General features: G+C 45.1%; 241 protein-coding genes, 6 pseudogenes and 2 other annotated features (2 of these 249 only partly in view). Of the genes and pseudogenes, 68 read left to right on the top strand and 179 right to left on the bottom strand.

Annotated elements, in window-relative coordinates; translation table 11 throughout:
* The 4 genes in view from KXD37_RS08450 to KXD37_RS08435 are tightly spaced (at most 19 nt apart) and all read right to left on the bottom strand, a layout consistent with a single transcriptional unit that may run on beyond the window.
* Positions 1 to 354, bottom strand: the 5' portion of a protein-coding gene (locus KXD37_RS08450; RefSeq protein ID WP_106021931.1) for a hypothetical protein. The gene continues 150 nt to the left of window position 1, outside the view; only the first 354 of its 504 coding nucleotides appear in the window; it begins with the start codon at positions 352 to 354; its stop codon lies beyond the left edge, outside the window.
* 19 nt (positions 355 to 373) lie between these two features.
* Entirely contained in the window at positions 374 to 2107 is a 1734-nt protein-coding gene (locus KXD37_RS08445; protein WP_263463480.1) for a ribonuclease YeeF family protein, read from the bottom strand.
* An 18-nt stretch (positions 2108 to 2125) separates the two neighbouring features.
* Positions 2126 to 2386, bottom strand: coding sequence for a YwqI/YxiC family protein (locus tag KXD37_RS08440; protein ID WP_044159631.1), 261 nt, complete (start codon positions 2384 to 2386; stop codon positions 2126 to 2128).
* 8 nt (positions 2387 to 2394) lie between these two features.
* The gene (locus KXD37_RS08435; RefSeq protein WP_024123101.1) at positions 2395 to 2817 is read right to left on the bottom strand and encodes a DUF5082 family protein; all 423 of its coding nucleotides are present in this window, start codon (positions 2815 to 2817) and stop codon (positions 2395 to 2397) included.
* A gap of 329 nt (positions 2818 to 3146) precedes the next feature.
* Here KXD37_RS08435 and KXD37_RS08430 point away from each other — a divergent pair, with 329 nt between their 5' ends.
* Positions 3147 to 3404 carry a hypothetical protein gene (locus KXD37_RS08430; protein WP_263463479.1) on the top strand — a complete coding sequence of 86 codons (258 nt, stop codon included), beginning with the start codon at positions 3147 to 3149 and terminating at the stop codon, positions 3402 to 3404.
* Here the strand turns inward: KXD37_RS08430 and KXD37_RS08425 are convergent.
* The 6 genes and pseudogenes from KXD37_RS08425 to KXD37_RS08400 all read right to left on the bottom strand — a co-directional run.
* Positions 3401 to 3568 (bottom strand): annotated as a pseudogene (locus tag KXD37_RS08425) (DUF1963 domain-containing protein); the annotation flags it as partial. The gene KXD37_RS08430 and the pseudogene KXD37_RS08425 overlap by 4 nt on opposite strands.
* Positions 3569 to 3745: 177 nt before the next feature.
* Positions 3746 to 5068, bottom strand: a complete 1323-nt coding sequence (locus KXD37_RS08420) for a UDP-glucose dehydrogenase family protein (RefSeq protein WP_106019688.1) — start codon at positions 5066 to 5068, stop codon at positions 3746 to 3748.
* 182 nt (positions 5069 to 5250) lie between these two features.
* Positions 5251 to 6015 carry a tyrosine-protein phosphatase gene (locus KXD37_RS08415; protein WP_263463478.1) on the bottom strand — a complete coding sequence of 255 codons (765 nt, stop codon included), beginning with the start codon at positions 6013 to 6015 and terminating at the stop codon, positions 5251 to 5253.
* A 52-nt stretch (positions 6016 to 6067) separates the two neighbouring features.
* Positions 6068 to 6781 carry a CpsD/CapB family tyrosine-protein kinase gene (locus tag KXD37_RS08410; RefSeq protein WP_263463477.1) on the bottom strand — a complete coding sequence of 238 codons (714 nt, stop codon included), beginning with the start codon at positions 6779 to 6781 and terminating at the stop codon, positions 6068 to 6070.
* The gene (locus KXD37_RS08405) at positions 6771 to 7517 is read right to left on the bottom strand and encodes a YveK family protein (protein WP_024123106.1); all 747 of its coding nucleotides are present in this window, start codon (positions 7515 to 7517) and stop codon (positions 6771 to 6773) included. The genes KXD37_RS08410 and KXD37_RS08405 overlap by 11 nt, the downstream gene beginning before the upstream one ends.
* A 223-nt stretch (positions 7518 to 7740) precedes the next feature.
* The gene (locus tag KXD37_RS08400) at positions 7741 to 7884 is read right to left on the bottom strand and encodes a hypothetical protein (protein ID WP_010332161.1); all 144 of its coding nucleotides are present in this window, start codon (positions 7882 to 7884) and stop codon (positions 7741 to 7743) included.
* A gap of 203 nt (positions 7885 to 8087) precedes the next feature.
* On the opposite strand from KXD37_RS08400, the gene KXD37_RS08395 reads away from it, so the two are divergent.
* Both KXD37_RS08395 and KXD37_RS08390 read left to right on the top strand, forming a co-directional pair.
* Positions 8088 to 9698, top strand: coding sequence for an SWIM zinc finger domain-containing protein (locus tag KXD37_RS08395; RefSeq protein ID WP_106019690.1), 1611 nt, complete (start codon positions 8088 to 8090; stop codon positions 9696 to 9698).
* Complete coding sequence (locus KXD37_RS08390; RefSeq protein ID WP_255002085.1) at positions 9685 to 12459, top strand: DEAD/DEAH box helicase; 2775 nt, start codon at positions 9685 to 9687, stop codon at positions 12457 to 12459. Before KXD37_RS08395 ends, KXD37_RS08390 begins: the two co-directional genes overlap by 14 nt.
* A gap of 122 nt (positions 12460 to 12581) precedes the next feature.
* Here the strand turns inward: KXD37_RS08390 and KXD37_RS08385 are convergent, their stop codons facing one another.
* The 4 genes from KXD37_RS08385 to KXD37_RS08370 form a co-directional block, all read right to left on the bottom strand.
* Positions 12582 to 13439 (bottom strand): Cof-type HAD-IIB family hydrolase, encoded by an 858-nt coding sequence (locus KXD37_RS08385; RefSeq protein ID WP_106019691.1) that lies wholly within the window; start codon positions 13437 to 13439, stop codon positions 12582 to 12584.
* Between the two features lie 5 nt (positions 13440 to 13444).
* Complete coding sequence (locus KXD37_RS08380) at positions 13445 to 14221, bottom strand: DeoR/GlpR family DNA-binding transcription regulator (RefSeq protein ID WP_106019942.1); 777 nt, start codon at positions 14219 to 14221, stop codon at positions 13445 to 13447.
* Between the two features lie 226 nt (positions 14222 to 14447).
* The gene (gene ssbB / locus KXD37_RS08375) at positions 14448 to 14789 is read right to left on the bottom strand and encodes a single-stranded DNA-binding protein SsbB (RefSeq protein WP_106019692.1); all 342 of its coding nucleotides are present in this window, start codon (positions 14787 to 14789) and stop codon (positions 14448 to 14450) included.
* 77 nt (positions 14790 to 14866) lie between these two features.
* A complete protein-coding gene (locus tag KXD37_RS08370) occupies positions 14867 to 15250 on the bottom strand; it encodes a hypothetical protein (protein WP_024123112.1) in 384 nt (127 codons plus the stop codon).
* A 175-nt stretch (positions 15251 to 15425) separates the two neighbouring features.
* On the opposite strand from KXD37_RS08370, the gene KXD37_RS08365 reads away from it, so the two are divergent.
* Positions 15426 to 15836, top strand: coding sequence for a YwpF-like family protein (locus tag KXD37_RS08365; RefSeq protein WP_059292379.1), 411 nt, complete (start codon positions 15426 to 15428; stop codon positions 15834 to 15836).
* A gap of 51 nt (positions 15837 to 15887) precedes the next feature.
* Positions 15888 to 16691, top strand: a complete 804-nt coding sequence (blaOXA, locus tag KXD37_RS08360) for a class D beta-lactamase (protein ID WP_101859828.1) — start codon at positions 15888 to 15890, stop codon at positions 16689 to 16691.
* Between the two features lie 32 nt (positions 16692 to 16723).
* On the opposite strand, the gene mscL is transcribed toward blaOXA, so the two are convergent.
* Both mscL and fabZ read right to left on the bottom strand, forming a co-directional pair.
* Entirely contained in the window at positions 16724 to 17116 is a 393-nt protein-coding gene (gene mscL / locus KXD37_RS08355) for a large conductance mechanosensitive channel protein MscL (protein ID WP_024123115.1), read from the bottom strand.
* Between the two features lie 71 nt (positions 17117 to 17187).
* Positions 17188 to 17613: a 3-hydroxyacyl-ACP dehydratase FabZ gene (gene fabZ, locus KXD37_RS08350; RefSeq protein ID WP_106019694.1), complete on the bottom strand. Its 426-nt coding sequence runs from the start codon at positions 17611 to 17613 to the stop codon at positions 17188 to 17190.
* 193 nt (positions 17614 to 17806) lie between these two features.
* Between fabZ and KXD37_RS08345 the strand changes: the two genes are divergently transcribed.
* Complete coding sequence (locus KXD37_RS08345; protein WP_024123117.1) at positions 17807 to 18871, top strand: tetratricopeptide repeat protein; 1065 nt, start codon at positions 17807 to 17809, stop codon at positions 18869 to 18871.
* Positions 18872 to 18892: 21 nt separating this feature from the next.
* On the opposite strand, the gene KXD37_RS08340 is transcribed toward KXD37_RS08345, so the two are convergent.
* From KXD37_RS08340 to KXD37_RS08320, 5 genes are all read right to left on the bottom strand, one after another.
* Positions 18893 to 19702 (bottom strand): flagellar hook-basal body protein, encoded by an 810-nt coding sequence (locus KXD37_RS08340; protein WP_106019695.1) that lies wholly within the window; start codon positions 19700 to 19702, stop codon positions 18893 to 18895.
* A gap of 32 nt (positions 19703 to 19734) precedes the next feature.
* On the bottom strand, positions 19735 to 20547 hold the full coding sequence (locus KXD37_RS08335; RefSeq protein WP_105990828.1) for a flagellar hook-basal body protein: 813 nt from the start codon (positions 20545 to 20547) through the stop codon (positions 19735 to 19737).
* 159 nt (positions 20548 to 20706) lie between these two features.
* Entirely contained in the window at positions 20707 to 21708 is a 1002-nt protein-coding gene (gene mbl / locus KXD37_RS08330) for a cell shape-determining protein Mbl (RefSeq protein ID WP_014115458.1), read from the bottom strand.
* A 178-nt stretch (positions 21709 to 21886) separates the two neighbouring features.
* Positions 21887 to 22168, bottom strand: a complete 282-nt coding sequence (spoIIID, locus tag KXD37_RS08325) for a sporulation transcriptional regulator SpoIIID (protein WP_010332180.1) — start codon at positions 22166 to 22168, stop codon at positions 21887 to 21889.
* Positions 22169 to 22182: 14 nt separating this feature from the next.
* Complete coding sequence (locus KXD37_RS08320) at positions 22183 to 22293, bottom strand: protein usd (RefSeq protein ID WP_082687840.1); 111 nt, start codon at positions 22291 to 22293, stop codon at positions 22183 to 22185.
* Between the two features lie 224 nt (positions 22294 to 22517).
* Here KXD37_RS08320 and KXD37_RS08315 point away from each other — a divergent pair, with 224 nt between their 5' ends.
* Both KXD37_RS08315 and KXD37_RS08310 read left to right on the top strand, forming a co-directional pair.
* Positions 22518 to 22931, top strand: coding sequence for a MarR family winged helix-turn-helix transcriptional regulator (locus tag KXD37_RS08315; protein ID WP_044159667.1), 414 nt, complete (start codon positions 22518 to 22520; stop codon positions 22929 to 22931).
* 20 nt (positions 22932 to 22951) lie between these two features.
* On the top strand, positions 22952 to 24148 hold the full coding sequence (locus KXD37_RS08310) for an MFS transporter (protein ID WP_106019697.1): 1197 nt from the start codon (positions 22952 to 22954) through the stop codon (positions 24146 to 24148).
* A gap of 90 nt (positions 24149 to 24238) precedes the next feature.
* Here the strand turns inward: KXD37_RS08310 and KXD37_RS08305 are convergent, their stop codons facing one another.
* The 5 genes from KXD37_RS08305 to KXD37_RS08285 all read right to left on the bottom strand — a co-directional run bounded on the left by KXD37_RS08305 (position 24239) and on the right by KXD37_RS08285 (position 29971).
* Positions 24239 to 25648 (bottom strand): nitrous oxide reductase family maturation protein NosD, encoded by a 1410-nt coding sequence (locus tag KXD37_RS08305; protein ID WP_254517914.1) that lies wholly within the window; start codon positions 25646 to 25648, stop codon positions 24239 to 24241.
* A 95-nt stretch (positions 25649 to 25743) separates the two neighbouring features.
* Entirely contained in the window at positions 25744 to 27216 is a 1473-nt protein-coding gene (gene pucI / locus KXD37_RS08300) for an allantoin permease (protein WP_095712834.1), read from the bottom strand.
* A gap of 181 nt (positions 27217 to 27397) precedes the next feature.
* Positions 27398 to 28759: an MFS transporter gene (locus tag KXD37_RS08295; protein ID WP_254517915.1), complete on the bottom strand. Its 1362-nt coding sequence runs from the start codon at positions 28757 to 28759 to the stop codon at positions 27398 to 27400.
* Positions 28756 to 29322, bottom strand: coding sequence for an isochorismatase family protein (locus tag KXD37_RS08290; RefSeq protein ID WP_106019700.1), 567 nt, complete (start codon positions 29320 to 29322; stop codon positions 28756 to 28758). The genes KXD37_RS08295 and KXD37_RS08290 overlap by 4 nt, the downstream gene beginning before the upstream one ends.
* Positions 29323 to 29509: 187 nt before the next feature.
* Positions 29510 to 29971 carry a hypothetical protein gene (locus KXD37_RS08285; RefSeq protein WP_106019701.1) on the bottom strand — a complete coding sequence of 154 codons (462 nt, stop codon included), beginning with the start codon at positions 29969 to 29971 and terminating at the stop codon, positions 29510 to 29512.
* Positions 29972 to 30252: 281 nt separating this feature from the next.
* On the opposite strand from KXD37_RS08285, the gene amtB reads away from it, so the two are divergent.
* The 3 genes from amtB (at position 30253) to bcrC (ending at position 32593) form a co-directional block, all read left to right on the top strand.
* Positions 30253 to 31467 (top strand): ammonium transporter AmtB, encoded by a 1215-nt coding sequence (gene amtB / locus KXD37_RS08280; protein WP_024123127.1) that lies wholly within the window; start codon positions 30253 to 30255, stop codon positions 31465 to 31467.
* An 11-nt stretch (positions 31468 to 31478) separates the two neighbouring features.
* Entirely contained in the window at positions 31479 to 31829 is a 351-nt protein-coding gene (locus KXD37_RS08275; protein ID WP_010332189.1) for a P-II family nitrogen regulator, read from the top strand.
* 182 nt (positions 31830 to 32011) lie between these two features.
* Entirely contained in the window at positions 32012 to 32593 is a 582-nt protein-coding gene (gene bcrC, locus KXD37_RS08270; protein WP_024123128.1) for an undecaprenyl-diphosphate phosphatase BcrC, read from the top strand.
* Between the two features lie 36 nt (positions 32594 to 32629).
* On the opposite strand, the gene KXD37_RS08265 is transcribed toward bcrC, so the two are convergent.
* The gene (locus tag KXD37_RS08265) at positions 32630 to 33052 is read right to left on the bottom strand and encodes a VanZ family protein (protein ID WP_263463476.1); all 423 of its coding nucleotides are present in this window, start codon (positions 33050 to 33052) and stop codon (positions 32630 to 32632) included.
* 109 nt (positions 33053 to 33161) lie between these two features.
* Positions 33162 to 34034, bottom strand: coding sequence for a stage II sporulation protein spoIIQ (spoIIQ, locus tag KXD37_RS08260; RefSeq protein WP_024123130.1), 873 nt, complete (start codon positions 34032 to 34034; stop codon positions 33162 to 33164).
* 134 nt (positions 34035 to 34168) lie between these two features.
* On the opposite strand from spoIIQ, the gene KXD37_RS08255 reads away from it, so the two are divergent.
* Positions 34169 to 34666 carry a GNAT family N-acetyltransferase gene (locus KXD37_RS08255; RefSeq protein ID WP_044159687.1) on the top strand — a complete coding sequence of 166 codons (498 nt, stop codon included), beginning with the start codon at positions 34169 to 34171 and terminating at the stop codon, positions 34664 to 34666.
* Entirely contained in the window at positions 34663 to 35181 is a 519-nt protein-coding gene (locus KXD37_RS08250; protein ID WP_106019703.1) for a DUF5362 family protein, read from the top strand. Before KXD37_RS08255 ends, KXD37_RS08250 begins: the two co-directional genes overlap by 4 nt.
* 27 nt (positions 35182 to 35208) lie before the next feature.
* Here the strand turns inward: KXD37_RS08250 and KXD37_RS08245 are convergent, their stop codons facing one another.
* On the bottom strand, positions 35209 to 35646 hold the full coding sequence (locus KXD37_RS08245) for a DUF5392 family protein (RefSeq protein WP_024123133.1): 438 nt from the start codon (positions 35644 to 35646) through the stop codon (positions 35209 to 35211).
* A gap of 243 nt (positions 35647 to 35889) precedes the next feature.
* On the opposite strand from KXD37_RS08245, the gene cls (KXD37_RS08240) reads away from it, so the two are divergent.
* Positions 35890 to 37338: a cardiolipin synthase gene (gene cls, locus KXD37_RS08240; protein WP_024123134.1), complete on the top strand. Its 1449-nt coding sequence runs from the start codon at positions 35890 to 35892 to the stop codon at positions 37336 to 37338.
* Between the two features lie 271 nt (positions 37339 to 37609).
* Positions 37610 to 37999 carry a DUF5362 family protein gene (locus KXD37_RS08235; RefSeq protein ID WP_105990821.1) on the top strand — a complete coding sequence of 130 codons (390 nt, stop codon included), beginning with the start codon at positions 37610 to 37612 and terminating at the stop codon, positions 37997 to 37999.
* Positions 38000 to 38036: 37 nt separating this feature from the next.
* Here KXD37_RS08235 and KXD37_RS08230 read toward each other — a convergent pair whose 3' ends face one another.
* The 22 genes and pseudogenes from KXD37_RS08230 to KXD37_RS08125 form a co-directional block, all read right to left on the bottom strand.
* The gene (locus KXD37_RS08230; protein WP_106019705.1) at positions 38037 to 38678 is read right to left on the bottom strand and encodes an NAD(P)-dependent oxidoreductase; all 642 of its coding nucleotides are present in this window, start codon (positions 38676 to 38678) and stop codon (positions 38037 to 38039) included.
* 67 nt (positions 38679 to 38745) lie between these two features.
* Positions 38746 to 39147 (bottom strand): Rrf2 family transcriptional regulator, encoded by a 402-nt coding sequence (locus KXD37_RS08225; protein ID WP_024123137.1) that lies wholly within the window; start codon positions 39145 to 39147, stop codon positions 38746 to 38748.
* A gap of 133 nt (positions 39148 to 39280) precedes the next feature.
* Complete coding sequence (gene ureC / locus KXD37_RS08220; protein WP_106019706.1) at positions 39281 to 40990, bottom strand: urease subunit alpha; 1710 nt, start codon at positions 40988 to 40990, stop codon at positions 39281 to 39283.
* Positions 40987 to 41361: an urease subunit beta gene (gene ureB, locus KXD37_RS08215; RefSeq protein WP_024123139.1), complete on the bottom strand. Its 375-nt coding sequence runs from the start codon at positions 41359 to 41361 to the stop codon at positions 40987 to 40989. The genes ureC and ureB overlap by 4 nt, the downstream gene beginning before the upstream one ends.
* Positions 41358 to 41675: an urease subunit gamma gene (ureA, locus tag KXD37_RS08210; protein ID WP_024123140.1), complete on the bottom strand. Its 318-nt coding sequence runs from the start codon at positions 41673 to 41675 to the stop codon at positions 41358 to 41360. The genes ureB and ureA overlap by 4 nt, the downstream gene beginning before the upstream one ends.
* Positions 41676 to 41776: 101 nt before the next feature.
* Positions 41777 to 42478 carry an urea ABC transporter ATP-binding subunit UrtE gene (urtE, locus tag KXD37_RS08205; protein ID WP_024123141.1) on the bottom strand — a complete coding sequence of 234 codons (702 nt, stop codon included), beginning with the start codon at positions 42476 to 42478 and terminating at the stop codon, positions 41777 to 41779.
* Positions 42475 to 43224: an urea ABC transporter ATP-binding protein UrtD gene (gene urtD / locus KXD37_RS08200; RefSeq protein WP_106019708.1), complete on the bottom strand. Its 750-nt coding sequence runs from the start codon at positions 43222 to 43224 to the stop codon at positions 42475 to 42477. Before urtD ends, urtE begins: the two co-directional genes overlap by 4 nt.
* Positions 43199 to 44270 (bottom strand): annotated as a pseudogene (gene urtC, locus KXD37_RS08195) (urea ABC transporter permease subunit UrtC). The gene urtD and the pseudogene urtC overlap by 26 nt, the downstream one beginning before the upstream one ends.
* 10 nt (positions 44271 to 44280) lie before the next feature.
* Positions 44281 to 45183: an urea ABC transporter permease subunit UrtB gene (gene urtB / locus KXD37_RS08190; protein WP_263463475.1), complete on the bottom strand. Its 903-nt coding sequence runs from the start codon at positions 45181 to 45183 to the stop codon at positions 44281 to 44283.
* A gap of 32 nt (positions 45184 to 45215) precedes the next feature.
* Positions 45216 to 46472 (bottom strand): urea ABC transporter substrate-binding protein, encoded by a 1257-nt coding sequence (gene urtA, locus KXD37_RS08185; RefSeq protein WP_263463474.1) that lies wholly within the window; start codon positions 46470 to 46472, stop codon positions 45216 to 45218.
* A 199-nt stretch (positions 46473 to 46671) separates the two neighbouring features.
* Positions 46672 to 46860 carry a CsbD family protein gene (locus tag KXD37_RS08180; protein WP_263463473.1) on the bottom strand — a complete coding sequence of 63 codons (189 nt, stop codon included), beginning with the start codon at positions 46858 to 46860 and terminating at the stop codon, positions 46672 to 46674.
* Positions 46861 to 46933: 73 nt separating this feature from the next.
* Positions 46934 to 47413, bottom strand: a complete 480-nt coding sequence (locus tag KXD37_RS08175) for a hypothetical protein (RefSeq protein WP_024123147.1) — start codon at positions 47411 to 47413, stop codon at positions 46934 to 46936.
* A gap of 197 nt (positions 47414 to 47610) precedes the next feature.
* The gene (locus tag KXD37_RS08170) at positions 47611 to 48744 is read right to left on the bottom strand and encodes a tetratricopeptide repeat protein (protein WP_263463471.1); all 1134 of its coding nucleotides are present in this window, start codon (positions 48742 to 48744) and stop codon (positions 47611 to 47613) included.
* Positions 48745 to 48947: 203 nt separating this feature from the next.
* On the bottom strand, positions 48948 to 49973 hold the full coding sequence (gene moaA, locus KXD37_RS08165; protein ID WP_095712818.1) for a GTP 3',8-cyclase MoaA: 1026 nt from the start codon (positions 49971 to 49973) through the stop codon (positions 48948 to 48950).
* A complete protein-coding gene (gene fdhD, locus KXD37_RS08160; protein WP_106019713.1) occupies positions 49970 to 50776 on the bottom strand; it encodes a formate dehydrogenase accessory sulfurtransferase FdhD in 807 nt (268 codons plus the stop codon). The genes moaA and fdhD overlap by 4 nt, the downstream gene beginning before the upstream one ends.
* A gap of 99 nt (positions 50777 to 50875) precedes the next feature.
* Positions 50876 to 51037, bottom strand: coding sequence for a hypothetical protein (locus tag KXD37_RS08155; protein WP_010332220.1), 162 nt, complete (start codon positions 51035 to 51037; stop codon positions 50876 to 50878).
* A gap of 90 nt (positions 51038 to 51127) precedes the next feature.
* Complete coding sequence (locus KXD37_RS08150; protein ID WP_263463469.1) at positions 51128 to 51802, bottom strand: vWA domain-containing protein; 675 nt, start codon at positions 51800 to 51802, stop codon at positions 51128 to 51130.
* Between the two features lie 322 nt (positions 51803 to 52124).
* On the bottom strand, positions 52125 to 52808 hold the full coding sequence (locus tag KXD37_RS08145; protein ID WP_024123154.1) for a vWA domain-containing protein: 684 nt from the start codon (positions 52806 to 52808) through the stop codon (positions 52125 to 52127).
* Positions 52809 to 53232: 424 nt separating this feature from the next.
* Positions 53233 to 54264, bottom strand: coding sequence for a stage II sporulation protein D (gene spoIID, locus KXD37_RS08140; protein WP_024123155.1), 1032 nt, complete (start codon positions 54262 to 54264; stop codon positions 53233 to 53235).
* A 193-nt stretch (positions 54265 to 54457) separates the two neighbouring features.
* On the bottom strand, positions 54458 to 55768 hold the full coding sequence (gene murA, locus KXD37_RS08135; protein WP_024123156.1) for a UDP-N-acetylglucosamine 1-carboxyvinyltransferase: 1311 nt from the start codon (positions 55766 to 55768) through the stop codon (positions 54458 to 54460).
* A gap of 33 nt (positions 55769 to 55801) precedes the next feature.
* Entirely contained in the window at positions 55802 to 56542 is a 741-nt protein-coding gene (locus KXD37_RS08130) for a YwmB family TATA-box binding protein (RefSeq protein WP_106019715.1), read from the bottom strand.
* Positions 56543 to 56684: 142 nt separating this feature from the next.
* A complete protein-coding gene (locus KXD37_RS08125; protein WP_024123158.1) occupies positions 56685 to 56915 on the bottom strand; it encodes a DUF1146 family protein in 231 nt (76 codons plus the stop codon).
* Positions 56916 to 57092: 177 nt separating this feature from the next.
* Between KXD37_RS08125 and KXD37_RS08120 the strand changes: the two genes are divergently transcribed.
* Positions 57093 to 57566 (top strand): hypothetical protein, encoded by a 474-nt coding sequence (locus KXD37_RS08120; RefSeq protein WP_044159725.1) that lies wholly within the window; start codon positions 57093 to 57095, stop codon positions 57564 to 57566.
* A 33-nt stretch (positions 57567 to 57599) separates the two neighbouring features.
* Here the strand turns inward: KXD37_RS08120 and KXD37_RS08115 are convergent, their stop codons facing one another.
* The 18 genes from KXD37_RS08115 to spoIIR form a co-directional block, all read right to left on the bottom strand.
* Positions 57600 to 57998: a F0F1 ATP synthase subunit epsilon gene (locus KXD37_RS08115; protein ID WP_010332228.1), complete on the bottom strand. Its 399-nt coding sequence runs from the start codon at positions 57996 to 57998 to the stop codon at positions 57600 to 57602.
* Between the two features lie 23 nt (positions 57999 to 58021).
* Positions 58022 to 59443 (bottom strand): F0F1 ATP synthase subunit beta, encoded by a 1422-nt coding sequence (gene atpD, locus KXD37_RS08110; RefSeq protein WP_024123162.1) that lies wholly within the window; start codon positions 59441 to 59443, stop codon positions 58022 to 58024.
* A 25-nt stretch (positions 59444 to 59468) separates the two neighbouring features.
* Entirely contained in the window at positions 59469 to 60329 is an 861-nt protein-coding gene (gene atpG / locus KXD37_RS08105) for an ATP synthase F1 subunit gamma (RefSeq protein ID WP_010332230.1), read from the bottom strand.
* Between the two features lie 76 nt (positions 60330 to 60405).
* Positions 60406 to 61914, bottom strand: coding sequence for a F0F1 ATP synthase subunit alpha (gene atpA / locus KXD37_RS08100; RefSeq protein WP_263463468.1), 1509 nt, complete (start codon positions 61912 to 61914; stop codon positions 60406 to 60408).
* Between the two features lie 16 nt (positions 61915 to 61930).
* Positions 61931 to 62476 carry a F0F1 ATP synthase subunit delta gene (locus KXD37_RS08095; RefSeq protein ID WP_188323344.1) on the bottom strand — a complete coding sequence of 182 codons (546 nt, stop codon included), beginning with the start codon at positions 62474 to 62476 and terminating at the stop codon, positions 61931 to 61933.
* The gene (gene atpF, locus KXD37_RS08090) at positions 62473 to 62985 is read right to left on the bottom strand and encodes a F0F1 ATP synthase subunit B (RefSeq protein ID WP_024123166.1); all 513 of its coding nucleotides are present in this window, start codon (positions 62983 to 62985) and stop codon (positions 62473 to 62475) included. The genes KXD37_RS08095 and atpF overlap by 4 nt, the downstream gene beginning before the upstream one ends.
* Before the next feature lie 162 nt (positions 62986 to 63147).
* The gene (atpE, locus tag KXD37_RS08085; RefSeq protein ID WP_044159733.1) at positions 63148 to 63360 is read right to left on the bottom strand and encodes a F0F1 ATP synthase subunit C; all 213 of its coding nucleotides are present in this window, start codon (positions 63358 to 63360) and stop codon (positions 63148 to 63150) included.
* Positions 63361 to 63405: 45 nt separating this feature from the next.
* Positions 63406 to 64140, bottom strand: coding sequence for a F0F1 ATP synthase subunit A (atpB, locus tag KXD37_RS08080; protein ID WP_024123167.1), 735 nt, complete (start codon positions 64138 to 64140; stop codon positions 63406 to 63408).
* Positions 64141 to 64147: 7 nt separating this feature from the next.
* Positions 64148 to 64531: an ATP synthase subunit I gene (gene atpI, locus KXD37_RS08075; RefSeq protein ID WP_010332235.1), complete on the bottom strand. Its 384-nt coding sequence runs from the start codon at positions 64529 to 64531 to the stop codon at positions 64148 to 64150.
* A gap of 419 nt (positions 64532 to 64950) precedes the next feature.
* Positions 64951 to 65580 carry a uracil phosphoribosyltransferase gene (upp, locus tag KXD37_RS08070; protein WP_003235778.1) on the bottom strand — a complete coding sequence of 210 codons (630 nt, stop codon included), beginning with the start codon at positions 65578 to 65580 and terminating at the stop codon, positions 64951 to 64953.
* Positions 65581 to 65714: 134 nt separating this feature from the next.
* The gene (gene glyA / locus KXD37_RS08065; RefSeq protein WP_044159736.1) at positions 65715 to 66962 is read right to left on the bottom strand and encodes a serine hydroxymethyltransferase; all 1248 of its coding nucleotides are present in this window, start codon (positions 66960 to 66962) and stop codon (positions 65715 to 65717) included.
* 208 nt (positions 66963 to 67170) lie between these two features.
* Entirely contained in the window at positions 67171 to 67713 is a 543-nt protein-coding gene (locus KXD37_RS08060) for a TIGR01440 family protein (protein WP_024123168.1), read from the bottom strand.
* A 12-nt stretch (positions 67714 to 67725) separates the two neighbouring features.
* Positions 67726 to 68175 carry a ribose 5-phosphate isomerase B gene (gene rpiB, locus KXD37_RS08055; protein WP_024123169.1) on the bottom strand — a complete coding sequence of 150 codons (450 nt, stop codon included), beginning with the start codon at positions 68173 to 68175 and terminating at the stop codon, positions 67726 to 67728.
* Between the two features lie 157 nt (positions 68176 to 68332).
* The gene (locus tag KXD37_RS08050) at positions 68333 to 68785 is read right to left on the bottom strand and encodes a low molecular weight protein arginine phosphatase (protein ID WP_024123170.1); all 453 of its coding nucleotides are present in this window, start codon (positions 68783 to 68785) and stop codon (positions 68333 to 68335) included.
* A gap of 74 nt (positions 68786 to 68859) precedes the next feature.
* Positions 68860 to 69417 (bottom strand): manganese efflux pump MntP family protein, encoded by a 558-nt coding sequence (locus KXD37_RS08045; RefSeq protein WP_101864878.1) that lies wholly within the window; start codon positions 69415 to 69417, stop codon positions 68860 to 68862.
* A 77-nt stretch (positions 69418 to 69494) separates the two neighbouring features.
* Positions 69495 to 70535 carry an L-threonylcarbamoyladenylate synthase gene (locus tag KXD37_RS08040; RefSeq protein WP_255002108.1) on the bottom strand — a complete coding sequence of 347 codons (1041 nt, stop codon included), beginning with the start codon at positions 70533 to 70535 and terminating at the stop codon, positions 69495 to 69497.
* Positions 70536 to 70691: 156 nt separating this feature from the next.
* A complete protein-coding gene (locus KXD37_RS08035) occupies positions 70692 to 71135 on the bottom strand; it encodes a hypothetical protein (RefSeq protein WP_024123174.1) in 444 nt (147 codons plus the stop codon).
* Between the two features lie 67 nt (positions 71136 to 71202).
* A complete protein-coding gene (gene spoIIR / locus KXD37_RS08030) occupies positions 71203 to 71877 on the bottom strand; it encodes a stage II sporulation protein R (RefSeq protein ID WP_106019716.1) in 675 nt (224 codons plus the stop codon).
* A gap of 140 nt (positions 71878 to 72017) precedes the next feature.
* On the opposite strand from spoIIR, the gene KXD37_RS08025 reads away from it, so the two are divergent.
* Positions 72018 to 72383 carry a UPF0715 family protein gene (locus KXD37_RS08025; protein ID WP_044159746.1) on the top strand — a complete coding sequence of 122 codons (366 nt, stop codon included), beginning with the start codon at positions 72018 to 72020 and terminating at the stop codon, positions 72381 to 72383.
* 15 nt (positions 72384 to 72398) lie between these two features.
* Here KXD37_RS08025 and KXD37_RS08020 read toward each other — a convergent pair whose 3' ends face one another.
* From KXD37_RS08020 to prfA, 3 genes are all read right to left on the bottom strand, one after another.
* On the bottom strand, positions 72399 to 72686 hold the full coding sequence (locus KXD37_RS08020; protein WP_024123177.1) for a DUF5316 family protein: 288 nt from the start codon (positions 72684 to 72686) through the stop codon (positions 72399 to 72401).
* A gap of 73 nt (positions 72687 to 72759) precedes the next feature.
* Positions 72760 to 73626, bottom strand: coding sequence for a peptide chain release factor N(5)-glutamine methyltransferase (gene prmC / locus KXD37_RS08015; RefSeq protein ID WP_127696389.1), 867 nt, complete (start codon positions 73624 to 73626; stop codon positions 72760 to 72762).
* Position 73627: 1 nt separating this feature from the next.
* Entirely contained in the window at positions 73628 to 74698 is a 1071-nt protein-coding gene (gene prfA / locus KXD37_RS08010; RefSeq protein WP_024123179.1) for a peptide chain release factor 1, read from the bottom strand.
* Between the two features lie 121 nt (positions 74699 to 74819).
* Here prfA and KXD37_RS08005 point away from each other — a divergent pair, with 121 nt between their 5' ends.
* Positions 74820 to 75209, top strand: a complete 390-nt coding sequence (locus KXD37_RS08005; RefSeq protein WP_188323826.1) for a VOC family protein — start codon at positions 74820 to 74822, stop codon at positions 75207 to 75209.
* A 121-nt stretch (positions 75210 to 75330) separates the two neighbouring features.
* A complete protein-coding gene (gene racA, locus KXD37_RS08000; RefSeq protein ID WP_095712809.1) occupies positions 75331 to 75885 on the top strand; it encodes a chromosome-anchoring protein RacA in 555 nt (184 codons plus the stop codon).
* A 35-nt stretch (positions 75886 to 75920) separates the two neighbouring features.
* Here the strand turns inward: racA and KXD37_RS07995 are convergent, their stop codons facing one another.
* The 11 genes from KXD37_RS07995 to spo0F form a co-directional block, all read right to left on the bottom strand.
* Positions 75921 to 76880 (bottom strand): AEC family transporter, encoded by a 960-nt coding sequence (locus KXD37_RS07995; RefSeq protein WP_024123182.1) that lies wholly within the window; start codon positions 76878 to 76880, stop codon positions 75921 to 75923.
* Positions 76881 to 76961: 81 nt separating this feature from the next.
* Positions 76962 to 78659 (bottom strand): oxaloacetate-decarboxylating malate dehydrogenase, encoded by a 1698-nt coding sequence (gene malS / locus KXD37_RS07990; protein ID WP_024123183.1) that lies wholly within the window; start codon positions 78657 to 78659, stop codon positions 76962 to 76964.
* A gap of 288 nt (positions 78660 to 78947) precedes the next feature.
* A complete protein-coding gene (locus KXD37_RS07985; RefSeq protein ID WP_024123184.1) occupies positions 78948 to 79535 on the bottom strand; it encodes a thymidine kinase in 588 nt (195 codons plus the stop codon).
* 89 nt (positions 79536 to 79624) lie between these two features.
* Positions 79625 to 79825, bottom strand: a complete 201-nt coding sequence (gene rpmE, locus KXD37_RS07980; protein WP_003151132.1) for a 50S ribosomal protein L31 — start codon at positions 79823 to 79825, stop codon at positions 79625 to 79627.
* Positions 79826 to 79943: 118 nt separating this feature from the next.
* Positions 79944 to 81227 (bottom strand): transcription termination factor Rho, encoded by a 1284-nt coding sequence (gene rho / locus KXD37_RS07975; RefSeq protein WP_010332253.1) that lies wholly within the window; start codon positions 81225 to 81227, stop codon positions 79944 to 79946.
* A 31-nt stretch (positions 81228 to 81258) separates the two neighbouring features.
* Entirely contained in the window at positions 81259 to 81420 is a 162-nt protein-coding gene (locus KXD37_RS07970) for a hypothetical protein (RefSeq protein WP_032731180.1), read from the bottom strand.
* A gap of 214 nt (positions 81421 to 81634) precedes the next feature.
* Entirely contained in the window at positions 81635 to 82600 is a 966-nt protein-coding gene (gene glpX, locus KXD37_RS07965) for a class II fructose-bisphosphatase (RefSeq protein ID WP_044159762.1), read from the bottom strand.
* A 31-nt stretch (positions 82601 to 82631) separates the two neighbouring features.
* On the bottom strand, positions 82632 to 83921 hold the full coding sequence (locus KXD37_RS07960; protein ID WP_024123187.1) for a UDP-N-acetylglucosamine 1-carboxyvinyltransferase: 1290 nt from the start codon (positions 83919 to 83921) through the stop codon (positions 82632 to 82634).
* 376 nt (positions 83922 to 84297) lie between these two features.
* Entirely contained in the window at positions 84298 to 84936 is a 639-nt protein-coding gene (gene fsa / locus KXD37_RS07955) for a fructose-6-phosphate aldolase (RefSeq protein ID WP_024123188.1), read from the bottom strand.
* Positions 84937 to 85053: 117 nt separating this feature from the next.
* Entirely contained in the window at positions 85054 to 85911 is an 858-nt protein-coding gene (locus KXD37_RS07950) for a class II fructose-bisphosphate aldolase (RefSeq protein ID WP_024123189.1), read from the bottom strand.
* A 180-nt stretch (positions 85912 to 86091) separates the two neighbouring features.
* Positions 86092 to 86466 carry a sporulation initiation phosphotransferase Spo0F gene (gene spo0F, locus KXD37_RS07945; RefSeq protein WP_003227621.1) on the bottom strand — a complete coding sequence of 125 codons (375 nt, stop codon included), beginning with the start codon at positions 86464 to 86466 and terminating at the stop codon, positions 86092 to 86094.
* 165 nt (positions 86467 to 86631) lie between these two features.
* On the opposite strand from spo0F, the gene KXD37_RS07940 reads away from it, so the two are divergent.
* Positions 86632 to 87153 (top strand): DUF2529 domain-containing protein, encoded by a 522-nt coding sequence (locus KXD37_RS07940; protein ID WP_024123190.1) that lies wholly within the window; start codon positions 86632 to 86634, stop codon positions 87151 to 87153.
* A gap of 82 nt (positions 87154 to 87235) precedes the next feature.
* On the opposite strand, the gene pyrG is transcribed toward KXD37_RS07940, so the two are convergent.
* The 4 genes from pyrG to KXD37_RS07920 form a co-directional block, all read right to left on the bottom strand.
* A complete protein-coding gene (gene pyrG, locus KXD37_RS07935) occupies positions 87236 to 88843 on the bottom strand; it encodes a glutamine hydrolyzing CTP synthase (protein ID WP_095712807.1) in 1608 nt (535 codons plus the stop codon).
* A gap of 243 nt (positions 88844 to 89086) precedes the next feature.
* On the bottom strand, positions 89087 to 89629 hold the full coding sequence (rpoE, locus tag KXD37_RS07930) for a DNA-directed RNA polymerase subunit delta (RefSeq protein WP_106019720.1): 543 nt from the start codon (positions 89627 to 89629) through the stop codon (positions 89087 to 89089).
* Positions 89630 to 89811: 182 nt separating this feature from the next.
* Positions 89812 to 90951 (bottom strand): acyl-CoA dehydrogenase AcdA, encoded by a 1140-nt coding sequence (gene acdA, locus KXD37_RS07925; RefSeq protein ID WP_106019721.1) that lies wholly within the window; start codon positions 90949 to 90951, stop codon positions 89812 to 89814.
* A complete protein-coding gene (locus tag KXD37_RS07920; RefSeq protein ID WP_151174588.1) occupies positions 90948 to 93065 on the bottom strand; it encodes a heterodisulfide reductase-related iron-sulfur binding cluster in 2118 nt (705 codons plus the stop codon). Before KXD37_RS07920 ends, acdA begins: the two co-directional genes overlap by 4 nt.
* Before the next feature lie 155 nt (positions 93066 to 93220).
* Between KXD37_RS07920 and cls (KXD37_RS07915) the strand changes: the two genes are divergently transcribed.
* From cls (KXD37_RS07915) to KXD37_RS07905, 3 genes are all read left to right on the top strand, one after another.
* Positions 93221 to 94420 carry a cardiolipin synthase gene (gene cls / locus KXD37_RS07915; RefSeq protein WP_254517921.1) on the top strand — a complete coding sequence of 400 codons (1200 nt, stop codon included), beginning with the start codon at positions 93221 to 93223 and terminating at the stop codon, positions 94418 to 94420.
* A 12-nt stretch (positions 94421 to 94432) separates the two neighbouring features.
* On the top strand, positions 94433 to 95395 hold the full coding sequence (gene uvsE, locus KXD37_RS07910) for a UV DNA damage repair endonuclease UvsE (RefSeq protein ID WP_095712803.1): 963 nt from the start codon (positions 94433 to 94435) through the stop codon (positions 95393 to 95395).
* An 80-nt stretch (positions 95396 to 95475) separates the two neighbouring features.
* A complete protein-coding gene (locus tag KXD37_RS07905; RefSeq protein ID WP_010332264.1) occupies positions 95476 to 95748 on the top strand; it encodes a hypothetical protein in 273 nt (90 codons plus the stop codon).
* A 41-nt stretch (positions 95749 to 95789) separates the two neighbouring features.
* On the opposite strand, the gene KXD37_RS07900 is transcribed toward KXD37_RS07905, so the two are convergent.
* The 9 genes from KXD37_RS07900 to KXD37_RS07860 all read right to left on the bottom strand — a co-directional run bounded on the left by KXD37_RS07900 (position 95790) and on the right by KXD37_RS07860 (position 107582).
* Positions 95790 to 96314, bottom strand: coding sequence for a dihydrofolate reductase family protein (locus tag KXD37_RS07900; protein WP_106019724.1), 525 nt, complete (start codon positions 96312 to 96314; stop codon positions 95790 to 95792).
* 9 nt (positions 96315 to 96323) lie between these two features.
* The gene (locus KXD37_RS07895; RefSeq protein WP_095712801.1) at positions 96324 to 98051 is read right to left on the bottom strand and encodes an ABC transporter ATP-binding protein; all 1728 of its coding nucleotides are present in this window, start codon (positions 98049 to 98051) and stop codon (positions 96324 to 96326) included.
* 88 nt (positions 98052 to 98139) lie between these two features.
* Positions 98140 to 99642: a cardiolipin synthase gene (gene cls / locus KXD37_RS07890; RefSeq protein WP_263463466.1), complete on the bottom strand. Its 1503-nt coding sequence runs from the start codon at positions 99640 to 99642 to the stop codon at positions 98140 to 98142.
* Between the two features lie 104 nt (positions 99643 to 99746).
* The gene (locus KXD37_RS07885) at positions 99747 to 100376 is read right to left on the bottom strand and encodes a YitT family protein (RefSeq protein ID WP_101864896.1); all 630 of its coding nucleotides are present in this window, start codon (positions 100374 to 100376) and stop codon (positions 99747 to 99749) included.
* Between the two features lie 165 nt (positions 100377 to 100541).
* Entirely contained in the window at positions 100542 to 101234 is a 693-nt protein-coding gene (narI, locus tag KXD37_RS07880) for a respiratory nitrate reductase subunit gamma (RefSeq protein ID WP_106021908.1), read from the bottom strand.
* Positions 101231 to 101785 (bottom strand): nitrate reductase molybdenum cofactor assembly chaperone, encoded by a 555-nt coding sequence (gene narJ / locus KXD37_RS07875; protein ID WP_263463465.1) that lies wholly within the window; start codon positions 101783 to 101785, stop codon positions 101231 to 101233. Before narJ ends, narI begins: the two co-directional genes overlap by 4 nt.
* 25 nt (positions 101786 to 101810) lie before the next feature.
* Complete coding sequence (gene narH, locus KXD37_RS07870; RefSeq protein ID WP_254517922.1) at positions 101811 to 103274, bottom strand: nitrate reductase subunit beta; 1464 nt, start codon at positions 103272 to 103274, stop codon at positions 101811 to 101813.
* Complete coding sequence (locus KXD37_RS07865) at positions 103264 to 106950, bottom strand: nitrate reductase subunit alpha (RefSeq protein WP_263463464.1); 3687 nt, start codon at positions 106948 to 106950, stop codon at positions 103264 to 103266. Before KXD37_RS07865 ends, narH begins: the two co-directional genes overlap by 11 nt.
* Positions 106951 to 107105: 155 nt before the next feature.
* Positions 107106 to 107582: a Crp/Fnr family transcriptional regulator gene (locus KXD37_RS07860; RefSeq protein ID WP_024123206.1), complete on the bottom strand. Its 477-nt coding sequence runs from the start codon at positions 107580 to 107582 to the stop codon at positions 107106 to 107108.
* A gap of 143 nt (positions 107583 to 107725) precedes the next feature.
* On the opposite strand from KXD37_RS07860, the gene KXD37_RS07855 reads away from it, so the two are divergent.
* Entirely contained in the window at positions 107726 to 108445 is a 720-nt protein-coding gene (locus tag KXD37_RS07855; protein WP_106019729.1) for a YwiC-like family protein, read from the top strand.
* Between the two features lie 32 nt (positions 108446 to 108477).
* Here KXD37_RS07855 and KXD37_RS07850 read toward each other — a convergent pair whose 3' ends face one another.
* The 4 genes from KXD37_RS07850 to KXD37_RS07835 all read right to left on the bottom strand — a co-directional run bounded on the left by KXD37_RS07850 (position 108478) and on the right by KXD37_RS07835 (position 112721).
* Positions 108478 to 109194 carry a Crp/Fnr family transcriptional regulator gene (locus KXD37_RS07850; RefSeq protein ID WP_101864901.1) on the bottom strand — a complete coding sequence of 239 codons (717 nt, stop codon included), beginning with the start codon at positions 109192 to 109194 and terminating at the stop codon, positions 108478 to 108480.
* Between the two features lie 110 nt (positions 109195 to 109304).
* Positions 109305 to 110492, bottom strand: coding sequence for a nitrate/nitrite transporter (locus KXD37_RS07845; RefSeq protein ID WP_024123209.1), 1188 nt, complete (start codon positions 110490 to 110492; stop codon positions 109305 to 109307).
* A gap of 133 nt (positions 110493 to 110625) precedes the next feature.
* On the bottom strand, positions 110626 to 112296 hold the full coding sequence (argS, locus tag KXD37_RS07840) for an arginine--tRNA ligase (RefSeq protein WP_254517923.1): 1671 nt from the start codon (positions 112294 to 112296) through the stop codon (positions 110626 to 110628).
* Positions 112293 to 112721 (bottom strand): DUF1934 domain-containing protein, encoded by a 429-nt coding sequence (locus tag KXD37_RS07835; RefSeq protein WP_024123211.1) that lies wholly within the window; start codon positions 112719 to 112721, stop codon positions 112293 to 112295. The genes argS and KXD37_RS07835 overlap by 4 nt, the downstream gene beginning before the upstream one ends.
* Before the next feature lie 311 nt (positions 112722 to 113032).
* On the opposite strand from KXD37_RS07835, the gene sboA reads away from it, so the two are divergent.
* The 9 genes and pseudogenes from sboA (at position 113033) to KXD37_RS07790 (ending at position 119975) form a co-directional block, all read left to right on the top strand.
* Positions 113033 to 113164 (top strand): subtilosin A, encoded by a 132-nt coding sequence (gene sboA, locus KXD37_RS07830; RefSeq protein WP_003222002.1) that lies wholly within the window; start codon positions 113033 to 113035, stop codon positions 113162 to 113164.
* Positions 113121 to 113261 (top strand): annotated as a pseudogene (locus KXD37_RS24095) (bacteriocin biosynthesis protein). The gene sboA and the pseudogene KXD37_RS24095 overlap by 44 nt, the downstream one beginning before the upstream one ends.
* Positions 113262 to 113298: 37 nt before the next feature.
* Positions 113299 to 114645 carry a subtilosin maturase AlbA gene (albA, locus tag KXD37_RS07820; protein WP_044159802.1) on the top strand — a complete coding sequence of 449 codons (1347 nt, stop codon included), beginning with the start codon at positions 113299 to 113301 and terminating at the stop codon, positions 114643 to 114645.
* A gap of 12 nt (positions 114646 to 114657) precedes the next feature.
* On the top strand, positions 114658 to 114819 hold the full coding sequence (albB, locus tag KXD37_RS07815) for an antilisterial bacteriocin subtilosin biosynthesis protein AlbB (RefSeq protein WP_059292334.1): 162 nt from the start codon (positions 114658 to 114660) through the stop codon (positions 114817 to 114819).
* Positions 114816 to 115535, top strand: a complete 720-nt coding sequence (locus KXD37_RS07810) for an ATP-binding cassette domain-containing protein (RefSeq protein WP_106019731.1) — start codon at positions 114816 to 114818, stop codon at positions 115533 to 115535. The genes albB and KXD37_RS07810 overlap by 4 nt, the downstream gene beginning before the upstream one ends.
* Positions 115528 to 116841: a bacteriocin biosynthesis protein AlbD gene (locus tag KXD37_RS07805; protein WP_188323348.1), complete on the top strand. Its 1314-nt coding sequence runs from the start codon at positions 115528 to 115530 to the stop codon at positions 116839 to 116841. Before KXD37_RS07810 ends, KXD37_RS07805 begins: the two co-directional genes overlap by 8 nt.
* Entirely contained in the window at positions 116831 to 117994 is a 1164-nt protein-coding gene (locus tag KXD37_RS07800; RefSeq protein ID WP_106019944.1) for an insulinase family protein, read from the top strand. Before KXD37_RS07805 ends, KXD37_RS07800 begins: the two co-directional genes overlap by 11 nt.
* Before the next feature lie 5 nt (positions 117995 to 117999).
* Positions 118000 to 119277: a M16 family metallopeptidase gene (locus KXD37_RS07795; protein ID WP_127696379.1), complete on the top strand. Its 1278-nt coding sequence runs from the start codon at positions 118000 to 118002 to the stop codon at positions 119275 to 119277.
* Positions 119274 to 119975 (top strand): bacteriocin biosynthesis protein AlbG, encoded by a 702-nt coding sequence (locus KXD37_RS07790; protein WP_151174591.1) that lies wholly within the window; start codon positions 119274 to 119276, stop codon positions 119973 to 119975. Before KXD37_RS07795 ends, KXD37_RS07790 begins: the two co-directional genes overlap by 4 nt.
* 6 nt (positions 119976 to 119981) lie before the next feature.
* On the opposite strand, the pseudogene KXD37_RS07785 reads toward KXD37_RS07790, so the two are convergent.
* The 3 genes and pseudogenes from KXD37_RS07785 to KXD37_RS07780 form a co-directional block, all read right to left on the bottom strand.
* Positions 119982 to 120338 (bottom strand): annotated as a pseudogene (locus KXD37_RS07785) (YncE family protein); the annotation flags it as partial.
* Positions 120330 to 120497: pseudogene (locus tag KXD37_RS24090) on the bottom strand (YncE family protein); the annotation flags it as partial. The pseudogenes KXD37_RS24090 and KXD37_RS07785, both read right to left, overlap by 9 nt.
* A gap of 40 nt (positions 120498 to 120537) precedes the next feature.
* Positions 120538 to 121896, bottom strand: coding sequence for a YncE family protein (locus KXD37_RS07780; protein WP_106019735.1), 1359 nt, complete (start codon positions 121894 to 121896; stop codon positions 120538 to 120540).
* A 228-nt stretch (positions 121897 to 122124) separates the two neighbouring features.
* Here KXD37_RS07780 and KXD37_RS07775 point away from each other — a divergent pair, with 228 nt between their 5' ends.
* The 8 genes from KXD37_RS07775 to KXD37_RS07740 all read left to right on the top strand — a co-directional run bounded on the left by KXD37_RS07775 (position 122125) and on the right by KXD37_RS07740 (position 127713).
* Complete coding sequence (locus tag KXD37_RS07775; protein WP_188323349.1) at positions 122125 to 123270, top strand: tetratricopeptide repeat protein; 1146 nt, start codon at positions 122125 to 122127, stop codon at positions 123268 to 123270.
* Positions 123254 to 123373 carry a PhrC/PhrF family phosphatase-inhibitory pheromone gene (locus KXD37_RS07770; protein WP_010332289.1) on the top strand — a complete coding sequence of 40 codons (120 nt, stop codon included), beginning with the start codon at positions 123254 to 123256 and terminating at the stop codon, positions 123371 to 123373. The genes KXD37_RS07775 and KXD37_RS07770 overlap by 17 nt, the downstream gene beginning before the upstream one ends.
* A 252-nt stretch (positions 123374 to 123625) precedes the next feature.
* A complete protein-coding gene (locus KXD37_RS07765) occupies positions 123626 to 124105 on the top strand; it encodes a hypothetical protein (RefSeq protein WP_061572213.1) in 480 nt (159 codons plus the stop codon).
* Positions 124106 to 124253: 148 nt separating this feature from the next.
* Positions 124254 to 125042, top strand: coding sequence for a hypothetical protein (locus KXD37_RS07760; protein WP_188323350.1), 789 nt, complete (start codon positions 124254 to 124256; stop codon positions 125040 to 125042).
* Positions 125029 to 125703 carry a hypothetical protein gene (locus tag KXD37_RS07755; RefSeq protein ID WP_188323351.1) on the top strand — a complete coding sequence of 225 codons (675 nt, stop codon included), beginning with the start codon at positions 125029 to 125031 and terminating at the stop codon, positions 125701 to 125703. Before KXD37_RS07760 ends, KXD37_RS07755 begins: the two co-directional genes overlap by 14 nt.
* 9 nt (positions 125704 to 125712) lie before the next feature.
* Positions 125713 to 126510: a hypothetical protein gene (locus KXD37_RS07750; protein ID WP_223203941.1), complete on the top strand. Its 798-nt coding sequence runs from the start codon at positions 125713 to 125715 to the stop codon at positions 126508 to 126510.
* Positions 126511 to 126512: 2 nt separating this feature from the next.
* Positions 126513 to 127160 (top strand): ABC transporter ATP-binding protein, encoded by a 648-nt coding sequence (locus KXD37_RS07745; protein ID WP_188323353.1) that lies wholly within the window; start codon positions 126513 to 126515, stop codon positions 127158 to 127160.
* The gene (locus KXD37_RS07740) at positions 127153 to 127713 is read left to right on the top strand and encodes a hypothetical protein (RefSeq protein ID WP_188323354.1); all 561 of its coding nucleotides are present in this window, start codon (positions 127153 to 127155) and stop codon (positions 127711 to 127713) included. The genes KXD37_RS07745 and KXD37_RS07740 overlap by 8 nt, the downstream gene beginning before the upstream one ends.
* 46 nt (positions 127714 to 127759) lie before the next feature.
* Here KXD37_RS07740 and speB read toward each other — a convergent pair whose 3' ends face one another.
* On the bottom strand, positions 127760 to 128632 hold the full coding sequence (gene speB, locus KXD37_RS07735; RefSeq protein WP_101864909.1) for an agmatinase: 873 nt from the start codon (positions 128630 to 128632) through the stop codon (positions 127760 to 127762).
* Positions 128633 to 128692: 60 nt separating this feature from the next.
* Positions 128693 to 129523, bottom strand: a complete 831-nt coding sequence (gene speE, locus KXD37_RS07730) for a spermidine synthase (RefSeq protein ID WP_064815948.1) — start codon at positions 129521 to 129523, stop codon at positions 128693 to 128695.
* Between the two features lie 200 nt (positions 129524 to 129723).
* On the opposite strand from speE, the gene KXD37_RS07725 reads away from it, so the two are divergent.
* Positions 129724 to 131799 carry a transglycosylase domain-containing protein gene (locus KXD37_RS07725; RefSeq protein WP_263463463.1) on the top strand — a complete coding sequence of 692 codons (2076 nt, stop codon included), beginning with the start codon at positions 129724 to 129726 and terminating at the stop codon, positions 131797 to 131799.
* A 32-nt stretch (positions 131800 to 131831) separates the two neighbouring features.
* Here KXD37_RS07725 and KXD37_RS07720 read toward each other — a convergent pair whose 3' ends face one another.
* The 3 genes from KXD37_RS07720 to KXD37_RS07710 all read right to left on the bottom strand — a co-directional run bounded on the left by KXD37_RS07720 (position 131832) and on the right by KXD37_RS07710 (position 133598).
* Positions 131832 to 132254, bottom strand: coding sequence for a hypothetical protein (locus KXD37_RS07720; protein ID WP_263463462.1), 423 nt, complete (start codon positions 132252 to 132254; stop codon positions 131832 to 131834).
* A 153-nt stretch (positions 132255 to 132407) separates the two neighbouring features.
* Positions 132408 to 132926: a YwhD family protein gene (locus KXD37_RS07715; RefSeq protein WP_263463461.1), complete on the bottom strand. Its 519-nt coding sequence runs from the start codon at positions 132924 to 132926 to the stop codon at positions 132408 to 132410.
* A gap of 12 nt (positions 132927 to 132938) precedes the next feature.
* On the bottom strand, positions 132939 to 133598 hold the full coding sequence (locus KXD37_RS07710; protein ID WP_069486773.1) for a site-2 protease family protein: 660 nt from the start codon (positions 133596 to 133598) through the stop codon (positions 132939 to 132941).
* A 108-nt stretch (positions 133599 to 133706) separates the two neighbouring features.
* Here KXD37_RS07710 and KXD37_RS07705 point away from each other — a divergent pair, with 108 nt between their 5' ends.
* The gene (locus tag KXD37_RS07705; RefSeq protein ID WP_003222038.1) at positions 133707 to 133895 is read left to right on the top strand and encodes a 2-hydroxymuconate tautomerase; all 189 of its coding nucleotides are present in this window, start codon (positions 133707 to 133709) and stop codon (positions 133893 to 133895) included.
* A 42-nt stretch (positions 133896 to 133937) separates the two neighbouring features.
* On the opposite strand, the gene KXD37_RS07700 is transcribed toward KXD37_RS07705, so the two are convergent.
* The 8 genes and pseudogenes from KXD37_RS07700 to KXD37_RS07665 form a co-directional block, all read right to left on the bottom strand.
* Entirely contained in the window at positions 133938 to 134357 is a 420-nt protein-coding gene (locus KXD37_RS07700) for a MarR family transcriptional regulator (protein ID WP_024123229.1), read from the bottom strand.
* 118 nt (positions 134358 to 134475) lie between these two features.
* Entirely contained in the window at positions 134476 to 136392 is a 1917-nt protein-coding gene (gene thrS, locus KXD37_RS07695; RefSeq protein WP_151174594.1) for a threonine--tRNA ligase, read from the bottom strand.
* Positions 136393 to 136444: 52 nt separating this feature from the next.
* Positions 136445 to 136669: a binding site (T-box leader), on the bottom strand.
* A 397-nt stretch (positions 136670 to 137066) separates the two neighbouring features.
* Positions 137067 to 137160, bottom strand: a pseudogene (locus KXD37_RS07690) (hypothetical protein); the annotation flags it as partial.
* Between the two features lie 77 nt (positions 137161 to 137237).
* Positions 137238 to 138635, bottom strand: a complete 1398-nt coding sequence (locus KXD37_RS07685) for an MFS transporter (protein ID WP_151174595.1) — start codon at positions 138633 to 138635, stop codon at positions 137238 to 137240.
* Positions 138632 to 139105, bottom strand: coding sequence for an Rrf2 family transcriptional regulator (locus KXD37_RS07680; RefSeq protein WP_106019741.1), 474 nt, complete (start codon positions 139103 to 139105; stop codon positions 138632 to 138634). Before KXD37_RS07680 ends, KXD37_RS07685 begins: the two co-directional genes overlap by 4 nt.
* Positions 139106 to 139216: 111 nt before the next feature.
* The gene (locus KXD37_RS07675; protein WP_024123233.1) at positions 139217 to 139717 is read right to left on the bottom strand and encodes a YwgA family protein; all 501 of its coding nucleotides are present in this window, start codon (positions 139715 to 139717) and stop codon (positions 139217 to 139219) included.
* 36 nt (positions 139718 to 139753) lie between these two features.
* Complete coding sequence (locus tag KXD37_RS07670) at positions 139754 to 141055, bottom strand: HD domain-containing protein (RefSeq protein WP_059335166.1); 1302 nt, start codon at positions 141053 to 141055, stop codon at positions 139754 to 139756.
* Between the two features lie 161 nt (positions 141056 to 141216).
* Positions 141217 to 141441, bottom strand: a complete 225-nt coding sequence (locus KXD37_RS07665) for a DUF1450 domain-containing protein (RefSeq protein ID WP_024123235.1) — start codon at positions 141439 to 141441, stop codon at positions 141217 to 141219.
* A gap of 214 nt (positions 141442 to 141655) precedes the next feature.
* Here KXD37_RS07665 and zapB point away from each other — a divergent pair, with 214 nt between their 5' ends.
* The gene (zapB, locus tag KXD37_RS07660) at positions 141656 to 142432 is read left to right on the top strand and encodes a cell division protein ZapB (RefSeq protein ID WP_024123236.1); all 777 of its coding nucleotides are present in this window, start codon (positions 141656 to 141658) and stop codon (positions 142430 to 142432) included.
* 140 nt (positions 142433 to 142572) lie between these two features.
* On the opposite strand, the gene KXD37_RS07655 is transcribed toward zapB, so the two are convergent.
* From KXD37_RS07655 to pta, 4 genes are all read right to left on the bottom strand, one after another.
* Positions 142573 to 143463, bottom strand: a complete 891-nt coding sequence (locus KXD37_RS07655) for a carboxylate/amino acid/amine transporter (protein ID WP_095712780.1) — start codon at positions 143461 to 143463, stop codon at positions 142573 to 142575.
* Positions 143464 to 143612: 149 nt separating this feature from the next.
* Positions 143613 to 144458 carry a biotin/lipoate A/B protein ligase family protein gene (locus KXD37_RS07650; protein ID WP_024123239.1) on the bottom strand — a complete coding sequence of 282 codons (846 nt, stop codon included), beginning with the start codon at positions 144456 to 144458 and terminating at the stop codon, positions 143613 to 143615.
* 47 nt (positions 144459 to 144505) lie between these two features.
* On the bottom strand, positions 144506 to 145405 hold the full coding sequence (cysL, locus tag KXD37_RS07645) for a cysJI operon transcriptional regulator CysL (protein WP_106019742.1): 900 nt from the start codon (positions 145403 to 145405) through the stop codon (positions 144506 to 144508).
* Between the two features lie 129 nt (positions 145406 to 145534).
* Positions 145535 to 146506 carry a phosphate acetyltransferase gene (gene pta / locus KXD37_RS07640; RefSeq protein ID WP_095712778.1) on the bottom strand — a complete coding sequence of 324 codons (972 nt, stop codon included), beginning with the start codon at positions 146504 to 146506 and terminating at the stop codon, positions 145535 to 145537.
* A gap of 269 nt (positions 146507 to 146775) precedes the next feature.
* On the opposite strand from pta, the gene hemQ reads away from it, so the two are divergent.
* Together hemQ and bacG are read left to right on the top strand one after the other, a co-directional pair.
* Positions 146776 to 147540 carry a hydrogen peroxide-dependent heme synthase gene (hemQ, locus tag KXD37_RS07635; RefSeq protein ID WP_003235942.1) on the top strand — a complete coding sequence of 255 codons (765 nt, stop codon included), beginning with the start codon at positions 146776 to 146778 and terminating at the stop codon, positions 147538 to 147540.
* A gap of 132 nt (positions 147541 to 147672) precedes the next feature.
* Positions 147673 to 148452 carry an NADPH-dependent reductase BacG gene (gene bacG, locus KXD37_RS07630; protein ID WP_105954423.1) on the top strand — a complete coding sequence of 260 codons (780 nt, stop codon included), beginning with the start codon at positions 147673 to 147675 and terminating at the stop codon, positions 148450 to 148452.
* 14 nt (positions 148453 to 148466) lie between these two features.
* On the opposite strand, the gene KXD37_RS07625 is transcribed toward bacG, so the two are convergent.
* The 7 genes from KXD37_RS07625 to KXD37_RS07595 all read right to left on the bottom strand — a co-directional run bounded on the left by KXD37_RS07625 (position 148467) and on the right by KXD37_RS07595 (position 155762).
* Complete coding sequence (locus tag KXD37_RS07625) at positions 148467 to 149666, bottom strand: pyridoxal phosphate-dependent aminotransferase (RefSeq protein ID WP_263463460.1); 1200 nt, start codon at positions 149664 to 149666, stop codon at positions 148467 to 148469.
* Positions 149667 to 149678: 12 nt separating this feature from the next.
* On the bottom strand, positions 149679 to 150860 hold the full coding sequence (gene bacE, locus KXD37_RS07620; protein ID WP_024123244.1) for a bacilysin exporter BacE: 1182 nt from the start codon (positions 150858 to 150860) through the stop codon (positions 149679 to 149681).
* A complete protein-coding gene (locus KXD37_RS07615) occupies positions 150857 to 152275 on the bottom strand; it encodes an acetyl-CoA carboxylase biotin carboxylase subunit family protein (protein ID WP_095712776.1) in 1419 nt (472 codons plus the stop codon). Before KXD37_RS07615 ends, bacE begins: the two co-directional genes overlap by 4 nt.
* A gap of 22 nt (positions 152276 to 152297) precedes the next feature.
* Positions 152298 to 153059 (bottom strand): dihydroanticapsin 7-dehydrogenase, encoded by a 762-nt coding sequence (gene bacC / locus KXD37_RS07610; protein ID WP_024123246.1) that lies wholly within the window; start codon positions 153057 to 153059, stop codon positions 152298 to 152300.
* Positions 153059 to 153769 carry a cupin domain-containing protein gene (locus tag KXD37_RS07605; RefSeq protein WP_106019744.1) on the bottom strand — a complete coding sequence of 237 codons (711 nt, stop codon included), beginning with the start codon at positions 153767 to 153769 and terminating at the stop codon, positions 153059 to 153061. Before KXD37_RS07605 ends, bacC begins: the two co-directional genes overlap by 1 nt.
* Positions 153759 to 154373 (bottom strand): bacilysin biosynthesis protein BacA, encoded by a 615-nt coding sequence (locus KXD37_RS07600; protein ID WP_095712765.1) that lies wholly within the window; start codon positions 154371 to 154373, stop codon positions 153759 to 153761. Before KXD37_RS07600 ends, KXD37_RS07605 begins: the two co-directional genes overlap by 11 nt.
* A 150-nt stretch (positions 154374 to 154523) precedes the next feature.
* Entirely contained in the window at positions 154524 to 155762 is a 1239-nt protein-coding gene (locus KXD37_RS07595) for an MFS transporter (RefSeq protein WP_024123249.1), read from the bottom strand.
* A 519-nt stretch (positions 155763 to 156281) separates the two neighbouring features.
* Here KXD37_RS07595 and KXD37_RS24085 point away from each other — a divergent pair.
* On the top strand, positions 156282 to 156407 hold the full coding sequence (locus tag KXD37_RS24085) for a hypothetical protein (RefSeq protein ID WP_262927562.1): 126 nt from the start codon (positions 156282 to 156284) through the stop codon (positions 156405 to 156407).
* A 31-nt stretch (positions 156408 to 156438) separates the two neighbouring features.
* Here the strand turns inward: KXD37_RS24085 and KXD37_RS07585 are convergent, their stop codons facing one another.
* The 16 genes from KXD37_RS07585 to spsA form a co-directional block, all read right to left on the bottom strand.
* Positions 156439 to 157851, bottom strand: a complete 1413-nt coding sequence (locus KXD37_RS07585) for an amino acid permease (RefSeq protein WP_106021905.1) — start codon at positions 157849 to 157851, stop codon at positions 156439 to 156441.
* Entirely contained in the window at positions 157851 to 159551 is a 1701-nt protein-coding gene (locus KXD37_RS07580; RefSeq protein WP_106021904.1) for a M20 family metallopeptidase, read from the bottom strand. The genes KXD37_RS07585 and KXD37_RS07580 overlap by 1 nt, the downstream gene beginning before the upstream one ends.
* A gap of 71 nt (positions 159552 to 159622) precedes the next feature.
* Positions 159623 to 161170 (bottom strand): L-glutamate gamma-semialdehyde dehydrogenase, encoded by a 1548-nt coding sequence (pruA, locus tag KXD37_RS07575; RefSeq protein ID WP_263463459.1) that lies wholly within the window; start codon positions 161168 to 161170, stop codon positions 159623 to 159625.
* 228 nt (positions 161171 to 161398) lie between these two features.
* Complete coding sequence (gene rocG, locus KXD37_RS07570) at positions 161399 to 162673, bottom strand: glutamate dehydrogenase (protein WP_024123255.1); 1275 nt, start codon at positions 162671 to 162673, stop codon at positions 161399 to 161401.
* A gap of 182 nt (positions 162674 to 162855) precedes the next feature.
* Positions 162856 to 163320: a biofilm surface layer hydrophobin BslB gene (gene bslB, locus KXD37_RS07565; protein WP_024123256.1), complete on the bottom strand. Its 465-nt coding sequence runs from the start codon at positions 163318 to 163320 to the stop codon at positions 162856 to 162858.
* 327 nt (positions 163321 to 163647) lie between these two features.
* Positions 163648 to 164103 (bottom strand): dTDP-4-dehydrorhamnose 3,5-epimerase family protein, encoded by a 456-nt coding sequence (locus KXD37_RS07560; protein WP_010332322.1) that lies wholly within the window; start codon positions 164101 to 164103, stop codon positions 163648 to 163650.
* On the bottom strand, positions 164096 to 164947 hold the full coding sequence (rfbD, locus tag KXD37_RS07555; RefSeq protein WP_095712760.1) for a dTDP-4-dehydrorhamnose reductase: 852 nt from the start codon (positions 164945 to 164947) through the stop codon (positions 164096 to 164098). The genes KXD37_RS07560 and rfbD overlap by 8 nt, the downstream gene beginning before the upstream one ends.
* A gap of 13 nt (positions 164948 to 164960) precedes the next feature.
* Positions 164961 to 165908, bottom strand: coding sequence for a dTDP-glucose 4,6-dehydratase (gene rfbB / locus KXD37_RS07550; RefSeq protein ID WP_024123258.1), 948 nt, complete (start codon positions 165906 to 165908; stop codon positions 164961 to 164963).
* 2 nt (positions 165909 to 165910) lie between these two features.
* Complete coding sequence (locus KXD37_RS07545; protein WP_106019749.1) at positions 165911 to 166648, bottom strand: sugar phosphate nucleotidyltransferase; 738 nt, start codon at positions 166646 to 166648, stop codon at positions 165911 to 165913.
* Positions 166649 to 166672: 24 nt separating this feature from the next.
* Complete coding sequence (locus KXD37_RS07540) at positions 166673 to 167692, bottom strand: PseG/SpsG family protein (RefSeq protein WP_106019750.1); 1020 nt, start codon at positions 167690 to 167692, stop codon at positions 166673 to 166675.
* 1 nt (position 167693) lies between these two features.
* On the bottom strand, positions 167694 to 168434 hold the full coding sequence (locus KXD37_RS07535) for a cytidylyltransferase domain-containing protein (protein ID WP_106019751.1): 741 nt from the start codon (positions 168432 to 168434) through the stop codon (positions 167694 to 167696).
* Positions 168427 to 169548: an N-acetylneuraminate synthase family protein gene (locus KXD37_RS07530; RefSeq protein WP_106019752.1), complete on the bottom strand. Its 1122-nt coding sequence runs from the start codon at positions 169546 to 169548 to the stop codon at positions 168427 to 168429. Before KXD37_RS07530 ends, KXD37_RS07535 begins: the two co-directional genes overlap by 8 nt.
* Positions 169548 to 170417, bottom strand: coding sequence for a GNAT family N-acetyltransferase (locus tag KXD37_RS07525; protein WP_106019753.1), 870 nt, complete (start codon positions 170415 to 170417; stop codon positions 169548 to 169550). Before KXD37_RS07525 ends, KXD37_RS07530 begins: the two co-directional genes overlap by 1 nt.
* Complete coding sequence (locus KXD37_RS07520) at positions 170418 to 171587, bottom strand: DegT/DnrJ/EryC1/StrS family aminotransferase (protein WP_127696367.1); 1170 nt, start codon at positions 171585 to 171587, stop codon at positions 170418 to 170420.
* Between the two features lie 20 nt (positions 171588 to 171607).
* Positions 171608 to 173032, bottom strand: coding sequence for a CDP-glycerol glycerophosphotransferase family protein (locus KXD37_RS07515; protein WP_263463458.1), 1425 nt, complete (start codon positions 173030 to 173032; stop codon positions 171608 to 171610).
* 4 nt (positions 173033 to 173036) lie between these two features.
* Entirely contained in the window at positions 173037 to 173807 is a 771-nt protein-coding gene (spsA, locus tag KXD37_RS07510) for a spore coat dTDP-glycosyltransferase SpsA (RefSeq protein WP_103671841.1), read from the bottom strand.
* Positions 173808 to 174127: 320 nt separating this feature from the next.
* Between spsA and gerQ the strand changes: the two genes are divergently transcribed.
* A complete protein-coding gene (gene gerQ, locus KXD37_RS07505; protein ID WP_024123267.1) occupies positions 174128 to 174673 on the top strand; it encodes a spore coat protein GerQ in 546 nt (181 codons plus the stop codon).
* A gap of 46 nt (positions 174674 to 174719) precedes the next feature.
* Here gerQ and KXD37_RS07500 read toward each other — a convergent pair whose 3' ends face one another.
* The 3 genes from KXD37_RS07500 to KXD37_RS07490 form a co-directional block, all read right to left on the bottom strand.
* On the bottom strand, positions 174720 to 175091 hold the full coding sequence (locus KXD37_RS07500; protein ID WP_010332332.1) for a DUF423 domain-containing protein: 372 nt from the start codon (positions 175089 to 175091) through the stop codon (positions 174720 to 174722).
* 62 nt (positions 175092 to 175153) lie between these two features.
* Positions 175154 to 176476 carry a purine/pyrimidine permease gene (locus KXD37_RS07495; RefSeq protein ID WP_263463457.1) on the bottom strand — a complete coding sequence of 441 codons (1323 nt, stop codon included), beginning with the start codon at positions 176474 to 176476 and terminating at the stop codon, positions 175154 to 175156.
* A 19-nt stretch (positions 176477 to 176495) separates the two neighbouring features.
* Positions 176496 to 176813: a YwdI family protein gene (locus KXD37_RS07490; RefSeq protein WP_095712750.1), complete on the bottom strand. Its 318-nt coding sequence runs from the start codon at positions 176811 to 176813 to the stop codon at positions 176496 to 176498.
* Between the two features lie 166 nt (positions 176814 to 176979).
* On the opposite strand from KXD37_RS07490, the gene KXD37_RS07485 reads away from it, so the two are divergent.
* Positions 176980 to 178350 (top strand): aldehyde dehydrogenase, encoded by a 1371-nt coding sequence (locus KXD37_RS07485; RefSeq protein ID WP_263463456.1) that lies wholly within the window; start codon positions 176980 to 176982, stop codon positions 178348 to 178350.
* Positions 178351 to 178374: 24 nt separating this feature from the next.
* Here KXD37_RS07485 and KXD37_RS07480 read toward each other — a convergent pair whose 3' ends face one another.
* The 5 genes from KXD37_RS07480 to KXD37_RS07460 all read right to left on the bottom strand — a co-directional run bounded on the left by KXD37_RS07480 (position 178375) and on the right by KXD37_RS07460 (position 181509).
* Positions 178375 to 179052, bottom strand: a complete 678-nt coding sequence (locus tag KXD37_RS07480; RefSeq protein WP_127696364.1) for a uracil-DNA glycosylase — start codon at positions 179050 to 179052, stop codon at positions 178375 to 178377.
* Between the two features lie 13 nt (positions 179053 to 179065).
* Entirely contained in the window at positions 179066 to 179872 is an 807-nt protein-coding gene (locus tag KXD37_RS07475) for a glycosyltransferase family 2 protein (RefSeq protein ID WP_263463455.1), read from the bottom strand.
* Between the two features lie 95 nt (positions 179873 to 179967).
* Positions 179968 to 180495: a hypothetical protein gene (locus tag KXD37_RS07470; RefSeq protein WP_024123274.1), complete on the bottom strand. Its 528-nt coding sequence runs from the start codon at positions 180493 to 180495 to the stop codon at positions 179968 to 179970.
* A 47-nt stretch (positions 180496 to 180542) separates the two neighbouring features.
* Positions 180543 to 181178: a permease prefix domain 1-containing protein gene (locus tag KXD37_RS07465; protein WP_151174599.1), complete on the bottom strand. Its 636-nt coding sequence runs from the start codon at positions 181176 to 181178 to the stop codon at positions 180543 to 180545.
* Positions 181171 to 181509: a PadR family transcriptional regulator gene (locus tag KXD37_RS07460; protein ID WP_095712745.1), complete on the bottom strand. Its 339-nt coding sequence runs from the start codon at positions 181507 to 181509 to the stop codon at positions 181171 to 181173. The genes KXD37_RS07465 and KXD37_RS07460 overlap by 8 nt, the downstream gene beginning before the upstream one ends.
* Before the next feature lie 144 nt (positions 181510 to 181653).
* On the opposite strand from KXD37_RS07460, the gene KXD37_RS07455 reads away from it, so the two are divergent.
* Positions 181654 to 182469 carry a bifunctional hydroxymethylpyrimidine kinase/phosphomethylpyrimidine kinase gene (locus KXD37_RS07455; RefSeq protein ID WP_024123277.1) on the top strand — a complete coding sequence of 272 codons (816 nt, stop codon included), beginning with the start codon at positions 181654 to 181656 and terminating at the stop codon, positions 182467 to 182469.
* Positions 182470 to 182683: 214 nt separating this feature from the next.
* Here KXD37_RS07455 and KXD37_RS07450 read toward each other — a convergent pair whose 3' ends face one another.
* The 3 genes from KXD37_RS07450 to scrA all read right to left on the bottom strand — a co-directional run bounded on the left by KXD37_RS07450 (position 182684) and on the right by scrA (position 185847).
* The gene (locus tag KXD37_RS07450) at positions 182684 to 182932 is read right to left on the bottom strand and encodes a hypothetical protein (protein WP_024123279.1); all 249 of its coding nucleotides are present in this window, start codon (positions 182930 to 182932) and stop codon (positions 182684 to 182686) included.
* A gap of 93 nt (positions 182933 to 183025) precedes the next feature.
* Positions 183026 to 184465: a sucrose-6-phosphate hydrolase gene (gene sacA / locus KXD37_RS07445; protein WP_255002237.1), complete on the bottom strand. Its 1440-nt coding sequence runs from the start codon at positions 184463 to 184465 to the stop codon at positions 183026 to 183028.
* Positions 184462 to 185847, bottom strand: coding sequence for a PTS system sucrose transporter subunit IIBC (gene scrA / locus KXD37_RS07440; RefSeq protein WP_106019761.1), 1386 nt, complete (start codon positions 185845 to 185847; stop codon positions 184462 to 184464). Before scrA ends, sacA begins: the two co-directional genes overlap by 4 nt.
* A 299-nt stretch (positions 185848 to 186146) precedes the next feature.
* On the opposite strand from scrA, the gene KXD37_RS07435 reads away from it, so the two are divergent.
* Positions 186147 to 186914: a formate/nitrite transporter family protein gene (locus KXD37_RS07435; protein WP_106019762.1), complete on the top strand. Its 768-nt coding sequence runs from the start codon at positions 186147 to 186149 to the stop codon at positions 186912 to 186914.
* A 38-nt stretch (positions 186915 to 186952) separates the two neighbouring features.
* On the opposite strand, the gene sacT is transcribed toward KXD37_RS07435, so the two are convergent.
* A complete protein-coding gene (gene sacT, locus KXD37_RS07430; protein WP_101864325.1) occupies positions 186953 to 187783 on the bottom strand; it encodes a sac operon transcriptional antiterminator SacT in 831 nt (276 codons plus the stop codon).
* 41 nt (positions 187784 to 187824) lie between these two features.
* Positions 187825 to 188127: a hypothetical protein gene (locus KXD37_RS07425; protein WP_059292278.1), complete on the bottom strand. Its 303-nt coding sequence runs from the start codon at positions 188125 to 188127 to the stop codon at positions 187825 to 187827.
* 529 nt (positions 188128 to 188656) lie between these two features.
* On the opposite strand from KXD37_RS07425, the gene KXD37_RS07420 reads away from it, so the two are divergent.
* Positions 188657 to 191077 (top strand): S8 family peptidase, encoded by a 2421-nt coding sequence (locus KXD37_RS07420; RefSeq protein WP_263463454.1) that lies wholly within the window; start codon positions 188657 to 188659, stop codon positions 191075 to 191077.
* 57 nt (positions 191078 to 191134) lie between these two features.
* Here the strand turns inward: KXD37_RS07420 and KXD37_RS07415 are convergent, their stop codons facing one another.
* The 3 genes from KXD37_RS07415 to rodA all read right to left on the bottom strand — a co-directional run bounded on the left by KXD37_RS07415 (position 191135) and on the right by rodA (position 194351).
* On the bottom strand, positions 191135 to 192139 hold the full coding sequence (locus KXD37_RS07415) for an LLM class flavin-dependent oxidoreductase (protein WP_127696357.1): 1005 nt from the start codon (positions 192137 to 192139) through the stop codon (positions 191135 to 191137).
* Between the two features lie 177 nt (positions 192140 to 192316).
* Entirely contained in the window at positions 192317 to 193066 is a 750-nt protein-coding gene (gene nfsA / locus KXD37_RS07410) for an oxygen-insensitive NADPH nitroreductase (RefSeq protein WP_188323365.1), read from the bottom strand.
* A 103-nt stretch (positions 193067 to 193169) separates the two neighbouring features.
* Positions 193170 to 194351, bottom strand: coding sequence for a cell shape-determining peptidoglycan glycosyltransferase RodA (rodA, locus tag KXD37_RS07405; protein ID WP_263463453.1), 1182 nt, complete (start codon positions 194349 to 194351; stop codon positions 193170 to 193172).
* A gap of 531 nt (positions 194352 to 194882) precedes the next feature.
* Between rodA and ywcE the strand changes: the two genes are divergently transcribed.
* Entirely contained in the window at positions 194883 to 195149 is a 267-nt protein-coding gene (gene ywcE / locus KXD37_RS07400; RefSeq protein WP_081638379.1) for a spore morphogenesis/germination protein YwcE, read from the top strand.
* A 39-nt stretch (positions 195150 to 195188) separates the two neighbouring features.
* Here ywcE and qoxD read toward each other — a convergent pair whose 3' ends face one another.
* Genes qoxD through qoxA form a run of 4 tightly spaced genes read right to left on the bottom strand, consistent with a single transcriptional unit; the run spans position 195189 to position 199135 of the window.
* Positions 195189 to 195563: a cytochrome aa3 quinol oxidase subunit IV gene (gene qoxD / locus KXD37_RS07395; RefSeq protein ID WP_103671833.1), complete on the bottom strand. Its 375-nt coding sequence runs from the start codon at positions 195561 to 195563 to the stop codon at positions 195189 to 195191.
* A gap of 1 nt (position 195564) precedes the next feature.
* Positions 195565 to 196179: a cytochrome aa3 quinol oxidase subunit III gene (qoxC, locus tag KXD37_RS07390; RefSeq protein ID WP_003236031.1), complete on the bottom strand. Its 615-nt coding sequence runs from the start codon at positions 196177 to 196179 to the stop codon at positions 195565 to 195567.
* Positions 196180 to 196192: 13 nt separating this feature from the next.
* Entirely contained in the window at positions 196193 to 198142 is a 1950-nt protein-coding gene (gene qoxB, locus KXD37_RS07385) for a cytochrome aa3 quinol oxidase subunit I (protein WP_010332354.1), read from the bottom strand.
* Positions 198143 to 198169: 27 nt separating this feature from the next.
* On the bottom strand, positions 198170 to 199135 hold the full coding sequence (gene qoxA / locus KXD37_RS07380) for a cytochrome aa3 quinol oxidase subunit II (protein WP_263463505.1): 966 nt from the start codon (positions 199133 to 199135) through the stop codon (positions 198170 to 198172).
* Between the two features lie 517 nt (positions 199136 to 199652).
* Between qoxA and KXD37_RS07375 the strand changes: the two genes are divergently transcribed.
* Positions 199653 to 199898, top strand: coding sequence for a GlsB/YeaQ/YmgE family stress response membrane protein (locus KXD37_RS07375; RefSeq protein ID WP_010332356.1), 246 nt, complete (start codon positions 199653 to 199655; stop codon positions 199896 to 199898).
* Between the two features lie 62 nt (positions 199899 to 199960).
* Here the strand turns inward: KXD37_RS07375 and galT are convergent, their stop codons facing one another.
* The 4 genes from galT to KXD37_RS07355 all read right to left on the bottom strand — a co-directional run bounded on the left by galT (position 199961) and on the right by KXD37_RS07355 (position 203833).
* On the bottom strand, positions 199961 to 201502 hold the full coding sequence (gene galT, locus KXD37_RS07370; protein ID WP_106019766.1) for a UDP-glucose--hexose-1-phosphate uridylyltransferase: 1542 nt from the start codon (positions 201500 to 201502) through the stop codon (positions 199961 to 199963).
* 3 nt (positions 201503 to 201505) lie between these two features.
* Positions 201506 to 202678: a galactokinase gene (locus KXD37_RS07365; protein ID WP_263463452.1), complete on the bottom strand. Its 1173-nt coding sequence runs from the start codon at positions 202676 to 202678 to the stop codon at positions 201506 to 201508.
* Positions 202679 to 202760: 82 nt separating this feature from the next.
* The gene (locus KXD37_RS07360; protein ID WP_024123295.1) at positions 202761 to 203144 is read right to left on the bottom strand and encodes a GtrA family protein; all 384 of its coding nucleotides are present in this window, start codon (positions 203142 to 203144) and stop codon (positions 202761 to 202763) included.
* Positions 203145 to 203161: 17 nt separating this feature from the next.
* On the bottom strand, positions 203162 to 203833 hold the full coding sequence (locus tag KXD37_RS07355) for a TetR/AcrR family transcriptional regulator (RefSeq protein ID WP_095712734.1): 672 nt from the start codon (positions 203831 to 203833) through the stop codon (positions 203162 to 203164).
* Positions 203834 to 204186: 353 nt separating this feature from the next.
* On the opposite strand from KXD37_RS07355, the gene slrA reads away from it, so the two are divergent.
* The 3 genes from slrA (at position 204187) to KXD37_RS07340 (ending at position 206633) form a co-directional block, all read left to right on the top strand.
* A complete protein-coding gene (slrA, locus tag KXD37_RS07350; protein WP_044159932.1) occupies positions 204187 to 204345 on the top strand; it encodes a transcriptional regulator SlrA in 159 nt (52 codons plus the stop codon).
* A gap of 435 nt (positions 204346 to 204780) precedes the next feature.
* Positions 204781 to 205095 carry a DUF485 domain-containing protein gene (locus KXD37_RS07345; protein ID WP_024123298.1) on the top strand — a complete coding sequence of 105 codons (315 nt, stop codon included), beginning with the start codon at positions 204781 to 204783 and terminating at the stop codon, positions 205093 to 205095.
* Positions 205092 to 206633 carry a cation acetate symporter gene (locus tag KXD37_RS07340; RefSeq protein WP_263463451.1) on the top strand — a complete coding sequence of 514 codons (1542 nt, stop codon included), beginning with the start codon at positions 205092 to 205094 and terminating at the stop codon, positions 206631 to 206633. Before KXD37_RS07345 ends, KXD37_RS07340 begins: the two co-directional genes overlap by 4 nt.
* 44 nt (positions 206634 to 206677) lie before the next feature.
* Here KXD37_RS07340 and KXD37_RS07335 read toward each other — a convergent pair whose 3' ends face one another.
* From KXD37_RS07335 to cidR, 7 genes are all read right to left on the bottom strand, one after another.
* Positions 206678 to 207280 (bottom strand): DsbA family oxidoreductase, encoded by a 603-nt coding sequence (locus tag KXD37_RS07335; RefSeq protein WP_151174607.1) that lies wholly within the window; start codon positions 207278 to 207280, stop codon positions 206678 to 206680.
* Positions 207281 to 207368: 88 nt separating this feature from the next.
* Positions 207369 to 208619: an iron uptake transporter deferrochelatase/peroxidase subunit gene (gene efeB / locus KXD37_RS07330; RefSeq protein ID WP_263463450.1), complete on the bottom strand. Its 1251-nt coding sequence runs from the start codon at positions 208617 to 208619 to the stop codon at positions 207369 to 207371.
* A gap of 18 nt (positions 208620 to 208637) precedes the next feature.
* Complete coding sequence (gene efeO / locus KXD37_RS07325; protein ID WP_188323368.1) at positions 208638 to 209795, bottom strand: iron uptake system protein EfeO; 1158 nt, start codon at positions 209793 to 209795, stop codon at positions 208638 to 208640.
* Complete coding sequence (locus tag KXD37_RS07320; protein WP_188323828.1) at positions 209792 to 211237, bottom strand: FTR1 family protein; 1446 nt, start codon at positions 211235 to 211237, stop codon at positions 209792 to 209794. The genes efeO and KXD37_RS07320 overlap by 4 nt, the downstream gene beginning before the upstream one ends.
* Before the next feature lie 154 nt (positions 211238 to 211391).
* Positions 211392 to 212060 carry a thiamine phosphate synthase gene (gene thiE / locus KXD37_RS07315; RefSeq protein WP_106019771.1) on the bottom strand — a complete coding sequence of 223 codons (669 nt, stop codon included), beginning with the start codon at positions 212058 to 212060 and terminating at the stop codon, positions 211392 to 211394.
* Positions 212057 to 212875: a hydroxyethylthiazole kinase gene (gene thiM, locus KXD37_RS07310; protein ID WP_024123305.1), complete on the bottom strand. Its 819-nt coding sequence runs from the start codon at positions 212873 to 212875 to the stop codon at positions 212057 to 212059. The genes thiE and thiM overlap by 4 nt, the downstream gene beginning before the upstream one ends.
* A 7-nt stretch (positions 212876 to 212882) precedes the next feature.
* Complete coding sequence (gene cidR / locus KXD37_RS07305) at positions 212883 to 213791, bottom strand: cidABC operon transcriptional activator CidR (protein WP_010332370.1); 909 nt, start codon at positions 213789 to 213791, stop codon at positions 212883 to 212885.
* 105 nt (positions 213792 to 213896) lie between these two features.
* Here cidR and KXD37_RS07300 point away from each other — a divergent pair, with 105 nt between their 5' ends.
* From KXD37_RS07300 to KXD37_RS07285, 4 genes are all read left to right on the top strand, one after another.
* Complete coding sequence (locus KXD37_RS07300; protein WP_003222205.1) at positions 213897 to 214283, top strand: CidA/LrgA family holin-like protein; 387 nt, start codon at positions 213897 to 213899, stop codon at positions 214281 to 214283.
* Positions 214265 to 214942 (top strand): CidB/LrgB family autolysis modulator, encoded by a 678-nt coding sequence (locus KXD37_RS07295; RefSeq protein ID WP_044159947.1) that lies wholly within the window; start codon positions 214265 to 214267, stop codon positions 214940 to 214942. Before KXD37_RS07300 ends, KXD37_RS07295 begins: the two co-directional genes overlap by 19 nt.
* Positions 214943 to 215049: 107 nt before the next feature.
* On the top strand, positions 215050 to 216252 hold the full coding sequence (locus KXD37_RS07290; RefSeq protein WP_106019772.1) for an MFS transporter: 1203 nt from the start codon (positions 215050 to 215052) through the stop codon (positions 216250 to 216252).
* Between the two features lie 34 nt (positions 216253 to 216286).
* Entirely contained in the window at positions 216287 to 216484 is a 198-nt protein-coding gene (locus tag KXD37_RS07285) for a YwbE family protein (RefSeq protein ID WP_010332373.1), read from the top strand.
* Between the two features lie 32 nt (positions 216485 to 216516).
* Here KXD37_RS07285 and KXD37_RS07280 read toward each other — a convergent pair whose 3' ends face one another.
* On the bottom strand, positions 216517 to 217704 hold the full coding sequence (locus KXD37_RS07280; RefSeq protein WP_254517932.1) for a class I SAM-dependent rRNA methyltransferase: 1188 nt from the start codon (positions 217702 to 217704) through the stop codon (positions 216517 to 216519).
* 121 nt (positions 217705 to 217825) lie between these two features.
* Between KXD37_RS07280 and glxA the strand changes: the two genes are divergently transcribed.
* Positions 217826 to 218206 carry a glyoxalase GlxA gene (glxA, locus tag KXD37_RS07275; protein ID WP_010332375.1) on the top strand — a complete coding sequence of 127 codons (381 nt, stop codon included), beginning with the start codon at positions 217826 to 217828 and terminating at the stop codon, positions 218204 to 218206.
* Between the two features lie 40 nt (positions 218207 to 218246).
* Here glxA and KXD37_RS07270 read toward each other — a convergent pair whose 3' ends face one another.
* Together KXD37_RS07270 and celB are read right to left on the bottom strand one after the other, a co-directional pair.
* The gene (locus KXD37_RS07270; RefSeq protein WP_151174610.1) at positions 218247 to 218924 is read right to left on the bottom strand and encodes a DUF2711 family protein; all 678 of its coding nucleotides are present in this window, start codon (positions 218922 to 218924) and stop codon (positions 218247 to 218249) included.
* A gap of 89 nt (positions 218925 to 219013) precedes the next feature.
* Complete coding sequence (celB, locus tag KXD37_RS07265; RefSeq protein WP_263463449.1) at positions 219014 to 220348, bottom strand: PTS cellobiose transporter subunit IIC; 1335 nt, start codon at positions 220346 to 220348, stop codon at positions 219014 to 219016.
* 226 nt (positions 220349 to 220574) lie between these two features.
* On the opposite strand from celB, the gene KXD37_RS07260 reads away from it, so the two are divergent.
* The 3 genes from KXD37_RS07260 (at position 220575) to sacY (ending at position 225234) form a co-directional block, all read left to right on the top strand.
* On the top strand, positions 220575 to 222512 hold the full coding sequence (locus KXD37_RS07260; RefSeq protein WP_188323371.1) for a S8 family peptidase: 1938 nt from the start codon (positions 220575 to 220577) through the stop codon (positions 222510 to 222512).
* A 447-nt stretch (positions 222513 to 222959) separates the two neighbouring features.
* Positions 222960 to 224339, top strand: a complete 1380-nt coding sequence (locus KXD37_RS07255; RefSeq protein ID WP_095712721.1) for a sucrose-specific PTS transporter subunit IIBC — start codon at positions 222960 to 222962, stop codon at positions 224337 to 224339.
* 52 nt (positions 224340 to 224391) lie between these two features.
* A complete protein-coding gene (gene sacY, locus KXD37_RS07250; RefSeq protein WP_044160381.1) occupies positions 224392 to 225234 on the top strand; it encodes a transcription antiterminator SacY in 843 nt (280 codons plus the stop codon).
* A 50-nt stretch (positions 225235 to 225284) separates the two neighbouring features.
* Here sacY and KXD37_RS07245 read toward each other — a convergent pair whose 3' ends face one another.
* Both KXD37_RS07245 and KXD37_RS07240 read right to left on the bottom strand, forming a co-directional pair.
* On the bottom strand, positions 225285 to 226145 hold the full coding sequence (locus tag KXD37_RS07245) for a glycosyltransferase family 8 protein (protein ID WP_024123317.1): 861 nt from the start codon (positions 226143 to 226145) through the stop codon (positions 225285 to 225287).
* 110 nt (positions 226146 to 226255) lie between these two features.
* Positions 226256 to 226969 carry a TIGR02206 family membrane protein gene (locus tag KXD37_RS07240; RefSeq protein WP_106019777.1) on the bottom strand — a complete coding sequence of 238 codons (714 nt, stop codon included), beginning with the start codon at positions 226967 to 226969 and terminating at the stop codon, positions 226256 to 226258.
* 149 nt (positions 226970 to 227118) lie between these two features.
* Here KXD37_RS07240 and KXD37_RS07235 point away from each other — a divergent pair, with 149 nt between their 5' ends.
* The 3 genes from KXD37_RS07235 to KXD37_RS07225 all read left to right on the top strand — a co-directional run.
* Positions 227119 to 227634, top strand: coding sequence for a MarR family transcriptional regulator (locus tag KXD37_RS07235; protein WP_106019778.1), 516 nt, complete (start codon positions 227119 to 227121; stop codon positions 227632 to 227634).
* Positions 227629 to 227841, top strand: a binding site (T-box leader). It overlaps the preceding gene by 6 nt.
* A gap of 44 nt (positions 227842 to 227885) precedes the next feature.
* On the top strand, positions 227886 to 229124 hold the full coding sequence (gene tyrS / locus KXD37_RS07230) for a tyrosine--tRNA ligase (RefSeq protein ID WP_106021898.1): 1239 nt from the start codon (positions 227886 to 227888) through the stop codon (positions 229122 to 229124).
* Between the two features lie 151 nt (positions 229125 to 229275).
* A protein-coding gene (locus tag KXD37_RS07225; protein ID WP_151174612.1) for a M28 family metallopeptidase crosses the window boundary here: on the top strand, positions 229276 to 229505 show its 5' portion. Its footprint extends 1138 nt past the window's final position; only the first 230 of its 1368 coding nucleotides appear in the window; the start codon lies at positions 229276 to 229278; its stop codon lies beyond the right edge, outside the window.

Genomic DNA, 229505 nt, shown 5'->3' with positions numbered 1-229505 from the left:
ATGTTCAGGGAATTTTTCTTTTAAATGGTGTTCCCAACCATCCACTATCTGAAGCGCATAAAGTAAAATCTCTTCACCGGACAAATCACTGTAGTCTAAATAATCGTTTATGCGAAGTTCATTACACGATGCTTCATACCCCGTTTTATCCCCATACATTTTTAAAATTCTATTCCAATTTATAGTTGGATTATCAGTTAACTCATCCTCTAGATCTAGAATAAAGCAATCGTCTACTTTAACTATATTAGGTGAAATAATATCCTTTAAATTAGATAGGTCAACTTTATTTGTATTGCTCAAATCTTCAAGTCGTTCTTTTAGTCTTTTCATATTTTTATTTGTATATTCCATTATAATCTACACTCCTATACTAAAATACAGGATCCTCACCTAAAAATTTCAATCCCTTATTTATAGCTTTCTGAACGCTTTTGTCTTTAAGTACTTTTTGAATTTTGCTAGGTGCATCTTCGCCTGTTTTTTGGTCATAAAACTTTCTTGTTTCAACATCAAAGTACCATTTTTTATTATTTGGCTCATGATAGTGAATTTGACCTTCTCTTTGCCCTGGATTTGGGTTTTCAATGTCTATTCTTTCTGTCTTCCCATTTTGCCATGTTGTCTTACTTGCAATCTGAGTTCCATTTTGACCGAAAAGTTTCTTACTATTCCCGCCACCACTACTCGCCATCTTCACAATCCCAAGATCTTTAACAGATTTCGTTTCCACATCGACACGGACTGTCGGGATTCCGAACGTGAAGCCATCCGGAGTTACTGGGCGTTCTGCGTACACGCGGACATTTGTCGGGACTTTGAATTGTTTTACTTTTTCGAGTGTCTTGTTTGCTTTTTGGACTTTTGAATGGGTTGCAAGCGGGATGCCTTTATCAATATTTTTCGCCAATGCGCCTGCTCCAACTAAGCTTAGTGCAGCTTCCAGCGCCCCTTGCTTCCGCTTCTCCTCAGACACTTCGTTACCAAACATATCTCTTCCTGTGACAGCTTCAGAGAATCCGTTTGACGCAACAAGGCCGTATGCGCCCATTTCTGACATTTTTAGAATGTCTAAAGACTTGCCTGTTTTGTAGGCATCTAAAGCGTGTTCCGCCGCGATAGCTGCTTTTCCGGTTTTGTAGATCGCTTTTCCGCCTTTGAAGGCGCGGCCTGCCCAGCCAACGACTGGGATGAATCCGGCTGCGGCCATTGCTCCTGCTGTCACACGTTCTGCGGCGGAGAGTTTTTCTCCGGTAACCGGGTCAACGCCTTCCGTTGCTCTTTTATAATCATAATAGCCGGAGACTTCACCGGTAAAGGTGCAAATCCCGTCCCATGTTTTTTCGTACCACGGTTTGTTCGCTTCTTCCTCCGCTTTTTCCTGAAGCCGTCTTGCTTCGGCTTGCTGGGCTTTTGCGTCAATATAGGTTGTTCCCTGTTTTTCAACATCAATCACGCTTTTGTAGACTTCATTGCTGTGGAAGGCTTTTTTGTCATAGTACATAGGGGATGCGCTTTTCCCATTGCTGGTGGCCTGCATAAGAACAGAATATTTGCTGAGCACTGCGTTGTCCAGAGATTCTAAATTTTGATATTCAGTGGTCAGGGATTCATCAAGCTTATCGACTGCCGTGATCGTGTCACGCCTGATTTTTTGGGCATCTCCCATCTTATCTGCATAGTTGTCAAGCGTGTACATGTCGAGATCAATAATATCGCTGATGCCTGACAAAATAGAATCGATTTCTGCTTTATGAGCGGAGACAATTTCTGAGGCTTTTAAGTCTCCATTGGGGAGCTCATGATCCAAAAATGACGTCTCCACATATGAATCACTGAGTTCTTGATCTTTAATATCACCGGAAATGCCGTTTAAAAACGCAATTTGAGCAGAAACAAGCGTCAGCCAGCTGTCGGCGATTTCCGCCTGTCCCTGAAAGAAGTCCTTAATATTGTCCGCGCCTTTTCCTTTAAAATCGTCACCTAAATCAGCAACTTCCTGAAACGCCTTTTTTAGCGTGTTCAGCTGCTCTTCCAGCGTCTCATATTGCTTTTTTCTATTTTTCGCTTCATCGATTAAAGATTGTGATTCAAATACTTTACTCATCGCACTGCCCTTTCTCTTCTATTTTACTGCGATCGCCTCATCCTGCTCTTTCAGTGAATCAACATTATCCTTCGTATCCTCGATATTTTTCTGTACCGCTTTTTTGTAATCTCCGAGCATGGTTTTGATGTTCTCCTCACGCTCATGATATTTTTTCGTATAATCGAGTTTGTTTTTTCCATTGGACCCCGCGGCGCCGATTGATACGTCAGCAAGCGCATCTTTGACAGACTCTAATGTTTTAATTACGGTATCGTATTTCAATTTAATTTCTGACATAAAAAAGATCACCACAATTTAATAGATTTAATTTGATTAACAGCATCCTCCAAGAATTCTTCACCCTTAGCAAGAGTATCGCCAGCAAAATTCGCTAGCTTTAATTCTTTGTCATAGAGAAATTTCATAGATTCCAACTGAATAATCTCCATCTGAATTAAAGACATATAATGGTTATATTTATCATTCACAATCTTGGATGCTTCCGATTTTGCCTCTTCTCTTCCCTTGTCGAAATCATCAGCTTTTGTTCCCGTCCAATGCTTGCCTAATTCCGGTTTCACAATTTCTTTGATTTCAGTAATTGCCTCTTCTTGCAGTGTGTCTATATCCTTTTTTGCTTTTTTCAGCTTTTCAATCTTGTCTTCAACGTCTGAAATTTTTCCGTTAAGTGAACTTTTGATATTTGCTAATACACTTTCATAACCCATCTGTATCACCTCTTAATACTCAAAAAGTCGTATGGAGGGGCTGATGAAGATAGACTTTTCCATACTTTATTTCCATATATTATATTTTAAAATAGCCGGAAGGCGGCTTAAATAGGGTAAACGGCTTAATTTAGGCTTATAATGCTCTGGATAAGGAGGTCTAAAGTCTCTTTTTTGTTCGTTATAAGGTCAATGCGAGCGTTTTATATGGTTAGAAATTCTAAAGTCTTAGTCAAAAAGACACTTGAAAGAGGCAGATTTGATGATCTGCTCATTTTCTTATGTGGTAAAATCTTGTAAAGATTAAGAGGTGAAACGGAGGGATGACAATGAGTTTTTTCAGTCCGATGATGTTATTTTTCGTGGTTTTTCCTTTTCTGTCCTTCTTTGTATTTGGAATGGCAGGCACTTTATTGTTTAGAAAACACGGCCTTTGGTCAATGCCGCTTACAGTGCTCTGCTTATTGGTCATATTTATGTTCTGTATTGACTCAGCCGCGCCTGATTTTATTGTTTGGCTTATTTCATTTCCGCTTCTGACCCTATTGGCATCAGGAGTGACCCTTTGGATCAAAAGCTTGTATTAGCTGCAGTCCCAATTGTACAGAACGTTTGAAAAGTCTTTTCCCCTTAAATCATCAGGTGTGCTGAAAAGATTTGCGATGCCGACGTCTCCCTACAACAAATCAATATCATCATCTGAATCAATTTGTAAAAGCATGATGGGATGTTCTTTATACGCGTATTCCAACCGAATTAATCAAAGAATTCAACTGTCCCTATGCCCGCGTATTGCTCAAACTGAAAATCTGTAGGCAGCACCCTCTAGTTTCAAACAATAGGTAAACCTTAGCGAATATATCCATCGTATACAATAAAAGATGGATACAAAAAAAAGACCGGCATCCCGCCAGTCTTTCCTTTACATCTATGACATTGCCCCTGCCGGAACAACCGCTTTCCGGCCTACAGAGTAGTATTCCACTCCGGCGGCGGCAGCCTCTTCTAATGAATAGCAATTTCGCCCGTCAAAAATCAGCGGCTGCTCCATCAAATCATGATAATCTGCTAATGAAAATTGTTTAATCTCATCCCAGTCCGTTAAAATCATGACGGCGTCTGCCCCCTTAACAGCTTCCGCAATCGTTTTTTTGTATTCAACAGCCTGCGGCAAAATATGCTTCGCATGGCTGACGGCAATGGGATCGAAGGCTTTGATATGGGCGTCTAGTGCGGCGAGGCGGTTAGCAATGACAATCGACGGCGCGTCTCTCATATCGTCCGTGTTCGGTTTAAATGACAGCCCCAAAAGGGTGATCGTTTTTCCCGTCACTCCGCCAAGCCTGTTCAGCGCTTTATCAACCAGCATCGCCTGCTGATTGTTGTTGACCCTGATGACCGATTTCAGCAGCTCAAAATCATGCTCGACATTGCCCGCAATTTGCACAAGGGCGTTCGTATCCTTCGGGAAACAAGAACCGCCGTAGCCAATGCCCGCTTTTAAAAACTGGCTCCCGATCCGCTTATCCTGTCCCATGCCGTATGCGACAGATTCAATATCAGCGCCGACCTTTTCACATATATTCGAAATCTCATTTATAAAACTGATCTTAGTGGCCAGAAAGGCATTTGAAGCATATTTGATCATCTCGGCGCTTCTGATATCCGTTTGGTAAACCGGGATATCGAGCGGAAGAAAGAGCTCTTCCAGTTTTCTGGCGGTGTCCTGATCGGCTGTTCCGATCACAATCCTGTCTCCATGAAACGTGTCATGGATGGCTGACCCTTCACGTAAAAATTCTGGGTTGGATGCGATCGATATACTGACAGGCTCCGCAAGATGTTTGGTAATCAGCTCGTAAATCCAATCATTTGTTCCGACAGGCACTGTGCTTTTCGTTACGACGATCGCATCTCGCGTCACGTGCCGGGCAATACGCTTGGCCACATCAGTAATATGCTCCAGATTCGCATGTCCGTCGTTTTTTTGCGGTGTGCCGACCGCTATAAAAATAATCTCTGCCTGGTCTAAGCCTTTCTCGTAGCTCGTTTCAAAGCTCAGCCGCCCATCAGCTATATTTTTTCTCATCAGCTCTTCAAGACCCGGTTCAAATATAGGGGAAATCCCTTTTCTCATTTCTTCAATCTTGTGAGCGTTAATATCAATGCAAGTTACATGATGGCCAATCTCAGAAAGAGAAACACCTGTCACAAGACCGACATAGCCTGTTCCAATGACTGTTATATTCATTGTTTCCCTCCAACAGTTAAATTGCTGCTTTACAGCTTCCGTATTATCGTATGAGAATATCCTGACATGAATGCGGATGATCTCCCGGAAACAACCTGTACAGATTTCTGAAATATGATTCAATCATACAATATACTATTATATCGTTCTCACAAAGAAAGTGGGGAAATGAGAATTGCAGATCAAAAGAGCCCGAATCGTTTTCTTCTTTTGACCGGCTTCGGTGCCTGCCTGTAAATCGCATGATTTTGCAGAAGAAGCTCAGCATTTTCCGTCAGCATATAAGAATATTCCGTACCGAATTCTTTCTCAAGAACACGGAGAGCCTCCTGATAGCGAAAGTCTCTTGTTTTCAGATTATGAGCATCTGAGGCTAAGAAGTGTATCAGATTGGCTTCAGCCAGCCGCAGCGAAAATGCTTTCATCTGTTTCCCGAAAACTCCTGCGAGACTTCCGGTTGTCAACTGAGATGCCGCTCCTTTTTCTATAAGATGATACAGCAAGGACGGATTTTCGCGAATTTCGCTATTGCGTTCAGGATGCGCGATAACCGGAATGTATCCTTTCAGCTGCAAATCATAAAAAAGCTGCTCGGCATATCGCGGAACATGATCAAACGGAAACTCAATCAGGATATATTTCGTGTCATTCAGTGACAGCAGCCGCCCTTCAGCCAAATCCCGTTTCAAGTCCCCGTAGATTCTGATTTCCTGTCCCGGCAGTACGGTGAGCGGGATTTCCTCTTTCATTAAACGTTTGTTTAACAGGTCTGCCGCTTCTCTGACAGCGATTTGCTCGTTTTCATATGAACCATTCTTATGATGCGGGGTTGCAATGATGGTTCTGATTCCCTCACGAACAGCCGCCCTGGCCATTTCGATGCTGTCGTCCAGGTTACTTGCCCCATCATCTATTGACGGGAGGATGTGGCAGTGAATATCAATCATTTCTAAGCCTCCTTTTTTCACAAAAATAAATAACGGGCAGTATGCACGTTATTTATTTTTGTATGAAATTGTCTTCATGTCCGTAGTATCCGTAGTCAGAGTGCTTCGAGCGTTTCTTGCCGTTCATAATGGCTCCGAGGAGCTTGCTGTTGCACGAATCGAGCGCCTCTTTTGCTTTTGCGGCTTTTTCTTTTTCCGTCTTTCCGCTTGAAATAACCAAAACGGAACCGTCTGCGACGTTCCCTAAAATTTGCGCGTCTGCTACAGGGAGAATAGGCGGCGTATCGAAAATCACCATGTCATAGGCCGCACACGCTTCATCCGCAAGCTCCTCCATCCACTTGGAGGAAAGCAGCTCGGCCGGATTCGGCGGGATCGGGCCGCTCGTCAGCACATCAAGGTTTTGTTCCTGAGACATTTGCACGGCCTGTTTCAGTGAGGATTTTTTCAGTAAAACGGATGTTAAGCCTGTCATATTTTCTAGTTGAAAAGTGGTATGTACTGTAGGTTTTCGCAAATCTGCATCGATGAGCAAAACCTTTTTTCCCTGCTGTGCAAATACGACAGCAAGGTTAGCAGCTGTGGTAGACTTCCCTTCTCCAGGGCACGCAGAAGTAATCATCACAGATTTCATTTGGCGGTCCACTGAAGAAAATTCTATATTTGTTCGAATCGTTCGATATTGTTCTGAATTCAAGGATTTCGGCTCTGTCAGCGCAATGACATTTTTGCGACTCCATGAGCCCTTGCTTTTTCTAAGCACCAAAATGTCCACTCCCCGCTTTATCAGATTGAATGCCTTTTAAGCTCTTCGCTGTTTTCTGTTCATTCGCAATGGTGGAAACCGTCCCTAATACCGGTATGTCCAGCAGCGTTTCGAGCTGCTCTTCCGATTTGATCGTATTATCCAAATGCTCAAGCAGGAAGGCCAGTCCGATGCTTCCTGCCAATCCTGCCGCAAACGCGATGGCGATGTTCAGCAGCGGTTTTGGCGATACAGGCGACGGATGTCCAGAAACCTCAGCTTTTGACAGAATGCTTACGTTATCAACATTCATAATCGAAGTGATTTTGTCTTTAAAGACAGATGCGACAGTGTTGGCAATGTGAGCCGCTGTTTCCGCGCTCCCGTCTCTGACAGAAATATTGACCACTTGGGAATCCTGCTCGCTGGAAACAGTAATTTTTTCATTCAGCTCTTGGGATGTCATCGACAAGCCCATCTCTTTAATCACTTCGTCTAAGATAGCAGGGCTCTTAATGATGACATTGTACGTATTGATTAATTGAAGATTGGTTTGGACATCGTTAAATTGGACTTCTTTTTGGTCGTTTTTCGATTGATTGACCAAGATCTGAGTTGAATTTTCATAGATGGGTGTAAGTGCGAAGAAACTGATGAATCCGCCGGCAGCAGTCGCAGCTGCGGTTACAATCATAATCAAAAGTATGCGTTTTCTTAACGTTGATAGTATGTCTTTTAAACTAGTAGATTCTCCCATGATACCTCCAAATCAGCTTATAACATCCTTTTCCATACGATTATACAACGTTAAAACAGCATTTCTCCATCTTTTCACATGACAATATTCGACAAAAATTTACAATAACAGTTTTTCAGCTTCCATCTTGTAAGCGCTCTATTTATTGTCTTGCCAGAGCTGAATCTTTTTCTACTTCCGGTCATTATTCAGAAAAAAATCCCGCTAAAAACCTGCGGGATTTTTATGTTGCGTATCCATTTTTAATATGAGAAATCAAATTTTCAAGCATTTCCTTTGTGGTCATCTCAGATGACTGCTCACCAATATCATGTGCATGCATCAAAATTTTCAGAAATTCTTCTTGATTCAATTTCTTTTCACTCATCATTTTATTCCTTTCAGCTTCCATTAAGTTGAAAACACGATTATTATATGATGCCGGCTCTCGTTTTGCAATCTCTAATACATCATTCGACACATCCCATTTTTTATGTCCTATTTTAGGAAAAACTTTTTCATGCCGCTGTGTTGCGATATAATAGAGAAATTGGATCTTTTTATTACGTGACTCGGTTAGGAGCGATAATCATGCTTCAGAATATGATTTCTAAAGACGATGTGCTGGCGTCGGCTGAACAATTAAAAGAGCTTCTTCCTTACAGCGAGGAAAATGTTCAGCTGATCAAAAAAGCCCTTATTTTATATCGGCAGGATTCAGTCTATCGTTTACAAGCAGTGAGTCCGACGGAAGTTACGGCTTACGTGCAGGATGTTGTGCCTGTGCGGGTCACATTGAACTTATTTGTCATAGCCAAAAGCGGCTGTTCATGTCCGTCTGGGAGAATCTGCCGCCATAAGCTGGCTGTTTTTTTATATGTATATGCAATGTTTGAACGAGTGGGAACTTTTACAGAGCACTGGCTGGAGAGGGAAAAGCTTGAAGAAAGCAAAGAGCTCGTCCGGCGTCAATTCCAGGAGAAGGTGCTGCCTAATGAAGAGTCGCTTTCAAGCTGGCTTGCTTTTTTCGATTCAGAGTTTTCTCTTTGGCAGGTACGCACGGCTGAAGGCAGCCAAAACATGCAGGGCCTCTATTACGGCTATCTGTCCGCTTTGAAAAAGCATGCCCCGAACAAACCGGAGCTGAAAAGCCTGTATCAGATTCATTCAGCGATCGCGGTGTGGCTTCGCATGTTTACATTGATTGAAGAAGGAAAACTGGACCCCGAGCATGATTTTTATTCCCTCAATCCTTATGTCGAACAGCTGATGGACACGATCTACAGCTCAATTGATAAATTAAAAACGTACGCGCTGTCGTTTGCACTCGATCCTTTTCTGGAGAAAACGCCGGATGTCATTCGGGATCTCTTATTGAAGGAAGATATTTTTCAATATGAACGCATCCGCATTTTCGGTGAAATTTGGAGTGCGCTGCTGCCGCGGCCGAAATGGGTTGCTCGTGAGCAAGAGATCCTGCAAAAAGAAGCCGGGCGGCGATTTTCTCCTGAATTGCAATTCGGGCGTCTGCATTTAGAATTTTTGCAGAAACATGATGACGCGATTTTTGCGGAAACCGACCAATTTCCGCCGGAAGCGCTGCCGTATACGTTCCAATGGCTGAGTGAAATCACCGCAAAAAAGGATTGGAAACGGCTCAAAGCATGGTACCTCCGGATTGAATCGATTGCGATTGGTTATACGAAGCTGGATAAGCCGTTTAAAGAAATTCGTGACGTGATTGGCGAGCTGTTTCTTCTGCTGAACGCGTATGTGAAGCAAACCAATGACCAGGCGCTGTTTGAACGCTATGCGGCAGGCTGTCTGCCGTATACTTTCACAGAATACAGCCATCATTTATATGAGAAAAAGCGTTACGCCGAGTGGATCGAAATCCACAGCCTTGTTGGCTTTTCAATTTATGAGATGGATAAAACGATGCTCAAAGAAATCGCGGCGAGCGATCCCGAAGCCCTTATACCCGCATACCACAGAGAAGTGGCCTTTTTTATCGACCAGAAAAACCGCACCTCTTACAAGGAAGCAGCCCGGTATTTGAAAAAACTGCGGACGCTCTACAAAAAAGCGAAAAAACTGAAGGTATGGGAACGCTATATTCAGCAGCTGAGCTCACATTACAAGCGCCTGCGCGCCCTTCAAGAAGAACTGCAGAAAGGAAAGTTGATTGATGGCGAGTCTTAAAGAAATACTTATTCACGTCGAACAAATGGAAGACGGGTCATTCACGCTCTCAGCCTTTGATGAGAATGAGCAGCCCCTTCCCTACAGCCACATGAAAAAGCATTTGTTTCAATGGCACGAATCCTCATTTTACGGAACCTTCCTTGAGGATGTCAGCTTCATCGGGACAACCGCGGTTTTGCTTTCTCCATGGATGACTGTAGAGCTTCTCGGCAAGAACTCGTTCAACTCATTCAGCTCCGTGCAGCTCACAGAAGAAACGGAACCGCTGATTGAGGCAGCGTCCACCATTTACGAATTTATCGCGGACGGCGATTTCCTGCCTGACTACGAAGCATGGACAAACGGTGTTTTCCGCTGGAAGGATCGGGACAGCATACTGGATGGCTTTACTGCGGAATGGTTTTCAGCCGCGGTGCAGGATTATATTCAATATGACGACGAACTGCGTGAAAAATGGGAAAATATCAAAGAAAAATCACCTGCGGTCACAACATTTCGCGGACATTTTCTGGATGAAGAGGATTTTCTCGAAGGCATCGGCTGGGTTGACGATCAAACCCCGTTTACGGTCGGCCTCCGCTTGAATGAACCAGACTTTGACGGCGATGACTGGAAAATCGAAATGTTTTTACGCGATAAAAAGAGCGGTGCGGTTGTATTTTTTGACGGGCTGAAGAGCCTCAAAAAATCGTGGCAGGCCTACAGCGATAAAATCGCACGCGAGCAGGACCGCTTTCATCGAACGGTTCCGTGGCTGTCATTTGATTCCGGCACCACGCTGATTTCAGAGGAAGAAGCCTGGATTTTCCTGTCAGAGGCAAGTGAGACGCTTGTCGATATGGGCGTTGAAATCCTCCTGCCATCCTGGTGGCAGATTGTCAGAGACAGCAGCATGATGCTTAAAGCAAAGGTGTCTTCCGCCCCGCGCGGCGAGTCATTTGTCGGCATGAATGCGCTGCTTGATTTTAACTGGCGGTTTGCGACAAACGGCATTGAGCTGACAGAGGATGAATTTAACGAGCTTGTCGCGAGCAACAGGCGCCTCGTCAATATTCGCGGGCAATGGGTGAAAATAGATCCGCAGTTTATCAAACAGATGAAACGGCTGATGGAGAAAGCGGAATCAGAAGGGCTCCATATGTCTGATATTCTGGCACGTGAGCTGATGGATCAGCAGGAAGGCGGGCTTGAGGACTCAGACATCATGGATACATCCGCTTTTGCCGGTATTCAATTCGACTTGTCAAAACAGCTCAGATCACTGATTCGAAAGCTGACAACAGCGGAAAATCTGCCGGAGCATGAGGTCAGCCCCTCCTTTCAAGGCACGCTCCGCCCGTATCAGAAATACGGCATGAACTGGCTGCTGTTTCTGCGGCAAAGCGGTTTTGGCGCCTGTCTGGCTGATGACATGGGGCTTGGAAAAACCATTCAGATGATCGCATATTTTCTTCATGTGAAGGAAAGCGGACGGCAAAACACGCCCAATCTGATCATCGCGCCGACATCCGTCCTCGGCAACTGGCAGCGGGAGCTTCAAACCTTTGCGCCCAATCTGTCGGTCGCTCTCCATTACGGCCCGCGCCGTCCGAAAGGAGAAGACTTCACCGGCTATTATGATAACGCGGATGTTGTCTTAACCTCCTACGGGCTGTCGCATGCCGATTCTGAAGAGCTTTCTTCGGTGACATGGAACACAATTTGTCTTGACGAAGCACAAAATATTAAAAACGCGCACACGAAGCAATCACGTGCAATCAGAAAGCTGAAGGGCATTCACCATATCGCGCTGAGCGGAACTCCGATGGAAAACCGCTTGACTGAGCTATGGTCGATTTTCGACTTCATGAATAAAGGCTATCTCGGCAGTCTGACTGGTTTCCATAAACGCTATGTATTGCCGATCGAAAAGGACCGGGACGAAAAAAGAATCGGACAGCTTCAGCAATTAATCCGGCCGTTTTTGCTGCGGCGGACAAAACGGGATGAGGACGTCGCATTAAACCTTCCCGACAAGCTGGAGCAAAAAGAGTTTATTCCGCTGTCAGCCGAACAGGCGTCTCTCTATGAGCAGCTGGTGAAAGACACTTTTGAACATATGACGTCACTGACAGGCATGCAGCGAAAAGCACTGATCCTCAGCATGCTCGGACGGCTTAAACAAATATGCGATCATCCCGCGCTTTATTTGAAGGAAGACCAAACCGAGCTGCTGGCCGGACGTTCGGTCAAGCTTGAAAAATTGCTTGAGCTGATGACAGCGATCCGCGCCCAAAACGAAAGCTGTCTCATTTTTACGCAATATATTCAAATGGGGAACATGATGAAGCGATTGCTTGAAAAAACCTTCGGCGAACCTGTGCAGTTTTTGAACGGGAGTCTTTCTAAGCAAGAGCGCGATACACTCGTTGAGAAATTTCAAAAGAAAGAATACCCGACATTGATTCTATCGCTGAAAGCGGGCGGAACCGGACTCAATCTGACAGCCGCCAATCACGTCATTCATTATGACAGATGGTGGAATCCGGCTGTTGAAAACCAAGCCACTGACCGGGCATACCGCATCGGGCAGGAGCGGTTTGTCCACGTCCATAAAATGATTACAACGGGAACAATTGAAGAAAAAATTGATATGATGCTTGAAACGAAGCAAACGCTGAACGACCAAATTATCCAAAGCGAAAACTGGATTACCGAGCTGTCCACAGATGAGCTCGAAGAATTATTTACATTAAGCGCCTCAGCTCAGGCACAATAACCACAAAAAAGCTGGCTCCTTAAAAGAGCCAGCTTTTTTCCGTTCATCGCCGTCACGCCGAATTTCACAGAATCCGTTACGCCGGTTATGTACAGGATGCACTTTTTTTCAAAAGATAAACCTTACAGCAAGTGCCGAATCATATGGGCAACACCGTGTTCATCATTGGTCAGGGTTACAGCGTCGGCTATCGCTTTGATGTCCTCCCGCGCATTGCCCATCGCTACGCCTTTTCCGGCAGCCTCCAGCATGGATCTGTCATTTAAGCTGTCGCCCACGGCTGCTGTTTCCTTCATTGGGATGTTAAGCCGCTTTGCCAGCCTTTCCAGCGCCTGCCCCTTGGATGCCTTTTTGGAGGAAAGCTCAAAGTTATGATCAGCAGAGCTGACAAGTGTCAGATCTTTATCCTCCTGGTATCTCTGCCAGCCGGACTCCAGCTTTTCTTTGAAGAAAGAAAAGCCAAGAATGTTGTAAAAATCAATCTGCTTATCCTCCTCAAAAAGCTCTTGAAACGTGTCGATATAAGCGAAGCCCGATTGACTGTATTGCACCTCGGCTGCCTGCATCAGAACAGAAAGATCAGCCTCTGGATTCGCACTTTTGACCCGGTCAAGCTCAACATCAAGGAGCTGCCTGCCGTTTTGCGGCGTATAAATAGCTGAGTCTGTAAAAACCTCATAATAATAGTTTTCTGACTCAAGCCACGAGAGAATGTCATACGCCCGTTTTTTATCGATTGTTTCCGAATGATAAAGCCTGCCGTCAGGGTCGTGAATGACAGCGCCGTTCGCACTGATGACCCACGTTTTGATCCCGAGCGGTTCAAAAATGGACACGACATCAAAATAAGCGCGTCCCGTTGATACAACAACCTCAATCCCGTCCCGCTGCGCCTGCCGCAGAGCATTTTCATTTTCTGAGCTTACTTGATGCTTGCTGTTCAGCAAGGTTCCGTCTAAGTCGGTCGCAATCAATTTCACGTTTATCAGCCCTTTCTTTCATCCTGCTCTGTCACGAGAAGTTCGACGCCATTAAGGTCAAGCAAGTCGCAAAACGCCTGATCCGGCAGCCGGTCTGTGATCAAGAGATCAATTTCACTCAGCTCAGCGTACTGATAAAAACCGGTGCTTCCCAGCTTCGAATAATCCGCAAGGGCGATCACCTGCTTCGCCTGCTGAATCATTTTTCGCTTCACCAGCCCATCTTCTTCATGCGCGATCGTAATGCCGTGTTCAGAAATGCCGACAACACCGATCAGCGCTTTATCGACGTGATAGCTTGAAAGCTTTTCAATCACAGAGGCGCCGTACAAGAAACGATGCTCCTTTTCAAGCTTGCCTCCGAGAAGATAGATCTCAATACCATCTTTGTCTGAGAGCACTTCCGCGAGATTAATGGAGTTGGTGATAACCGTACAGTCGTCTGCATTTAAGTGCTTGGCGCACGCCTGAACGGTTGTAGACGCATCTAAAATAACCCGGTCGCCATTTTGGATCAGTGATGCGGCGAGTTTGCCAATCTTGTTTTTTTCCTCGGACACTGTTTTCAGCCGGCCGGAATACCCTTGGATTTTCTGGTGCACAGACGGCAGAATGGCGCCGCCTCTTGTGCGAATAATGGCATTCTGTTCCTCCAGCTTCACAAGATCCCGCCGTGCTGTATCTCTGGACACCTGAAGGAGCGTACAGATCTGCTCGGTTGTAATGCGGTTATGCTCCTTTAGATAATCCACAATCACTACTAATCTTTCTTCTTGGTACACGCCCTCATTCCTTTTCATATGACGTTATCTTTAAGTAATTATAAGTTTTTATATATTAACAATCAATATTATTAAGTGAAATTAAGTAAAAATGCATCACAAGAACCAATTTTTCCTATCTCAAACAGAAAGAAAAAACCAGTCTGGTCGACTGGTCAATACAGAGGGGATGATGCGAAGAAAAGTAATCGTGAATGGGATTTAAAGCGGGAGGAGCAGGTGGATGTCAATCGGCAGCTTTTTCCCGAGGTTTAGGGTCCATAAAACGAACAGTATCAGCCATCACTTCAGTTACGTACACTTTGACACCTTCCGCATTTTCATAGCTCCTTGTCTGAATCCGTCCGCTTAGGCCGACGAGAGAGCCTTTTTTGCAATATAACGCCGTGTTTTCGGCCGTTTTTCTCCAAAGCGTGCAATTGACGTAATCCGCTTCAATTTCTCCTGAAGCATTTTTGAAGCTGCGGTTAACTGCAATCGTAATGTGTGTGACTGCCGCGCCTGCAGAAGTGTACCGAAGCTCAGGGTCTTTTGTTAAACGTCCGACAAGCATGACCTGATTGAACATTGCGATTCCTCCTCTCCTTGCGGTTACACGTATTGTAGACGATGCAACGAGAAAAGAAAAACGCTCAAAACCGCATTTCAGCCTCTGTTTTTATCTTTCGTTTTCATTTTTCCCTCAGCTAAAAACAGCTTTTGTTTTTTCCCTCTAAAGAAATATGTATTTTTTAAAAACCGGAAAAACAATTTAGATGTCAGCCAATGCTGCGTATTCATACAGACATAAGAAGAGCCGTCCCATGCAAACCACTGAAAGCTGAGCTTCTTTTCCGGGAGCGACAGCTGGATTTTGTACTGTTCCATCCCATCATAAGTTTCGTATAAAAAAATCATCCTCTCTTTCCTATATAGATGAACCTCAAAAATATCTTTACGGCTTAACATATAAGCTTCGTTCGTTTGAATCAAACGCTGATCCGCCGGAGTGCCGTCAATATAAATTTCCTTTAAATGAAATCGATTCATACACACCTCTCCGTAATCCATAGTCAGTTACAGTATAATGAAAAAATAGAAATTATTAAATGTTGTACCAGGACAAAATATATTGTTCCCGGCATTACAGCGTTTTCACGGAAAAATGAATATGTGTTATAATTCATTTTAAGAATTCTTTGTAAGTAAATGGGGTGAGATAAAAATGAAAACCTTTAAACTGGTTGATCTGAACGTGGAACGAGTGGACAAGGAAGAAAAGTCAATTGAACAGTTTCCCCTTATTGACGGACTGATTATCAATAAAGAAGACGGTGAAAATCACTGGCTGATTGAAGCGCTTGTTCCGAAGGAGCACTTGTCTTTTTTTGACCAGCTTCAAAAAAAACAAGCTGAAGTCAAAGTGTTTGTGACGATTACGAAAAAAAGCAACCGCCCCGCCCAGCTGACTGCAGCTGTGAAGAATATTGCTGAACTGGAAGAAAGCATCTCGGTTTTAATTTACGGACAAATGGTGACAAGAAAACAGCAAGGCACTGAAACCATTCTGGAATCTCTTGTAAAAGAGGGCTATACAGGAGCGAAGCTGATCGAGGCGTTTAAGCAGAAGATATAAAAGAGAGTGGAAATCCCCCTCTCTTATTTTACATTTGCTGAGGTGACACGTATGAATAAGCGAAAAATTCAAGCGGTTGTTTTATCACTTATCGGCGCAGCTGTCCTTTTGACATCAAGTTTGCAAACACCTAGAGAAGCTGTTGCTGCCGGGAAGAGTCCTAATCTAAAGAAAATGAATGTCAATGAGTTTTTCACTGATCACGACGGAACTTTTATCTTACGTGATCTGAAAAATGAAAAAACATTCGTCTACGGCGATCAACGCGCGACACAAAGATTTGCGCCGCAATCGACTTTTAAAGTCCCAAACGCGCTCATTGGATTACAAACAGGCGCCGTTAAAGATGAATATGACATCAAATACTGGGACGGTGTAAAACGTGAGCTCGATGTATGGAATCAGGATCACACGCTAGGATCTGCCATGAGATACTCCGTTGTTTGGTATTATCAAGCGATGGCCCGAGACATCGGAGAAGAGCGAATGAAAGAATGGATTGATAAAATAGCGTACGGCAATCAAGATATCAGCGGCGGCATTGACCAATTTTGGCTGAGCAGCACGCTTAAGATTTCTCCTCTGGAACAAACGGACTTTATGGAAGCCTTATACAAAGAAAAACTGCCATTTGATAAAAGCGTAATGAAGACAGTGAAGCGGATGATGATTCAGGAAGATGAGGATCATTATACGCTTTATGGAAAAACCGGTTCAGGCTCAGGCATCGGCTGGTATGCAGGCTTTGTCAAAACCGAAAACGGAGTGTACAGTTTCGTGACGAACATTGACGGTACCGGCACAGAAGCGAAAAGCATGACAATGGACATTTTGAAGAAATATGTTCTGCCATAAAAAAGACCGCCGTCTCAGACGGCAGTCTTTTTTTATTCCGGTGACCTTGTTTGCTGCTTCAGCAGATCTCTGATTTCTTTCAGCAGCTCTTCTTGCGCATCCGCCGCTTCCGCCTCAGCCTCTTCTTCCGCTTCTTTCTTGCGCTTCAATTGATTCAAAGTCCGAATCACAATAAAAATAGAGAACGATATGATTAAGAAATTTACAATGGTTTGAATGAAGCTGCCGTATTTGACGACCGCATCACCGAATGTAAAGGACAGCCCCGAAAAATCAAGCCCTCCCAGAAGCAAGCCAACTAAAGGCATAATGATATCATTAACGAGCGATGTGACGATCTTACCGAACGCGCCCCCTATTACAACACCAATCGCAAGGTCAACAATGTTCCCGCGCATGGCAAAGGTCTTAAACTCTTTCCACATACAATCACCTGCTTTTTTTGTTTTGAAAGAAAAAAAGACAAATGTGCCGCTGCCCATCTGTCTCTTTTCACTTAATCGCCGAGGGCAAAAGTCAGTTCAACTTCGCAAACCACTTCGCCGTCAACTTTGGCAACGCCTTTTCCGCGCCCGATTGTGCCTCTCGCACGAGTGATTTCCACCTCAAGGTGAAGCTGGTCACCAGGTTTCACTTGTTTTTTAAACCGGCAATTGTCAATGCCTGCAAAAAACGCCAATCTGCCGCGGTTTTCTTCTTTAATCAGCATCGCAACAGCCCCGACTTGAGCAAGCGCTTCTACAATTAATACGCCGGGCATTACCGGATACTGCGGAAAATGTCCGTTAAAGAACTCTTCATTAGCAGTTACATTTTTATAGCCTTTTGCCCGTTTGCCCTCTTCAACTTCCGTAATCCGGTCTACGAGCAAAAACGGATAGCGGTGAGGAATAATTTCTTTAATTTGCTGAGTATCAAGCATTCTCTTGACATCTCCTTCATCTGCGTTAGTATGTATAGCAATCATTTATGATCTAATCTGTACATTTGAAAAGTATATTATGAATTAACCTCTTTTTCAACCGGCGCCCAAAGTGTAACCAACTGTCAATGAGAGCCGTCAAAAGTTGTGATATGATAATTATAGATTTTACCATTAGCAAAGAGGTAGGAAAATGATTTCGAAGTTGATTGAAAAAAGAATTCAAAAAATGTTAGACGAGTGGTATACCGCTATTGGCAAACGTAAAATGGATGACGCAGCAGCACTTAAAGAGAAAATCGACCAGCACCTTCCGAAACTTAAAAAGAACACAAAACTTTGGATGCGTTATCAATTGTTCTTCGCACGCCACCAGCTCCTTTTTGAAAACCAGGACGGGATGGATTCATTATTCCATGAGTTATATGAACAGGAAGACAAAATGGATGATGAATTGAAATATTATCTGCATTTTTTCTCAGGATTATATGAAATGGTCAAAACCGCTCCGAAGCATGCGGTGAATGGTTTTAAAAAAGCTGAGCAGTACCTGCACGCGATTCAAAACGCATTTGAAGCCGCTGACTTTTATTATCAAACCGCCGGCGCCTATTACTTGATGAAATCACCGCCGCTTTCCATCCAATATGTTGAAAAAGCATTAAATATCTACTTGCATCAATTCGGCTATGTCAAAAAGGTGATCAGCTGCAAACTGCTCCTCGCTGTAAACTATATTGATCAAGAGCGCTATGATGAGGCTGAACAGCTTTTCAAAGAAATCATCAGGAAAACCCAGCAGGTAAATGACGATAATCTGCTGTGCCACGCTTATTATAATTTGGGCTTTTTAAAAGCAACCGAAAAGAAGGACCATGAAGCTCTTCTCTACTTTAAAAAGGTATTGAAGAATCATGAATTTGAAACCAATTCTCCAGTATCCTATCTGCACTGTGTGTATGAATCCGTCAGAGCTCTTTTTAAAACAGAAAAGATCTCAGAAGGAAAAGCGGTTTTGCAAAAAGGGAAAGAATTATCTGAAAAGGTAAACATTCAAACAATTCAATTGAAACTAAAAACACTTGAAGCGCTCTATACGTCTGCTGAAGATCCTTATGATACCTTGCTTGAATATGTGCTTGAATTAGAAAAAATCGAAGCTTGGGTGGATTTAGAGGTGCTTTTGGAGGACATCACGGAATACTACAAAAAAAAGGACGATTTCGAAAAAGCCGCCTTTTTTATTATGCGCGGCTGATTGAAAACGCCCATCTTTCGATTATCTTACAGAATTAATCAAACCGAGCATCTGATCACCCATTGTGATCGTTCTGCTGTTCAGCTGATAAGAACGCTGAGACGCAATCAAATCTGTCATTTGCTTAGAAATATCCACATTTGACATCTCAAGTGCACCCTGCTGCATGCCGATGTTTTGTCTGTTTGCGCCATTCAGCTCTTCAAAGGCTGCTGCATTATCAATGGAGAAAAGATTATTTCCTTCGGATTTCAGCTCTTGAGGATTGTTCACTTGGACAACCCCGAGATTAAACCGCTGCACCGTATTCCCGTTAGATGCGGTTAAGGTCCCGTTTTCATTGATCGTGATTTTTTTCATTGAGCTGTCTATGTTTACTGCATTGCCGTTTTCATCAAGCACGGGATGACCGTTGCCTGTCACGAGCTGAAGCTGGTTGGCATTATCAGCGGAAGGCGATAAATAAAGCGCTCCGTCCCTCGTATATTGGCGATTGCCATTCACGTTAACCTGGAGGTATTGGTAAGGAGACGTAAAAGCGATATCCAGATCGCGCTCCGTCTTCTTAATGCTTCCTTGATCGGATACAAGCCGTGAATTCATCATCGCTCCGACACCAAGGCGCAAGCCGGGCGGCGTTTTTCGGGATTGTGCCACTTCTTCATTTTTTTCATCAACCTGATCGAATTGCTGTCTGACGAGCTCAGAGAAATTCGTATCCTTAGCCTTATAGCCGGATGTGTTGCTGTTGGAAAGGTTGCTGCTGATTGTGTCAATCTGCTGCTGCAGCTGGTTTAAGGTTGTTGATGCCGTTAGCATTGACCTGAGCATAGTTGATGTCCCCCGTTTTTTCTTCCGTTATCTTATATTTTTCCGATTTCATTGGCTGCTTTGTCCATACTTTTGTCATACGCTTGAATGACCTTCTGGTTTGCTTCAAACGATCTGTACGCTTCAGTCATTTCTGTATAGGCGCTCGTCACATCAACATTCGAAAGCTCGGAAACGCCTTGTTTTAATGAATAGGATACTTGGTTATTGCCAGCCGCACTCGGCAGGTCATTTCCGTCAGCCGTGCTGTACAAATCATTGCCATCTTTTTTTAGATTTCTGACGTCCTCTGCCATTCTGACATCAATCTGTCCGGCTGTTCGTCCGTTCGCAGTAACAGTACCGTTTTCAGACACAGTGAAATTTTCATTATCGACCGTAATCGGCTGTCCTGTCGTGGATAAAATGGTATTTCCGTTGATTGTCAGCTGATTGTTCTCATTTAAAGAAAACGTGCTGCTTTTGGAATAACGGACACCATTCGCCGTTTGAACCGGATAAAAAAGGGCCGCATTTTCATTTGTTTCTGCATTTACCGGAACTTGATGTTCAATCAATGTGATGTCTGTAGGCTGATCCGTCGACTTAAGGCTTCCCTGTGTGAAAAGAGGCTTAAGCTCCTGCATATATACACCGGTATTAACGGAACCGATTTCTGTTTTCGATGTGCCGGCCGGAGATTTTGCTTCAATTCTGCTGAGAAGCATCTCAGGGAACGCACGCATCGAGCCTTGTTCTGCTTTATATCCGGATGTATTTGCGTTTGCGATATTATTTGAAAGCATTTCCGTTCTGCGCTGCTGGGCAATCATTGCGGATGTTGCGGTATATAATCCTTTTAACAAGTTTTCCACCTCTAAAATGGCATTTTTTCCAGTTGTCATGTAGGAACATTCGTTCTATAATACAAATAAGTATTTTATCCTATTATCGGCATTTCTCATCAATTCGTGAAGAGTTTTCATAAAAAAACCCCATTCTTTTTCAGAATGAGGTTTGAGTGATCAGCTTAGTTTGCGTTTAGGAAGCTTGTCCATATTATCAAGCATAACACCTGTGCCGACCGCCACACAATCCATTGGATTTTCAGCGACAAGCACCGGAACCTTCAGCTCTTCAGCGAGCAGCTGGTCGAGGCCGTTTAAGAGCGCGCCTCCACCGGTAATGATAACGCCGCGGTCAATGATATCAGCGGACAGTTCAGGCGGTGTTCTTTCAAGCACTTGTTTCGCTGCCTGCACAATAACAGCTACAGATTCACGAAGGGCTTCTTCTACTTCTTTGCTGTTTACTGTAATTGTTCTTGGAAGACCGGAAACCATGTCCCGTCCGCGAATGGAAATTTCTTCTTGACGTGCGTCTGGGAAAACTGTTGCGACTTTAATCTTAATATCTTCCGCAGTACGTTCGCCGATCAGCAGCTTGTACTCGCGTTTGATGTAATTTAAGATTTCCATGTCAAACTTGTCCCCAGCCATTTTAATAGAAGAGGAGGTGACAATATCGCCCATTGAGATGACTGCGATATCCGTCGTCCCGCCTCCGATGTCTACAACCATGTTACCGCTCGGCTGGAATATTTCCATACCCGCGCCAATAGCGGCAACTTTCGGTTCTTCTTCAAGGTACACATGTTTACCGCCGCTTTTTTCAGCAGCTTCTTTGATTGCTTTTTGCTCAACTGATGTAATATTCGTCGGGCAGCAAATAAGCATGCGCGGTTTTGAGAACAGGCCTTTTACGTTCAGCTTGTTAATAAAATGTTTCAGCATTGCTTCTGTTACTTCAAAATCAGCAATAACTCCGTCTTTCAGCGGGCGAATCGCAACAATATTCCCAGGTGTACGTCCAACCATTCGTCTTGCCTCTTCGCCAACCGCCAGCACTTTGCCGCTGTTTTTATCAAGTGCAACTACGGAAGGTTCATTCAGAACAATTCCTTTACCTTTAACATGGATCAGTACATTTGCAGTACCGAGGTCAATACCAATATCCCTTGCAAACATCTATTTATATCCTCCTTGAAAATCTGTTTCACAGTAAATATCCACATTGTGCCCTAATTATATATATTATCATAAAATATAGAAAAAAAGTTGGAAGCACATTAAGTTCTTTACAAATTTTTGCGGATGATCTACAAACGATTTCCGGAAGACAATGCAGTTGATTTTTCCTAAGTGATTATGGCTGGCGAACGGGTTCTCCTTCAAGAATTTCATCCTTTTTATACTTGAGTTTTGTTGCTTCTCCTCCTCTTAAATGCCTGATGGATTTATGATAATCGAGTATTTCTTTCACTTCGTTTGCCAAGTCAGGATTGATTTCAGGCAGACGCTCTGTTAAATCCTTGTGTACTGTACTTTTGGAAACACCAAATTCCTTCGCAATGACACGAACGGTTTTCTTTGTCTCCACGATGTACTTTCCTATCTTGATTGTTCGCTCTTTGATGTAATCGTGCACACCACTCGACCTCCCTAAAATGGATGTGAGAAGTGTGAAATGAGATCCGTATTCTGTAAAGAGTCATTCATTATGCAGCTTCTTTGTTGTATGGTTTTAAAAGTAAGTTTGTGAAATATGCCCACGATCCCTCACCTCAAACACTCTCTTTGTTAGGTTTGTAACAGTGTATTAGCATTCTTGTGGGAATATGCTAAAAACTCAATAAGGACAAGGGGTGAAACGAACTTTTCAACTTCCGCTAATTATTTCGCGTCACTAAATTTATATCTTTACATCCTTTCATCGCTCCTGTAAAATGAAAAAAGCAATTAGTTACTTAGGTAAGTTTTTTTAGAAGGAGACCGAAATGACCTACGTCAACAGACACCTCATTCATCAAATCAACCAAAGCGCCCGCCTGATTGCCAAAAAAGCCAATGAACAGCTGGAGCCATTCGGTCTTTACTCATCTCAATGGTCAATTTTATATTGTTTGCGTACGATCGGACCAATGACTCAAAAGGAGATTTGGTCCTATTTAAATGTGGAAGCGCCAACGGTGACCCGGACGATCAAACGCCTTGAAGAAAACGGCTGGGTACAGAGACGGCAAGGTGAAGACAAACGGGAAAAACTCGTTGTCCTCACAAAAGAAGCAGAGAAAAAATATGAAGAAATCAATGTGAAAATGCTTAAATTTGAGGAAGAACTGCTTGCAGATTTCCGTGATGAAGATAAAGAAGCGTTTTCTCATTTATTTCGTTTGTTTTTACAACAATGAAATAAGGAAGTGACATACATTTGAAAAAGTCTGAACCGATTTGGACCAAAGATTTTATTATGGTCGTTCTCGTGAACTTGTTTGTTTTTGTGTTCTTTTATACATTTTTGACTGTTCTGCCTATCTATATGATGCAGGAGCTGGGAGGTACTGAATCTCAGGGAGGGCTGTTGATCAGTCTGTTCCTGTTATCCGCCATTTTCACACGTCCTTTTTCAGGAGCTATTATAGAACGGTTTGGGAAAAAGAGAATGGCGATTGTATCGATGGCAATTTTTGCCCTTTCGTCTTTTCTTTACCTGCCAATTCATAACTTCTATCTGCTGCTTGGATTGCGGTTCTTCCAAGGAATCTGGTTCAGTATTTTAACCACTGTAACCGGCGCGATCGCAGCTGATATCATTCCAGTTAAACGCCGCGGCGAAGGGCTTGGATACTTTGCCATGTCTATGAACCTCGCAATGGCTATCGGTCCGTTTCTCGGATTGAGCCTGGTGAAAATTGTGCCTTTCTCTGTCTTCTTTACAATTTTTGCGTTGTTTATGATTGTCGGGCTGTTTGTTACATTACTCATTAAAGTGCCAAACAGCCTCAGCAGCGGAACGACTGTATTCCGCTTCTCTCTGTCGGATATGTTTGAAAAAGGCGCGCTTAAGATTGCGATTGTAGGGTTGTTTATATCATTCTGTTATTCAACAGTTACGGCATTTTTGTCCGTTTTTGCTAAGTCTATTGATCTATTAAATGTCAGCGGCTACTTCTTTGTATGCTTTGCCGTTACGATGATGGTCGCGCGTCCGTTTACAGGCAAACTGTTCGACAAAGTCGGACCGGGGATTGTGATTTACCCTTCAATCCTGATTTTCTCTGTCGGACTTTGCATGCTTGCCTTTACGCATAGCAGCTGGATGCTGCTATTATCCGGAGCGGTGATCGGACTCGGATACGGCTCAATCGTGCCGTGCATGCAAACGCTGGCGATACAAAATTCACCGGCACACCGTTCAGGATTTGCGACAGCGACGTTCTTTACGTTCTTTGACAGCGGAATTGCCGCTGGATCGTATGTGTTCGGATTATTCGTTGCTTCCGCTGGCTTCTCATCTATTTACTTAACAGCGGGTCTATTTGTTCTGATTTCTCTTCTCCTCTATGCATGGAGCCAGAAAAAAACGGCTGTCGCCGAACCTGAAGGAAAAGTGTCGATTGCAGAATAGCTTGTCAGACTGCCGGAGTTTGCCGGCAGTCTTTTTTTGCATAAAAAAACGGCATTCTGCTCCGTTGAACGGAATAGAATGCCGCTTCTTTCATGATTCAATAATCGGACGCGCAGGTGAATCCGGATCTAATGTAAAATCAAAAGACTCTTCGTCACGATACATCGGATCTGCATAAATAGAACCGACATCATTTTTCGTTGCTTTTTGATAAGATGAAAACGAGTCGTATTCAGTCTGTTTCCACATCCATAAGCCGTCCTTACCTGCTTCCTTATGGTAAACGTTATGATTGACTGTATTTCCTTCATTGGTTTTAAATTCGTTGGCAATAAACAGCCTTGAATCACTTGCCGTCATGATGTTCTTTTCTATTACGTTGTTTTTTGTATCGTGCTGCAGCAATAGCTGTCCGCCATACAGCTCTTTTGTATCGTTGCGGAAAATAATGTTGTGCGCAATCACAGAACCGGTGGTGCCGCCACGCTCTTTGTCATATCCGCCGATTGAAATACCCGTGTACGCATTCTGGTACACTTTGTTGTCGGTAATCTTTATATCCTCAGCATATTTTCCTTTGTGCTCAGAGGTTGCTTCAATACCGATATCGTTTCTGTAAACCGTGTTTTTCCTTATGTCAATATTGCGTCCTCCGTCGACATATATTCCGCCCGCTGAGTACTCATCTCCATAAGCGGGATTTCCGAAAGTTGAATGATGATAGACAGTATTGTTTTCTACGACGCCGTTTCGAACATAATCGTTTTGATCTGCCGTTCCTTCATATCCGATAAGATCGATGCCAATATTGTTATTATCACGGACCAGATTGCCTGCAATCGTAAAGCCGTCAATGTTTCCGTTCAGTACAACCGCTTCACTCGCTCCGAGTGTCAGCTTTTCAATGGTATTATCCGTAATCTTAATGTCTTTCATGCTTCCCGTCCCATAAACCGCAATTCCGTGGGCATTGCCCTCGTCCGCCGTTGTTTTTATATTCCGAACATGATTATCCTTAATCGTGATATGGCTGCTGGATCCAGTCACATAAATTCCCATGGCGGTTGCTTCTTCAGATGAAACAGAGAGATTCTCAATCGTTAAACCGCTGATTGTGATGTAATGTTTATTGTCTATGCGGATTAACGGCGTTTCATATTCTGCGCTCGTCATCGATTTCCCGGTAATGACTGCTTTCTCGTCCTGATAGCTTCGAAACGTGATAGGCTTTCCATCCGCGCCGCTATGCTTCACATCAAGCGGTTCATCATACGTGCCTTCCCGGATGATTACGGTTGTTCCGGCAACAGCTTCCTTAGCGGCATGCGCAAGTGTACGAAATGGCTTTGTTTTCGTCCCTTCATTTTGATCATTGCCGTCAGGAGAAACATATAAGCAGTTCACTGAGTCTTGTTCATTTGCTGCCGTCTTATCATAGGTTAAAGCGATAATAACAGCAGTTAAAACGGCTGCCGCAGAAATAAAAAATGATATTTTCATATTGGATTCTCATTTCTATTTAGAATGGATTTTCTTATATCATTATAAGTTATCCATTTATGGAAAACCATCTCAAATTTCACCTGCATAAGTTCTTATTCAGCTCGACGCACCTGCCCAGAATCATACTTTCCAATAGCCGATGATATCGGCGGGTGAATCCGCATCAGAGCAATATAGACAAGAAATGATGTCAGCACACCTACAAACCATGAGATGTCATATAAGCCTTTTAATGCGGGGACATACATTCCGATTAATGAGATCAGTGCGCCTAAAAGCGTGGCTGCGAATGCCCGGTAGTTATACCCTTTAAAATACACATACCGTCCGGTTTCGGAATAAAGGTCATCAACCGAAAGCTCCCGCTTGCGAATAATAAAGTAATCAGCCATCATGACGCCCGCCACCGGACCGAGCATGCCGCCGATTAAACCGAGAAACGCATAAACGCTGGTTGCGCTCTCCATGAGCTTCCACGGAACCGTAAATAAAGCGAGCAGGGCTGTAATAAAGCTGCCTCGTTTAAAATTAATATATTTCGGCAAAGCATTCGCAATATCATAAGCCGGAGACACGATGTTTGCTGCGACATTAACTGATATGGTGGCAATACAGAGTGTAATCACAGATAATACGATGACATAAGGATTATCAAACCTCGCTAAAATATCAACCACGTCCCAAATCGGCTCGCCGAAAGCAACCTGCGAACCGGAGGTCACCGTAATACTGGCAAACGCAAATAATGCGAAGGTTCCAGGCAAGCCGTAAAACTGGCCTTTAATCTGCTCTTTTTGCGTTTCAGCAAACCGTGTAAAATCAGGTATGTTTAAAATTAACGTCGCCCAAATGCCGATAATGCCGGTGACTCCGGCAGCAAACGGCCAAAATGTTTCTGAAAACGTATGAAATTTTCCAGGCTGCGAATAGATCGGCCCGAGTCCTCCGGCTATATCGACCGCCCACCATACCATGCCGCCAAACACCACATATACTAAAGGACCTGCCCATACCTCGAAACGCTTAATTGATTCCATGCCGTGATGCAATACGAGTAAATGCACAGCCCAAAAGAATACGAAAGAGAGGAAACCAGACAAGTGAATGCCCAGAATATTCCACTCCCCGCCAATCTCTCCCCAGCCGGGCCACATATTTAACAGCAAAATGTTCAGCGCCGTGCTTCCGGCAAAGGTTTGAATGCCAAGCCACATAATGGCTGTAAAAGCCCTCAGAAGCGCCGGAATGTTTGCGCCGTAAATTCCATATGAAGCCCGGATAATCACAGGAAACGGCAGCCCGTATTTTGTCCCTGCATGCCCGTTTAAGGCGAGTGCGCCAAACAAAATAAGCGAGGCCGTAATAATGATCGCCATCACCTGCCACGGTGAAAGCCCGATTGCAATTAATCCGCCCACTGTCGCGTAGGTCGGAATATTATGTATGCACCCCATCCAAATCGAGGCAAAGTTCATTGCTTTCCAAGTGCGTTTTTCCTGCCCTAAAGGCAGCAGATCCTCATTGCTCAGCCTGTTTGATTGCTGCTGACTCTCTTTTAACTCCATAGCCGGCTCCCCTTTCAGCATTGTCTATCTTCCGTTATATGTATTGTTTTCTAACATGATATGTTACGTAATATAACTGAAAAGTCAGATAAATACATTGGCTATAATACACAATCCTTTTATTCATTTTTGAGCATCCTAAACAAGAAAAAGAGACAGACTCGCATATCTGTCTCTTTTCTCATATTCTTGTTTTCATTAAGGCGGTGAATCTCAAAGCCACGAAGAGACTCAATGCGCCTACAGCAATAAGGATCATTCCCATGATATCAAAATGAGCCGCTGTAATCTCTTTACCGAACAGAAGGCCCAGAATCACGGAGGATAAAATTGAGCCGAGGTAACGGCACGTTTGGAACAGCCCCGAGGTCGTTCCCACCATGTCTGAAGGGCTCGTTTTCAGCATCGCCGCCTGAAGCGCCACGTTTCCAAGTCCGTAACCGATGCCGAGCAGCGACAGGATCAAGCCTTTCCCGATGACCGGAACGCTGATAAAAAAGACCGTTAAGAGCACAGCGCCAGCCGTCATCAGAAGCGCCCCCGCCAAAATCGGCTCGATGACTCCCGATCGGTCAATCCACCTACCTGTAATAGGCGATACAGCGATGCTCATTCCTGACATGAACAGCATAAACAGACCGCTCGTTTGGACAGAAAGATGCATTTCATCCTGAAAATAACTCGGCAGGCCGAAAAATAAACAGTAGAAGAATACATTGAGTAAAATAAACTGAACGTATACCGCTGACAGGCTTCGCTGCGTTTTAAACAAACGGACATCAATAAACGGCTTCTCCGTTTTCAGCTCACGCCAGACAAATGACACAAGCAGAATGACACCAATCACACCTTCTGACGCATGCGGGGATGTGCTGAATGAAAGCAAAAAGGACAGGAGCAAAATGATCCCGCCGGCAAACAAAAGGATTCCCGGAACATCTAGCTGCCGGATAACCGCTCTGATCCCCACCCCTTTTTTCTGATCCTTCGGGAACATATACATCCCTAATAGGAAGCTTAGGATAATAAACGGCAGATTGACGATAAAAATCGCCGGCCAGCCGCCCCAGACAATCAAAAAGCCGCCGACTGTCGGCCCCAGCGCCGTCATTGCAGATGCAAATATGGACAGCACCGCCATGGCTGAAGCCTGGCGCTCATGTATGTGATTTCGTATCAGCCCGACTCCCGACGGATAAATCGCACTGCTCCCCACCGATTGAAACAGCCGCATGACCAATAATGTCATAAAGGTTGGCGCAAGCGGCGCCCCGATGGCGGAAACCGCCACAAGAATAAGCCCATATAAAAACAACCTTTTCCGCCCAATCAAATCGCCAAGCTTTCCCGTCACAGGCTGGGCCACAGCACTCGCCAAATAGAAAGAGGAGATCAGCCAGGAAACCGTCGTAAACGACAGGCGAAACTCATGCTGGATGCTGTGGAGCGCCAGAGAAATCATAGACGAGTTCAGCGGATTCAGCATCGTTCCTGAAGCTACCGCCGTTAAAAAGACAGCACGGCTCTTTTTTGATATTTTCATTTCACTTGAGATAAAAATTCTTCTGTTGTCCGCGATTTACCGATTCTCGGAAAAATAAAGCGCAGTGTGGCTTCATGCTCATCCTCACTGAACGTGGACATCGCGTCGGTAATAAAAATCTGCTGATAGCCAAGCTGAAAGGCCTCGCGAGCCGTACTTTCCACTCCGATATTTGTGGCAATGCCGCACAGTACAATCGTATCAATGCCGCGGCGTCTCAGCTGCAAATCTAAGTCCGTGCCGAAAAATGCGCCCCACTGGCGTTTGGTCACTATGTAATCTCCGTCCTGCACACCGATTTCCGGAACAAATTCCGCCCAATCCGCCGGCATTTCACCTGAACCTTCCTGCGCCTGTTCATCCGTTTCCGGCTTTAGCGCATCCGCTCCGTCATGGAAGGCTACATTCACAAAGCTGATAAAGCCGTTATGCTTTCGGAATTCATCAACAAGCTTTTTCGCATTCGGAACAACCTGTCCGCTTTTGTCTATTGGCACAATTCCTTTTTGCAGATCAATGATAACCAATGCTGTGTTTTGAAAATCAATGGTAAGTGTGTTCATTTTGCGTTTCCTCCTGATGCTGTTAGTGTTTCTCGCATTCCATATTTTACTCTTCACTTCACATGAATTCTTGCATGACGCTTGTGAAATTCTCAGGAGAAGCGCTTATCTCACGATTTTTCTTTTATATAAAAATAAAAGGTGGTGCATGCAAACATACCAGCAAGCACTGTGATCATAAAAGTTGTCATAGCTTCGTCACCTGCCTGCCGTTAATCGGCTGCTGATTAAACATGCCCATAAATTTGCGGCGGTCAATCCAAAGCAGAATCAAACACATGATCATTAATATCGTACTGAGATCCTGCACGCCAATATCAAAACAATAGTTAATCATGACGATGTTCACAATAATCGGCATAAATACAACGGCGCCTAACGCAGATGTTCTTGGAATCAACAGCAAAACTGCAGCAATGATTTCCCCAAAGCCTATAAATACTTCATAGACATGAGAATAACCGAAAAATGTCCATGCAATTGCAAATCCCTTTCCTACTCCAGCTGCAATTTCAGGTGTTACTTCCCCAAACTGCCCCATGACCACTTTCGCCAGGCCGTACACAACAAAATTAAAGGCCAAAAACAACCGGAATGTCGCCGGAATGGACTTTCTTAACGCTCTCAGCAGCCTGCTGCCTTTATTCATATCGCATCCCCCTTAGTGTATTATATTAACTAGTACACTTAATACACTATATATAATTCTATTTATTGTCAATTCCCTTTTTTCTCATAAAAACAGAATTATTTTATAGGCATAAAGTCTTGTATGGCAAATACCATTTTTCTTTCTTCGCCCGCATCGATAACACACACTAAAAAAACATGTTAGGAAATCTCACATGAAAATGTTTTATCATTCTTTTTTCTCTATAATGAAGAAATATAATAATTGCTTTTATTCTGAAAGATACGGAGGAATGAGACATGCAAATGGGCGATACAGTATTTATGTTCTTTTGCGCTTTACTCGTGTGGCTGATGACCCCGGGGTTAGCGTTATTTTATGGAGGAATGGTAAAAAGCAAAAATGTGCTGAGTACAGCAATGCACAGTTTCTCTTCCATCGCCATCGTTTCCATCGTTTGGGTGCTGTTCGGATATACACTTGCCTTCGCACCAGGCAATTCAATCATTGGCGGACTGGAGTGGGCAGGTCTGAAGGGGGTCGGATTTGATCCGGGTGATTACAGCGACACGATTCCCCATTCATTATTTATGATGTTCCAAATGACGTTCGCGGTTCTGACAACTGCTATCATTTCCGGGGCTTTCGCAGAGCGGATGCGATTCGGCGCTTTTCTTTTATTCTCGGTTTTATGGGTTTCATTGGTTTACACGCCGGTTGCTCACTGGGTATGGGGCGGAGGCTGGATCGGCCAGCTTGGCGCGCTTGATTTCGCAGGCGGAAACGTTGTTCATATTTCTTCCGGGGTGGCCGGCCTTGTTCTGGCCATCGTGCTCGGCAAACGGAAAGACGGCACAGCGTCTTCTCCGCATAACCTCATTTACACCTTCTTGGGAGGCGCCCTGATTTGGTTCGGCTGGTTCGGTTTTAACGTCGGCAGCGCCCTGACATTAAACGATGTGGCCATGTACGCCTTTATTAATACAAACACGGCTGCTGCAGCGGGGATTGCCGGCTGGATATTGGTTGAATGGATCATCAACAAAAAACCGACGATGCTCGGCGCGGTATCAGGAGCGATCGCAGGGCTTGTGGCCATTACGCCGGCGGCCGGGTTTGTCACACCGTTTTCTTCTATTATCATTGGCATCATTGGCGGAGCGGTTTGTTTCTGGGGTGTCTTCTCGCTGAAACAGAAATTCGGATATGATGACGCACTTGACGCCTTTGGCCTGCACGGCATCGGCGGCACATGGGGCGGCATCGCGACAGGATTGTTCGCAACAACTTCAGTCAACTCCGCTGGTGCAGATGGTTTATTCTACGGGGATGCAAGTTTAATCTGGAAACAAATTGTAGCGATCGCCGCAACTTATGTTTTTGTATTTATTGTCACATTCGTTATTATTAAAATTGTAGGCCTCTTCCTTCCCCTACGCGCAACCGAAGAAGAAGAATCACTCGGGCTTGATTTAACAATGCACGGGGAAAAAGCATATCAAGATTCTATGTGAGGAGTGACGCTATGAGCGGTCAAATGTTCAAGGTAGAAATTGTAACGCGTCCGGCAAATTTTGAAAAGCTGAAGCAGGAACTCGGAAAAATCGGAGTCACCTCTCTGACCTTCTCCAATGTTCACGGCTGCGGGCTTCAAAAAGCACATACGGAGCTTTATCGAGGGGTAAAAATAGAAAGCAATGTATATGAACGGTTAAAAATCGAAATCGTGGTCAGCAAGGTTCCTGTTGATCAAGTAACTGAGACCGCTAAGCGGGTTCTGAAAACGGGATCACCGGGTGACGGTAAAATCTTTGTCTATGAAATCGGCAATACGATTAATATCCGCACCGGCGAAGAAGGACCTGAAGCGCTGTAATATCGTTAAGAGATTCGGACACTCCGGATCTCTTTTTTTGCGAACAGAAAAAACCCCCAGAAACCGCGGTACCCATTCGAATCCTCTTCAAGCACCATGATTTCAGACAATCTCTATTTTTATTTGAAACTTTTTCTGAGTAAGATGAGTCTACTTAATATAAAAATGTAAAAGGTGATTATTTGAATTACGAAATATTTAAAGCTATCCATGGATTATCTCATCACAATTCTGTTCTCGATTCCATTATGGTTTTCATAACGGAATACGCGATCGTTGCCTATGCGCTTATCTTATTGGTGATGTGGCTGTTCGGGAACACACAAAGCAGAAAGAACGTGCTTTACGCAGGAATTACAGGAATTGCGGGTCTTGTGATTAATTTCTTGATTACACAAGTTTATGTTGAACCACGCCCTTTCGTCGCTCACACAGTGCATACGCTGATTCCGCACGATGCAGATGCTTCTTTTCCGAGTGACCACACAACGGGAGCGCTAGCTATTTCGATTGCAATGCTTTTCAGAAACCGTAAAATCGGCTGGCCGCTCGTCATCTTCGGGCTTTTGACCGGTTTTTCACGAATTTGGGTGGGACATCACTATCCTGTAGATGTGTTGGGCAGTCTTGTTGTCGCGATCATTATCGGGTTCCTATTCTTTAGATTTTCAGATCTTCTTCGCCCGTTCGTTGATTTCATCGTTCGAATCTATGAAGCGATTATCAACAAGATTACGAAAAAACCAACCGATCAAAATTTCTAAGCAAAAAAGCCGGCCTCTGAATGCAGAGCGCCGGCTTTAATATTTTTCATACACCTCATGTTTTTTCCGCTTTGCGATAACAAATAATCCAAGAAACAGAGCAATCCCAACACTGTCAATGAGCACATCCCGGATACAGCCGTTTCTGCTGAAGAAAAGCTGAATGATTTCCGTAAAAACGGCAAACACGAATGCTCCGGCCGAGGCCCATTTTATACGGCTCCATTGCTTCCAGAGCAAATATGTCAGCACGAAAAAAGAAAACGCGTGCCCGATTTTTTGAATCATAGCTACAGGCGTGGTCAGCTGAGTAAAATCCATGTCTAAAAATCGGTTTAGATCAGGATGCGGATGAAAGTGAAATGCCACTGTCTGCGACATCACCATATCACTGAAGCTTTCTGTACAGACAGAGAGTAAAATGAAGAAGATCCAGCCTGCGAGTAATAGACGATGCATAAAAACAGCCTCCTTTCCAGCGGCATTTTGTGCATGTAAATACATAGACGGCACAGTGAAACAAAAAGTAACAAAAAAACGCCTATCACACCGATAGACGTTTTCTTCATTAGGACTGTTCAGTGCCTTCTGTTGTGCTGCTTTCTTTGGAACCTGATTTGTCAGTTGAATCATCCGTTTTGTCCTCGGATTTTTCGTCAGTTCCTTTTTCAGTCGAACCATCCTTTTTTTCTGATGATTGCTGAATGGATTCTTCTGTTTCCTCAGTTGCAGCTTTTTCTTCTGCAGCTGCCGCTTTTTCAATAGAAGAAACCGGCTTGTCCATAAAGTTCAGCGGGTTCATAGCAACTCCGTCTTTACGGATTTCAAAGTGTACGTGGTTGCCGCTTTCTTCGCTGTAAAGGTTCTTGCCAGACTTTCCGATGACCTGGTTTTGCTTCACCTTGTCGCCTTGCTCAACACCTACTTCAGAAAGTGATTGATACACAGTAGATAACCCATCAGCATGTTCGATTTCCACAACATATCCCAGCACTGGATCTTTTTCAGCTTTGACAACCGTACCGCTTAGAGAAGCAGAAACATCGAAATCTTTTCCGTCTTTCTCAGCTAAGTCAATTCCTTTGCTTAGGCTGTACGTGTTATTATAGGTAACGAGTGCTGCTTCTTTTTCTTCTTTTGCGGCATCAGTTTCATAGAACTTTTTCACAACAGAAACGTTTTCAGAATCAACAACCGGCATTGCGACATTTTCCATAGACTTTCCTACTTCAACTGCATCGTCGTTGTTGTCATACGCGGAGCTTCCGCCGTTATCAGCTAACTGATCCTTTACCTCATCATTTGATACAGATTGATACCAAAGGACAGCTGTTAAAATGACGGCCGCACTGACTAAGTAAATTGCAGGGAACACCCAGCGTTTACGAAAAAACTGCTGAAGTTTTTTGACTTGAGAAGTTTTCTTTTCTTCCTCTCTCATTGTTTCATCACCTCAGCAACATTCTGAACACTTTTCTGAAAATATATACATCGATATAAAAAACTTTTTTAGATATAGTTTGTGCAGGCTGATAAGAAAATATGTAATTTTTTTGAGAGGAGAACAAGATACGTATGAACTTAACATTACGTCTTGCTGAAAAAAAGGATATAGAAGCGGTTGTAGCGATTTATAACTCTACGATTGCCTCGCGAATGGTAACAGCCGATACTGAACCGGTAACTCCGGAAGACCGGATGGCATGGTTTTTGGGACATACAGACGAACGGCCGCTGTATGTTGCTGAGGATGAAAGCGGGGACGTGGCTGCCTGGATCAGCTTCGAAAGATTTTACGGCAGGCCTGCTTATAATAAAACAGCCGAGATCAGCATATACATTCATGAATCATGCCGCGGCAAAGGCGCCGGAACGCATTTGCTTCAGGAAGCGCTCCGCATCGCGCCGGAGCTTGGCATCCGCTCGCTTATGGCCTTCATTTTCGGACATAACAAGCCTAGCCTGAAGCTGTTTGAAAAGCACGGTTTCAAGGAATGGGGGTTATTCCCCGGCATTGCCGAAATGGACGGCAAGCGATATGACTTAAAAATATTAGGGAGAGAGCTATCATGATTAGTCTTGATAAAGATGAAAACCATATTGAAACTCATCACGAAGAAAACAGCGTGATTGAGCAGGAGAACGGCAGCACAGCGGGCGAAAAACGTGAGCTGAGCGCTGCTGCTGTCAAATCGCTTTCAGACATTGCAAAGTGGGGCAAAATAACAGGAATTCTTTTGATTGTCATGGGCGCGCTGGCTGCCCTGTCGGCTTTAATGACAGTCATAGGCGCTATTCCAGGCGTTCTGCTCATTATTTCAGGCGTATTTCTGATGCGGTCAGCAAAATCAGCAAAAGAGACGAGCGGAAATCTGACCGGCAGTGCGGGTGAAAGCATGCTGGAGAACTACGGAAAATTTATTAAAATGCAATTATTCTACGCTGCATCAAGTATCGCCGCAGGCCTTATCGGAATCATTTTGCTCATTTTCTTCCTCGTATTTGTCGGCATCGCCGCTTTTGAGGATATGGATACGTATGAAGACCCGGATTCCTATTATTATGAAGATGAGCCCGTATTTGAATAAAAAGAGCTGACCCATGTCAGCTCTTTTTTAATACAGCATTTTCTTGCGTCTGTCTTCTTCAGTCAAAAACTCAACAAAGCTCCGCATCGCAAACGGTTCTTCCTTGATCTGGCGCGTATACGTGTTTTTGCGCTCTTCTGAAAGAATTTCGCTCTTTTTAATTCTGTTCAGCATATAGATATGAACGGTCTTTTGAATTTGTTTATGCTGATAGCCCGCTTCTTTAAAAAATGCTAATCCAAGTGCAGCAAGAAGCGCAAAAAGTCCGGCGCTGATCAGAGACTCTCTGTCTGCTGAAGCATGAAAAAGGAAAGCAGCCAAATTAAAGAGAGAGAATGCAGCAAGCGGAACAGCAAGAAAACGGTAGATGACAGTTTTCTTCATTAAAGGCTGTACAGCCTTTTGAATTTTTTGCATTTCTGTTTTAATGAACCCCGGCATTTGTTCAATTCTGTAAAAGTTCATGTAATTCTCCCCCTTTATTTGATTTTGCAAGGCTTCACGAACGTTATCATATGAGTTTATTTTAACGCAGGTGCAAGCTGGTTTTAAAGAAATCTGCCCGTGTTTTTCGCGAAGAATCTGGATCAACACACTTTATTCTTTTAAAAAGTCAGTGTTATAATTTGTAATGGGAATCAGATTGCTGTTATTCATGGAATACTAATGGCAATCTTCTTGATAAATATGAATTAGCGGGGTTACAAAGTGAGTATTTCTTCCATCCTTTTGTCACTTTTTTTCATTTTGAATATTCTTTTGGCCATCATTGTCATATTCAAAGAACGGCGCGATGCCAGTGCATCATGGGCTTGGCTGCTTGTTCTTTTCTTTATTCCCGTTTTAGGCTTTATTTTATACCTATTATTCGGTCATAATCTCAGACGCAAGCATTTGTTTCAATGGGAGGATCGCAAGAAAATCGGCATCGAAAAGCTGCTGCAGCATCAGCTTGAAGAATTAGAAAACAGGCAATTTCAGTTCAACAACCGGGCAACCTTTGATAATAAGGATTTAATATATATGCTCATCATGAATAATCACGCTGTCTTTACAGAGGATAATTCAGTTGATGTCATAACAGACGGACGTGATAAGTTTCAGCGGCTTTTACATGACATATCAAAGGCAAAGGATCATATCCATCTACAATATTATATTTACAAAGGTGATGAATTAGGAAAAAAATTGCGGGACGCCCTCATTCAAAAAGCGAAAGAAGGTGTTCAGGTCAGGGTTTTGTATGATGAGCTCGGGTCCAGAACGCTGCGCAAAAAGTTTTTTAAAGAACTGCGTGAGGCCGGCGGGCATGTGGAGGTCTTTTTCCCTTCAAAGCTCAGGCCGATTAACCTTCGGCTGAATTACCGCAACCACCGAAAGCTTGTTATCATAGACGGCATAACCGGTTATGTCGGAGGGTTTAATGTCGGGGATGAATATCTCGGGCTCAATCCGAAGTTCGGCTATTGGCGCGATACCCATATTCGATTGCAGGGAACGGCCGTTCACGCCATTCAGACACGATTCATCCTTGACTGGAACCAAGCTTCACATCATCATACGCTCACCTATATCCCGAACCACTTTCCCGATTGCAGCCCAAAGGGAAACGTCGGGATGCAGATTGTTACGAGCGGGCCCGATTCCGAATGGGAACAAATTAAAAATGGCTACATCAAAATGATTTCAAACGCCAAGCGGAACATTTTGATACAAACACCTTATTTTATTCCGGACGCAAGCCTGCTGGATGCATTGAGGATCGCGTGCCTGTCAGGCATTGATGTCAACATTATGATACCGAACAAGCCTGATCATGCTTTTGTATACTGGGCCACGCTTTCGTATATCGGGGATCTTTTAAAAGCCGGAGCCACCGTCTATATTTACGATAATGGATTTATCCATGCGAAAACAATTGTTGTAGATGACGAAATTGCATCGGTCGGTACAGCGAATATTGACGTCCGAAGCTTCAGGCTGAATTTTGAGGTTAATGCATTTATTTATGATATCAACATTGCCAAAAAACTGGTTTCTACATTTAAAGAAGATTTGCTCGTATCCAGAAAATACACCTACGAGGAATATCAGCAGCGGTCATTATGGATCCGCATCAAGGAATCCGTGTCACGGCTATTGTCGCCGATTTTATAAGATGTGCCAATCCCCCCGGCCTTTATGGCCGGGGTTTTTCAGCATGGCATCATCACGCATCCCGTATAAACGCGCGTGGCCTTTCCATATAGCGTGCAATCATAATAAAAAAATCACTAATATGATCACGTAATTGATCAACAGCGTCAGGCCAAACTCCATTCACGCCGCAGCAAAATCAATTCACTATTTTTATTTCTTTATACAAAACTTCTCACAAATAGTGTATAAAAGAAAAGTGAGTATTTTTTTGTAAAGGGGACCCGTGTCAATGAATCCGGAAACGGTCAACAAAACCCTCATCAGTATTTCAAAATGGGGAAAAGCAACAGGCATTTTATTTATTATTATGGGCGCTTTTACTGCGCTTTCAGGCGCGTTCTTTTTTCTTATCGGCGCAGTGCCGGGCGTACTGCAAATCATTGCAGGCATCTTTTTGATGCGGTCAGCAAAAGAAGCTGGCTTAATGGCTGAAAAGCATAGCGGGCAATCTGAGGATTTAATGCTGGAGAACTATGCGAAATTTGTAAAGATGCAAGGGATTTATTTAATCGTGAGCATCGCTGTATCGATTCTGGCGATCATCGCATTCTTCATCTTTCTAATGCTTGGAATTGCCGACGGCATATTCAGCGATTATGATACGTACAGCACCTATTAATTAGAAAAACCCGGAGCATCCTCCGGGTTTTTTCTTGTTATTCCGCTTCGCTTACTACTGTGAAGCGTTCATTTTTGTGTGACGGATGTTCAAGCTCATCCAAAACAGCGATCGCATAATCGGCATAGCTGATATAACTGTCGCCTTTTGCGTTTACGATCACATTGTCTTTTCCTTTTTGGTAAGATCCCGTCCGCTTTCCTGCCGGATCAAAAAACGCCGCCGGGCTGAGGAACGTCCAGGAAATAAAGTCTGCCTTTTGCAGGTCTTTCAAGTTCTCTCCTTGATTTGATGCAGTCGGAAGATATTCTTTTGGGAATTCCGGTGTATCCATTAAACGTGTTGTTTTGGCTTCATCAACAAACAGGCTTCCCGCTCCGCCGACGACAAACAATCTTGTATGTTTTGCATCCTTTAGCAGGCTGATTAATGTTCTGCCTGCTTCAACATGAAGATGTTCCTGGCCAGGCGCAGCTCCAAAAGCGTTAACGAGTGCATCGAAAGGCTTGAGATCTTCTGCCGTCAGTTCAAAAACATCTTTCTCCAAAATCGCTGTATCCTGATCCTGCACTTTAGATGCATTTCGGACAATGGCAGTTACCTCGTGACCTCTTTCCTTCGCTTCTTTCAAAACCAGACTTCCCGCTTTTCCGCTTGCACCGATAATTCCTATTTTCATTTTTGATTTCCTCCTTATTTGTAACAATTTTAGTTACACGTTAGTGGTGAGAAGTCATCCCTTTTGATCAAAAGAGATGATTCATTACATCTTTTAATGACTTGCTTGCCAGCTCATTTTCCATCGCTTTTTGCACACTTTCAAATGTCTCATCCAGCGCGCACTGAATTTTTTTGCCTACCGGACACTTCGGGTTCGGGTTTTCATGAACCGCAAATAGTTCCTCTTGGTTTTGAACAGCACGATATACTTCTAAAAGAGAAATATCAGCCGGATCTTTTTTGAGGCTCGCGCCCGGCACCCCGGCGCGTGATGTGAGAATATCGCCCTTTTTCAGCAGGCTGATCATCCTTCTTACAACAACCGGGTTGGTGTTGACACTGTCAGCGATGATTTCCGAAGACGCTTTTTCATCCATCGAAATGAGAGATAAAATATGAATGGCGACAGCAAGACGGCTGTTAATCATGTTTTTTCACCACCGTTGTAACTATAATAGTTACATTTAATTCGTTTGTCAACATATAATATACACTAAATTTGCGCTTCTTGCGCATCCGTTTAGTCAATAAAACGGCCGGATGCACTCCGGCCGTGTCTTGTCAGAATAAGAAATATCGCTGTCCCAGCGGAACATAATCGACAGGCTGGCAGGATAATTCTTCTCCGTCAGCAAAGACCTGATACGTTTTCGGATCGACTTCAATCTTCGGCAAAGCAGCGTTTAATTTCATATCCAGCTTGCTCAGCTTGCGGATGTTTTTCACAGGAGAAATTCTTTTTTCCAGCCCTAACCTTTCCGCCACACCCCTTTCAATGCCCGCCTGGGACATAAACGTAATGGAGGTTGAGCGGTTGGCTTTACCATACGAAGCATACATTTGGCGCATGAACACAGGCTCCGGAGTCGGGATAGACGCGTTTGGATCCCCCATTTGCGCGCGTGCTATCATGCCGCCCTTTAAGACCAATTCCGGTTTCACGCCGAAAAATACAGGATCCCACAGGACAAGGTCAGCGAGCTTTCCTTTTTCTACAGAACCGACTTCATGGCTGAGGCCGTGAGTAATTGCCGGATTAATCGTATATTTGGCAATGTAGCGTTTCGCACGTACGTTATCATTTCCGTTTTCTCCAGTGAGAGCGCCGCGCTGTTTTTTCATTTTGTCAGCCACCTGCCAAGTGCGGATAATGACTTCGCCAACACGTCCCATCGCTTGGGAATCCGATGATGTCATGCTGATCGCGCCGATATCATGGAGAATGTCCTCTGCCGCAATCGTCGCAGCCCTGATTCTGGAATGGCTGAACGCCACGTCCTCGGGCACCTTCGCATCTAAATGGTGACAGACCATCATCATGTCAAGGTGCTCATCCATCGTATTGACGGTGTAAGGAATTGTCGGCGTTGTGGATGACGGCAGAATGTTCGCGTAAGAGGCGAGCTTCATAATATCCGGAGCATGGCCCCCGCCTGCTCCTTCAATGTGATATGTATGAATCACCCGGTCTCCGATTGCGTCAAGCGTGTTTTCCAGGAAGCCCGCTTCATTGATCGTATCCGTATGGATTGCGACTTGAATATCGGCTTCATCCACAACTTCCATACACGTTTTGATAGCGCTTGGCGTCGTGCCCCAGTCTTCATGAAGCTTCAGGCCGATGGCGCCGGCTTCCACCTGTTCGATCAGCGGCGCTTTATCGGATGCGTTCCCTTTTCCTAAGAAGCCGACATTGATCGGGAATTCCTCGGCCGCTTCCAGCATCCTTGCCATATACCATGCACCTGACGTACATGTTGTCGCTTTGCTTCCTGTAGCAGGTCCCGTTCCGCCTCCAAGAAGAGTCGTGACTCCTGAAGAAAGCGCAACTTCCATCTGCTGAGGACAAATAAAGTGAATGTGCGTATCCACTCCTCCAGCCGTTAAAATTTTGCCTTCACCGGAGATCACCTCTGTACCCGCACCAATGACCATATGCGGATCGACCCCGTCCATGATATCGGGGTTGCCGCTTTTTCCGACACCCACAATCCTGCCGTCCTTTACACCGACATCCGCTTTAACAATGCCTGTGTAATCCAATAACACGACGTTGGTGATCACCAAATCCAAAGCGCCGTCTTTTCCTGTGATGCTGCCGTTTTGGCCCATGCCGTCACGGATCGTTTTTCCGCCTCCAAAGATCATTTCTTCACCATAAACAGTGAAGTCCTTTTCGACTTCGATCCATAAGTCCGTATCGCCCAATCTGATTTTATCGCCCGTTGTCGGACCAAACAGCTCCGCGTATTGCTCCCGTGACATTTTCATCGAATCACACCCTCCATCCAGCCGGCTTTCTTTAAGTTGGCTAACGTTTTTTCTTTCCCGCGTTCATCGATATACGTATCGGCCATTCCGTTCAGTCCTCTTACTGTTTTTCGTCCGCTGAATTCAACAAGCGTGACCGTTTTCTCCTCACCTGGCTCAAAACGGACCGATGTGCCTGACGGAATGTCGATACGCATGCCGATGGCTTGTTCGCGGTCAAACGATAGCGCACCATTGGCTTCCGCAAAATGAAAATGTGAACCGACCTGAATGGAACGTGATCCGGTGTTTTTCACCGCTATCTCCCGTGTCTGGCGGCCTTCGTTAATCGTAATGGTCCCTTCAGCAATCTGAAATGCTCCCGGCTTCATGACTTCACCTCCGCAGAAATCGGCTGGTGTACTGTGACAAGCTTCACTCCGTCAGGGAATGTAGCTTCCACCTGAATGCTGTCCAGCATCTCAGGCACGCCCTCCATGACATCTTTTTCAGTCAATACATGGCGGCCGGCTTCCATCAGCTCCGCCACTCCCTTTCCGTCACGCGCGCCTTCCATGATAAAACAGGTGAGATAAGCGGCAGCCTCGGGATAGTTCAGCAGAACGCCGCGCGCCTTTCGCTGCTTGGCTAATTCTCCCGCTGCAAAAATGAGCAATTTCTCTTGTTCAACCGGTGTCAGTTTCATCTTAGGTCCTCCTTATTATCGTCATTCATAAAGCGGATTGCGTTACATGAATCTCCGGAACGATGCAGGCGGGCCATCACCTCCCTTTCTCAGGATGCTGATTATACGGTGAGATGCCTTTCAAAACGGCGAGCCGTTTCATCGTCAGCCTTTCCGTGAGCGACGACCGTTCCCCTGTCCATGACGTAAAGATAATCAGCGCACGTTAAGGCGTTCTCTAAGCTGTGTTCCACCAAAACAATTGCAGTCTCTTCTTTTCTGGAAATTTCTAAGATGACTTTTTGAATCAATTCCACGATTGAGGGCTGAATTCCTTCCATTGGTTCATCAAGTAAAATAATTTTTGGATTTCCCATCAACGCTCTGGCAATCGCAAGCTGCTGCTGCTGTCCTCCGCTTAAATCGCCGCCTTTCCGGTCGAGCATGTCCTTCAAAACAGGAAACCACTGAAAAATCTCTTCCTTGATCCGCCCTCTCCGCTCCTTCTTAGGAAGCGGTTCTTCTCCGAGCAAAAGATTGTCGCGAACGGTTAAAGCGGGGAAGATGTCTCTCCCCTGGGGCACGTACGCAATTCCAGCTCTTGCCCGTTTTTCCGTCTTTTCGTTTTGAACAAACGTTTGATGAAAACGGATCTGTCCCTGTTTGGCCGGGATCAGGCCGATGATCGTTTTCAGCAAAGTGGATTTGCCGACTCCGTTTCGGCCTAATACAGCGACGATCTGCCCGGGGCGGACCTCCATGCTGAGGTTATGCAAAACCATGGATTGATCGTAACCGGATGTCACATTACTGACCGCTATCATGACGCTCCGCTCCTTCCTAAATACACCGCTGCCACCTCTTCATTGCTTGTAATCTCATCCATCGATCCTTCACAAAGCACTCTCCCTTCATGCATCACCGTGACTTTTTTGGAAAACGAGCGGACAAATTCCATATCGTGCTCCACAATTAAAACGGAACACGTTTTGGCAATCTCCTCAAGGAGAGCCCCGGTTTTATCACGCTCTTTTCCCGTCATACCGGCGATCGGTTCATCCAGCAGCAAAAGCTTCGGCTCCATGGCGAGCTGCATGCCGATTTCGAGCCATTGTTTCTGCCCGTGTGACAGGTTGCCGGCTTCTGCATCCCGCTTCTCTTCTAACCCGATCAGCTTCAGGATGTCTATCACCCTGCCACGCTGCTCTCTTGTCATACGCGCCATCAGCAGAGAGAGAATCGTTTTTTTCTGCTTCATGGCAAGTTCTATATTTTCAAACACGGTCAGCTGCGAAAAGACACTCGGAGCCTGAAACTTTCTGGCGACGCCCATTTTGGCGATCTGATATTCCGGAACCTTTGTCAGTTCAGCCGTTTCCTGAAACACAATCTCGCCCGAATGCGGCTTTGTTTTCCCGCAAATGATATCCAGCATGGTTGTTTTCCCGGCGCCATTCGGCCCAATCAAAAAGTGAATATCACGTTCCTGTACACTGATATCTGCCCCCTGCAGCGCCCAAAACCCGTCAAACTGAACCTTCACGTCACGGCAGATAAGTATCGGTTTCATATGCAGCCGCTCCTTTCTTTTTAGAGAAGGAAAGCTGGGTGCCAAGCTTTTCAAGCAGTCCGACAATCCCTCTTGGCAAGTAAAGCACGACGATCATAAACAGCGCACCGAGGAAATACAGCCAAATGTCAGGATAATATTCGCTTAAATAGCTTTTCATGCCGTTTGTTAACAGCGCGCCCAGCACAGCTCCGAAAATGGAGTGCCTGCCGCCGATCGCCACCCACAGCACCATTTCCACTGAAGGGATGATGCCCATCATTTCCGGCGAGATCATTCCGTCCTGAAGCACAAACAGCATCCCGGCAATTCCCGCCATCGCAGCGGACACACAGTAAATAAACACTTTAAAAACAGTGGAATGATAACCAAAAAAACGCACCCTGTTTTCTCCTTCCTGAACCGCCTGCAAAAGCCGGCCAAAGCGGCTTCTCGTAAGAAACAAAGCGATTACAACAGTAAGGCCGAGAAAAAAGACTGTGGTAAAATACAGGATCCGCTTCAACGCAGGATCAGCCAAAGAATATTGAAAAATCGTATAGAAGCTGGTAAGTCCATTGGTACCGCCGGTGATTTCCTGGCTGCCGATGAACAGTGTGACCACCACAACGACGACTGCCTGTGATATCAATGAAAAATAAACTCCCTTTATATTGTTGCGGAACGTAAAATAGCCGAGCAAAAAACGCCAGTAGCACAGGCACAGCCACAGCCGCCGCAATTGCAGCAAAAGGATGCCTGAACAAAGCCCAGATCCACGGCAGTTCGCTGACTCCCGTCCACTCCATAAAATCAGGAATACCGGATGGTGAGGCTTCTATTTTTAAATACATCGCCATGCAATAGGCGCCCAATCCGAAAAAGACGCCGTGCCCCAAGCTCAAAATGCCTGTATATCCCCAAATCAGGCAAATGCCGACCGCTACAATCGCAAAGCATAAAAACTTCGCCAACAGCCCCAATCGAAACTCCTGAAGAAAGAACGGAGCGGCGATAAAAAGGGCAAACATCACAAGATACGGACTGAATTGCGAAAACTGCTTCATCCGGCACCCCCTAATCAAGTAATCTCGTTCTGACGCTTGCGAGACCCGAAGGCCGCCATTGCAGAAAGAGAATAATAAACGCAAACACCACAACCTTGGCTATGGTGGCGCTTGCCGAATACTCCACAAATGTACTGAGTAATCCCACCAGCACAGCCCCGATAATCGTCCCTTTTAATTTTCCGATACCGCCTAAAATGACAATCATAAAAGCATCGACCAGATAGGACGAACCGAGAGTAGGCCCGATTGACCCCAGCAATGTGAGTGAGCTCCCCGCAATACCGGCCAGCCCGCTTCCGAGCGCAAAAGCCAATGTATCTGTTTTTCTCACAGATACACCAAGACAGGATGCCATACTCCGGTTCAGTGTAACAGCCTGCATCCTCCGCCCCGCCGGAGTTTTAAACAAATAGAATCCCAGCAGCGCAAGCGTAAAAAGAACAAGCGCCAAAATAAACAGCCTTTTATATGGAAAAGTGACCGAAAACAGCGTCACTCCTCCCGACAGCCACTCAGGAGACTGAACAGCGACATTCGGCGCGCCAAAAATCGATCTGGCCGCCTGCTGAAGGATCAAGCTTACCCCCCATGTTGCCAAAAGGCTGTCGAGCGGACGGTCATATAATCGTCTGATAATCACTTTTTCAATGACAATGCCAAGCAATGCCGCAACTGTAAACGACATGATGACCGCAATAAAAAAGTAATAGGAAAAGAGAGAAGCCGGCAAATAGCTTAAAAACAGCTGCTGAATAACATATGTCGTGTAGGCTCCCGCCATCATCAGCTCACCGTGCGCCATATTCATAATGTTCATCAAACCGAATGTAACGGCCAATCCAATCGCAATGAGAATCAAAATAGAACCGAGACTGATCCCGTTAAATAATTGAGTCACGACAACAGACATGTTCCGCCTCCTCTCCCGCAAATGGCTTTGATTTATTTAGATAACCCCTTTGCCCAGTCGTACGTTTTTAAATACGGATCAGGTTTTACCGGATCACCTGAGTTCCATACTTCTTTAAACTGTCCATCCCCCGTGATTTGCCCGATTCTAACTGTTTTGTAAAGATGCTGTGTATCCCCATCGATTTTCACTGTGCCGCCCGGGGCCTTAAATGTAATCCCGTCAGCCGCTTTCTTCACTTTATCGATCTCAAAGGACTTGGCTTTTTCAACGGCTGCCGCCCAGAGATACACCGCATTATAGCCGGCTTCAATCGGATCACTGGTCACCCTCTTATCTCCGTTCTGCTTTTTATAATTCTTCACGAATGTCTGATTTTCGTTTGTATTGGTTGTCTGGAAGTAATTCCACACCGCATAATGCCCTTTTAGCACATCAGGACCGATCCCCCGAATTTCTTCCTCTGCGACACTCGCCGACATGACAGGAATTTCATCAGCTGTCACACCCGCATCTATCAGCTGCTTAAAAAATGCCACATTGCTGTCGCCGTTTAATGTGTTAAAAATAACATCCGGCTGCTTTTCATTGATTTTGCTGACCAGCGTACTGTAATTCGTGTGGCCGACCGGCGTATACTCTTCACCGGCAACTTCTCCCCCAGCAGCTTTTACTTGCGCTTTAATGATTTTATTGGCTGTTCTCGGGAACACATAATCCGAGCCGATCAGAAAGAATGTCTTGCCTTTATTCTTCAGCAGCCAATCGACAGCCGGCACGATTTGCTGATTTGTCGTTGCTCCGGTATAAAAAATATGAGGCGATGACTCCATGCCTTCGTATTGCACCGGATAGAACAGCAGCCCGTTATTTTGCTCCACAACCGGGAGCATCGCCTTGCGGCTCGCTGATGTCCACCCTCCGAATACAGCCGCCGCTTTGTCCTGCTGAAGCAGCTTTCTCATTTTTTCGGCATATGCAGGCCAGTCAGAAGCCCCGTCCTCCACGACGGGTTCAAGCTTTTTGCCGAGAACGCCGCCTTTTTGGTTGATTTCATGAATAGCCAGCAGCTCTGCATCATGGACGGATACCTCGCTGATTGCCATTGTCCCGCTTAATGAGTGAAGAATCCCAACCTTCACTGAATCCCCGCTTGTGTCAATTTCAACTGTTTTTTTCGCATCTCCGCTGGCTTCCGACACTTTCTTCGGCGCCGTACATCCCGTGATAAGAATCGTGATAAGAAACATCAGAAAGACACCCTGTATTCTAACCCCTTTGCTTTTCATCCAGAACCTCCTTTGTCTGATTGAGTCAACTGATGTCATAAAAGTTAACAACTTATGTCATTTATTATATAGAACAGGCGCATTACTTTAAAGAATATTTAAAAAATTTAGATACTTTAACCAAATCGATTGTCTTTTTTGTTATATTTATTCACATAAAAAAAGGCAAGAAACAATGTTTCTTGCCTTGCCGATCTGATTAATCTTTATCTGTGAATTTATCCTTCGCTTCACCGATACCCTTTTGGACCTCGCCTTTTGCCTTATCTTTTTTGCCTTCAGCCTGCATATCCGTTTTGTCGGTCATATCTCCAACTTTATCCTTCACTTCTCCCTTGGCTTTATTTAAGCCGCCTTTCATTTTATCTTTTACACTATCGTTACTCATGTGTAATTCTCTCCCTTCATTTATGTGTGTACTTGTTACCTTCCCGATCTGAGCAGCGGTAAACATTTGAATATTATTTATCGATTTCATAACGCTCTCCGTAACGGAGCACCTTGTAGAGCGCCAGCCCGTCAGATGATTTATTTTCTGAGTAACGGACCGGCAGCAGGGCAAAAAACACATAATACGTAGAAAAGTAGACAAACTGATAGAAAAACACATTTGGCTCCAATACACTGTGTATAATGAGCAAATTCACTGCGAAAATGGTTATTAAGTTAAACAGGCAGCCTCCGGCATAAACAAGTGCGTGTGAGAATCGGTTGTCGATCTTCAGCTCACCGTACCGGCAAAACGAATCCATAAAATAAATGGTTCTGACCTGTATCGGCCCAATCTTGAACAGTTTTTTGCCCATCCCGATATCCAATGAACCCTTCCCGCCAAAAACAAAAGCCATAAAGCTGTGCCCGGCAACATGTATAATAGATACAAGCGGCAGAACGATGAGGAAAGACCATAGAAACTTCACCATATCATCAAATCCAAACATTGAATTCCCCCTCACGCTTGTCATAAACAACAACACATATGCACTCCGCCATTTCTTGTTTCACAAAATCGCGGCTTCCATTCGTTTGTGTTCAAAAACAGTATGTAGCGATTTTTCCTGTTCTCCACGGAAATAAACGTCCCGATGCTCCCCTTTTTTTGTATAAAAAAAACCATCCGGCATCAGATGGTTTCGTCTTACACTTGATATAAACAGTCTTCCTTCAGAATCAGCGCTCTCATGCTGACCGCTTTTTCATAGAAAAACACCGCATCTTTATAGTTTTCATGAAGGCTGGAATATACAGCCGCATCCAGAGCAAATTCCTCAATATACACATACAGGGACTTGGCTTCCATATAATCAAATACCTCTTGAATCAAATCCATATTAACGGATTCCACATATAGAGCCTGCAGAAATTTATATTTTTCCAGACTGAAGCTGTCGTTTCGTTTTCGGGCGATGGCAATCCCTTTTTCATAATAATGCATAGCCGCCTGTTCAGCCTGTTTTTTGAAGAGTACACGCGTTAAGCTGAACAGCGCTTTCGGGAGCTGCTCCAGCTGGTGTTCCTCAAAGACAGGAAGCGCTTTTTCAAAGTATGCAGCCGCCTGGTCCAGTTCTCCTTTTTCATCATAACAGTTCCCCATGTTGTAGAGGGCTGATCCGATCAAGCGGGGCTGTCCTTCCAGTAAAGCCAAACGATAAGCGTCATCGAGATGCTCGAGCGCTTTTTCATAATTTCTGTAGTCTATATAGTTCCCTGATATGACAAAATGGCATTGAATTCTTCTGACCCTGTAAAAATCATGAGCCTTGTAGGTCTCAAGCGCCTGTATCGCATGATTCATGGAAAAGTGGGTCTGCTTCATAATATAAAATACTTCCGCTACTTTAAAATGAAATTCCGCTCTTTCAATATCATCCTCTACAAACGCAAGCATTTTCTCAGCTTTCCGATAGAAAGATATGGCTGAGATATAATTGTTCTGTTCAAATTCATACATCCCTCTGAACAAATGAAAATAATACTCAGATAATCCCGAGATGCTGTCCTTGCTGCTTTCCAGCCTCTCGATCAATTCACGATATTGGAGCTGAGATTCCTCGTGCAGGTCGGGCTTTACATAATCAAGCATAATTTGATGACGGTAGCTGATCAGCTGATAGTACAACAGAAGCAGCTGATCCTCTTCCATATGTTCTATATCATGATCAATCTCTTCCTTCAGCTGAACGGCATCAGCCACTTGAAATGCTAAAATGTGCTTATACCACTGATTGATTTTCACTCCTACTTGAGATGACGGGATCTCGTAAGCGGCCATGCCTCTCCAACCCTTTCTATGAACTAGTGGTTATATTTTATCATATTGTATGGCTTTAGAATTAAAATTTCTTCCAGTGATTCCTTCTTTTTGCCTATCCTTATATTTTTCGGTTTCTGATTGGATTTTTTGCACTTTTTGGCGCATTACAGTTTTTGACACAAAAAAAGCTTACCGGACTTAGCCGATAAGCTTTTATCATATTAACCGCCAATATAAGACATTTCCACTTTCTTTTTGCCCGCTGTTTTTGAAAGAGTCCGGTCAACTGAATATTGGTCTATCCGATTCTTCCACACTGTGCCGATCATCGCTGTCAGCTCGCCATCACTTAATCCCTGCCGAACCGGCGCTCTGAGGTCATATCCGCTTGAAGCGAACAGGCAAGTAAACAACTCACCGCGCGCAGACAGGCGTGCCCTGTTACACGAGCCGCAGAACGCATCAGATACAGAAGAAATCACGCCGATTTCGCCAGATCCGTCCAAGTAGCGAAACCTTGAAGCAACTTCCCCTTTATAGTTAGGCGCGATCGGTTCAACCGGCATGTGTTCATTGATTACATCAATGATTTCCGCCTTTGTCATGACGTCTTTCTTTTCCCATTGGTTGGTGTTGCCGACGTCCATAAATTCGATGAATCTCAAGATATGCCCTTTTTCTTTAAAATAGCGCGCCATAGGCAGGATATCTTTTTCATTGACGCCCCTTTGGACGACCATGTTGATTTTAACGCCGAGCCCTGCTTGTTTCGCCGCTTCAATGCCTTCAAGCACCTTGCTGACAGAAACCCCTCGCCCGTTGATCATTTTAAAGCGTTCGTCCTCTAATGAATCAAGGCTGATGGTCACCCGTTTTAAACCGGCTTCTTTGAGCTTGTCGGCATAAACAGGCAGCAGCGACCCGTTTGTCGTCATCGCAATATCACGTAAACCTGGAATACGGGCCAGTTTTTTAATTAATTCGGGCATGTCCTTTCTCATGAGCGGCTCTCCGCCGGTCAAGCGGATTTTTTCCACTCCGAACCTGGTGACAAACAGCGCCGCAAGCCGTTCCAATTCCTCAAAAGAAAGCAGCTCCTCTTTCTTTAAAAAAGGATAATCCGGGCCGAATAATTCGGCTGGCATACAGTACGTGCATCGGAAGTTGCAGCGGTCTGTAACAGAAATGCGAAGGTCTCTGAGCGGTCTGTTCCTTTTATCTAACATCTGGCGAGATTCTGTATTCATTGCTGCAGCCCCTCCTGTCCCCCAATTCTCTCGGGATGTGTATATACATTAAAAGATCCGTTTCTCACAAAACCGATCGCTGTAATATTTAATTCTTCTGCCATTTGAATCGCAAGCTCTGTCGGGGCCGATTTTGAAATCACAATCGACACGCCGATTTTTGCCGCTTTTAACAGCACTTCTGATGAGATTCTGCCGCTGAAGACAATCAGTTTATCGCGAACAGACATCCCATTCAGCAGACAATGTCCGTATAATTTATCAAGCGCGTTGTGACGGCCGATATCTGTGCGCATCAAAAGCACTTTCTCCGTATCGCAAAGCGCCGCATTATGTACGCCTCCCGTCTCCTGAAACGTCCCGCTTTCTTTTTGCATATCCTTCATAAGCGCCAGACAAGTTTCAGGCGAAATCTTCATTTGACTGACAGCCGTCTTAGCGGTTTTGACATCCTGCTGAAAATAAAAATGGCGGCCCTTTCCGCAGCACGAGCCGATCACCCGTTTCGTATATTCCTGTTGATTCAATGTCTCAGGATAAATGAGATCGACATACACAAAACCGAGACTTTCATCTATTGTAAACCTCTTAATCTCTTTTTGAAATCGAATAACACCCTCAGATGCGAGAAATCCGATGACAAGCTCTTTGATATGCTCCGGCGTGCAAACGAGCGTGACAAACTCACTGCCGTTCACCATCACCGTCAACGGATATTCTGTCACCATCCGGTCGGTTTGCCTGCTCATTTCCCCTTGTTCATAACGCCATATCTCCCTGACCGCAGTTACTTTATCGTTCAATGTCTCTTCCCCTCCGCAATGTTCCTGCCTTTATATTTTTTCACACTCCTCAGATTTTGTCGAATCCTGTTATAAAAAAAGAGCCCATTCTAAAGGACTCTACGTTTGGTTATGCTGATTCTTTTTCAGGATCATAAACAGCACAAGAGCTGCGATCAAAGTGAGCATGCTGACAAAAAAGAAAGCTGCCAGTTTCAGAAAAACACCGAGCAATATGAAAACCACGGCGGCTATAAGAAATATCAGTCCTAACAATCTCATGTTTTCCACCCCTTTTACGGGTATCATTCCCGCCGGCCCTGTTTTTAAACCAATAGAAAAAGGCGCCTGGGGGAGCGCCTTTTCATTCGGTTACTCAGTAAATTTTTGTGCTTCTTTTTCCCAGGCCTGCTCGAATTCTTCCGCGCTGTCAGCTGAAATATATTCTCCGCCGCCAGCAACAGCCGCCTGTTTCATTTCCGCGTTTCCTTTCACATCAAAGTTGAAGCCGATAATATTTACAATCGTATCTACATTCGCTTCACGAAGCTTTTCAATTTCATCAGCAGGATTTCCGCCGCATGTTTCTTCACCGTCAGTGATTAAATACACCACGTTTTTCCCGTCTGCATCAAACGCTTCAAATTCTTTTCTTGTATCAGAAAGCGCTTTGGCAATTGGTGTCCAGCCGGTCGGTTTGATGCCGCTTAATGAATGGTCAAAGAGCGTTCCTTCATATGGATGAAGGCCGTAAATCGTTTCTGTTGTGCTGCATGAAAGAGCCTTTCCGGAAAGTTTATTGTTTCCCGCATGTCCAAAGACGCGAAGCATCAGATTTGTATCCTCAGGAAGCAGCTCGGCAAAAGACTTTACAGATTTTGTGGCAATGTCTATCTTTCGTTCTCCTCCTGTTTTTTGAACCATACTTCCGCTTCCATCAAACAGGACAGCTACATTCGTGTCGGCTTTTTTCTCAGCGGCAAAAGACGGTGACGCAATGGAGACAGTCAACAGTCCAATAATACCGGCAGTCAGTAATTTTTTCATGTTCAACTTCCTTTCTTTCTCATATTTTCCAACCATTTGTTGGATTCTTCTTTATGCTAGAATATGAAACCACAAAATGATATAGGGCAAGCTGCCTTTTATCTCCCTTTCACTTTCTATTCAAAATCACCGGAAACCTCAATATTTTTTAGCCATTTTCACCCAAAAAATATAGAAAGAATGTGACACCATTCATTCTTTCTTCTCCGTGATCAGGAGAGAAAAGCTGAAATCTGCTACTATGCTACAGGCGGTCAGCTGCTTACTTTTGAACGTTTTGTTAAAAACAAAAAAGAGGCTGACCTTTCAGCCTCTTTTTTTCTTATTTAGATAACATCAGTGATTGCTGAGTGAAAATTTTCTCAACATCTTTTTGCGTATAAGCAGGGAAATATTCTCCGCCGCCGACTTTAGCAATTGCGTTCAGCTGGCCTTTATACCCTTCTTTATAGTCAAATCCAATGACATTTACTGTGATGTTGTCTTTATGAAGTTCTTTTGCTGTTTTGATCGGATTGCCGCCGCATGTTTCCTCACCGTCTGTTAGCAGGTAAACGACTTTTTCTCCTTTTGCATCAAGCTGATCGAAAGAAGATTTTGCCTCGTTCAGCGCTTTTGCGATCGGTGTCCAGCCAGTCGGCCCGATTGTGTTAAGAGAATTGAGGAAGCTCTGTTCGTTAAAGCTTTGGAAGCCGTATACGTTGCGAATGGCTTCGCATGATTGAACTTTTCCGGAATTCTTATTGTTTCCTTCTGAACCAAACACACTCATTTTCACTTGAGTGTCCGCAGGCAGTGAGCTTGCAAACTTTGAAATTTCTTTTTTGGCTGAATTAAATTTAGATACACCGTCTATTCTTTTCGCCATGCTTCCGCTGGCATCAAGCAAAACCGCCACGTTTGCCGGAGCTTCAGCCTTCGGTTCTGTTTTTTCAGCAGCAAAAGCAGGTGACGTCAGTCCAAATAGCAATCCTGTCATCATGATCAGTGAAAATCTTTTCTTCATGTTCGTGCCCCTTTTCAAGTTTGTTTCTGCGTGCAGATGTTCAACGCTGAACATAACTAATCGTAATCGACAAAAACAGAGAAATAAATAGGGCGGGCTTCCCCATTGCCGCTGTTTACTTTTGCATAGAAACCTTTGTTTTTATTAGTGATTTCCGCCTAACAGCAAAATGAAAAATCATGATTGTCAGCCTTTCGCCTTTCGTTATATGAGTCTGTCGAAGTCTGTCGATCAATGTGGATTACTTTACCACAATCTCAGTGTCAGCAAATATGAAAAAGGAACTGATTCCCTCATCATCATATAGGCTATAAAATACGCAGGAGGCCTTTAGAAGGTCTTTAACCGCTCTTACATAAAAATAGACTAAGGAACAGAATATACGCTTAAAAACGGCAAAAAAGACGCTTTATGAAGCGTCTTTTTATTTCTTCGCCATATATTTATTTAAAAACGAATCGGCGGTTGAAACCTGTGTTCCTTGATAATAGTACTTCACAATCTCATCAACTGTTTTGCCCTCTTTCGCCATAAAATTGGCTCCATACTGGCTCATTCCCACACCGTGTCCAAAGCCTTTTGTGGTAATGGTAATGGTGTCTCCGTTTCGTTTCCATTCAAAATCAGCTGAATTGAGGCCTAGCTTTTCGCGTATGTCCCTTCCTTTCAGCGTCTTGCCGTTAATGACGGCTGTTGCCACCTGATGGCCCGGTGTCTCTCCGGTAATTTTTCCGACTGTATTTGACCCATTCAGCTGGACGCCAAGCTTTTGTTCAAATTGCGCCACTGTAAAGGTTTTGGTGGCCTTATACTTCGGAGACTTTTTATCCCAAGAGCTTTTGACGCTTTTTAAATAAGGAATGGCACTTGTCCAATATGCTTCCGCATTTTCTGTATAACCGTTGCTTGTGGAGAAAAAGGAGGCTTCAATCGGCTGGTTGTTGTACGTTAAGATTTTGCCTTGCGTACTGGCAACCGCATCTGTGATTTTTTTCAGCTTTGCTTCATAATCTGCGCCCCACTGATTCTTCAGCTCCGCTTTGCTTTTGTACACCTGGAACATCTGAGTATCATCCACCAGCGAGCCTTTAGGGGCCTCTACTGCAGAATTTGAAACCATCAGTCTGACAATAAACGTTCTTGCGGCGAGAGCCTGAGCCTTCAGCGCTTCAGGTTCAAAGGTAGCCGGCATTTCGGAGGCGACGACTCCGATGACATACTCTTCAAGCGGAATATCTTCTACGGATTGATTGGCGGTTCGATAGACTGGAATAGAAACAGGCGATGCTTTCAATGTTTCCGCTCCTTTTGATTCTTGTATCGTGTTGACTGCTGTCTTTCCTGATTCTCCTCTGGCCCCGGCTTCTTTATTATGCTGAAACGGGATCACTAAGAGTGTGGGGACCAAGAGAATCAATGCACATAGTACGGATAGTGTGATTGCGAATTGTTTCATATTCAGCTGCCTCCTGCTCGGGATTCGACTCTAGTCTAGTCTATGGGCAGGGACAAGCTAATATGACTCTCCTTTTGGACAGAAACTTTATTTGTCATTTACGTATTCTTTTTTACTATTTTGCGCATAATGATGATAATACACTAAAAATAAAAAACCAGTATGCCAGAATGACATACTGATTTTCAATCCTTTATGCGTTTAAGTCTGAGACAACTTCTTTGCTTTCTTGCTCAGAAGCAGACTCATCGTTTACACGTTCGATGTCTGCGCCAAGACCGGCAAGCTTCTGATGGAAATCAACATAACCGCGGTCTAAGTGTTTCAGTTCAGTAACACGTGTATGACCTTCAGCCACTAACCCCGCAAGAATCAACGCTGCGCCTGCACGCAAGTCAGTAGCTGCAACTTCAGCTCCTTGAAGCTGTACAGGGCCGTTAATAATCACAGAACGACCTTCAATCTTGATATCACCATTCATACGGCGGAATTCTTCCGCATGCATAAAACGGTTTTCAAAAACAGTTTCCGTAATCATGCTTGTGCCGCTTGCACGAAGCAGAAGCGCCATCATTTGTGACTGCATATCAGTCGGGAATCCAGGGTGAGGCATTGTTTTAATGTCGATCGGTTTCAGTTCTTTCGGACCGATCACACGAAGGCCTTCTCCTTCATCCTTAATCGTAACACCCATCTCTTCCATTTTTGCGATTAAAGAAGTGAGGTGTTCAGGAACCGCTCCTTTAACTAAAACATTTCCTTCAGTGATTGCAGCGGCAACCATGAATGTGCCCGCTTCAATACGGTCAGGTATAATATGGTGTCTTACGCCGTGAAGCTTGTCGACTCCTTCAATTTTAATGGTGCCGGTGCCCGCTCCGCGGATTTTTCCGCCCATGCCGTTGATATAGTTTGCTAAATCAACGATTTCAGGCTCTTTCGCCACGTTCTCAAGCGTTGTTGTCCCTTCAGCTAAAGCAGCTGCCATAATCAGGTTTTCTGTTGCTCCCACACTTGGGAAATCCAGATAGATTTTTGCGCCTTGCAGACGGCCTTTTACTTCAGCTTCAATGAAGCCATTACCGACTTTAATTTCTGCGCCCATTGCTTCAAAACCTTTTAAATGCTGGTCTATTGGTCTAGATCCAATTGCGCATCCGCCCGGAAGCGCTACTCTTGCATGACCTGTACGCGCAAGAAGCGGTCCCATGACAAGCACAGACGCACGCATTTTACGCACATATTCAAAAGGTGCTTCAGTTTGCAAAGCGTATGAAGCATTTACAGTGACTTCATTATTCTCAAAATGCACATCTGCTCCTAAATGACGCAACACTTCATTAATTGTATATACATCGGAGAGCGTAGGTACATCACAAATTACGCTTTTTTCTTCACTTGCTAATAAAGATGCAGCGATAACTGGTAAAACGGCATTTTTAGCGCCTTCAACTTTGACTGTGCCGTTTAACTTTTGACCGCCGCGGACGATGATTTTTTCCAAGGTATTCCCCTCCGCGTCCCTAAATTCTCTATATTAATATTCAGTCGTAACGATTGGTGTGCCAACCGTAACGATATGTTTTCCGCCCATTCCTGCACTTCTAAGTGCAATTTGCAAATTCATTTTATGTTCTGAGGTCATGATAGACTCTTTCCACTCATCTGTATACGCAGAAATAGAAACGAAACTTGGCTCAACTACATGTTCAACAGATCTTGCTTGAAATTCATTTAATAACTGATTTGCTTTTTTTTGCAAAACAATATTCATATTATCATCTAAATGACCATTTAGACAAGTAAAAATAACTACTTTTTCTTGGAATATCCCGAGTGCCTGCCGTTCAAACTGTTCATATGTATCATTCCAGCTAATCGGTGTCTCAAGACTCATTTGCTCATATAATAAATACGAAGTTGGGTTGTGTTTTTTGAGGGTTGTGACAAGCTGCAGTTTAAAAGAAGTATGATTTTTTTTGTCAGTATACGTGCCAATGGCCTTTACTATTTGGTCTTCCTGTGCAAGTGCCCAATTATATTGACGATACTCTGATTTTAAACGTTGCACTTTTTGATAAAATTCTTTTTCGGTCAGAGACATATTTTGTTTTGCATGCAAAGTCCACTTATCAATTGACACATTCTGGCGTTCCATTCCCTCTGCAATTTGTGCTAATGGCGTTAACTCACTCGCATGAATCGTATGGAAAACAGCAATGACGAAACTTAATACAACAGATACAATAATAGCATAGCTTACTTGTTTTTTCTTCATTATGATCTCTCCCCCTAATCTCCAGTTTTACCGGAGGCAAGGGGTGCCATACGTGGAATTCTTCGTCAAAACTCGCGTGATTTCAGGAAGCGATTTAACCCGCTTCCCCAGCCATTCCCATGTTTTCGGCAATCAAAACCTATCAAAATAAATAGGGAAGCTGCTGTGAATAATTAAGGTAATCCAAAAAGAAGTTTCCGACAGTCGTTCCGATTGCAATGGTCAGCAAAATCATTAGAAGTCTTGCCTGCAGGACTTTGCCTTTTCTGATTAACGGATCAATATTGACGGCTTGAAGCGCCCACCAAGTGACCGCGATAAAAATCAAGTGAACGATAATGCCAATTGCAGCCTGCTGTCCCAATACGCTCATCTATACGCACTCCTTTCATCCATTCTCCGCTTTATACCCTTTCTTATTATATAAGAAGAAGAGATAAAGATGATACATTTTATACAGAACGGAATATTCATCCAAAACTAGGGCTAATCCCCGCTTAAACAGCGGCTCTTTTGCATGGTATACTTTTTTGGAAAGGAGCTGGCAATTATGAATCATTCATTTTTTCAGCCTGAAAAGCAATATGGTGAGGACTTGCCTGTATTTGAGCAGGAATGGGAAGCAATTGCATTCTATTATGATTATAGACAGTCACAGATTGAAGAACTGAATGAATTGTGTCAGTTTTATAACATTTCTCTCACCCAAACGAGAGAAAGCCTCGAAGAGCTTGAACATCTTTATTTTCAAAGCATACAAGAGCTTTTGCTTGCTGATTGGAATCTTCCTATTGAAGAATTTGAGAAGATGATCAGTGTTTATCTTATAGATTGTGTGATTGCCCATCACGAAGATGCCGAATGGATCGTAAAGCCTTATCCGTATACAGACGGGGCTTATACAATGGGCTTTAGAAGACACCGTAAATCATGGCATACCGTGAATTGCTGTGATCGTTTATACTTGCGTCAAAAAGAGAGTCAGCCGCTGCTGTCACTGTTTGATTCTCTTGTGCAGTCATAAAAAAATCCTTCTCATGAAGAGAAGGATTTTTTATTATTTCCCTGCTACATCCAATCTGTTCAAAGCCCGCTGTAATGCAAGCTCAGCCCGACGAATGTCAGTATCATCTGATTGAGAATTCAAACGCTCCTGCGCCCGCTGACGTGCAGCTTCTGCGCGCTCTTTATCGATGCCTTCCGCTGTCTCAGCAGTTTGGGCAAGGATGGTCACCTGATCAGGACGAACTTCTATAAATCCGCCGCTGACGGCAACCAATTCAGTCTGTCCGTCTTTTTTCAGACGAACAGCGCCGATTTTAAGAGGAGCCACGGTTGGAATATGACCTGGCAAAATACCGAGATCGCCGCTTTCGGCTCTCACACTCACCATTTCGATATTCGCATCGTATACTGGGCCGTCGGGAGTAACGATATTGACTTGAACGGTCTTCATGCTTTTACCCTCCTAGGACCAGTTTAAACTTCTACACCCATTTCTTTTGCTTTCTCAATAACTTCTTCGATACGGCCTACAAGACGGAACGCATCTTCAGGAAGATGGTCGTATTTGCCGGCTAAGATTTCTTTGAAACCTTGAACCGTTTCTTTTACAGGCACGTAAGAACCTTTTTGTCCAGTGAACTGTTCAGCCACGTGGAAGTTTTGAGAAAGGAAGAACTGAATGCGGCGTGCGCGTTGAACGACAAGTTTATCTTCGTCACTCAATTCATCCATACCGAGAATCGCAATGATATCTTGAAGCTCTTTGTATCGCTGAAGCGTTGATTGAACTTCACGGGCTACCGCATAATGCTCTTCTCCAACGATTTCTGGAGCAAGGGCGCGTGATGTAGAAGCCAACGGATCAACCGCAGGGTAGATACCCATCTCAGTTAACTTACGCTCAAGGTTTGTTGTCGCATCCAAGTGAGCGAACGTCGTTGCCGGCGCCGGGTCAGTGTAGTCATCGGCAGGCACGTAGATCGCCTGGATAGATGTAACGGATCCAACGTTTGTAGACGTGATACGCTCTTGAAGCTGACCCATTTCAGTTGCAAGCGTCGGCTGATAACCAACCGCAGAAGGCATACGGCCGAGAAGGGCAGAAACCTCTGAACCCGCTTGTGTGAAACGGAAGATGTTATCGATGAAGAACAGGACGTCCTGTCCTTGCTCATCACGGAAATGCTCAGCCATTGTAAGACCTGTCAGTGCAACACGCATACGTGCGCCCGGCGGCTCGTTCATTTGTCCGAATACCATGGCTGTTTTGTTGATTACGCCAGAGTCGCTCATCTCGTAGAAAAGGTCGTTCCCTTCACGAGTACGCTCTCCTACGCCGGCGAATACAGAGATACCGCCGTGCTCTTGCGCGATGTTGTTGATCAATTCCTGGATTAATACGGTTTTACCTACACCGGCACCGCCGAACAATCCAATCTTACCGCCCTTGATGTATGGAGCAAGCAAGTCAACAACTTTAATTCCTGTTTCAAGGATTTCAACTTCTGTTGAAAGCTGATCAAATGAAGGAGCCTGTCTGTGAATCGGGTCTTTCTTCGCATCCGCAGGAACCGGCTCATTTAAATCAATATTTTCTCCGAGTACGTTAAATACACGGCCGAGTGTCACATTACCAACCGGAACTGAAATCGGCGCTCCCATATCGACAGCTTCCATTCCGCGCTGAACGCCATCCGTAGATGCCATTGCGATTGTACGGACTGTGTCATCGCCTAAATGAAGAGCGACCTCAAGCGTCAAATCAATACCTACTTCGTTTTCACTTCCAGCCGGCTGTGAAATTTTAATCGCATTATATATTTCAGGTAAGTGACCGTCTTCAAAACGTACGTCGACAACTGGTCCTAATACCTGGCTAACGCGTCCTTTCTTCATCGCTATCCCTCCTGACAAAATCTTTCTATTCTAAAGCGGCTGCTCCGCCGACAATTTCCGTAATTTCTTGTGTGATCGCTGCTTGGCGAGCGCGGTTGTAAGAAAGCGAAAGTGAATCGATAAGATCCTTCGCATTGTCTGTCGCGTTTTTCATCGCCGTCATTCTTGCAGCATGTTCACTTGCTTTACTGTCAAGAAGCGCTCCGAAGATTAAGCTTTCTGCGTATTGAGGAAGCAAAACCTCCAGAACCTCCTCTTCAGACGGTTCAAATTCATAAGACGCCGTTCTTTTTCCGCCGCCGCCCAAATCAGATAGCGGCAGAAGTTTTTTCTCCGTCACTTCTTGAGAAATGGCGCTGACATAATGGTTATATACAAGGTGCAATTCATCAAATGCACCGTCTATAAACATTTGAATCGTTTGACGGGCAAGGTCCTTAATTTCTGAAAACGACACTTCGTCTCCAAGTCCTGTTAACTCAGAAATGATCGGAATGTCGCGTTTTTTAAAGAAATCACGGCCCACTCGTCCGATAACGATCACTGCATACTCATCCTTAGACTGATGACGTTCTTGAATGGCCTGATAAGCACTTCGTAAAACCGAACTGTTAAAAGCGCCAGCAAGACCGCGGTCAGATGTAATGACGAGGTATGCCGTCTTTTTCACTTCTCTGCTGAGAAGCATCGGATGTTTCGCGCTGCCGGATACTTTTCCGACATTTGATACAACCTCTTGGATCTTATCCATATATGGCACAAATGATTTTGCATTGTTTTCAGCACGATTCAGCTTAGCTGCAGATACCATCTGCATGGCTTTTGTAATCTGGCTCGTTTTTTTCGTTGACGTGATCCTTGACTTAATATCGCGTAATGAGGCCAAAGATTTCACCACCTTTTCTCTTCATTTGCGTAAAAAGAGAGAAAAAGAGAACCTTTTTCTCTCATCAGCATTCGAGTTAGTTGCTTGGTGCAAATGTGCGTTTGAAGCCTTCGATTGCAGTTGCGAAGTCTTCATCAGCAGGAAGGTTCCCTGTTTTCGCAATTCCGTCAAGCAGCTCTTTATGGTTTTGGTCAAGGTACATGTAGTACTCTTCTTCAAAACGTCTGATGTCCGCTACAGGAATATCATCAAGATATCCTTTTGTCAGCGCATAAAGAATGGCTACCTGTTTTTCAACCGGAAGCGGCTTGTTCAGATCCTGCTTCAGCACTTCAACTGTGCGCGCACCGCGGTTCAGTTTCGCCTGAGTCGCTTGGTCGAGGTCAGATCCGAATTGAGCGAATGCTTCCAGCTCACGGTATGATGCAAGATCAAGACGCAATGTTCCTGATACTTTTTTCATCGCTTTGATTTGCGCGGAACCGCCGACACGTGATACAGACAATCCGGCGTTGATCGCCGGGCGTACGCCTGAGAAGAACAAATCAGATTGCAGGAAGATCTGTCCGTCGGTGATGGAAATAACGTTTGTCGGGATATACGCTGAGATATCTCCGGCTTGAGTTTCTACGAACGGCAGAGCTGTAATTGATCCTGCGCCTTTCGCGTCGCTAAGCTTTGCTGCACGCTCAAGCAGACGGGAGTGAAGATAGAATACATCCCCCGGGAACGCTTCACGGCCTGGCGGACGGCGAAGAAGCAAGGACAGCTCACGGTAAGCAGCCGCTTGTTTAGAAAGATCATCGTATACAACAAGAACGTGCTTGCCATTGTACATAAATTCTTCTGCCATTGTAACCCCTGCATACGGAGCAAGGTACAGAAGCGGTGCCGGCTGTGACGCAGACGCCGTTACAACAATTGTATAATCAAGCGCGCCGTGTTTACGCAATGTTTCTACTACGCCGCGGACTGTAGATTCTTTTTGACCGATCGCTACATATACGCAGATCATGTCTTGGTCTTTTTGGTTTAAGATCGAATCGATCGCAACAGATGTTTTACCTGTTTGACGGTCACCGATGATCAACTCACGCTGGCCGCGGCCGATCGGAATCAGTGCATCAATTGCTTTTATACCAGTTTGAAGCGGTTCATGAACGGATTTACGGTCCATAACACCTGGTGCCTGGCTTTCGATCGGACGTGTTTTGCTTGTGAGGATCGGGCCAAGACCGTCTACCGGCTGACCTAACGGGTTCACAATACGGCCGATTAATTCTTCACCGACAGGAACCTCCATGATGCGGCCTGTTCTTTTTACTTCGTCCCCTTCACGGATCTCTGTGTAAGGTCCTAAGATAACGATACCTACGTTTGATTCTTCAAGGTTTTGAGCCATACCCAAAACGCCGTTTGAAAATTCAACAAGTTCACCGGCCATACAGTTGTCAAGACCGTGTACACGAGCGATACCGTCACCGACTTGGATGACTGTACCTACGTCATGAACTTCAATTTCAGATTGATAATTTTGTATTTGCTGTTTTATCAGCGTGCTAATCTCTTCAGCTTTGATGCTCACTTAGGTTTCACCCCTTCTATCGATTTTCCCCGGCAAGTTGACGTTCAATGCGCTGAAGCTTTCCGCTTACGCTGCCGTCAAAAATCCGGTTTCCAATGCGGACTTTAATGCCGCCTATTAAATCCGTCTGCACTTCATTTCTGATTCTCAGTGAAGCGACTCCGGCTTTTTTTGCAAACACTTGTGATAATGATGAAATTTCCGCATCCGTCAGCGGTTTAACTGAATATACAATCGCGTCTTCTGTTTGACGGGCCTCGTTTGCGAGTTTCACAAACTCATCTGTGAGATCAGGCACAATTGATGCCCGATGACGGTCAATCAAAAGAAAAATCGTATGGAGCACGGACTGTGATAAAGACACAAAAGCGTTTTGGATGAGTTCTTTTTTCTTTGCGCCCGGCACCTTCGGATGGTTTAACACATCATTTAGCGCTTTTTCATTTTGAAATACTTCTTTTACAACTTTTAGCTCTTCTTCCACCTGATTGAGCTGAGAGGACTCATTGGCAATATCGAAAAGAGCTGATGCATATCGTTTAGAGACAGCTGATCCACTCATCGGCTTTCTCCTACCTCTTTAAGATAGTCCTGGATCAATTTCTCTTGAGCCTGTTCATCCAGTTCTTTTTCGATCACTTTCGACGCAATCATGACAGAAAGAGACGCTACTTGCTCACGGAGAGCAGAAACCGCCTGTTCTTTTTCCTTCACGATTTCAGTTCTGGCTGCTTCTTTCAGACGTTCAGATTCTGCACGCGCAGCCTGAATAATCTCTTCTTTTTGGTTCTCTCCCAGTTTCTTCGCGTTTTCGATAAGCGTTTGGGATTCCTGTCTTGCTTCTTTTAACATAGCGCGCTGCTCATCAATAAGCTGCTGCGCTTCTTTATTTTTTTCTTCAGCAGACGTAATTTCTCCAGCGATATGATCTTCACGCTGTTTCATTATGTTTAATAGCGGCCCTAAAGCGTATTTCTTCAGAAGCGCTAATAAAATTAACATAGCTAACAGTTGGAACAGGATATCTCCGCCGTTAAACGACAGTCCTAGTTCAAGTGGTAATTGAGACATCTACTACGGCAACTCCCTTCTGCAGGTTTTTCTTTGCTGATCCAGCAGCCGCACTTGTCTCTTTTCAGCCGGCAAGGCGGGATGCTTATCAGACATAAAGCAATGGCGAAGGTTCTCTTGGAATGATCTTCGCCATTTTTAGTTCATATAAGGCTTTTATGCTTATCTAAAGAACGCTAAGAATGCGATAACGACAGCGATAATAGGAAGGGCCTCAACTAATGCGATACCCATGAACATAAGCGTTCTAAGTTCTTTACCTGCCTCCGGCTGACGGGCGATCCCCTCTACCGTACGTGAAACAATCAAACCGTTACCAATACCTGCACCAAGTGCGCCTAAACCAATTGCAATCGCAGCTGCTATTAAATTCATGAAAAAGTTCCTCCTTTAAAATGTTATCCGTTTGGATATAATGTTTTAATGATCATTACTGATTTTATGAGACATGTACACCATCGTCAGCATCGTAAAGATAAACGCCTGGATGGCACCTATAAATAAACTGAATGCCTGCCATGCCAGCATCGGCAGAATGGCACCGATTGTACCGACAAGTCCGAGAACCACGCTTTGCGAATAGAAGCTTGTCGCTAATCCCGCAAGCAGGCCGAGAAGAATCTCACCGGCGAAGATGTTACCGTAAAGCCGCAAACCGAGAGTCAGCGTATTCGCAAACTCTTCTATGATTTTCATCGGGAGCATGAACGGAACAGGTCTTAAATACTCCTTGGAATATTCCTTGAGCCCTTTCATCTTTACACCATAATAATGGGTTAAAGCGACGACCATTACGGCAAGCGTTAATGTAATGGCAGGGTCGGCTGTCGGAGATTTCCACCAGAGCTCATGTCCGATTGTGACAGAGAACGGCAGCCCCAGCATATTCGACACAAATATGTACATCAGCAATGTGACACCAAGTGCCAAGAAGTTAGCCCCTGTTTTCAAATCCATTGTACTGCCGATAATATTGCGGACAAAATCAACAATCCATTCCATAAAGTTCTGGGCTTTTCCGGGACGGATCGAAAGCGTTCTTGTGGTAAGGATGGCAATCAATAACACGATCACACTCGCCACAGTAATCATCAGAATGTTTGTCAGATTAAAAGTAAGTCCTAGAAATTCAATAGTTCTGTATTCATGATTCAAAGGGTTTTCACCTCTCTTCCATTGATGAACGTTTAAGCTGGATAAAGGAATCTATCATAATGACAGGATAAATTGTCATTAATCCAATAACTGTACTTGCCATATGAAAATGCTCGGGATATTTATAGGCGACAGCCGCAGCAAGAATCGCATTGCACCACCGCGCTGCGCTCCCAAGGGATCGTATGGACTTGCCTTTCGCAACGGCCCTGTCAAAAGCATTCATTCTTCTGACGAGCAGTAAAAAATTAAACAAACTGAAAACAGTTCCCAGAATAAGGCCTAAAAAAACGGTTTTATACGCTGTTAAACCATAACCCAGTACATACGCTGCCAAAATGAACAATAGATATTTTCGTTGTCTGCTAAATTGTAGCTTGGGATCGTCCATCAACTATCTGTCTCCTGATGAAAAATAATATATTTCTTGGATACGGCAAAATCAGCGGTTAACCCTAGTAGAAGACCTTTTTTGTCCGGCAAAACGGGCCTGTTCGAAAAAATCATTCATCCGCAAGCCTTGCAGGGATGCTGTTTCATTCGCTTGAATAAATCCTCATAAAACGGGTTTTCTGGGAGGATTTACATTGGGGATGAGGACTATAATGAAAGCTATGAAAACCTTCTCATAATACCCTCGTTTAGCATACAATAGCCCCTAACATGTGTCAATCTGTTTAAAGTTAAAAAACTTTTTATACTGTAAGCCTCCACAGAATGTTCACATTTTCACCTATAATTGTATAGAGATTCACCGAATAGCAAATAACTGGATAATAAAAAAGAAAACCCGTTGGCGGGTTTTCTTTTTTATTTTGTTCCGAACATCCGGTCTCCTGCGTCTCCAAGACCCGGAACGATATAACCTTTTTCATTTAATTTTTCATCAAGTGCCGCTATGTAAATATCCACGTCAGAATGATGCTTCTGCAATTCTTCCACACCTTCAGGCGCAGCTACGAGACACATGAAACGGATGTTTTTCGCACCGCGTTTTTTCAGGCTGTTAATCGCTTCAACCGCGGAACCGCCTGTGGCCAGCATCGGGTCAACCACGATGAATTCACGCTCTTCCACATCAGAAGGAAGCTTCACATAGTATTCCACGGGTTTTAAGGTTTCAGGATCACGGTACAGACCGACATGTCCCACTTTTGCCGCAGGGATCAGTTTCAAGATGCCTTCAACCATTCCTAAACCTGCTCTGAGAATAGGAACAACCCCGAGTTTTTTCCCTGAGATGACTTTCGATTTCGCAGTCTGAACCGGTGTGTTGATATCCACTTCCTCTAGAGGGAGATCACGGGTAATTTCAAACGCCATAAGCGTGGCTACTTCGTCTACAAGCTCTCTAAAATCCTTCGTGCCTGTCTCTACATTCCGAATATATGTCAGCTTGTGCTGAATTAAAGGATGATCAAATACATAAACCTTTCCCATACTGTGTTTCAGCTCCTTTTTTATTGTCCCATCGACAATTTCACACTTCTATTGATTCTACAAAAAAAGACATTGAGTTTCAAGGACATCGTCAAAAAACCCGCCGGGCATAAGCCCGAGCGGGTTTTTCAAACTTAGTAATCTAATTCTTTATATAGAGGGAACTTGCCAGTCAGAGCAGCTACGCGCTGTCTTGCTTCTTCAAGTTTTCCTTCATCTTCGTGATTTTTCAATGCAAGCGCAATGATGGCACCGACTTCATCCAATGCCTCTCCGTCAAAACCGCGGCTTGTCACAGCAGCTGTTCCGAGACGGATACCGCTTGTTACGAACGGTTTTTCAGGATCGTATGGAATCGCGTTTTTGTTTGATGTAATCCCGATTTCATCAAGCACATGCTCTGCAACCTTACCTGTCAGTCCGAGAGAACGAAGATCAACCAGGATGAGGTGGTTGTCAGTTCCGCCGGAAACGAGCTGAATGCCCTCTTTTGTTAATGATTCTGCAAGACGCTTCGCGTTTGAAATCACGTTTTGTGCGTATGTTTTGAAATCATCGCGCAATACTTCGCCGAATGAAACAGCTTTTGCGGCAATTACGTGCATCAGCGGTCCGCCTTGAATGCCAGGGAAGATGGACTTATCAATTTTCTTGCCGAACTCTTCACGGCAAAGGATCATACCGCCGCGAGGTCCGCGAAGTGTTTTATGTGTCGTTGTTGTAACGAAATCAGCGTAAGGAACCGGGTTTGGATGAAGGCCTGCCGCAACAAGTCCTGCGATATGCGCCATATCCACCATAAAGTAAGCGCCGACTTCATCAGCAATTTCACGGAATTTCTTAAAGTCGATTGTACGAGGATACGCACTTGCTCCTGCCACGATTAGCTTAGGCTTGTGAGCGAGGGCTTTTTCACGAACGTCATCGTAATCAATATGTTGAGTTTCTTTATCTACGCCGTACTCAACAAAGTTATATTGAACACCGCTGAAGTTAACTGGACTTCCGTGTGTTAAATGACCGCCGTGGGAGAGGTTCATCCCAAGTACAGTATCGCCTTGTTCCAAAATCGTGAAATAGACAGCCATGTTTGCTTGTGCGCCTGAATGAGGCTGAACGTTTACATGCTCCGCTCCAAAGATTTCCTTCGCGCGGTCACGAGCGATATCTTCAACGACATCGACGTGCTCACATCCGCCATAATAGCGTTTGCCAGGATATCCTTCAGCGTATTTGTTTGTTAAAACAGAACCTTGTGCTTCCATAACCGCTTCACTTACAAAGTTTTCAGAAGCAATCAATTCGATCTTAGTCTGTTGGCGTTCACGCTCATTTTTAATGGCGTTAAACACCTGTTCGTCTTGCGCAGGTAAATGTTTCATCAGCGAGATCCTCTCCTATCCGTATCCTGTTCTTTGTTTTTACCACCACTATTGTACATGGTTTTTTAGGCCGATGTAAAAGATTATTTTCAAAAAAACGAAAATTTTATTGGCAAAAACGAATATTTATAACTTGAATTTAATTTAAAGTTCGGAATTTATTTCAGCAGCGAAAATTAAAGAAAAGACTGGCCCATGCAGTCCTTTCTCATTCACACTCATAAACTGCCCGCATTCCGCCGATCAGCTTTGGCCGTGTGCGCGCCAATGTCACATGGGCAGCACCGAGACTGTTCTGAGAAATGCGTACAGGAACAGCAACCGGCTTTAAGTGCATGCCGATAAACGTATCGCCTATATCTATTCCGGCATCTGCCTGAATGGTTTCTACCAGAACAGGAGACTTCATTTGCTTAAACGCATAAGAAGCCATCGCCCCGCCCGCTTTTGGAACAGGTACAGCGGAAACGGCCGGAAGCCTGAACAGCTCGGCCGTTTCTTCCTCCACTACAAGCGCTCTGTTTAGATGCTCGCAGCATTGAAACGCCAGATGGATTCCCGTTTTTTCCTTCAGCTCTGCAAGTCCGCTGTAGATGCTTTCCGCGATGTCTGTACTGCCCGATGTGCCGATATGGCTGCCAGCCACTTCGCTTGTGCTGCAACCAAGGACAAAGAGCTGATTTTCTTTCAATCCCGCTTTGTCCTGAAACTCTGACAGCATCGTCTTCCACGTTTGTGTGATTTCACTCATTGAGCAGCACCCCTACAGGTTTTTCTCTTCATAGTCCGAGATTTTTCCGATGCGGGTTTGATGTCTTCCGCCAGTAAATTCAGTGGTCAGCCAGATTTTCGCAATTTCACGTGCCAAACCGGGTCCAATCACCCGCTCGCCCATCGCGAGGATATTAGTATCGTTATGTTCTCTCGTCGCCTTTGCACTAAATGTATCATGTGCCAGCGCACAGCGGATGCCTTTGACTTTATTTGCGGAAATGCTCATGCCAATGCCTGTCCCGCAAATTAAAATGCCTCTGTCCACTTCACCGTTTACTACTTTCTCGGCCACCGGAAAAGCATAGTCCGGATAATCGACAGATCCGCTGCCGCAGTCACAGCCCATATCAACATATTCAATTTGCAATTCGTCCATTAGATCTTTGATTTCGTTTCGAATGTGAACGCCGCCATGATCCGATGCTATGGCTACTTTCATCAGCTTATCCTCCCAGCGTGTGTGATGCGGCCCGCCCGCTTTGTTGACCGCGCAGCCTGTCCGCTCATTGATTCACACCATATCGATGTGCTTTTCACTATATTCTACTCCTTCACGCAGGATTTGCAAATGACCTGTCTGCAGATTCTCTGACAAGTTATTTGCCGTCATTTTTCAATCGTTCTGCCAGCTGCTGAAGAAGCTCTTCAAGCTCATCTCTCGTTTTTTTGTAGATCTCAATAGAGCCGCCAAACGGGTCTATAATATCGCCCCGGCTGCCTGTCACATATTCTTTTAGCGTAAACACTTTATCACGATAACGTTCGAATTGGCTGACGATAACCTGTTTGTGCTGGTGGGTCATTGCCAGAACCAAATCTGCCGATTCCATATGTGCTTCAGTTAATGGCGAAGAAACATGATTAAGGGCAATGCGCTTTTCAAAAAGCGCTTCAACCGCGTGAGGCGACGCTTTCCCGTTAGGTGAGGCAAATACGCCTGCCGAGCGGACGCTGACATCCAGCCCTTCCGCTTCTGCAATTGATTTAAAAAGCGCCTCAGCCATTGGACTGCGGCACGTATTTCCAGTACAGACAAAAATGATGTTCATGTCAGTCACCCCTTATTTTTTCTATTATATATGAAGAAAAAAGAAACGGCGACATCGTTTCTTTTCTTGGTATATTAAATTGGCAAAAGCAGCTTAAGGCCAAATACGATTAATATGGTCCCCCCGAGCGCTTCACTGTATGAGCCGAGCCAGGACTGCACTTGCTTTCCGATCAGCAGGCCCAGCCAAGTCAAAATCATGCTGAAAAGCCCAAACAGGGTAATGGTGAGAAGCGGATGCGAGCCGTATATTCCAAGGCTCAGACCGACGGAGAAACTATCGAGGCTGACGCCGACTGCAAATAACAATAAGCCAGGCCCAGCCGGTGACATCAAACGTTCTTCTGACTGTTTAAAAGATGCGATCACCATTTGAACACCGAGAACAAACAGCAGCGAACCCCCGATATATACGGCTACCATGCCGAGGAGCCCTGACAGCATATTTCCCGCCGCCATCCCTCCGAGAGGCATGATGACGTGAAAGAGACCGATAATGAATCCAATATAGATTATCTGCTTTTTTCTGAGTTTGACCATGCCCATTCCGAGGCCGACAGAAAAAGCATCCATACCTAAAGCAAACGCCATGATGCTTAAGGTAATCAGTTCGCCTATAAACATATCCGACATCACATGCATAACCCCCTTGGACACGCCCGCTTTTTTAGCCTATGCGTGTCCAAAAGGGGTTAGAACTTCTGACTGTGTCAGCGGATCATTCTTCCTCCGGCTGCTTTCATCAGCCTGTTCATAATAGCAAGTCCGACGCCTGTGTCAGGAAACGATTCTGCAATAATAAAATCAACCTTTTCTTCATCAAAACTGCGCAATGCATCATAAAGGGCTGCCGCTACTGTTTCAAGCTGATCTCTTCTGCCGCAGCTCTTCACATAGTCAGCCGAATAAAAATCCGCATTTTCTTCTGTCGTCAGGACGCCGACCCGTTTTCCGCCCTGCTGATATTCTTGAATAAGCGTTTGAATGCGCTCAGGGCTTCCTTCAGAAATAACAAGCGGCGCTGACGGCGCGTAATGTGTATATTTCATTCCCGGAGAAATCGGCTTCTCTTTTGGATCAGCAAGCCCTTTATCCACAAGAATCGGGCCGATTTCGGCTTCTATTTGTTCTTTTGTAATGCCGCCCGGACGAAGGAGCACAGGGATTTCTCCTGCACATGAAAGTACGGTTGATTCGACACCGATCCCCGTAGATCCCCCATCCATCATTCCAGCTATGCGGCCATCCAAGTCGTGAGCCACGTGTTCAGCCTTTGTCGGACTTGGTTTGCCCGATAAATTAGCACTCGGCGCTGCAATCGGGAGACCCGCGGCACGGATGAGTGCCAGAGCCAGCGGATGATCAGGCATTCTGACGGCCACTGTATCCAGCCCAGCCGTTACACGGGGTGACAGCGCACCAGGTTTACAAGGTAAAATCAGTGTAAGCGCCCCTGGCCAAAAGCGCTTCATTAATATTTTCGCCTTGTCTGGCGCCGGGCCTGTTAAACCGTCAAGCTGGCTGATATCCGCAATGTGGACAATCAGTGGATTATCACTCGGCCGCCCTTTCGCCTCATATATTTTTTTGACAGCATCTGTGCTTTTCGCATTTGCGCCGAGACCATATACCGTTTCTGTCGGAAACGCCACAACCTCATTTTCCCGGAGCAAAGCGGCTGCTTGTGCAATTTGTGGATCATTTGTGGATAACTCGTCCATTACATCCACAAACCATCTTTTCGTTTTCATTTCTGACCAAACTCCTTATTCACAACAATAAAACGATCGTTTTACGCGTGTAATCCTTTTGAAAGTATAAAAGATGTCCTGTAATAAAACAAGCGTTATCCACAAATTGTGGACAACGCATATAAAGAAGTGGATAAGTTTGTGTATAAATCTCACTTATCCGGATGCTTTTTTCATTAAGACGGCCCCTTCCGCTTGCCTCGATTCACAGAAGTGATCCGAGGCAAACAGCTCTTCCGGCACACTCTCTGCCCGTTCAAAGCCCATGGCCCCCAGGAAATCAGCCGAAGAATGCTGATTGGCTACCAAGTATACCGTTTTAATCTCATGCTTTTCACAAAGCACCTCCATGCTTTGAAAGAGCGATACAATATGACCTTGGTGAAGCTTGTCCGATATCACAAGTGAGCGAAGCAGGGCTTGATCGCAGCTGATTTTTTCGATCCCCAGACAGCCGGCTATGTTTTTCTCGCTGTCCTCCAGCATCAGAAACTGGGTGAACCCTTCCTTTACGCCCTCATGATTCGTTTTGGCCTGTTTTAAAAATTCCTCAAGTATGTCTCCGTCCTTTTCCCTTGCCACCCGCAGTTGATAAAACATTCGTTCACCCCATTTACAGCGTTCTTTCTTCCAATCTATGAGGCAAATCTATTTTTAGACCTGGCGATTAAGAAAAAAGATCGGAAAACCATTCTACGACGAAGAATTTCACTTCTGTATTATCTTCTTTCTCTTTCTCATCTTCTTTTTTAGCTTTCTCCGCTTTGGCTGTTAAGTCCTCAAGCGCTTTTTCCGTTTGTTTTTTTGATGCTTCTTGATCTTCTTGTTCTTTTACGGCTTCCCCATTCGAAAAATCAAGAAAGCAGAGCGGCGGGAATAACACGCACCACCAATTGGCGCCTTCACCGTTCCCAAGCGTAATCAGAATGGCTTCGTATTCTCCAGCAGGATATACCATGCTGCCATAAAGTTTTGTCGGAAATGAGATTTTGTCAAAATCAACAGATATTGATTGACTGGCACCTTCTTTTTCCATGGTTTCTTTTGCAATTTCCTTGATCTCAGGCAGCTTTGAGCGGATCAAACGCCGCGCTTCTTCAATAGAAGTAATATCCTTGACCCATGTTGTGATTTCTTTATTGACGGCGTCTCTGATATGACGCTTTAATGCTTGGTCCTCGTCACGATCGCTGTTTGCCAATATTCTCAGGCGAATCGCCTCGTCCGGAATGACAACCGGCTCATTTTCAGATTGCTGTGCCGTCTCTTCTTTCGCCAATCCTACGAGTGCCCCAGATAATAAAAGAAACATATATATACAAATGATAACTGTTTTTTTCATCGGTCCCCACCGTTCCTCTCCGTGCTTTGTATCTAGCCCTATTATGGACAAGGAACGTATGGAGTAAACCTGCAGCGGCAAAAAAATCTAGCAAGCTTTTAATCTAATTTATGGTACGATAGTGTTTTAGGAGGTTTAAAATGAAATATAATTACACAGTGCTGCTGTCAGCGTTCACGATGTCAGTTCTTTATTCGATTATTTACATTCATTCCTTTATTATAGCTGCTCTCGTAACGATGGCCTTTTATTTCTTATTTCCTTATTTACTATTCGCGCTGCCGCTTCAGATCATGATGAATAAAAAGCCGAAACGGTTCAGCCCTTTGTACTTGCTGTATTATCTTGCCGCGGCGTTTATCGCCAACGCGATCATCTTTGGCGTGCTGCAGCCTTCCGGGCAATCCCTGCTTCAAAATACAGCTTTTTACATCTTCGCTGTATTAACAGCTGTTGTCTACTGGATATGGGATTCTGTTTTGCTGCAAAAAAAGGAAGCCTCCTAAGGGCTTCCTTTTTCATTAGATCAAAACGGTCAATAGATAACATAGAATAGAAGGTATGGCAGCAACAAAGAAAGCAGCTGATATTTTCAACCGGGCTGTCCGGCCTTCTTTGGTTTCTGAATGGTAATTCGCCCGCTGGTCGCTTCCGCTTACAGCTAAACCCGATGTCACAATGGCAAGCCCGATCAAAACAAGAGACGCAATGCCGAAAATGAATTCATAAGAAATGGCTTGCGCAAAAATAGAACCCACCATACTTTCAATGGCAATAAGTAAAATTCCTGCTGTCAGGGCCTTTTTCATCTTTTACATCCCCTTTGCTGGTGTTAAAACAGCTTGCTGGTCCCGTTCTTATCTCAACTCACCAGCAAGCTGCTTATTTATTCTTATGAATTACCGCGCATATGGTTCTGTCTTTTCCGTTAATATCCTTCAGGACTTCAACTTCCGCATCCTTAAACGCATGCTGAATCAGCTCTTTTACAGCTGCGCCCTGCTTCCACCCGATTTCAAAGACGACAAGCGCGGTATTCTTCATGACCAGCGGAATGGCTTCCATAAACCGCTTATAAAATTTCAGCCCGTCTCCGCCGTCAGTGAGGGCATGCAAAGGTTCATGGAAACGGACAATCTCAGATAAATCGGCCATTTCTTCTTCAGAAATATAAGGAGGGTTTGAGACGATAATATCTGCTTTTTTTCCAGCCTTAATAAAGGGCTCAAGCAGGTCGCCTTGAAGAAAATGCACCTCCGCTCCGAGCTTTTCCGCGTTGGCTGAAGCAACGTCCAGCGCCTCTTTGGAGATATCAATCGCTGAAACAGAAAAGTTTTTGTTTTCCAGTGCAAGCGTGACGGCTATTGCGCCGCTGCCGGTGCCGACATCTACCACTTCGAGCTGTTCTCCTTCAGAAAAGACACTTCTATATTTCTCAAGAAGATGGCAGACAACCTCTTCCGTTTCCGGACGCGGGATCAGCACATCATCATTCACCATAAATTCCCGCCCGTAAAAAAACTCTATTCCGATAATGTACTGAACCGGTACGCCTTCTTTGTGCATATCGACGTGGCGTTTAAAGCGATACAGCTCATCTTCACCGATCGGTTCCTGCAGGCTGGCGAGCAGCTTGCTTCTATCCATTCCGGTATCATAAAGCAAAAGCAGCTCAGCTGCATTTTCTTCTCTTCCCGCTTCCGTTAAATAAGAAGAAGCCCATTTCAGGGCTTCAAATATCGTCTTCATCTTAACTATCCGCCTGCTGAAGCTTGCTTGCCTGATCTTCTACAATCAGTGTTTCAACCACTTCGTCAAGTTTTCCTTCAAGAATCTGATCAAGCTTTTGAATGGTCAGGCCGATTCTGTGATCCGTCACACGGTTTTGCGGGAAGTTGTATGTGCGGATACGCTCAGAGCGGTCACCTGATCCGACAGCCGATTTCCGTGTTTGATCATATTCAGCCTGTGCTTCCTGCTGAAATTTATCATAGATTCTGGCACGGAGAACCTTCATTGCTTTTTCTTTGTTTTTGATTTGAGATTTTTCATCCTGGCATGATACGACAACGCCTGTCGGCAAATGCGTCAGACGAACGGCAGACATTGTCGTGTTCACGCTTTGTCCGCCCGGTCCGCTTGAAGCAAACGTATCAACACGGATATCCTTCTCATGAATGTCAACCTCTACCTCTTCGGCCTCAGGAAGACATGCTACTGTTGCAGTAGAAGTATGGATACGGCCGCCTGATTCTGTTTCCGGAACACGCTGAACACGGTGAGCGCCGTTTTCATATTTGAGTTTAGAATATGCGCCGCTGCCCGTAATCATAAAGATGATCTCTTTGTAGCCGCCCGTTCCGGTTACACTTGCTTCCATGACCTCGGTTTTCCAGCCTTGAAGCTCGGCATAGCGGGAATACATTCTGTACAGGTTGCCTGCAAATAAAGCGGCTTCCTCTCCGCCTGCAGCTCCGCGGATCTCCATGATAACGTTTTTATCATCATTAGGATCTTTCGGGATCAGGAGCACCTTCAGACGTTCTGACAGTGTTTCCGTTTCCTTCTGGAGTTCAGAAATCTCTTCCTTCACCATGTCGCGCATCTCAGCATCAAGCTTATCCTCAAGCATCGCTTTTGCATCAGCCAGCTGTTCTGACGCATCTCTGTATTGTCTATATACGTCAACTGTTTCTTGTATATCAGATTGCTCTTTCGAATATTCTCTAAGCTTTTTCGGATCGTTGACAACTTCTGGATCGCTTAAAAGCTCATTTAATTTTTCATATCGTTCTTCGATTGACTTTAAACGGTCTAACACGGTCTTCACCTCTGTTTTCCTGTGCGTAACATTCTCATTATAGTATAGGGACTATCGCCAGTCAAAAGCATTTCAATCCCAGTTAAAAAAGCCTCCTCTGCTATACTGAAAAAGAGGAGGGATCGTATTGCTTACATCCATACATCATATTGCAATCATATGCTCAGATTATGAAAAGTCGAAAGCTTTCTACGTACATAAGCTCGGTTTTCAGGTGATACAAGAAACATACCGAGAAGAGCGCGACTCCTACAAGCTGGATTTGTCGCTTAACGGCTCGTACGTCATTGAGCTGTTTTCGTTCCCTGATCCGCCCGCACGTCAAACCCGTCCTGAAGGTGCAGGGCTCCGTCATATTGCCTTTACGGTCAGCAGCTTAGAACAGGCTGTTCAGGAGCTTTACGAAAAAGGAATCGAGACAGAGCCGATCAGGACAGATCCGCTGACAGGCAAGCGGTTCACCTTCTTTTTTGATCCCGATCAGCTTCCGTTAGAGCTGTATGAGCAATAACGGTTTTTGAAGAAAAAAGGGAGATGCCCACTTTCTTTGCCGAATCTTTTCTTGTTTTGTCTAATAGGAAGGGAACCGCTCCCCATGGTCGAATACCTAGCTAAAAAGGAGGTATGGGATCATGAATACAAATATGGTAGCAAGTGAACTCGGCGTCTCCGCAAAAACAGTGCAGCGGTGGGTGAAGCAGCTGAACCTTCCGGCTGAACGTAACGAGCTCGGACACTATTCGTTTACGGCTGAAGATGTGCAAGTCCTGAAATCTGTTCAAAAACAAATTTCTGAAGGCACGGCGCTTCAGGATATCAATGTGCCGCAAAGCAATAAGAAGCGCACAGGCTTCCTTGTCCAAAAAACAAACAGTGACACAGAGAAAAGAATCGAACAGCTCGAACAAAAACTTGACACCTTATTACAGCAAAAACAGGACGAAAACGGGCTGCTGGCAAGAATTGAGGAACTGGAACGCCAGCTTAAACAAAAAGCCGATGAAGGCGTATCCTATCAGCTTCTGCAGCACAGAAGAGAAATTGATGACATTCTTGCTGATCTGCAATCACTGACCTCACATATGAAAGAATTCACCGCTCAGCCGACCCCTGAGACTGCTGCTTCTTCCGAAAAAATAAAAACAAGAAAAAAACCGCTGCTGTCACTGTTTAAATTTCAAACGTAAAGTAAAAAAGCTCCCCTTAAAGGGAGCTTTTTTGATTACGCAGTAAGCGCAATAATAATTGGAAGTGAAATCAATGACAGAATCGCACTGATCACAAACGCAGTCGCAGTTTCTTCCTCTTGTTTCTCGAAACGAGTCGCAATCATGGCTGCAACGGCAGAACCAGGGAATGCAACAAGAAGGATCGCTTTTGTTGTTTGATCAGCTGGAAGTCCGACTGCAAGAGCAATCAGGAACATTAACGCAGGCTGAACTGCAACTTTTAGTAACGCAATACCGATAGCCGGCAGACTGAGTTTAATTTTACGAATACCAACGGTAACACCGACAGCAAAGAGAGCAACACCCGATGTTGTGCTTCCAAGCTGATCAAGCATTTTAACACCCAGCTCAGGAAGAGTGAAATTGAAAACCAGCACTAAGATCATACTGATTAACGGAGCAGCTGCAAGCGGCTCACAAAGACCATGCAGGATTGATTTCCCTGTCATCTTCCAGAAACTGTCGCCGCTCTCTTCGTTTTTCTTAGAAGACTCACCCACTGTAGCAACAATGATCGCAAGCGGATCAAGAATCGCATTAACAACGATACCTGTTACAGCGATCGGAATCGCAACCTCTTGCGCACCGAACAAGCTTCCCAATACAGGAATACCCATAAATGCGAATGTCGGCTGTGCAGAGTTCAAAGAAAATACGGATGAGTTCGTTAAATCATACTTAAAGACAAATCTGCAAACCAATAGAATGATGATATAGAAACCAACAATCCCGATAAGTAAAGAAACCATTAAAGGAACTTGTGATAAAAATTCACTTCTGGAAGTTGTCAAAATACCAGCGATAAAGTGAGCTGGAAGTGCGTATTTCGTTACTAACGTACTTACCCCTTTTGCTGACTTGGCATCATAACTTCCGAAATGTCCTGCAAACCAACCCAGCACGATAACAAAGAAGATCGGTGCCAGGAGGATTAAGATATCTAAGATGCTCAAAATATTCTCCTCCAAATCCTATGTCCGTATACTTTAGCTTTATTCAAAGCTTTCCCTCGGACAGAAAAATTACACGCTCAATTATTTTGCGATGACTTTTTTGTATTCAGGTGTCCACATTGCATCAAGAACAGCTTGTTTTACATCTTCAGGCTGACGATTTGCTACGCCGTCTTTGATCGCTGCTTCAGCTACAGCAATGGCAACTTGAATAGATACTTCTTGAAGCTTGTCGATGCTTGGAAGCAATCCAGCTCCAGGTGTTTCAAAATCAACCATTTCAGCAATCGCATCAGCTGTTGCAGCAAACATAGCAGGCGTAATAACACGCGCTTCAGCTACGATTGAACCAAGGCCAAGACCAGGGAATGCGAATGCGTTGTTAGATTGTCCGATTTCATAAGAAACGCCATTGTACTCGACATTGTCAAATGGGCTTCCTGTTGCTACAAGCACTTTTCCGTCAGTCCATTTGAACAGATCTTCAGGAACAGCTTCTGCAAGGTGAGTCGGGTTAGACATCGGCATGATCACCGGACGGTCTACGTGAGATGCCATCTCTTTCACAATTTCCTCTGTGAACGCTCCTGAAACCCCTGAAGTACCGATTAAGATCGTTGGTTTTGCTTGGCGAACCACTTCATCGAATGAAATTTGGCCTTTTTCATCACGTTTCCAGTCTTTCACTTCTGCTGCACTGCGAAGGTAAGGTTTTTGGAAATCAAGGATGCCTTCCATATCGTCTGTTAACAGGCCTCTGTAATCAAGTGTGAAGAACGCTTTGTTTGCTTCTTCTTCAGATAATCCAGCAAGCACCATTGTGTCACGGATTTGGTCAGCAATACCGATACCAGCTGAACCTGCACCGAAGACAACTACACGCTGATCTTTAATAGATGCGCCTGTTTTCTTCATAGCAGCAAGCACACCAGCAAGTGTAATTGCGCCTGTACCTTGAATATCATCGTTGAATGTCAGGATTTCGTTGTTGTATTTTTTCATGATATTGCGCGCGTTTTTGTTACCAAAGTCTTCCCAGTGAAGAAGCGCTTTAGGGAAGAATTTAAGCGCAGCTTTTACATACGCATCAACGAATTCTTCGTAACGTTCATCAGAGATACGTTCATGGTGGTTACCAATGTATAAAGGATCATTTAAAAGTTTTTCGTTGTTTGTACCGACATCAAGCACTACAGGAATAACACGGCTAGGGTCAATACCAGCTGCAGCAGTGTAAACAGCCAATTTACCGATAGCGATATTAATACCGCCTACTCCCCAGTCACCGATACCAAGGATACTTTCAGAGTCAGTTGCAACGATAAGATCAATATCGCCTGCTGTCGCATGAAGGTTTTCAAAAGCCTTTTCAATACCGTCAATGTTGTCGATTGACAAGTAGATACCTTGAGGTCTTCTGTATTCATGGCTGTATTCTTGAATTGCTTCACCAACTGTTGGTGTGTACACAACAGGAAGCATTTCACGAAGGTGATTTTGCAGCAATTTATAGAAAAGAACTTCATTGCGGTTAGCAAGATCATTTAAGTAAACATTTTGACGAAGGCGGTCTGGCTGAGCTTTAAATTGCTCGTATGCGCGTTTTGCTTGTTGATCAAGAGAAAGTACAGTTGGCGGAAGAAGTCCTTCTAAGCCAAGTTCTTGTCTTTCTTCTAATGTAAAAGCAACACCTTTATTTAAAGTAGGAATAGATAAAACTTCTTTTCCTCTTAATGTTGTTTCTAAATGGCCTTCCTTAGTTTTTTTAATGTTATTCAAGCAAATCTCCTTCTTTCTTGAAATAGTTAACCAAGTTAAGTAATAACTCATCTAAAAATAACCGATCATGATCTTTATGCGACTTTGTGACAATTATTCGAACAATGTCTCAAAACTATTTACATTACGTTAGTTATTTTATGCCTGTCAAAATCAAAATTCAAGGGAAGAAAATTACTTAATTTTTTAATACACTTAATTAAATTTTTTAATTGATTGTTATCAGAATATATAAAAAAACACCAGCTTTTCGGCCGGTGCTTTCTATCTTTTTACCCATGTTTTGTATTAGTTTTTAGATTTTCCCGGGACTTCGTGATGATGTCTGCATCTTGCTTCATAGGATTCGGACGCACCCACCAGAATGACCGGATCATCATAAGAAGCCGGCTTTCCGTCAATGAGCCGCTGTGTTCTGCTTGCCGGTGATCCGCAGACGGAACAGACGGCCTGCAGCTTCGTCACACTTTCAGCGATGGCCATAATATCCGGCACAACGCCGAACGGCTCTCCTCTGAAATCCATATCAAGGCCCGCTGCGATCACACGGTAGCCTTTATCGGCAAGAGACGATAAAACACCAATGATTGACCGATCGAAGAATTGAACCTCGTCCACTGCAATCACATCCGTGCTCTCACTGATATGATTCCAAATGTCCTCAGCCGAAGAAATGGCATAGCTCGTCATAGATGTTCCATTATGGGAAACAACAGCATCCTCGCTGTATCGATTGTCAATCACAGGTTTAAAGACCCTGACCTCCTGCTTGGCATAAGTTGCTCTCTTTACTCTTCTGATCAGCTCTTCAGATTTTCCCGAGAACATGCTGCCGCAAATCAGCTCCAGCCACCCGCTTTGCTTCATTATGTACATTGGCTCTGCTCCCCTCTCTCTGCCAGCTGTGTTTTTGACAATATAAAAAACAGGCAAGAAGTGCTTCTTGCCTGTTGAGAAATCTATTATTACTTAAGACCGTATTTTTTATTAAAGCGATCAACACGACCATCAGCAGAAGCGAATTTTTGACGGCCAGTGTAGAATGGGTGGCATTCAGAGCAAATCTCAACGCGTACCTCTTCTTTTACTGAGCCTGTTTCAAATTCATTTCCGCAAGCGCATTTAACTGTTGCTTTTTTGAAATTAGGATGAATTCCTGCTTTCATTGTATCCATCTCCTTCCGCCCTGAATCCCGTGTGGAAACAGAGTTATTATTTCGGAGCATTGTCCGAAACGCATATAAGAAAATTATATCAGTGATTTACTTCTTTTGCAAATAGATTTTATCGTCTGGCTGATGATAGATTTGCCTGTTTCCATTCTTGATTGAGAATATCGAAAAATTCCTGGTTTGTTTTGGTCTTTTTCATTTTTCTCATGAATTTTTCCGCGAAATCAGGCGAATCTGACATCGTTTTGCGGATAGACCATAAACGGTCAAGATGCTCTTTAGGCACAAGCAGCTCTTCCTTACGCGTTCCAGAACGGCGAATATCGATGGCAGGGAAGATGCGGCGTTCTGCCAGAGAGCGGTCAAGATGAAGCTCCATGTTGCCCGTTCCTTTGAATTCTTCATAGATTACATCATCCATACGGGATCCTGTATCAACAAGAGCAGTGGCGAGGATCGTTAAGCTTCCGCCCTCTTCGATATTTCTCGCCGCCCCGAAGAAACGCTTCGGACGGTGGAACGCTGCCGGGTCAATCCCTCCGGAAAGTGTTCTTCCGCTCGGCGGAATCACTAAGTTGTAGGCGCGGGCCAGACGTGTGATACTGTCCATCAGGATAATGACGTCTTTCTTATGTTCAACGAGGCGCATAGCGCGTTCAAGCACAAGCTCGGCTACTTTGATATGGTTTTCCGGCACTTCATCAAACGTTGAGCTGACGACATCCCCAGCAACAGAACGCTCAATGTCTGTAACCTCTTCCGGTCTTTCGTCGATCAACAGCACAATCAGCTCTGCTTCAGGCTGGTTCGCTGTAATGCTGTTGGCGATTTCCTTCAGCAGCATCGTTTTCCCGGCTTTCGGCGGCGCAACAATCAAACCGCGCTGGCCAAAGCCTACCGGCGCCATCATGTCCATAATTCTTGTAGACAAGAAATTCGGTTTTGTCTCGAGCACCATATGGCGGTCTGGATAAAGCGGAGTAAGGGCTGGGAAGTGAACACGCTCTTTTGCCGATTCCGGATCATCTCCATTTACCGCTTCAACGTGCAAAAGTCCATAATAGCGCTCGTTTTCTTTTGGCGGGCGAACCTTGCCTGATACTTTGTCTCCGTTCCGTAAATCGAAACGGCGGATTTGTGAAGCTGAGATGTAAATGTCTTCAGAGCTTGGAGAATAGTTGATCGGTCTCAGGAAGCCAAATCCCTCTGATTGGATGATCTCAAGAACACCTTCCATAAACAGAAGATCTTCCTGCTCTGCATTCGCTTTCAGAATGGCGAAAATCAGCTCTTTTTTTGTCAGTTTGCTGTAGTAGGAGATTTTATAATGTCTTGCAAGTTCATATAGCTCTTTCAATTTCATATTTTCCAAAGAGGAAATAGATACGTCTTTCATAAAAAACACCACGCTTTTCATAGTCAATATCTTACTTTACACATGTAATCTGCTGCTTTTGCACAACATCCGCCAAAGCACATTCTTTTTTTAACATAAAGGAACTTCTATCGGTAACACTTCCACCCATGATCGGCGCTTTTGTTAAAAGGATTGTCTTAATGAGTTTTGAAGGAAGCGAGGACAAAAACATGAGAAGATCAATACTTATATCGTCTGTATGCGGTAGAAATTGAAACTTTCCTAGTGCTTAAAAGAAGGAATTACGCAGTTAAAAATCGCAGCACTCTTTATTTTTACCTTATTTCAAACAATTATTCAACTGAAATAAGGTTTTGACACGCAATTGATAGGGTTGTCTCTTTTTTGCAAAAGAAAAGCGGGTCAACACCCGCTTTTTCTCTTTGTTATGGACGGATTACGAGATTTGGTTTTTTCTTCAGGCTGTGTCTGCCGTCAACGAAACGGACAGTTCCTGACTTCGCACGGATGACCAAGCTTTCAGTCGTGCCGACAGACCCTTTGAATTGAACGCCTTTTAACAGCTCGCCGTCAGTTACGCCGGTAGCCGCAAAAATCGCGTCATCGCCTCTCACAAGGTCTTCCATACGCAGCACTTTGCTTAAATCAAGGCCCATTTTGTTGCAGCGTATGATTTCTTCCTCGCTTTGCGGAAGAAGTTTACCGATAATTTCTCCGCCCAGCGCTTTTAACGCTACAGCAGATAGGACGCCTTCAGGAGCTCCGCCTGATCCGAACAGGATGTCTACGCCTGTGTGGTCGAAAGCCGTGTTGATGGCGCCTGCGACATCCCCGTCATTGATCAGTTTGATTCTGGCGCCGGCCTCGCGAAGCTCGGAAATGATTTTTTCGTGTCTATCACGGTTTAAAATGGTGGCAACGACGTCCTCGACGTCTTTGTTTTTCGCTTTTGCTACCGCTTTAAGGTTATCAATGACTGGAGCTTCAATATCAATGCAGCCCACCGCTTCCGGACCGACTGCGATTTTCTGCATATACATATCTGGAGCGTTTAAAAGCGTGCCGTGGTCCGCAACTGCAATAACCGTCAGCGCATTCCAGCCGCCGCTTGCCAAAATGTTTGTGCCTTCGAGAGGATCAACGGCGACATCGACACGCGGACCGTACCCGTTTCCGAGTTTTTCCCCGATATAAAGCATCGGCGCTTCGTCCATTTCACCTTCTCCGATCACAACAGTTCCTTTCATCGGAACTGTATCAAAAACGTCTCTCATTGCGCTTGTTGCTGCTTCATCAGCCTCGTCTTTTTTTCCCCGGCCCATCCATCTTGCAGATGCTAATGCCGCAGCTTCAGTCACACGAACCAATTCCATTGATAAACTTCTTTCCATCTCAACACGATCTCCTCTCGCAAATAACCAATTAAGAATTTTGCAGCTGTTCTATCTCTTCATCAGTCATTCTCTCGCGCCAGATTGTGGCTCCCAGACCCTCGAGTTTTTTCTCAAGGCTGCTGTATCCGCGATCAATATGCTCCAGACCTGTAATTTCCGTGACGCCGTCGGCCATCAGCCCGGCAACCACTAAACAGGCTCCGGCCCGCAGATCGCTCGCCTTGACCTTAGCGCCTTGAAGGTCGACAGGTCCCGTTATGATTGCAGATCTGCCCTCTACCTTCATATTTGCGCCCATTCGTCTCAGCTCATCAATATGCTTGAATCTCGCCGAATAGATGGTGTCAGTCACGACGCTTGTCCCTTTTGCTCTCGTCAAAAGCGCTGTCATCGGCTGCTGCAAATCAGTCGGAAAGCCCGGGTATACTAGGGTTTTTACATCAACCGGCTTTAGGTTTTTCTGCCCGCCGACAATAAGCAGCTGGTCGTCGCTCGTCTCAATGTGAAAGCCCATTTCTCTCAGCTTTGCTGTTAAGGACTCAAGGTGTGTCGGGATTACATTATCGATGATGACCTCTTTGCCCATCGCAGCACCGGCAATCATAAATGTTCCGGCCTCAATTCTGTCCGGGATGATCGTATGTTTGCAGCCGTGCAGTTCCTTTACGCCATCGATTCGGATTACGTTGGTTCCAGCGCCTTTGATTTTTGCGCCCATGCTTGTGAGCAGTGTCGCGACATCAATAATCTCCGGCTCTTTCGCAGCGTTTTCGATGATGGTTTTCCCTTCTGCCAAAACAGCCGCAAGCATAATGTTAATCGTTGCCCCGACGCTTACGACATCTAAATAAATACGTGCGCCTCTCAGCCTTTCAGCGCGCAAATAAATCGCGCCCTGTTCATTGGTCACTTCAGCTCCGAGCGCTTCGAAGCCCTTGATGTGCTGGTCAATCGGACGGGGGCCCAGGTGGCAGCCGCCAGGCAATCCGATGACGGCCTGTTTAAAGCGGCCGAGCATCGCCCCCATTAAATAATACGACGCGCGCAGTTTTTTCACTTTTCCGTTAGGAAGCGGCATGCTGATCATTGATGTGGGGTCTACAATCATATCCCCATTCTCAAAATGCACATTACCGCCGATTTCCTGTAACAGGTCACGCAGCGTTTCAATATCTGAAATCTCAGGAAGCCCTTCTATTGTCACCTCGGAATTTGCCAAAATGGTTGCTGGTATTAATGCAACAGCACTGTTTTTAGCGCCGCTGATGTGTACTGTACCGTTTAACGAGTCACCGCCGGCAATATTCAACTTTTCCATGATAGTCTCCTTCCATAAGAAGATAGCTGCGGAGCTAAATAAAATGGCATTTTATTCTGTCTCTGCAAATAAAGCTCATGTCCAAAATCTAGCCAATTCGAAGAGAAAGAATACAACACATTGTAAAATATCAGGAAGAAAATAGCGAAGCTTTGCGGGGGCATAGGTTTCAAAAAATCGACAGAGACCCGCCGGCTAAAGAGACATCTTCGTCATCCGGCAAAAGCAGCACGCAACCCTCATTCCGATATCAGCTTCTGCAGCCCAATGATTCCTTCTCTGTAAGCGGCGTGCATCTGAAGGTCCGCTGGATCAGGACGGTGAAAAGCAAAGGCCGCGGCAAACAGACACTACACTCTGTTTGCCGCCGCTTGAATTACTTGTTCCAGTCTGCCAGGAATTGTTCGATTCCTTTGTCTGTTAACGGGTGCTTTGTCAGCTGATAAATGACTTTAAGCGGCATTGTGCCGATATGAGCCCCTCTTAATGCAGCTTCAGTTACATGCTGAGGATGGCGGATTGACGCCGCAATGATTTGCGTATCAAGCCCGTGGATATCAAAAATCTGCTTGACTTCTGAAATCAGGTCAAGCCCGTTATGGCCGATATCATCTAAGCGGCCTAAGAATGGAGATACATATGTAGCGCCCGCTCTTGCAGCAAGAAGCGCTTGGTTCGCATTGAAGATCAATGTGACATTTGTTTTGATGTTTAAGTCAGTAAGTGCTTTTACGGCTTTTAAACCGTCAGCCGTCATCGGGATTTTCACCGTGATGTTCGGAGCGATTTTCGCCAGTTCTTTTCCTTCCTCGATCATTTCCTCAGCTTTCAGAGAAATAACCTCCGCGCTTACAGAGCCCGGAACGACTTCTGTGATTTCACGAAGGCGGTCATGGAATGATACGTTAGCTTCTTTTGCTACTAAACTAGGATTCGTTGTTACACCGGCAAGAACTCCTAATTCATACGCTTCTTTAATCTCATCGATATTTGCTGTATCAATAAAAAATAACATTTACAAAAGCCTCCCTGAGTAAGAATTTTCAGAACTGTGAATATGATTGCGCTTTCTAAAGATAGACGGAAAACCGCCTGTCAAGCTGTCAGGCGGCTATAAAAAGTTCCAATTGAATTAAGCTTGGTTTGAAGAACCAAATTCACGCATTTTACCGATAACAGTTTCTTTAATCGCTTCGCGAGCAGGTCCAAGGTATTTACGAGGATCGTACTCGTCAGGCTTAGCTGCCAACGTTTCGCGAACAGCTTTTGCAGAAGAAATTTGGTTTTCAGTATTTACGTTGATTTTAGCTGTACCAAGTGAGATTGATTTTTTGATGTCAGCAGTCGGAATTCCAGTACCGCCGTGAAGAACGAGCGGAAGACCAGTTGAATTTCCGATCTCTTCCATTTCTTTGAAGCCAAGGTTTGGCTCACCTTTGTAAGGGCCGTGAACAGAACCTAATGCAGGTGCAAGGCAGTCGATGCCAGTGCGCTCAACAAGCTCTTGGCACTCTTTAGGATCAGCGTAGATTACGCCTTCAGCGATAACGTCGTCCTCTTGTCCGCCGACTGTTCCTAGCTCAGCTTCTACAGATACACCGTGGAAATGAGCAAGCTCAACAACTTTAGAAGTTGTTGCTACGTTTTCTTCAAATGGATGGTGAGAAGCGTCGATCATTACAGATGTGAAACCTGCATGAATCGCTTTCGCACAAGATTCAAAGCTTGAACCGTGGTCTAAGTGGATCGCAACAGGAACTGTCACTTTGTACTCTTCCATTAGTGCTTTTACCATAGCTACGACTGTTTTGAAGCCGCCCATGTAGCGTCCCGCACCTTCGGAAACACCAAGGATCACTGGAGATTTTTCTTCTTCAGCTGCTTGTAAAATCGCTTGAGTAAACTCAAGGTTGTTTAAGTTAAATTGTCCTACAGCATAACCTTTTTCTTTAGCTGTATTCAACATTTCCGTCATTGAAACTAAAGGCATGTCGAATGTCCTCCTTATGTAGCCTGATTGTCTTCTAGCGAAAAAAGCTTTCCACCCTAGCATGACCCATAATTTGCTGTCATATGTAAATACTCAGATCGCTTTTTCTCCATAACTAGAATACCAACTTTTCGACAAATCGGCAACACAATGAGCTCATTCAATTGTTTCTTCTTTTTGTCAGTTAGACTTCAGGGGCAGATATTTTTTGACGGCGTCTCTGATTTCGTCGATGTCAAACGGCTTCGCAAAGTGTGTCAATGCGCCCAGTTCCTTTGATTCCTGGATCATATCGAGTTCTCCGTAAGCCGTCATGATGATCACGCGGATGTTTTCATCAATGACTTTCATCCGTTTTAAGATTTCGATTCCGTCCATGCCGGGAATTTTCATATCCAGAAGGACAAGGTCCGGACGTTCTTTTGTCACAATATCAAGCGCTTGAAGGCCGTTCGCAGCCTGAAATGTCTGATAGCCCTCTTTATTGAACACTTCGTTAAGCAAAATACGTATTCCGTATTGATCATCAACGATTAAAATTTTTTCATTCATCATTTTACACCCCAATATTATGATTTTCGTCAAAAGTAAGCAGTAGTTTATGTATTCTGTTTGATTTTCCTATTTCCTTTAATTATAATAGTCTACTTTACGACATTTTCTGAGCATTTTCTCTTTTGTTGTATACTGTTATTGTACGTTATAAAGGAGGATTCACTTATGTTGAAAATATTTACGACACAGTTAACAGGTATTTTTTCCCGCATTCAGGATAAGGAATCTGACGCGATTGAAGATGGGGCGCGATTGCTTGCTCAAGCGGTGGTCAGCGGGCATTCCATATATATATACGGGGCAAATGAGCTTCAGGGCGTCTTATATGAGGCTACCGAAAGCAAAGAGCCGCTTCCTTCCGTCAAAGCGTTTCCCGCCAACGCGGATGAAGTGACAGAAAGCGACAGGGTGCTGATGTTTTGCTCAGGGACAGGTACAGATGAAGAACAGGCGCTCGCGAAAGAGCTTTATGAAAAAGGCGCGGGAGTCGTTTGCGTATCGCCGGCAGCCAAAGACAGCGCCGGAATCGAACAATATTGCGATGTGCATATTGATTCGAAGCTGAAAATGCCGCTCGTTCCCGATGAAGACGGCACCCGTTACGGCTTCCCTTCATTAATGACAGCATTGTATGTCTACCATGCTCTATCATTTACATTAAAAGAAATTCTGCAAGAGTATGCATAATCACTTATTGTACATGCTGTATCTTGCCGGAAACAAATAAAAAAGACTTGTCCGCTTTTGACAAACGGCAAGTCTTTTTTTATTACTTCTGATTTGCAGCTTCAACAGACGCTCCGATAAAGCCTTTAAATAATGGCTGAGGTCTTGTCGGTCTCGACTTGAACTCTGGGTGGAACTGAGAAGCCACGAACCAAGGATGGTCTTTCAGCTCGATAATTTCAACAAGGCGTCCGTCCGGGCTGGTGCCTGAGAATACGAAGCCTTGGTCTTCCATTTGCTGTCTGAATTCGTTGTTGAATTCATAACGGTGGCGGTGACGCTCGTACACCACTTCATCCTGATACACTTCAAATGCTTTCGTGCCCTCTTCAAGCTTACAAGGGTAAAGGCCGAGACGAAGTGTTCCTCCAAGATCTTCAACATCCTTCTGTTCAGGAAGAAGGTCGATGATCGGGTATTGAGTTGACGGATCAATTTCCGCAGAGTGAGCGCCTTTTAAGCCTAATACGTTTCGGGCATACTCAATAGATGCAACCTGCATGCCTAAGCAAATGCCCAAGAACGGAATCTTGTTTTCGCGGGCATGTTTTGTCGCAATGATTTTACCTTCAACACCGCGGTCACCGAAGCCGCCCGGTACGATAATACCGTCTGTGCCGCTAGTAAGCTCTCCGATGTTGCTTTCTGTTACTTCCTCAGCGTTAATCCATTTCACTTTTACATCTGTGTCAAACGCGTAGCCCGCGTGGCGAAGTGATTCAACGACAGAGATGTAAGCGTCAGGAAGCTCAACATATTTTCCGACAAGTCCGATTGTGGTCGTTTGAGACAGGTTGCTGACCTTGTTCACAAGCTCTTTCCACTCGGACATTTCCGCTTCTTTGCATTCCAGCTGCATGTGCTGGCAAACAAGCTTATCAAGTCCTTGTTTTTGAAGTTCAAGCGGAATGGAATAGAGGTTGTCCGCATCTTCACATTCAATAACCGCTTTTGTATCGATGTCGCAGAATAATGCGATTTTGTCCTTCATATCTTGAGAAATCGGCATTTCTGTACGAACAACGATAATGTTTGGCTGAATGCCCAGGCTTCTTAATTCTTTTACGCTGTGCTGTGTCGGTTTTGTTTTCAGTTCGCCGGCAGCTTTAATGTAAGGCACAAGTGTACAGTGGATGTACATCACGTTTTCACGGCCGATGTCACTCTTCATTTGGCGGATCGCTTCAAGGAATGGCAGGGATTCGATGTCTCCGACAGTACCGCCGATTTCTGTAATCACGACATCCGCGTTTGTTTCTTTACCCGCGCGGTATACGCGGTCTTTCAATTCATTTGTGATGTGCGGAATAACCTGCACTGTTCCGCCGAGGTAATCGCCGCGTCGTTCTTTTTTAAGAACTGTTGAATAGATTTTACCTGTTGTTACGTTGCTGAATTTATTCAGGTTGATGTCGATAAAACGCTCATAGTGGCCCAGGTCTAAGTCTGTTTCAGCGCCGTCATCTGTTACGAATACTTCACCGTGCTGGTAAGGGCTCATTGTTCCCGGATCGACGTTGATGTATGGATCGAATTTTTGAATTGTGACGTTCAGTCCGCGGTTTTTCAGCAAACGCCCTAATGAAGCTGCTACAATACCCTTTCCAAGTGAGGATACGACTCCCCCGGTTACAAAAATATATTTCGTCATTTCGTTTGCTCCTCTCTTCGCTCTAAGCTACATTTCTTAAAATGTACCGTTTTATAGGAAATCATTTAGCCTTTTAAATGATTTATAAGAAAAATGAGGGGTGAAAATAAGAAAGCTCCCTTTCAATTTCTTGAAAGGGAGCATAACGTTCTATGTTCTCTCTTCGTTTTTGAAGAGCCCAAAATACATACTACATAGTTCGACTATGAAAGTCAAGATCGATTTGAGGATGAAATTCTTTTACTATTTTTTATCCTCATCGCCTTCATCATAGTCATCTTCGTCATCTTCATCTTCTTCTTCATCGTCATCAATGAGATCATCATCAATTTCGAGCTCGTCTTCGTCGTCATCTTCATCGATATCGTCAAACTCATCAGCATCGAGATCAAGCTCTTCCTCAACCTCAGCCAAATCGAGCTCGTCTTCGTCAACCTCTTCAAATTCATCAAGATCAAGATCTTCTTCAACAGCTTTTTTCGCTTTTTTCTTTTTCGCCTTAACTGTCGGCTGTGTTTCTTCATCAAGCTGATCGTACGGATACCAGCTGCGAAGGCCCCAAGTCTGGTCAGAGAGCGCCAAGAAACGGCCGTCAATATTTAAATCTGTATAAAATTGTGCGATGCGGTCTCCAAGCTCTTCTTTTTTCACGCCGAGCAATGATGCAATTTCATTTAAAAGCTCCTGAAAAGGAACTGGTTTTTTATGATCTTCAAATAATTCGTGAGCGATTTCAACTAAAGCCATTTCCTTTAGCTGTTCCTGTGAATATTGTTTGATACCCAAGGTCGGACACTCCCTTTCTATTACTTATATGTATCTGTTTTATCAATAATGAAAGCGATATTGTATCGTTCTTATACAAACCATACCTCTCATTATAAACAAAATAAAACAGAATATGCTACCCTTAACAGCGTTAATTTAAATAATTTTACAAGAGTGATCCGACTGATAGATGTTTTGCCTTATTCTGCGAGCATTCTGGAGATAACCAGCCTTTGAATTTCTTGGGTACCTTCGTAGATTTGCGTAATTTTCGCGTCGCGCATATAGCGTTCAACCGGATAATCCTTCGTATAGCCGTAGCCGCCGAAAATCTGCACAGCTTCGGTCGTCACCTTCATCGCCGTATCCCCTGCCAGCAGTTTGGACATAGCGGAGGCTTTTCCATACGGAAGGCCTGACGACTCCAGCCATGCCGCCTGGTAGGTCAGTAGCCTTGAAGCTTCTATCATTGTCGCCATATCTGCAAGTTTAAAAGCTATGCCCTGCTGCTCGGCAATCGATTTGCCGAACTGTTTTCTTTCTTTTGCGTATTGAAGCGCCGCATCAAGCGCTCCCTGAGCGATGCCAACAGCCTGTGCCGCAATGCCGTTTCTTCCTCCGTCAAGCGTCTTCATCGCGATTTTGAAGCCTTCTCCTTCTTCACCGAGACGATTTTCTGCGGGAACGACACAGTCTTCAAAGATGATCTCTGTTGTCGGAGAAGAACGGATGCCTAGTTTCTTTTCTTTCTTGCCTGTCAAAAATCCTTCGAAATCCTTTTCTACAATAAAAGCGGAAATGCCTTTTTTCTTTTTCTCAGCGTTAGTGACTGCAAACACAATATAAATATCAGCGGCGCCGCCATTTGTGATAAACACTTTTGATCCGTTTAATACATAGTCATCACCGATTCGCTCAGCGGTTGTTTTCATCCCGCCGGCGTCTGAACCGGAGCCTGCTTCAGTCAAAGCGAAAGCCCCGATTTTCTGCCCAAGGGCCAGCTGTGTTAAGTACGCTGCCTTTTGTTCTTCTGTGCCAAATGCAAACAGCGGCCAGCCGCAAAGCGAGATATGCGCCGAAAGCGTCACGCCGGTGGAGGCGCAGACTTTTGACAGTTCCTCCACCGCTATGACATAAGCCAGGTAGTCACTTCCGATTCCGCCGTAAGCTTCAGGCCACGGAATCCCTGTTAATCCTAAATCCGCCATTTCCCGAAACAGGTCACGATCGAATCGTTCTTGTTCGTCACGTTCTGCCGCTGTCGGTGCAACCTCATGCTTGGCAAAATCACGAACCAATTTCCGAATCATTTCGTGTTCTTCTGTTAATGAAAAATTCATCGCTTTTCCCCCATTGTCATATCAGCGCCCAAGACAGATTGAGCCAGAAGCTCCGCGACGTCATACGTTTTGACACGATCTTCCGCTTCTTTCGCCTTCGTGCCGTCCCCAAGCATCGTGAGGCAGTACGGACAGCCGGAGCTGATTACCGACGGATTGACTGCCAGCGCTTGCTCTGTTCTGGCGACATTAATCCTGTTGCCTGACTCTTCCTCCATCCACATCAAGCCTCCGCCAGCTCCGCAGCACATGCCGGTTTCCCGGTTTCTCTCCATTTCAATAAGCCGCACACCCGGAATGGCTTTTAAAATCTCTCTCGGCGGATCATAGACTTCGTTGTACCGTCCCAAGTAGCACGAGTCGTGGAAGGTGATCGTTTCATGAACTGGGTGCTGCGGTTTTAATTTCCCGCTCTTCACAAGATCGGCCAGCACTTCCGTATGATGATACACTTCGCCTTCAAAGCCGAAATCAGGATATTCGTTTTTAAATAAATTGTATGCGTGCGGATCAATCGTAACGATTTTTTTCACATTATTTTTTTCAAATTCCGAAATATTCTTTTCGGCCAGTTCTTGAAATAAAAACTCATTTCCGAGGCGGCGCGGGGTGTCCCCTGAATTTTTTTCTTTGTTGCCGAGGATCCCAAAGGTCACACCTGCTTGGTTCAGCAGTCTTGCAAAGGAGATGGCGATCTTTTGGCTTCTGTTGTCGTATGAACCCATGGAACCGACCCAGAAAAGATATTCGAATTCTTTTTCCTCTTTTTTTAATTCTTTTACTGTCGGAATATCGGCATCTGGGGCTGCGTCGCGCCAATTTTCACGTTCCTTGCGGTTGAGGCCCCACGGATTTCCCTGCCGCTCAATACTCGTCATCGCCCGCTGTGCGTCACTGTCCATTTTTCCTTCAGTCAGCACGAGATAGCGGCGAAGGTCAATGATTTTATCAACATGCTCGTTCATGACGGGGCACTGATCTTCACAGTTCCGGCAAGTGGTGCAGGCCCAAATTTCTTCTTCGGTAATGACATCGCCGATTAAGCTCGGACTGTAATCAAGCGCGGCGGCGGCTTCCTGTGATCCGCTCCCTGAGGCAGCCGCAGCCAGCTGGTTCCCTTTCGTATGCCGGAATGCTGCAGCCGGCACCCATGGCGAGCGCGAAGTGACGGCAGCGCCTTTTTCTGTGAGGTGGTCCCTGAGGCGTAAAATTAAATCCATCGGCGACAGCATTTTTCCGGTGCCAGTCGCAGGGCACATATTGGTGCAGCGGCCGCACTCGACACACGCATACAGATCAATCAACTGGGACTGCCTGAAATCCTCAATTTTTCCCGCTCCGTAGCTTTCTTTCGTTTCGTCTGTGAAATCAATTTTTTCGAGCTTTCCGGGCGCTTCAAGCCTGTTGAAAAAGACGTTGGCAGGACCGGCAATTAAATGAGCGTGCTTTGACTGCGGCACATACACTAAAAAGCTCAGTAAAAACAGCAGATGCACCCACCATGCGATATAGAAAATCACCGCGGCGCCCGTCTCCCCGACGCCCCCAAGCAAAAACGCGATGCCTGAAGCGATCGGCTCGCTCCAAGAAAGCCCGTGATCATGCCAGATCAGATTCATTGCGTTCCCCAGTAAAACCGTCAGCATTAAACCGCCGATAAAAATGAGAACAAGTCCAGATTTAAAGCCTCGTTTCAGCCTGACGAGCTTTTCGATATAGCGTCTGTAAAATGCCCAGCCAACCGCAATTAAGATCAGAAACGTAACGATTTCCTGAAAAAAAGTGAAGGCGGGATAGATCGGGCCAAGCGGCAGACTTCGATCCGGGACCAGCCCTTTGATGATAAAGTCAATCGCTCCGAACTGAACCAATATAAAGCCGTAGAAAAACATGACGTGAATGATGCCGCTTTTCTTATCCTTGAGCAGTTTTTTCTGCCCGAATACATTCACCCATATGGCCTGAAGCCGTTCCTTGATCCGTTTATCGAACTGTTCCTTTTGGCCGAGCCTGATGTAAGCAAGCCTTGTTTTGACCAAATAGACAAACAAATAAACAGCGTAAGCGGTTACAATCAGAAATAATAATGCATTGACAATGAGAAAGCCGCTCATTCCAATTCCCCCTTTTTACTGATGAAGACCGTGATCCCCTGCCCCAAAATCTGTATAAGATTATCTTTATGATAAATAATGAATGAGTGTTCAGTCAATAATTAAATTCCTGCTGTTCGGGCACACTACCTACAACTACGGAAAGGAGTGCCGGGATGAAGGTATTTTTCGTGATTCTCATCATTGTCATCATACTATTGGCTTTAATCCTGCTGGATATCTTTATGGGCCGCGCCGCATACCGAAAGAAAGCGTACGAGCCTGTTTTTTCAAAAAAGAAAAGTGATATCGAATTGATTCACTGCGGCGCTGATCTTGTTGAACGAATGATGGAAGATATACGCGATGCTGTCTCTTCCGTTCACGTGATGTTTTTCATTATGAAAAACGATGAGGTCAGCCACAATATGTTCACACTGCTGAAAACAAAAGCCCAGGCCGGCGTATCGGTTTATTTGCTTCTGGATTGGTCGGGCAGCCAAAAAATTAAAAAACCGGCGCTGGAGACAATGAAAAACGCCGGCGTTCACGTTCATTTTCTGAACCGGCCCCGTTTCCCTTATTTCTTTTTTCATATACAAAAACGAAATCACCGGAAAATTGCTGTGATGGATGGAAAAGTCGGCTATGTCGGCGGGTTTAACATTGGTGAGGAATACCTTGGGAAGAAGGCGAAGTTCGGCAATTGGGAGGATTATCATCTGCGTATGACGGGAGAAGGTGTCCGAGATCTTCAAACACTTTTTACAGCCGACCTGAAACGAAATACCGGATCAGCCGAACTGGGTCCGGATGTTTGGCCTGAGCTTCCGCAAGGGAATATCCCTCATAAGATTTATGCGACTGACGGCTATTCTCTTGAAAAAACGTATTTGGCAAATATCGCACAGGCGAAAGAGCGCATTACGATTTGCACGCCATATTATATTCCGACTAAACCGCTTCAGCAGGCCTTGGTCAAAGCAAGAAAAAACGGTGTAGACGTTACATTGATTGTGCCGATGAAATCAGATCACCCGCTGGTCAGAGAAGCTGCTTTTACATATTATTCGGACCTGCTGGATGCCGGCTGTCTCATCTACCGTTTTTACCAAGGGTTTTATCATGTGAAAGCCTTGATCATTGACGATCACTTCAGCATCATCGGCACAGCCAATTTTGATCAGCGCAGCCTGTTTTTAAATGAAGAGGTAAACGTTGCAATTGATGATGTTGCATTTACAAAAGAAGTCTATGCCACGATTGAAGAGGATATTAAAAAGTCGGAGCTGCTGACAAAAGAAAATTTCAAAAAGCGCACGTTCAGGCAGCGACCGGCGGAATGGCTCGGTAAAGCATTATCTTATTTTCTATAAAGGAGAGTTCCTATGATTTTCAGATTCGGGTTCGTCTCAAATGCGATGAGCCTTTGGGATGCGTCTCCCGCCAAAACACTGACATTCGCCCGTTATTCAAAGCTGCCCGAGGATGAGAGAAAAGAAGCCCTTTTGGCTGTGACGAAAGCCAACTTGCGCAATACCATGAGAACCCTTCACTATATCATCGGCCACGATATTCCATTGTACCGTTTTTCCAGCTCAATTGTGCCGCTGGCCACTCATCCTGACGTGATGTGGGACTTTGTGACGCCGTTTCGCAAGGAGTTCCGTGAGATTGGAGAGCTCGTGAAAAAATACAATCTGCGCACAAGCTTTCATCCTAACCAGTTTACCCTGTTTACTAGCCCTAAAGAATCCATTACAGCAAATGCAGTAACCGATATGGCTTATCACTACCGCATGCTTGAAGCGATGGGGATTGCAGACCGCTCAGTTATCAACATCCATATCGGCGGCGCTTACGGAAACAAAGAAAACGCTCTGAAACAATTTCATCAAAACATGAAAATGCTTCCGAAAGAGATCAAACAGCGGATGACGCTGGAAAATGACGATAAAACGTACACCACGGAAGAGACGCTTCAGGTCTGTGAACAAGAGAATGTTCCGTTTGTCTTTGATTTTCATCATTTTTACGCAAACTCGGATGATCATGCAGACCTGAATGAAGCACTGCCCCGGATGATCAACACATGGCAGCGGATCGGATTGCAGCCGAAGGTCCATCTTTCCTCTCCAAAATCGGAGCAAGCGGTGCGCAGCCATGCGGAATATGTAGACGCCAACTTCTTGCTGCCGCTTTTGGAGCGCTTCAGGCAATGGGGAACCAATATTGATTTTATGATCGAGGCGAAACAGAAGGACAAGGCGCTTCTCCGGCTGATGGATGAATTGAGCTCAATCCGCGGCGTGAAACGGATTGGCGGCGGCACTCTGCAATGGAAATCATAAGTGTGCAAAAACAGGTTTACAGTTTGTACACATTGGGAACATACGCTATATAAGACAAGAATCAATGGAGGAGAAAGAACATGAAAAACATCAAGTCTCTAAAAGTAGCCGCACAGGCATTTACTTTAAGAAATTTGATTCACCTATATAAAATGTGCCATTCCGGAAGCCACGAGGTTTATATTTACTCAAAGAAAACGATGTGCAAAATCAAAAGCTTAATCGAGCTGGAAACGTTCCGTATGGCTCATAATGAAAAAGAATATCTGATTGTGGTTGAAGGAACAAAAGCGTCTCAGCTGGTTGAAAAGTTTCAGAATATGATTGAGCCCGCTGAGAGAGAAGCGCTCTAACTTACATAAAAAAGGATAGACAGTGATGTCTATCCTTTTTCTTATGCTCGTTTATAATGCAGCTGCGCCGCCTGTCCAAATCGTTTCATATCGGTTAAACGCAGCTTTGTTTCGGTATTTTGTTCATGAAACAGCGGAATGCCGCTCCCCAATACAACCGGGATGACAGTGATGATGTATTCGTCGATGGCGTCCTCTTTCATAAAAGTATTCACCAGCTCTGCCCCGCCCGCGATCCAGATATTTAAGCCTTTTTGCTGTTTTAAGCGGCCGGTGAACGCTTTGATGTCTTCATCGATAAACATCACGTGTTTATCATGATAGCTGTCGGGCGTTTCTGTAAACACGTAGCATGTTTTATCCTGATACGGAAAATCGGGTGTGAGAATTTTGATGTGTTCGTATGTGCTCCGCCCTAAAATGACGGTATCAACAGTCTGATAAAATTCACTGTACCCGTTATCACCCTCGCCTTCAAATTCATCCAGCCAGTCGACGCTCCCATCCTCTCTCGCGATCATCCCGTCTAACGAAACAGCTATGTACAGCACATTTTTTCTATCCATACTCTCCTCCTATTGCTGCACCATCTCTCCGAACTGTGCATGATGCAGTCTGCTGTAAATACCGCCGGCTTCGATCAGTTCCTGATGCCGCCCTTGTTCCTCGATACCGTTTTTTGTCACGACGACAATTCTGTCCGCGTGTTTGATCGTCGCCAGTCTGTGGGCGATCACCAGCGTCGTGCGCCCCTCCGACAATTCTTGAAGCGCCTTTTGGATCGCCGCTTCTGTTTCCGTATCAAGGGCGGAAGTTGCCTCGTCCAGAATCAGGATAGATGGATTTTTCAAGAACATCCTCGCAATTGAAAGGCGCTGCTTTTGCCCGCCGGAAAGTTTTACGCCGCGTTCTCCGATGACAGTGTCCAATCCATCCGGCATGTTATTGACGAGTTCTTCCAAGTGAGCCTGCTTCACAGCCTGCCAGATTTCCTCTTCCGATGCATCCAAACGGCCATATGCAATATTCTCTCTCAGTGTGCCCGAGAATAAGAAAACATCCTGCTGCACAACGCCAATCTGCCCGCGCAAGGAAGACAGCGTCATGTCTTTAGTGCTGATGCCGTCAATGGTAATGTCGCCTTCTGACGCTTCATAAAAGCGCGGAAGCAGACTGCAAAGTGTTGATTTCCCCGCTCCGGACGGACCGACAAACGCTACCGTTTCCCCCGCCCGAATGGTCAGGTTAATGTCATGAAGGACATGTTGATTCTCATCATAGCCAAACGAAACATGCTGATAGCGGATATCACCTTTCAGTCCGGAAACGTCTCTCGCCTCAGGAGAATCCTGAATATCCGGCTCCGTCTCCATCAGTTCCATGTAGCTTTTAAAGCCGGCAATTCCCCGCGGATACATTTCAATAATGGCGTTAATTTTGTCAATCGGCCGAAACAGGACATTCGTTAATAGCACAAACGCCACAAATTCTCCGTATGACAAGGAGCCTCGGATGACAAACCACGTACCGCACAAGAGGACAAACAGCGTAACAAACCGTGTCAGCATATAGCTGATGGAGCCGTTTTTCGCCATGATTTTATATGACGACAGCTTAGTGATGCGGAATCGCTGATTGTTGACAGCAAAGCGCTCTTTTTCAAACGATTCATTGCCGAACGCCTGAACGAGCCGGATGCCGCCGATATTATTTTCTACCCGCGCACTGAAGTCTCCGATATCCTTGTTCAGCGTCGTAAACGCTTTGGTCATTTTTTTGTTGAAGTAAAGCGCAAGCCAAATGACAATCGGCATGATAATAAACGTCAGCAATGCCAGCTGCCAGTTGATAAACAGCATAACCCCGAACGCCCCGAGAATCGTCATAATGGCGATGAACAAATCTTCTGGACCGTGATGGGCGACTTCGCCGATGTACATTAAGTCGTTCGTCAGCTTCGACATTAACGTTCCCGTCTTGTTGTTGTCGTAAAATTTGAAGGACAGCTTTTGCAGATGGTCAAATAGCGACTTTCTCATATCGGTTTCAATATTGATTCCGAGCATATGCCCCCAATACGTGACGACATATTGAAGAGCCGAGCTGAGCGCGTAAACCGCGAACAATCCGATTGAGGTCGCGATGATCAGGCCCCAGTCTCTCCCCGGAAGCAAGGTATCAATAAAATAATTGACGATTAAAGGAAAACTCAGCTCCATTAAGCCTCCTGCGATCGCCGAGAAAAAGTCGAGAAAGAACAATGTTTTATATGGTTTATAATACGCAAAAAATTGCCGCAGCACCCTATCTTCCCCCAATGCATTAATAACTGATAAGATTTCTCAATTATACTATACACTGGCTGTTTTGAAAGACAGTATTTCTTTTTTCTTACAGAACACTTGAAAAGAGACGGGCAACTGATTCCTTTGTCCGGTCGGCCATTCCTCTTTTATAAAAGCCGACAGGGCTAAGCTTCTCACTTTCCAGCATATCCTCTTCGAAATGGTCTTCCAAGGTGCGGATCGCTTCGGCATCCGTGAAAAAAACGTTCACTTCAAAATTGAGCTGAAAGCTGCGCATATCCATGTTTGCGGTTCCGACTGAGGCGAGATCGCCGTCAATGATTATCACTTTTTGGTGCATGAAGCCTTTTTGATAGGAATACACCTCAATCCCTTCTAGAAGCAGCTCAGGGAAATACGATCTCGACGCGTATTGCGTTAAAAAGCTGTCATTCGTCTCCGGCACCATAATCCGCACCTGAACCCCTTTTGTCGCGGCGGCTTTCAAAGCCGTGCGGATGGATTCATTCGGGACAAAATAAGGCGTGGCGATCCACACAGATTTCTGCGCTGTAGAAATCATTTCATAGTAGAGGTCACTCATGCTTTCCTTCATGTCAGGCCCTGTCGCGACAATTTGATAAATGCCTCCTCCCTCCACGGGGACTGGCGTATTGTAGTCTTTTTGATCAATTAACACTTCATTAGAGACATATTCCCAATCCAGCATAAAGATGGCGTGAAGCGTTTGCACAATTTCTCCTTCCAGCCGCAGATGAGTGTCTCTCCAAAAACCGATAATCGGGTCTCGGCTGATATATTCCTTCCCGACATTCAATCCGCCGACAAAACCGACTTTCCCGTCTATGATCACGATTTTACGGTGATTTCGAAAATTCAATTTCTGATTGAAGAACCCGTATTTCAGCGGAGAAAAAGGAACGATGTCCACGCCCGCTTTTTTCATTTTCATAATATCTCTTCCTGCCAATTTGATGCTGCCCGCAGCGTCATATAAAAACCGCACCTCGACACCCTGACGCGCCTTTTCCATCATAATCTCCATCATGCCGCGCCCAAGCATGTCCGATTTGAACATGTAGTATTCGATATGCAGATAAGATTCCGCTTTCCGCATTGCTTTGAAAATATCAGGAAAGGTTTCTTCCCCGTTTTTCAAAACCTTCACCCTGCTTTTCGTGTTGATATTCATATGTGAAGCCCTGATGGAATAGGTAAAAAACCTTTCTTGATTGTCCTTCAATCCGGTCACTTCAGGCGTTTCCTCCATGTCAAACTGCTTTCGAAGCTTCTCCCTGTTGTACATTCGTTTTGTTTTAAACAGCTTTCCTTTTACATACAGCTGTCCGGAAAACAGATAAAACATGTAGCCCGCGATCGGAAAAAAGACTAGAATATGTATCCATAACAGCGTGTGCTGTGACGTTCGATTTTCAAGGATTAACGAATAAATGCTGAACAAAATAATGCCGGCATAGCAAAGCAATCCTCCGTAAAACTCAAGCCTGGAAACCGGAAAAACCCATATGACGTATGCCCCGATGAGCATGATATATAAAAAGAAAAACTCCAGTCTCCTTTTCAGCATTTGTCTCCTCTCCAATCCGATCCGATTACCTTCGTATTTCCTCTTATTTCTAACCTTTAAACCTTTCTATGAAAAAAGCCTCTCCGCGCACGGGGCGGAAAGGCTTACGAGGAGGCTTCCTGTGATTGGCCGGAAGTAAAGTTCTTGAGCAAATCTGGCTTCAGCGAGTAGCTGCTTTTGATTTTATGCTTAAAGAAGCCGACAGCCAATCCCGTGATGGCAATGGACAGGATGGAGCAGAGGCCTTTTTGCAAACCGACGGAAAAAATGCCGGCCAGCACAACGGCGAAATCGAAGGCGAAATTAACCGTTCCCGGATTCCACCCGTATCGCTTTTGCATAAATAAAGCGAGAATATTGGCGCCGCCAAGGGATGCCTGATGATAAAACATGAGCGACAGGCCGAACCCGATCAATGCTCCGCCGCAAATCGCGCCGGCAAACGGGGAAAAAGAGACGGGCGGAAGCCAGTGATCAGCGCTTGTAAAAAGAGTCAGTGCTGTTACTGCAAATAACGTGGATAAAGTGAAGCTGGCACCCATTCTGATAAAAGAAAAGACATAAAACGGGATATTAATCAGAAAGAAGATAATAGCAAACGAGGAATGAAACACGTACGTCAGGCTTAGAGAAAGGCCGGCTGTGCCGCCGGTTAATACATGAGAATGTCTGAGAGTCAGAACCCCGGCGCTAGTGATGAGGCAGGCAGTTAAAATGAGGAACATCCGTTTCATTCTTCACTCTCCTTTTTCGAACATATTGTTATTTCCAAATACAAAAATATCAGTATTCCTTGCCGCCAAGCAATTGTCTTGTAAGAAAATATCTTAGGTTTTTATTTTTTCCTATAATGTGAAGAGAAGATGAGAAATCCCCCTTTTTGGCAAAGGGGGATGTTTTTACGGATGCTGTATGTGTCGTTTCGAACGCTTGCGATATACGACATAGCTGCGGGTCAGGTATTTGAGCGGCAGGCTGAACACGTGAACCAATCTCGTAAATGGCCACATGATAAAAATGACGTATCCCATGAGAATATGAAGCTTAAACCATAGCGGAACACTCTCCATTAAAGAAGCGTCCGGCCTCAACAAAAAGATCTGCCTGAACCACGGCCCGACTGTTGTCCGGTAATCGAATCCTTTCGAATCAACGTTGAGAAATGTGGCTGCAACGCCCGAGACCATCACAAACAGCAGCAAAAACAGCGTGAGAAAATCGGAGGGCGAGCTGGTTTTGCGGATCCTTTTGTCAAACAGCCTTCTGTATGTCAGGATGAAAAGTCCAATTACTGCAGCAATTCCCGCCGGCAAGCCGACGCCAATCGCCATTTTGTGATAAACGTGTTCTGTGATGCCGATTGCACGATACACACCTTCGGGGATGAGAATGCCCATAACGTGTCCGCCGATAACAAACAGCATCCCCCAATGAAAGAGCGTGCTGCCCGCCGCAAGCTTTTTCTTTTCTAACAGTTCGCTTGATTTGGCGGTCCAGCCAAACTGGTCGTGCTGATAGCGGTAAATATGCCCGCCGATAAATATCGTCCATACCATATACGGCATGATGACCCACAGGATCTGCCCGCTCATGTCCGAACAGCTCCTTCGCTGCTTTCACACAAGCCGATTTCCTCAAGCGCGGTAAGCAGTGCATCCAGCAGTACGGCATATAAACTTTGGTTTTGATCTAAACGGGATGTCAGCTCCCGCAAATTAGACAGATACTTCTCAAATATGCTCTTGGCTTCCTTCATCTCCGCAATGGCGGCGAATTCCAGCATAAGCGGCAGGTAATCGGGAAGCTCTTTGTCTGTCGGGAGGAAGCCGGATTGCTCATATGTGTTCTTTAACTGCAGCAATTCAATGCCGCGTTCCCTTTGCTCGCCTGAGTTAAAGTAGGTGACATACATATTCGTTTTTTTCCCGAAGTCAAAAGTGTATACATAATGTTCAATCAGGGCCTGCTGGGAAAAACATGCTGATGACTTTACAAAGTGAAGCAGTTTCTCCCGGCTATGCTGATTTTCGATTTCATTGATCAGATCTTCCCATTCGGGATGTTCCGCTCTCCACTCTTCATCCGGATACGAAAGAAGATAAGAAAGAGCCGAGAATGTGATTTGCCGGTCTGTGGTGTTCATCGTGTTACACCTCATTTTTCTTTGGTTATATACAAGAGCCGGGACCGCCTGAAAATGATAAGCCGCAGCTCCCTTGTTCAGCGTATAAATCAGAAATGTCTTCACGGTGGCTGCTCGGAATCACAAATCGGTCATCGTATTTGGCGATCGCAAGCAGCCGATACATGTCTTCAATTTGCTGTTCTGTTAAGCCGACACTGGAGATCAGTGCCGAGTCGATGGATTTATTCGTCTGGACCGCCCTCATATACTGGCGCATGACAGACATTTTCTTTAATGTGGACCGAATATGATCTGTATCACCGGCCGTTAATAGCTGCGCCAAATAGTCAATCGGAATCCTCATTTGGTCGATAGCCGGAAAAATGTCTTCCGCTGTTTGCCGGCTTCCCTCTCCTTCAAAGAGATTCATGATCGGACTCAAAGGAGGAATGTACCAAACCATCGGCAATGTCCGATACTCCGGATGAAGCGGCAGGGCAATTTTCCAGTCGATGATCATCTTATAAATGGGCGATTGCTGTGCAGCCTCTATCCATTCTGTCGGGATGCCCTGTTCTTTTGCTTGTTTAGCAACCTCGGGATCATTCGGATCAAGAAACACTTCTAATTGAGAATGATAGAGATCCTTTTCATTTTCTGCAGATGCCGCTTCCTCCACCTTATCCGCGTCATACAGCATGACGCCCAAATAACGGATTCTCCCTACACATGTTTCAGAGCAAATGGTCGGCAGTCCCGCCTCCAAACGCGGAAAGCAGAGTGTGCATTTTTCCGCTTTGTTCGTTTGCCAGTTAAAATAGACTTTTTTATAAGGACAGGATGAAACACAGTATCTCCATGAACGGCAGGCATTTTGATCCACGAGCACAATGCCGTCTTCCTCGCGTTTATACATGGCGCCGGACGGGCAGGACGAGACACATGCCGGGTTGATGCAGTGTTCACAGATGCGCGGAAGATACATCATAAAAACTTCATCGAATTCTGTTTTGATAGACTCCTCCATCTTTTGAACATTCGGATCTTCAAGTCCCGTAATATGTCCGCCCGCCAGATCATCCTCCCAGTTTGGCCCCCACTCAATATTCATAAAATCTCCTGTCAGCGACGATTTTGGCCGCGCTACGGGCTGATGTTTTTTCTGCGGACTGTTAGTCAGCGTTTCATAATCATAGTTCCAAGGCTCGTAGTAATCATCAATGGTTGGCTGATTCGGATTATAGAAAAGATTTGCAAGACGGTTGGTTTTCGGGCCTGATTTCAGCTCGAGCTTTCCTTTTTTTAAGGTCCAGCCGCCTTTATATTTGTCCTGATCCTCCCATTGCTTCGGATAGCCGATACCTGGCTTTGTTTCTACATTATTGAAATACATATATTCGGCACCGGAACGGTTTGTCCATGTGTTTTTGCAGGTCACGCTGCACGTGTGGCAGCCGATGCATTTATCTAAGTTCATGACCATTCCGATTTGCGCTTTAATCTTCAAGCCAATCGACCTCCTTCAGCTTGCGGATGACCACATTCAGATCGCGCTGATTCCCCGTAGGGCCATAGTAGTTAAAGCCGTAGCTGAGCTGGGCATAGCCGCCGATCATCTGTGTCGGCTTAACGTGAATCCTTGTCGGACTGTTATGGGTGCCTCCGCGGTTATTGGTCAGTTTTGTGCCGGGCACGTTGATGTGGCGGTCTTGGGCATGGTGCATAAACGCCATTCCTTTTGGTATCCGGTGAGACAGAACCGCTCTGGCTACGACAACACCATTTCGGTTAAAGCATTCAATCCAATCGTTGTCTTTGATATCCGTATCTGCCGCATCATCTTTATTCATCCATACTGTCGGCCCGCCGCGGAATAGCGTAAGCATCGGCAGGGAATCAAAATACATGCTGTGCACGGACCATTTATTATGCGGCGTTAAATAATTGAGAACGATTTCTTTGCCCTCTTGATCTGGCCGTTTGCTTAAGAAAGGGCGATGCTGGAGGATCGGTTTAAAGGTCGCCATCGTTTCCCCGAACTCCATCATCAGCTCATGATCGACATAATAGGATTGTCTGCCTGTCAGCGTACGCCAAGGGATTAATTTTTCCACATTTGTCGTAAACGGCGAATACCTGCGCCCGCCTTTTTCCGAGCCTGTAAATGCCGGAGATGTGATCACCGTTTTGGGCTGAGCCGTGATTTGTTCGAACGTAAAGCATTCTTCCTCCCGCTCTTCAGCCAGATCTTTCAGCTTCAGATTCGTGATGTCTTCAAGCGATTCCCATGCTTTTACGGCAACTTTTCCATTCGACGTGGACGAAAGGGTTAAAACGGCTTCTGCCGCCTGCTTGGCCTCGCTTATATTCGGACATCCCTTTGCGACACTGTCTGTGGTGACTTCTCCCAGCCTTTTTTTGAGTGATTCGTATTCATCGGCAATCGACCAGCTCATGCCTTTTGTTCCGCTTGGTTTTAAGGCGGCGTTTGGGCCGAGCGCGGTCATTTTATGAAAGATTTGTTTGTAGTCCCTTTCAACGACTTGAATGTTCGGCATTGTTTTCCCCGGGACGGCTTCGCATTCGCCTTTGCTCCAGTCCTTGATTTTTCCGAGAGGCTGCGCCATTTCCTGCATCGTGTCATGGAGGAGCGGTGCGGCGACAGCTTCTTTTACCGGCTTCATATCAACTTCTTCCGCGAGATTGGAGACGGCTTTTGATAAAGCCTTGAAAATATCCCAGTCCGACTTCGATTCCCAAGGAGCCGAAATAGCCGGGGCAAAGGGGTGGATAAACGGATGCATATCAGTGCTGCTGAGATCGTGTTTTTCATACCATGTCGCCGCCGGAAGCACGATATCGGAATACAAGGCGGTACCGGCCATTCGGAAATCGAGATTGATTAACAAATCGAGCTTTCCTTCCGGTGCCTGCTCGCGCCACTTGATTTCTTCAGGACGGATACTGTCGCTGGCGTCATTCATCAAGCCGTTCGTCGTTCCCAAGAGATGCTTGAGAAAATATTCATGCCCTTTTCCCGAACTGGAGATCAGATTCGCCCTCCACACGAACAGGTTTCTCGGAAAATTCGCTTCATTGTCAGGATCTTCAATGGCAAATTTCAGTTTTTTCTCTTGAAGCTGGCGGGCCACATAGTCAGCAACGTCTTTTGTTGTCTTCGCTCCCGCTTTTTCAGCTTCTTTGTACAGGTCAATTCCGTTTTTATCAAATGTCGGATAAGACGGAAGCCACCCGAGTCTTGCCGCCAGCACATTGTAGTCGGCGTGATGCTTGTAGCGGGAGGATGCCGCGATCGGAGATGCTAAGTCACTGACCGGCTGATCCTCGTAGCGCCACTGGTCAGTCGCAAAATAGAAAAAGGAAGTGCCGTTTTGCAGCTTTGGCGCCCCCTCCCAATCCTTAGCGTTGGCGATCGTCTGCCAGCCTTCAGCAGGACGGAGTTTTTCCTGTCCCACATAATGAGCCCAGCCTCCGCCGTTTACGCCTTGGGCGCCTACCAGTAAAACAAGATTTAACACCGCCCGGTAGATCGTGTCTGAGTTGAACCAGTGGTTGATCCCCGCTCCTACGATAATCATGGACCGGCCCTCTGTATCGATCGCATTTTGAGCAAATTCCCTGGCAATGTTAATGACCATCTCTTTTTTGATCCCTGTCACCTGCTCCTGCCAGGCTGGCGTAAACGGCTCAGGATCGTCATACGAGCAGGCTGATTTTGCCCCGATCCCCCGATTCACGCCGTAGTTAGCCAAAATCAAGTCAAATACGGTTGTGACATACACATCCTCATTGTCCAGCGCCAGTTTTTTTATAGGCAGATCTCGCTCAAGCACTCTGTTCCCCTCATTTGAGAAATAAGGGATTCGAACCGTGCCGATTTCGTCCTCTATGCCGAGCACCGAAAGCCGGGGTTCAATCGATTCGCCTGTTTCTTCATCTATCATGTGCAGGTTCCATTTCTTTTGGCCGTCCCAGCGGGAGCCTATTGTTCCTTGCGGGATCGCGAATGCGCTTGTACGTTCATTCCACACCGCAGGCTTCCACTGATCATGCTCCGTCTGCCGCCCGATGTCCTTTGCATGAAGAAAACGCCCGGCCGTATACACGCCATCCTCTTTAGTTAGAGTGACAAAGAACGGGAAATCCGTATATTGCTTTGCATACTCTATGAAACGCTCTGTCTTCTGATTAACGTAAAACTCCTGCAGGATCACATGACCCATCGCCATCGCAAGCGCGCCGTCTGTTCCTTGGCGGATGCTCAGCCAGTCATCTGCAAATTTAGAGGATTCCGCGAAATCCGGGCTGATTGAGATGACCTTAGCGCCTTTATAGCGGGCTTCTGCCAAAAAATGCGCATCCGGCGTCCTCGTTAACGGCACATTGGAGCCCCATGTGATGATATAGCCTGAGTTGTACCAATCACTGCTTTCCGGGACGTCTGTCTGGTCGCCCCAGATTTGCGGGGATGCCGGGGGAAGATCCGCATACCAATCATAGAAACTGAGCATAGGGCCGCCAATCAAAGACATAAACCGCGAGCCTGACGCATGGCTGATCATAGACATAGCCGGAATCGGAGAAAACCCGATATTCCGGTCAGGGCCGTATGTTATAACCGTATACAGCAAAGAAGCAGAAATCAGCTTCAGCACCTCCGGCCATTCAGCGCGCACAAAGCCGCCCTTTCCCCGCGCCTGTTTATAGGACTTCGCTTTATCCGGATTTTCAACGATCGATTTCCATGCTTCCAAAGGGTTTTGATGAGCCTGCAATGCTTCCCGCCACAAATTGATCAGCACACTGCGCACGTACGGATATTTCACACGGAGCGGGCTGTAAATATACCATGAAAAACTGGCCCCCCGCGGACAGCCTCTCGGTTCGAAATCAGGCATATCCGGGCCGGTTGACGGATAATTCAAGTTTTGACCCTCCCACGTGACGATGCCGTTTTTCACGTATATATTCCAGCTGCAGGACCCTGTGCAGTTGACACCGTGGGTAGAGCGGACGACCTTATCGTACTGCCATCTGTTTCTGTATACATTCTCCCAATCACGATCTTCATAGGTTGTTTGGCTATGTTTATTTGATTGATGCTCAATAGGAGAGAAATAGTTTAATCTCCTAAACAACGGACTCATTTTCTTTTTTTTCATGAATATTTCACTCCTTCCGAGTCAGGTATTCTAAATTCACTATATACAGAGGCAGGATGTTTCCTTGTGAACTATGTCACACACTCCCCTTTTTTCACAGAAAGTTCACATGAGGAAGAAGGAATGGAAATACCGAACAAAAAACCCGGTTCCTTTTAGGAATCGGGCTCAGCGTTTTCGTCCTGAGATCTATGCATGTATCGCAAAAACAGCTCATAAGAGAAAAAGACATTTTGCTGGAGCATCACCAGAAAATTCATCTGCAGCTGCGGATAATAGGACATGATTTTCTTTAATATGTAAAAAGGGATATTGAGCATAAGAATGTCTTCGGATGTTCGGACTGAAATGAATGGAGATAAGAACATCCCGCCTTTTTGATCAATGGGAAACACATCGCCTTTTTCCCACAGCGCCACGGTTTGCGACCCTTCAGGCAGCCTGCTGTCAATAAAACGAATACTGCCTTTTAATACAATATAAATGGATTGAGAATGGAGAAAAGATGGATCCTGATCACATGAACCGCGGATAAACGTCCCGTTATTCAGCAATGTTTCGACAATGGATAGAGGCACTTCATTAAACATAGGAAGTTGTTTCAAAAAAAATAAATAGTCACACTGATTCATAGGGAAGCCTCCTGTGCTAAGGATAGCTTTAGTGTAGCCCGGCCGATCCATGACAGCAGTGATGTATTTCACAGATGATATGATGAATGTCACTTATTGGCGGTATTTTTGCTTTTATAATGAAACAAGAAAGGAGTGTTTCGATGAAGGCGCTTATTCCGAAGCAGCACGGCGCTTGGGCCATGCTGCTGATTCCGTTTTGCCTCGGTATGGTGAAGGGAGGAGCGGTTCTTTGGCATATACCCCTATTTTTAGGCTGGCTTTTTCTTTATTTGGCTGTTTATCCTGTTACGCTGGCATTAAAAAAGAAACAAATCAAACCCTATCAAAAGTGGATAATTTCTTACAGTTTTCCAGCCTGCAGCTTTTTGCTTGCCGCTGTCATCCATAAGCCGTCTTTTATCTGGCTTGCCTTTTCTTTGCTGCCGCTGTTTCTCATTCATGTGTATTATGCCCGGCTAAAAAATGAACGAGCGCTGCTGAATGATTTTGCGGGCGTCTTATTCTTTTGTACAGGCGGACTCGCCAGCTGCTGGCTGGGGACGGAGACTCTTGACGGCTGGGCATGGTTTATTTTCGCACAATCTGCTTTGTTTTTTATCGGAAGTTCATTTTATGTGAAGTCGGTGATCCGGGAGAAGAATAATAGAGTATTTGCTTACTGGTCGTGGGGCTATCACCTGATCCTCCCCTTACTTTCCGCAGCTCTCGGAGGTGGATGGGCCGTTCTCGCCTTTATCCCCAGCAGTTTGCGTGCATGGTTTTTTCACGGAAAGAAGTGGCCTGTTCAAACGATCGGCATACTTGAAATCGTCAATGCGTGCTTCTTTTTCGCCATCATGTGTATTTGGCTAACAAGATAAAAACAAGGACATATTGCTGTCCTTGTTTCCTCTTAATCAATATTACAAATCTCTAACGGGCAATTTTCGCACTCAATCTCACACCGTAAATAGTCCCGCTGATGCAGTACAATCTTTCCGGAATCCTCTATTGAAATAACCCCTTGTTTGCGGAGATCCCCCAGCATGCGGTTGACGCTCTCTCTTGCAGCCGCGCAAAATTTTGCCAAATCCTGGTTTGTCAGGGCAATGTTAATGAGAATACCGTCACTCCGGTTCACCCCATAGCTGTTTGACAAGCGGATGAGGGTGGAGTAGAGCGCCCCTTTTTTGCCATGAAGAAGAAGGTCTCTGATTTTGGATTGAATTTTGCGCAAATGGGTGCTCATCCATTTCATAAATTCAAATGTCAAAGCACCGTTGTGGATAAGTTCCTTTTCAAGTCTGCTCTTATTGATGACGAGCACTTCGCCATCCTCCAGTACTTTTGCACTGAGCATATATCTCGGTTCTTCTGTGAAAAGTGTTAATTCACCGACAATATCATTTTTTTGGCAGATTCTAAGCGTCAGGTCTTTGCCGTCAGCCGTAAGCTTCCCGATTTCAATGAGTCCTGACTGAATCAGATAAAGCTCTTCTGCATCCATTCCTTCTCGAAACAGGTATGTGTGTTTTTCGATTTTTCTTTTTGTGCTGATGGATTCCAGCAATTGATGAAGATCACTGGAAATAAGATCCTTATCAGATGTTCGAACAGAGAGAAAGTTCATGAGCTCACCTCGAAGAAAAGTCACGTTGTGTATCTATTGTAACGTGAAATCATTTGCGCTTTTCAGAAAAAACTTACAATCTCGTGAATTCCCCAATCGCCGGCGGCCCGTCAGTTTACGCTGTGCCCGCTTCTCTCTGTGTGTGTTTTCATTCTTTCCTGCCAATACATCCATATGACAATGACAAAGCTTGCTAACGCGACTTCCGAAAGCGCCATAAATCCGATGGCGTATTGTCCCGTCGCCTGAAATACACTCGCCAGGATCAGCGGAGGGAAAAAGCCGCCTAATCCGCCCATGGCAGACACAACTCCGTTGGCGATTCCCGCCTGCTTAGAAAAATAGAAAGGAACCAGTTTAAAAACCGTCCCGTTTCCAATCCCGGAGCACACCGCAACCGTTAACGCCCCAAAGGCATAAATGCCGATCGTCGGCGAAAACGACAGGATGACGCCCGATAATGTCAGGCCGGCAAAGACAAACATCAGGATGCGGAGCGGACTCACTTTATCAGCCAGCCACCCGCCCGCCGGCCTGAGCAGCGTGGATACAGCAATAAAACCTGCCGTCCGCAGCCCGGCATCCGCAGGACTCAGATCAAACTGCTCAACAAGAAAGTTTGGCAGATAGATTGTAAAAGCGACAAAGGCGCCAAACGTAATAAAATAAAAGAGACTCAGAAACCACAGCACATGATTTCGGTAAACGGCTTTGATTTGAGTCTTTACGGACACCTTCACTTTCTTCTCATGCCGGTCACCGAAGAAAAAGTGCAGCAAAGCAAATAAAGCCAACAGAGCCATATACATTTGCACCGTACTTTTCCACCCCGCCGCTTGAGCAATCACGGGAGCTGCAAATGTAGTGATCGCGGTTCCGATATTCCCGGCACCGTAAATACCGTTTACAACGCCATGTTTTTCTTTAGGATAGTACTTCGGAAGAGATGTAACCCCAATGGAAAAAACGGCTCCCCCAATCCCTAAGAAAAAACCGCCCGCGATTAAATCAAACAGGGAATCTGCAATACTGATCCAAAATACAGGGAATAAAAGCAATATAAAGCTGATCATAAAAATGATCCGCGCGCCAAACCTGTTGGTCAAATACCCCAGCGGAATGCGGAGAAGCGATCCTAATATAACGGGTATGGCCGTTACCAAGGAAATTTCGCCTTTGCTCAAATGAATATCTAATGTGATTTGGGAAATAAGTGACGAAATCAGCACCCAAACCATAAACCCTGCCACCAAGCTTAATGACTGCAGCGATAATTGAAAGTGTTGACGGTTAATCATTCGGCTTGCCCCTTTCACTGATTCAATAATCAGCCTTATCATACAAAAACTCGGCGAGGAAGATTGTGAACTATATCACACGATTTTTTAACAAAAAAGGACAAAGCCCTCTGGCTTTGTCCTTTCAGCTTGGTTACATTTTTTCAGGAGCCGATACGCCGATCAATTGAAGCGCGTTGTTCAGCGTGATTTGCGTTGCTTTCATTAAAGCTAAGCGCGCGCGGCTTTTCTCTTCGTTTTCAGGGTCGATGACTTTCTCCGCATTGTAGAAGCTGTGCAGAGCTGAAGCCAAGTCATAAATATAATTCGTCACACGGTGCGGAATTCGTTTTTCCGCCGCTTCCGCCACTGCCTCTGGGAAGCCGCCGATTGTTTTCAGCAGATCATATTCTTTTTCTGATTGAATAGGGCTGAAATCAAGGTCTGCCGCCGGCTTAAGTCCTCGCTCTTCCCCTTGGCGAAGCATGCTGCAAATGCGGGCATGTGCGTATTGCGCATAATACACAGGGTTTTCGTTAGATGTTGATACAGCAAGATCCAAGTCAAAATCCATATGCGTATCAGCGCTGCGCATCGCGAAGAAATAACGCACGGCATCCAGGCCAACTTCGTCAATCAGGTCGCGCATCGTTACCGCTTTCCCCGTCCGTTTGCTCATTTTCATTTTCTCGCCGTTTTTGTAAAGGTGCACGAGCTGAATGATTTCTACTTCCAACGTTCCTTTTTCATAGCCAAGCGCTTCGATTGCCGCTTTCATACGCGGGATGTAGCCGTGGTGGTCGGCGCCCCATACGTTGACCAGCTTATCAAAGCCGCGGTCAAGCTTGTCCTTATGGTAGGCGATATCAGGAAGCAGGTATGTGTATGTGCCGTCCTTTTTGATCAGTACTCGGTCTTTGTCATCTCCGAACGTTGTGGAACGGAACCAAGTCGCACCGTCTTCCTCATAGACATGGCCTTTCTCACGCAGCGCGTCCAGCGCCTTATCGATTTTTCCGTTTTGGTACAGTGATGTTTCAGAATACCACACGTCAAACGGCACGCGGAAGTTTTCCAAGTCTACGCGAAGCTTCTCCAGCTCGTATTTCAAACCGTACTCACGGAAAAATGCGAGGCGTTCGCTTTCTTCTTCGTTGACGAAACGGTCGCCGTATTCCTCAGCGAGACGCTTTCCGATTGAAATGATATCCTCACCGCGGTAGCCGTCCTCCGGCATCGGTTTTTCCAGTCCAAGCGCTTCAAAGTAACGGACTTCTACAGAAAGCGCCAGGTTGTTAATCTGGTTTCCAGCATCGTTAATGTAGTATTCGCGGCTCACATCGTAACCCGCTTTTGCAAGCACATTGCACAAGGAATCGCCGACAGCCGCACCGCGCGCGTGGCCTAAGTGAAGGTCCCCCGTCGGATTTGCAGATACGAATTCCACTTGAACGCGTTCGCCGTTTCCGATGTTTGTTTCTCCATACGCGTCTCCCGCTTCCAATACAGACGGGATCAGCTTCGTTAAATATTGATTGTTCATATAGAAATTGATAAAACCAGGACCGGCGATATCAAGCTTTTCAATAGAAGCCTTTCCTTTATCAAAAGAAGCGACAATTTCCTCAGCGATTTGGCGCGGCGCTTTTTTCGCGATTCTCGCGAGCTGCATCGCCATATTTGTTGAATAATCGCCGTGTGTTTTATCCTTCGGTGTTTCTAAAATGACATTTGGAATCTGGCTTTCTTCAGCCAGTCCCGCTTTCAGAACGGCTGCTCTGATTTCTTCTTTCAGCACGTCCTTCATTTGTTCCGCAATGTTCATGCGTGAGTTCCTCCCTCATACGTGATCGTCATATTATGTAAATGCTGCTGCTCGTCTCCGACATGCATATCATATGCGATACTGATACGGCCTTGTTCTTCGCCGAGATCAGATTGAATCGATTTTGTGCTCGTTTTCAGCTCAAGCTCACCAAATGACATTTTATATTTGGCGATTGTGGAAGCTCCAGTTACGAAACGCTGGTTCATTTTGACAGCGCCTGATCTCATAACAAGCACTTCGCCTTCGCTTACTTTTACAATCGTTTTCACTTTGCCTAAGTCGTGTTCTTCATAATAAGATAGATACACTTTATTCTGTTTCACATAGTAAAATCCGGTAGTGCGGAATTCGATCACTTCTTCGTTTCCGTCATCCTCGATCACAGATTTCACATGGATTGTTATCGGTGTCTCTTGCTTCATTCTGACACGTCCTTTTCATCTTTCCACTTTGACTTGAATAGTATAATCATTCGGTTTGTAAACTTCAACTGCTTCTATCTTACCATCATTGCTCATCAGATTTGAAGATAAACCTCAGAAAAAGCAATTCCTTTATAGAAGAGAAAATCATACCACTGATTACCTTTAGGAAATATTACATTTTTCCGAATTCTACCGTTTACAATTCACATTTTCTTCAAAATATATGTATTGAAATGGTAATTTGATAGTTTTAATATAAAAGTACATCAAAGATCTGCTAGAAAAACAAAAAAAGGGAGGATTCAATTATGAAAAAAGCTGTCATTGTAGAAAACAAAGGTTGCGCGACATGTTCAATCGGAGCCGCTTGTTTAGTGGACGGACCTATCCCTGATTTTGAAATTGCCGGTGCAACAGGTCTATTCGGTCTCTGGGGATAAGGTTCTCCGGAAAAGGGCATAGTAAATTACTATGCCCTTTTTAACTAAAATACAAATTTTAACTAAAATCTACATCTTGGTTATACATACACAGTGATTTTTATATTTGAATCATATGTATAGGGGATGGTATTTTGTTTATAGAGCAGATGTTTCCATTTATTAATGAAAGTGTAAGAGTCCACCAGTTGCCTGAGGGCGGTGTGCTGGAAATTGACTACATGCGTGATAACGTCTCGATCTCTGATTTTGAATACTTAGATCTCAACAAAACGGCTTACGAGCTTTGTATGCTGATGGACGGTCAAAGAACGGCTGAACAGATTTTAGAAGAGCAATGCGCAAAGTATGATGAGTCGCCGGAAGACCATAAGGACTGGTACTATGACATGCTCAGCATGCTTTTGAACAAGCAGGTCATTCAGCTTGAAAACCGGGCCCGCTTTCACAAAATCGCCACCAGCGGAAGCAATGAATTTCCGATGCCGCTGCATGCCACCTTTGAGCTGACGCACCGCTGCAATTTAAAGTGCGCCCACTGCTATTTAGAAAGCTCGCCGGAAGCGCTCGGCACCGTATCCATTGATCAATTTAAGAAAACGGCTGATATGCTGTATGATAACGGCGTTTTAACGTGTGAAATCACAGGCGGCGAAATTTTCGTCCATCCAAACGCCAATGAGATTCTTGAATATGTGTTAAAGAAATTCAAAAAAGTCGCCGTCTTAACCAACGGAACGCTGATGCGAAAAGAAAGCCTGGAGATGTTAAAAGCCTATAAGCAAAAAATCATCGTCGGCATATCACTGGATAGCGTACAGTCCGAAGTGCATGATTCATTTAGAGGGAGAAAAGGCTCTTTTGCCCAAACCTGTAAAACGATAAAATTGTTGAGTGATCATGGTATTTTTGTCAGAGTCGCCATGTCGGTTTTCGAAAAAAACATGTGGGAAATCCACGATATGGCCCAAAAGGTGCGCGATCTCGGGGCGAAAGCGTTCTCTTACAATTGGGTTGATGATTTCGGAAGAGGCAGAGATATTGTCCATCCGACGAAAGATGCCGAACAGCACCGCAAATTTATGGAGTACGAGCAAAATGTCATTGATGAATTTAAAGATTTGATCCCGATCATTCCGTATGAAAGAAAACGTGCGGCGAACTGCGGCGCCGGCTGGAAATCAATTGTGATCAGCCCGTTCGGAGAAGTACGACCGTGCGCACTCTTCCCGAAGGAATTTTCATTGGGAAATATATTTCATGATTCATATGAAAGCATCTTTGACTCCCCTCTTGTCCATAAATTGTGGAAAGCGCAGGCGCCGCGGTTCAGCGAGCATTGCATGAAAGACAAATGCCCGTTCAGCGGCTATTGCGGAGGCTGTTACTTAAAAGGGCTGAACTCCAACAAATACCACAGAAAAAACATCTGCTCCTGGGCGAAAAATGAACAATTAGAAGATGTGGTCCAGCTTATTTAGGAGGGAAACAATTTGTCACCAGCACAAAGAAAAATGTTACTGTATATCCTTTCATTTATTTTTGTCATCGGCGCGGTCGTCTACTTCGTAAAAAGCGATTATGTGTTTACGCTGATTTCTATCGCCATCGCCATTATTTTCGGTATGCGCGCGCGGAAGGCTGACTCGCGATGAGCATTTTGGATATACACGATGTATCCGTGTGGTACGAGCAAGACAACGTCATCTTAGAAAACGTAGATTTACATTTAGAAAAAGGCGCCGTTTACGGACTGCTTGGGGTAAACGGCGCCGGAAAAACAACGCTGATCAATACGCTGACAGGGGTAAACCGCAATTTCAGCGGGCACTTTACGCTGTGCGGCATTGAAGCGGACGCCGGCATGCCGCAGAAAACATCAGATGAGCTGAAGATCCGCCGCTACTTTGCTGCCGATTATCCGCTTCTATTTACAGAAATTACGGCGAAGGACTATGTTTCTTTCGTTCATTCTTTGTATCAGAAAGATTTCTCAGAGCAGCAATTTAACAGTTTGGCAGAGGAATTTCACTTTTCCCAATACACAAACCGGAGAATTTCCGAGCTGTCCCTCGGCAACAGGCAAAAGGTTGTGTTGATGACCGGGCTATTGCTCGGGGCTCCCCTGTTTATTTTGGATGAGCCGCTTGTCGGCTTAGATGTGGAGTCAATAGAGGTCTTTTATCAGAAAATGCAGGAGTATTGCAAGGCAGGCGGAACGATTTTGTTTTCTTCCCATTTGCTCGACGTGGTGCAGAGATTTTGTGATTATGCGGCCATTCTTCATCACAAACAGATCCGGAAGGTCATTCCGATTAGAGAGGAGACTGATCTTCGGCGTGAATTTTTTGAGGTGATCGGCCATGAATAACCTGTTTCCGATTCTGTCATTGCTGTTCAAACAGCTTTACGGCCGCCAAGGAAAAAAAGACGCCATTCGCATCACCGCAGGGCTTGCCGTTTTGGCCTTGTTTGAAATCGGGCTGATCCGCCAGGCAGGCATTGATGAATCAACCTTAGGAAAAACATACATCACGCTCGCGCTTCTGTTTATGAATGCGTACATGGTGTTTCTCTCTGTTACATCCCAATGGAAGGAATCTTACATGAAGCTGAGCTGTCTATTGCCGATCTCTTCCCGGAGCTTCTGGCTCGCTCAGAGTGCGGTTTTGTTTGTTGATACTTGCTTGAGAAGGACGCTGTTTTTTTTCATATTACCGCTGTTCTTATTCGGAAACGGAACGCTGTCAGGAGCACAAACCCTGTATTGGCTCGGCAGATTTTCGTTTTTTACTGTCTATTCGATTATTTTCGGCGTTTTGTTAAGCAATCTTTTCGTCAAAAAAAGGAGAACGGCACTCCTGCTGCATGCGGCGGCATTTACCTGCGTGTGCTTCAGTGCGGCTTTGATGCCTGCCGTGACGATCCCGCTATGTGCGATTCATATGCTCTGGGCTATTGTGATTGACTTCCCTTCATTTTTGCAGGCGCCTCAGCAGCAGAGCAAAATGCATTCTTTTATGCGGACATCAGAATTTTCGTTTTATAAAAGAGAATGGAACCGGTTTATTTCCTCCAAAGCGATGCTGTTAAATTATATCGTAATGGGGGCATTCAGCGGCTTCTTTTCGTTTCAGATGATGAACACCGGCATTGCCGATCAGCATGTCGTCTATATCGTAATTAGCGCTCTCCTGCTGATCTGCTCACCGATTGCTTTATTGTATTCTCTTGAAAAAAATGACCGGATGCTGCTGATCACGCTTCCGATTAAACGCAGAACGATGCTTTGGGCGAAATATCGCTTTTATTCCGGTTTATTGGCCGGCGGGTTTATTTTGATTGCCATGATTATGGGCTTGATCAGCGGCCGGCCGATTTCCCTTTTGACTTTTTTGCAGTGTATGGAATTGCTGCTGGCAGGGGCTTATATTCGGTTAATTTCAGATGAAAAAAAGCCGTCCTTCAGCTGGCAGACGGAGCAGCAGCTCTGGAGCGGTTTCTCTAAATACCGTTCCTATGTATTTTGTATCCCTCTTTTTTTAGCTACTTTAACAGGCACTGTTATTTCCTTGGCAGTCATTCCGATTGCCGGGCTGATCATTGTCTATTTACTGCAAAAACAGGATGGTGGTTTCTTTGATACAAGCGGAAAAAGAGAACGACTTGGAAGTTAACCTGCTGACGACTGATCAATTTTCAACCATCTCGATTGCCGCGAGCTTTCTGAAGCCGATCGAAAGCGCGGCGGAACCTGAAGAAGAAACGATCTATTTTTATGGCGCGGCTGCACACCAGAAGCAAAACATCATCAACACTTTCGGCTATGCCGCCGGCCGCCGCTTCATGTATTCAGCAAATCTCTTTTTTGACCGGCAGCTGAAAACGTACGGGACCCGCATGATTCATCCGTTATATGCTGAGGGATTTCATACAGATGCCGTTCTGAACACCTTTGTTGACATGTCCTCCTTTCCGGCTTCTCTTTCTGCCAGCGCAGCGGAAAAGGCAAAAGCTGAACTGCTGCTGAAAATGGAAAAGACATTCGCTGACCCGTTCTCCTATTCAGCAGCCCGTCTGGCGGAGGAAGCCTTTGGAAACCCGATGTACGGCACTGCCATGTTTGGCCGGAAAGACAAGCTTATGGCTGTGCATCCTAAACGTTTTCTGGATGCGTCGGAATTTATCGCTGATTTATTTTCTCAGCAGAAAAAGCTGAACATATTAGGAAACATACAGTCATGTGATGTTCAGGGACATGCCCCACAGGCGTCTGCCATGTCTGCTGTAAGAAAACCCGTGAATCAGGATATTTTCGAAACAGAGACACGCAGCACAGCAGGTCCGTCCGTTATGACACTTGGCTTTGACTGCGGAGACATGAAAGATGTCCGCGATTATTTAGCCATCCAGCTGATAGACGGATTGCTCGGCAAGTACGGCCATTCCGCTTTATTTCGGCATTTTCGCGAAAAAGATCTGGCCGTTTATCATGTGATCACCCGCTATGACATCATGAGCAATATGCTGCTTGTTTCCGTATGCACCGACCAGCTTCATGAAAACGAGATTCCTCCAAGAGTTTTGGAAGCTGTATCGCGTTTCCACGCGGATGAACCGGAATTAAAAAAGGCACAACAATTTTTAATCAATGAAATCCTGCTGCAATTTGATTCTCCTGAAGGACTCTTAGCCTATATGGGAATCCTGCGCCGTTTCTCTTGCAAAAAAGAAGACTTGCTGGACAGCATCTCAGCGGTCACGTGCCGCGATTTGCTGCAATTCATCAAAAATCTTACATATATCGGAGCTCATGTAGTAAGGGGATGAGAGATATGGAAAAGGAAGCCTTTTTTCAACAGCTGGATGAACAAACCGATATCAGATACACAGACAAGGGAATGAAAATATTCAGGTTACAATTTCCCCGCGCCCATTTAAGATTGTGCAATGTCAAAACCGGCTTTGGAAGCCGGGATATCCGTTTACAGTCAGAAACCGGCGGCCGGATGCTGCCATATGGCACAGCGCACTTTTTAGAACATCTCCTCTTTTGGCATAACGGACGGAACCTGTATAGTGATTTTTTTGAACACGGCGCGCTGTTAAATGCGTTCACCACTTACACTGATACAAATTTCATGTTTACCTCATTGCCGGATCGGCTCAGACAAACCATTCCAATCCTGCTTGACGCTTTATGGAACCACTCGTTTGACGAGCAGATCATTGCTCAGGAAAAAGCCGTGATTACAAGTGAAATAGAAACGGCGCTTCTCAACCACCGGCTTCATTACCATTATCAGCTGATCCAGATGCTGTCTCCTGCCTCACCAGCCGCAGTCTTCCCCGCAGGCAGAAAAAAAGACATTGAGGCTCTGACGATCTGTGATCTGCAGGAAGCCTATGCTGCCGCCTACCAGCCCCATCGGATGACGCTGTTTCTGATTGGCGGCCCAGAAGATGCGGAAACTCTTTTGCCTTCTCAGCTGAGGCTGGAAAAGCGTTCTGGCAGCCGCTCTGACAGAAAGATCGTCCCTGCGTGCCCTCCCCTCTCACCAAAAGAGGTAAAGGGTGATCTGGAGCGGCCGGAAGACACTTGGACCGGAATACAAGTCGGGGCGCTCCCAGGAGAAAACGGACTTTTGACCTTGAAGCTGTACTGGGACATTGCCTCTCGCATCCTGTTTCACATGGATTCGCCGTTTTTTCAAGAGATCCGGCAAACGTACCGCTTGAATATCCAAAGCCTATCAGCGGAAGTTCACTTATCAGAGGATGGCGGCTTTTTGATCCTTCACAGTAAAGGGGCGCATTCTTCCGCATACATCGATGTGGCATCCTACTATATCACGCAGCAGAAAAACCGTACCGAAGCCTGGCTTGAGTACGGCAAGGATTCTTTAGTCAACGCGATCATCTATGACAGTGATTACGCGCGTAAATGCTTTGAATGGGCGGCAGAGTGTGAACAGTACGATTGCTCGTTTCTCGGCCTTTACCGCACCATTCAGCAGATGAATTCTCATGATTTCTTGGCTCTCATTGAAGCAATGGTTTCTTCTCACAAAGCAGTCATTCATGTACCCAAGAAAGAAGTGATGAGACAATGAAAAAAAGCACTGTCTTTACTTTATTATTGCTGCTTGCGGCCATGGCGGCTTATTCCTTCGGCTGGTTTCACTCAGGTGCCGAAGCCGCGGGCCAATATGTACAGCTGATCAAAAATGACGCTGTCCGCCTTGGGCTGTTGGCTTGTGCAGCTTCCGTACTGATGCTGCCCGCCTTTTTGTATCTTCACTACGTGACGCAATCTGTCAAAAACATGACAGCAGCTTTTCAGAAACTCACACAGTCTCATCAAAGCTGCTGTGACTTTCAGCATCGCAAGCTGTGCAGCCGTTATGCCAACGATGTAAAATTGCTGCGCGACAGCTATAAGGGCATCCGCCAATCATATGTGATGGCTGCTGTATTGTATCAGGTCATCGTTTTCGGCTGCATGTTTGAAATCGTAAAGGCCGTTCCCTTCAGCTTTCACACTGCCCCTGCCGTTACAATGGGGCTTGCGGTGTTACTGATGTTGTATTTATTGTTTTATATGCGAACGTACTTGCTGCAGCTTTTTCAGCACGGAAACCTGTTCAGAAAAGTGCTGGTGGGAGTGCTGACAGGAGCCGGGATTTGGTGGATGCTCAGTTTTACTATAAGTGAACTGCTGTTTCTGATCACCTTAGCTGCCATCCAGCAGATCGGATCTTTTGTTTATAAACGATTCTCTTACCGCAGCCCTGCTTCTCTCGATCTATAAAAACATCTACATTGCAATCGAGGACGGACCGGCGCCAACCGGAATGACCGTCACGGCTGAATCATCACTCGTGCTGTACACGGTCCCTGCATTGTCGCCGGGCTTTGTCGGGCGTTACTGTAAGGTCATAGACATTAGGAAGAGACACGTTTGCGATGATCCTTTGTGCGGCAGTATTAACGACATATACATTGTTAATGAGAAACGGTTCACTATAAGGCTCTAGAAAATAAGCCCTAGTACTATCCAGAGAAAATACAATTGTCCTCAAAGTTTCAAATAGACGGTCAAAGTCACCTCCCCTGCTCAAGGGTGACAAACTGATATCTGTTACACCCTTCGGCACAGTTCACCATTCATCACGTCTGTACTCCATGTAACCGCAGTGACTGCTTCCGCAGGATCAACGGCAAACCCCTCCGGAACTTCAATCGGCACTTGAAATAGCGCTTCACTGCTGGCATCTTCATCACAAAAACAGAAACAATTTTCCTGTAAAACAGAAAGATCATTCTTTTTCATGATTTCTCATCCCTTTTAGAAATGCACAATATACAGTTGATTAAATCGCAATGTCACTCGGTGAAACGCCAAGCGATATGACAGTTTCCACAGAATAATCATCCGTGTTGTAAACAGTGATGCTTTGCTCTATAAAATTTGTTGCATACAGAAATTCGCCATTCGGCGTAAACGCAAAGTCTCTTGCCGATTGCGGAAGATTTCCTATTACGCCTGCACCACTTGGACTGACGGAATATAGATTGTGAGTGAAATCATCAAACAAATACACCCCTGATCCGCTCTTGAACATTCCATATTCACCCTCATACTCCAGCTCTTGGGTGCTGCTGATCGTAAATGTATTCAAATCAATCACCGTCAAATAATTGAAAAAGAATTCTTGTTCTAATACATAAAGGTAACGTTCAGGCCAACCCGTTTCTAGGGCATTTACGATAAGATCCCGTTCAATAGTTCCTGTCACTTCACCTGTGTTTAAGTCCAATCTTTGCACTGAACCGAAACCAAGCAGATACGCGAACAATCCATTTGGATCAATTGCAACATCAAAGCCTTCAAAAGGAATAGACCTTTCAACAGTTAAGGTTTCAATTCCTATCACATTTATGGCACCACCAGCGACAACATAAAAAAATTCGTGTCCAGGTATAAAAGATATGGATTCCGGCGGCTGATCCAGCAAAATAGAAGCTGTAACACTCAATGTGTCTTGACTGATGACAGAAATGACACGATCATAGTAATGCAAAACAAACACAGAGGTGTTATCTGGCGCCTTTTCTATCCTTGTAGGTTGGTATGGAAGAGAAATCGTCGTCACAACAGTATGAGTGTTGGTATCAATCACAGAAACCGACTGATCATCTGGATTCGCTGTGAACGCATAAACGGGTTCGGGCTCCGGCGCAGGTACAAGCACAATCGTTCCCGTCACCGATAATGGACTGCCGTAAAATGGCGGGACGACAACAAGGTTCTCGATCGTAATGTCACTGACATCCGGACAATCATCCGGTTCATCAGAATAATAGACAACTTGATCGATCTCCACATTGTGAATGACAGAAACAGCCCCCTCCCCTTGTCCATATTGGTTTCGCACAGGTGAGACACTGACAAGAAGCGTAACGGTTCCCTGCAGGCGTACTGCAAATTGAACACCGATTTCATCAGGCTCAGGCCCCGTCTGAATTAAGCAACGTTCACTGACACAAGAAAGGCTGTCTGCATTCCACGTGACGTTTGCAACAGCTTCAGCCGGATCAACGACAAACCCCTCAGGCAATTCAATCGGCGCTTGAAACATGGCTTCACGACTGGTTTCTTCCTCACAAAAACATAAACAATCTTGTGCAGCTTCTGCTTTTTCTTTAAAGGAAAGCTTGTTTTTCCTCATTTCATCACTTCCTTTTCAGACATACACTGCTCACGCAGATACAACAGAATATGGAAGGTGAATGTATTTGCTTGTACAAACAGCCGAGGGTAAAAGCTGTTTTTGAAGAAATTCCGGCCATCATGCGGTGTAACGAAAGAAAAGATTGCGGTTTTTTTGCGCTTCTCACAAGAATGATGATGATAAAATATGACATATATAGAATAATGAAGGGAGGGATTTTCAAACGTGACAAGTGTCATATCTTCTTCTTCCGTTGGAGAAAAGATTAATGAATGGTATATGTACATACGCCGATTCAGCATACCAGATGCGGAATATTTACGAAGAGAAATCAAACAAGAGCTGGATCAAATGGAAGAAGACCAGGATCTTCATTTGTATTATTCACTGATGGAATTCCGGCACAATCTGATGCTTGAGTATCTTGAACCGTTAGAAAACATGCGGATAGAGGAACAGCCACGACTGTCCGATTTGCTGCTTGAAATCGATAAAAAACAGGCTCGTTTAACCGGAGTCCTTGATTATTACTTTAATTTTTTCAGGGGCATGTACGAACTGGACCAGCGGGAGTACTTGTCTGCTATTAAATTTTTCAAAAAAGCCGAAAGCAAGCTGATTTTTGTAAAGGATCGAATAGAAAAAGCTGAGTTTTTCTTTAAAATGTCTGAATCTTATTACTATATGAAACAAACGTATTTTTCCATGGACTATGCACGGCAGGCATATGAAATATATAAAGAGCACACGGCATATAATATTAGATTGCTTCAATGTCATTCTTTGTTTGCTACCAATTTCTTAGATCTCAAGCAATATGAGGACGCCATATCACATTTCAAAAAAGCTTATACAATGGCTGAATCCGAAAAACAGCCCCAATTAATGGGAAGAACGCTGTACAACATTGGGCTTTGCAAAAACAGCCAAGAGCAGTATGAGTCAGCAATCACATATTTCAAAAGAGCCATATCCGTTTTTGAAGAAGCTAACATTCTTCCTTCTCTGCCACAAGCTTATTTTTTGATTACACAAATTCATTATAAATTAGGAAAAATGGATAAAGCTCATGAATATCATAGTAAAGGAATTGCTTACTCTAAAGAGGCCGGAGATATCATATACTTATCAGAGTTTGAATTTTTGAAATCTTTATACTTATCTGGCCCGGATGAAGAGGCAATTCAAACATTCTTCGATTTTCTCGAAAGTAAAATGATGTATGCTGATCTTGAAGATTTTGCGCTTGATGTGGCAAAATATTATCATGGACGTGAAAATTTCCAAAAAGCTTCCGCGTATTTTCTGAAGGTGGAACGAGTAAGACAGCTTATTCAAGGAGGAGTGAAATTGTATGAAATTGAAGTCTAAAATATTACTCTCTTGTCTGGCCCTAAGCACAGTGTTTGTCGCAACAAGTATTGCAACTGCACCTGCACATCAAATGGAAGTTGCTCAGCGAGGAATGATTTAAAGATAACAACCGGTTTTTACCGGTTGTTTTTTTGTTAAATAAAAAGCCAAAACAAAAGTTTTGTTTTTAAAATTTAAAATATTAATTACTAAATTATTTTAAATTGGTTTCCCAATCCAGAAACATAATATATAAGATAATTTTTATAATTATAAATGAAAAACCTGTTTACTTTTCCTTTTTATTGAATTATTATATACAAGACTTAAGTTCAGTACAACTTCAATTGAAGGTTAAAATGGAGGATTTATTTTGAAAGTTCAATTCAAAAAAAGGATTAGTTTACTCATCATCATGTTTGGGCTTGCTGTTTCCTCACTGGGTGTTACACAGGCGGTTCATGCAAAAGCCAATACGAGCGATTCAAGGGTGCATTTTACTTTCAGATGGTACAGCCCTTACGACTATACAACTGCTCGAAGAAAACAAAATAGAAGCTACATGTATATGCATCTCCTAAAGAAAGATGACGGAGGCAAATTTGATGTATGGGCAGAGGCAGATAAAAACGTTCACTCTGGCGGGCGCGACTGGCACAATGTATCCGGTGGTGGAACTCACGAAGGAACAGTACACCCGGGTCATACATACTTATTTTCCAACACTGCTGTTGAAGATTACGGCAGAAATGTACCCGTAAGGTTTGGCGGTTATAGCCGCAGCAATGATTCCTTCTCAACTGATTGGAGTCCTGACAGCGTAAAACCTAAGGGAAATTACACAATCTATTAATACCCTTTTTCAAAACAAAGCGATCTTACACTAAACATGTAAGATCGCTTTTTAAGGTAAAAATAATATCCACTCTTAAAGATTTTTTATTAAAATAAAACTATCCAAAACTCACATAGAGTTTTAATAAAAAACAGGAGCCTTGCACATGATTTCTTTCTTTTTAAAGCGTTTATTAAAAAATAAAGAGATTTATTTCTCTTTATTCATTAGTATCGTTCTTATGCTCGTCAGTTATCTAGGTATTCTCTTCTTTCATAAGAAGATCAATCTTCCTTATGAAATCCATAACTCACCGTTTTTATCGAATATTGCAGAAGGAAACACAACCTCAGCTCAGACTGTCTGGATTCTCATTCTTCCTTTATTAGCATCACTTCCAATGTCCGGTATGTACTGTGAAGATAAAAATACTGGATTTCTTATGAACGTTATAACAAAAACAACTAAAAAGAAATACTTCACAGTATTATTCGGATTGAACTTTGCAATTTCGTTTTTCGTCATTATCTTACCATTATTATTAAATCTTTATTTGCTATCGATGACATATCCTTCGGTAAACCCTGACGGGATCGTCAATTACATGGACCCCATCGTTACAGGCGGAACAGACTTAGCAAACCTTTATTACGAACACTCATTAATATATACTTTTATCCTTTTTGCATTAAATGGGATGTATGGAGCTGTTCTTTCTTCCATTGGATTGGCTTTATCATTTTTTATTAAAAAGAAATATTTTGTTTATATCATACCTTTTTTAATCAATTTAATAGGCTTTACTTTACTCAACAACAATTACAATCCAATGAAATATATTGTTAACGATGGAGGGTTTTTGAGTATAGATAAGTTTATTTATTTGAACCTTGGAGTGTTCATTGCAACTATTTTACTTTATATGTGGGGAAAAAAACGCCGTGTTTTATTATAATACTCTAAAATCAACATTAAGAATGAAGTGGCCGGGTATCACCGTCGCATTACTGTTGCAGTTAATTGCTGTTTATTTCTTTTTTTACCAAGAAAATGGTAATGATGATGGTTTTGCACTGGAAAATATTTTTTCCTATTGGCATCTCGTTTCTATTTTATGCCCTGCTGCCGTTGTATTTTCTGTTTTGATCTCATCCGATTACTTTTCAATTTATACTGTAATCCGAGTAAACAATGCACCTTATCTAACAATGATATACCTTTTAAAAACACTATTATTTTCAGCATTATACGGGATTATCATTATGGGTGAATTATATACTTTATGTATATTCAATGATACGGGACTATTGTATGTGACCCCGATATCTTTCATCACTCATGTGTTTGCATTTATTTTCATTTGTTATGTTGTTTCATTTATTCTACTGTATTTGAATCAAATCATTGTAGTTTTTCTATTCATTCTTTTATTTTTGATTGATTACCTTGCATGTAATGGTATGCTCTTTTTAAATGGTTTTGTAATGGAATTTAGTGATTTGGCGGAATTATTATTGATTAGATTAGGGATTATGTTTTTATTATTCGGGATTTCTATAGAGTCTATAAAGCGACGCAATTATTTACAGCAGGTTGAGGAGAAAGGAGCAAACTGATTGTCTTTTATGAATATGCTGAAACGTGATATTGTCATGCGTTTCAATGAAAGTAAGATTACATACTTTGTCATTAGCTTAGCTATTGCCCTCCTTCTTTTATGCTTCCTCTGGAATAGCAATAAGACAGGACAGCTAGACCATCAAAGTTTTTCCGACAACCTGATCACACTATTTCATTCGATGAATTTCTTTGATCTACATATCTTATATACACAGCATAGACTATCTATCCCTCTACAATGGATTAGTTTTCAAGTATTGCCTTTGATAATTGTGGGTAATTTTATGTTTCGTGACATTCAAATTTCCGGAGCTTATATCCTTCCGAGACTCCCCAAAAAAGGAGTATTTATATTCAGCAAACTTTTCTCACTGTTTGTTTTGATTGTATCTATTTGGTGTGTATGGCTTTTTATATACATGATGCTATTTACCTCATTTAAAGGCTTTATAGCAGAACTGAACAGCAAGGTTATATTATTTATGTTAATTCAAATCTTAGTTTCGTTTATGTATGCAGTTTTGCTAGAAACTTTAACTTTCATGATATCTTTTATATCAGCATTTATTATTATTGTTGCTTATATTGTAATATCTATTTTTTTTCACAGCTCATTATTCATCGCTTCATTTGCTATGGCTGGAAAGTGGGCTTTTATTGATTATTCGCGCATGAACGTTAACTACTCAGATGGTCGTTTTTTTCATGCCTCCGACTTTTTATTAATTGCACTTATTTTCTGTGCAGCTTGTACTTTTATCAGCCTGGTTTTTATTAAAAAAACAGATATTTTAGGAGAGTAATTATGACGTCGTATATCGAGTGTAAAAATATAGTAAAAAAATTAAAGGGAAATCATGTATTAGATGATATCAGTTTTTCAATTAAAGAAAACGAATTTGTCGTGTTAAGAGGCCATAATGGATCTGGAAAGACAATGATTTTAAGAGCCATCGCCGGACTGCTAACATTAACAAAAGGCGAAGTTTCTGTTAACGACCTCGTGATCGGGAAAGATATTGACTTCTCTGAACATACAGGCCTGTTAATTGAATACCCGAGCTTTATCCCTGTCTATTCGGGATTTCAAAATCTGAAATTCCTTGCTTCTATCAAGAAAAAAGTATCTGATGAAGAAATCAAAGAAGTAATAAGAAAAGTTGGGTTAGACCCTGAAGATAAGCGTAAAGTCAAACGCTATTCTTTAGGGATGAAGCAACGCTTAGGAATTGCTCAAGCAATAATGGAAAAACCCAAATTACTTCTTTTAGATGAACCGACAAATGCCTTAGACAAAAAAGGGATTAATCTTATACTGGATATCCTAAAAGCCGAAAAAGAAAACGGCACAACGATTGTAGTGGCTAGTCATGATGATACACTATGTGAAAACAGTGTTGTCGATAGAATTATCGATATTAGTGAAGGTAAGCTGGAGGATGCAGATGAATAAGCGTTGGATTTTCTTGATTGTTTTATTAATAATAGTAACATTCAGCTGTGTTCGTTTCTATACAGTGAACGCCCAAAATGATAAATATACTCCAACTAATATTAATATTGACGCAAACCAAACGATCGATACAGGAAAAGGAATAAAATTCCACATATTAAAACCATTAAAGCCGATTAAGTCATTTGATAAAGAAACAAATTCCATAAAATATATATACATTTTGCCTTTTAATGCTGAAAATACTTCTAATCACAAAATTACTCTAGAGGAGCTTTCACCGGACGGAAAAAACTTTTTATTTTTTGGTCAGTATCAATATAATAAACAATTGATGCCTTATAATTATGATTTGCCGGATAAGTATCAATTCAATACAGAGATTCCATCAGGGAAAACAGTACTAGGATATGTAGGATTAAGTTTGTATCCCGACGAAAAAGTAAATTATAAAAATTTCAATCCTGAATCATCAAAAGTATCTGCTTATTATACTATAATAGACGACGAATCTAATAAAAGAACTTCTTATAAAATGACTTTAAATAATTAAAAGATGAAAAAGGGCCTGAATTACATTCAGGCCCTTTTATTAAAAACTATTTTACAAACCCAAGCAGCATTTCACGAATGATTTTGCTGGCTGTGTTTGCCGTTTGCTCTGAGTGGTCGTAAATCGGAGCTACTTCTACTAAATCAGCGCCCTTCACGTTTACTTCTGAGCGCGCGATTTCATGGACGGATGCAAGCAGTTCTTTAGACGTGATGCCGCCTGCGTCAACCGTTCCTGTTCCCGGTGCGTGAGCAGGGTCTAATACGTCAATGTCGATTGTGACATATACCGGACGGCCTGCCAGCTTCGGAAGAACCTTTTTCAGCGGCTCAAGCACTTCAAACTTAGAGATGTGCATGCCGTTTTCCTTTGCCCATTCGAACTCTTCTTTCATACCGGAACGGATTCCGAATGAATACACATTTTCCGGGCCGATTAATTCCGCCGCTTTACGGATCGGCGTTGAGTGAGAAAGCGGTTCTCCCTCATAATCGACGCGAAGATCCGTATGTGCATCAAAATGAATAATCGCCAGGTCAGGAAATTTCTTGTACATTGCTTTCATGACAGGCCATGACACGAGATGCTCCCCGCCCATACCCATCGGGAATTTTCCTTTTTCTAAAATGCTGTCCACATATTCTTCAATCATATCAAGACTTTTTTGCGGGTTTCCGAATGGCAGCGGAATGTCGCCGGCGTCAAAGAAGTTCAGGTCCGCCAGATCACGGTCCAGATACGGGCTGTATTCTTCAAGGCCGATTGACACCTCGCGGATTCTTCCCGGGCCGAAGCGTGATCCCGGCCGATAGCTCACCGTCCAGTCCATCGGCATGCCGTAAAGGATGGCGTCCGCCTCTTCCCACTCTGGACGGCTCGCGATAAATACTTTTCCTGAATAAGCTTCATCAAATCTCATCTATAAAACCCTCGCTTTCCTTTAAAAAAGCGCAAGATTCGCTCCTGCGCCATACATTCTTTATTTAATCAGGTCACTCACAAATTTCGGCAGAACAAACGCCGCTTTATGAATATCTTTTGTGTAATATTTCGTGTCAATATCAAAGAAACGGCTGTCTTCCACTGCAAGCGGATCATATTTTTTCGAACCGATTGTAAATGTCCACAAACCGCTTGGGTATGTCGGAATGTTCGCCGTATACAGCTTTGTAATCGGGAAGATTTCCTTCACGTCACGCTGTACATTTGTGATTAATTCCGGTGTGAACCATGGGTTGTCCGTCTGAGCGACGAAAATGCCGTCTTCTTTCAGCGCCTTCGCGATTCCGGCATAGAACCCTTTTGTAAACAGGTTAACAGCAGGTCCGACTGGTTCAGTTGAATCTACCATAATGACGTCATATTGATTTTCAGATTTCGCAATGTGCATAAATCCGTCATCCACTTGCACGTCAACACGCGGATCGTCAAGTTTTCCCGCAATAGAAGGAAGAAACTTTTTAGAGTATTCGATGACCTTGCCGTCAATATCAACAAGTGTCGCTTTTTTCACGCTCGGATGCTTCAGAATTTCTCTGATGACGCCGCCGTCACCGCCGCCGACTACAAGCACATGCTCCGGATTTGGGTGCGTAAACAATGGCACATGCGCCACCATTTCGTGATAAACGAATTCGTCTTTTTCTGACGTCATCACCATACCGTCCAAAAACAGCATGTTGCCGAACTCTTCTGTTTCCACCATTTCTAAATGCTGAAACTCAGTTTGTTCTGTATGTAATGTTTTATTAACCTTCAATGTAATGCCAAAGTTTTTCGTCTGCTTCTCTGTGTACCAAAGTTCGCTCAATTGTCATCTCCCTTTCAAGGCTGTATTCATTTATTGTAAGCGTCTTTTCAGCTTTTATTCCCGGTTGAAATCGCATTTTCACCTAAGGAAAAAGTATAGAGGATGGCGGGGAAAAAGTAAAGATGCGTCCTGTCACGCGATGTTTAAAAACAATCTTTTTTTCTCATAATAGTAGAAACATAAAAAAAGGGGGAACCATTGTGGATGCAATGACAAATAAACGGCTGAGACTGACGCTCAAAACCGTTCGCGCCTTTATCTTTCTTGGGGCTTTCGCGTGCTTAGCGGCAGCTGCTGTGTTTATGACTGTCATTTTGATAGCCAAATACCAGGGCGCTCCCTCGGTTCAAGTGCCGCAATCCACGATTTTGTTTGCGAGCGACGGCTCTAAACTCGGGGAGACGAACTATGGCGAAAAACGCTATTGGGTCCCCTTAAAAGACATGAATCCGACGATTGTAAAAGCGACGGTGGCGATTGAAGACCAGAACTTCTATGATCACCATGGCTTTGATTATAAACGCATGGCCGGTGCGGCGCTGGCCGACTTAAAAGCGCTGGCCAAGGTTCAGGGCGCAAGCACCATTACCCAGCAATATGCGAGAAACCTGTATCTTGAACACGACAAAACGTGGAAACGCAAATGGAATGAGGCATTCTATACCATTCGTCTGGAACAAAACTATTCTAAGGACGAGATATTAGAAGGCTATTTAAATACGATATACTACGGCCACGGCGCCTATGGCATCGAAGCCGCGTCCCGCCTCTATTTCGGCAAGCATGCCAAAAACCTGACAGATGCGGAGGCGGCGCTTTTGGCCGGTATTCCGAAAGGCCCTTCCGGCTATTCGCCTTATGTCAATGAAACAAAGGCCAAGGATCGCCAAAAAACAATTGTGCGGATGATGGAAAAGCAGCAGATGATCAGCCGCAAAAAAGCGGACGAGCTGATCAAGGAGCCTCTTTCCTATCAACCGTTGAATAAACACGCCATCAGCAGAAAAGCGCCTTATTTCTATGATAATGCGATGAGAGACCTGGAAAAAAAACTCGGCATGACACGGGAGCAAATTGAAACGAGCGGGTTAAATGTGTATACAACCGTGAATAAACGGCTTCAGCGCATTGCCGAGGAAACCATTACCGAAACGGTTAACGCCGGTTCTGACATTCAAGTCGGATTTTCAGCCATTGATCCACGCACAGGAAACGTTCTCGCTCTTGTCGGCGGCAGAGATTATCAAAAAAGCCCGTTTGACCGGACGACACAGGCGAAACGCCAGCCAGCTTCGACAATCAAACCGTTACTGTATTATAAAGCGATTCAGAGCGGGTTTACGCCAGTGACACTGATGAAAAGTGAAGAAACCGAGTTTCAAATCGATGCAAAGGGAGAAACCTATTCTCCAAGCAACTATAACGGTTACTACGCAAACAAACCGATTACGCTTCTTCAGGCCCTGGCGCTGTCTGACAACATTTATGCTGTGAAAACCCATCTCTTTCTCGGAATGAACAAGCTCGTTCAGGCGGCAAAGGAATTTGGCATCACCGCGCAGCTCCAAGCGCTGCCATCCTTGGCCCTCGGCACGGAACCGGTGCGCCCGATTGAGATGGTCAACGCCTATGCCATGCTGGCAAATGGCGGAAAGAAAATCGAACCGACCTTTATCACAAGGGTGACTGATGCGGCCGGACATGTACTGTACGAAAGCCCGAATCAGCATAAACAAGTGCTGGATGAAAAAGCTGCCTTTGTAACCGCTAATATGATGACAGGCATGTTTGATACAGATTTAAACGGCTATACATCCGTGACAGGACGGACAATCGCGGATCGCCTGACTAGAACCTATGCGGGAAAATCAGGCACAACAAGCGCAGACAGCTGGATGATCGGCTTCAACCCGAAGCTGGCTGCGGGTGTATGGACGGGCTATGACAAAAACAGCACCATTGACTCAGTCGCAGAAAAAAACTACGCCAAAACCATTTGGGCGGAGTTTATGGAGGATGCGCTCAAAGGAGAACCAGAAACAGCCTTTAAACCGCCAAAAGGCGTGACCGGCGTCTACATCGATCCGGCAACAGGCTACTCCTCCGGCCCCGGCTGCGCAGCCAAGCATTACACGTATTTTGTGAAAGGCACAGAGCCAGCGAATGTGTGCTACGGCTCAGAGCCTGTCAAACAAACAAAAGACCAGCATCCAGTCAAGGAAAAGCCCGCCTCCCCGAAAAAGTGGTGGGACAAATGGCTGGGACGGAATCAGTAAAAAATAACCCGGCTGCTTGAATGCCGGGTTATTTAATATGGTTCTTCCATTATCCATGGGAGCAGCGTCACGCAGTCAAGCTGGAGAACGGGTTTCGGGAATCCTTCGGGGATAAAGCGGTCATCTCTCGGCACTTCAAATGATATATACCAGTTACGGTCCGGATCCCATTCTTTTTTCCCTTCTATAATACGTCCGACAATAAAATAGCTGGCCACATAAAGATGACGGTCACCCTCCTGTCCAAATTCATTAATATCGGTACAAACAGATGGCTGAAGACCAAAATCCTCAAACATTTGCGCCTTCTCACGCGGCAGTGTTTTCATTACTTCCCGGTCATTTTCACAAAGAAGACATTCGCACATATCCTCAATATCTTTCGCATACTGCCTTCTCGTTTCCTCCACGTCCGCTTCAATGACCCAATCACCAATCCTCATGGTTTGAAACACGATATCTCCCCTATCTGCTGTCAAAAAAAAATGAAAAACCCCGAGTCTTGGTTCGGCTCGGGATTTTCCATGTCCTATTTCTGTATCACCAGTTTACTCAATGTTCACAGAAAATAATTCAAATTTTCTAAAAGTTCACAGAAAGTTCACAAATTAATTTTCTTCTTGAAGCAGGCCATTTTTCAATTCATCAGAAGAGCGTTCCCACAGGCCTTGGTCATGGTTTTTCAAAAATTCGCCAAGCACTTGCTTCGAGCTGTCATCCATTTGATCAATGATAATGTTCCGTTTCATCGATTTATCCATCAGATTCACATGCTCCGGGAGCGATTTGTAGCCTCTTCTGATGCTTCTGTCGACCGTCAGTTCACAGGCTGTTACCCCTGCGTAATAAGGGCCCTCTTCTCTTCTGTCAATCGTCACCCACACAAGCCAGTATGGTTTTCCGTTTGGAACATCTTCTTTATTAGGCAGAAATTTAATGCCTTTTTCAACGACGCTGCGGGCGTGCATCGCGCCGATATCAACGAACGCTTCTTTTTCCTCTACATCAACGAATACAGGTGAAATATTATCCAGGCTGAGTGCGCCTACGCCAAAGCCGCCGTGTCCGTCTGTCGGATCACTTTTGATAATATTAAACCCGATTGATTTTTTCTTTTTTTCTTCCATGAGTTCTACCTCCTACAAAAGCGGTTGAAATATCGCTGAAAACAAATGTAAAATCGAATCTCTTCCGGCGTTGAGCAATGGCCAAAGCACGTAGGATCCGAGCGGTGTCACAAACAGTACCAAAAAGACGATAAAGCCGTAGCTTTCCGCTTGCGTCATCTTGGCACGCGCCCCCGGCGGGACTAGATCTTCAATAATACGATAGCCGTCGAGCGGCGGCAGCGGCAGCAGATTAAATAAAAACAGAACGAGGTTCAGCTGTATCCAGATTGAAAAGAACTGGTCCAGTCCTGTACTGAATGCCGCAAGCAGTTCCATTCCGTAAGCATGCATCAACACTAACAAAGAGAAACCGATAAACGCAAGAATCAGGTTACTGATCGGCCCGGCAATGGATACGAGTACGCCGGCCAGACGAGGTTTCTTAAAGAAACGGCGATTGACGGGAACAGGGCGAGCCCATCCAAAGCCGGCCACCAGGATCAAAATGGTCCCGAACGGATCAAGGTGTTTGATAGGATTCAGCGTCAGTCTTCCTTCTTTTTTCGCCGTATTGTCACCAAATTTATATGCGACATAGGCGTGAGCGAGTTCATGCATTGTAAACGAAACAATTAAGGTAATGACCAGATATGGCATTAGAGACAACGGGTAATATAAAAAACGGTCCAAGTGAGATGATCCCTCTTTCTAAAAATGCAAGAATTTACTTTATTCAGTATACTATAAGAAGCCTCTTTTCCTAAAGAGAGGAAACGATATAAAGGAGGATTCACACCTATGCCATACGTAACCGTCAAAATGCTTGAAGGCCGTACAGACGAGCAAAAACGCAATCTAGTTGAGAAAGTAACAGAGGCCGTGAAAGAAACGACCGGTGCCTCTGAAGAAAAAATTGTTGTCTTTATAGAAGAAATGAGAAAAGACCATTACGCGGTCGCAGGCAAACGCCTCAGCGATATGGAATAATCTGATATAAAGCCGGCGCTTCGCAAGCCGGCTTTTTCATCTCTATTTCGTCATTTTTTCAATAATAGCTAAAAACGCTGCCTTCTCTTCGGCAGTCAAACGTTCAAACATGCCGTCAATCAGCTGCTGGCGATTTTGAATCATCTGAAGAGCCGCTGCCTGCCCCGATTCAGAAAGCGTAATCCAAACGGTCCGGCGGTCATTGTTATTTCTGGATCTCTTAATAAACCCTTCCTGCTCTAAGTGATTCAGAGCGGTTGTGGTGGCAGACGGAGACAGCGTGACCTCTTTTAGAATGTCCTTTATGGTGCAGCTCCCGTGTCGATATATAATCCGCAGAATAAATCCTCTTACATTATTCACATGTTTCGGAACGGTGGCTTCATCTAATAGTTTCGTGCTTTTCAAATATTTTGTTAGTGCGTGATCCAGCAAATTTGCTTCCAGTTTGTCATGATCCATGTAGATTTCCCCATTTCGAGATGCATTCATAACATACGAACGATATGATTACTTATTATTTTACTGATACCAGATAGGGAAAGTCAAAAAAGCAAACAGCGAATTCGCAACTTTTCTCCTACATGCTTCGATTTTTCGCCTGTTCGACAATATTCTCTTTAAATACCTGAAAAGGAACTTGTTCACTCTTCTGATGTCCGAATTGACGGACGTTTACCGCCTTTTCACTCACTTCCTGATCCCCAAGCACCAGCATGTACGGGATTTTCTGCATCTGTGATTCTCTGATTTTGTAGCCAAGCTTTTCATTGCGTTCATCAATATTGACTCTTATCCCGAGCCGCTTTAGCTCAGACTGCACCTTTTCGCAGTAGTCCATATGAACGTGAGAAACCGGTATAATTTGGACCTGCACCGGCGCAAGCCAGACTGGAAAAGCTCCGCCAAAATGCTCGATCAGAATGCCGAAGAAACGGTCAATTGAGCCGAATACCGCTCTGTGAATGACGACGGGACGAACCTTTTCATTGTGCTCATTAATATATGTTAAATCAAATTTTTCCGGCATTTGAAAATCAAGCTGGATTGTGGCGCATTGGTGGCTCCGCTTCAGAGCGTCTTTAATATGAAAATCGATTTTCGCTCCGTAAAACGCTCCATCCCCTGCGTTTACTTCATAAGGAAGACCCAGATCCTCAAGGACGTGTTTCAAGGCGTTTTCAGACATTTCCCACACGCTGTCTTCACCTGATGAATCCTCCGGGCGAGTGGAAAGCTCAACCGTATACTCGAAACCGAATGTGCGGTATACCTCGTCAATCAGCCGAATGGCTTCTTTAATTTCACTCTCGATTTGATCCTCCCGAACAAAGATATGCGCGTCATCCTGGCAGAACGTCCGGACGCGGAGCATTCCGTTTAGAGCACCGCTGTATTCATGGCGGTGCACCTGGCCGAACTCCGCCATACGAATCGGCAGATCCCGATAGGAGTACAGGCTGTTTTTAAAGATGAGCATATGGCCGGGGCAGTTCATCGGCTTCATTGCAAATGCAGTCTGATCTACTTCCGAAAAATACATATTGTCGCGATAATGGTCCCAGTGCCCCGACTGCTCCCATAACCGCTGATTCATCATAAACGGCGTACGCACCTCGGCGTAGCCGGCATTTGTTTGCAGTTCACGCGAAAAGCGTTCCAGCTCATTGCGGACAATCTGCCCTTTTGGCAAATAAAACGGCATTCCCGGAGCTTCTTCCGAGAACATAAACAGCTCTAATTGTTTTCCCAGCTTGCGGTGATCCCGTTTCGCTGCTTCTTCCAGCATATGCAGATGCGCCTCGAGATCTTTTTTCTTTTGAAACGCAACACCGTACACCCGCTGAAGGACTTCATTTTGGCTGTCTCCTCGCCAATAAGCACCCGACACCCGTGTTAATTTGAACGCCTTGATCATTCCTGTTGAAGGAAGATGCGGCCCGCGGCAAAGGTCAACAAATTCTCCCTGCTGATACAGCGTCATTTTCTCCCCGCGCGGAATGTCTTTCAAAATTTCCAGCTTAAACGGCTCGCCTTTCTCTGCAAAAAGCGCTTCAGCCTCCTCGTAAGAAACCTCTATTCGCTTGATATCCATATTTTCGTTTATAATATGCTTCATCTCTTTTTCGATGGCCTCTAAATCTCCGGAAGTCAGACTCCGATCAAGCTTCATATCATAATAAAATCCGTCTTCAATGACAGGCCCTATCCCCAAGTACGCTTCGCCGTACAGCCGTTTCACTGCCTGAGCCAGCACATGCGCTGATGTATGGCGAAGCACCTGCAAGCCTTCTGGAGAATCCAGTGTGATAATTGAAAGCTCAGCATCTTCCTCCAGCTTGAAGCTGACATCAACGAGCCGGCCATTAACCTGTCCCGCTGCTGCTTTCTTTTCCAAACTGGAGCTGATGGACGCAGCCGCCTCTTTGACTGTAGTGCCTTTCGGATATTCCTTTACCTGTCCGTCCGGAAGCTGAATACTAACATGTTTACTCATTTCAAACACTCCTTATTAATTGTTGTATATAAAAAAACACACCCGTCCCTCTGTAAGGGACGAGTGTGTGATTAACCCGTGGTTCCACCCAAGTTCCCAACGAACTTTCATGTTCATCGGCTCGGTGCTGTAACGCAGCATAAACGGCATTGGATACTGATTGTTCCCCAACGCTGCTCCAAGGCGGTAAATGATATTCCTAAGCTGGGAAGCTCGCACCTTTTCTTCCCTCTCTGAAAACCGTAAATATCATTCATGTCCTTTTCATCGCATTTCTATATGTATATAAAAAAACACACCCGTCCCTCTTATAAGGGACGAGTGTGTGTGATTAACCCGTGGTTCCACCCAAGTTCCCAACGAACTTTCATGTTCATCGGCTCGGTGCTGTAACGCAGCATAAACGGCATTGGATACTGACTGTTCCCCAACGCTGCTCCAAGGCGGTAAATGATATTCCTAAGCTGGGAAGCTCGCACCTTTTCTTCCCTCTCTGAAAACCGTAAACATCATTCATGTCCTTTTCATCGCATATATTGACTCATATAAAAAAACACATCCATCCCTCACAAGGGACGAATGTGTTAAAATTCGTGGTTCCACCCAAATTCCCAACAAACATACATGTTCGTCGGCTCGGTGCTGTAACGCAGCATGACGGTATCAGATACTTAATTTCCCCGATACGGCTCAAAGGCGGTAAGCTGCTTTCTCTGCGTTAGGAAGGTTTCAGCTGGTCCTTCCCTCTCTGGAAACCGTAAAAAGCATCTCGTGTCCTTATCAGTGCCTGTTTGAATAATTTCATATATCTTACTATATATTCCTTGAAAAGACAATGGACGATTTTAAGATGATGCGGAAGCGGACGTTTCTTTATGAAAAGTCAGAAACCGCCACACAAGGAATGCGGCCAGACTGTATGCCGCGCCCATCATCAAAAACGTAAACCCAGCTCCGGTGTACCAAGTGGCGGACAGATGAATGACCACTCCGGAAACCGCTACGCCAACCAATGCCCCGATTTGCCGGTTGGCATTTAAAGCTGCTCCTGCGATATTGGCATGCTCCTGTCCCGCTGTCTTCATAATCACAGCCGTCATGGCAGGAACCGTAATGCCGACACCAAGATTCATGACAGATGTCAGAACCGCAAGCTGCCAGTAAGGCAAATCCGGAGAAACCATGACAAATAACAGCAATGCCATGATGCAGCTGACAGCCATTGAAACAAACATAAGAAGCCCCGCTTCAAAACGGTTCGCCAGCCGGGCAAACAGCAGATTTCCGACCACAAAGACAGCCATCATCGGCAATAGTTCGACTCCCGCTAAAAAGGAACTTGCGCCTCTTGCTTCCTGCAAAAATAGACTCAGCATAAACATACCGCCGAAAAGAGCAAAATTCAGCAAAAACCCAACGAACTGCGCTGCCGAGAAACGTCCATTCTTATATAATGACGCAGGAAGAATAGATGTTGCCGAAAAAATTTCTCTCAGAAGAAAAAGCACAAACGCCAAAACCGCCGCCGCGAAAGCACCGAGAATGGTGAGCGAACTCCAGCCTATTGAAGCGCCCTGTATCAGCGCAAATGAAAGAAATCCGAGAGCCGCCATTCCAAGCAGATGCCCTGTGATATTCACCCGGCTGCCTTTTCCCGGGAAACTGCTGAGCGTTCGATAGGCGCAAATAAGCGCCGCAACCCCTAATGGCACATTGATCAGAAAAATACTCTGCCACCCTGCCGCATTCACCAGAACACCGCCGATAAAAGGCCCCAGTCCGGAGGCGGCGGAGACGAGAGCGGCCCACAAGCCAAACATTTTGGCCCGAACCCGTTCATCGGGGTAAGAGGCAGCCAAAAGGCTGAGTGAACTCGGCATAAACAAAGCCGCGCCAAGTCCCTGCAACAGCCGACCTGCGATCAGCATTTGGCCATTTGCTGCTACAGCGCATAGACATGAGGCAAGAACAAAAACGCCCAAACCCAGCATATAAATGGTCTTTGAGCCGTAACGGTCAGCCAGCGCACCGCCGGCCAGCAGAAGCGAAGCAAATGTAAGCATGTACCCGTCTACAACCCACGTCACACCTGAAATTGAAAGGGAAAGAACGTTTTTCATATCAGCAATTGCAACATTCACCACGGTCACATCAAGCGTAGCCATCAGAAAACCGAGAGCGAGCACGATTAACACTGAGATGCCTGTTGATCCTGATTGATGTAAAGGCCCGCTGTTTTTCATTGCCATTGCCCTTTCAGCTGATGATGTATCCAATCATCGATTTTTTCGAGGTCATAAAGTTTACCGATTCTGTTCATGACACCCTGCAAGGTTTCTTCTTTCATGAGCGAAGCCCATTTATCCTCAATATCCCCCATTACCGTCTCCAGCACACAGGGATTTCCGCTCTCAAATACAGATGGCAAAAGGCCTTTTCCTTGATACATGGAACCTCTTCCTTCAACAGCTTGATAGACATCATAGAGGGTAATATCCGTCAATGGCTTCGTAATCGTAAAGCCTCCCTTCGTACCTGGTATGGACTCTGCCAAACCAGCCTGCACCAAAGTTCTCATCAGCTTTTTCAGATAAGACGGAGACATGTGCAAGCGCTGGCTGATCGCCTCTGATGTTAAAGAAGCCTGCACGGGCAGCCGTGACAGTAACAGCAGCACAGAAACTCCCTGCTCCATTCCCGATTTCATTTTCATTATGTTCCCTCCCGGTTCATTATGGATAACTATTATCCACAATAGATCCATTAGCAGGTTTTGTCAATAAAAAAAGCAAAAGAAACGATTCATTTCTTTTGCTTGATATGGTTAACAAATCTGCTTCAGCTCTTCTATGTATTGAAGCGCTTCGTCATATTCTTCATTGGTATACTTTTGCTTGCTTTTGATTGTAAATACCTTCTCTTTCTTTTCCTCAGCCTCAAGCCCGTCAAAGTAAAGAATCGTGGAGACCAACTCTAAAAACCGTGATGAACGGTTGTTTACACTGTCAATATAGTGCTTGATATCAGGCATATCAAGATCGGCGTGGTCTAAAAACGCGGAGCCCGTCTCTGTCAGCGAATAACGGTATTGAAAGTAGCCGCCCTTTTTTTCCTTTACCTCATGCAGGAATCCAAGGTTGCACAGCTCTTCAATTTGGAGCGTCAGTTCCTCCGAATACGGCCCGTAAAAGTGAAAATCATATTTCTCATAGAAAGGAAACTGCATTTTCTTCGCAATATAAATCATTTTTTGCAGCTTCTTTCGCCCGATGATTTCTCCAGAATCCGAGAACACCTTCATCAGTTTTGCATGTTCTTTCAACAAATTCCCGACATCTCCTTTTTCCTTCTTTACCAATTTCTATGTCAGTCCCAGCAGCTGCCGGATTTTCATTTTCGCTTCCGGGTGTTCAGAGCCGTCACAAATCAGGTCCTTCGGATAGTACAGCTTGTGGTCCGTCCGCCGCTTACCGGAGATGGATTCCACAATGGCCGACTGTCTGGACAGCTCTTTGATTTGACCGTTTTGCGTCAAGAGATGGATCGGCAAACGCTCCTCTTCCTCTCCTGGACGGTAAAAATCGTATGGCAGATCTGAAGAAGAATCCACGACCAAATAATAGCTCGGATCGATTCCAGCCTCTTTGAATAATGAGGTCAGCTCAAAATATGCCGACATCTCTTCATTCGGATTAAATTCAACGTATTGGAACAGCTGGCGGTTAATGAATCTGCGGCACAAATCGGATAAAATCGGGTCTTCTTCATCCTCCCATGCCTGGAAATAATACAAAATAATAGATTCATCCAGCCTCAAATAATCCTCCAGCGTCAGTTTCCCTTCAAAAATAGAATAGAAATGAACCGGAGCATGAGTGAACACATAACCTTCATCATGGAGCTGCTTCGCTCTGTGGAGAATCTTCGTTAAAATAACCTCCGCACTTCTCGTCACAGGGTGGAAATAGACCTGCCAGTACATTTGGTAGCGGCTCATAATATAGTCTTCTACAGCGTGCATTCCGCTTTGTTTAATGACGATTTGATCCTCACGCGGGCGCATCACCCGGAGAATCCGCTCCATGTCAAAATGGCCGTAGCTGACGCCCGTATAGTAAGCGTCGCGCTGCAGATAATCCATGCGGTCCGCGTCAATCTGACTCGAAATCAGGCTGACCACTTGTTTGTTTTTATATGTTTTGGCAATGACTTCAGCAACATCCTGCGGGAAACGCGGGCTCACCTTTCTGAGCACCTGATTAACCTCTGTGTCTCCCAAAATGATATCTCTTGTAAAATCTTCGTGGTCAAGATGAAAGACTTTTTCAAATGAATGCGAGAACGGCCCGTGCCCGAGATCATGAAGCAGCGCCGCGGACAAGCAGAGTTCGCGCTCACTGTCATCCCATTCAGGACGGCCTTTAAAGACATCATCAACCATTCTCCTGACAATTTCGTAGACACCGAGAGAATGGTTGAACCGGCTGTGCTCAGCGCCATGGAACGTCAAATACGTCGTGCCGAGCTGCTTGATTCTGCGGAGACGCTGAAATTCGCGGGTTCCGATCAGATCCCATATCAGCTTGTCCCGTACATGAACATAGCGGTGCACCGGATCTTTAAACACTTTTTCTTCTGATAATTTTCCATTTGGATACGCCATCGTCATTCCCTCTTTTTTTTAGCCGTGTTTCTATTATATCGACTCTATTCTTTGAAAACATCCTTGAATTTGTCCGGCGATTTGTTCCATCTTTCCGAAAATCACATGATGTGAAGCAAAAAAGCCTGACCAGAGGGCCGAGGCTATGAAAAAATATGTTTTTACTTTTTTAATTTCTTTTTCACTTTGTCAATCAGCTCATCCTCTGTCGGAGCTGACAGCGGGCGATTGTTTACAAAAGCAAACGATTTTTTCCGTCCGGGCCCGCAATAAGATTGGCACCCTACCTCAACCTTTGCGTCCGGGTCTACTTCTTTTAAACGCGGCAGCAATGTTTTGATATTAGTGGCTTGGCAATCATCACACACTCGAAATTCATTAGCCATGACGTACGCTTCCCTTCATTTCTATGTTCATCTATGTTTTAAACCTAAAATCGCTTTGTCGAAAAAATCACATCACTCCTCATTGTACAAGGATTCGACTGTTCCTGCAAGCCGGTTCAGCCTCCGTATCTCCTATTCTTCCAGCCAATTTGTATAAATATTTTCCAATCTGGACATTCTAATATCATGAAAAGAAAAATGGGAGTTGAGATAAATGACAAAACAGCGCCAGGACGCTTGGTCAGAAGAAAATGATTTGCTTTTAGCCGAAACTGTGCTTCGGCATGTAAGAGAAGGCAGCACTCAGCTGAATGCCTTTGAAGAGGTCGGCGATAAATTAAATCGGACGTCCGCAGCCTGCGGATTCAGATGGAACGCGGTGGTGCGCCATCAATATGAAAAAGCGCTTCAGCTTGCAAAAAAACAGCGAAAACAGCGCATGAGAGCCCTCGGAAACGGGCAGCCAGCGAAGAAAAGACTGCTATATCAGCCTCCTGCGGTTGATCCCGAAACAATTCAAGAAACTGCAGTGCAGGAGGAGCAGGTGAAACCTGAAACCCCGACTGCCGAAAATGAGAAGCAGGCTTTGATGTCAGGCGAGCACATGCCTTTTGTGGATGACAGCTTTAAGGAAGAGTTAGCTAGTCTATCACACTTATTGTCTCCTCAAACGTCTGCGCCTGAGATGACGATGAATGATGTCATCAGATTCCTGCAGAATTACGAAGGCAATCATGAGCAATCCTCAGCTTTAAAAATGGAAAATGAGCGTTTAAAGAAAGAAAATCAAGAATTACAAAGCAAAACAGAACAGCTGGAAGCAGAAGTTCAAAAACTTGAAAAAGATCAAAAAACGATCCAGGAAGATTATGAAACCTTGGTAAAAATCATGAATAGAGCCAGAAAACTAGTTTTATTTGAAGATGATGAACATGCCTCTCCGTCCTTCAAAATGGACCGGAACGGAAATTTAGAAAAAATGGCGGAATAGCTTTTAAAAACCCCAAAACGATGTCCTGTTTTGGGGTTTTGCCATTAAAAAATCCCCTTTTCCTTTTAGAAAAGAGGATTTTCTGTTTTTGCGGCGGCTCCGTTATTCTTGTAAAATGAGCCCAAGCTTATGCTAATCTATTAAGACACATGAGCCGCTTCAGCTGGCTTTTGCTTGCGAGGCGCCCCTGAAATGACCAGAAGCCCTAACATCATCAGCACGATGCCGAGCCATGAGGAAAGAGAAAGCATTTCACCTATGAAAAACACACCCAGCAATGAGGCGGTCAGCGGCTCAGCCAGGGACAGTGTAACCGCTGCCGAAGCCGGAACGCCGGTGAGCCCTTTTGCAAACAAAAAGTAGGCCGCGCATGTCGCAATTACCCCGATATAAAGGCTCGTTCCCCATCCTTTTGGGGTCAGCATCCAAGAGAGATCCGACTGCCACAATAGCGGCATCAGCAATATGGCGCTGAGCATAAAGACAACAGCTGAGGTAGCTCTCGGCGGCTGTGTTTTCATCATTGATTTACTGATCAAGGTATAACCCGCAAAAGATGCACCTGCTCCAATCGCCATGAGAACCCCTGACACATCAATCCGAACATTGGAGCCGTCTGAAAACAGGAGCCAGCATCCCGCCAAAGCCAATACAGTTGCAATCCACCAGGAATTTCGCGGACGTTTTTTCAAAACGGCCCACTCTAAGCTCCCGGCAATAATAGGCGCACTGCCGATGGCAATCACTGTCCCAACCGCAATCCCTGTTTCTTTTACGGCGGTGAAAAAAAGCGGCTGATAACAGGCCATACAAATCGCTGCTAAAAACACGGGCGGCCAAGACCAATTTTTCACGTGAAGCTCTCGGCTGATCCAGACCACAAGAAGCATGGCGCTGCCGCCTACCAATAATCTGACCGCTCCGAATGCCAGCGGAGTGGCGCTTTCTGGAGCCAGCGCCTGAACAGTGCCGGTTGTTCCCCAGAAAAAAGCCGCGATCAGCACAAACAGGCTGTAAACATTCCCTTTCATTTGCCTCTCCCCTTTGTATGCAGATGCTGCTGTTATTTTATCGCTTTTTTTGCTGTAATTGTTTTCTGTTTATAAGAAAGATTTATCTAAAGACAAGATGATAGCGAAAAAAAGCATGCCAGCCGTATCGGCTGACATGCAAGAGACGTTCATCCAAACACCTTTTCATTCCGTTCTGCCATCCGGACAAGATTTTTCTCAAATTCCAATTCCTCGTCAATGGACAGTCCGGCTGAGTAGAGGTGGGTGCTTAACGCTTTTAATTCCGTAAGCAAAGCAAGCATTAAATCCTGTACGGAGATATCGGTATGCAGAAGCTCACTTAACGATGCCATGGTTTCCGGACGTATATCCGGGTAGACGCCTTTTTTGTCGTTCTGTTTATCCTTCAGGGCGGCTTGATAGAATCGTCTGATCAGATCTGCCCTCTCGCTGCCGCTTTTATCTGCACAGAGATAAATTTGAACGGCTGCACCGCCGCGAAGACGTCTTTGAGAAATGCCGGCGAACTTTTTGCCGTCAATGCTGAGATCATAGCTGCCTGGACAATAGGAGCCCTCAATTTCATAGGCTTCAATCTTTGCCCCGTACGGCTTAAGCATCCGTTTCATCAGTTCCACCATTGCTTCGTATCCTCTGTCTATATCGATGCCCTTCTTTTGGTCCTCGAATATGAGAGAAATATTTAAAACGCCTTCATCCAAAACAACAGCAAGACCGCCGGAATTGCGGACGATGACGCGGTATCCCTCATTTTCCAGCAGGGCAATGCCGTCCTGCAAAAACGGGAGCCGCGTATCCTGAATACCGAGGACAATCGTGTCGTGGTGAACCCAAGAGCGTGCTGTCGCCGGCGACACGCCTTTTCCTACAGAGGCGCACAGCGTATCGTCCATAGCGAAGGATTGCTTCGCGTCAAATAAAGGGCCGAGACTGGATTGGTCAATGACTCTCCATGTCGGCTGCATCAGTAAATCAATCGGTTGGTTTGCCATCTATGTAAAACCCTTTCATGTTAGGCTTATGAACGAAAACTATTATATCATTTCACCCGTGATGATTGAAAATTGCTTTTCAGCATCGTAATGAAAATTTCTTTATTTTTTGTATTCTCCATGAGAGGAGAATGAATATAAGACAGCTTGCGCTTTAATGAGAAATCTTTAATGTGGAGAATTGAAATGTCACGGTGGATCAAATCCTTATGCAGCACGCTTCTTGATAAGACCGATAAACCCATGCCGCTGATCACCGCTTCTTTTACACCTTGATTGCTGCTGATCGTGAACATCGACTTCGGCCGCAGTCCGTTCGTGCTGAGCACATGATCGAGATATTCCCTTGTGCCGGAGCCTTTTTCCCTTGTCACCCACGCTTCATTTTGCAAATCGCTGATTGAAATGTCTCTTTTTCCGGCAAGCGGATGCTGGTTTGGCGCTGCGATGCACATTTCATCCTCCATAAACGGTTCAATTTCCAGTTCATTCTCGTCCGTATGTCCTTCAATCAGCCCGATATCAGCCTGAAGCATTCGGACACGTTCGCTTACCTCCTTTGTATTGCCAATCATGACGTCCAGATTCAGCTCAGGATACAGCTTTTGCAGCTGGGCAAGAAGCGGCGGAAGAATATACTCTCCGATTGTAAAACTGGCGGCTATTTTCAATTCACCTTTTACATAATGATGGTGCGCGTAAATTTCAGCCTTGGCCTGCTCGTAGAGAAATACCATTTGCTTTGCCCTTTGATACAAAATGTCCCCTGTCGGTGTTGTCGTAAAATGCTTCGGCGACCGATTCAGCAGAGCCGTTTGAAATTCTTTTTCAAGATTTTTAATATGCAGACTGACGCTGGGCTGGGAAATCATCAGCTTTTCTGCTGCTTTTGTGAAGTTTTTTTCTTCCACCACCGCGATAAAGGTTTTCAACACGTCGTAATACAAAGGCCCCACCCCTGTCATGAATAAGATTTATAATGATGATCAGTTTTCTTTATTTTACTCATATCATCTGTCCTGGTAAAGAAGGCGCAAAAAAAGCAGCCCTCTGCGAGAGAGCTGCCATCGCTTTTCTTACAGTGCTTGTGCCGCTGTAATTAATGCAAGATTGTAAACATCTTCAGCGTTACAACCTCTTGAAAGATCGTTAACAGGCATATTTAAGCCTTGCAGGATTGGTCCTACAGCTTCAAAGTTGCCTAAACGCTGAGCAATTTTGTAGCCGATGTTTCCTGCTTCCAAGCTTGGGAATACGAATACGTTCGCGTCTCCTTTGATCTCGGAATCCGGCGCTTTTTTCTCAGCTACAGATGGAACGAATGCAGCGTCAAATTGGAATTCGCCGTCAAGCGTTAATTCAGGCGCTTTTTCTTTCGCGATTTTCACAGCATCCGCTACTTTTTCTGTTTCATCAGATTTTGCTGAGCCTTTTGTAGAGAAGCTGAGCATTGCTACGCGAGGATCAATGTCGAACATTTTTGCCGTATTGGCGCTTTCGATTGCGATTTCTGCAAGATCTTGGCTGTCAGGTGCAATGTTGATCGCACAATCTGCGAATACGTACTGCTCATCGCCGCGTGCCATGATGAAGACGCCTGAAGTCTTTTTCACGCCTTCTTTTGTTTTGATGATTTGAAGAGCCGGACGGACAGTGTCGGCAGTTGAATGAGCCGCTCCGCTCACAAGACCCGCTGCAAGGCCTTTGTACACAAGCATTGTGCCGAAGTAGTTCTCGTCTAAGAGCGCTTTTCGAGCCTGTTCTTCTGTTGCTTTGCCTTTGCGGCGTTCTACGAATGCCTGTACAAGATCTTCCATGCCTTCATATGTATGAGGATCATAAATATCAACGCCGTCAAGCGTCACATTCAGTTCTTTTGCTTTTGCTTGGATCTCATTTTCATTGCCGATCACAATTGGATTCAGCACTTTATTTTCTGCAAGCTTGCTGACCGCAACTAAAATACGTTCGTCCAAGCCTTCAGGAAATACAATTTTAACGCCTTTTCCAGCTACTTTTTCTTGCACTGTTGAAAATAAATCTGCCACAATAAACCCTCCTCAAAAAGTTACAAAAACGCTTTCTTTTACTAGCATACTCTTCTTCCAGTCAAATTCAAACAGCCAACTTTTATTATAGCGCTTTCATCAAAAAATCTTATTTTTCTAACTAATTTAAGCAACTGATTCTTTCCTTATATGTTCTCTTATTTTTGAGGAGATATACGAATCGGATGTTCAAGGTTTCTCCACAGTAGAATCGGATAAACTATGATATAGTGAAGGCATTAACGAAAAGATAATAGGAGTGAAGATAAATGAGTGAACAGCAAATGACAAATGAAGCGGCAAAAACGCTGGACGGCTGGTATGCGCTTCATGATTTCCGCACAATGGACTGGACTTCCTGGAAGCTGCTGTCAAGTGATGAGCGCCAGTCTATCATTCATGAATTTACAGGATTGCTTGAAAAATGGGGAGTCGCCCAAAAAGAAGGGAAAGGCTCGCAAACCCTTTACAGCATCGTTGGCCAAAAAGCTGATTTTATGCTGATGATTCTTCGCCCTACAATGGAAGAATTAAATGAAATTGAGCTTGAATTCAACAAATCAAGACTTGCTGAGTTCACCATTCCGGCTTACTCCTACGTGTCAGTTGTTGAACTGAGCAACTATTTGGCGAGCGGCGACGGCGACCCGTATGAAAATCCGCATGTACGTGCGCGCCTTTACCCTGAACTGCCGGAATCAAAATATGTATGCTTCTATCCAATGGATAAAAGAAGATCCGGCAATGACAACTGGTACATGCTTTCTATGGAAGAACGAAGAAACTTGATGAGAAGCCACGGTTTAATCGGACGCAGCTATGCTGGCAAAGTGAAACAGATCATCACAGGTTCAGTCGGCTTTGACGATTACGAATGGGGCGTTACGCTGTTCAGTGATGATGTGCTTCAATTCAAAAAGCTTGTATATGAAATGCGTTTTGACGAAGTCAGCGCGCGCTACGGCGAATTTGGCTCGTTCTTTGTGGGCAACCGCCTTTCGCTTGATACACTTCCTCAATTCCTATATGTATAATTTCTCCTCCCGCCGCAGCTGGCGGGAGTTTTTTGATTCCTATTTGTCAGAATTTAAATAAAATTTGCTATTTTCTCCGTTTTTTTTTACGATGTAGATAATAATCCAATTTTTTCAAAGGGGTGCAGTTATTTGTCAAAACGAACCGCATTTATTATGGGAGCAAGTCAAGGAATCGGAAAAGCAATTGCTCTGAAATTAGCAGACCAGCATTTTACCGTCGTCATCAATTCGCGAGTCTTGGACAATATTGAACCTGTCAAAGAAGACATTTTGGCCAAGCATCCTGAAGCGAGTGTCATTGTCCTTGCGGGTGATATGTCTGACCAGCAAACGAGAGAGGAGATTTTTAAAGAAATTGAATCTCAATGCGGACGGCTTGATGTTCTGATTAACAATATCCCGGGCGGTGCGCCTGACACATTTGATAACTGTAATATAGAGGATATGACGGCCACGTTCACACAGAAAACCGTTGCCTATATTGACGCTATCAAGCGTGCCGCCTCTCTGATGAAACAAAACGAGTTTGGCAGAATCATCAACATTGTCGGAAATCTGTGGAAAGAACCCGGCGCCAATATGTTTACAAACAGCATGATGAATGCCGCTTTAATTAACGCCAGTAAAAATATTTCCATTCAGCTTGCTCCTCACAATATTACTGTCAACTGCCTGAATCCTGGTTTTATCGCTACAGACCGTTACCATCAATTTGTGAAGAATGTGATGGAAAAGAACAGCATATCCAAACAAGAAGCCGTAGAACAGATTGCTTCTGGCATCCCGATGAAACGGGTCGGATCAGCCGAAGAAACCGCAGCGCTCGCCGCGTTTCTCGCTTCCGAGGAAGCCTCCTATATCACCGGGCAGCAAATTTCTGCTGACGGCGGCAGCATGAAAAGCATATAAAAAAATCCCGCTTTTTAGCGGGATACTTCTTCTAATGAGGCAAACGGCAGGTTCAGCTTTTGAATCCGCATGACAAATTCCCGCAGATCCTCCTGCTTCGATACCATTGATATTCTGACATGACGTTTTCCGTTGCTGCCGAAAATCTCGCCCGGCGTTACGACAACATGGGCCTGCTCCAGCAGGTAGTCAGAGAATTGATGAGAAGACTCAAACATTTTTGGAATTTCAGCCCATACATAAAATGTTCCTTTAGGTTTTTCTATCTTCCAGCCCAGTTCTTTTTCACAAAGCTCCGTAAAAAAGTCAATCCGTTCCGCATAGATGCGTTTCAAGCGATCTGTTTGTTCCGGATCTCCTGACAGCGCCGCACTGGCCGCCTGCTGCAGTCCGCCGAACATGCCGACAAAGACGTGATCCTGAAATTCATTGACCGCTTGAATGATCTTTTCATTTCCGACGGCAAACGCCATTCTCCAGCCGGCCATGTTAAATGTTTTTGAAAACGAATAAAGCTCCGCGCCCACAGTTTTTGAGTCCTCCGCCTGCAGGAAGCTGGCCGGTTTTTTATCAAACTCAAATGCGCCGTACGCAAAGTCATGGATCAAATGAATCTGGTGCTCTTTTGCAAATGCGGCCGCTTTTGCATAAAAAGCCGCATCCGCCACAGCTCCCGTCGGGTTATTCGGATAGTTCAAAAACATCAGCTTCGCTTTTTGTAACACAGCGGAATCTATTTTCTCAAAGTCAGGCAGATAGCCGTTTTCTGCGTGCAGCGGCATTTCGTGCAGCTCTGCTCTTGCCATTGTAATACCCGAAAGGTATTCAGGATAGCCCGGGTTCGGGACCAAAGCGATATCTCCCGGATTGAGCAGGCATTGTGTCAAAACATACAAGCCTGCTTTTCCCCCGCCAAAGAGCGCCACTTCTGTTTCAGGATTGATTGTCACTCCGTATTCTCTTTTATAGAAAGCGGCAATCGCTTCCTTCAGAAAGGGATAGCCTCTGAATGGCCCATACCCGTGGAAAGAAGGGTTCACAGCCGCCTCCTGCAATGCCTGCACGATATGCGGCGGAGTAGGAAGGTCAGGGTTCCCCTGTCCAAGATTAATGACTTGCGCCCCCGTTTTTTCCATTTCTTTTACCTTTTGAAAAACGAGAGAAAATTCTTGCCTTGGAAGTGTCTTGATGACGTCGGACGGTGTTATTTCCATCTGAAAGACTCCTTATAAGTGAATTTGCTCAGTTTTTTTATCCCGTTCCAAAAAAGACTTGTTCACCAGCTTTGTATGCAAAAACAAACCGCTTACCATGATAACAATCAGCCCCATGATGACAGGAGCCTCTAATACGTTGATAAGCATGGAACCAATCGAAATGCACAAGCCAATAGACGCTTCAGCCACCGAAAAAATACGCCCTTGAATCTGGTTCGCCGCGTTTTCCTGAACTTTAACCTTTGCAAGCACTTCCCCATATTCCATGGCGATGAAAAAGAGAATGGCAGCAATGACAGATACAGCAAAAATGGGCGTGAATAAAAACAGCGCCAGCGAGACGATTGATAAAATGGTAAAGTACATCAAGCCTTTATTGTTGTTAAAGCCCCACTTGCTGACAAGCGCAGCTCCGATGAAACCGCCGAAGCCGATGCAGAAGGTAAGGATAAAGTTGCCGATCTCCCCGTCACCCAAAAAGCGGCTGACAATCGGAAAATAGCTGTACACGATCCCCCAAAGCATTGCCATCGTAATCATCGTAAACATGGCGTTTAACACGAATGAATTGGTTTTGATTTCCTTCAGCCCTTCTTTAAAAGACTGAAAGGCTTCTTTTATATTTTCAGACTGAATCGGGACAAATTGCAGCTTAATTCGCCTGATAAAAAACGCTGAAACCAGGTATGTCACACCGTTAAAGGCAACAGCCATCTCTACAGACCCGGCTAACAGGAATAACCCTCCGGCGGCCGCCCCGACAATGATAGAAATGGTCGTGGCTTTAGCGAATAAGGTATTGATATTTTTAATATCTGATTCCAGAGAAGACATGACCGCGAGACGCGCCGGATTAAAAAATACGCCGCTCCCGTAAGAGACAAACAGCAGGGCCAGAAAAACCAGCGGATACTCGCCTTTTGGGAGAAAGGTGAGCCCCAAAAAGATGATGCCCCTGATGACATCCGTCCACAGCATAATTTTAATTCTGTCCAATCGGTCAACGAGCACCCCTAAAAACGGCTGAAACACCATCGGAATGCTTCTGACCGCGATGACTCCCGACGTCACCCAATAATCGTGATAATATGTAGACAAAATGAGCAGGGCCGGGAGAACACAATAGTCTCCCATAAACGAAAGCGCCTGCCCGTAAAGCAAGTATTTAGAATTTGGCTTTAACTGTTTCATACCGGCAGCACATACTTCGCAGTCAGCTTTGCATGCTGCTGGATGTGTTTAATTGAATCGGCTACATCCTGGGAATTGCTTCCTTTCAGTTCAAATGCGGCAATGGAATTGAAGGCTTCAAACAGGCGCAAATCAACAGACGTACCTGGTGCCGCAGCCGAGAAAGAAACAAGTTCCGTATCTCCTTTCAGCAGCCCATCCGGAATGTTGATGGATTCAATGATCATATCCTCCGCCGCTTCAGGAAGCTGCCCGTTTTGTTTGAAATGCTCCGGGTACAAATGACAGTCGGCGATATAGCAAGGTTCTTGCTCCAGCAATCCATCCGGAAGATCGGCGTCTTTTCCGAAACAGAGAACATCCAGCAATAATTGCGCCATGTCGACGCCGAAGACCTTTTTAATATTCGGAATCATATTCCATCCGGCGAACCTGGCCGCAGACTCTATTAAACCGGCTTCTCTATTTTTCATTAACTTGATTTCTGTATGTGTCGCGCAGTTTTCCAGCCCAAGCCCTTCATTTGCTTTTTTGGCCGCTTCAATAATGATCTTTTTCGCTTCATCATCCAAGATGGACGGCGTGATATGCGATGTTTCCGTAAACCCGATTTGCGGTGTTTTGTCATGAATCGCGACTGGAAAATATTCTCCGTCCGCCATGATCCCTTCTATGCTGATATAGTCGGAGTATCCCTCGGTTTGATACCAGTCCGGGTATTCACCCTGTAAAAACTCCTCCGCAATAAACGGGGCTTCAAACGTAACCGCCTTCGGCACATTAATGGATTTCAGGTAGTCATTCACTCTGTTAAACTCGGCTTCTGCTGTTTTGGTGTCCGTAATCAGCGTCACGCCGATTGAACTCGCCAAGTATGTCGGTTTTAAGATGAGCGGCGTGCCGATCTCTTTCAGCGCGGAGCGGAAATCTTCAAGGGTTGTGACCCGTTTGTTTTTGATTGTTTTGACCCCGGCTTTATTAAACGCTGCCCTCATTTTATTTTTATCTCTGGCATTTTCGGCAGCTTGCACACCCGCTCCTCTTAAGCCGAGACGTTTACAGGCTTTCGCCATCGGAGCGATGAATAATTCATTGTTTGTTGTGATGGCTTCCGCTCCAAACATTTCGGCAACCTTGACGATTTGCTCGACTACCTCTTCTTCGGGTTTGTCATGATCCTCATGCGCCCAGTAAATGGAATCGGGATGCTCGAAATCTGTGATACTCTGAAAATAATCTTTATCCTTTATGACCGCGACCGAGTATTTTTCAATAAGTGCCGCATGGGAAGCTGTAATGGCAAATGGTCTCGGAATAAAGCTGACCAGGTTATATTTTTCAGCAGCGCTTTGATAAAACATATGCGGCGGGCAGCCTCCAAGATCAGCGATAACCAAAACTGTTTTTCTCTCCATATGTAAAACACTCCTTCTCTCTCTATTGTGCGGTATATCCTCCGTCTGCGGTGATGGCGCTTCCGGTCATGTAGCTTGATAAATCAGAGGCTAAAAACAGCATAACGTTTGCTATTTCTTCAGGTTTTCCGAGTTTTAGCATCGGATTCACCTTCGCCTTTTCTTTCTTGATTTCTTCAAGTGTGCCTTCATTATTTTCCATAAAGGATTTCTCATTTAACGGCGTATCAATAATCCCCGGACATACACAATTAACGCGGATTTGATGTTTGGCGTAATCAACAGCCATTGACCTTGTCAGCTGCAACACGCCGCCTTTGCTGGCGTTATATGCCGGGATATCAGGCCATGCCACGACTCCGCCGACAGAGCACGTATTAATGATATTGCCCTTGCCGGCAGCCAGCATATGCTTGAGTGCGTGCTTGCTCATTAAAAACATGCCCGTCAGATTGACTTGGAGCACCTTATTCCAATCGCTCAGCTCCATCTCATGAATAGGCGCCACGATTTCGATCCCCGCATTATTAATTAAAATATCTAATCCTCCGAATGTATTGATTGCCGATTGAACAGCGTGCTGGCAGGCAGCTTCGTCTGTTATATCTGTTTGCACAAAGTGCAGCCGGTCATTATTTTCTTGCCGGACCATTACTTCTCCCTGTGCTGCATCAATATCCGCCACAACCACATTTGCCTGCTGGTTCAAAAAAGCTTGAACCGCGGCATAGCCGATGCCTGATGCGCCTCCTGTTATGAGGACGGTTTTATCAATGAGGTTCATTATGATTCATCCGCCTTTATCTTTTTCATTTTTGCTCTGTTGTAGCGCGGCGGAAAGAAGATGTTAATGGATTGAGATTCTTTTTCAGAACGGTTGATGGCACCGTGGTCTTCACGAGGTTCACAGAAATAGGCGGTGCCGAATGTCATATCCACTGTGCAGCCTTCAACGGTCATATCATATCCGCCGCCGATGCAGATGCCGATTTGTTCATTGCGATGTTTATGGAAAGGCATTTCGCCGCCGTTTCCAGGAATCTTGGCCAGCATAATTTCTATCCAATCCTCAACAAAGAACGTGACTTCCATGCCAGGCAATAAATCTCTCGTTTTGAAAATATTCAAAAAGTAGTCTTCAGGACTTGTATACGTTTCATCAGCTTTATACCGTTTAATATCAATGGCAATGACTTCTTGGTCTGTTTCATTTCTTGCTCCGTGAGGCACATGCGGCGGCGCAATATATGCCGATTCCAAGGCTGTCATTTTTTTTGTGACGTCTCCGACAGTCATGGACAGCTCGCCTGAAACGACCATGCCGATTTGGACTTCCTTGTGCTGATGCGGTTCAACGTTCGTATGCGGCGGAACGTAAGACATTAGCACTTCAGTATCGCCGCGGACGGTGGAATACTGTCTCACTCCGTTCTCCCACTCTATTAATTTTGGTGTCGGGAAATAAATCTCCTTCACATCTTGTTCAGTTTTCATAATCAACGTCTCCTTTTCCGAATAATGACCAGCTCATAGGAATGCTTTTAAATGTCTTAACAAACTTGAGCCCGTATTTTTGTCTTGCCAGTTCATTGGTTAAAGCAATGTCAGAAAGACCTTCTTTTACTTTTTTTGCTGCGGCGCTGGTTGAGTTGACCAGCTCGAACCTGACGTCTTTCCGGGTAAAATATTTAATTAAATTGATAGGTGATGGGTGTGAAACAATAATAGATGTGTCAAGCATGTCGTCGCTGAATGTGAAATCAGGACGGACAGCCAGGCCGTACATCGGTGTATCGCACCTGAAGATTTGCAAAAGCTGCAAATCCGGCCTCATGTAGAAATGTTTAATGCCGTCATAAGCATGTGGAACGATGGTGTATTCCAGCGGGCTTTGAAGAGTCCTTTCGATGCATGATTCAAATGTATCATGCAAAGATAATTTACTGTTTAGCCCTTGGAGAAGAGTAAAATTAGAGATGAAATGTTTTGCTGCGTACTCACTGCTTGTCCCTTCTGGGCCGAGCGTGTTGACTGTAATCAGTTTTGATATTGAATAAGCTTTGTTTTTTGTCTGAATGCTATTATCCAATATAATCATGAGCACCAACCAATCTTTTAAATTTTAAGTAAATTTTATCCAGCGGAAATCGAACTGTCAACATTTTTTGAAAATACTGATAATTATTCCCATACAAACAGAAAAACCCTTAAGAAAGGGTTTTTTGTTATAGGAATTTAGAAACTTTGTTTATTGGGATAAGGAATGATCTGCTTTCTGCTCATGCTTTCCGTACTTTTTATATGCGAATACACTGAGCACAAAACCGAGCACTGTAATGATGGCGCAAATCATTCCGACAGCTGCATAACCGTATCCCACATATACAGGTCCCATCAAAGCAGAACCTAATGTCACAGCCAAATTTGAGGCAAGGCTGTAAAACGCCATAATTTTCCCGCGATGACGCTCTGAGCAATCACTCAAAATGGTGCTGAGCAGCGTCACCGTCAAGCTTTGCATTAACCCCCAGATGAATAGACTGATGATTAGCAGAGGCATTGATGCGGGCGCATACGCGATACAAGCCAGCAGAACGCTGATGACCGCCAGCGCAATGATCAGAGAGCGCATTTTTCCAATGCGGTCGGCAATCTTACCTGTAAAGACACTCATGGAAAACCCGATGCCATAAATCATAATAAATAAGCCGGCAGCCGTATTGCCTCCGGTAAAAACGTCCTGTAGGTAAGAGCCTAAAAACGAATACATACCGTAAAAACCAATCATATTGCACAAAGTGATTATGATATAAACGGGAACACGCGGCACTTTAAGCGCGTCTCGAAATGTCCCCGCCGGCTCATCTTTTTCCTCCTGGACGGTGCTTTTATTATCGTTATGGCGGCGCATTTCAAATAAGACGAGCAAAACAACAAGTGCACCCATCAAGGCGAAAATCCAGAATGTCCATCTCCAATGTAAGACGCCGCCTATAAATGATCCGATCGGCACACCGAAAATCAGTGCAAGCGACCAGCTTGATACGATCAGACCCATCACTTTCCCCCGATATGTATACGGAACACGATCCCCGACAACTGCGTAAGCGGTCGGGACAAACGCACCTGCCGCCAACCCTGAAAGCGCACGGCCTAAAAAGAAGAAAAAAATATTTTGCGCCAAAGCGCATATCACGGTTCCTATAATAAAGATCACGAGTCCCAGCATTAAACTCAGTTCTCTCGAGTATTTATCCCCTAAAGGCACCAGCAGCGGGGCACCGATAAAGATCATGATCCCATATATACTGATAGATAGCGCAAGCACGCTGACATCTGAGTTGAAGGCATCTGCTAAATCAGGCAGCAGCGGTGAAATGACAAGCTCTTCCGATCCAGCCGCAAATACGCCCATTGTTAAAGCCAGCGCAAGAAATAGCGGAAAATGATGTTTTGATTTGATGTGATTGTTTTGTTTACTGTTCATTCTCCCTTAACACCTCTTCCGGAATCTTAAAATAAAGTTGAATTATAGTTTAGCATCCTTTATTTGCAATTTACAATTCGAACGAAAATAATTTACTTTTTATTATTTGCATTCAAATACGAATAAGGGATTTCTTGTTTCAAATTTAAAATAAAACAAAAACATATCCTGGGATATGCTATGTAATGCATTTGTTAAGGCGGGTCAGGTGATGAATCAAGGTTATTCACAGTTAGCCCGATTTCGGGAGGATTCATCCTTCAATTTGCTGACTGGTCAACTTTGTTTATCATGCTGGCAGGGACCGGGTGTCTTATTTTTGTCACGGTTCTGACCGCATTGCCTGAATCACTGCCTGAAAGCTGATCACATGTCGGCACTTGCTTGGCGACCGGGCGTTTATGGGTTTTGCTTTCAGCCAGGCCTATATCGGGATCGGCATGTTTGCGTATATTTCCGGTTCGCCGTTTGTCCTGCAAAACATATACGGTGTGTCGGCTCAGATGTTCAGCATGCCGTTTGCCATCAACGGCGCTCGCCGGTGTTGCCGGGGAAGAAAACGCGCGGCCGATGGCGTTGAGTATATTCGGCTTTGATGTGCTCGCAATATTGTCCTATGTGTTTCTTGTCAGACGTAACGCGTAAAAAAGCTCTCCGGTCTCCCGGAGAGCTTCTTCTATTGCGCTTCTGTTTGCTCTTTTTTCAGCGGTTCATTTTGTAAGCGTTTCTTGACGCTCAGATGATAGTACGCATAGCAGAAAATAATGATTGGTACACCGCAGTACAAGCCGATTCTTTGATCTGGGATGAATATAAGGCTTATCAATACGCATCCGTATAATACAAACCCAAGAATCGGCACCAACGGATAAAGAGGGGTTCTGAATTCCAGGTCGTTCACGTTTCCGCCTTCCGCGAGGAACCGCCTGCGAAAGAAAAATTGCGAGGCGCAAATGGACATCCACGCGACAACTGTCACCATGCCTGAGATTGATATACACCATAAATACACGGTTTCTGCAGCCATGACGCTAGTCAGCAGCGAACAGCCGGAAATCCCAATCGTAATCAGCAGGGCATTGATCGGCACCCCTTTTTTGGTCAGTCTCGTTAAAAGAGCCGGGCCCATTTTGTTTGTTGAAAGCGACCACATCATACGCGAGGCTGCATATAAACCAGAATTGGCAACAGATAAAATCGCCGTTAATATGACAAAGTTCATCATATCAGCCGCAAATGGGATGCCGATTTGATCAAGTACAGCTACAAACGGACTCTCAATCACCCCAGCCGTTTCATACGGAAGAATGGCAACCAAGACGAACATAGCCAGCACAAAGAAAAACAGCGTTCGCCAGATGACATTTCGAATGGACTTTGGCAGTGTCTTTTCCGGACTTTCACTCTCCCCTGCCGCAATTCCGACCAGCTCCGTCCCCTGAAATGAGAAATTGACCATAACCAGCGTAAACATAACAGCCAGCACGCCATTTGGAAACAGTCCTTTATCAGTCATGAAATGAGATAGAAAAGGCGTTTCCTGACCGCCTTTAAAATCAATCAAGCCAAACACGGCGCACCCGCCGATCACGATAAATAATATGATCGCTGTCACTTTGATGCTCGAAAACCAAAATTCCATTTCCGCAAAGCTTCGGACAGACAGCGCATTAATCAAAAAGATGATGACACCGAAAACGAGACACCATATCCAGATCGGCACGGAGGGCAGCCATCTTTGCATCAAAATGCCCGCTGACGTTAGCTCCAAGCCGACTGTATTCGCCCAGCTGAACCAATACAGCCAGCCGATCATAAAACCTGTCGACGGCCCCAAAAACTTTGTGGCGTAGGCTTGAAACGATCCGGCCACCGGCATGGCGACAGCCAGCTCCCCTAAACAAAGCATGACCAGATACATTAAAAATCCGCCAATCATATAGGCGACAATGGCTCCGAGAGGACCCGCCTGGCTGATCGTAAAGCCGGAACCTAAAAACAGACCGGTGCCGATGACGCCGCCCAAGGCAATCATAAACAAATGCCGGCTTTTCATACTGCGCTGCAATTCATTTTTATGATCCTGCATCATCCTTCTCCCTTCGGCTCTTTTGTGCTGATATTCATCCGATAGCTTTGCAAAAGGTGAACAGTGGTCTGCTGTATCAGATCAGGCAATACATGAAATGTGTACGGCTTGTATACTCTTTCAGTCCATTTATGTCCGTCTTTTCCGTATACACCCATGTTAATGGAAGGAATGTTCAGTTTCCGTATGTCTTTGAACGGAACGGTTCCAATCATCTCCCACCCCGGGAAGTTTCTGATAAAGGAATCAATTTCGTCATCGGTTTCATGCAGCGATAAAAAGCTGCCGTCTGCCAAGTAAGGGAAAAACTTTTTGAAAACAAAGGTTTCGCCTGTCGTTTCGGCGGTTTTGTCCACCGCTTCTTTGATCACATGCTGCAATAGCTGGTCTCTTGTGCTTTCTTCTTTTAAATAGTTATGCGGTAAATAAGGAGGAGCATAAAACAGAATGACTTTTGCGCCCTGATCGGGATCAAGCTTTTGGAGTTCTTCAATTGCATGAAAACATCTCATGCGCAGTTCAAGGTGCTCATTGGCTTTGAATGCTTGCTCTATACACTGCTCAGGATCGACGCCGCGGCTTCTTAGCTTTTCCATGTATTGATCCAAACTGAAGACTTGAATATCCCAAGACAAATGTCTCTTCGGAAGATTTGTTCGTTTCAGATATTCTTCATAATAATCTGATAATTTTTGTTCTGTGTCCCGGCACGCCTCCTCAGCGACTTGGGTAAGCTGGTCCATGACTTCCTTTGCTGTTTTTTCATAGATAAAATAATTGAAATACAAATAGCTGCTGACGGCGGTTTGGACGTTATAGGATTCTTTGTTATCACGCTGGTACAAGCAGGATGGGGGCAGAACCAATTCGCCTTCAATCTTTTCTGCTAAATGAATATTGTTGTGGATGCGTCTTGTGATTTCAGAAGAAATGAGATTTGGATCGATGCCAGCAAGCGTGTCTCCGACATGCACTTCCCGGCCGGATATATAAAAGCAAGGCAGCAGCTTTCCCGCGGCTCCGGTATAAATATATCTGGTTGAATCACCATCGTACAGCGGCGTAATAAAATCGGTATTAATGGCAGCCAAATACTGAATCTGTTTTTCCTTTTTTAATCGGTTCAGCTCAGAAATACTGGCGAGAATACCGGCATGCTGACTTTCTTCATCCGGGTTTGCCATAAATAATAGATTTCCCGGCAATGCTTTGGGGTTCTCTGAAAAGTGCAGGAGATTGGACAAATGCACCGCGATGCCGCTTTGCATGTCGACAGAGCCTCTGCCGAACATCCACTCACCCGACTTGGCGTCCCGCTGAACGTCTTCATCAAAGTCATAGTTGGAGAAATACTCAGCCAATTTTCCAGAATCAAAAGCGATATCCTTAAGCGGGCCGAAATCTTCAATTCCCACCGTATCCAAGTGGGCGTGATAAATGACAGTATTCCGGCTTTCCCCGCTGCCTTCCACAAACGCAAAAATATTTTTCCGGTTGTACGGGTCATTAGGAATAGCCTGTTCCCATACATGGCAAGGATGTTCCTGAAAGTAAGGATAGCTCATGATGACTTCTTTGATAAAATCTGCTTTCGTCCCTTCGCCGATGGTGCCGTTTACACTGCTGAGGCTGACCAAAGACTTTGTCAGTGTCTCAACCCGTTCTGCCGGCGGCATGTGACTGATTTTTGTATAGAGCATACATCATCCCCCTCATCCAAACATGTAAATAGTGCGATCTAAAAACAATCGCACTATTTCGGTTTTCTCAATTAATACGCTTCGGACGTTGTTTTCGCCTGCATATGAAGAATTAAATAATCCGGACCTCCTGCTTTTGAGTCTGTTCCGGACATATTAAACCCGCCGAATGGCTGATAGCCGACAATAGCTCCGGTACAGCCTCTGTTAAAGTATAAGTTTCCGACATGAAAATCCTCGCGAGCCCGTTCAATGTGCACACGGTTTTTCGTCAGCAGAGCGCCTGTCAGTCCGTATTCTGTGTTATTTGCAATCTCAAGCATATGGTCGAAATCACGCGCTTTGCAGATGGCAGCAACCGGACCGAAGATTTCTTCCTGCATGAGACGCGCATGTTCATCAACATCTGCAAAGACCGTCGGCTGAATAAAGTAGCCTTTTGAATCATCGCCTTCTCCGCCGGCCAAAAGCTTGCCTTCAGACTTGCCGATTTCAATATAGCTCATGACTTTATTGTAGGAAGCTTCATGAATCACAGGCCCCATATACGTATCAGGGTCTTCCGGACTTCCGACTGTCAGCGTTTTGGTCAGCGCAACTGCTTTTTCTACGACTTCATCATAGACATCCTGATGAATCACTGCACGGGAACCCGCTGAACATTTTTGCCCTGAGTACCCGAATGCGGAGTAAACAATAGAAGCGGCAGCAAGATCCAAATCGGCATCTTTGTCGACAAGCACTGTGTCTTTCCCGCCCATTTCAGCAATCACGCGTTTCAGCCATTTTTGGCCCGGCTGCACTTTTGCGGCACGCTCGTAAATCCGGCAGCCGACCGCACGGGAACCTGTAAATGATACAAATCTTGTTTTAGGGTGTTCTACTAAGAAATCACCAATTTCCGCTCCGTCTCCCGGAATGTAATTGAGAACGCCGTTTGGCAAACCCGCTTCCTCCATCACCTCGACAAATTTAGCAGCCACTACTGGCGCAGCATCTGCCGGCTTCAACAGGATCGTATTCCCCGTGACAATCGCAGCTGCAGCAGTCCCTGCCATAATGGCAAGCGGGAAATTAAATGGCGAAATGACAATGCCGACGCCAAGCGCTTCATAATGATATTGATTGTACTCGCCTGCCCGGCTCTTTACCGGAGCCCCGTCCTTCAGTTTTAAGATTTGGCGCGCGTAGTATTCTAAAAAGTCTATTGCTTCCGCTGTGTCAGCATCTGCTTCCTTCCACGGTTTTCCCGCTTCCTTTACAAGATAGCTTGAAAATTCATGCTTTCTTCTGCGCAAAATAGCCGCAGCTTTAAAAAGGATATTCGCACGGTGCTCCGGTCTTTGTTTTTTCCACGATTCAAATGCCTGTAACGCTGATTGCATCGCTTTTTCAGCAAGCTCTTGATTAGCCGCTGAGGCGTAGCCGATCACTTCTTCCTTATTGGCCGGATTAATCGAAACAATTTTACGATCCGTTTCGATCTTTTCTCCATTAATGACAATCGGATAATGCTTGCCGAGCTGAGTATTTACAAAGGCCAGTGATTCTTGAAAGGCTGTTTTATTCTTTGCTTCCTTAAAATCAGTGAATGGTTCGTGCGCATATGAAACGGTCATATGTAATCCCCCTCGTTATGTAATATGTCTTCATACGAATATAAAAGCAAGATTCGTACCAATATTTCGTCTTTTCACAAAAAAACTTGCAGAATCGCAGAGAACTTTGTCAGAAATCTAAACATTTTCCCTTTTATGAATATTAAGTGCAAAATCTATTTGCGATTTCCATGCCATACGCAAACAAAAATGCAAAATGATTTTGCAGGAGAAAGGGGGATTATCCCCCTAAACCCATCCGCGGAATTGAGACGCCTCTGCAGATTTTCTGATGCCCGTCATGTAAGCCGCCAAGCGCATATCGACTTTGTGTGCGGCCGCGGTCTGATAAATCGTTTCAAATGAATTGACCATCACGTTTCTCAGCTTTTCAGCAACCTCTTCTTCTGCCCAATAATATCCTTGGTTGTTTTGAACCCATTCAAAGTAAGAAACCGTTACGCCGCCGGCACTCGCCAGTATATCCGGCACCAGGAGTACGCCTTTTTCATTCAAAATCTTTGTCGCGTCGATTGTCGTCGGCCCGTTAGCCGCTTCGACCACAATTGAGGCCTTAATGTTATGGGCGTTTTTGGCTGTGATTTGATTTGAAATAGCCGCCGGCACTAAAATATCGCATTCTTGTTCGAGCAGCTCTTCATTTGTGATGACATCTGTAAATAAATTGGTGACCATTCCGAAACTGTCCCGCTTATCGAGCAAATAAGGAATATCGAGGCCATCCGGGTTGTACAGACCGCCGTGGGCATCCGAAATACCGATAACCTTGGCGCCGGCATCATGCATAAATTTAGCCAGAAAACTGCCGGCGTTCCCAAAGCCCTGTATGATGATGCGCGCGTTTTGCAGCTTGATTCCTTTTTTCTTAACCGCTTCTTCTATACAAATGGTTACGCCTTGAGCGGTTGCTGTTTCCCGGCCCTGTGAGCCGCCTAAAACGAGCGGTTTTCCTGTGATAAAACCCGGGGAATCGAATTCCCGAAGCCGGCTGTATTCGTCCATCATCCACGCCATAATTTGCGAATTGGTGTATACATCGGGAGCGGGAATATCCTTTGTCGGGCCGACTAACTGGCTGATGGCGCGGACATACCCCCGGCTCAGCCGTTCCAATTCTCCAAATGACATCGTCCGCGGATCACAAATAATGCCGCCCTTTCCGCCGCCGTACGGCAAATTCGTGATCCCGCATTTGAGCGTCATCCAAATCGATAACGCCTTCACTTCCTCTTCATTCACCTCGGGATGAAAACGCACGCCCCCTTTTGTCGGGCCGACCGCGTCATTGTGCTGTGAACGATAGCCTGTAAACACTTTCACACTGCCGTTATCCATTTTCACCGGAATTCGTACAGTGAGCATTCTCATCGGCTCTTTCATTAACTCATACATTCCGCTCGGATAGCCCAATTTCCGCAGGGCTTCCTTTATGATCGCTTGCGTAGACAGAAATAAATTGAGAGCTTCTTTTTCTTCATCCTTTGTGATTTGTTTTTCTGACATGTTTTTTCACCTCATCATATTTTTATCTCCAGAAAAATGTAAGCGCTTTTAAAAAACTGTAATAGATCAATTCCTTTCTTGATTGGGTTCACCCTTATCTACATGCAAGATTCGTACCAGTTTTTTAACCATACAAAAAAAGAGGCTGATATCACACCAGCCCCTGATCATTTCTATTGATATTAACGAGGGTCGATAACCAGCTGTGTTTCAGCATAAAAACTGCCGATTCCCAGACCGTTTACCACATCGCCTTTAATCGTGTATGTGCCTGCACGCGGAAGCGTTTTGCGCACCATGACGAGATCGAATTCAGACGCCCCTAACAAATCAAGAGTAAGCGGCAGCCTGACCGTTTTTCCATCGTTTAAAATCTGTGTTTCTTTCAGTGTTCTTCCATTCACAGAATCTCTTGTTGTCGCGTGGAATCCGTCAGGAAATTGAAACTCGACTGCTCCCAGAGAAAGCACTGCGTTTGGTTTATAAGTCACTTCAATATCTGAAGTCGTCCATTCTTTTGTACTGTTTACGGTTTTTGCCTCAATTGATGCAGACTGTGCATGCGCTTGGCCTGAAGGAAGCAAGATTGATAGCAGGACAGCTGAACTGATGAAAAATGAAGATACAAATGAATTTCTTTTTAACATGACATTTCCTCCTCAAATCACGGTTGGAATTTGGCCAGAGCGTCCTCTGCAGAAAAAGCGTTTTACCGTAACTCGCGAATTACCATTTCTTTTTCTTAAAAGTTAATCTATCACCATTTTCCATGGAAGTAAATGTTTTTTCAGGAATATTAACACTTGGAATGATGTAATAAATTCATCCTATTTACACAAGATTCTAATAGACTATTTCTGATCCGTATCTAGTAAAATATGCGCCTTGTATCTCTATCTTTTGTCCTGATATCAAAACAGGACAAAAAAAGTCGAAGATGCCTGATGATCTTCGATGGATAACTGCTCTATGATTTATTTAAATTCGGTATTCCAGTTAAAACCGATTGTCTCATCATTCCATGGGATTCTTTTTTCATCGGGCTGATCAGGGTTATACGAGGTTGTCGTAAAATAGATAATTGTCAGCGGCGTTTCGCCCAGCACTCTGTATCCGTGAGCGACGCCTTTTGGAATCAATAACAGCATCGGGTTGTCTTCTCCCATATAATAGACATCGGTTTCTCCCTTTGTTTCTGAATCCTCCCGCAGGTCGTAAAGGACAACCTGAGCGTGGCCTGTCGGGAAGAACCAGAGATCATCCTGCTTCTCGTGATAATGAAACGCTTTAATCACACCCGGATAGCTTTTGGACCAAGACGCCTGCCCAAAATGCTCAAGAAGGTTCTCATCATCGCGAACCAGTTCGGCAAAAAAACCTCTGTCATCACAATGCTTTGTCAGTTTCTTAACCTTGACTCCTTCAATCACGCGCACTGCTCCTTTCCTGCAAAAATTCCCGTAAAGCTTCCCGCCAATGGCGCGGGCGTATGCCGGCTTCTTCAATGGCCCGGTGGCTCAGCACAGAGTAAGCCGGCCGGGGTGTCGGATTCCCGTATTCCTCTGTCGTCACGGGCGTAATCGTTGTGTTCAGCCCGCTTTCTTCCATAATGGCCTTTGCGAACTCATACCAGCTGCATATGCCTGAATTGCTGACATGGTAGATGCCCGGCGGATGACTGAACAGCTTGATGACCGCTTCCGCCAAATCCTTCGTATAGGTCGGCGAGCCGATTTGATCATTCACAACCCGCAGCTCTTGTTTTGTTTCTGCGAGCTTCAGCATCGTATGAACAAAATTGCTGCCGCTTTGTCCATACACCCACGATGTTCTGATGATCGTGCTGTCGGTTCTTGCTAACTGGATCAGCTCTTCTCCGAGTTTTTTGCTTTTACCGTAGATGGTGTTCGGGTCAAGGTGGCCGTCTTCCCTGTATGGCTGGGTCCCCTTCCCGTCAAATACATAATCCGTGCTGATATGAACATATTGCGCTCCGATGCGGGATGACTCCAGCGCAGTGTAATAAGCGCCAACTCCGTTGATCAAGTATGCTTTATCCAGCTCCGTCTCGCATTTGTCGACGGACGTAAACGCGGCGGTATTGACCACGATATCCGGCTGATAATGCCCGAACGAATGCCGTACAGAACGCTGATCGGCGATGTTCATCATCTGCTTTGTTAATGCAATGACCTCATATCCGGCTTGCTTCAGCTGGCGGCACAGCTCCAAGCCAAGCTGTCCGCCCGCACCGGTTACCAATACCTTTGTCAATCGGATCACCTTCTCATCGGTCATTGTCTGTATACCAGCGAATCGTGCGCGCAATGCCTTCTTCAAACGGCACTTCCTGCCGCCAGCCAAGCTCATTTTTCAGCTTTGACGCATTGATCGCGTAGCGCCGGTCATGCCCTTTTCGGTCTTCGACGTGAGCAAACAATTCCTCACAGCCCAAATGTTTCATGATGATACTCGCCAGCTCTTTATTCGTGCGTTCATTTCCGCCGCCGATATTATACACCTCACCGTCGGTTCCTTTTTCTAAAATCAGCTTGATGGCGCGGCAATGGTCCTCTGCAAAAAGCCAGTCTCTGATCTGAAGCCCGTCGCCGTAGAGCGGAACCGGCAAGCCTTGTTTTGCATGGCGGATAATCGTTGGGATCATTTTTTCACTATGCTGATATGGGCCGTAATTGTTGCTGCAGCGTGTAATAATAGCCGGCAGTTTGTGTGTTTTCACATACGATAGAACAAGAAGGTCAGAGCTCGCTTTGCTCGCGGAATAAGGGTTGTTAGGAGAAAGCGGCGTTGCTTCCGTAAATGCGGGATCATTCGCTTCTAAATCCCCGTACACCTCGTCTGTTGAAATATGAATCAGCTTTTTGGCTTTTCCTTGTAAGACTGCCTCAGCCAGACGGTATGTGCCCATGACATTCGTTGTGATAAACGGCTCCGCTTGGGAGATGCTTCTGTCTACATGCGATTCCGCGGCGAAATGAATCACGGCGTCATAGGTCTCGTCAAACGCCCGGTCGATATCCTCCTGAATGCTGATATCCCCTTTTACAAACCGAAACCGGCTGTTTTCCTTTAGTTTTTCGATTTCCTGCGGGTGGCTGGCATACGTTAATTTATCTAGAACGGTAATGCGCGCATCCGTTTCCTCCAGCATGAGCTTTGTAAACGTGAGCCCTATGAACCCGGCCCCGCCTGTAATGAAATATGATTTTGCCATAGCTATTCGTCCTGTCCTTTCTGTAAAGCCTGATGTACCAGCCGGGAGGCGAGATAAAGCGATTCGTGTGTTCCTGCATCGACCCACCAGCCCGATAACACATCATACGTAAGCTTGCTGTTTTCAATGTATAAATTATTTACATCAGTGATTTCCAGCTCGCCGCGCTTGGATGGTGATATTTGTTCAATATACGAAAACACCTCTGCATCATACATGTAAATACCGGTTACACAAAGGTTGGTCGGCGGATGTGCAGGTTTTTCAATAATGGATCGAATGTGTTTGTTTTTCTCATCAATCTCAGCAATCCCAAAACGTTCTGGATCACCCACTTCTTTCAGAAGCACTTTCGCCCCTTTTCCCTGCTGTTGAAATCGCTCCGTATAAGGCTTTAATGAATCTTCGAATATATTATCACCTAATAATAAAATGAAAGGCTCCTTTCCGGTAAAGCGTTTTGCATATGATAACCCATCTGAAATTCCCGATGCGGCGGGCTGCACTTGATAAGTGACGGAGACGCCAAGCTCCTCCCCGCTTCCCAGCAGCTTATAAAACTGCGGCATGTGCTCTTTTTGGCTGATGAGTAAAATCTCTTTAATTCCGGCTTCCTCAAGCTTCATTATCGACCAGTAAATCATCGGATAAGGGCCTACAGGAAGCAAATGCTTGTTGACGGCTTTGGTTAAGGGCATAAGGCGTGAGCCGTTTCCTCCGGCTAAAATGACACCTTTCACATTAACACTTCCTTACGTGCATTTTTATATCTTATCATCAAGCAAATCATAAAGAATGGCTGATACCCGTTTCATTCCTTTTCCATCTACGAGCGGCCTTCCTCCCTCGTGCAGAGAAAGACGGAGAGGATAGCTGCTGAATATTTGTGACATATGATAAGCAAGCTTTTCAACGGATATATTCTCTCCCAGGCCAAGATCAAGAACGGCACCATGTTCCGCAAATTTTGCAGCGGTTGCGGTTTGATGGGCAACCTGAGAAAGCACGAGGCACGGCACGCCGATACAGATCGCTTCATAAAGCGAGATGCCGCCGGCGACAATGGCTGCATCTGCTTGCTTCATAAACACAGCCATGTCATTTGTCTGCTCGATTAGTGCGTATTGGGGTTTGTTTTGAATCAATTTACGGACCGCCTCTTGATGCGGTGAAGCGCTGCCCATGATAAAAATCATTTTCTTGTCTTTCCTGTCCGGAAGCTGATCGGCCGCTGCTATCACTTTAAAAACAAGCTGCTTTGGATCGCTTCCTCCTAATGCAACAAGAATATTGCGGCAGTCTTCCTTAAGTGCGTAATCAGCTCTTGCGGCTTGAAAGGCAGGGTGGAGAATAAGATAATCCGGGCCTTCATAGACACGGGCGTTTCCCTGATCGTAAACCTTGCTTCTAACATCGCCGTAAATTCCGTTAATGACCGCATCACTTTGACCTATCGCTTTCTCATTTTTTTCTTCGAACAGAACGATTTTGGCATCTGTGCCTGCTTTTATTTTTGTTAATAAATCGACAGGTGCACCAAGGATATCGAATAAAAGCAGATCGAGCTTTTTATCGTTTATTTCCCGGAGAATACATTCATTTTGCTGAAGCCCCGGTTTTACGATGACCTGCCAGTACTCTTCTTGAAGAAATTGTTCAGACTCGTCATTTGTGTAAAACGTAATGGAACAGCGGTGTTTGAGTTCTTGCGCAAGCCTTTTCATTCGAACGACGTGCCCCATTCCTTTCTCGAACCCGCCGTCTGCGAATATCCCGATATGCATGCTACTCAACCTCTTTTTGCTTTGTCATACCGTTCATCGCCGCCAGATCAGGGTGCTGGTTCAGCAGGCTGATTAACTCTGCAGCCGAGACATCAGGGCGCTCGCCTGCTTTTTGATAGAGGGCTGAGACCAATTGATAGTCTTCCTCCGTATCGACGGTCAGCCGATATTGAGGAGCGCAGAGCTGTTCCGGAGCCTCTAAAAACTGCAAACGGTAAAGATGGGGATGTTTCCGGACATACAAGGTGACATGCTCTTGGTATTTATCCTCCAGCATTTTGATGCCGCTGATATCGAGCAAAAGCTTGGCGCTCACCGCTTCACCGCAAATGCCTAACGGCGTGTTCAGGATATACGTATAATCCGCACCTTGATCAAGATGAGCCGAAATCATCATATCGAGCAACTCTGGATCGACAAACGGATTATCCCCCGTTAAGCGGATGACGACTTCCGGTTTCGAAGCCTTTATGACTCGCGCAAATCTGTCGAGAACCCGTTCCTCACTGCCGCGGAAAACGCGAATGCCGTTCTTGATGCAGTGTGCCTCTAATACATCGTCGGCTTTTTTGTCAGATGTAGCGATGACAAGATTATCGCGCTCCTTTTGATAGAATGCGCTTTGCCGTACGCGCTGAACGAGAATATCGAGTAAATGCTCCGAACCAAGCGGACGCAGTACTTTTCCAGGAAGGCGTTCCGATCCCATTCTCGCCTGCACGATAAAAAGTATGTCATCCATGGGACGGGCTGTCCTTCGTTAAAATATCTTCCCACGTAATGCCTGTGTCTGCCGGGATGTCCCTTACCGCACGCACGCCGCCGGTCAATAGCTCAAAAAATCTCGGGTGCAGCCCCTGAGGCTTTTGTCCGGGGCGGAGCACGGCAATATTGTTTTCGCTGAAGGCATCCCCTTTTTGAATCGGAACCGTTGTGAAAATTCCCCTATATGCAAATTTTCTGATCTCACCCTCAATGGCAGTTGTTGTTTTGTATGAACTGCCCAGCAGCTTTTCAGAAACTGGCTTCCTGATGCCTAGTTTCAGCTCGGCTTCCGTTTCCCTGATGGCCTTGACCATTTCCTTTAATTCATCCGGATTTAATGCAAATGAATGATCAGCCCCCGGCAGGTTTTTATCGATAGTAAAATGCTTTTCTATCAGTCTGGCGCCGAGCCGGACCGCGGCACATGGCGCTTCTGTCGGGTGCTCGCTATGATCCGAAAAACCGATGGGCGCATCCGGAAAAGCGGCGGCAAGCATCGGGATCACACTGAGGTTGCTGTATTCAGGCGGTGCAGGGTATTTCGCCACACAATGCATAATGGCAATTTCGTGGTTGCCCTCTGCTCTGATGGTGCGCCAAGCCTCATGAATATCAGCAATTTCCGCTCCGGCTGTCGAAAAAATCATCGGCCTGTTCATGCGGGCGACGTACTTGAGCAGCGGGAGATGGTTAATTTCATAGGATGCGATTTTAAAAGCACTTGGAGAAGTGGAAAGCAGCAGATCAGCTGATCCTTCATCACACACCGTGCTTAAAAAAATCACCTGTTTCTTGCGACAGTAGTCCAAAAGCGGATCAATCCACTCCGCGGGCAATTCCATGGACTGAACGAGAGAAAAAATTGATACATCATTGCCCGCAGCCGTTTTGTATAATCCAGGATCTTTCTGATACATCTTATCAGCCTGGAACATTTGAAATTTAACGGCATCTGCACCCGCTTCCGCCGCGGCATCAATCAGTGCAAAGGCCTGATCCAATTTTCCGTCATGATTAATTCCTGCCTCGGCAATGATAAAAACGGGAGCACCTTTGCCGACAGTTTTGTTTGCGATCTGAAAACCCGCCATTATTTCGCCTCCTTGCCCGGCCAAATGTGGTAATAGTAATATGATTGAACAGCGGTGAAGCCCATTCTTTCATATAGGCGGATCGCTCTTACATTATGAAGCTGCGTCCCCGCTGTTACCGTTTTATGCTTCAGCGTCTCCGGTTGTTCTATGAGATGCGCCAATAAATGAAACGCGATACGCTTGCCTTCATACCCCGGCTTCACAGCCATCAAATCAAGCACATACTCATCACCTTTTGATAAACCTTGCAGGTAGCCGATTATTTCCCCATTATATTTAGCGGCAATATTGATATCCGCTCTCCCCATCAGATTGTTTCGTGTCCACTCTTGAAAGATTTTGTTCGCTGCCTCACGGCTGAGATAAGGATCGTGAAAATATCTGCTTTTCGTAAATGCGTCGCTGGCTAACTGGCAAATCTCTTCGGTGTCTCCAGGCTCAGGCTGAACCAGTTCAAAAAATGGCGGCGTTTTTTCATATATAGACGGGGTCTTCGCCAGTTTAAGCAAACTGCCGACAAAATAAGAGGACGGCTGCTGCTGAATGACATGTACTGCTCCGATATCCTCTGCCGGTACACGCACAAACACAAAATCCGTTTCATCCGTTTGCCGAACAGAATAAAAGGCCTGAAATAGCCGTTTCAGCTGTCCTGTGCTGTTAGCCGCGAGAAGCTTTACGTTCATGACTTTTTTCTGAAGCATTTTGCTTTCCCAAAGGGCGTCTTCATACAGCATCACGCCTTGAAGCTGGCTGTTTTCAAATAGGCCGAGCGAAAATTGATACGACCCGTCAAGTGTCATCTGTTTGCTTTGGAGAAATTCCATGATCGCCTCTTTGGAAACATTCTCTTTTATCGTATACACCTAACCAGCCCCTTTTGCGATGTCCCGCACGGCCTCTATCACGTCGTTGACATCTTCGTCAGACATTGATGGATACAGCGGGAGTGACAGGGTGCGTTTGTAATACTTCATGGCGAGCGGGTAGTCTGTTTCCTTAAATCCGAATTCCTTTTGATAATACGGATGAATATGCACTGGGATAAAATGAACACTGGTCCCGATATTGTATTCATCCTTTAGAGCCGTAATCATTTCATCCCGAGTGACGCCGGCCTGTTTTTCATCAACTTGCAGGACATATAAATGCCAGGCGTGCCGTCCTTCGTTGTGAACAAACGGCGTGATCAGCCCCGGGATTTGCTGAAAAGCGGCTTGATACTGACCTGCAATCTCTTCTCTCCGTTTTTGCATGTCATCCAGCCGTTTCAGCTGATGAAGCCCGAGCGCCGCCTGCAGATCAAACATGTTCATTTTGTAGCCGGGCGACTCGATCTCATAGTACCAGCTGCCATTTGAAGAATAACGGTTCCACGCGCCTTTGCTCATGCCGTGAAGGCTCAGAACCCTGATTTTGTCGGCAAGCTTCTCATCATCCGTCGTCAGCATGCCGCCTTCCCCTGTCGCCAGGTTTTTGGTCGCGTAGAAGCTGAATGCTGTCGCATCCCCGATGGAGCCGATCATTCTCTGCTTATAAGTGGTGTATACTGCGTGCGCCGCATCCTCGAGCACAAATAGACCGTGCGTTTGGGCAATGGCTAAAATTGCGTCCATGTCACAGGACTGCCCCCCAAAGTGGACGGGTACAACGGCTTTCGTCCGCGGTGTGACCGCCGTCTCAAGCTTTTTCGGATCAATGTTAAGCGTCTTTTCATCTATATCCGCAAACACCGGCGTTGCTCCGGTATGAATAATCGTATTGGCGGTTGAGCTGAACGTCAGTGGAGAGGTTATGACTTCATCACCCGGTCCGACCCCTTTTGCTTTTAAAGCCAAAAATAAAGCAGCGGTACATGAATTCAGCGCCACGGCGTGCTTAGCTCCGACAAACGCGGCAAACTCTTTTTCAAACTGCTGAACCTTCGGACCTTTGGAAAGCCATCCGGATTCAAGCGTTTCTGTGACCTCCTGAATTTCTTCCTTTCCGATCAGCGGCAAGGAATAAGGAAGAAAATGATTTCTCTTTTGCACCATTTCTTTGCGCTCCTATCGTTTTATTCAGAATGATCCCGCCTGTAATCAACTCCTGTTTTTGCTCTCAGTTCCGAAAACAAGGCGAGCGTCGACTCAGTAACCGGGTAATTGGAAGCCGTAAATGACAGACGCGCCGCTTCAGCCTTCTGATACATGGCGGGATTTTGAAGAACCTCAATCAGGGTGCGCGCTAATTCCTCCGGTTTTTCAAATATAAAATCGCCAAGAGACTCGTAATAAGGATACGTGCGGTTTCCGGTCGATTTCCCGATCAGTGCGGGCTTTTGAAACAGCATGGCCTCAAGGCCCACCGTTGAGGTTTGTGTCACAGCGGCGTCAGCATACGCCAGAATATCGTACAGATCCATCTCTTTTTTGATGACTCTGCATGCTTTATGTTTTTTTGCCGCCGCATGATACAGATCCAGCTTGTTTTTTCCGATTTCCCATGGGTGAGGTTTAATGATGATTTGCAGCTGTTTTTGCGTGGTAAGCTCCGCTAACACACTTGAATAAAATTCCTCGGAAAAGGGCTGTGTCGCGATCAAAATGATTTTTTTAGACGGGTGAAAGGCCAGCTTTCGATAAAATACTGACATGTCCATAGGTGTCCTGTTAAAAATTTCGTCAAAGCGGGGATGTCCCGTTATGAGAATCTGTTCTGGTTTGCAGCCTTTTTGCTGATACCAACCAGCTTCATATGCGCCAAAAACAGCCTGATAGGTTGTAAAAACGGGCAAGAAGGCTTCATCACCCATCAGCGCTCCATGCTGAAGGCAGACGCTCACGGCCCCTCTCCTTTCGCACATAAGAGCGAGCACCCTGCTGTAAATGTCTTCTGTCGTTCCTACAACAACGGCAGAAATGTTCTCTTTCTTGAATAAAGCATCTACTGTGTCAATGGCTTCCATGAACAAAGGAATATCCTTGAAAAGCCGTTCACGAAATGCTTGATCACCGAATGCCGGGTGGTCATCATAAGCCGAAAGAATCGAAAAAGCCTTTTCAAGATACGGCTTCGGATCGCCTTTTTCACATGAAGCAGCCACTTCAGGCTTGCTGATCACAGGCAAATCGCAATAATTCGGCATACTCCATTTTGCCAAAACAGCTGTTTTCTCAGGATCAAATTGGTAGTAATTAGCGTTTGCAAAACGAAGGTGATCAAAATGCAAGATCACTTTTCCCTTAACAGGCGCGTCATTTGTTTTGGCAATGCTCTGTTTTTTCTCTTCAAAAAACGTCTGAATCTGGCCTTCATCGATATGCTGATCCGCAGGCCCGAATAATTCCGGTTCTTCTTCCATCATCACTCTCAGCTCAGGGTTGATGTATTGGTAAAAATTACTGATAAGCCCGAGCGGAATCCCCTTGTAGCGAAGCCTGTCAAAAAGCTCCGCATACTTCCGGTACAACACCCAATAATTGCTTAAATAGGCCGACAAACTCTCACCCCATTCCAAGCTTTTTTAATGATTCACGCAGTTCGCGGCAGTTGCGCTGCGGAGGAAGATTCCGAACGAACTCGTTTTTTTCTGACTCAAACAGCTGAAAATGAATGGATTGGTCTGTAATATAGTTCAGATCAAGCTCCTCGGCCAGCGGGTAAAACGGATAAAAATGATTGACTCTCCAAAAGAACCGGGCATCACCGATCCGATAAAACGCCGGGCTTTCATCCCAATAAGAGCCAAACGACTCCTTCACCTTCTCAAGCACCGAATACCTGTGCATCACCGAGCAATGGTCAATTGCGCACGGAGCGTTCCACGTTACTTGACTGGCGGGCCTGACAGTTTCTTTTATAATGTCTCGATTCTGGTTTAAATGATAGGTTTTCGAGCTTGAGTAGATCACAGCCTTTTCCGGGTGATCATCGAGTTCACGCACCATCTTTAACAGCCGATCCGGCATATAGATGTTGTCATCCGTCGCATAGGTGATATATTCACCCTCTGCCATCTCAATCGCTTGATTGATCAGGGCCGCGTATCTCGTTTTTTCCGTTCTTTCCTTCACTCCAGATACATCGCTTTGATAGAAATGCACACGGTTATCATTCAAAAAGGGACGGATTTCATTCAGCGTCTCTTCATTTGAGTTGTCATCCATAATAAACAATTCAAAATCAGAAAAAGTTTGTGAGAGTATGCTTGAAATGGATTTTGCCACATAATCGCTTTTGTTATAGCTCGTCATAATCACTGAAACTTTCGGCAAATCCTACACCTCCTTCTTGAATTTTCACACCTGAAACTAACGTTATCTTATGTTGCTTAAGCGCAAGTTGCGCTAGGAATACAGACTAATATGCGAAAAGATTGTGTACGTCCATTGAAAAAACAGTGATCGCCCAGAGAAATCGGCACGCTCACTGTTCTTTTTTTCAGCATATTCCAAGCTTTGGCCTCATAAGGTGAAAGAGATAAAAATCGCACTAGCGACTAAGATCGTTTGTCATCGGAGGTGAGTCATCTCGGATCGTTTATTTATACATCCGGAACATGTTCTGAATGGTTTTCATAAAAAGGAGGAACGATATGAAACCGAAAAAAAATCAATATCAGCAAATGCAGGGATATGATATGCAGGGGTATTCGCCTCAATTCGGCCCAAATCCGTACCCGCAGCCGCAAGGGCAAGGCCCGCAAATGCAAGGCCCACAAATGCAGACTATGGGACAAATGCAGCAAATGCCCATGCAGCAGGGGCAGCAAGGCTTCGGATTCCCCACTCAGCAGCAAGGCCAGGGCGGCGGGTTTCAAATTCCATCGGGGCCGACGCCATCGGGCGGCCAAAACATTCCCGGCATGCTGCCTGTCGAGGAATCATATATCGAAAATATACTGCGACTGAACAGGGGAAAAACGGCTACCATCTATATGACATTTGAAAACAGCAAAGAGTGGGGATCAAAGATTTTTCGCGGCGTCATCGAGGCTGCGGGCCGGGATCACATTATTATCAGCGATCCAAAGACAGGAACCCGCTATCTTCTGCTGACGATCTATCTTGATTACGTTACCTTTGATGAAGAAATTGCATATACGTACCCATACTCGATGTCATCCTATTCGCCAAGATAGAGAAAAAAAGCCAATCACTCATAATCATGAGGATTGGCTTTTTTATTTATAGATATTTGACGGCTGCGACAACGATCATGATCCAAGAAATAATGAACGCCACACCGCCAAGCGGCGTGATTGCCCCGAGAATGGAAATTTGCGTCACACTGAGGATGTATAAGCTTCCGGAAAACAGCACAATCCCCGCAAACATCAGCCAGCCGGCTGTTGTGACGCTGCCGATGCCAGACAGTTTATCCGCAAGAAACGCGACAACAAAAAGCCCCAGCGCGTGATACATATGATACTGCACGCCTGTGTGCCACACCTGAAGATATTTATCAGGAATTTTCCCTTCTAATCCGTGTGCGCCAAATGCCCCGAGGCCCACGGCAAGCATGGCATTAATAGCGCCTAATATAATAAATACTTTCATCTATTCTCTCCCGCCTTTTCGTTAAACTCATATCAATTATCATATCGCACCTGTATGAAAATTCAATGTTTGTTCTCTGATGACACGAGATTGTCGGATTTTCTCCTGCGCCAAAGCTGAAACTGATCCATCGCTATTGCAGCAAGCGTTCCTAAGACAAGCCCGTTGCTTAACAGAGAAATAAACACCGGATGCATATCCTTTAATGCACTTTCTGGCACAAACATAATGCCGACACCTGTAAGCAGTGAAATGCCGATCACAGCCCGCACTCTTTTCAGCTCTGATTTCTCATAGGAATCAAATTCAGTAAACGCCAAACCAACCATTGCCGAGAACACAACAAAGTTTACCGCGAATCCAACGGGTGACGGCAGACTCGCAAACGCATTCATAAAAAACGGAATCACGCTGATGAAAACGACCAGCATACTGCCGAGAACAAACGGCTTTTTAGAAGGCATCTTTGTCGTTTCAATAAAACCCGCGGCTCCCGAAATCGGAACCGGTGCAATGGCTCCAGACAAACCGCTCAGCAAATGGCTGAATGCAGCCGCAAAACCGGCAGGGCGCTCATAACGCTTTCCATCTGTCTGTTTGCCGAATTTTTTCACCGCAATGTCCACAACCTTCATACTTGCCAGCATGTTAACGATCAGCAGGATCGTAATAAAAACCGAGGTGATGGCTAGGCCGCTGTTAAATAACGGAGCACCGAACGGAAACAGAGACGGCAGCTGAAACAGCCGATCCGGCATTTCGATCGGTTTCGCAACGCCCGCAGCCGCAAACAGCACCCATCCGCCGCAAAGGGCCAATAAAATAGAATATTGTTTTAAAAAAACGATATGAGAATTTGACATGATAAAAGCTGCGGCGACGACAACCAGCGCCAGGACAAATACAAGACCGTCCACGCTGTCTTTTAAATAGCCGATGCCGAGAAGCCCTTTTATTATCGGCTGGCTCAGCTGCATGACGAGCAGCAGCAAATAGACCCCTGTCACAACCGGAGTAAACAAGGCAGCAAGCCGATCAATGACCTTGAAGACACTTAACAAAAAGAAACATACAGCGCTTACAAGAAGCGCCCCCTGCAAGCCGCGCAATGTTTCGCCATATGTCGCAAACACCGTTCCGGTCAGGCCGCCGTAGATCGTGTACACTCCCCACCACAAGCCGGCAGGGCTTTCATTTATAGGCAGCCGGTGTCCTTTCAAACACTGAATAACTGCGGCAATTCCCAATACAAAAAAAGTGCTTTGAATCAGCCGTGCAGAATCTGAATGATCCAGATGAAACGACTGGGCAACCGCCACCGGAACAACAATCGCCGCGGCAATCATAAACGCTGTCCATTGCAGAGCGCCAAGAACCAATTTCACGTAAGCTCAACCTTTCTGATTAAAAATCAAATAAAGACTCTCCGTTTCCATCCTCTTCCTGCTTATCTTTTTCCTGCTTCCGATATTTGTTTAATCCCGCGCTGCCCATCATTTTTTCCATCAGCAGCTGGTCTGTCGAAGGCGGCGCCGAAGGACTTGCCGTGACACTCGGCTGAATGCGCGGCGTGCTCCCCGTCTCCGGCTGATCCAGCACGACGTCGCACAAAGAACGGACGACCGCCACGTGACGCTTCAGCTCCTCATCACCTTCAGCCGTCTTTGCTTTCTTCAATTCCTCTTCCATCTTCTGAATCAAAGCGGATATATGAATGTTCATAAAAAATCCTCCAAAAATAAAATGTAGTCTCCCTGCATTTTATCAAATTCCCGCCGCAAACGCAGACAAGAGTTTGTTATTTTTTCTGACAAGCGCCTCGCATTTGACAAGCAGAAGACAATTTTCACATAATGAATCACCATGACCCGCAGGAAGGAGAGAGAATATGAACAGCATCCCCTCTATTGTCAGCAGCCATCAAGCATTTTTCGCGGCAGGGCATACGAAATCAATTGACTCAAGACTGGACGTCTTAAAGAAACTGAAACACACCATCAAAGCGTATGAAGCAGACATCACAGCCGCTCTCTATCAGGATCTTCACAAATCTGAACAAGAAGCATACTCAACGGAAATCGGCATCGTTCTGGAGGAAATCAGCTTTGTGATGAAACGGCTGAAAAAATGGGCTAAGCCGAAAAGAGTCAAAACGCCATTGACCCATATCGGTTCCAAAAGTGTCATTATCCCCGAGCCGTATGGCACCGTCTTGGTGATTGCGCCATGGAACTATCCCTTGCAGCTGGCGCTTTCTCCATTGATCGGAGCCATTGCGGCCGGAAACACGGTCGTTCTCAAACCCTCAGAATATACGCCAGCTGTTTCGGCTGTTCTTTCCGATCTCATCGGCGACGTTTTTCCCGATCATTATGTCGCTTTGGCGGAAGGCGGGCCGGACATCAGCACAGCTTTATTACAGCAGCCGTTCGACTACATATTTTTTACGGGAAGCGTCGCCATAGGAAAAGTTGTCATGGAAGCGGCGGCCAAACAATTAATTCCTGTCACCTTAGAGCTCGGAGGCAAAAGCCCCTGCATCGTGCATAAGGATGCTGACATCAAGCTTGCCGCCAAACGCATCGTCTTCGGGAAATTTACGAATGCGGGCCAAACCTGCATCGCACCGGATTATTTGCTCGTTCACAAAGACATCAAAATAGCGCTTGCGGAAGAAATGAAGCGTGTCATTGGCGAGTTTTACGGACCGCAGCCCGAACTGAATCCGGCTTATGGCAAAATCGTCAGTGAACGCCACTATCAGCGGCTGCTGAGCTTTCTGAAAGACGGCGTCGCGCTAAGCGGCGGCCAAGCCGATCACAGGCACCACAAAATAGCGCCGACCATTCTCGATCAAGTCACAGATGATTCCCCTGTAATGCAAGAGGAAATTTTCGGACCCATTCTTCCGCTGTTTACATATCGCGGCATCGATGAAGTCATTGAGAAAATCAAGTCGCGTCCCAAGCCGCTCGCCCTGTATGTGTTTACGACAAACCAAACAATTGAACGAGAGGTATTAGAAAACCTGTCGTTTGGCGGCGGCTGTGTCAACGATACGTTAATGCATGCCGCGACACCGTATTTGCCATTTGGCGGCGTGGGAGAAAGCGGAATCGGCAGCTATCACGGATTTGACAGTTTTAATACATTTACGCGTAAAAAAAGCGTCGTCAAGCAAACGAACCGCTTCGACTTCGCTTTCCGTTATCCATCCTCCAAAAACGGCTTGCGTTTGATTCGAAAAATACTCAAATAAAAAAGCGCAGGCCATCTGCGCTTTTTATAAATCCTTTATACACCAATCAATCGGAGCCTCACCCATTTTCTCCAAGAAGGCATTTGCCCTTGAAAATGGCCTGCTGCCAAAAAATCCGTTTCTTGCTGAGAACGGGCTGGGATGCGTCGATTCAATAATAAAATGCTTGGACGTATCGATCCGTTCTTTTTTCATTTGGGCATGCCGGCCCCACAATATAAAGATGATCGGCCGCTCTCTTTCATTCAGCACGTCAATCATCCGGTCAGTCAGCCGCTCCCAGCCTTTTCCCTTATGGGAATTCGCCTGTCCGCGCCGCACCGTGAGCACGGTATTCAGCAAAAGAACCCCCTGCTTCGCCCAGCTGACGAGCGACCCGTGATTCGGTATGCTGCATCCGATATCATCCTGAAGCTCGAGAAAAATATTTTTTAATGAAGGCGGCTGCTTCACGCCCGGCTTTACGGAGAAGCTTAAGCCTTGAGCCTGTCCAGGCCCGTGATACGGATCTTGGCCGAGAATGACCACCTTGACATCATCGTACGGCGTATAGTGCAGCGCATTAAAGATATCGCGGCTGTCCGGATAGATCGTCTCCTCCATGTATTCCCGCTTCAGCATTTCTCTCAGCTCTTGATAATACGGTTTTTCAAACTCTTCCTTCAGCTGTTCCCACCAGCTGTCCTGTAAAAGCTGTTTCAAGATGCAAACCTCCTTACGAACGATGAAGTCTGGAATAGACAGGTTTGCCATCCCAAACAATCTCACTTTGTGCTTCCCGTCTCTTCATCTCAGGCTCTTCAAGCAGGACGGCAAAGTTTTTCGTCGGCAGTTCCCCTAGTCCGTGCTTCTCGCTTAAACGATCCAAATATTGCTTCCGCTTGGCGCCAAGGTCTGCGGACTGATTGTCTCCCGCGTCACTGAATGCATATATTACACTGGCACAAGGCACACGCTTGACCCAGTAATCCTTCGCTGCACGCAAGTAAAAATCCCAGTCCCAATAATTATGCACATCAGCATCGAAATACCCGATCTCATCGTGCAGGAAACGTCTGTACATGCTGCCCGACGGCACGTAGGTCGAGAACACTCTCATATCCTCATAATCAGCGGTATACGCAAATAACTTCCGCGAAATCGGATATCTTGTCCCTTCCCTCTCTTCAAACGACACAATTTCGGCATCAGAATGAACGAAATCTGCCGTTTCCATTTCCTTCGCCATTCTTTCCAGATGGCCCGGCGTGAAGAAATCATCATCATCACAAAGCATGATACAGTCGCCTGACACCTCTTTGACACCCGCATTTCTCGCGGCCACATGGCCTGAGTTCTTCTCTAAATCAATCACAACAATCGGCAGCTCCGGATACAGTGCTTTGGCCCGCTCAACCGATTCCCCGGCATCATTGACAATAATGACTTCATACGGCTTCATAGTCTGCTGCGAAATCGACTCCAGCAGCTCGCACAAAGCCGGAATCCGATTATAGGTCACAATTACGATAGAAATCTTCATGATGCTCTCCTTCTCATTTTCATAGTCATGTACTATTAAAACATATATTGGACGGGAGATCAGTGGGAAGATCCTACCGAACTGTGAAATGGAAACTACAGAAACAGCAATGTGACGCCTACCAGAAGCACCATAATCAGCATCAGATCTGCGCATACACGAACGACATCTTTCAGGCGGACGCCATTCGGCAGGACGAGATGCCACAGCTTCGATTGATAGACCGGCAGCAGCACCAATGCGTAAGAAAGGCACAAAAAAGTGAATGCCGGCGGAACAAAAGCACAGCCTGCATCGTCCCAATCCCTCACAATTTCAGAAACACTCGTTCCATCTGATAAGAACAAACCAATCAGCAAGGCCAGCAGAACAAAGGACCCCAATTGAACATCAAACAGACGCATGCGTTGGTGGCAAGCAAGCCTGAGTGCCCAAAACCAGCCTATAGAATAGAAGAATAATAGAAAAATGATTGCACCAGCAGTAAAAACAACATCTGGCAGCCTATCGAGCAAAAAAACAAGCGGTACGGACACAGCCATAACCAAAAGCATGGAGGCACCCACAAACAAAAATACAGCCACATGAATAACAAAGCCATATAAACAAGAGCCGAGTCTCATGACAATCCCCCTTATTACATAGAATTTCTATGTATATACCTAAAAAATCAGGCAAGCTGGCACCTGCCAAAATAACAGCCTATTCGTCCGCACGCCGGAAATAACAGCGTAGCACAAGCACACGCCCCTATAAACCAAGGTGTCAGCAAAGATTGAAACAGCGCAGCAGGAACGAGATCAAACAGAAAAACAAACATAAAAATAACGTTCGGCACCATGGAAATAAGAATCGTATGTAAAACAAGCCGTTCACCGCGTTGCCCGAACTCCCTGACGCCTTGGTACCCAATCAGCACCCAATAGAGAATATAAGCAGCTAAAATCAGCCACACAGAAACAGAAATGCCTTTCCACACTGCATGAACAAAGGGAGATTCTAACCATGCATGCAATACCGTAATGATAATACCTGCTGCAAATAAAGCACTATTGCAGAAAAGATGGAATAATAAAAACGTACGGGCGGATACAGGCTGTTCTTTCTGAAAGGAAGATACAATCTCATCCGGTGTGCCAAAATCCCGAAGCAAACATTCCATGGCTTCCGCCTCACTCTTTCCCTCTTGAATGAAGTGAAACAAGTGGTGTTCAATATGGTTTTCGATCTCTTCGATCATCGCTTCACAATCAGAAACCCCTTTAAGCCCGTTTTTCACTTTATATAAATAAGTCTCTTTATCCATTCTGTCCGCCCCGCTTCAGCATTCGGTCCATCATGGCTGAAAACATGCTCCATTCCTTTGTGCGCTCTGCCAGGATCTCTCTGCCGTCTTCTGTAATCCGATAATACTTACGATCCGGGCCTTTCTCCTGCTTCTCCCAATAGGAAGAAATATATCCTTGCCGTTCAAGTTTATGAAGGGAAGGATACAATGTTCCCTCTTTCATTTGCAGTTCATGATCGCTGCGGCTTCCCATCTCTTTTACAAGCTCATAGCCATACATCGGCCTCTCACTCAGGAGCGTTAATACCAATATCACAGTGCTGCCTTTAATCAGCTCACGATTTAACATGACAAAACCCCTACCTAGTTTTCTTATGTAGCATTTTACGAAATCACCCTGATACTGTCAATTGATTCCTATAAACCTTTCATATTGTGATAAGCAGAAAATCTAACTATAATGAGATATAAAACATTGATGGAGGTTCAACACATGTCTATGCATAAAGCACTCACGATTGCCGGCTCCGATTCCAGCGGCGGCGCGGGAATTCAAGCTGATTTAAAAACATTTCAAGAAAAAAACGTATACGGGATGACGGCCTTAACGGTGATCGTCGCGATGGACCCAAACAACAGCTGGGACCATCAAGTCTTTCCGATCGATCCTGACACGATTCGCGCCCAGCTCGCAACGATTGTAGACGGCATCGGTGTGGACGCCATGAAAACAGGAATGCTGCCAACCGTTGAAATTATTGAGCTTGCGGCGAAAACGATCAAGGAAAAACAACTGCAAAACGTCGTGATTGATCCGGTTATGGTTTGCAAAGGGGCAAATGAGGTCCTTTATCCAGAGCACGCGCAAGCCCTGCGTGAACAATTAGCACCGCTCGCTACCGTGATTACGCCAAATCTGTTCGAAGCCAGCCAGCTCAGCGGCATGGGCGAATTAAAAACGATTGAAGACATGAAAGAAGCGGCGAAAAAAATCCACGCCCTCGGTGCTCAATATGTTGTGATTACAGGCGGAGGCAAGCTGAAGCACGAAAAAGCTGTAGACGTTCTGTATGACGGAGAAACAGCGGAAGTCCTTGAAAGCGAAATGATTGATACGCCTTATACACATGGCGCCGGCTGTACGTTCTCCGCAGCGGTGACAGCAGAACTCGCAAAAGGTGCGGAAGTCAAAGAAGCGATTTACGCGGCGAAAGAATTTATTACAGCTGCGATTAAAGAATCCTTCCCGCTGAATCAGTATGTCGGACCTACGAAGCATTCTGCTTTGCGCCTGAATAAGCAATCATAAGCGTAACAGGCTGCCTTATAAAGAGGCAGCCTGTTTTTATGTTCAATCTTACATATTGGGACGCTCTGTCGCATTCCATTTCACATCTTCGTAACCGTCCGCCTCAAAAATGTCTATATCACAAGAGTCTTTGTGCGTTTCATCTGCCGCTTCCATACTTGAAAGTAGTCCTCTTTTGCAACAGAAAAAACTGCCGATCACATCGGCAGCCTGTTTATTTGGTTTTTAAATTGTTCGCAGATGACCTCAAAAATGTTTCTATCGACTGAACAAAAAGTGCATATTCCTTCATTTGTTCATATGCCCGTGAAAGGGTTTCTGCCGCTTCACTATGCGGCGATGTTCCCCTAAGCATTTTTTTCAGCTGAAGAAGCACATCCTTATATTCTTCCCGCTTATCCTCAACATGATCCGCAGCCTTTTCTAAACATTCCGGTGTTATCTTCTGTTCATGTATATTCAAGAAAACAACTCCTTTTACAGAAAAAAATAGTAGGTTATCGTTGAAGAATAGCACAGATGGCACAGATTTCACATAAGAAAATAGGAGGATTTTCTACATAAGTGTCCAAATTCCGACTTTCATTTCAGATTTTCCATTTGATCTCGCTGTCACTTCATCATTTCCCGGGAAAGGAAAATATCTCGCACTGAATACCTCTTCCCCATGATTGATAAAGACTTCCACAGATGACGCGTCGATAAACATGTGCACTGTGTGCAGATTGCTGATTCGGCAATGTCTCACTTCTGTTCTTGTACCGTCAAAGCTTGTGCGCGTTAGCGTGATAAGCCCTTCTTCCTTCTGGAAAGAGAATGTGGCAGTGGCTCGGATATCGATTTCAAAACCAGACTCCGTATTAATGTCTTCAATCAAAATCTCAGCTCTTTCAGGATTTTCGACTGGCAGCGTACCAGACGATCCATACATGTTGATTTGAACTTCCTGCCCATTTTTCCGCATCGCTTTCAGCTCGGGAAGCGGCTGCTGAATCAGCTTCTCCCCTGATAGCGTCAGCTGTCTCGGCAGCGTCATGCAGTGAATCCAGTGATAATCTTTCGTCGGATGATCCTTCTCATCCTGATCAGGTACAGCCATCCACGCAAACAGTATCCGGCGTCCCTGATCGTCTTCAAGTGTTTGCGGCGCGTAAAAATCAAAGCCTTGATCAAGCTCCGTAAACGCAGCATGCATCAGCCCCATTTTTTCATAATCGAGCCGGCCTACAAAATATCCAGATTGATACACATTTTGATAATGATAGCCATCAGCTTCAAGTCCTTGGGGCGAGACAATCAGCACTTCGGAGCCTTGAAGAGAAAACAGGTCAGGGCACTCCCACATATACCCGAAACCGTTCAGTCCGTTGAGGCCGGCACCTGTTATCGGGCCGAGAAACGCCCATTCTATCAGGTTATCGGAAGTAAACAAAACAGCTTGGCCTTTCATGTTCTCCGTTTGTGCACCGATCACCATATACCATTTTCCTTCATGCTCCCACACCTTCGGATCGCGAAAATGAGCTGTATAGCCTTCCGGAAGGCGGGCGACAACACCTTTTTTCTCAAAGGTCAGGCCATCATCCGATACAGCAAGGCACTGATACGTTTCCCGATTCCCATCCTGATCCCTGACATTTCCTGTGTAAAACAGATAGAGCCGGTCATCCTTGACAACAGCGCTGCCCGAGTAGCAGCCGTTTTTATCAAACCAATCACTCGGAGCCAGCGCAATCTCTTCCCGCTTCCAATTCACAAAATCGCGTGTCGTATAATGCCCCCAAAACTTTGCGCCGTGCCCCGTCTGAAACGGCTGCCACTGAAAAAACAAATGATAGACTCCTTTCCAATACACCACGCCATTTGGATCATTCAGCAAACCAACCGGAGGCATAATGTGAAAGTGCTGGCGGTGCGGATCGCTGGCAGCGATATGTTCTTTTTTCTCAACTTCTTCATAAGCCCGGCGACGCAGCTCCTGATCATGTGCTGTCATTTTTTTCTCTCCTCATCTTCATTAATTTTCATGACAAACGCCGCAATGAATGCTGATACTGCTGCAATAACCATTCCAATCATATAGTTTACTAGATTTCCAAAGCCAAACGGTGCTGCAATGGCGATCATCGGAATGCCTGTTAACCCGTAAGCGTTTGCAGCAACATGTGTAAATACGACATACGCGCCGCCCAACGCGCCCCCGATCATGGCGGCGATAAACGGCTTCCGGTATCGAAGGTTCACCCCGAAAATGACAGGCTCTGTAATGCCTAGAAAAGCGGAAAATGCCGCCGGAAGAGCGATTTCCTTCGTTTTTGCCTTTTTCGCTAAAAAGAAGACAGCAAGGCCGGCCCCGCCTTGGGCGACATTCGCCATAGACCAAATCGGCAATAAATAGTTCCTGCCAAGATCTGAAATGAGCCCCGCCTCAATCGCATGGAAGCTGTGATGAACACCTGTCAGGACGATCAGTGAATAGGTGCCTCCGAAAAGAAGGCCTGCGACAAAACCGGCATGATCATACACATATGTTAAAGCAACAGTAATACCGGAGCCAAGCGCTCTTCCTAGAGGACCGATGGCAATAAATGCGACAAACCCGGTGACAATGACAGTAACAAAAGGCGTAACAAGCAAATCGACCGCATGCGGAACCACTTTTCTTGTCCATTTCTCTACCTTGCTCATGACGTAAACTGCCAGCAGAACAGGGATGACAGTTCCCTGATATCCGAGAAGCGCGATATCAAACCCGAAAAGATGCATATAATCAGGTGATGCTTCCGCCAGACCCCATGGATTCAAAAGAGTGGGGTGTATCATGATTCCCCCGATGACCGCTCCTAAATACGGATTGCTTCCAAACTCTTTTGAAGCGCTGACCCCGATCAAAATCGGCAGGAAGATAAATGCCGCGCTTGAAAACATATCGAGGAGCTGCAGCAGCGCAGAGTCCTTACTCATCCAATGAAAGGCATTGATCATTCCCAATAACCCCATTAACAGGCCGCTGGCTACGATGGCTGGAATGATCGGAACAAAAATATTCGAAAGCGTTTTCGCAAATCTCGCCGCAGGGTTCAGTTTCTCTTTAGCAGCATCCTGGTGATTCACATGTTCTTCACGCTCTACATCGGCTTCCTTAGAAAAAGCGTCATACACTTTATTGACAAGGCCTGTTCCAAAAATAATCTGGTATTGGCCTGAACTGCTGAAAGCGCCTTTGACGCCTTCAAGCTCTTCCACTTGCGATTGGTCAATCTTTGATTCATCCCTGATCACCAAACGCAGTCTTGTCGCACAATGAGCCGCGCTGATAATGTTTTCTTGTCCCCCGAGAAGCTCAATGAGGCGTTTTGCAGTCTCTTTGTAATCCATCTTCTTCTCCCCCTTTTATAAACAAAAAAGACCTAAAATTCGCCAACGAATAAAGGACACAGCGATCCTTTTTCATTTACGCAAATTTTAGGTCTTGCCTGCTTTACCAGTCACAATCCCGCTTATTCAAATAAAGAATACGCTTTCATCATAATTGATGACAGCGTTTTCGTCAACTGTTTTTTTAGATAAAAAGTGATGTAAAACATTTAGACAAAAAGTCGTAAATATTAATTGTGAAATACTTCACAATATCGTGCTATACTATGCTCATCTATCAAAGAAAGCAGGAAAAGACAATGGAAACTCAAGCATTGCAAAAGGTTGAACAGTATGCTTTAAGAAAACAAAACATATTCGTTTCAAGCAAAATCCGTTATTTGCTCAGATCCATTTTGGCCAGCATGTTTATCGGTTTTGGCATTACAGCCGCAAGCAAAACAGGCAGCTATTTCTCTATTGCTGACTCACCGTTTGCCTTTCCGGCTGCCGCTGTGACATTTGGAGCTGCTATTGTATTAATTGCCTACGGAGGCGGGGATTTATTCACCGGCAACACCTTTTATTTTACTTATACCGCACTCCGGAAAAAAATCAGCTGGCGAGACACCCTGTACCTGTGGTTTTTCAGCTATACCGGCAATTTGATCGGAGCCGTTTTGTTTGCGATACTTATCAGCGCAACCGGGCTCTTCGAGGGGGCATCCCATTCCTTTTTGATTCATCTGGCAGAGCACAAGATGGAGCCGCCTGCCTCAGAGCTGTTTTTCCGAGGAATGCTGTGCAATTGGCTTGTATGTCTCGCTTTTTTCATTCCGATGTCTCTCAAAGGAGAAGGGGCAAAGCTGTTTGCCATGATGCTTTTCGTTTTCTGCTTTTTTATTTCCGGTTTTGAACACAGCATTGCCAATATGTGCACATTTGCGATCTCACTTTTGATCGATCACCCTGATACAGTCACACTGGCGGGAGCAGCCAGAAACTTAATTCCTGTTACACTCGGCAATCTGGCCGCAGGAATTGTGATGATGGGCTGGATCTATCACACGCTGAATGCCGATCAATAAAAAAACTTCCAGAGATCACTCCCTGCAAGTCAAAGCGGTTATTCCGAGAGATCTTGAAGACGCTGGACATGCAGCGTGATATAGCCGGCCTCGGACTCCGGCAAATGTAATTGATATTCATTTTTCAGAAACTCCGCCAGCTCCAGCGCACATTGATAGGCAAATGAATACTTTTTTTGGATGAAATAAAGCATCTCTTCGTCCATGGCATGAAACGCTTCATTTGATTCCAACCGGCTGACCGCGTATCGCAAATGCGTGACAAGGCGTTGATAGGAAATGCTGTTTTCATCCACCTTTCGATTAAAGTAGTTTTCTATTTTCTCTATCATTTCTTTTATCATCGTCGTATGCTTCAGCGCTGAATACATACTCTCTGCATCCATCTTTGCCGTATGGATGTGAAGGGCAATATAACCCGCTTCATCTTCAGGCAGAGACACGCCCAATGTCTCTTTTACATGTCCGATCGCCCACAGGCCGATCTCGTATTCTTTTTTATAGAGCGCCTTTATCTCATGCAATAATTTATTTTGCACAAGCAGCCCATTTTGAATCCTTTCGATCGCAAAGGACAAATGGTCAGAAAGCGCGATATGAACATGGTCGCTCAGCGGCGCCGCGAGCTCCCCTTCCGCATAGCTGATGATATCCTCAGCTATGTCAATATGCTCCTCAGGCAGTGTTTGCAGGATTTGTTTAAATTTTTCATTCTCGTCGTGCACGACAAAAATCTTTTCTACTTTATTCATAGGGATGAGATCATTTTTCTTTTTTTGAAAAGCGATGCCCGGACCCATGACGATTTTTTCCTGATCATCCTCTTTGATTAAAGCCGCATTGTTGTTTAATACCTTATAGATTTTCAAGAGGCTCTCTCTCCCGCCAATTAGCTTTTATGACTGGGATTTTACCTCCTTTTGACCGCCATGTAAAGCTGCGGGCCGGCCCTCTCCTGCTTTGGCGATTCCTTGAAGGCTTGCAGACATCTTCTTTTATAGAGAGCGGCGGCTTTCGCTTTCTGTTTTTCTTCGTCATTCACAGCCATCCGCCATTCATAAAACGAAACCAGTCCTGCGGCTTGCACCGCCGCTTTTCTTTGATATGTACGCTGAGCCGAATAAATAGCGGCAGCCGCATGTTTTCGGTCCGGCGCCACCCAGTTCATCAAAAAGACCATCCACACCCGTAAAGATACAAGCAAACGTTTCATAGAAAAACATCCCTCCGCTTCTTTTTGGCAGGCAGCCTTTTTAGCAGCCCGTTTTTTCAGCCGCAGCTCACAGGAAAAGACGGCCGATTTCTTTTCTCGCAAACTAGCAGCTCTAGCAAAACTCATGACTCTATGATAGACCGTGGTAAGAGAATTCTTTGTCACAATATGAGTGAAAAAACAAACTAGTTTTAAGAAGTTTTGTTGAAAGCTGAAAGAAATGAAATGAAAATTGGAGAACCGCTTTAAAAAGTTTATACACAAGTTATCCCAAAGATAAGAACAACTTAATCACAAGAGATATCCACATGTCCACAAACCCCATCTATATTTTGTATAAGAACATATATTCCCAACTATATATATACACAGCTTTATTCACTTATACACAGGGTTCTGTGTATAACTCCTTCCTTATACACAACCAAAATCCAATAAATGGTCTAAATGACACAAGGATTTTTTTGAATTTTCAAGAAATATATACTAGATATTTAACACTTTTTCTAAACACAAAGGGGGAAACACATTGAAAAACGGGATTATTCGTTTTCTGCTTCTAGGTTTGGTTTTATTCTTTACGTTATCCACAGGCATTACAGGTGTACAGGCAGCACCGGTTTCTTCAAAAGGATCGGCGGATCTGGAAAAGGCCGAGGTATTCGGTGATATTGACATGACAACAAGCAAACAAACAACGGTGATTGTGGAATTAAAAGAAAAATCCTTAGCAGAGGCGAAAGAAGCGGGAGTAAACCAAACGAAAAGCAAGCTCAAAAACGCCCGCTCAAAAGCAAAAAATAAAGCCGTGAAAGCGGTGAAAAACGGAAAAGTAAAACGAGAATATGAGCAGGTATTCTCCGGATTTTCTATGAAGCTTCCAGCTAATGAAATTCCAAAACTTCTAGCAGTAGATGACGTTAAAGCTGTGTACCCGAACGTCACTTACAAAACAGACAATATCAAGGAGAAAGACATCACCATCTCCGAGGACGCTGTCTCTCCGCAAATGGATGACAGCGCGCCATATATCGGAGCAAATGATGCATGGGATTTAGGCTACACAGGGAAAGGCGTCAAAGTGGCTGTTATTGATACAGGGGTTGAGTACAATCACCCTGATCTGAAGAAAAACTTCGGACAATATAAAGGATACGATTTTGTAGACAATGATTACGATCCGAAAGAAACACCGACAGGCGATCAGAGAGGCGGAGCCACTGACCACGGAACACACGTGGCCGGAACTGTCGCTGCAAACGGTACGATTAAAGGCGTAGCGCCTGATGCAACACTTCTCGCTTACCGAGTTCTCGGACCGGGAGGAAGCGGCACAACAGAAAACGTCATCGCCGGTGTAGAACGTGCAGTTCAGGACGGAGCAGATGTGATGAACCTGTCTCTCGGAAACTCGTTAAACAACCCGGATTGGGCGACGAGCACAGCGCTTGACTGGGCCATGTCAGAAGGCGTTGTCGCCGTTACATCAAATGGCAACAGCGGACCAAACGGCTGGACAGTGGGATCGCCAGGCACATCCAGAGAAGCGATTTCTGTCGGCGCAACGCAGCTCCCGCTCAATGAATACGCCGTCTCATTCGGCTCTTACTCTTCAGCAAAAGTCATGGGCTATGACAAAGAAGAGGACGTAAAGGCGCTTCACAATAAAGAGGTTGAGCTTGTCGACGCTGGCCTCGGCGAAGAAAAGGACTTTGAAGGAAAAGATCTGAAAGGCAAAGTGGCACTCGTCAAACGGGGCAGCATTGCTTTTGTGGATAAAGCAGATAACGCAAAAAAAGCAGGCGCCATCGGCATGGTTGTGTATAACAACCTGTCCGGAGAAGTTGAAGCCAATGTGCCAGGCATGTCAGTACCAACGATTAAGCTTTCATTAGAAGACGGCGAAAAACTCATCAGCGCCATGAAAGCAGGCGAGACAAAAGCAACATTCAAGTTGACGGTCTCAAAAGCGCTCGGTGAACAGGTTGCCGATTTCTCATCCCGCGGCCCTGTTATGGACACGTGGATGATTAAGCCGGATATTTCCGCGCCAGGCGTCAATATCGTCAGCACCATTCCGACACATGATTCTGACAATCCATATGGCTACGGGTCAAAACAAGGAACAAGCATGGCATCACCTCATATTGCCGGAGCGGTTGCCGTTATCAAACAAGCTAAACCGAAATGGAGCGTTGAACAGATCAAGGCTGCCATCATGAATACCGCCGTCACATTAAAGGATGGCGACGGAGAAGTATATCCGCATAACGCTCAAGGCGCAGGCAGCGCAAGAATTATGAACGCGATCAAAGCCGACTCGTTCGTCACACCGGGAAGCTACTCGTACGGCACATTTTTGAAGGAAAAAGGAACCGAAACGAAAAAAGAAACCTTTACAATTGAAAACCAATCTTCCATTAGAAAATCATACACGCTAGAATACTCATTTAACGGAAGCGGCATTTCCACATCCGGCACAAGCCGTGTTGTGATTCCGGCTCATAAAACCGGAAAAGCCACTGCAAAAGTAAAGGTCGACACAAAGAAAACAAAAGCAGGCACCTATGAAGGAACAGTCATCGTTAGAGAAGGCGGAAAAACCGTCGCCAAGGTTCCTACATTGCTGATCGTAAAAGAGCCGGATTATCCGAGGGTAACGTCTGTCTCAGTTAATGAGGGCTCTGAACAAGGCACCTATGAAATTGAAACCTACCTTCCTGCGGGAGCGGAAGAGCTAGCATTTCTCGTCTATGACAGCAACCTTGACTTTGCAGGCCAAGCAGGTATTTATAAACATCAAGATAAAGGCTATCAGTACTTCGACTGGGACGGCACGATCAATGGGGGCACAAAGCTCCCAGCCGGTGAATATTATATGCTCGCCTATGCAGCCAACAAAGGAAAATCAAGCCAAGTTCTGACCGAAGAGCCGTTTACTGTTGAATAAAAAGCAGCCCTGCCGAGAAACATCGGCGGGGCTTTTTTCATACAGGCTTTAGCGGCTTCATGCCTCAGCAAACGCCTCCTGTAAAAGGCGATAAGAATGAAGTTTATCCTCAAATCGGTTCGTAATGGTCACCGCCATGATTTCCTCTGTACCATAAGCCTTACTCAAGGACATCAGCTGTTCCTTGACCTGTTTTTTCGTACCGACAATCATTCGGTTTCTGTTATCAGCAATTCGTCTTTGTTCATAAGGAGAGTACGTATTTTGCCGGACAGCTTCATAATCAGGAACGCCTTCTAAAGGTATGCCCTGCTCACCCGCCAAGAGAGTAAAATCAAGCACTGCCCCCAGCTGCTCCGCTTTCTCTTCTGTATCCGCACATAGAACAAAAACAGCAACTGCCGCCCGAGGTGTTTCTCCTAACACAGACGGCTTAAATCGTCTCATATATTGTCTGACCGTATCCTCCCCGCCCTCGCCATTGATAAAATGGGCAAACATATAGCCGGCACCCGATTCAGCGGCGAGCAGCGCGCTTTCTCCAGATGAACCGAGCAGCCACACATCAGGCGCAGTTGAAATATGCGGCGCAGCCGTTAAATTAGGAAACCGGTGACTGTCATCCGCCAAATCATGCAAATACATCGTCAGCTCCTTGATTTGCTGCGGGTACTGATCGGCATTGCGTTTCCCGCCGTCATTCAGCGCCCAAGATGCAATCGGCATTCCTCCCGGCGCTCTGCCTAGGCCGAGATCAATTCTTCCCGGAGTCAAACCTTCCAGCACACGAAAATTCTCCGCTACTTTATAGGCACTGTAGTGCGGCAGCATGACACCTCCTGATCCCACCCTGATCCGGTTCGTTTTCGCCGCAATGTGGCTGATCAGCACCTCTGGACTGGACCCTGCCAGACGCTTTGAAAAGTGATGCTCTGAAACCCAAAATCTCTTATACCCAAGATCCTCAGCCGCCTGGGCAAGCTCAACAGTTTCCCGTAATGCCGTTTCTGCAGAGCTTCCCTCGGACACCGGAGATTGATCTAATATACTTAATGATAACATCCCTACCACCTCGTCCTCATCGTATCACTGATCCATTATTTTTTCTTCTAAGCCGCTCACACTGTTCATCAGTGTCCCCCGATCAATCGTCATTTATTTGGTCATCTTGTCTCTATTTGTCGGAATATGTTACACGTGAAACATAAAAACCTCTCCGCCAGCGGAGAGGTTTCACATTTAGTTCTTATTAAAGCCTTTTTCTTTCACATATTCATTTAAGTACGTACGCGGTTTCTGCTTCATAAAGTTCAGAATTTGATCAGACCACGTTTCCACTCGCTGACCGTTTGTTCTTTCTCTATAATAATCAGAAATGGTTTTGTCATATGCACTCATATGTTTACGAAAATCCTCTTCATTCACGTTATAGGTATTTTCATGATATACAGCCTGCTTCGGCAATCTCGGTTTTTTACCGGATAGGTTGGCAGGATGTCCTACAGCCAGGCCAAAAAGCGGGAGCACATGGTCAGGCGTTTGCAGCACCTCTGTCACCTTGTCCAGTTCATTCCGAATGCCTCCGATATAACATATGCCAAGCCCCATTGATTCTGCGGCGATGCTCATATTTTGAGCCGCAAGCGCAGCATCAATTAAACTGACCATAAACATTTCCGTATTTTCCAGCAGCTCAGAAATATGTTCGCCTTTTTCTTCAGCCAGTTTTTGATGTCGGTACAAGTCCGCACAAAAAACAAAAAAGTGCCCGTTATTTTCTACATAAGGCTGATTCCCCGCAAGCACAGACAGTTCACGCTTTTTCTCCGGATCGGAAACACCGATAATCGAATAAGCCTGCACATAGCTGGACGTAGGCGCAGCCTGCGCGCTTTTCACTAATGTATCAATTTCCTCAGCTGTCAGAAGCTGATCAGTAAAAGATCGGATCGACCGATGGTTTAAAATGGTTTCAATTGTGTTGTTCATCACAAGGACCTCCTTATCTGTTTATCATATCCCAAAAAAAGTGAAGTCAAAAGTGAAATGCTCTGAAACAAAAAAAGACAGCCCTTTAGAGGCTGTCTGCATTTTATGAATTAAACAAATAACTTCTGTATCTCGTCAACTGAACACTCGCATTATACACAATCCCGAAGCCGATCAGCGTGGAAAGTGTAGAGCTTCCCCCGTAGCTGACAAACAGCAGCGGAATCCCGGTAACAGGCATAATACCGATATTCATCCCAATATTCTGGAATGTGTGAATCACTATTAACGCCGTATAGCCAACGCAAAAGAAAGAAGCGAAACGGTTAAACGGATGTATTTTATCAATCAGAACGACAAGCCTATAGATTAAGAAGAAGAACATGATGACGACAAAGGCACAGCCTAAAAATCCAAAGGATTCACCTATTATAGAAAAAATGAAGTCAGTCGTACTTTCTGGAACATAAACCTTTAAATCAGAAATACCATTTCCTACAATGCCACCAGATCCTATGGCCATGATAGCTTGATCAACCTGCCAGCTGCTATTTGCATCTTCCTGCGTCTCACTTGAATCAGAAACCCAAGAAGTGACCCGCTTAATTTGATAATCCTGTATCCCAACTGATTTAGCAACGTCAGGAAAGTTAAGCATGACTAATAAAATGAGTGAAATAAATAGAATACCTGAACCGGCAATGATCGTGATCAACTTCCAATTTATCCCTGACATAAAAACCATTACAAGAACGATAAACATACATATTCCCGCCGTCCCAGCATCTTGCATCAGGATAAGACCAACAGGGATAACCGCTACACCCGCAATCTTTAATAAAAGGTGAATATCATCCCTAAGCGTCCGAACTCCTTTAGGGTTAGCTTTTCCGATGACTGACGCAATCATCATAATCAAACCAACCTTCATAAACTCTGACGGCTGTATAGTTATTCTTCCAATTCTAAACCAACTTTTTGCTCCTTTAATGACAGGTGCAATGGACTCAGGGCTGATTTTAAGAATAATCAAAGATAAAATACCAATGATAAAAATATATAAACTTAATTTTTCAAGCTGTTCTAAATCAAAGTACAGAAGAACTGTAATGGCAACAGCCCCCAAAAAATAAAACACAATTTGCTGTATCCAATCCGTATTCCCATACTGCCCAAACTGACCGGCAGCATAAATTGATACTACGCTTATGATAAAAAACACACCAAATATAAAAATCAAATCCCCCTGATAAAAGGGGCTTTGCTGTTTCTTATATCGACTCATTCTATCCCGCCTTACATTTTCATCGGAAAATCACTAATGTTTATTATACATGAACCACGTTCAAGATGACACGTGAAGCTCGTTTCCTTTTTTGTTTTTTGCGCGCATTAGCGGCGCTTTTTCAGCTACACGAAATATGACGTATCATAAACCGAAATGTTTCGATTGACACAAAACTTTTCATATGAAAAAAACCCTATTTCTCAAGGGTTATGAATGCAGCCTCTTATTAAATAAGTTGATTTGCTCAAAGATTTATTGAATGTTCCTATCGTACATCAAGTTCCCAGAAAACCAATGCCTAAGTAAACAAACTGTTCCATTCACGGTTTCCATACATTCTCCTAGCGGATTGGCGATAAAAAATAAGGCAATAGTGCCAGACCATTTCTGCAAATACCTGTATCAATTTCTGGAAAACATGGTATAATAATTGTAACAAAACGTTCACAAAACAACCACAAAACAGACACAATTCATTTCCTCTACTTCATTTTTGTAAACGCTGTCACAAAATGAAAGGAGACGGGTATGATGGACATGTTTTTTGCTTATTTATTGGTTGCCAGCGCTACTCCCCTCTTTATTTGGCTCGATAACAAAAAAGTCGCACTCTCTGCTATTCCGCCAATTATTTTAATGTGGGTATTCTTCTTCTTTTACGCAACAGAAAGCCTTTCTCCACTCGGACACACTCTCATGATTATCCTGTTTGCCGTCAACGTCATTGTCGCTCATATCGCGGCCTTTATCATTTATGGCCTTCCTTACCTTCGCAGAAAGCGAAGCAGCAGCTGAAACAGCAAAAAACCCTCTTCTGACGAAGAGGGTTTTTGCTTATTTGTTATGGCCTGAGTGCTCTGAGTGTTCAGCGCCTCCAGGAGGATTTCCGTCCATGTGGTCACCGTGATGATAGTGAGCCGCGAAAATCCAGATGGATCCAAGCACGATAACGATCGCGCCGAAGAATCCGAACAGCGTGTTTCCGACTTGGATACCGCCGTTTTCGCTCTCTGTCATGTGCATGAACATGAGAAGCTGGAGCGCCGCCTGAATGAAGGCGAAGCCGAAAATGATCCAAAGTTTTGCTGATGGACTCAATTCAGTATACACTGCAACCCATAGAGCCAGCAGGGTCAAAACAATAGACAGTGCAAAACCTACAATGTGCTTCCATGGAAAGTGACTGTGTTCAGCAGATTTGTTTGCCATTTTACAGACCCCCCAATCCCATGAGATAGACACCTGTAAAGATGAAAATCCATACAACATCTAAGAAGTGCCAGTACAAGCTTGAGATAAAGATTTTAGATGAAGTTTGCGGAGTTAAGCCGCGTTTCTTCAACTGAATCAGAATTCCTGTAATCCAGAAAATACCGATTGTTACGTGAGTTCCGTGAGTTCCAAGTAAAACAAAGAATCCAGACCAGAACGCACTTGTACCGAGAGATGCTCCTTCATGTACATAGTGGACAAACTCGTTGATCTCACAACCGACGAAGCCGGCGCCGAGAAGAAGAGTAATAATTGTCCAAATGACTACGCCTTTTAAACTTCCGCGGCGCATTTCATGAACAGCGATCCCGCAGGTAAAGCTGCTGATAAGCAGCAAGAACGTCATAATCATTACCAGATTCACTTCAAACAGTTCGTCCGGTAAGACACCTCCTGCTGTTCTGTTTTGAAGAACGAAGAAGGTTGCAAATAGTGTTGAGAACAACACAATTTCTGCCCCTAAAAAGATCCAAAACCCGAGAATATTAAGTCTGCCGGTTTCAGATTGATATTCCATAGGCGCGTTAGAATTGCCGTGTTCTGCATGTTCCATAACTCACGCCTCCTTATTCGGAAATCTTTCTTTCCGTCTCTTTTATTTCATCAACACTAACGTAGTAGCCATTGTCGTATTCGAATGAACGCAGAACCATGCAGAGCAGGACTCCGATCAATCCGACTACGCCCATCCAGTACCATTCAAAGACAAGTCCAAAGCCGGCGATACCGAAGGCAACAGACATAAAGAACGGTCTGCCTGAGTTGCTTGGCATATGGATTTTCTTGAATTTGCTTTCAGGGTATAATTCAGTTTTTTCTTCTTTCATATGCAGGAATGCATCTTGAGATTTGACTTCAGGAAGCACCGCAAAGTTGTAGTGCGGCGGAATCGCAGATGAAGTCGCCCAATCAAGCGTACGTCCCACACCCCATGAATCTCCGCTGATTTCACGAGTAGAGTAACGGAAGCTGTAGTAGATGTTATAGCAAAGGATTAAGAATCCTACACCCATCATGAAAGCTCCGACTGTTGAGATAAAGTTCAATGTTGTCCAGCCGTCATTCGGTCCGTATGTGTAAATACGGCGAGGCATGCCTTGAAGCCCCAAGAAATATTGCGGGAAGAAACAAATATTGAACCCGATCATAAAGATCCAGAAGAACCATTTTCCGATTTTTTCGTTAAGTTTGTGGCCGAACATTTTTGGATACCAGAAAATAAATCCTGCGAAACAAGCAAATACAGTACCCGCGATCAGCACGTAGTGGAAGTGAGATACCAGGAAGTACGTATTATGGTATTGATAATCCGCTGCTGCCATCGCAAGCATAACCCCTGTAACCCCGCCGATAACGAAGTTAGGAATGAACGCAAGCGCCCACAGCATAGGCGTTGTAAAGCTGATTCGGCCTTTATACATTGTAAAGAGCCAGTTAAAGATTTTAACCCCGGTCGGAATCGAGATTGCCATTGTCGTAATTGAGAAGAATGAGTTAACGGACGCACTGTTCCCCATTGTGAAGAAGTGGTGAGTCCAAACTAAGAAACTCAATACGGAGATGGCGATAATAGAACCGACCATCGCTTTGTAACCAAACAATTGTTTTCTTGCAAAGCTTGAGATAATTTCTGAGAAAATACCGAACGCCGGAAGAATAACGATATATACTTCAGGATGTCCCCAAATCCAGAACAGGTTGGCCCAAAGCATCGGCATACCGCCTGCTTCCAGTGTGAAAAAGTGAGCGCCGAACAAACGATCAAATGATAAGAGTGCTAAAGCTACTGTAAGCACAGGGAAAGCAAACACGATAATAACCATTGTGATCAGTGTTGTCCATGTGAACATTGGCATACGCATCAGTGTCATGCCTTTTGTTCTCATTTTTAAGATTGTGACCATAAAGTTGATCCCTGTCATCAGGGTACCGATCCCGGCAATCTGAAGTCCGAGGAGGTAGTAGTTCTCACCCGGTCCAGGGCTCATGTCGTTACTTGCAAGCGGCATATAACTTGTCCAGCCTGCGTTCGGAGAACCTCCGATAACGAAAGAAATATTGAAAAGCATAGCCCCTACGAAGAACGTCCAGAAGCTCAGGTTGTTCAAGTAAGGAAATGCAACGTCGCGAGCACCGATTTGAAGAGGTACAACAACGTTAATAAGACCGATTAAAAACGGCATCGCCATGAAGATAATCATGATCGTACCGTGAGTCGTAAAAATTTCATTATAGTGGTTTGAGTCTAAAAAACTGTTATTCGGAAGCGCTAGCTGGGCACGCATCATCAAACCGTCGACACCGCCGCGGAATAACATAATTACAGCAGAGATAATATACATGATTCCGAGTTTTTTGTGGTCAACAGTTGTTATCCATTCAGACCAGAGCCATTTCCATTTCTTGAAGTAGGTAAGTACAACAATGATGGCGATGGTAGATAGTGCAATGGAAACTTGTGCGCCCAGAATTAATGGGTCACCTGTTACAAAAAATTCATCCCATTTAAATTTCATGCGGGCTTCCTCCTTTCCTGATCAATATCATTCTTCTGTATCATTAGACTTCTTAAATTCATTTTCCTTTACGTTTTCAAACGGATCTGTTTTAGAGTGCGGTGAAACGGCTTGATAGCCAAGGCGTTTGCGGGCCTCCATCGCGTATTCTGCGTCTTGTCCGTGATCAACGTATTTTAAGTGAGTAGAAGAGAACGTTAATTCGTCCACATTTTCAGGAAGCATCAATTGATCATACTTCTCTTTTGTCAGCTTAGGAGCCTCATTTTGAGTCTTTTTCACCCAGCTGTTAAAGTCTTTTTCTGTTACAGCATTCACATCAAACTCTTGGTCGGCAAAATGTTCACCTGTGAAGTTCGCGTTGCGGCCCTCATAAGTTCCCACTTCATCAGCCTGTAAGTATTGATCCATCAGCATTCCTGCCATCGCGTATTTTTGTCCTCCAAGCTGAGGAATCCATAGCGATGCCATTGAATCTGCAGATGAGATTTTAAACAAGATCGGGCGGTCGACAGGAATGTTTAAGTAGTTGACCGTTTCAATATCCTGTTCAGGGTAGCTGAATACCCATTTCCAGTCTACCGAAGTAGCGTAAACAACAAGAGGCTCTTTATCCTTTGTTGCTTCAGGAGCTTTTTCTAACGAATATATCGTCTGTACGGTTGGCACAGAAAGTGCGATGACGATTAAAATTGGGATCACTGTCCAGACTACTTCTAAGAACGTGTTACCGTGAATTTCTGGGTTATAAGATCCATTATCTTTGCCTTTACGGTCGCGGTATTTTACTAAAATAATGGTAAATAGAACAAAGACGACCCCGACAATAAACAGCATAAATCCGATAGATAACAGGATTAAATCACTTTGCTGATCAGCCACAGGCCCTTTCGGATCTAGTACTGAGGCATTGCTGCATCCCCCAAGGACGAAAACCACAGTTAACAGCGCTAATACAAGTAACGGTTTTATTGCTCTGAACAAGAAGATCACCATCCTTCCTATTGATGTAATAAATCTGAAGTGCATACTTCCTCAAAATCTTTTCTCTACTTTGTTATGCTATCAAAAACTTCACTTATTAGCTTTATTTTTTTATAAACTTCAGCCCATTTTCGCTTAAATGTCATAAAATCGACAAAAATTGCTCCAACTTTATTCATATCTATCGCTTAAGATGAAAAGTTTCTAGTTATTTCCGCATATAAGTAAAGAAAGATGATGAAGAACTAATTCTACTGACAAATAAAGGTTTACCACAATAAAAAACCAAGGTCAATCAAAAATTTCATTTTGTTAAACATTCTACAAGGGAATTAATTTTTCCTTGCCTAGCACCTTTTCACACGATTACCATTTTAACGCAACCAATATTGAAAGAAAAGGCTCAATAGAGCGGCGATATGCTCTGAACTGATCCCGCTTTTTTATTAGCACATTCAATTGTTTATCTTATACAAAAAGGAGGAATGATATAAGCAAATAAATTTAAAATAGGATGTGTTGCATGATGAGTTTCATAATTTCACTTATCGTCGCTATTATTATCGGATGGGTTGGCAGCCTGTTTGTAAAAGGAGATATGCCCGGAGGAATTATCGGGTCGATGATCGCAGGTCTTATCGGTGCCTGGATCGGCCACGGGCTGCTTGGAACATGGGGACCGCACCTTGCCGGATTTGCCATTATCCCGGCGATTATCGGTTCAGCCATTGTTGTATTTCTAGTAAGCCTCTTAGCAAGAAAAAGAGGATAAGAGCGACAGAGCCCAAAGCGTCACGTTTTGGGCTCTTTTTTCAATAGTAAAAAGCCTCTCCCTTAACGGTTGAGGCTTTTTACTTGTTTGACGCCTAAACAATGGATAAACCTGTTGAAGGCCTGTTTTCCTTCAGGTGTCTGTTTAAATACGCCGGCATGTTCAAGAATGCGTGCGAATACATGGCCAAGCTCTTCTTTTATAACCTGTTCCGCATTCCCTTTTGTTATGGTTCTTCTTTCCATCAGACGAAGAGCCCAATCCTTATGTTTAGCCGTCAGCTCATTTTCTTCTAATGCTGTTTTCGGATCAGCAGAGCACAGGGACGCTGCCGTTGCTTTCATTTCTTCCTGTAAACGGCCCGGCAAAATCGCTAAGCCCATAACCTCAATCAGGCCGATATTTTCTTTTTTAATATGATGAACCTCCTGATGAGGATGGAAGATTCCTAATGGATGCTCCTCATCCGTCCGATTGTTTCTCAGCACGATGTCGAGTTCATATGAGCCTCCCCTGCGTCTTGCAATCGGTGTGACCGTATTATGTGGCGTATCACCTGTGAAGGCGGCTATGCCGGCTTTTTCATCTGAATATTGCTGCCATGCACGGAATATATGGTCCGCTGCGTCAGCGACAATATGCGGATCGTCTCCCTGAAGCCTGAGCACAGACATCGGCCATTTCACTAAGCCCAGTGACACGCCGGGATAACTGTTTAATTCATATCTGTCCGTCATTTCGGCACGCGCCATCGGAAAATCGTGCGCCCCGCCTTGAAAATGGTCGTGGCTTAGAATGCTGCCTCCGACAATCGGCAGGTCTGCGTTTGATCCAATAAAATAATGCGGATATTGCCCGAGGAATGAAAGCAGTCTTTCAAACGTCTTTTTGCTGATCTCCATCGGTTCATGCTCACCCTTTAAAACGATGCAATGCTCCGGATAATACACGTATGGAGAGAACTGCAAATACCATTGCTCGTCTCTGAGAATAACAGGAATAATTCTGTGATTCTGCCGGGCCGGATGGTTCACACTTCCCTCAAAGCCGACATTTTCCTTACAAAGCACACACGGCGGATAATTCGTCTGCGTCTGTTCTTTGGCAGCCGCAATCGCCTTCGGGTCCTTTTCGGGCTTTGACAGGTTAATTGTCATTTCCAGCTCGCCATATTCGGTCGGCACCGTCCAATGAACGTTTTTGGCGATTCTGTCAGACCTGATATAATAGACATCCTCTGCATACTGATAAAACTCTTTTGTCGCCTGTTTCGGTCCGTATAACGCCTTTGTCTCTTCAAACTTGCGGATGACCTCAGACGGAGGCGGGACAAAACAGCCCATCAGCTTTGCACTGAGCAAATCTCGATAGGTGTCTGTATTTGCTTCTATACGGCCGGTTTCTGCCGCCCACTTGTAAATGGGAGAAAGCAAGTCAGGAAGACGCTGGCTCTGCTTAATGAGTGTGCTTGAGACCGGCTGGGGATGTTTGATGTCCAGCGCTTCATAAAGTCGGTTTCTCGTGTATTCCTGATCCCAAATCGATATCAGTTTTCGTTCCAGCCCATACTCGATCAGCTGTTCCAGATGTTCAAAAATGCTCATGTGTCACTCCCCCTTTAGTTCTCTCGCTCCTTCACCAATATCAGCGACATAAAAATCCGCTCTGAGTCCTGTTTTTTCTTGATATTTGTCTCCAACCTTTTGGATAAAGTCATCAACAAAATCATCCTTTACAATACTGATCGTGCAGCCGCCGAAACCCGCTCCCGTCATTCTTGAGCCGATCACTCCTTCTTGCTCCCACGCTGCAAATACGAGCTCATCGAGTTCCGGGCATGTCACCTCGTAATCATCCTTCAATGAAAGGTGGGATTCCTTCATTAACCGCCCGATTTCCTGAATATTGTTTTCTTTAAACATGTCGGCGGTCTTGATGGCGCGGTGGTTTTCATATACGGCGTGCTTTGCGCGGCGTCTGTTCGTTTCATTTTGGATCAGGCCAGAGTGGGCGTCGAAGTCAGAAGGCTTGATGTCGCCAAGTGATGTAATGTCGAGCTCCTTTTGCAGATCCAGCAACGCGTCACTGCACTCTTGGCGTCTCGCATTATAGCTTGAGTCCGCCAATGTCCTTTTTTTGTTCGTGTTCGCAATAACCAGCGCAAGCCCGGAGACATCGAGTTTGCTATATTCATAGTCCAGCGTATCGCAGTTCAGAAGCATCGCATGATGTTCTTTCCCCATTCCGATTGCGAATTGATCCATAATTCCGCAATTGACACCGATAAATGTGTTTTCCGCATGCTGCGCCATTTTGACAAGCTCCAGCGCATCGAGTTGAGGATGAAAATAGCTTTGGAGCACGACCGCCATCAGCAGCTCAATGGAAGCGGAAGATGAAAGCCCTGCCCCGTTTGGAATATTCCCTGAAAACACGATGTCAAAGCCATGCGGAATCGAATAACCCCTTTGCTGAAATTCATATATGACGCCTTTCGGATAATTGGCCCAGTCATCTTCTTTTTGATAACGGATGCCGTCAAGATTGCATTCCTTTATGCCGGCTTCCTGAAAGTTGTCCGAATACAATCTGACCAGCCCGTCTTTTCTTTCTGCAACAGCAGCATATGTACCCATGGTCAGCGCGCACGGAAACACGTGCCCGCCGTTATAATCCGTATGTTCTCCAATCAGATTCACTCTTCCCGGTGCGAAAAAAAACCGTAATCCCTCTTTCTCTCCGAATACACTTGCAAATATCCCCTTCAACTCTTCCCGCATGTGCATCACCTTTCATGGTTTTTATTTTTTGTTTCCCGGCCTTTCTGTAACGAAAACGGAAGATCATATGCTGCCGCCCTTGTCATACCCCTTCTTCTTTTGTCTTTTTAAAGACGAGCCATTTGCTTGCGACATAGTTGACGACAACAATCACCGCATTGTCGAGTATTTTGGCCAGCGTTTCATTTGTATGGAACTGTCCGACAAGGATGATCATCATGCCAAGGTCTATGCCGAGAGACAGCACCCGAACGCTGAAAAAGGCAGTGAGCTCTTTAAGCAGGCTTTGCAGGTCATCTGTCTTCTGCTGAAACACATATACTTTATTTGTGATGTAAGCAAACAGAACAGACAAAATCCAAGCGGCTACTGTAGCAGCTTTATAATCCACATTCATGATCTCTACCAATATATAAAAGCTGGCGATATTCACGATTGTCGTGAAAACCCCCATAATGATATACATAATCATTTCTCTATACTTCACTGATGTTCCTCGCTTTCTGAAAAACTTTTCAAATTTCTTAGCTTTGCGTATTCGCGGTTAAAAGTAACAAAAACGGAAAGCGCGTCAAAAAAGCTGCGGAATGTGGCCGGATGGCCCAATACACGCGATTGTTTGATGATTCCGTCAAGCACCGCACATATTATTTTAGCCGTATATACAGGATCAATACTGTCGTCAACCAGCTTTCTCTCCTTCAGCCAATGAATATATGAAGTATTTTCTTCCACCCACAATTCGTATAGCCCTACATAAGCCTTGCATTTTTGGACAGCTTTAAAGGTCGGCATATTCATTGCAAACGAGGTGATGTCCCATGATGGTTTATTTTTGTAGTAAGAAAACAGCAGCTCTGCGGCATGTTTTGCAGCCTCATGCAGCGTCAGCGGTTTCGCAGATGTCCGCTCGATTTCATCCAGGTAGCCGATGATAATCTGTTTTTTCATTTGATGATTTTCGAAGATATGCTGCAGGAAGTCTTCCATGTTGTCAAAATGAACATAAAATGCGCCTTTACTGTACCCGGCAGCTCTGCTGATTTCTTCCACAGACACAGGGTCATACGCTCGGTCAATCAATAGATTCAAGCCAGCCTCTATAAATTTTTCAAATGTTTGCTCTCTTTTAATTTGAAATTTGTTTTTTTTCATATTTTTCTCCAGCCGGTATGATTACCCTTATCTTACACCGGATCAATCTTTTGCGGTATTTATTTCTTTCCAGAGGTATGCTATTCGGTTGTTAAGGGGTCATATTTAATAGGCAATAGGATTTATTTTCATTTACATACTATCCAGTCAGTATTTAATTGTTTATTATTATAAATAAGGTCCATTGGTTATATTAGTCATTTTTTTAGGGAATAGGTAGGTGATTTTTCCTTCAGTTTGTGAACACCGAGCAACTATGTGTGAAATTTGTTGTACTCGCCTCATCATCGCACCGGCTTGCCTTTTATTGCCAGGATGTTGCAGGAAAACATTTTATACAATTGGAGGTTACTATGAAAACTCAAGTTAAAAAAGATTTGGACAAAGATTGGCATATGTTGATTCAAGAAGCTAGATCCATTGGGTTAGGCATTCATGATGTGAGGCAGTTTTTAGAATCTGAAACAGCGATGAGGAAAACCAATCACAAAAAAACCGTCCGCCAAGACTAATCCGGACAGGCGGATCTTTTACCTCTGGCTTTTCTATCATCTGATCTGAGTTTTCACCATTTCCTCTATTCGATAGCTTATATACTGCGCCGATTTTGAGGACAAACGGTGTTTCAGCCTAAAATATGACAGACAGCTGGTGATGCGGTCACCTCTTGGCACATGCATTGTCATAAAGAGGTGATGCGAACATGAAACCGGACTTTAGAAAAAGAGCAGCTTTGCAAGGCTGCATTTGGTGAGGTTTTGAAAGCAAACTTGTTAATATACAGCAGCTGGAAAACCTTCGCCCGTTTTATACCCCCGCGTTCTTATCTTCACGTTTCCTGCTTTTTTCGTCCACTTTATGATCCTGAAGAATAAATCAGACTTTCTGTACATACCTATTGGTGTACCTTTATGCTTATTTTTCAGCAGAATAAAAGGAGGAAAGCCATGTACAGATCGCAAGCTGATTACCAAAAGATTGCTGGGTCTCCATCTTTTCAAGCCTTTTTGAAGCAGAAACGGGCCTTTATTGTTCCAACTGCGATTTTCTTTTTTGTCTTTTATTTTTCACTCCCTGTTTTAACGTCTTATTTCACCTTTTTGAATACTCCGGCAGTTGGTGCTGTTTCATGGGCTTGGCTGTTTGCTATCGCTCAATTCGCTATGACGTGGACACTCTGTACGGTGTATTCCCGAAAGGCAGCTCGTTACGACCAATTTGTAAACGCTTTAAAAGAAGAGCTGAAGGGTGAACAGACATGAACCTGACAGCGTTTCTGTTATTTGTAGCGATTGTCGGACTGACGCTTGTGATTACGTATTTTGCAGCGAAACAAACGAAAACGACGAGTGAGTTTTATACGGCCGACGGCGGGCTCACCGGTGTTCAGAATGGACTGGCAATTGCCGGCGACTACATGTCTGCCGCGTCGTTCCTCGGCATTGCCGGAATGATTGCGTTATATGGGTTCGACGGATTTTTTTACAGCATCGGTTTTCTTGTCGCTTATCTCGTTGTCCTCTATATCGTGGCGGAGCCGCTTCGGAATCTCGGAAAGTATACGATGGCGGACATGATTGCGGCGCGTTTTAAAGAAAAGAAGATCCGCGGTGTCGCCGCTCTCAATACCATCGCCATCTCTACCTTTTATATGATCGCTCAGCTCGTGGGGGCAGGGGCGCTGATTAAACTGCTGCTTGGGCTCGATTATACCGCGGCCGTTCTGATTGTCGGAGTGCTCATGACCATTTATGTCGTGTTCGGCGGAATGATCGCGACGAGCTGGGTTCAGATTATCAAAGCCGTTTTGCTGATGGCCGGCACCCTCGTCATCTCCATCATCGTTTTTTCTAAATTTGGTTTTAACCTTAATACAATGTTTGAGCAAATGAAAACCGCTACCCCGCTTGGCGCTGATTTTTTAAATCCAGGGAACAAATACAAGGTCCCGCTTGAAACCCTGTCGCTGAATTTGGCACTTGTGCTGGGGACCGCCGGCCTTCCGCATATCTTAATTCGCTTTTATACAGTTAAGGATGCCAAAACTGCCCGGGCATCAGTCGTTTCAGCAACGTGGATCATCGGTGTGTTTTACATTATGACGGTATTTCTCGGATTTGGCGCAGCCGCGTTTGTCGGTTTTGACTCGATTACAGCGGCCGATCCAGCAGGAAACATGGCGGCGCCGCTTCTGGCAAAAGCACTCGGGGGAGATTTCCTGTTCGCGTTTGTATCAGCCATCGCCTTTGCCACGATTTTGGCAGTGGTGACAGGCTTGGTGCTGTCTGCCGCTTCAGCGTTTGCCCATGATATCTACAGCCAGATTATCAGAAAAGGAGAAGCAACTGAGAAAGAACAGATGAAAGCGGCCAGATGGGCATCTGTCGCCGTGTCAGTGCTGTCTATCATTCTTGCGATTTTTGCTCAATCCTTAAATGTCGCCTTTCTTGTCGCATTGGCATTTGCCGTTGCCGCCAGCGCAAACCTTCCGCTGATTGTGTTTACTGTGTTTTGGAAAAGATTCAATGCCTCAGGCGCATTATGGGGCAGCGTGACTGGGCTGATTAGTGCTCTTGTCCTCGTGTCGATGAGCCCGAGTGTATGGGACCCGGCCGGAGGTGCTATTTTTGTAGGCGAGCCGCTCATCCCGTTGTCTAATCCGGGCATCATTTCGATTCCGCTCGGTTTCCTCGGTGCGTGGCTTGGAACGCTTCTGTCTTCTGATAAAACGGCTAATGAAGATACATTTGCGGAAATTCAGGTGAAGGCGCATACGGGAATTCATATGGATCAAGATTAAAAAAGACTCTCTAAACAGATTTTTGTTTAGAGAGCTTTCTTAGGTTACGTTTTCTGTTGTTCCTGAGAAATCGCGTTTTCAAATACTTCCTTGCCGGCTGCTCCCGGAATCACGGTGTCGCCGATGACAAAGGTTGGTACGGCTGTAATGTCAGCTTCTTCATAGGCGTGCTTCAGAGCTTGCCGCTGCACGTCGTGATATGTTCTTCCTTCCAGCGCAGCTTTGAATAATGCTCCGTCTAAGCCAACTTCCTCCGCCAGCTTCGTCAAGATATCAATCTCCCCGATGTTTTGGCCCTCTTGGAAAAATGCTGCAAATACACGGGTATTGTACTCATGTCCTTTGTTGTATTTTTTGGCAAAGTGAAAGCCTTCAAAAGCCAAGTCTGTATATGGGTGAGGCGAGACGTTTGGAAATTTGATATCGACTCCCAATTTCTCCGCCATCGGTCTGATCGAGGTTTGCCACATATACTTCTTGGAAGGGTCGTTTACAGGATCAAGCTGCGGTGAAGGACTTGGACGCAATTCAAACGGCATCCACTCGACTTCAACATCCTTTCCTTTTATCGCCTCTTCAAAAGCGGCTTTTCCAATGAAACAAAATGGGCACACGTAATCTGAATAAACTTTTATCTGTACTGTCATGATTGTCTCCTTTCGTATAGGTTGATTTTAAACTGTAACAATAAAAGTTACAACTGTTTTTTAAAAAAGAAGCCCGCATGGCTTCTTTTTATGATTCAAGCAACCGCTGGGCGATATATTCTCCTTTTTTACACCCGCCGGGAATTGCATATAAAGCAGAACCAATCGTTTGCGTATATTCATTTAACGCATCCTTTGCCGAAAGTGCCTTCAGCATGGGAATGAGCTGATTGTCGGGATTTTTTTGAAAGCTGATAAACAGGAGACCTGCATCCATATAACCGGTTTTGGAGTCAATGCCTTCCGTGTAAGAAAAGGCTCTTCGCAAAATTTGTTTCCCTGTAGATTTTGCAAGGCTGACGTGCGAATTTGACGGGATTTGATTCAGCTTGACGGGGTCTGTTTCCTTTTTTTGGCCAAAAGGCGCCCCGGAGCTTTTTCTGCGGCCGAAAGTATCCTCTTGATCCTTCAGGGAAGAGCGGTCCCAAATTTCAAGGAACATTTTGATTTTCCGAAAAGCCATATAAGTTCCGCCTGTCATCCAGTCAGGCTCGCCAGACTGAATCCACACGATCGAGTTCATCAAGGTGTCATCCTTGGTGCTTTGGTTGCCTGTTCCATCTTTAAACCCAAATAGATTGCGCGGCGTTTCTCCATTTTTGCCTCCGCTTAAAAAGCCTTTGTTTATAAAGCGGACTTCACAGGTGCCCACCGCTTGATTCAGCAGGTTTCGCAGCGCGTGAAACGCCACTTGTTCATCATCTGCGCATACTTGGATGCAGATGTCTCCGCTTCCCTGCTTCGCATCGAGATTGTCATTCGGCATCGCCGGAAGGGCAGCAAGGTGTTTCGGTTTCTTGCTTTTCAGTCCGAAACGGTCCTTCCCATCTTTTTCGAAAAAGTCAGGCCCGAAGCCAAATGTAACCGTTAAGTTGGAAGGCGGTAAATCAGCCGATTCACCTGTATCCTGCGGCGGCAGGTATTGATTTTTCTGTTCGCTCGACATTTTTTTGCCTGACGTCAGCATGTGTGTCAGGCTGGTCCAGTTTCTGAATAACGTGATGATATCGCTTTTCTCCTTCGCCGTCACATCAAGCGCGGCAAAATACACGTACGTCTGATGGGCAGTGGTGATTCCGGCCTGATGCTTTCCGTAAAATGGCACAATCTGGTCATCCTCTTTTTCGTCCTTCTTCGATGACTTAGCCGCGGTCTGAACAAGCGGAGCGAGACCGCCGAGGCCGCTGGCGCCAATCGCCACGGCCGCTCCAGCCATCGCTCCCCATTTTAAAATGTCCCGTCTGTGAATTTGTTCTGGCTTTTTCTGTTCATCGCTCATGCTGTTACAAAACTCCTTTTATAGCACATTCGCAATCTTCGACATGGTTTCAGAAAGAGTCGTCAGCTTTGTGCTCAGCTCTCTGATTTGATCTTCACTTAATTTATCATAAGACGTATAGGCCTGATCATTCGTTTTGTATTTTGCCATTAAAACTTCAAATTCGCTGAATTCGGTATCCAGCTTTTCCGTCAGATCAGAGTGGTCTTTTACGAGCGCGCTTTTCACAGTTTGATACACAGCCTCGGAGCCTTCAACATTTGCCATAAGATCGACTAAATCGATTCGTGAGTAGCGTTCCTCTTCACCCGTAATTTTAGAAATACCTGCTTCGTTCAGAAGCTCCATCGCGCCAGCCACAATTTGTTCAGGCGTTAATGTCAATGATTCAATCGAACCGTCAAGCTCTTTTACATCCTTGACAAGCTGGTCAGCCGTCGCCTTTTCCCCGGAAATATTTTTATCCTTCCAAATGGCTTTCTCAAGCTTGTGGAACCCTGTCCATTTGTCCCCTTCTTCTACATCGTTTTCACGGGCATCAATTTTCGGGTCAAGATCTCCGAGGCTTTCGGCAATCGGTTCAATTCTTTCGTAATAGACGCGCGCTTTCGCATATAACGTCTTTGATTTTTCAATATCGCCTGCCTTCACGGCAGCTGTAAATGCTTCAGTCGCCTTCACAAGCTGATCGCTCTGCTCTTTGACGTAGTCTTTATATTCATCTGCCGCTTTTGCCAGCTGATCGCTTGCCTTTTTGCTGCTCTTCTTCGCTTCTGTCAGGTCATCTAAGGACGCTTTCAGTGACTCGGATTCTGTCTTGATTTTGTCTGAATCCGGTTTGGATTTTTGCGCTTCTGTGTAGATTGGCTGAAGATGCTTTTCGATTTCTGTGTATTCGAACGGATAGTCGCTGCGAATATCATTTTCAAAAGAAAGCCAGTAGCTGTTTAATTCTTTCCCCTTCTTTTGAATCTCTTTTTGATCAGCTTTTTCAGCTGATTCATTCAGCTCGGAAATCATGTTCTCCATTTTATCAACGGAAGCTGCGATCTCTTTGCTTACTCCGCTTTTATCAGATGACGCTTTTTCTTTAGTTGACGAAGTGTCATTGGCTCCGCATCCCGCACACAGTGCAAGGATGCATCCGGCTGTTACAGCAATCTTTGTGATATTCATTTTGTCAGTTCCTTTCCGTTTGTATAATGTTTTGCCGCTTCTGAGATAAGCGCAATCAGTAAAAATAGCAAAATCAGCAATTGCGGAATCGTACTGTACACGGACGGATAAATTCCGAGAACGGACACAGACGGCAGCCAGCTTTCTGCGTCAGACGGAAGAATCCCCGCGAGCTGCAGGCTGTGGACGCCTGTTCCGAGAAATTTCACGCACATATACAGGACAACCGCCATTGACAGCAGAAAAAACGGCTTCAATGGAATGCGCATTCCGAGCTTCATCATAAGAACACCGACGATGACGAGAACGACAAGCCCCGCGGCTGTCCCGCCGATCAGCTCAGTGAGAGAGAGCTTTCCAACAAGGCCGATGAAAAAGATGACTGTTTCGAGCCCTTCCCTCACGACTGCCAGAAATGCAATGAGCGCAAAGGACAGCAGGCTTCGTTTTTTCAGTGCCTGTGATTTCTGGATATTGATTTTTTCTCTCCACTTGTCCATCGAGGCGTTTCTATGCAGCCACACCCCGACATACAAAAGCATGACAGCGGACAGCAAGCCGGTGATTCCGCCTAGCAAGAAATTGTTTTCTCCGAATACATTCGAGGAGAACAGGAGGGTGACGCCGATTCCGGCTGCTAAGGAAACGAACATGCCGGCTGACGCGCCGCCCCAGACCCATGCAGAAGAACGGGTGACACGGGCTTTTTTTGTCATGGTCAAAAGCGCCCCGATGACAAGCAGCGCCTCCATCCCTTCTCGAATTGGGATCAATGCCGCGTCCCACCAGCTGTAGCTGCTCGAAGCAATCGGCTCAAGCAATTGAATCATTTCGTCAATTTGCTTTATTACCTGATCGGGATGGCTGTCGATTTCAGCCTTCATGAGTGCCAGATTTTCCTCCGATGTGGTATACGCTTCTTTGGATTGGGATACGACGTCTCCTTCTACGGCCAGCCAAGATGTGATTAAGTTGTCGATAGCGGCTGACGCTTCACCCATCTGTTTTTTTTCTATCAATTGTTTTGTGTCTTTTAAGCTTTGAATATAGGCTGTTAAGGACGCCCTTGATTGACCAGAGGATGCCTTCTTCAGTACGGCAGCCTGCTGGTAGGTTTCTAAGTGAGAAGAAAGCTCTTCAAGCTGTGTTTCGAGTTTGTTCGCGTCTTGATTAATGAAAGAAAGAGAAATCATAGCGATATTCGAGTCCATTTTGCTGTGGGATGAAAGGTTTTCCTTCTTAATAGATGGTTCTTCCTTTTTCCACGCCGATTTGAAGGTCTCAAATGTTTGCTGTGCGGAATCTATATCTCCGTCTCGTACAGATTTGATCATTTGCTTGTTTAATTCAAGCAGGGAAGCAATCGGATCATTTTCCGCATGCACCGCCGAACCGAAAAACATCAACAAGCTGAGTAATATAAGTGTCAGCCCCCGAGCCATCATGCTCCTCCTATAATTGAAAATGATTATCATTGTATATCATAATCATAGCCAGTTCCCGATCTTTGTCAATGAAAATTTGAAGGTCTGAAAACCTTGGCGGAACAGCAAAAAGGCTGCCCTTTACAGGACAGCCTTTTGAAGGCAAATCGGGTTATCTGCCGGTCTTATATGTGTGAATAACATCGTAAAATTTGCGTGCGGCTTCTTCCGGATCTTCCGTCAGACTGATAGCGCTGATCATACTGACACCATCAGCCCCCGCTTCGATGACGGGAGCGGCATTTTCTATTGTGATGCCGCCGATGCCGACAATCGGGATGCTGATGCCTTGACGTCTCACCGCTTCAATCAGAGACACACCCTGCACAGCTCTTGTATCCTTTTTTGTTTCCGTCGGATAGATCGGACCAAGACCGACATAATCTGCTCCATCCTCCTCGGCTTGCTTCACCTCAGACATCGTATGGGCGGACACGCCAAGGATCATATCGCCAATGGCGTCACGGACCTCTTTTGCTTTCGCATCCTCTTGGCCGATGTGCACACCGTCTGCCTTCAGCTTCAGTGCCAGCTCCACATCATCATTGACAATAAAAGGGACTCCGGCTTCACGGCATGCCGCCTGAACCTTTGCGCCGAAGGCAATCCGCTCCTCTCCTGTCAATGCGCCTTCGCCCTTTTCACGAAACTGGTACAGAGTGGCACCGCCTTTTAATGCATTTTGCACGACTGCCACAGGATCAGCTTTCGTATTGTTTGAACCCATAATGAAGTAAACAGATAATAGCTCTTTCATCATTTCCCGAGAAATACGTGTCATGAGACTGTCACCCTTTCTATTGTCGCTAGCTCTAGTACATCTTGTTCAGAGACAGAAGACAGCTTGTTCAGCAATTCAATCTGAAAACTCCCCGGACCTTTGTCAGCTGTCTGCTGCGCGGCAAGCTGTGCCGCAACACCATATGAGGAAATCGCAGCGATGGCAGCGTATAACGGATTTTTTTCCACTGCACAAAAAGCACCGACAACTGAAGTCAGAAGACATCCGGCGCCTGTCACCTTCGTCAGCAGTTTGTGGCCGTTATGAAGAGTGTATACGTTAGATGCGTCGGCAATTACGTCGACTTCCCCAGTAATCGCAATGACCGTGTTCAGTTTTTGCGCCGCCTGTTGAGCCAGACGGATGATGTCGCCTCCGCCTTCACCGGCATCGACTCCTTTGATCATCCAATCCGAAACACCGACGGTATGTGCAATTTCCGCGGCATTTCCCCTGATTGCAGAGAGGCGCACCTCACGAATCATCTCACGTGCCGATTCAGTGCGGAACGGTGTCGCTCCAGCCCCCACGGGATCAAGAATGACGGGTACGCCATGTTCATTCGCTGATTTACCCGCAATGATCATAGCTTCGACGGTTTCTTTGCTTAGCGTTCCGATATTTAAAACGAGCGCACCCGCGATTTTCGCCATGTCGGCGACCTCTTCCTTCGCATAAGCCATTACGGGTGATGCACCGAGGGCGAGCAGGCCGTTCGCTGTAAAATTTGTCACAACATTGTTTGTTATACTGTGCACCAGAGGGCTATGCTTCCGGACGGCTGTTAGACGTTTTGCTGCTGATTGTGCATCCATATTAGCATCATCCTTTACTCTCTCTTTTTTTCGGATCCCATAAATACGATTTCGTATGTTCAAGCCAAGCTCTTGCCGCAAAGGACAAATAGCGGTCCTTTCTCCATATAATCGCAAGATGCCAAGGGATGACCGGATCGACAAGCGGAATGACTTTGACCTTTTCCGGGTCAAGGCCGCGGCATATGCGTTCCGGCAAAAGTCCGATCCCCAGGTTGGCTGACACCATCTCACTGATAAAATCCCATTGTGAGGTTTCGTAAATGATATGAGGTCTGAATCCGGCCTTGATACATTCCATCATAATTCGATTGTGGAGAACAAAATCCTCCCTGAAGAAAATAAAAGGCTCTTCCTTCAAATCCTGTAATCGGCTCTCTTTCTCACCCGCCAGCCGGTGGGAAGGGTGTACGACAAGCATTAATGTTTCTTTTACGATCGTAAATGAATGAAAAATGTCTTCGTTTGCGGGGAGAACAACAACACCGATGTCAAGAGAACCATCCCCAACGCCTTCTTGGACTTTGATAGAGCCGTCCTCAACAAGCTGAAAGGTCACATTCGGATAATTTTCCCGAAAATCGCCGAGCACTCTCGGGAAAAAACCTGAGCCGATCATCGGCGGCAGTCCGATTCGCACATGCCCCTTCTTGACCTCCATAATATCATTTAACTCGGATGTCAGGTTTTGAAATGATTTAATGATTTCCTGCGCCTGCACATACATGCTATGGCCGGCGTCCGTCAGCTCCACCTGTCTGCCGTTTCGGTAAAAAAGCTCGATCCCAAGCTCTGCTTCTAAATTTTTGATCATTTTCGATATCGTCGGCTGGGAAACATAAAGTGATTGGGACGCCTTCGTAAAACTTTTCAGACGGGCGACCTCCAGAAAGTATGTTAAATGGCGGATATCCATGTACTTCACCTCTTCTATAGACAAAAGGAATACTTATTATGCTATATATATATTTTACCTATAGCGAGTCCTTATGTACAATATGAATATAAGGGAGGCATCAATATGAAAAAACTGTTGCTAACCGTTATTCAAATCGCTCTGTTATTTATATTTGCTCGGCTGATTAATTGGGTGACAGCCCTTCTTCATATAAATATTCCCGGCAGTATAATTGGGATTGTGATTCTTTTCACATTATTACACTTTAAAATCATCAAGCTTGAATGGATAGAGCTTGGCGCGGCGTGGCTTCTTGGGGAGCTGCTTTTATTTTTTATCCCGTCTGCCGTCGGAGTGATTGAATACGGAGACATTATGTCAAAATTCGGTGTCAGCATTTTGCTTGTTGTCATCATCAGCACGTTTGTCGTGATGGTGTCCACAGGAACGCTTACACAAATCATTGCGAAAAGAAAGGAGAAAAAACATACGTGTTCATCGGAATTGTAAGTTTGTTATTAACGGTTTTGGTGTATTTAGGAGCAAAAAAAGTATATTCGCGTTTTCCGCGAGTCTATACGTCGCCGCTATTGGTGACGCCCGCTGTGTTAGTCGGTCTGCTGCTGCTGGTTAATGTCCCGTATGAGACATATAATCTCGGCGGTGAAGTGCTGACCGATATGCTTCAGCCGGCTACCGTGGCATTTGCGATCCCGCTTTATAAATATTTCCCTGTTTTAAAGAAATACGCAGTGGAAATTATTTTAAACGTCGCCCTCGGCTCATGCATCGCGATTATTTCTACAGCTCTTATTGCGAAATGGCTTCATCTCGGAACTGGCTTGATTGACAGCCTCGTTCCAAGATCAGTGACAACGCCGATCGCCATGAACGTATCTGAAATGATCGGCGGAATGCCTGCGGTCACAGCTATATTTGTCATTTTGACTGCATTGTTTGGCACCGTCATCGGCCCGATGGTCATCCGCTATTTCCGCATTGATAACGAAATTGCGCGGGGCGTGCTGCTCGGCACAAGCGCACATGGAGCGGGCACATCTAAAGCATTTGAGCTTAGCTCAGTGTCCGGCACGATTTCCAGCGTGTCAATGATCCTTGCGGCGATTATGACGCTTTGCGCGGCGCCGTTTTTACTTTCATTTATGTAGGAAGAAAAAACTGTCCTGGCAAGGGCAGTTTTTTTGTGTCTCCTTCCATTGAAAAGCTGCAAAATTACAATATAATGTAATTTGTGGATACCAAAGGAGGCACCCCCATGCATAACTTGCAGGTGAAACGGCACTACGCAGCATTAAAAGGATTTTATTTGTTTGCTTTCCTGGGCACAGGCAGTATCATTCCGCTGCTCAGTATGTATTTAACAAAGGAACAGCATTTAAGCGGCTCACAAGTCGGCTTGATTATGTCACTCGGCCCGATTGTGATGATCTTTTTCCAGCCGTTTTGGGGTATGCTGAGTGATTATACGCAAAAAACAAAAAGCCTGCTTGCGGTTTGTACATCTGTAACAGGTGTCATCGGGCTCGGCTACATCGCATTTGACGGCTTTCCCCTGTTTATTCTGATTGCGGCCTGTTTTGCAGCCTTTCAGAGCACAATCATTCCATTGTCAGACAGCATTTCTTTACGCTACACACAACAAACAAACGGAAACTACGGCGGAATCCGCCTGTTTGGTTCTCTCGGATTCGGCATTGCGGTGTTTGTCATGGGACAGGTGACGAATCAGCTGTACCCCATTCACGTCATCTTTATCTTTGGCTGTGCCTTTCTGTGCATGGCAGCCATATTGGCCTCACAGATGCCGGGCCAGCAGAAAACAAAAACAAAGATCAATATCCGCAAAGGGTTCCGGGAGCTGGTCAGCAACAAACCTTTCCTCATCTTTATGATCATCACCTTTACGACATTTGCACCAAATTTAGCGAACAATACATACTTCAGTCTGTTTCTCGACAAAAGCGGCGCGTCTCTTTCCGCCATTGGCCTTTTATTTTTTATCGGAGTGATCTCAGAAATTCCGTTTATGAGGTTTGCGCAGAAATTCATAGATAAAATGGGATTGCTCAATGTCATCATACTGTCCGGCGGGGTTTCATTATTCAGATGGACGCTTTACTTCACAGAGCCTTCGTTATGGATCATTTATGCGACGGTATGTCTCCAAGGCGTTTCTATTGGTTTATTTATTCCGGCGGCGCTGCAGTACGTCAAAAAGATTACCCCGAGCCATGTGGAGGCGACAGCGCTAACCATGTACGCCGCCATCGGCAACGGATTCGGCAACTGGTTCTGTACGTTTGTTGGCGGATACATTTTTGACTACGTTTCCATCTTCGCGGTCTATCTGCTCTTCGCCATTCTCAGCATAGCGGGCGCAGGGCTGACATTATATTTAATAAAAGCAGAAAAAAATAAACATACGCTTCATCAGCCGGCTGTTACTTTTAAACCATAACGACTATAATGAATAAAAAGAAAGGAAGTGTGCTATGAACGGGCAAGAGCGGAGCAGCATTTCTAAAGGATTACAGGTTGATATTGTCTTGAAAGCGGATCAAAAAACAGGAAAACTGACGCGAGGCACAGTGAAGGATATTTTGACGAAATCAAGCTATCACCCGCACGGCATTAAAGTCCGTCTGGAAGATGGCCGTATCGGACGCGTCCAGCAAATCATTTCTACATAAAAAGCTGCCCTGAACCGGGCAGCTTTTTTCTTTTATTTTTTCTGCAGAAAGACAACTTTTAAGTAATTGCCTTCCGGATATGCTGACATCGTTTTAAAGTCCTCCGGCAATGTAAATTCCTCTATAATCGTATAGCGTTCATTTGTTTCTTTGAACGCGGTATCGATAAAGCCTTTGAATTTCTTCATTCCGAAGGCGCTGCTGTTTGTAGAGGCGACAATGATGCCCTTGTCGGCTGTAATGGCGATCGTTTCCTTCAGCAGATTTTTATAATCCTTGGCCGCGCTGAAGGTGCGTTTTTTTGTGCGGGCAAAGGATGGCGGGTCGAGAACAATCAGATCAAAGCGCAGATCCTTTTTCGCCGCATATGAGAAGTATTTAAAAACATCCATCACTTTAATATCGTGCGCCTCGTAATCCAGCTTGTTCACGCTGAATTGCTCGATCGTTTTGGCCAGACTTCGATTTGCCACGTCCACGCTTGTTGTTTTCTCCGCTCCGCCAAGCGCTGCCGCCACTGAGAACGCACCTGTATAAGAAAACGTGTTTAAGACGTTTTTTCCATTGGCATAGCGGTCTCTGATCGCTTTGCGCACATGTCTTTGATCTAAAAAGATGCCTGTCATGGCGCCTTCGTTTAAATCAACCGCGTATTGTATCCCGTTTTCTTGAATGATGATCGGGAACTCGCCTCTTTCTCCCTTCACGAAGTCATCATCCTCGACATACTGTCCAGCCGTATCGAAGCGTTTCTTTTCGTAAATCGCTTTATATTCAATATCCAGTTCATCCAGAGCGGCAATGAGCGTTTCTTTAAAGGTGTAAATGCCTTTGCTGTACCATTGGAGCAGCAGGTATCCGTCATAATAATCAACAGTGACGCCGCCGATGCCGTCACCCTCACCATTGAAGAGTCGGAAAGCCGTTGTATCAGGCGCCGCGAAAAGACTTGCACGCGCTTGTACTGCTTTTGTTAATTTGCTGAAGAAAAACGCTTGGTCGATTTGTTCATTTTTATTGTGGGTAAGCATCCAGCCGACCCCTTTGTTTTGCAGGCCGTAATAGCCCCTTGCGAGAAACTCGCCGCTTTCAGACACGACATCAACGAGGTCGCCTTCTTTGACGTGCCCCGCACTGCCGGTGAGAGCTTCCTTTTCGATGAGCGGATAGCCTTTTTTGATTTTTGCAGCATGTGCTTGCTTTAGGGTGAGTAGCTTCATATATGTTCGTCCTCTTTCTGTTTGCTTTTTCTTATCGTACCACAAAACGCCAAGATGTCTTCATTGACAGAAAGGAAAGGTTTTTCTACGATAGACAAAAAGAGTTTCTAGGAGGAACAGCATGGCAAAACGAATTGACCATACAGGCATTATGGTAAGGGATATTAACGCGTCCATTTCATTTTATGAAGAGGTTCTCGGCATGAAATTGAAGGACCGCATCACTCATACGAACGGTATTATCGAGCTTGCTTTTCTTGGCTTTGAAGATGGTCCGGAAACAGAAATCGAACTGATTCAAGGCTACAGCAGCGAGCTTCCCGCCGAAGGTAAAGTGCATCACATTGCCCTGCTGACTGATGACATCGCGGCCGAATATACAAAAGCGGAAAGAATGAATGCGAAATTTATCGACGAAGAGATCACAACACTTCCAAACGGGTATCGGTATTTTTATATCGAAGGCCCTGACGGCGAGTGGATTGAGTTCTTTCAGCGGTAAGAAAAAAGAACGCACCTCTGTTTAGAGGTACGTTCTTTTCTTATCTATACCAATTCATATACGCGGTTTCATCGCAAAACATGGCCTCCCAGCCCATACGCTGAACCATGTCATGAATGTTTTCATCTTTCGCAAGAAAAACATTAATGAATGAGTCATATACACTCATAAATACAAAATCCATTTTCTCATCAGTCAACATGAGCTCTGCGGCGGCTTCATCAAGAACCGTCCGTAAGTTAGCCTCAGTTGTGTCCAGAAAGCCGCTGTTTTCCACAATTGGTTCTGAGTAATAAAACCGATTGGACCCGTTGTAACGAAGCACTTTTACCAAACCGGGAATATGAAAATTTGAAATATGGTCCTCACTGGGATAAAAGAGATCTCCTTTTAAGTTCGCGTGTAAAAGTTCAGCCACATCCTCTCTCGCGTACTCATCCCTTAAAGCAAATATCGATGTCTTCAAAGCCAGCGCCAGCTCTGCATGTGTTTGGAATCCGCATGAAGACATGATCTCTTTCCATGTAACTGCTTTTCCTTTTTCCCTTACTTCTTGATCATTTGGATAAATATGCTCATACTCATTTTTTCTCTTACCTTTTTCCCACCCTTCAGGCATTTGAATAAAAGGAGAAAATAAAATAGCAGCTGATGTATATTCAACTGGTATTTGTTTTAAGATTGGTGATTCGTCATCTAACCATATGTATTCTAGCATGGGCACCCCCTTTACATATTCTAACATTTACTTATAGTTGATAGAAGATCATCAGCCCTTTAACAGCTGATGATCTATTACAGCTTACATCACGTCACATTTTTATCCCCGGATTCAACCGCACTCTCTTCCTTCCATTTTTGATGATCCCATATTCTGAAAAACGGGTAGTAGATAGCACATGTAATGAACAGGTTCACCAGCTGCATGACCGCTCCAGATACTTTTCCGCCTGTCGCCAAGTACCCTGATATGAGCGGCGGCATGGTCCATGGCACGGCGATTCCGGCGGGCCTTGCCACCAGTCCGGTGCTCATGCCGATATAAGTGGCGGTAATTGTGAGGAGCGGGGCTATGATGAACGGAACGATAAGGAGCGGGTTCATCACAATCGGCATGCCGAAAATGATCGGCTCGTTGATGTTAAATAGCGCAGGACCAATCCCTAATCGGCCGAGCTGCTTCATCTGTTTGCTCCGGGACCGCACAAGCATTGTGAGTACAAGCGCCAGCGTTGCTCCGCTTCCGCCGACATTGATCCAAATTTGAAAAAACTGAGTCGTAAAAATACTCGGCAGCGCCTCGCCCGCTTGAAACGCGAGACGGTTTGCATCCATGGCGCCATACCAAATCGGCGCCATAATACCGCCGATGATCGAAGCGCCGTGAATGCCGCACGCCCAAAGCAGCATTTGCACGAATTCAGCGATCAGACTCCCGCCGAGGCTGCCGCCAAGGATGGAAAGCGGCGTGCCGAGCAGGTCTCCGACGACATTGTGCAGGCTTTGAAAAGGCGTCATTTCAATCAGAAGACGCGCCAGCCATATAAGAAATACGATAATAAAGCCGGGAATCAGCGCGACAAATGATTTGCTTACCGCCGGCGGCACGCCGTCAGGCATGTTAAACACAATATTTTTTTGAATGGTGTACCGATAGACTTCAGTCGAAAACAAGGCGATGATCATGGCGACAAACAGTCCCTTGCTGCCGAGCAATGTGATGGGAATTCCGCCTCCGACCATGATTGATTCTGTTGAGCCATCCGGCGTAAAAGGCACCTCAAACGGCGTTGCCAATAAGAAGGCTGCAATTGAAATCGCTCCGGCCGACAGCGCATCAACACCGTAGCTTTCCGCCAGCCGATAGGCGATCCCGAAAGCCGCAATCATTGCCATAATATCGAATGAAGCATTAACAGGATAGCCGAGCTTATCCGCCCACTGTTCCCCAAACACACTCACCATAAAATCAGCATAACCGGGAATCGGCAGGCTGGTTAAAATCAAAAAGACTGAACCGATAATAATCAGCGGCATGGTCAAAACAATTCCGTCACGCAATGCGCTGAGATGCCGCTGTCCGGCAATTTTCCCAGCGACAGGCATGATTTTTTCTTCCATCACCCGAGTGAACGCGCTCATCTGAAAAGCCCCCTTTTTTCACTGCTTTGTAAACAACCTTTGCAATGTTTTCTTTATCTTATTTTGAAAACGCTTACAAATTCATGCGGAAAATTTCCTCTTTCTGCGGAAAAAATCTGCATTCTTCTGAACAACCCTCTCAATGAAAAAATCTTTCCTTCTTATTATCAAAATCACATTTTCCTCCGATATATATATCAAACATCATAGAAAAAGGAGAAGAACCATGAAAAACACGTTTTGCAAACTTGTTGTATCAGTCACTCTGTTTTTCAGTTTTCTCGCCCTAGAGCCTCTTGCACATGCAGAAACCAGCAGCGAGAAAGAGGTCATTGTGGTCTATAAAAACAAAGACGGCAAGGAAACCGTCCTGGACAGTGATGCTGAGGTTGAGCAGCAGTATCAGCATCTTCCGGCGGTAGCTGTTACAGCAGATCCAGAGACAGTAAAAGAATTCAAACAGGATCCTGATATTTTGTATGTCGAAAACAATGTCACGTTCACTGCAGCGGACAATACAGACCTCAAAGTACTGTCAGAGAACGCCGACACCACTGACAACTTCGAACAATGGAATCTTGAACCGATTCAGGTCAAACAGGCTTGGAAGGAGGGGCTGACAGGCAAAAACGTCAAAATCGCTGTCATTGACAGCGGGATCTCCCCCCACGACGACCTGTCGATTTCCGGCGGGTACTCAGCTGTCAGTTACACCTCTTCTTACAAAGACGATAACGGCCACGGAACACATGTCGCCGGGATTATCGGCGCTAAGCATAACGGCTACGGAATTGACGGCATCGCACCGGAAGCACAAATATATGCGGTTAAAGCGCTTGATCAGAACGGCTCGGGAGATCTTCAAGGTCTTCTCAAAGGGATCGACTGGTCGATAGCGAATGGAATGGATATCGTCAATATGAGCCTTGGCACGTCTTCAGACAGCCAGATTCTTCATGACGCCATGGACAAAGCATATGAAAAAGGCGTACTGCTCGTTGCCGCAAGCGGAAATGAAGGAAACGGCAAGCCAGTGAATTACCCGGCGGCATACAGCAGTGTCGTTGCAGTGTCAGCGACAGATCAACAAAATCAGCTCGCAGCCTTTTCAACAACAGGAAATCAAGTTGAATTTTCAGCACCGGGAACAGACATCACGAGCACGTATTTACATCAATATTACGCGACGGGAAGCGGCACATCCCAAGCGACACCGCACGCCGCTGCCATGTTTGCGTTATTAAAACAGCGTGATCCTGGTAACACGAACGTGCAGCTTCGCGCCCTCATGCAGAAAAACATCGTTGATCTCGGAATTACGGGCCGCGATCAGCAATTCGGCTATGGCCTGATCCGGTATAAAGCCCAGCAGGCAGATAAAGCGTATGCGGCGGCTGAGCAAGCGGTCAAAAAAGCCGAACAGACAAAAACACAAGCCGATATCGACAAAGCGAAAAAGCTCGTCAGCAAGCTGCCGAATTCCAGCGCCAAAAAAGCTTTGCAAAAAAGACTGGATAGCGTTCAGGCATACAGAAATGTAAAAGACGCGAAGGACAAAGTGGCAAAGGCAGAAAAGTATAAAACCCAGCAAACCGTTGATACAGCACAAGTCGCGATCAACAAACTGCCGAACGGCACGGATAAAAAGAACCTGCAAAAACGGTTAGATCAGGTCAAGCGCTATATCGCGTCAAAGCAAGCGAAGGACAAAGTCGCCAAAGCGGAAAAAAGCAAAAAGAAAACAGATGTCAGCAGCGCTCAATCGGCAGTCAGCAAGCTTCCGGCAGGCTCAGAAAAAACGTCCCTGCAGAAGCGTCTCAACAAAGTAAAAAGCAGCAATGTAAAAAAGGCGCAGCAATCAGTCGCCGCAGCGGAAAAGAAATCAACTGCCGCAAACGCGGCGAATGCCCAAAAGGCCGTCAATGAACTTCAGTCCGGAAAAGACAAAACGTCATTGCAAAAACGGTTAGATAAAGTGAAGAAAAAAGTGGCGGCAGCTGAAGCCAAAAAAGTCGAAACGGCCAAAGCCAAAGTGAAAAAAGCGGAAAAAGACAAGACAAAAAAATCAAAAACAGCCGCTCAGTCCGCAGTAAATCAATTAAAAGCATCCCATGAAAAAACAAAGCTGCAAAAACGGCTGAACGCCGTTAAGCCGAAGAAATAATTGAAAAAACCTTTAAGACGAGTGTTACGTCTTAAAGGTTTTTTCGTCTGTTAAACTGTGTACGCAACCTTTTTCCCATTTGCTTCACAGGCTTTTCATACTATTGCTATCCTGCTGTGAACAGCATAAAATGAACGGTATTACAGATATCAACTGCATATTGCGGGATTGTGACTGGCAAGCAGGCAAGACCCAACGATGCAAAGGGAGTATTAGTGCCTAGAAAAAGAAAGGCATTTTAACTCTTCTTTTCGTGTTGGGCTCGTAACGGCGCCAATGACATTTCTGCTTTATATGTTTCGTAATGCCCCGTCACCCGACGAGGGCATTTTTTGATGGCTCTGCACGCTTTACATTTTTCTCACTATTTTTCATTTTGATTGTCAACTTTTCATTTGATACGATGAACAAGCCGACTTTTCTTGCAGCAGAGGAGGTTTTTATTGTTTGCAAAAAGAAATTGCGAAAGAATTATTGCTCCTCGCAGGAGGAAAAAGCAACATTATCAGCATCAGCCACTGTACAACTCGTCTTCGTTTTGAAGTAAAGGATGAAACGAAAATCGACATACGTGCTATTGAGAATCTGCAAGGTGTGCAGGGCACCTTTTTCAGATATGGCCTGTTCCAGATTATTTTTGGGGCGGGTATCGTCAACAAAATTTATAAAGAAGTCGTTTGTGTGTGGGAGGCATCGCCTTCTGAAGAGGCTGTTCAAGAGAAACATGCCAGACGCAAACTGAACCCCGTCACAACATTTGCTAAAACGCTGTCCGATATTTTCATGCCGATTATCCCGGCGATAACAGCAAACGGTTTGCTCATGGGGCTGATCGGCATGATTCAGGTCTTTCACTGGTTCTCTGCCGACAGTCCGTGGATCAAAATGCTGGATCTCGTGTCCAGCACCGCCTTTATTCTGCTGCCGATTTTGGTTGGCTTCAGTGCCGCCAGACAATTTGGCAGCAACCCATTTTTAGGGGCATTGATAGGAGGGCTTCTGACTCATCCTGATTTGCTTGATCCATCCATGCTCGGCAGCAAAACCCCCGCTTCCTTAGACATATGGGGGCTGCACATTCCATTGATGGGCTATCAGGGCGCCATTATACCGATTCTTCTCTCCATTTATATCATGAGCAAAATTGAGAAGCTTTTAAAAACGATTGTGCCCAAGTCACTTGATGTCGTGATCATTCCCTTTATCACTGTGATGGTGACAGGATGTCTCGCACTGATTGTGATGAACCCCGCCGCAGCTATCATCGGCCAGGTCATATCACAATCGATTGAATACATTTATCACCACGCGGGCATTGCTGCCGGTGCTCTTTTCGGGGGCATCTATTCCACTATCGTTCTATCAGGCTTGCATCATAGCTTTTATGCGATTGAAGCGACTTTGCTTGCTGACCCTCATGTGGGTGTGAACTTTTTGGTGCCGATATGGTCAATGGCGAATGTGGCGCAAGGCGGAGCGGGACTGGCGGTTTTCTTCAAAACGAAGCAGTCAAGCCTGAAGAAAATCGCGCTCCCCGCTTCCCTTACCGCTTTTTTAGGCATTGTGGAGCCAATTGTTTTCGGAGTAAATGTGAAGCTGATCCGCCCCTTTATCGGAGCCGCTATTGGAGGCGCTCTCGGCGGGGCGTATGTAGTTGGGGCACACGTCGTTTCGAATTCCTACGGACTGACCGGCATCCCGATGATTTCAATCGTGCTGCCGTTTGGCATTGCGAATTTTGTTCATTATATGATCGGTTTTTTGATCGCGGCCGTCTCTGCTTTTATAGCTACATTGTTTCTCGGGTTTAAAGAAGAGACAGAATAACTGGATTTATTCGATTTCATTCATAAAACGGGGGATGAAAGGACAAAAAGCTATGAAAATTAAAAGAATCTTAAATCATAATGCAATCGTCGTAAAGGATCAAAATGAAGAGAAGATTCTCTTGGGTGCAGGAATTGCGTTCGACAAAAGAAAAAATGATATTGTCGATCCGTCTAAAATCGAAAAAACATTCGTCAGAAAAGATACACCTGACTATAAACAATTCGAAGAGATTTTAGAAACATTGCCGGAAGACCATATTCAAATCTCCGAGCAAATTATTTCCCATGCTGAACAAGAACTGAACATCAAAATCAATGAACGGATTCACGTTGCGTTTTCAGACCACCTCTCATTTGCGATCGAACGCCTGAGCAACGGAATGGTCATCAAAAATCCGCTGCTGAATGAGATCAAAGTTCTTTATCCGAAGGAATTCCAAATTGGCATGTGGGCTAGAGCGCTGATTAAAGAGAAACTGGGCATTGAGATTCCTGAGGATGAAATCGGCAATATCGCCATGCACATTCACACAGCGAGAAACAACGCCGGCGACATGACACAGACACTTGATATTACAACGATGATCCGTGATATTATCGGCATTATTGAAACCCAGCTGTCGATCAACATTGTGGAGGATACCATTTCTTACGAAAGGCTCGTGACCCATTTGCGCTTTGCCATTCAGCATATCAAAGCAGGCGAAACCATTTACGAGCTGGATTCAGAAATGATCGCCATCATTAAAGAAAGATTCAAGGATGCTTTCCTATGCGCCAAAAGCATCGGCACATTTGTGAAAAAAGAATACGGCTTTGAATTTCCTGAAAAAGAACTGTGCTATATCGCCATGCATATTCAGCGCTTTTATCATCGGTCAGTGGCCCGCTGACAAACAAAAAACGCTTTTGAGATGATCAAAAGCGTTTTTTCATATATAGATTATTGATTGATAGCCGGGTTTCCGATCGTATTCCACTTTGTATAGGACATGTAATGGAAATACTCATCGCGATACGGATGTTTTGTATTGGAGTTCCAAGGCTTTTCTCCGCCGCAGAAGTGGACGATTGCCGGGTTTTCTCTCGTTTCATTATATTGCTTCCGTCCTAACAGTGTCGAAGGTGTTTTCAGTTTTAACATGATGTATGTTTGAGCGTTCCAGCGCGGATGAAGCTCATACCACTTATCATATAAGATCGCGTTCAGCGCATCTTGGTCATGTAACACAAGAAAATCTTCAGAACCGTTTTCATTGATAAAGTTGAGAACTTTTTCTGTGATGTTTTGCTTTCTCCAAGGTTCCATATCAATAACCATAATACCAGAGTTAAAATATTTTCCCGTGTCAGTGATATTCATTTCTTTCAAACGTTCATGCTGCCCCGCATCTTCCACAGCAGCAACGGTGTATGGAGCGATGTCCAAGTCCCATAGTTTCGAAATATCCTCAAGGACAAGTGCATCACAATCGACATAAATCATCCGCTTAATGCTCTCATCCTTAATTAAGTCCGGAATCGAAATGCGGTAATACGCCGCTTTTGTAATGTGGCTGCTTTCCACAGCATGTTCATACTGGTTGGCATCCACTTCTAAAAACTCAATCGGCACGCCGAACTTCAATGTGGTTTCTTCCAGCCTTTTTTTGTTATCAGGCTCAATTCCCCCATCAATCACATATAGCTTTACTTTTCTGTTCTGGTCCATGTTTGTCAATAAAGAAACGAACATCCCACCTAAATGACGAGCATAATTATCATCTGCGCATGATACGATATGCATAATTTCATCTTTCTTCAATGGTATTCATCTCCCTTTGTGTTGTACAAGTTACATTCCCTTTTTCAGAAAATTAAACACTAATCTCCAATATTTTTTTGAATAGAATGTGCTTTACAACAAAAAAGGTGTTATTTTTTGAATATCCGATAAAGCCAATAAAGGATGAAAAAGCTCGCGATCGTAATGGCTTCAGCTGAGGCGATATACCATGGCCAAGGCCCGAGAACATCCAATAGCGAAGAACCGCCCGGCTTTTTCGTTAAATACATATAATTCGCATTCAGCCAGCGGTCAACCAGATAAATGATGCCTCCGTACAGATTGACAATCAATACAGTCACCCATAAAGAGCGCTGTCTGAGTCTGTACGTGCCAATCACCGCCATAAGCAAACAGGACAGAAACACGGATCCGTGCGAAATAAAAAAGAGAATATACCGCACATGCGGAAATGAGAACATACCAAGGTCTGGGGTCAGAAGCGCCTGAAGGGAGCTTCCGATGCCGACAAAATACAAAAACACAAACAGCTTTCTGCTTTTTGTCACCAGCATAATAGCTGATAAATACACAGACAAGTCACTCAGCTGAAGGGGCAGAGAAGTCCGCACCGACCACCTGCCCGCGGCGATCATCCATATTTGGTAACCAATTTGTGAAGCAAGCAAAAGAAACACAAACAAATAGCGCAGAAATGTACTGAATGCTGGCCGGCTGAGTGGCCGGCGGAACAAAAACAAAAGAATGGCAAGCATGCCGATCAAGCTTAATGTCACTGCATGCTCTGTCGAAAACAGATGAAACGGATCATGTTTATACACGCCTTGAACATATTTTTGCACAACTGCACCCCCGTCTGCGGGTTTTTCTTTATTGTGGTGTTCTTTTGGCTTTTTTTATGCAACCGAAAAATATAGGCTTGAAGTTCACCATCGTCTCTGCTACAATTCATTTCATAGCTAATGATTCTGATAATTTAAGGCGGCGACAAATGGAACGTTTAGATAAACAGCAGCAGCTTCGCAAAGAAGAGCATGACACACTAAGCAAGCTTAAACAAATGCCCGTTGAGTCACTCAACCTGGAAGCCATTTCGATCGCGACGAATCTGTATCGGTCTGCGCAAAGGCTCCGTGTCAAAATGGAGACTGAGGTTCTTTCTTCTTACAAATTATCTTGGACCGCTTTCTCCATTCTTTACGATCTATGGGTATGGGGCAAACTCGAAACGAGAAAAATCGCTGAGCTGTCAGGCATTTCAACAGCAACAGCAAGCAACGTGATCAAAACGCTCGAAAAAAAGGGCTTTTGCTCCAAAAGCATCGATCCCAGAGATCGGCGACTGGTTTTTGTCACAATCACTGAATCTGGCAAACAAGCGATCGAAAACCTCTACCCCGAGTTTCACAAAGGGGAAACGCAATTGATTACGGGCATGACAAAAGAGGAGCAGAAAACCCTGACAGGACTGCTTAGAAAAGTAGCGGACAATCTTCATACATCATAAGCTTTGACGGGAATCCAGTAGCGGTTTGTCTCCCTGTTTCAGAGAGCCGGCGGAAGGTGCGAGCCGGCACACAGGCAAAAGCGAATTACCTCCCCGAGCTTTCTTTGTGAACGTTAGTAGCAAAGGACGGGAAACCGTTATTCGAATGAGCGGAAGACAATGTCTTCAACCAGGGTGGTACCGCGTGCATTGAGCCACGTCCCTTATCGGGATGCGGCTCTTTTTGTGTTTCTAAAAAAGGAGGAAGAACGATGAAAACATTTGATCAGCTCACAGCAGCACAGCAAAAAGAAGTCGAAAGACAGCTTAATCTATATATGACAGGCGCCCAAGAAGTCATACCGCCGGAGGAATTAAAGGCCAAGCTTGTCAAATCGATTGCGGCAGGCACACCGCTAAAAATTAAACTCGGATTAGATCCTTCTGCACCGGATGTTCATCTGGGACATACGGTCGTTTTAAACAAGCTTCGCCAATTTCAAGAAAACGGCCACATTGTGCAGCTCTTGATTGGCGATTTCACAGGAAAAATCGGTGATCCGACAGGCAAGTCCGCGGCCAGAAAACAGCTGACCGATGAAGAGGTCAAGCACAACGCCAAAACATACTTCCAGCAATTCGGGAAAGTGCTTGATCCAGAAAAAGTCGAGCTGCACTACAACTCGAAATGGCTGAAAACATTGCATCTGGAGGACGTTATTGACTTGGCAGGCAAAATAACAGTAGCCCGCCTGATGGAACGCGATGACTTTGAAGAACGCATCGCCATGCAAAAGCCGATCTCCCTGCATGAATTCTTTTACCCGTTGATGCAGGGATACGATTCCGTCGTTCTGGAAAGCGATATTGAATTAGGCGGAACAGACCAGCATTTCAATGTGCTGATGGGGCGGCATTTTCAAGAACGATACAACAAAGAAAAACAAGTCGTCATCCTGATGCCGCTTTTGGAAGGCTTGGACGGTGTTGAGAAAATGTCGAAATCGAAACACAACTACATCGGCATTGACGAACATCCGAACGACATGTACGGGAAAACAATGTCACTGCCCGACAGCCTGATGAAAAAATACATTCATTTGGCAACGGACTTGGAGCTTGAAGAGAAAAAACGGCTCGTGAAGGACTTAGAAACCGGCGCCGTTCACCCAAGGGATGCCAAAATGCTTTTAGCCAAAACGATTGTCCGAATGTACCACGGATTAGAAGCCGCTGAAGCAGCCGAACAATCTTTCAAAACAGTCTTTCAGGAAAACAGCCTGCCTGAGGATATTCCGGCTGTGAACTGGAAAGGTGAGAAAACGATCGCGATGACCGATCTGCTCGTCACTCTTGATCTTCTCTCTTCGAAAAGCGAGGCGCGCCGCATGATTCAAAACGGCGGTGTCCGGATTAACGGAGAGAAAATAACAGACATTAACGCCGATGCAGAGATAGAGGAGAATATGATCATCCAGGTCGGCAAACGCAAGTTTTTAAAACTCCAATAATTTGATGTCCTGACGCTTATGAAATCGGCTTTCATAAGCGTTTTTTTCAGGTATAAAGAACTGTCTTTTCAAAAATGCGCTTCAATTTGCAGGAAAATCCTTTAGCATCCCGAAATATTCCCCATCCAAACATTAGGGGAGGTTCATATTTATGAAAAAGCTTTTGACTGTAATGACGATGGCCGTTTTAACGGCCGGCACGGTTCTCTTGCCGGCACAGAGTGTCACCCCTGCTGCGCATGCTGTTCAAATATCAGATAGCCAGCGCGAGCTCCCATTCAAAGCAAAGCGCGCATACTCAACCATTTCACAGCTTAGTGAAACAATCGGCCCCAGAATAGCCGGGACATCTGCCGAAAAAAAGAGTGCCTTATGGATCGC

It is taken from the genome of Bacillus sp. XT-2, from assembly GCF_025696525.1.
In the GTDB taxonomy this organism is placed as follows: domain Bacteria; phylum Bacillota; class Bacilli; order Bacillales; family Bacillaceae; genus Bacillus; species Bacillus halotolerans.
This window is presented reverse-complemented; position numbering and strand designations above follow the sequence as displayed.

Excerpts from the sequence above, each read along its gene's own strand:
- KXD37_RS08445 (WP_263463480.1), bottom strand. The coding sequence starts at position 2,107 with ATGAGTAAAGTATTTGAATCACAATCTTTAATCGATGAAGCGAAAAAT.
- KXD37_RS08440 (WP_044159631.1), bottom strand. The coding sequence starts at position 2,386 with ATGTCAGAAATTAAATTGAAATACGATACCGTAATTAAAACATTAGAG.
- KXD37_RS08435 (WP_024123101.1), bottom strand. The coding sequence starts at position 2,817 with ATGGGTTATGAAAGTGTATTAGCAAATATCAAAAGTTCACTTAACGGA.
- KXD37_RS08430 (WP_263463479.1), top strand. The coding sequence starts at position 3,147 with ATGAGTTTTTTCAGTCCGATGATGTTATTTTTCGTGGTTTTTCCTTTT.
- KXD37_RS08420 (WP_106019688.1), bottom strand. The coding sequence starts at position 5,068 with ATGAATATAACAGTCATTGGAACAGGCTATGTCGGTCTTGTGACAGGT.
- KXD37_RS08415 (WP_263463478.1), bottom strand. The coding sequence starts at position 6,015 with ATGATTGATATTCACTGCCACATCCTCCCGTCAATAGATGATGGGGCA.
- KXD37_RS08405 (WP_024123106.1), bottom strand. The coding sequence starts at position 7,517 with ATGGGAGAATCTACTAGTTTAAAAGACATACTATCAACGTTAAGAAAA.
- KXD37_RS08400 (WP_010332161.1), bottom strand. The coding sequence starts at position 7,884 with ATGAGTGAAAAGAAATTGAATCAAGAAGAATTTCTGAAAATTTTGATG.
- KXD37_RS08395 (WP_106019690.1), top strand. The coding sequence starts at position 8,088 with ATGCTTCAGAATATGATTTCTAAAGACGATGTGCTGGCGTCGGCTGAA.
- KXD37_RS08390 (WP_255002085.1), top strand. The coding sequence starts at position 9,685 with ATGGCGAGTCTTAAAGAAATACTTATTCACGTCGAACAAATGGAAGAC.
- ssbB (WP_106019692.1), bottom strand. The coding sequence starts at position 14,789 with ATGTTCAATCAGGTCATGCTTGTCGGACGTTTAACAAAAGACCCTGAG.
- KXD37_RS08370 (WP_024123112.1), bottom strand. The coding sequence starts at position 15,250 with ATGAATCGATTTCATTTAAAGGAAATTTATATTGACGGCACTCCGGCG.
- KXD37_RS08365 (WP_059292379.1), top strand. The coding sequence starts at position 15,426 with ATGAAAACCTTTAAACTGGTTGATCTGAACGTGGAACGAGTGGACAAG.
- blaOXA (WP_101859828.1), top strand. The coding sequence starts at position 15,888 with ATGAATAAGCGAAAAATTCAAGCGGTTGTTTTATCACTTATCGGCGCA.
- mscL (WP_024123115.1), bottom strand. The coding sequence starts at position 17,116 with ATGTGGAAAGAGTTTAAGACCTTTGCCATGCGCGGGAACATTGTTGAC.
- fabZ (WP_106019694.1), bottom strand. The coding sequence starts at position 17,613 with ATGCTTGATACTCAGCAAATTAAAGAAATTATTCCTCACCGCTATCCG.
- KXD37_RS08345 (WP_024123117.1), top strand. The coding sequence starts at position 17,807 with ATGATTTCGAAGTTGATTGAAAAAAGAATTCAAAAAATGTTAGACGAG.
- KXD37_RS08340 (WP_106019695.1), bottom strand. The coding sequence starts at position 19,702 with ATGCTCAGGTCAATGCTAACGGCATCAACAACCTTAAACCAGCTGCAG.
- mbl (WP_014115458.1), bottom strand. The coding sequence starts at position 21,708 with ATGTTTGCAAGGGATATTGGTATTGACCTCGGTACTGCAAATGTACTG.
- KXD37_RS08315 (WP_044159667.1), top strand. The coding sequence starts at position 22,518 with ATGACCTACGTCAACAGACACCTCATTCATCAAATCAACCAAAGCGCC.
- KXD37_RS08305 (WP_254517914.1), bottom strand. The coding sequence starts at position 25,648 with ATGAAAATATCATTTTTTATTTCTGCGGCAGCCGTTTTAACTGCTGTT.
- pucI (WP_095712834.1), bottom strand. The coding sequence starts at position 27,216 with ATGGAGTTAAAAGAGAGTCAGCAGCAATCAAACAGGCTGAGCAATGAG.
- KXD37_RS08295 (WP_254517915.1), bottom strand. The coding sequence starts at position 28,759 with ATGAAAATATCAAAAAAGAGCCGTGCTGTCTTTTTAACGGCGGTAGCT.
- KXD37_RS08290 (WP_106019700.1), bottom strand. The coding sequence starts at position 29,322 with ATGAACACACTTACCATTGATTTTCAAAACACAGCATTGGTTATCATT.
- KXD37_RS08285 (WP_106019701.1), bottom strand. The coding sequence starts at position 29,971 with ATGAATAAAGGCAGCAGGCTGCTGAGAGCGTTAAGAAAGTCCATTCCG.
- amtB (WP_024123127.1), top strand. The coding sequence starts at position 30,253 with ATGCAAATGGGCGATACAGTATTTATGTTCTTTTGCGCTTTACTCGTG.
- KXD37_RS08275 (WP_010332189.1), top strand. The coding sequence starts at position 31,479 with ATGAGCGGTCAAATGTTCAAGGTAGAAATTGTAACGCGTCCGGCAAAT.
- KXD37_RS08265 (WP_263463476.1), bottom strand. The coding sequence starts at position 33,052 with ATGCATCGTCTATTACTCGCAGGCTGGATCTTCTTCATTTTACTCTCT.
- spoIIQ (WP_024123130.1), bottom strand. The coding sequence starts at position 34,034 with ATGAGAGAGGAAGAAAAGAAAACTTCTCAAGTCAAAAAACTTCAGCAG.
- KXD37_RS08255 (WP_044159687.1), top strand. The coding sequence starts at position 34,169 with ATGAACTTAACATTACGTCTTGCTGAAAAAAAGGATATAGAAGCGGTT.
- KXD37_RS08250 (WP_106019703.1), top strand. The coding sequence starts at position 34,663 with ATGATTAGTCTTGATAAAGATGAAAACCATATTGAAACTCATCACGAA.
- KXD37_RS08245 (WP_024123133.1), bottom strand. The coding sequence starts at position 35,646 with ATGAACTTTTACAGAATTGAACAAATGCCGGGGTTCATTAAAACAGAA.
- KXD37_RS08235 (WP_105990821.1), top strand. The coding sequence starts at position 37,610 with ATGAATCCGGAAACGGTCAACAAAACCCTCATCAGTATTTCAAAATGG.
- KXD37_RS08230 (WP_106019705.1), bottom strand. The coding sequence starts at position 38,678 with ATGAAAATAGGAATTATCGGTGCAAGCGGAAAAGCGGGAAGTCTGGTT.
- KXD37_RS08225 (WP_024123137.1), bottom strand. The coding sequence starts at position 39,147 with ATGATTAACAGCCGTCTTGCTGTCGCCATTCATATTTTATCTCTCATT.
- ureC (WP_106019706.1), bottom strand. The coding sequence starts at position 40,990 with ATGAAAATGTCACGGGAGCAATACGCGGAGCTGTTTGGTCCGACAACG.
- ureB (WP_024123139.1), bottom strand. The coding sequence starts at position 41,361 with ATGAAGCCGGGAGCATTTCAGATTGCTGAAGGGACCATTACGATTAAC.
- ureA (WP_024123140.1), bottom strand. The coding sequence starts at position 41,675 with ATGAAACTGACACCGGTTGAACAAGAGAAATTGCTCATTTTTGCAGCG.
- urtE (WP_024123141.1), bottom strand. The coding sequence starts at position 42,478 with ATGATAGCGGTCAGTAATGTGACATCCGGTTACGATCAATCCATGGTT.
- urtD (WP_106019708.1), bottom strand. The coding sequence starts at position 43,224 with ATGAAACCGATACTTATCTGCCGTGACGTGAAGGTTCAGTTTGACGGG.
- urtB (WP_263463475.1), bottom strand. The coding sequence starts at position 45,183 with ATGTCTGTTGTCGTGACTCAATTATTTAACGGGATCAGTCTCGGTTCT.
- urtA (WP_263463474.1), bottom strand. The coding sequence starts at position 46,472 with ATGAAAAGCAAAGGGGTTAGAATACAGGGTGTCTTTCTGATGTTTCTT.
- KXD37_RS08180 (WP_263463473.1), bottom strand. The coding sequence starts at position 46,860 with ATGAGTAACGATAGTGTAAAAGATAAAATGAAAGGCGGCTTAAATAAA.
- KXD37_RS08175 (WP_024123147.1), bottom strand. The coding sequence starts at position 47,413 with ATGTTTGGATTTGATGATATGGTGAAGTTTCTATGGTCTTTCCTCATC.
- KXD37_RS08170 (WP_263463471.1), bottom strand. The coding sequence starts at position 48,744 with ATGGCCGCTTACGAGATCCCGTCATCTCAAGTAGGAGTGAAAATCAAT.
- moaA (WP_095712818.1), bottom strand. The coding sequence starts at position 49,973 with ATGAATACAGAATCTCGCCAGATGTTAGATAAAAGGAACAGACCGCTC.
- KXD37_RS08155 (WP_010332220.1), bottom strand. The coding sequence starts at position 51,037 with ATGAGATTGTTAGGACTGATATTTCTTATAGCCGCCGTGGTTTTCATA.
- KXD37_RS08150 (WP_263463469.1), bottom strand. The coding sequence starts at position 51,802 with ATGAAAAAATTACTGACTGCCGGTATTATTGGACTGTTGACTGTCTCC.
- KXD37_RS08145 (WP_024123154.1), bottom strand. The coding sequence starts at position 52,808 with ATGAAGAAAAGATTTTCACTGATCATGATGACAGGATTGCTATTTGGA.
- spoIID (WP_024123155.1), bottom strand. The coding sequence starts at position 54,264 with ATGAAACAATTCGCAATCACACTATCCGTACTATGTGCATTGATTCTC.
- KXD37_RS08130 (WP_106019715.1), bottom strand. The coding sequence starts at position 56,542 with ATGAAGAAAAAACAAGTAAGCTATGCTATTATTGTATCTGTTGTATTA.
- KXD37_RS08125 (WP_024123158.1), bottom strand. The coding sequence starts at position 56,915 with ATGAGCGTATTGGGACAGCAGGCTGCAATTGGCATTATCGTTCACTTG.
- KXD37_RS08120 (WP_044159725.1), top strand. The coding sequence starts at position 57,093 with ATGAATCATTCATTTTTTCAGCCTGAAAAGCAATATGGTGAGGACTTG.
- KXD37_RS08115 (WP_010332228.1), bottom strand. The coding sequence starts at position 57,998 with ATGAAGACCGTTCAAGTCAATATCGTTACTCCCGACGGCCCAGTATAC.
- atpD (WP_024123162.1), bottom strand. The coding sequence starts at position 59,443 with ATGAAGAAAGGACGCGTTAGCCAGGTATTAGGACCAGTTGTCGACGTA.
- KXD37_RS08095 (WP_188323344.1), bottom strand. The coding sequence starts at position 62,476 with ATGAGTGGATCAGCTGTCTCTAAACGATATGCATCAGCTCTTTTCGAT.
- atpF (WP_024123166.1), bottom strand. The coding sequence starts at position 62,985 with ATGTCTCAATTACCACTTGAACTAGGACTGTCGTTTAACGGCGGAGAT.
- atpE (WP_044159733.1), bottom strand. The coding sequence starts at position 63,360 with ATGAATTTAATAGCAGCTGCGATTGCAATTGGTTTAGGCGCACTTGGT.
- atpI (WP_010332235.1), bottom strand. The coding sequence starts at position 64,531 with ATGGACGATCCCAAGCTACAATTTAGCAGACAACGAAAATATCTATTG.
- upp (WP_003235778.1), bottom strand. The coding sequence starts at position 65,580 with ATGGGAAAGGTTTATGTATTTGATCATCCTTTAATTCAGCACAAGCTG.
- glyA (WP_044159736.1), bottom strand. The coding sequence starts at position 66,962 with ATGAAACATTTACCTGCGCAAGACGAACAGGTGTTTAACGCCATTAAA.
- KXD37_RS08060 (WP_024123168.1), bottom strand. The coding sequence starts at position 67,713 with ATGAGTGAAATCACACAAACGTGGAAGACGATGCTGTCAGAGTTTCAG.
- rpiB (WP_024123169.1), bottom strand. The coding sequence starts at position 68,175 with ATGAAAGTAGCCATAGCATCGGATCATGGCGGCGTTCACATTCGAAAC.
- KXD37_RS08050 (WP_024123170.1), bottom strand. The coding sequence starts at position 68,785 with ATGAACATCATTTTTGTCTGTACTGGAAATACGTGCCGCAGTCCAATG.
- KXD37_RS08045 (WP_101864878.1), bottom strand. The coding sequence starts at position 69,417 with ATGTCGGATATGTTTATAGGCGAACTGATTACCTTAAGCATCATGGCG.
- KXD37_RS08040 (WP_255002108.1), bottom strand. The coding sequence starts at position 70,535 with ATGAAAACGAAAAGATGGTTTGTGGATGTAATGGACGAGTTATCCACA.
- KXD37_RS08035 (WP_024123174.1), bottom strand. The coding sequence starts at position 71,135 with ATGTTTTATCAACTGCGGGTGGCAAGGGAAAAGGACGGAGACATACTT.
- spoIIR (WP_106019716.1), bottom strand. The coding sequence starts at position 71,877 with ATGAAAAAAACAGTTATCATTTGTATATATATGTTTCTTTTATTATCT.
- KXD37_RS08025 (WP_044159746.1), top strand. The coding sequence starts at position 72,018 with ATGAAATATAATTACACAGTGCTGCTGTCAGCGTTCACGATGTCAGTT.
- KXD37_RS08020 (WP_024123177.1), bottom strand. The coding sequence starts at position 72,686 with ATGAAAAAGGCCCTGACAGCAGGAATTTTACTTATTGCCATTGAAAGT.
- prmC (WP_127696389.1), bottom strand. The coding sequence starts at position 73,626 with ATGAAGACGATATTTGAAGCCCTGAAATGGGCTTCTTCTTATTTAACG.
- racA (WP_095712809.1), top strand. The coding sequence starts at position 75,331 with ATGAATACAAATATGGTAGCAAGTGAACTCGGCGTCTCCGCAAAAACA.
- KXD37_RS07985 (WP_024123184.1), bottom strand. The coding sequence starts at position 79,535 with ATGTACATAATGAAGCAAAGCGGGTGGCTGGAGCTGATTTGCGGCAGC.
- rpmE (WP_003151132.1), bottom strand. The coding sequence starts at position 79,825 with ATGAAAGCAGGAATTCATCCTAATTTCAAAAAAGCAACAGTTAAATGC.
- rho (WP_010332253.1), bottom strand. The coding sequence starts at position 81,227 with ATGAAAGACGTATCTATTTCCTCTTTGGAAAATATGAAATTGAAAGAG.
- KXD37_RS07970 (WP_032731180.1), bottom strand. The coding sequence starts at position 81,420 with ATGTTTTTGTCCTCGCTTCCTTCAAAACTCATTAAGACAATCCTTTTA.
- glpX (WP_044159762.1), bottom strand. The coding sequence starts at position 82,600 with ATGGAAAGAAGTTTATCAATGGAATTGGTTCGTGTGACTGAAGCTGCG.
- KXD37_RS07960 (WP_024123187.1), bottom strand. The coding sequence starts at position 83,921 with ATGGAAAAGTTGAATATTGCCGGCGGTGACTCGTTAAACGGTACAGTA.
- fsa (WP_024123188.1), bottom strand. The coding sequence starts at position 84,936 with ATGTTATTTTTTATTGATACAGCAAATATCGATGAGATTAAAGAAGCG.
- KXD37_RS07950 (WP_024123189.1), bottom strand. The coding sequence starts at position 85,911 with ATGCCTTTAGTTTCAATGACGGAAATGTTGAATACAGCTAAAGAAAAA.
- spo0F (WP_003227621.1), bottom strand. The coding sequence starts at position 86,466 with ATGATGAATGAAAAAATTTTAATCGTTGATGATCAATACGGAATACGT.
- KXD37_RS07940 (WP_024123190.1), top strand. The coding sequence starts at position 86,632 with ATGTTGAAAATATTTACGACACAGTTAACAGGTATTTTTTCCCGCATT.
- pyrG (WP_095712807.1), bottom strand. The coding sequence starts at position 88,843 with ATGACGAAATATATTTTTGTAACCGGGGGAGTCGTATCCTCACTTGGA.
- acdA (WP_106019721.1), bottom strand. The coding sequence starts at position 90,951 with ATGAATTTTTCATTAACAGAAGAACACGAAATGATTCGGAAATTGGTT.
- KXD37_RS07920 (WP_151174588.1), bottom strand. The coding sequence starts at position 93,065 with ATGAGCGGCTTTCTCATTGTCAATGCATTATTATTTCTGATTGTAACC.
- cls (WP_254517921.1), top strand. The coding sequence starts at position 93,221 with ATGAAGGTATTTTTCGTGATTCTCATCATTGTCATCATACTATTGGCT.
- uvsE (WP_095712803.1), top strand. The coding sequence starts at position 94,433 with ATGATTTTCAGATTCGGGTTCGTCTCAAATGCGATGAGCCTTTGGGAT.
- KXD37_RS07905 (WP_010332264.1), top strand. The coding sequence starts at position 95,476 with ATGAAAAACATCAAGTCTCTAAAAGTAGCCGCACAGGCATTTACTTTA.
- KXD37_RS07900 (WP_106019724.1), bottom strand. The coding sequence starts at position 96,314 with ATGGATAGAAAAAATGTGCTGTACATAGCTGTTTCGTTAGACGGGATG.
- cls (WP_263463466.1), bottom strand. The coding sequence starts at position 99,642 with ATGCTGAAAAGGAGACTGGAGTTTTTCTTTTTATATATCATGCTCATC.
- KXD37_RS07885 (WP_101864896.1), bottom strand. The coding sequence starts at position 100,376 with ATGAAACGGATGTTCCTCATTTTAACTGCCTGCCTCATCACTAGCGCC.
- narI (WP_106021908.1), bottom strand. The coding sequence starts at position 101,234 with ATGAGCGGGCAGATCCTGTGGGTCATCATGCCGTATATGGTATGGACG.
- narJ (WP_263463465.1), bottom strand. The coding sequence starts at position 101,785 with ATGAACACCACAGACCGGCAAATCACATTCTCGGCTCTTTCTTATCTT.
- KXD37_RS07865 (WP_263463464.1), bottom strand. The coding sequence starts at position 106,950 with ATGAAAAAAAAGAAAATGAGTCCGTTGTTTAGGAGATTAAACTATTTC.
- KXD37_RS07860 (WP_024123206.1), bottom strand. The coding sequence starts at position 107,582 with ATGAATCAGTGTGACTATTTATTTTTTTTGAAACAACTTCCTATGTTT.
- KXD37_RS07855 (WP_106019729.1), top strand. The coding sequence starts at position 107,726 with ATGAAGGCGCTTATTCCGAAGCAGCACGGCGCTTGGGCCATGCTGCTG.
- KXD37_RS07850 (WP_101864901.1), bottom strand. The coding sequence starts at position 109,194 with ATGAACTTTCTCTCTGTTCGAACATCTGATAAGGATCTTATTTCCAGT.
- KXD37_RS07845 (WP_024123209.1), bottom strand. The coding sequence starts at position 110,492 with ATGATTAACCGTCAACACTTTCAATTATCGCTGCAGTCATTAAGCTTG.
- argS (WP_254517923.1), bottom strand. The coding sequence starts at position 112,296 with ATGAACATTGCGGAACAAATGAAGGACGTGCTGAAAGAAGAAATCAGA.
- KXD37_RS07835 (WP_024123211.1), bottom strand. The coding sequence starts at position 112,721 with ATGAAGCAAGAGACACCGATAACAATCCATGTGAAATCTGTGATCGAG.
- sboA (WP_003222002.1), top strand. The coding sequence starts at position 113,033 with ATGAAAAAAGCTGTCATTGTAGAAAACAAAGGTTGCGCGACATGTTCA.
- KXD37_RS07810 (WP_106019731.1), top strand. The coding sequence starts at position 114,816 with ATGAGCATTTTGGATATACACGATGTATCCGTGTGGTACGAGCAAGAC.
- KXD37_RS07805 (WP_188323348.1), top strand. The coding sequence starts at position 115,528 with ATGAATAACCTGTTTCCGATTCTGTCATTGCTGTTCAAACAGCTTTAC.
- KXD37_RS07795 (WP_127696379.1), top strand. The coding sequence starts at position 118,000 with ATGGAAAAGGAAGCCTTTTTTCAACAGCTGGATGAACAAACCGATATC.
- KXD37_RS07790 (WP_151174591.1), top strand. The coding sequence starts at position 119,274 with ATGAAAAAAAGCACTGTCTTTACTTTATTATTGCTGCTTGCGGCCATG.
- KXD37_RS07780 (WP_106019735.1), bottom strand. The coding sequence starts at position 121,896 with ATGAGGAAAAACAAGCTTTCCTTTAAAGAAAAAGCAGAAGCTGCACAA.
- KXD37_RS07770 (WP_010332289.1), top strand. The coding sequence starts at position 123,254 with ATGAAATTGAAGTCTAAAATATTACTCTCTTGTCTGGCCCTAAGCACA.
- KXD37_RS07760 (WP_188323350.1), top strand. The coding sequence starts at position 124,254 with ATGATTTCTTTCTTTTTAAAGCGTTTATTAAAAAATAAAGAGATTTAT.
- KXD37_RS07750 (WP_223203941.1), top strand. The coding sequence starts at position 125,713 with ATGAATATGCTGAAACGTGATATTGTCATGCGTTTCAATGAAAGTAAG.
- KXD37_RS07745 (WP_188323353.1), top strand. The coding sequence starts at position 126,513 with ATGACGTCGTATATCGAGTGTAAAAATATAGTAAAAAAATTAAAGGGA.
- KXD37_RS07740 (WP_188323354.1), top strand. The coding sequence starts at position 127,153 with ATGAATAAGCGTTGGATTTTCTTGATTGTTTTATTAATAATAGTAACA.
- speB (WP_101864909.1), bottom strand. The coding sequence starts at position 128,632 with ATGAGATTTGATGAAGCTTATTCAGGAAAAGTATTTATCGCGAGCCGT.
- KXD37_RS07715 (WP_263463461.1), bottom strand. The coding sequence starts at position 132,926 with ATGGAAGAAAAAAAGAAAAAATCAATCGGGTTTAATATTATCAAAAGT.
- KXD37_RS07705 (WP_003222038.1), top strand. The coding sequence starts at position 133,707 with ATGCCATACGTAACCGTCAAAATGCTTGAAGGCCGTACAGACGAGCAA.
- KXD37_RS07700 (WP_024123229.1), bottom strand. The coding sequence starts at position 134,357 with ATGGATCATGACAAACTGGAAGCAAATTTGCTGGATCACGCACTAACA.
- thrS (WP_151174594.1), bottom strand. The coding sequence starts at position 136,392 with ATGAGTAAACATGTTAGTATTCAGCTTCCGGACGGACAGGTAAAGGAA.
- KXD37_RS07685 (WP_151174595.1), bottom strand. The coding sequence starts at position 138,635 with ATGAAAAACAGCGGGCCTTTACATCAATCAGGATCAACAGGCATCTCA.
- KXD37_RS07680 (WP_106019741.1), bottom strand. The coding sequence starts at position 139,105 with ATGAAAATGAAATCGGGAATGGAGCAGGGAGTTTCTGTGCTGCTGTTA.
- KXD37_RS07670 (WP_059335166.1), bottom strand. The coding sequence starts at position 141,055 with ATGGCGTATCCAAATGGAAAATTATCAGAAGAAAAAGTGTTTAAAGAT.
- KXD37_RS07665 (WP_024123235.1), bottom strand. The coding sequence starts at position 141,441 with ATGGCTAATGAATTTCGAGTGTGTGATGATTGCCAAGCCACTAATATC.
- zapB (WP_024123236.1), top strand. The coding sequence starts at position 141,656 with ATGACAAAACAGCGCCAGGACGCTTGGTCAGAAGAAAATGATTTGCTT.
- KXD37_RS07655 (WP_095712780.1), bottom strand. The coding sequence starts at position 143,463 with ATGAAAGGGAATGTTTACAGCCTGTTTGTGCTGATCGCGGCTTTTTTC.
- KXD37_RS07650 (WP_024123239.1), bottom strand. The coding sequence starts at position 144,458 with ATGGCAAACCAACCGATTGATTTACTGATGCAGCCGACATGGAGAGTC.
- hemQ (WP_003235942.1), top strand. The coding sequence starts at position 146,776 with ATGAGTGAACAGCAAATGACAAATGAAGCGGCAAAAACGCTGGACGGC.
- KXD37_RS07625 (WP_263463460.1), bottom strand. The coding sequence starts at position 149,666 with ATGGAAATAACACCGTCCGACGTCATCAAGACACTTCCAAGGCAAGAA.
- bacE (WP_024123244.1), bottom strand. The coding sequence starts at position 150,860 with ATGAAACAGTTAAAGCCAAATTCTAAATACTTGCTTTACGGGCAGGCG.
- KXD37_RS07615 (WP_095712776.1), bottom strand. The coding sequence starts at position 152,275 with ATGGAGAGAAAAACAGTTTTGGTTATCGCTGATCTTGGAGGCTGCCCG.
- bacC (WP_024123246.1), bottom strand. The coding sequence starts at position 153,059 with ATGAACCTCATTGATAAAACCGTCCTCATAACAGGAGGCGCATCAGGC.
- KXD37_RS07605 (WP_106019744.1), bottom strand. The coding sequence starts at position 153,769 with ATGAAAACTGAACAAGATGTGAAGGAGATTTATTTCCCGACACCAAAA.
- KXD37_RS07600 (WP_095712765.1), bottom strand. The coding sequence starts at position 154,373 with ATGATTATATTGGATAATAGCATTCAGACAAAAAACAAAGCTTATTCA.
- KXD37_RS07595 (WP_024123249.1), bottom strand. The coding sequence starts at position 155,762 with ATGAACAGTAAACAAAACAATCACATCAAATCAAAACATCATTTTCCG.
- KXD37_RS07585 (WP_106021905.1), bottom strand. The coding sequence starts at position 157,851 with ATGCAGGATCATAAAAATGAATTGCAGCGCAGTATGAAAAGCCGGCAT.
- KXD37_RS07580 (WP_106021904.1), bottom strand. The coding sequence starts at position 159,551 with ATGCTCTATACAAAAATCAGTCACATGCCGCCGGCAGAACGGGTTGAG.
- pruA (WP_263463459.1), bottom strand. The coding sequence starts at position 161,170 with ATGACCGTTTCATATGCGCACGAACCATTCACTGATTTTAAGGAAGCA.
- rocG (WP_024123255.1), bottom strand. The coding sequence starts at position 162,673 with ATGTCAGAAAAACAAATCACAAAGGATGAAGAAAAAGAAGCTCTCAAT.
- bslB (WP_024123256.1), bottom strand. The coding sequence starts at position 163,320 with ATGTTAAAAAGAAATTCATTTGTATCTTCATTTTTCATCAGTTCAGCT.
- rfbB (WP_024123258.1), bottom strand. The coding sequence starts at position 165,908 with ATGGCAAAATCATATTTCATTACAGGCGGGGCCGGGTTCATAGGGCTC.
- KXD37_RS07540 (WP_106019750.1), bottom strand. The coding sequence starts at position 167,692 with ATGCATATCGGGATATTCGCAGACGGCGGGTTCGAGAAAGGAATGGGG.
- KXD37_RS07535 (WP_106019751.1), bottom strand. The coding sequence starts at position 168,434 with ATGGATGACATACTTTTTATCGTGCAGGCGAGAATGGGATCGGAACGC.
- KXD37_RS07530 (WP_106019752.1), bottom strand. The coding sequence starts at position 169,548 with ATGGCGGGTTTTCAGATCGCAAACAAAACTGTCGGCAAAGGTGCTCCC.
- KXD37_RS07520 (WP_127696367.1), bottom strand. The coding sequence starts at position 171,587 with ATGGTGCAAAAGAGAAATCATTTTCTTCCTTATTCCTTGCCGCTGATC.
- gerQ (WP_024123267.1), top strand. The coding sequence starts at position 174,128 with ATGAAACCGAAAAAAAATCAATATCAGCAAATGCAGGGATATGATATG.
- KXD37_RS07500 (WP_010332332.1), bottom strand. The coding sequence starts at position 175,091 with ATGAAAGTATTTATTATATTAGGCGCTATTAATGCCATGCTTGCCGTG.
- KXD37_RS07490 (WP_095712750.1), bottom strand. The coding sequence starts at position 176,813 with ATGAACATTCATATATCCGCTTTGATTCAGAAGATGGAAGAGGAATTG.
- KXD37_RS07485 (WP_263463456.1), top strand. The coding sequence starts at position 176,980 with ATGAACAGCATCCCCTCTATTGTCAGCAGCCATCAAGCATTTTTCGCG.
- KXD37_RS07475 (WP_263463455.1), bottom strand. The coding sequence starts at position 179,872 with ATGAAGATTTCTATCGTAATTGTGACCTATAATCGGATTCCGGCTTTG.
- KXD37_RS07470 (WP_024123274.1), bottom strand. The coding sequence starts at position 180,495 with ATGAGACTCGGCTCTTGTTTATATGGCTTTGTTATTCATGTGGCTGTA.
- KXD37_RS07465 (WP_151174599.1), bottom strand. The coding sequence starts at position 181,178 with ATGGATAAAGAGACTTATTTATATAAAGTGAAAAACGGGCTTAAAGGG.
- KXD37_RS07460 (WP_095712745.1), bottom strand. The coding sequence starts at position 181,509 with ATGTTAAATCGTGAGCTGATTAAAGGCAGCACTGTGATATTGGTATTA.
- KXD37_RS07455 (WP_024123277.1), top strand. The coding sequence starts at position 181,654 with ATGTCTATGCATAAAGCACTCACGATTGCCGGCTCCGATTCCAGCGGC.
- sacA (WP_255002237.1), bottom strand. The coding sequence starts at position 184,465 with ATGACAGCACATGATCAGGAGCTGCGTCGCCGGGCTTATGAAGAAGTT.
- scrA (WP_106019761.1), bottom strand. The coding sequence starts at position 185,847 with ATGGATTACAAAGAGACTGCAAAACGCCTCATTGAGCTTCTCGGGGGA.
- KXD37_RS07435 (WP_106019762.1), top strand. The coding sequence starts at position 186,147 with ATGGAAACTCAAGCATTGCAAAAGGTTGAACAGTATGCTTTAAGAAAA.
- KXD37_RS07425 (WP_059292278.1), bottom strand. The coding sequence starts at position 188,127 with ATGAAACGTTTGCTTGTATCTTTACGGGTGTGGATGGTCTTTTTGATG.
- KXD37_RS07415 (WP_127696357.1), bottom strand. The coding sequence starts at position 192,139 with ATGTTATCATTAAGTATATTAGATCAATCTCCGGTGTCCGAGGGAAGC.
- nfsA (WP_188323365.1), bottom strand. The coding sequence starts at position 193,066 with ATGAACAACACAATTGAAACCATTTTAAACCATCGGTCGATCCGATCT.
- rodA (WP_263463453.1), bottom strand. The coding sequence starts at position 194,351 with ATGAGTCGATATAAGAAACAGCAAAGCCCCTTTTATCAGGGGGATTTG.
- ywcE (WP_081638379.1), top strand. The coding sequence starts at position 194,883 with ATGATGGACATGTTTTTTGCTTATTTATTGGTTGCCAGCGCTACTCCC.
- qoxD (WP_103671833.1), bottom strand. The coding sequence starts at position 195,563 with ATGGCAAACAAATCTGCTGAACACAGTCACTTTCCATGGAAGCACATT.
- qoxC (WP_003236031.1), bottom strand. The coding sequence starts at position 196,179 with ATGGAACATGCAGAACACGGCAATTCTAACGCGCCTATGGAATATCAA.
- qoxB (WP_010332354.1), bottom strand. The coding sequence starts at position 198,142 with ATGAAATTTAAATGGGATGAATTTTTTGTAACAGGTGACCCATTAATT.
- KXD37_RS07375 (WP_010332356.1), top strand. The coding sequence starts at position 199,653 with ATGAGTTTCATAATTTCACTTATCGTCGCTATTATTATCGGATGGGTT.
- galT (WP_106019766.1), bottom strand. The coding sequence starts at position 201,502 with ATGAGCATTTTTGAACATCTGGAACAGCTGATCGAGTATGGGCTGGAA.
- KXD37_RS07365 (WP_263463452.1), bottom strand. The coding sequence starts at position 202,678 with ATGCGGGAAGAGTTGAAGGGGATATTTGCAAGTGTATTCGGAGAGAAA.
- KXD37_RS07360 (WP_024123295.1), bottom strand. The coding sequence starts at position 203,144 with ATGTATATCATTATGGGGGTTTTCACGACAATCGTGAATATCGCCAGC.
- KXD37_RS07355 (WP_095712734.1), bottom strand. The coding sequence starts at position 203,833 with ATGAAAAAAAACAAATTTCAAATTAAAAGAGAGCAAACATTTGAAAAA.
- slrA (WP_044159932.1), top strand. The coding sequence starts at position 204,187 with ATGAAAACTCAAGTTAAAAAAGATTTGGACAAAGATTGGCATATGTTG.
- KXD37_RS07345 (WP_024123298.1), top strand. The coding sequence starts at position 204,781 with ATGTACAGATCGCAAGCTGATTACCAAAAGATTGCTGGGTCTCCATCT.
- KXD37_RS07340 (WP_263463451.1), top strand. The coding sequence starts at position 205,092 with ATGAACCTGACAGCGTTTCTGTTATTTGTAGCGATTGTCGGACTGACG.
- KXD37_RS07335 (WP_151174607.1), bottom strand. The coding sequence starts at position 207,280 with ATGACAGTACAGATAAAAGTTTATTCAGATTACGTGTGCCCATTTTGT.
- efeB (WP_263463450.1), bottom strand. The coding sequence starts at position 208,619 with ATGAGCGATGAACAGAAAAAGCCAGAACAAATTCACAGACGGGACATT.
- efeO (WP_188323368.1), bottom strand. The coding sequence starts at position 209,795 with ATGAATATCACAAAGATTGCTGTAACAGCCGGATGCATCCTTGCACTG.
- KXD37_RS07320 (WP_188323828.1), bottom strand. The coding sequence starts at position 211,237 with ATGGCTCGGGGGCTGACACTTATATTACTCAGCTTGTTGATGTTTTTC.
- thiE (WP_106019771.1), bottom strand. The coding sequence starts at position 212,060 with ATGACACGTATTTCTCGGGAAATGATGAAAGAGCTATTATCTGTTTAC.
- thiM (WP_024123305.1), bottom strand. The coding sequence starts at position 212,875 with ATGGATGCACAATCAGCAGCAAAACGTCTAACAGCCGTCCGGAAGCAT.
- cidR (WP_010332370.1), bottom strand. The coding sequence starts at position 213,791 with ATGGATATCCGCCATTTAACATACTTTCTGGAGGTCGCCCGTCTGAAA.
- KXD37_RS07300 (WP_003222205.1), top strand. The coding sequence starts at position 213,897 with ATGAAAAAACTGTTGCTAACCGTTATTCAAATCGCTCTGTTATTTATA.
- KXD37_RS07290 (WP_106019772.1), top strand. The coding sequence starts at position 215,050 with ATGCATAACTTGCAGGTGAAACGGCACTACGCAGCATTAAAAGGATTT.
- KXD37_RS07285 (WP_010332373.1), top strand. The coding sequence starts at position 216,287 with ATGAACGGGCAAGAGCGGAGCAGCATTTCTAAAGGATTACAGGTTGAT.
- KXD37_RS07280 (WP_254517932.1), bottom strand. The coding sequence starts at position 217,704 with ATGAAGCTACTCACCCTAAAGCAAGCACATGCTGCAAAAATCAAAAAA.
- glxA (WP_010332375.1), top strand. The coding sequence starts at position 217,826 with ATGGCAAAACGAATTGACCATACAGGCATTATGGTAAGGGATATTAAC.
- KXD37_RS07270 (WP_151174610.1), bottom strand. The coding sequence starts at position 218,924 with ATGCTAGAATACATATGGTTAGATGACGAATCACCAATCTTAAAACAA.
- celB (WP_263463449.1), bottom strand. The coding sequence starts at position 220,348 with ATGAGCGCGTTCACTCGGGTGATGGAAGAAAAAATCATGCCTGTCGCT.
- KXD37_RS07260 (WP_188323371.1), top strand. The coding sequence starts at position 220,575 with ATGAAAAACACGTTTTGCAAACTTGTTGTATCAGTCACTCTGTTTTTC.
- sacY (WP_044160381.1), top strand. The coding sequence starts at position 224,392 with ATGAAAATTAAAAGAATCTTAAATCATAATGCAATCGTCGTAAAGGAT.
- KXD37_RS07235 (WP_106019778.1), top strand. The coding sequence starts at position 227,119 with ATGGAACGTTTAGATAAACAGCAGCAGCTTCGCAAAGAAGAGCATGAC.
- tyrS (WP_106021898.1), top strand. The coding sequence starts at position 227,886 with ATGAAAACATTTGATCAGCTCACAGCAGCACAGCAAAAAGAAGTCGAA.